Below are 230,686 nucleotides of genomic sequence, written 5' to 3' on the forward strand. Positions count from 1 at the left end.
AAAGGAACGTGGGGAGCCAAGCGGTTTCGTGCCAAGCTCCAGTTTTGGGCGAAACGGCGCATCCAAACGAAAGTGACCGAAATGGCGCATTTCTTGGGGATGCGGGTTTCCATGGTCAATCCGGCGAATACCAGTGCGCTTGCTTTTGACGGCAGTGGATTTGTACAACGCAACACAAAGCGGGATGTTGCTGTATTCACAACAGGCAAAATGTATCACGCAGACCTTAATGCCTCGTATAACATCGGCGCACGATACGTGCTACGTAATATACAAAAATCCACATCTGAAAAGAGGTGGTTGTCCTTGGAGGCAAAAGACCCTTCATTGGCAAAACGAACGTATTGGACGTTGGCTTCCCTCATTAGGGTGCAACAGGCACTGAGACTTCAAACATGAAGCTCCCAAGCGTGTGCAACCCTGTATCGATGCCAACAGAAGCCCCCACTTCATGCGTAAGCTAAGTGGGGGAGAGTTCCCCTTTTTGGAGCGCATCCTTTAGTATTAAGAGATACAAAACTTTAGTATGAAGAAATACAAAACAGCTTGCGTGCTGCTGCAACGGAAAGGTAGAAAAATGGATACAACCTCTAAAGTAAACGGCCTTGAACCGGCAGACATCCGGTCTTCCCGGAAGCTGAGAATTCAATTGGCCGTTATTCTGGGCGCTGTCGCCACGATCGGCCCGCTGTCGATCGACATGTATTTGCCCGCGCTTCCCGGGCTGGGCAGATCGTTCGGGGCTTCGCCCGCGCTCGTTCAGCTCAGCCTGAGCTGCTTTCTGATCGGTCTGGCGCTCGGGCAGCTGCTATCGGGGCCGCTGAGCGACGTGTACGGACGCCGCCGCCCGCTGATGATCGGCATGGCGGTATATGCCCTGTCCTCGCTGCTCTGCGCGTTTAGCCCTTCCATCGGATTTCTGGTCGTGATGCGCCTGATCCAGGGACTGTCCGGCTCGGTGGGAGTCGTCATTTCACGCGCCGCCGTACGCGATTTGTTCTCCGGTTCCGAACTGACCCGGTTCTTCGCGCTGCTGATGGTCGTTAACGGCCTAGGGCCGATAGCGGCTCCGGTAATCGGCGGACAGCTGCTGCGGTTTACGACATGGCAGGGTGTTTTTTTCGTGCTGTTCGCTGCCGGCGTTCTTTTTTGCCTGACGATCTGGCTGCGCCTGCCGGAGACTCTGCCGCCGGAGCGCCGTTCCAAGGGAGGGCTTAAAGAAACGCTGGCGACCTTTGGGAAGCTGCTGCGCAATCCCGGGTTTATGGGGTATGTCTTGTCGCAAAGCTTTGTCTTCGGGGCGATGTTCGCCTACATTTCGGGCTCATCCTTCGTGCTGCAAAATATGTTCGGCGTATCTCCGCAAATGTACAGCCTGATCTTTGCCGTGAACGGTCTGGGCATCATCATTGCCGGGCAAGCCGCCGGCCGTCTGTCGGGACGGGTCGGGGAGAGAGGCGTCCTTGTATGGGGACTTATTCAATGCTTAGCGGGCGGCCTGCTCCTGCTGTATTCGATTTTGACCGAAGGCGGACTTCTTCTGCTGCTGATTGGGTTATTCGCTGTCGTATCGAGCGTCGGACTCGTAGGGACGACCACCTTCTCGCTGGCGATGCAGGATCAGGGAGAGAACGCGGGCAGCGCTTCGGCGCTGCTAGGGCTGCTTCCGCTGCTGATGGGCGGATTGGTGTCCCCGCTGGTTGGCCTGGGAGGCGGAGAAACGGCGCTGCCAATGGGAACGGTAATCGCGGGCGCAAGCCTTTGCTCCGTCCTGTCGTACGCCCTGCTGGCGAGAAGAAAGGGGCGGAGGCCATGAGCAGAAAAGATTTGTCCGCGCTGCTGCTGCTGGCTCTCATCTGGGGAGCCTCTTTTCTGTTTATGCGTATCGCCTCGCCGGTCTTCGGCCCGGTCGTGACGACCGAGCTTCGAGTGGCCATCGCGGCGGGCGCTCTGCTGCTGTACGCCGTCCTTACGCGCAGTCCTATCGGGCTGCGCAAGCGCTGGAAGCCTTTTCTCCTGCTGGGCGGGCTGAACGCCGCACTGCCGTTCTCGCTCATCTGCGCGGCGGAGCTGCATCTGAGCGCTTCACTGGCCGCGATCCTCAATGCGACCACGCCGATCTTTGCCGCCCTGGCGGCCTGGGGCACCGGCGGGGAGAGACCCGGCCTTTCCAAAGCGGCGGGCCTTGTTCTGGGGCTGGCCGGCGTCGGAATTCTGGTCGGCTGGAGCCCCGAGCCGATGGACAAGACGATGCTGTATTCCGTATTGTTCTCGCTCGGAGCCGCGCTGGCCTATGGCTTCGGGGGCCTGTACGCCGCCCGGGTCGGCAAGGGAGTGCCGCCGCTGACGCTCGCCATCGGCCAGCAGCTTGGGGCGGCCGCCCTGCTGCTGCCGCTGGTCGCGGTATTTCCTCCGCCGGAGCGGCCTACGATGGCGGCGGCACTATCGGTGCTCTGCCTTTCGCTCATATGCACCGCCTTTGCCTACCTGCTGTATTTCCGGCTGATCGCAAGTGTGGGCGCGGTCAAGACGGTGAGCGTCACCTTTCTAGTTCCGGTGTTCGGATTGGTCTGGGGAGTCATTTTTCTGCATGAATCGGTCTATCTGAATACAGTCGCCGGTTTGGCGATCATTCTGCTGGGCATTGCACTGATTGGCGGGCGGTTTAGGAAAGCCGTGGGGCAAAAAGGGACTTTGGCGCGTCATCTTGCAAAAGTCGAAAGTGAAAATGCGGAGTTATAAGAACAGAAGCTTAAAGAAATGCGTTAAGCCGCGGCGTGATGCCGCGGCTCTTTTTATAGATTACCAATCAGTTATTCCGTTCTACCGGGTGAAACTTCTACTTATTGAAAAGGATGACCGTTTTACCCGCTGCATTAATATACCCGTATTTCCCTTTACTGTTTTGGACAAGGGCTAATCCTTCGGAGAACCCGCGCGCATGAGTGTATAAATAAGGAGTGGCCAATTCACCGGATGTATTGACAAAACCCAGCTTGCCGCCTTTCGGCGCGTAGGCCACGGCCAAGCCGTCGGTGAAATAAAAGTCGGAGGCGTATTTCTTTAGGAACACATGCATTACTTTCCATGACCGGTCGAGTATAAGCTGTTTATCCGAGTCGGGAATGGAAACATGAGCCACGCCCTCCGAAAAATATCCTCCTTCCGCATACTTGCAAGGAATCGCCAGTGCACCCTTGGTGTTAGGCCAAGGGAATCATCCCCTTTCATGATGAATTTCCACGCGATACTAAGCTGTTATATGGGAAGCTGGCTACGGAAGCACAAAGAAGATAAATAAAACGGAGGGAACCCTGCCGGGAAGGGGCGTCGGCAGGGTTCGGATCACATGTTTCCCTCTATTCTATTTTTTACCGATAAGTTGCATATTTTTAAAGAATAAAATACAAGTTTTAAACTTATTTCTTGAGGTTATTGCATATAATTAGTATGATAATTACCATTTAAGGGAGTTGTTTGCAATAAATAGGAAAATAATGATACTATCTTCGTTGCTGTCCTTTAACTTACTTTTAGCATGTAGTAGCCAGCCAAGCGGGGCAGGTGATAAACCTACCTCTGAATCATCCGCAGCAACAGTAACGCCTTTTTCTCCAAAGTCTACGGTTACTCCTGCTGAAACAGAAGGGGGTATAGTTAGCCAGTTTTCGAAATCAACTCTTTCCGATTCTATTTCTTTAGATACTATTAGTGATACGCCTTCTATCCGAGCAGAAACAGATCTTGTAGATGGAAAGATATTAATGATTTCCGGAGACCGTGAAGAGCGTGGACATCTAATTGCTCCAAGTGTTCTGGGTGCTGAGGGCGATCAGACATTTCAAAGCAATTATAAAATTGTCTATCGGAAGGGGAACAATGATAAGGTTCTTTTAGAGTTGCCTGCCTTTTTGTATTTGCAGCCAACTGATAAAATATTACCTTTTGATAAAGTAAGTTTTAAAGAAGCAGATATTTTTTTACTAACACCGCAATATCGTACTGGGCATGGTCTTGAAGCGTATGTTTTCGCAGTAGATAAACAAAATGGGGATGTATTTCCTATAGAGATACGGAAAGGAGAAAAAACATCTAAAACGCTCTTATATGCTGAACTAGGGAATCAAAATGGACAATTAGTCGTGTATCCCCCAATAGGAGCTGGTACGCCTGAAAAGGATACTAAGGAAATACATTATAAATTAGACCTTCGCAATAAGCAATTTATTGCAGATTAAAAAAGGAGCTTGCCTACTCTTGGGGCAGCCCATTTTTGGTTTAAAATAGACGCTGAGCATTTATTATTATATTTTTTGAAATAATTCTATTTTATAGAAACATATTCTGTGAATTTTCATCCAATACATAAATGGTTATTTGGGAGGGGTATTAGTGAAACGTTCTATAAAAATTGGATTAGCTGGATTAGTCCTTACTGCTGTTTTTAGTGCTGGGGCTTACGCAGCGACTACAGTTCCAAAAATATTTGTTAACAGTAATCAAGTCAAAACCAGTACACAGCCTAAAATCATTGATGGCTCTGTTTATGTTCCAATACGGGTAATCTCCGAAGGGCTTGGAGTTGATATCCAATGGGATAATAAGAACAAGGCCGTTTACGTAGAGTCTGATCCAAACTTTAAGTTGGAAAATAGCAGTGTCCAATATGTTTCGGAGCGGAACTTGGCTTATAAGTGGATCATGGCCTATGACGAGAGAAATCACCAAGGGGTGCTTGATCTAGTTACCTCTAATTTCTCGACTGATATCTACAATGAAAGTTTTCCTACCGGCACTTACAATATGGGGAGCATTGTTGATATAAAAGCTGTCGCGCGCGAAACCAACGGCCTTACCGTGAGAATTGTTCAACGTGTAACTGCAGAAGATGATTATAAAGTTAAAGTGGAAAAATGGAATTTTACTTTTGAAGAAGGTAAAATTAAGTCGGTGAAGGCCGTACCAAACTCCGCTAAATATTTGGATCGTTATACAGTGTTTCCAGGAGCAAGTTTTGGGATATAAAATATGGTATTACTTGTGTGTAAATATTGAAAATTTTCGCATAGGATAATCCCTGTGGCTTTTGGCTACTTAATTAATAGCTGGTCAATGGCTATGTTTCAAATGCCTTTTCGTTTTATTAGGTCAGCCAGAAACTTCTGGTTGGCCTAATTTTGTAGGTGAATTTAGATGGCGGTAGCCGGGAGAACTTGGAACATCGTAGGAGTGCAGGCAAATACACCAAAGAGTGAGGAAGTTATGGAACCGGTGATTGGAGTGGATGTTTTTTGTTGCCTGGAGTTGCATAAGGAGCTTGTTCGGAGTAGGATTTTTAAAGGAATTCAGGGATGTGGGAGAGGCTGTCGTCTAACGGTATAGCACTCACTTATCACAAACCGCGTATTCTGACCCGAACAGGGCGAAATACGCAATTTATGCAACTAAAGGTAGGTAGAGAAATGCATGCACATCAACCAAGGCTCGAACAATTAAAATTGGTAAGGCTGCTGGTGTCGATTTATCGCATCAAGGCGGTTCGGGTGCTGTTTCCGCTAATCATTATTGCGCTTGTGTACTTGGAGGGGCAGCATGAACTGAAAGGGGTCAAGCTTGCCCGGACGCTGCGCGAGCTCAGGCATGTTCCGGTGCCGGATATTCTGCGGATGATGGCGGCAGCGCTGGCGGCGGTTGCGGTGATGAGCGCCTACGATTTTCTGATCCGCGCCCACTTCCGGATGAAGACCGGGGTATGGAGCACCTTCCGCTATTCGTGGATCGCCAATACCTTTAACAATTTGATCGGCTTTGCCGGTCTTGCGGGAGTCGGCTTGCGCACGCTGCTCTATAAAAAAAGCGGAGTGCCCACGGCGGTCCTGACTCCGGCCATTGTCTTTTTGTCGCCGCTGATGATTACGGGCCTGTCGCTGCTGTCCTGGGCCAACCTCTTCGGCATCCTGCCGGCGGAGGAGCTGCTGCGCGAGCACCGGTGGCTGGTGTTCGCCGTTTGGGGCATGGCGCTCTATCTGCCCTTTTTTATCATGGTCCAGCGTTCCTCTTTGTTCGCCAAATGGATTAACCGGGGAGAAGGAAGAACGCCGTGGATGACGGTATACGCCTCGGTCGGCTCTTCGCTGCTGGAATGGCTGGGCGCCGGATTTACTTTTGCGATGATCGCGAGGTATATGCTGGACGGCGCTCCTTTTCAGCCGATGATGAGTCTGTACGTCATTGCGGCGATTGCGGGCATACTCAGCATGGCCCCGGGTGGCATCGGCGCATTCGATCTGATTGCGCTGCTCGGATTGCAGCAGATGGGGTATGCAAGTGAACGGGCGATGGCGGTGCTCGTCATCTTCCGGCTGTTCTATTATGTCGTTCCCTGGCTGATCGGCCTTGTGCTGGCGGCGTTCGAAATCGGACAGCAGGGCATCCGGCTGCTGCGCGGAACGGCTATGGAGACGTCTCTTAACACTTGGCAAAAGATTTGGGGCTGGCCCGGACAGTACACCTTTCTCAGCGATCTTGGCGGATGGGCGCTCGGCAAGCTTGTGCTTGTGTCAGGCCTGATTCTGCTGCTGTCGGCGGCCACGCCCGAGTTAATGTACCGGCTGCGCTTCACGGAGGAGCTCCTGTCGCTTCCGATCATGCGGCTCTCGCATCATTTGTCGGTGGTGATCGGCTTTATGCTGGTGCTGCTGTCGAGAGGTATATCGCTGCATGTCCGCAGAGCCTATATCGGGTCGGGCATTCTGCTGGCTCTTGGAGCGGTGTTCGCCTTCGCCAAAGGGTTCGACTATGAAGAGGCGATCTTTCTGCTGCTGGTCGCCTTTCTTCTGTGGATTTCAAGGGCGCGTTTCTACCGGATCAGCGCGCCGATCTCAAGGCAGAGCCTGCTGGGATGGCTGCTGCTGACTTCTTTCATCGCTCTCAGCTATTATCTGCTGGCGAGCTACTCGCACCGCGGCTTCTTCAAAGCGCTGCAGCCCGGCGAGGCGACCGAGTGGCTGCAGCAGCACGGCCATTTCGCCTATACGGCTGCGGGCGGATTGGCGGCCGCCTGGCTGCTGCTCTCCCTGGCCGCGGTGCTTCGGCCCAACCGGCGGGCGGAGGCATTGACCGCGCCGCCGGATATGGACCGGCTGCGCCGGTACCTGGAGACGGAATCCGGCAACGCTCTGACCCATATGCTCTTCACGGGCGACAAGAGCTTCTACTGGGCGCAGGACGGAAAGGTTATGCTTCCCTTTGCCCGGGTGCGGGACAAGCTTGTCGTGCTCGGCGACCCGCTGGGCCCCAAAGAGCTGGTGAACGACGCGATCAGCGAGTTCCGGACAGAGGCCGACAGGTACGGTCTTACCGTGGTCTTCTATCAAGCGACGCCCGCCTACTTGCCGATCTACCATGAGCAGGGCTACCGCTTCTTTAAACTCGGCGAAGAGGCGCTGGTGCCGCTGGACCACTTCACTCTAAGCGGCAAAAGGAACAGCGACTTGCGGAGCGTCACCCGCCGGTTCGAGCGCGAAGGCTGCACCTTCGAACTGGCGAAGCCTCCGCACGGGGTGGAGCTGCTGCAGGAGCTTCGCTCGATTTCCGACGAATGGCTGAGAGGCCGGGCGGAAAAAGGCTATTCGCTCGGATGGTTCGACGAATCGTATCTCCAGCTTGCGCCGCTGGCCCTGCTGCGCAATGCCGAAGGCGCCGTCATCGCCTTTGCCTCGCTTGCGCCGGGCTACGACGGCGGGGTTACCGTATCCATCGACCTCATGCGCCATCGCCTGAAGAGCCCGAACGGAACGATGGACTTCCTGTTCATCTCTCTCCTGGAATGGGCCAAGGCCGAGGGGTACGGAAGGTTCAACCTCGGTAATGCGCCTCTGTCCAGCGTCGGGCGAAATCCCGGCTCGCTGCGGGAAGAAAAAATCGCCCATCTGGTCTTCAAGCGCGGAGGGCATTGGTACGGCTTCTTAGGTCTCCGCCGGTACAAGGAGAAATTCTCGCCGGAGTGGGAGCCCCGCTACCTGGCTTATCCCGTCTCCTTGTCCCTGCCCGTGCTGACGCTGGATCTGGTGAGGCTCGTTTCCCGGCAGCCGAAAGTACGGAAATAGGAAATAGCTGTCCCTTGAAGCCGCCATGTGAACGGCTGGGGGACAGTTTTTTTGTTTTCATGGAATGTGCAGTAACTCCCAATTTTGTCATCATTTCAAACGGTGTGACTGCTTTTTTACCTAAAATATTGTAAATAAATACACGAAATGGACTCCGAATGTTAAAATAAGGATGTGAAAAAAATAACATAACTGGGGGTTATGGAATGAAAAACACAAAGAACTTGTCCCTGCTCATTTTGATGCTGACGCTTATCCTGACAGCCTGCGGAAATTCGAATAACAACTCGGCTGCGACCGAAAGCCCGGGCAGCGAGCCGACGGCCGTGGCGACCGGTACGGCGGATTCTTCTCCGGCGCCGGCTGCGGGTGCTTTTAAAGACGGAGTCTACAAAGCGGAGTATGACCGCAACGACGTGAGAAATTGGAAGGCTTATGTGGAAGTGACCGTAACCGGAGGCAAAATCGGGAAGGTCTATTATGATTACACTAACGAAGCAGGCGAGCTCAGAAGCAAGAACGAGGCCTATATCAAAGGATTTTCGGAAGCGAATAAATTCACGCCCCGCGAAGCCTTCGACAAGCTGGGTCAAGAGCTGGTAACCTCTCAGGACGCTGCCAAGGTCGATGCGGTTTCCGGCGCGACACATTCGTCCAGAAATTTCAATGAGCTTGCCGCCGCCGCTCTGGTCAAAGCGGAAGCCGGAGACACGGCGGTTGCCGTCGTTCCGCTGTATGAGGATGGCAAGTACTCGGTAGCCGCGGATGCCTTTGACGACCACGGCTGGAAGCCGCAGATTGATCTGGAGATCAAGGATCACAAGATTGCAAGCGTACAGTTTGATTATGTGAACGAAGCCGGCAAGCTGAAGACGGAAGACGCCGGATACAAGACGGCGATGGAAGCCAAGAGCAAGACCTATCCGGCCAAATATACGGAAGAATTGGAGAAGCAGCTGGTAGAGAAGCAGTCCATCGGTTCCGTGGACGCGGTAAGCGGGGCGACTACGTCCTCGAATAACTTCAAGGCGCTTGTGGAGTACGCGCTGGATGATCTGGCGGAAGTCGGCGATACGAAGCCAGCCGCAATCAAGATTGAAGAATAAGGACATCATAATAGTATAATGCCAATAAGCCTGCCGTAGCCCTTATGGGCTCTGGCAGGCTTATTTATACGTTTGGTATGGGGTCTCCTGGCGGGAACGGGGAGCCACAAGATTTCCGTGGCTGCTGGTTCCTTCCTGCTTGCCGGAGGCGGTGGATCACGGGGCCTTCAGCTCCGGGAGAGCCCCCACAGCAGCGCCGCTGCGAGCAGGACGAGCAGCAGCGCAGCCGTATCCCGCTGCCGCCAGCTCAGAACAAGCCAGGGCGTCCGCGGCTTCGAAGGGTCATAGCCGCGGGCTTCGATGGCGGTGGACAGCTCATCGCCCATGCCGATGACCTGCAGAAGCAGGGGAACCGCCATCAGCGAGATCTGCTGCGGCGTCCAGCGCGCCAGCCCCCGCTTCCGGTTGCCCCGGGAAGCGAGCGCCAGCTGCAGCGCGGAGATTTTTCCCAGAATCCAGGGAATAAACTGCAAGGTCACGGACACGGCGAGCGACCAGTTCCGCGTTCGGACGCCCAGTCTTCCAAGCGGCTTGATGGCCCACTCCAGCCCCTCACGCAGCGGCGCTCCCGAGGTGGTCTCGGTGAACAGGAAGCCGAGCGAAATGAGCAGCCCCAGCCGGAGGACGGAGAGACCGCCGGTCAGCGCGCCTGCGGGAGAAAAGGCGAAGGAGGCGCCGCCGCTCCATGAAAAGGCCGACAGAAGCCACAGCAGGAGAAACATCGGCAGAAACGGACGGTAGAACCAGACCGCCCGTTTCTGCGTAATGCCCCCGCAGGCGAGGAGTACGGCTACCAGCACCGAGGCGGCCCCGAGCGGAAGCGCGCTCGTCATCCCGAGAATGACGAGCGACCACAGCGCCATCGCCAGCCATTTGACGCGCGGATCGAGTGCCCGCAAGGCCGATCCGGACGGGCGGCCAGCGCTGCCGTATGCGGCGCTCTCGGCGGGGGCGGCGATTGCGCCGGCGCCAGCCGCCACGGCAGCCGTTGTGTTGGCGGCGTCGGCGATTGAGTTGGCGGCGGCTGGGTCTGCGGTGGCGGGCCGTCCGCTTCCGGCCGCCCGGCCGCCTGCCGCCGCAGCTGCGCCAGCGGCGGAGAGGGAGCGGCTGGCTGCAGCCGGCCGCTCACCGCCAGCCCCCGGACAGGCTCCGCCTCCGGGGTAAGCGAGGCGAAGCGGGTCCAGCTTCGCCAGCAAATCCCCTGCGCCGGCGGGCAGCGCGTCCAGCCCGCCTTGGCGCATGAGCATCCGGCCGATCCTAATATAGGCCGGAGGTTCCAGGCCCGCGTCTTCCAGCACGCGGGCTCCCGTCCACAGGCCGTCCGGCGGCCCGCTGTAGCGCAAGCTTCCTTGCGCCAGCACCGCGACCTGATCGGCCAGTGGAAAGAAGCAGTCCAGATCGTGCGTGGCGACCACGATCGTATAGCCGCCGCGCTTCAGCTCCGCGGCGGTCTCCAGCAGCGCGCGGACGGCGGGCGGGTCGAGCCCGGCCGTCGGCTCGTCCAGAAGGAGCAGCCGCGGCCGGGGGGCGATGGCGCCGGCGATGCAGACCCGGCGCTTCTCGCCGCCGCTCAGCAGGAACGGCGAACGCGGCCCGTACCGCTCGGGATCGAGCCCTGCCTGCCGCATCGCCCGGTCCGCCGCCTCGCTGCGCCGAGGCGCGGGGACGGCCCGCTGCTCCAGACCGTACTCGACATCCTTTCTGACGCTGCCGGCGAAGAGCTGGCTCTCCGGCTGCTGGAAGACGATCGAGACGGAAGCGCAGGAGCCCCCGCTCGTATAGTCAATGCGGCCCGCGTCCGGCTGCTCCAGCCCGGAAAGCAGCCGCAGCAGCGTGGACTTGCCGCTGCCCGTTACGCCGCACAGGACCGTAAGGCTGCCTTCGGGGATCAGCAGATCAATGCCGCGCAGGGCGGGGAAGCGGCCGTAACGGTACGACACCCCAGTCAGCTGTACCGGCATAGCGCCTCCTCCAGCTGCTGCTCCGTCAGCGGCAGCCGATCGGACGGCCAGCCGTTCTCCCGCATCATCCGGCCGATGCCGATGACGGGGGAATCCTCCCAGCGGAGCGCGGCCGGCAGCACGGAGTCATAAAAGAGCGTCCGGGGATCGCCGTCGTATACGAGCCGTCCATGGTCCATGACGGCCACGCGATCCGCCGCCGCCAGCTCTTCCATCCGCTGCGTCACCCACAGCACGGTAACTCCCCGCCGCCACAGCTCCCGGCTCAGCTCGAAAATTTCTTTGCGGGAGACGGGGTCCAGCATCGAGGTCGCCTCGTCAAAGATAATCATTTCCGCTTCCAGCGCCAGGCAGCAGGCGATGGCCAGGCGCTGCCGCTCCCCGCCCGACAGCTCAGACACCGGCGCTCCGGCTTTGTGCCCAAGGCCCGTCCGCCGCAGGGCGCTTAGCGTCCGCGCCCTCATTTCCTCCCGGGAAATTCCCCGGTTCTCCAGACCGAAGGCGACATCCTCCTCCGGGGTCGAGCCGATACTTTGAGCTTCCGGGTTCTGAAAGACGAGCTGGATGCTCCGTTTGACGGCGCTGCGGCTTTCGGCAGACCGCAAATCGAGCCCCGCCGCCGTCAGATGGCCTGAGGATGGAATGAGCAGTCCGTTGAAGGTCCGGACGAGGCTTGATTTGCCGCTGCCGTTGGCCCCCGTTAGCGCGATCCATCCCCCTTTTTTGATATGTATAGTAATATCCTGAAGTACCGGCAGGCTCTGGTGGCCGTCCCGCAGCGTCAGGTTCAAATGACTGGCATGAATCATGGTAACCGCCTTCTTCCTGTAAGACTGACACTCGCCTAGCGCTAACGATTATATCAAATTAACGCGTTGATGTATTCGGGGGAAGATGGTATAGTGATCTAAAAAATTGGAGGGATGTTTAACCCATGAACAGATGGTCCTTGCGCGGACTTATTTTCAGTGCGCTCTTTGCGGGCGTGATGATCGCATTAAGCTCAATGAAAGTGTCGCTTCCTTTTTCAACGGTGCCTATTACTCTGCAGACGCTGGCTGTTATGCTGGCCGGTTCCGTACTGGGCGCCCGATATGGAACTATCGCCGTCCTGATTGTTATCGGCCTCGCCGCCGCTGGCTTTCCCGTATTGGCGGGAAGAGGAGGTCTGTCCGTCCTTGTCGGTCCGACCGCCGGTTACATCTTCGCCTGGCCGGTTTCAGCCTTCCTGATTGGATGGTTCGCCCAGCGGATGTCGAAGGGCAAATTCACCGTTGGCAAGCTGCTCCTAGTGAACTTCCTGTTCGGCTCCCTGCTGGTCTACCCGAGCGGCGTCGCCTGGCTGGTTCACTCGATTCCAAGCCTCGATACGCTGCCCAAAGCGCTGACCGCGGGCATGCTGCCGTTCCTTCCGGGGGACTTCCTCAAGGCTGCGCTGTGCGCATCGGTTGTGACCGCCGTATGGAAGGTCTATCCGATTGAGCGAATTGTGGGCCGGTCAAGCGGAGCTTGGCTCGGTAAGAACGCGTACGAAGAAAAAGCCTAGACTGAAGCGTCTGAATCATATATACACCGCAGAAGTCCGTTCTCATCAATAATACAGCAGCCCAGCAGTCCGCATGCACTCTCGCGGACTGCTGGGCTTGCTGTGTTTGAAGGGGGAAGGGGGGCTCAGCTTCATGGAACCCGGCCGATTCGCCGGTTAGCTCTTCTTTGCCGGTTTATTTATTTTTGCGGCCTCTTCAGTCCGGGGAGCCGCTTCGGAGCGGCCTTCGTCGCCTTTACCGCCCGGATGCTCCAGCGGCAGGGCCCATACGGATACGCCGCCGCCGTTTACCGGAAAGACGGCCCATCCGTCTTCGCCGATTTCAACGGTGTCTTCCCGGCTCAGCGTCAGATCGGCCCAGACCTCACTGGCGCGTTCCTCGCCGACGAACATGCTTTTCTCGCCGTCGTCTCCGTTCGATACGACGACCGCGCAGCCCGAGTCCGGAATTTCCTCCACTCCCCGGCGCACCCAGCCGATCGTGTTCGGATGATCGAAGTAATCGTCCTGTTCGCCGTAGGCTTTATGGTAGCGGGCGGACAGCAGCCGGTCGATGTCTTCGCGCTTGCCGGGAATCTCCGTCGGTCCGCCGATGCCGTAATAATCGCCGTAAAATACAACGGGATACCCGTCCCGGCGAAGCAGGATCAGCGCGTACGCGCTCAATTTGAACCAGTCGCCGACCCAGGACTCCAGCGACTCATGGGGCTGGGAATCATGGTTGTCGACAAAGGTGACGGCATGGGTGGGATGCGTCTGCACCAGCGTATCATCGAACAGGGTGGTCAGATCGAAATCCCGGCCGCTGAGCGACGCGGCATGGAATTTATAATGGAGCGCCACATCGAACAGGTCGATCTGATAATCAACCGTGTCCAGAAACTGGCGGCAGGCTTCAACGTCCGGATTCCAGAATTCGCCGACAATATAGAAATCCTCCCCGCGCTTACGGGTCATTTCCGCCGCGAATTCGCCGATAAATTCATAATTGATATGCTTGATGGCATCCAGCCGGTACCCGCTGCATTGAAGGGTATCGACGAGCCATTTTCCCCATTCCAGCATTTCCGACCGTACAACGGGGTTGTCGTAATCAATATTGGCGAACATCAGGTAGTCGTAGTTTCCGAACTCGTCGTCCACATTGCGGCTCCAGTCCTTGTTCTCCCCGATAATCTTGAAGATGCCGGTCCGGTCTTCCCCGGCGTCATAGTCCGTGCCGTTAAAATGCTCGTGGTTCCATTTAAAGGAAGAGTACTGGTCGCCGCGCCCGGGAAACGTGAATTTCGTCCAGCCTTCAATTTCGAACGGCTCGGATATGACCTCCAGCCGGTTCTCCGGGTCGACTTCGACGACCTGGAACACCTCCGTTTCATCTGCGCCGGCTTTGTGATTCATGACCAGATCGACATAGACGGCAATTCCATTCCTAACGCATTCCGCAATCGCGTCGATCAGATCCTGCTTTGTTCCGTATTTCGTCCGGACGCTCCCTTTTTGATCGAACTCGCCCAGATCGTACAGATCGTATACGCCGTACCCGGTATCTTCGATCGATTGGCCCTTCGTCACAGGCGGAATCCAGACCGCGTCGATTCCCGCCGCTTTCAGCTCCGGTGCAAGCTTCGCCAGCCGCTTCCAATGTTCGCCGTCGGCGGCTACATGCCACTCGAAGAACTGCATCATCGTATGATTGCGTTTCATCATGATTTGCCTCCCTATTCCTGCTTCATTTCCAGCGGCGCATAAAGTAAATCCATTATATGTAAATCATGATGGGTTGTTGAACAGGTCGAGCTGCAGCGGCGCAAGGCCGCTGTCGTCTCCGCCAAGCAAAGCCTGCAGCTCCTTGGCATTCGGGGTGGCGTCCCCCGCCGAATTATTGTTGAAGGCCACATACACGTTCCGAGTGTCCTTCTCCAGCTCTTTCAGCCGGTCCCGCCATTCTGTCAGTTCCTCCGTGCTGTAACGGTACAGATAGCGAAGACTGCGCCAATCCGGGCGGCTGCTCTGATGCCAGCCTTTGGCGTTCCGTCCATGCATCCGCACATAGGTCGCCTCCGGCGAAGTCGCCACGGATACTATCGGAATGGACCCTGTTCCAGCCTGCGGCTCGTCGACCACCGTATGAATCCAGCCTTCTATTTTCATAAAAGCAAGTGTCCGCTCCCGGTATTCCGGGTTGTACCAGGTGGAGTTGCGGAATTCCAGCGCGCAGGGCACATCCTTCATCCGTTCCCTGGTCTCGCGCAGCGTATCCACATTCTCCTTCGTACAGTCGAACCACGGCGGGAACTGAAAGAGCGTCATGGTCAGCTTGCCTGCTGCAATGACGGGCTCTATGGAAGTATGAAACGCCTGGAACATGTCCTCGGCGGAATCGAAGTAATTCTTTTTGCCCCGCAGATGTCCGGTCATTCCCTGATAGGCTTTGACAATGAACCCGAAATCTTCAGGTGTCTGGCTTACCCATTTAACGTAATTTTTCACCGGCTGAACGGCATAGAAGGAGCTGTCGATTTCCACGATGGAAAAATGCGCGCTGTACGCGGGCAGCCGGTCGGCGGGTTTGATTTTGCCGTACAGCTCTTCATGGTCGCCGAATCCCGTCAATCCGATCCTGATCACAAGGCTCTCCTCCTATTCTTCCCATTGTTAGCCAAAATTTGTCCGGTCAGTCCCCGGATATCTTCTATTTAAACTGATAAGGGGTGGCGGCAAACAACTGATCGATGCGAAAAATACCATTCCTCTGTCTCACAGCTGTAGCATCAAGCCGTTCAAACCGCACTGTATGATTTTTTCTATTTAGTTTAAGTTTTGGTAGTATGTACCTGGAATGCACTTAAATTAAATCTGTGAGGGAAAAACAGTGCAAAATAATTTGTTTACCAAGTTTTGTTTATTGGGTATTTTAATTTGTTTAGTTGTAATTGCGTTCAAACCACATCAAATTATAATTCCATCAACCACGACAAATCCATCCTCGACAATCATTCGCAATGATTTTATACAGATTGCGCCTAACATTATTGGAGTACGTGATGATGGATCTGGCACAGGAATAGCAGATCAACTTTTAGTATTTGAATTTGATAGTGTCAGTAAAACATTTAAATATAGCGGAACAGCCCTTGATGTTCAGGATTATTTAACTCATCCGGAAAAGTACGGAGTTCCAAATAATAAAACGCAGTAAAATTAATCCATTATTACAAGACGCTTGAAACGAAATGTGATGATAAAGATCAAAGTTGAAAGGGAAATACTGACAATAGAGAAAAATCCTTCGCATTGAAGATGAAATTCTGCGAGAAAAGGAACCGCCTCCCATAACGGGGGCGGTTCCTTTGTCTTAGTTTATCCGTCGGTAGAGGCCCCGATGCAAGCAGCGGGGTCCGCTTGAAAGCGGACCATTTCGGAGCCGGCCGACAGATGCACGGCATTGCGCCCGCTCCGTTTGGAGGCGTACAGGGCGTGGTCGGCTTCCGTAAGCAGCGCCTCCAACGTACTGTCGGGCACAGCCTCCGTGACGCCGAAGCTGACGGTGACGTTGATGAGGCCGTTAGGCGACTCCAGGCTTGCGGCCTCGATCGATCTGCGGATGCTGTCGGCTAGCTTCGCGGCCTGATCCAGTGACGTGTCCGGCAGGCATAGCACGAATTCCTCGCCTCCGTAGCGTCCGAACACATCGCCCTCACGAAGATGACTGCGGCAAATATCCGCAATATGGCGCAGCGCCGAATCCCCGCACCCATGACCGTACCGGTCGTTAATGCTCTTGAAGTGGTCGACGTCAAACAGCGCGATCGACAAGCGGCCGTTCTCCTTCGAGCAGCGCTCCAGCAGCTCGCTGCTGCGCTCCATAAAGCAGGTGCGGTTGTAAATACCCGTCAAGCTGTCCATGGTAGCAAGCTGTCGCAGCCTGTCCTGAAGCAGCGTACGTTCCGTCACGTCGATCAATACGATCATCCGCCCGGCCACTTGCCCGCCGCGCTTGCGAACGGGCGAGGAACGGATTTCGTAATAGTAGATGCTGTCCCCGTTCTCCCATTGCAATTCCCGTTCTTCCTGAACGAGGGGATCGGCCTCCATAGCATAGGCTATCGCGTCCTTGCCGCCGGGGAGAAAGATCCGGGCCAACTGATGGCCGATGGAGGCGGCATCCAACCCCTGAATCATTCCGGCCGCGGCCCGGTTGAAGTCGACGAGCCGATCGGAAAGGTCCATCACGAGCACGCCGTCGCGCATGCTTTCAAACAGGTTGCTGCGTGCGATCGGCGCGGCGGTCAGCATGCTTCTGGAGAGAATGGCCCAGATGTACATGGCGGAGGTCAGGCTCATAATGACCGGTACCGGGTCCATGCCGTAAGGCGTCTTGCCCATCAAGTACATAAAGGAGCCTATCGTAGGCAGCGTGAGCCCGAGCAGGATGGTCAGGAACTGCCGGCGGTACACCCGCTTCATCTTGTTCCACTGCGCCAGCATGAGGCAGGTAGCTGCCAGCAGGCAGCCGAAAGTAAAGCTGCCGTGAACGATATAGCTGGGCCCCATGACGAAATCAACCAGTAGCGCGGGCGAAAGCGGCCGTAAATACATTGATCGGTAAAACAAATGGTGATAGTCGTTGGTCCAGACCATGACGGTGGTCAGACAGGGAATGAAGCCGAGAACGATCAACCGGGCTCTTGTGATCAGCCGTTCCATTCCCAGAAAATGAATGACCATAATCAGGCTGGCGGGCGCAATGAACGGCATGCCCAGGTATTCGATTTTGAGCCACATATTAATTTCCGCAAGGGAATGGCTGGACAGCTCCAGGGCGAATCCGAAGGTATAGATGGCGGAAGCGCATGTGCTGACGATGAACGCTTTGACTCCCGCGAAATCCGTTTCCTTAAAATAGGCGAAGAGGGCGAGCAGCGCGCTCAGTACGCCGGATAAGGCGACGATGACAATGTAATTTGAGATAAACGACCCCATCCGGAGCACCTCCTTTCAATAGATAAACCAACCTTTACCCGAAAAATCAGCCTTTCTGTTTCATTATATATCGGCAAATGGGCGGAATTTTGACAATCCAATTAGCTGGCTGGACAAAATGACGGAAATTCGCCGAAGCTATTTTACTTTTTGTCTAGTGTCGATAAGAGGGGGGCGGTGTAACATGTTAGTTAAAGCTACATCGAAAACGCAATTTTGCTGCTAATGTTAATTTGGGTGTTAACTAACATCACATTTAATAAAAAATTCAGGGATAGGGGGAATATTGATGTCACTTATTGCGACAAAGGTTCCTGAAATTCAATTCGAAAATGTGGAGATGCGCTATCAGACGGACACGGCGGACGTATTGGCGCTGCATCAGGTGAGTCTGGATATCGCCAAGGGGGAGTTCGTCTCGCTGCTCGGGCCGTCCGGATGCGGAAAGACGACGCTGCTGCGGCTCATGGCCGATCTGATCGAGCCGACGAGAGGCAAGGTCACCGTAGCGGGCAAAAGCGCCAAGGAGGCGCGGCTCGCCCAGAAATACGGCATCGTGTTTCAAAGCCCCGTGCTGTACGACTGGCGCAAGGTGAAGGACAACATCACGCTGCCCCTCGAGCTGATGGGCGTCAAGAAGGCCCGCCGCGACGAGAAGGCGCTTGAGCTGCTGGAGCTTGTCGGCCTCCAGGGCTTTGCCGACAAATATCCGTGGCAGCTGAGCGGAGGGATGCAGCAGCGGGTGGCCATTGCCCGGGCACTGTCCATGGAGCCGGAAATTCTGCTCATGGATGAGCCGTTCTCGGCCCTCGACGAATTCACACGCGAGCGGCTGAATGAAGAGCTGCTGTCTGTATGGAGCAAGGTGGGCAACACGGTCGTATTTGTAACTCACAGTATTCCCGAATCGATCTTCCTGTCCGACCGGGTCTTCGTGCTGTCTCCGCATCCGGGACGCCTGTCGGCTGTCGTCGATATTCCCCTGCCGCGTCCGCGGACGGCGGAAATGAGAAACAGCCCGGAATTTTTTGATCTGATCGCGGGCATCCGCGACAGCTTTGAGGGAGTGTAACCAATGAAAGGAAACAGCATGCTGGTCAAGGGGCGGTTCCTGCCTCTGCTCGTCTGGATAGCAGGGCTGCTGATTGTCTGGGAGGCCCTTTCGTGGGTGCTGCTGAATGTCGCGCATACGCCGCTGGCCCAATCGAAGCTGCCCTATGTGCATGAGCTGATCGCCACGCTCTTTCAGTACAGCGGAACGCTGCTGAAAGAAGGAGCCGCGACCTTCGGGAACGCCGCCGTCGGCTTTCTGCTCGGCGCCGCCGCAGGCGTGCTGCTCGCGGTGCTGATGAGCGTGTCGAAGACGATCGAGCAGCTTACCTTCCCTTATGCCGTCGCTTCGCAGATGATACCGATTCTGGGGCTTGCCCCGATCATTTACGGCATTGTCCGCGATGAACAGATTTCGCGGATTATTATCTCGGGTTATATTACGTTCTTTCCCGTATCGCTCAACATGCTGCGGGGGCTGCGAAGCGTCGATCTTTCGGCGCTGGAGCTGATGCATTCCTACGCGGCGAAGCCTTGGGCCGTTTACACGAAGCTGCGGCTTCCCGCCGCTCTGCCCGGCTTGTTCAGCGGGCTCAAGATTGCGGCTCCGCTTGCGGTTACCGGCGCCATTCTGGTCGAGCTTATGGGCGCGCAGCACGGCATCGGCGTCATTATGCTGCGCAACCTGTACTACGGCCCTTCCCATACGTACATGTTCTGGTCGACCATTATCATCGGCGCGTTTCTCGGCATGGCCAGCTACGGGCTGATGAGCTTGATCGAGCGTCTCGTCTCCCCCTGGCAGCCTGAATTCCGTCCGAAAGGAGGGGGCCGCTGATGGAAAGTAATACCGTTCGCGAAGCCTCATTCGTCTCACCCCACGGCCAGGAGGGCGGCAGCCGCCCGCAGGCCGCTTCCGGGGCCGCGGCTCCCTCACAGGAGCGCAAGCCGAGGCGGCGTTCGCGCAAGTCCGCCGTCTTCCGCGTCATTCTTCCTGTGCTTGCGGGCGTTCTGTTTCTGGCGCTGTGGGAGCTGCAGGTCATTCATAAAATATTCGATCTGAAGAAATACCAGCTGCCGCTGCCGTCGGCGATTGCGCAGGCGATGGGCGACAACATGAGCCTGCTGCTGTCCTATACGGGCTATACCCTCACCGAAGCCGTGCTGGGCATGCTCGCCGGCTCGCTGATCGGCTTCATCATTGCGCTGGTCGCCACGGCCTGGCCGAGATGGGGCGGCGGAAGCCTTACGCTGGTCGCCGCGCTCAACGCCGTTCCGATCGTGGCGCTCGCGCCGATCATGAACCTGTGGTTCGGCGACGGGCTGGGCTCCCGCATCGCCATTGTGACGGCGACGACGATGGCGGCGATGGCGATCAATGCCTACAAAGGGATGGCCGCCATCCATCCGTTGGCGCTGGATCTCATGCATTCCTATGCCGCGCCCAAATCGGCGGTGTTCCGTCATCTGCGGATCAAGAACAGCCTCCCCTACGTCTTCACCGCGCTGAAGATCAACGCGACGGCCAGTATGATCGGGGCGATCGTCGGCGAATTTTTCTTCTCGTCGAGAGGTCTGGGGTACCTGCTGTCCAATTCAATCAAAGTCGCCAAGATGCCTCTCGGATGGGCGTGCATCGTGCTGGCCGCGATCGCTGGCGTGATTTTCTATCTGGTGGTGGAGAGGCTGGAGAAGGTGTTTATCCGCTGGCATCCTTCGCGCCGGGCTTCATAGGCAACAGATTAACCGGTACAACCGGCCGTTAGCTTCAGGATACAGCACCTTGGTCTTCAGGCCGTTTGCATACAGCACATCATGGTGGCAGCCATATTGCTTTCAGTAATCGATTAACACATGCATTTCAAATTTTATCAGTGGGGGGAATTCGATTGATGAGCGTAAAAAACAGAAAATTTCGCGGTGTGCTGTTATTGGCGGTAATGGCGTTGGTTTTGTCGGTCCTTGCAGGCTGTGGAGGAAACAATAATGCTTCTTCCGGAGAAGCTCCGGCGCCTTCGGCGGGAAGCTCGGCCGCTCCCGAAGCAAGCACAGCGCCTGCGGAGCTTGTTCCGGTCAAGCTGCAGCTGAAATGGGTGCCGCAGGCTCAATTTGCCGGGTACTACGTGGCACTTAGCAAAGGCTACTACAAGGACGAAGGTCTGGACGTTCAAATTCTGCCGGGCGGACCGGATATCGTTCCCGAACAGCAGGTTGCAGGCGGATCGGCCGACATCGGCGTCGATTGGGTAGCGAGCTTGCTGACAAGCCAGGAGCAGGAAATGCCGCTGGTGCAGATCGCACAGATCTTCCAAAAGAGCGGTCTCGTGCTGGTCTCCAAGAAATCGGCCAACATTAACACTCCGGCTGATCTGAAGGGCAAACGGGTTGGTAACTGGATGGGCGGCAACGAGTTTGAGCTGCTGGCGCTGTTCGACAAATACAAGCTTGATTCGGGCAAAGATATCAAATTCACGAAGCAGGGCTTTACGATGGACCAATTCCTCGGCGGCGAGCTGGACGCGGCTTCCGCGATGACGTACAACGAGTACCAGGTTGTGCTGGAGTCCGGCGTCAAACCGGAAGAGCTGAATGTCATCGACATGAACGACGAAGGTGTCGCCATGCTGGAAGACAATCTGTTCGCCAACAAGGGATGGCTGGAAGCCAATAAAGAGACGGCGGCTAAATTCGTCCGCGCCTCGCTCAAAGGCTGGAAGGACGCTATTGCCGATCCGGCTGCGGCGGTGGACATTGTAATGGAGCAGGCCGAAGCAGGCAGCACGACGAAAGAGCATCAGCTGAAAATGATGGAGGAAGTCGCAAAGCTGATTCAGCCGGAAGGCTTCGACATCGCCAAGCTGGGCTACACGGACGAAGCTGCATTCAAGCAAACCGCGGACATCGCTCTGAAGTTCGGCGTAATCAAGAAAGAGGCCAATCTGTCCGAGGCGTACACGAACGAAATCATGGACATGGCTTCAAAATAATCCGACCGCTCCGGTCAACGTATTGACGTATTTGTGAATCCTGCGGCCTCCGTGAAATCCCTGACAACCCACCTTAACCTGTGCGGATCTGATTTTGCGGGGGCGGCTTTTTACCAAAAAATATGGAAAAATTTATAAGTTTTGAGTTTAATCCGGCAGCTTAGAAACAGATACTCCGCTTTGCGAGGGGTACTTTACTAGAGAAGAGGTGGCTTGCATGTCTCTGTTGGTCAAACAGACCGAAAGAGTGAGAAATTTTATCAACGGGCAATGGGTGGAGTCGACTTCCGGACGGGAGGAGGAGGTATTCAATCCTGCAACGGGCGAAGTGATCGCTTATGTGCCGCTGTCCAGCCGTGAAGAACTGGATGCCGCGGTCGCCGCGGCGAAATCGTCTTTTGCAAGCTGGAAAAAGATTGCCGTGCCCCGCCGCGCCCGCTATTTCTTCGAATATCAGCAGCTTCTGCTGAAGCATACGGAAGAACTGGCGGAGCTGATTACGCTGGAGAACGGCAAGAGCCTGGAAGAAGCGCGCGGCGAGGTGCAGCGCGGCGTTGAATGCGTGGAGTTCGCCGCGGGCGCGCCTACCTTGATGATGGGCAGCCAGCTGCCGGACATCGCTACGGGCATCGAGTCGGGAATGTACCGCTATCCGCTCGGCGTAGTCGGCGGGATCGCGCCGTTCAACTTCCCGATGATGGTGCCTTGCTGGATGTTCCCGCTGGCCATCGCCTGCGGCAACACGTTCGTGCTGAAGCCGTCGGAGCGGACGCCGCTTCTTGCGAGTCGTCTTGCCGAGCTGTTCGCGGAGGCGGGGTTCCCGCCGGGCGTGCTGAATGTCGTACACGGGGCGCATGAAGTCGTGAACGGCATGCTGGAACACGAAGATATCAAGGCGATCTCCTTCGTCGGCTCCCAGCCGGTCGCGGAATACGTCTACAAGAACGGCAGCGCGCACGGCAAAAGGGTGCAGGCGCTGGCCGGAGCGAAGAATCACTCGATCGTTCTGCCCGATGCCGACATGGACAACGCGGTGAGGAACATTACCGCCGCCGCCTTCGGCTCCGCGGGCGAGCGCTGTATGGCCTGCTCGGTCGTGGTTGCCCATGAGGCGATCGCCGACGATTTGGTGGCGCGCCTTCAGGCGGCCGCCGACAATCTCAAGATCGGCAGCGGCCTGGAAGCCGGGGTGTTCCTCGGACCGGTTATCCGCCAGTCGAATAAGGAACGGACCGTGTCGTATATCGAAGCCGGAGTGCGGGAGCAGGCGTCGCTTGTCAGGGACGGCAGGAAGGACACCGCCGCCGAAGGCGCCGGATATTTCATCGGCCCGACGATATTCGATCATGTGAAGCCGGGGATGACGATCTGGCAGGACGAGATTTTTGCCCCTGTACTGGCCGTCGTTCGCGTCAAGGATCTGGCCGAAGCGATTGAAGTCACCAATCGTTCGCCGTTCGCCAACGGCGCCTGCATCTACACTGACAGCGCCAAGGCGATCCGCGAGTTCCGGGAAGAGATTGATGCCGGCATGCTCGGAGTTAATCTGGGCGTGCCCGCGCCGATGGCCTTCTTCCCCTTCTCGGGCTACAAGAAGTCGTTCTACGGAGACCTGCATGCCAATGGACGCGACGGCGTCGAGTTTTATACACGCAAAAAAATGATTACAGCCCGCTACTGACCGAAAAGAAACGGCCGCGGGGCTTGAGAGGGGATAAATGCCAATGCTCAACACGGGGATAGAGAGCGAGCTTGCACTCAGCAAAGACCGGAAATATCTGTGGCACCACATTTCGCCTTACAGCGAAGCCAATCCGCCGATGATCGCCGCGTCCGCGAGCGGTTCGTGGATTACCGATATTGACGGAAAAAAATATCTGGACGGCATGTCAGGCCTTTGGTGCGTCAATGTAGGCTACGGCCGCAAGGAACTGGCTGAAGCTGCATATAATCAACTGCTGAGCCTTCCTTATTTTCCGCTGACGCAAAGCCATATGCCGGCTATTCTGCTGGCCGAGAAACTGAATGAATGGCTGGGGGACGAATACGTCATCTTCTTCTCCAACAGCGGTTCGGAAGCGAATGAAGCGGCATTTAAAATGGTGCGTCAGTATCAGCAGCAGATCGGCCAGCATTACCGGCACAAGTTCATTGCCCGCTACCGGGGGTATCACGGCAATTCGTTCGGCGCCCTGTCCGCGACGGGGCAGGCCCAGCGCAAATACAAATACGAGCCGCTGAGCGGCGGCTTCCTGCATGTGGCGCCGCCGGACAGCTACCGCCGTCCCGCCGGGCAGTCCGTGGAGGAATTCAATCTGCTGATGGCACAGCAGATCGAAGACACCATCGTCTGGGAGGGTGCGGAGACGGTGGGAGCGGTCATCATGGAACCGGTAATCACCGGCGGCGGCGTCATTGTGCCGCATCAGGTCTACATGGACCGGGTGCAGGAAATTTGCAAGAAACACGGCGTGCTGCTCATTATCGACGAAGTCATCTGCGGCTTCGGCCGGTCGGGGCGCCGGTTCGGGCATCATAACTTCGGCGTGAAACCGGATATCGTGACGATGGCCAAGGGGCTGACGAGCGCCTATCTGCCGCTGTCGGCGACCGCCGTCCGCAAAGAGATTTATGAAGTCTTCAAGGATAACAGCGACGACTACGGCTATTTCCGCCATATCAATACGTTTGGTGGCAATCCCGCCGCCTGTGCCCTGGGCCTGCGCAACCTGGAAATCATGGAGCAGGAAAATCTGGTCGAACGCGGCGATCTTCTCGGCAAGCGGCTGAGCGCAGGACTGTCCGAGCTGCTAGGGCACAAGCTGGTCGGCGACGTCCGCAGCTTCGGCCTGATCACCGGCGTCGAGCTCGTGGCGGATAAGCAGACCAAAGAGCCGGCTCCGCTCGATACGGTGAAGGGTATCATTGCCGAATGCAAGGCCAAAGGCCTGATTATTGGAAAGAACGGCGATACAGTTGCGGGTTACAATAACGTGCTGACGTTTGCCCCGCCGCTCGCCTCGACCGACGAGGATATCCAGTTCATCCTGGATACCTTCACAGAGGTAATGAACGGGAGCTGGGCACAGTAAGCTTCTCCGGGTATAGGAACTGATAGGCCCGCAAGGCGACCTGGATCGATATGCGGTTCTCCGGCGACATAAAGTCCTCGCCGAGGAGCTCGGTGATTTTATCCAGGCGGTAATACAGTGATTGTCTGACAATGAACAGCTTCTTCGCGGCGATCTGCTTGGAGCCGTCATGATCCAGATAGACGCGCAGCGTTAGCAGCAGCTCGCTGCCCTTCTGCTGGTCATGGTCGATCAGCGGGCCGAGATAGGTGCGGATAAAGTTCTGCAGCGTCTTGCCGTCGTTCAGGTTCAGCAGCAGCTGGAAGACGCCAAGCTCTTCGTAGAACAGGATCGCCTTCTGGTGACAGGGATAGAGCGAGAGCGCCTGCACCGCTTCGCGGTAGCCGGAAGGGGCCTTCTTCAGCTGGGTGTGCGATTTGCCGACGCCGATCATCAGCTGAAGATCCTTCAGCTTCTCGTCGGAGCGGATGTTCTGCAGGGCTTCGAGCGCCTGCTGCAGCCGGGTCCGGCCGGGCGATTTGGACTGAATGTCCAATGCGATGACGGTCAGGCGGTTATTTTTCAGCGTAATCAGCGGCCGGAACAAATATTTCTCGAAAATGGAACGCAGGACGAGCGAAAGGTGAAACGTAATTGATTCCCATTCGTTCTCCGAGCTGTTCCATTTTACGTTTCGGGGGTTTTCGATCTCGATCAGGCACACGCGGTAAGGCAGCTCGTTGACGATGCCGAAATCCGGGCCGATCAGGCTCTTGAGCCGGTTCTCGTCGTCGATGCGCCCGTTGATCAGTTCGTCGACCCACAGATTCTCGGAGAACAGCTTGCGCTCCTCCATATAGCGCGTGCGCAGCAGCTCCTGCGCGATGGACAGCGATGCGGAATCGAGCAGCAGGCAGTCGAACTCCTGCGGCTTGTGCGGGCAGACCATCAGGAGGTAGGCCCACGTCTGGTCGAGGGCGCCGACCGGCTTCAGCACGACGGTCTTGCCGCCCAATTCGCGGAAGATGGGGGCCGCGTCCGGCTGGTGCACTCCCTCCATCTCCTCGTAAAAGGCCGAGAAGAAGCGCAGCAGCGGCCCCTGCTCCTCCGGCGACAGCGCGGGGAAGAATTGCGGCTTGCCCTGGAGCTGCATGTAGAGAATTTGCGTCCGCGTGCTCTTGGACAGCAGCTGCAGCACCTTAACCGTGCCCTGCGAGGTCAGCGTCAGCCGGTGGAATTCGCGGGAGATGCTCTCCAGTTCCTCCAGCATGCGGTGGTGGCGGTTGATGATCAGCGAATGCAGGTCGAGCGTAATGTCGACGAACCGGACCGTCCGGTTGAAGACGATGAGCGGGAAATCATGCTGGTTCGCCAGCGCGATCAGTTCCTCCGGCACGGAGCTGAAGTATGTGCCCAGCTCGATGCATAGACAGGCGGCTTTCTTTTGGATCAGGTATTCCAGAAATTCCAGGGAGGAAGGGAGATCGACGCTCATCCCGATGCCCGTTGTAAGTATCATTTCTTGGCCGTGAATCAGGCTCTCGACGCTGGCGCTTTCCAGCACATGCACCCAGCGGATCGCCCGGTCCAGCCCTGTGGCCCCTCCGACGACGGCCGCATCGGCAAACAGCGGTCTTTTCAGCGCTTCCCGAATGGTAAATACAAGTTCCCAGTCCATACTCATCCTCCTTCTCTATGACAGTGTGGCGCCTCTCTTCTTCTATCGCAGCAGCTATTCTCAGACGTTTCTCGCCCGTAAAAAAAACACTTTTGAAATTAGACAATTTGTCTAATGTAACGAAAAAATGAATTGACTATGATTTGAATATAAAATGTCAGGATAATTAACCTGATCAGGCAGAAATAAGCACACATTTTTAGGGATACAGCTTATTTTACTATATAAATCTGCCGAAGTAAGTAGAATTTTAAGGCAAATATCGTAATTGTGTTATATTATATAACATATACTGGAGGGATCACCGATGGAACAAACTTCTTCGTTGACTGCTTTTACACCTGACATGTTCATGCGGAATTTCGCCGAGTCCGAGCCGGGTCTTACCCGCAAAGGCGCTGCTGAAGAGTCCAACCGATGTCTCTACTGCTACGACGCCCCTTGTATCAAGGCTTGTCCGACGGGAATTAACATTCCTTCCTTCATTAAGCGTATCGCCACGGACAACCTGAGAGGCGCCTCCCAGACGATTATGGAGTCCAACCCGGTAGGCGCAAGCTGCTCCCGCGTCTGCCCGACCGAGGAGCTGTGCGAAGGAGCCTGTGTGCTGAATGACGCTTCCGAGCCGATACAGATCGGCCTGCTTCAGCGTTATGCGACAGATTGGGCGATGAATCATGATGTGAAGCTGTTCGAGGCCGGTGCTCCGACTGGGAAAAAGGTTGCCGTGATCGGCGGCGGTCCGGCCGGCTTGTCAGCCGCCAGAGAGCTGGCCCGCGAAGGGTTCTCCGTCGTGATCTACGAAGCGAAAGAACAGGCCGGAGGCCTGGACACACACGGCATCGTTTCCTTCCGTCTTCCGCAATCCGTCTCCCTGTGGGAGGTGGAGCAGGTCGAGAAGCTCGGCGTGGAAATCCGCACAGGCGTCAAGGTGGGGACTGATGTAACGGCGGATGAGCTGAAAGCCGAATACGACGCCATCGTGCTCGCAGCCGGCATGGGATATGTGCCCGAGCTGGGCATCCCTGGCGAGGAGCTGGCCGGCGTATATGACGCCATCAAGCTGGTGGAATCGACCAAAACGGGCGTTTTCAATCCGGAGTTGACCGGTCAGCGGGTCGCCGTCATCGGCGCCGGCAACACGGCGATCGACGCCGCAACCTGCTCTGTGCGGCTCGGAGCGTCCAACGTGAAGATGGTCTACCGCCGCACCCGCGAGGAGATGACGGCCTACGACTTCGAGTTCGAATTCGCCAAGCAGGAAGGCGTCGAGTTCAGCTGGCTGACGCTGCCAAAGCGCATTATCGGCGACGAGTCCGGCAAGGTGACCGGCCTAGAGTGTGTAACGATGAAGCTGACCGGCGAGGCCGGCAGCGACGGCAGGCTGAAGCCGATGCCGGTGGAAGGCTCCGAATTCATCATGCCGGTGGAAGCCGTCGTGCTGGCGATCGGGCAGAAGCGCCATACCGGCCTAATCGAGCATCTTGGTCTTGAGCATGAGTGGGGCGTTGTTGCCATCGACGAGGAGACCCACCGGACCTCCGATCCGAAGGTTTATGCGGCGGGCGATATCGTCTTCGGCTTCGGCAAAGGAGAAGCCATGGTCGTATCGGCGGCTCAGCAGGGCAAACTGGCCGCACACGCCATCATCAAGCAGTTCTCACCGCAGCAGGACAGCGTTGTCGGCTCTGCGGTGTAATCATATATTTTTCCAGGGAGGGAATTAACAATGGCAGATTTGAGAGTCGATCTCGCAGGAATCAAGTCCCCCAATCCGTTCTGGCTGGCCTCGGCCCCGCCTACCAATACAGGATATCAAGTGCAGCGCGCTTTCGAAGCGGGCTGGGGCGGAGCCGTATGGAAGACGCTTGGCGATCCGATCATCAACACATCCGCGCGTTTTGCGGCTGTTAATTTTAACGGGCAGCGCGTGGCTGGCTTCAACAATATCGAGCTGATTACGGACCGTCCGCTTGAAGTCAATCTGAAGGAAATCTACGAGACCAAGAAGCGATTCCCGAATCACGCCGTGGTCGCCTCCCTGATGGTGGAACCTAAACAGGAGAAGTGGCATGAAATCGTCAAAAGAGTCGAGGATGTCGGCGTGGACGGCCTGGAGCTGAACTTCGGCTGTCCGCACGGGATGGCTGAGCGCGGCATGGGCGCCGCTTCCGGCCAGCAGCCCGATCTGGTAGAAGCGCAGACGTATTGGGTAAAAGAAGTGGCAAAGACGCCCGTTATCGTCAAGCTGACTCCGAACATTACCGACATTACGGTTACGGCCCGCCATGCCGTCAAGGGAGGCGCCGACGCGATCAGCCTGATCAACACGATCAACAGTCTCGCGGGAGTGGACATTCATACGTGGAACACGATCCCCCACATCGGCGGCAAGGGAGCTCACGGCGGTTACTGCGGCCCGGCTGTCAAGCCTATCGCACTGAACATGGTGGCCGAATGCGCCCGTCACCCCGAGATCAACGTTCCGATCTCCGGCATCGGCGGCATTTCTACCTGGCAGGACGTTGTCGAGTTCATGCTGATGGGCTCCACCGCGATCCAGATATGTACGGCGGCTATGCATCACGGCTTCCGGATCGTAGAGGAAATGATCGACGGCCTGAACAATTATTTGGATGAGAAGGGCCTTGCATCCGTCACTGAACTGACCGGCAAATCGGTATCCAAATATTCGAACTGGGGCGACCTTGACCTCAACTATAAAGTGGTGGCCCGAATCAACGAGGACAACTGCATCAACTGCAACAAATGCCATATTGCCTGCGAAGACACGTCGCATCAATGCATCGACATGCTGACCAATGCGGAAGGCAAGGCGATTCTGAAGGTGCGCGAGGAGGATTGTGTCGGCTGCAACCTGTGCTCCATCGTCTGCCCGGCGGAAGGCGCCATCGACATGGTGGAGGTGGACAGCGGCCTGCCGCCGATGACTTGGAACGAGCGTCAGCGCGTCGTGGGCAGCTTAGGCGGTGCTTATTCCAAAGCGGAGGTGGTATAAGGATGAAGAAGATCATCAAGAACGGAACGATTGTAACGGCGGCGGACACGTTTGCCGGGGATATCGCCATCGAGAACGGCATCATTACGGAAATCGGGCTTAACCTGCAAGCGGAAGGGGCCGAGGTCGTCGACGCTTCCGGCTGTTATGTCTTCCCGGGCGGGGTCGACCCGCATACGCATCTGGATATGCCGTTTGGCGGAACCGTGACTGCTGACGACTTCGAGACGGGAACCATCGCTGCCGCCTATGGCGGAACAACAACGGTCATTGACTTCTGCCTGACGAGCAAAGGGCTGCCGCTTCAGCAGGCGGTGAATACCTGGCATGAGAAATCGCAGGACAAAGCCGTGATCGACTACAGCTTCCACCTGATGGTGTCCGAGCTGAACGACCAGGTGCTCGCGGAGCTGCCGCAAATTATCGAGAATGAAGGCATCACTTCCCTTAAAGTGTTCATGGCCTACAAAAATGTGCTTCAGGCCGACGACGGCACGCTCTATAAGACGCTCCAGGCCGCAAAAAAAGAAGGCGCGCTCGTCATGGTCCACGCCGAGAACGGCGATGTGATCGACTACCTCGTGAGTAAAGCGCTGGCCGAGGGCAACACCGATCCGATCTACCATGCGCTGACCCGGCCGCCGGAGCTGGAGGGCGAGGCGACGGGCCGCGCCGCCTATTTGACCGAGCTGACCGATTCGCAGCTCTATGTGGTGCATGTAACCTGCGCCGAAGCGGCGTGGAAGATCGAGGAGGCCCGCAAGAAAGGGCTGCGCGTCTACGGCGAGACCTGCCCGCAATATCTGGTGCTTGACCAGACCGCGCTTGAGAAGCCGAACTTTGAGGGCGCCAAATATGTATGGTCCCCGCCGCTGCGCGAGCAATGGAACCAGGACGTGCTGTGGAAATCCCTCTGGAACGGCAGTCTGCAGACGATTGGCTCCGACCAATGTTCCTTTAACTTCAAGGGCCAGAAGGAGCTGGGTCTTGGCGACTTCTCGAAAATTCCGAACGGAGGGCCGACGATTGAAGACCGGTTCACCATTTTGTACTCGGAGGGTGTGGAAAAAGGCCGCATCTCGCTGAACAAGTTCGTGGACATTATCTCGACGACTAGCGCGAAGCTGTTTGGCCTGTTCCCGCAAAAAGGAACAATTGCCGTCGGCAGCGATGCCGATATCGTTATTTTTGATCCGTCCGTACAGCGGACCCTTTCCGCCGAAACTCATCATATGAACGTCGACTATAATGCCTTTGAAGGCTTTGAGGTGAAGGGAGAGCCGGTATCCGTACTAAGCCGCGGCGAGTTCGTTATCCGCGACAAGCAGTTCGTGGGCAAGGCGGGCGCCGGCAAGTATTTGCAGCGCAAACGGTTCGGAACCGCTCCGGTGGTACCGGCCAAAGCCGAGATCAGCGGAGGGGTGGTTTAATGTCAGCATACGATGAATTCGCTAAAGAGAAGCAGGAAATCGACGCTCTGCTAGATCAAGGCTATACCGTTACCGGTATGCTGGAAACGCTGGACGGAGCCAAAGTGAAATTTGACGGAGGAGAGCCGGGGAGCGTTGAGCTGCTGCTTCTGACGGCGGATGCTAGGAAATATGTGACGACGCTCGTTTTTGCGGGCTTGCAGAAGGCGCAGTAGCCGTCTCTCCATTCATGAAAAGCGTACACCCGAAAGTCCGGGGGTACGCTTTTTTGGCGATACCTGGTTTTCTGAAAAAGAAGCTGAAAATGGGGATTGACATCAAATAGCGGGTACTCTATATTATTGATTATTAATTAAACGCATTGATTTAATAGGATTTATGATTGATTGACCAGTTGACTGGAAATCAAGCCAAAGTGACGCCGTCCAGGCGAAGTGGCTTGATTTTTTTATTTTTTGGAAAGAAGGCGGTTCGGGCATGATCACCGTTACTAAACTGAACAAGAGCTACCGGACGCGCAGCGGAACGGTTCCGGCGCTTCAGGATATTAATCTTCAGATCGAGAAAGGTGAGATATTCGGCATCATCGGCTTCAGCGGTGCCGGGAAGTCCACGCTGATCCGCTGTCTGAACCGGCTGGAGGAGCCGGATTCGGGCCGCATTGTGATCGGCGATACGGTCATCACCGATCTTAAGGAGCGTGAACTTCGGCTGGCCCGCCGCAAGATCGGGATGATTTTTCAGCAGTTTAACTTGTTCGATTCCAAGACGGTATTCGAAAATGTCGCGTTTCCGCTGAAAGTGGCAGGTTATCCTAAGTCAGAGGTGAAGCGGCGCGTCGGGGACATTCTGGAGCTGGTGAAGCTTACGAACAAGGCCGGCAGCTATCCTTCCCAGCTGAGCGGGGGACAGAAGCAGCGGGTAGGCATAGCCAGGGCGCTGGCCGGAGAGCCGGACGTGCTGCTGTCGGACGAAGCGACCTCGGCGCTAGATCCGCAGACGACCCATTCCATTCTGGAGCTGCTCGGGGATATTAACCGCAATCTCGGCCTTACGATCGTACTGATTACGCACGAAATGGATGTTCTCCGTCACATTTGCAGCGGCGCCGCCGTGATTGAGGGAGGACGCATCGTCGAGAGCGCGCCCGTCCGCCAGCTGTTTCAAGACCCGCAGAGCGATACGGCCAAACGGTTCGCCGGAATTTTCGACTTCTACAAGAGCGGGCAGCACGGCGACACTCCGGAGCAGGAAAAGGAGGCTGTGCTGCGATGAGAGACGATCTGGCCGAATTGCTGTGGGAAGGATTGCGGGAGACGCTGTACATGGTGGCGTGGTCGTCGGTCTTCGCGCTGTTTCTGGGAACGCTGCTTGGGATCACGCTGGTCGTTACGGAGAAGGGAGGAATCCTCTCCGCTCCCGGAGTAAACCGGGTAATCAGCACCGCCATCAACGGCGTACGCTCGATCCCGTTTATCATCCTGATTGTCATTCTGCTGCCGTTATCCCGGCTGATTGTGGGCACAACGCTCGGCCCGACGGCGGCAATCGTGTCTTTATCCATCGGCGCCGCTCCGTTTCTGGGAAGAATTATCGAGAATGCCCTGCGCGAAGTGGAGGACGGCAAGATCGAAGCAGCCAAATCGGTAGGCGCGGGGCCGTTCACCATCATCCTGCAGGTGCTTATACCCGAAGCTCTGCCCGCTCTGGTCCGGGGGATGACGATCGCCGTCATATCCATCACCGAATTTACGGCGGTGGCGGGAGCCATCGGCGCGGGAGGACTCGGGAGCCTGGCGATCCGCTTCGGCTATCAACGGTTCCGGACCGATATTTTGCTCGGGACAGTCCTTCTTATCATCTTGATTGTGCAGCTTATCCAATGGTCCGGCGACTATATCGCCCGCTCCATTGACCGGAGACGCTGCAAGAACGGTTAAAGCGTAGTAATACTTTTTTACATACATATTTCAGAGAAAGCAGGGATTGGGATGGCGAGAAAAAGAAGCTTATGGTTTGCGGCGGTCATTGTGGCGACAGGAATCCTGGCCGGCTGCGGATCGCAGAACGGTAACGGGGAAGCGGCGGCTCCGCAGGCCAGCACGGCTGCAAGCGAAGCGCCCAAGGAAGTGACAATCAAGGTGGGGGCGTCGGCCGTGCCGCATGCCGAGATTCTGGAGTTTATCAAGCCGAAGCTGAAGGAAGAAGGCGTCAATCTGGAGGTCGTTACGCTGGATGATGACGGACAGCTTAATCCTGCTCTCCAGGAGAAGCAGATCGATGCCAACTACTTCCAGCACGTTCCTTATCTGGATTCCGTTAAGGGAGAGAAGGGCTATGATTTCGTAGTTACGGCTAAAGTTCATGTGGAACCGATCGGCTTCTACTCGCAGAAGCTGAAGAGCAAGGACGAAATCCCGCACGGCGCGAAAATCGGCATTCCGAACAATCCTTCCAACGAATACCGGGCGCTTGTCCTGCTTCAGCAGCAGGGGCTAATCAAGCTGAAGGACGGTATTACGACTTACGAGGCGACTCCCAAAGATATCGTGGATAACCCGCATAACCTGGAGTTTGTCGAAGCGGATGCCGCCACGCTGCCGCGTTCGCTGCCCGATCTGGACGGAGCGATCATCAATACCAACCTCGTCCTTGAGGCGAAAATCGATCCCAAGTCGGCACTGTTCCGCGAAGACGCGAATTCGCCTTACGCCAATATAGTGGTTGTCCGCAAAGGGGATGAGAACCGCGAGGAGATCAAGAAGCTGGATGCAGCTCTGACCAGTCCGGATGTCAAAAAATTTATCGAAGATAAATACGGCGTAGCCGTCGTGCCGGCGTTCTAGAGTTCGCCAATGAAACTTTAGTACAATCCATTTTTGAGGCTGTCCCACAAGTAAGTTTCTTATATCTTTAGGGGCTCCTCACATATGCAAAAACAAACAATCCGGCCGGTCAAGGGATTTATCCTTGGCCGGCCGGTTTCATTTTGGCCTACCGCATGTTTCCTCAGAAAGAAGCTTCACTTCCACTTCATATCCACTATCTGTTTTACTCCGGTTTTCCCACACAAAAACCCAGTTTTCGACCAATCCCGCGCACCCATTGATATCCCGATTAGAAGAATTATACAAGAATTTGGTGAAATTTGTCGATTCAGATATTGTATTTGAGCTGGCGTATTCCGATAAATCAAATATGTGAGGAAAAAACTGGAGTTAAAAAACGGTAAGTGGAAGGAGATTTCAATGAGAGTGAGAGTAAAATTTATAAGTAATAAAGCAAGAGGTGTACTATTCGCAGTCCTTGTTGGATTATTATTTTCTTTTGGATTCGTCGGATCGAAAGCAGCCTTTGCAAATTCTGAATTAAATCGTCCGGAGTTTCACATTACTCCTCAAGCAGAGTGGATGAACGACGTCCAAAGACCTTTATACATCAACGGTCAACACCATTTGTACTATCTTTATAACGACGATTTTTCATGGGGCGGAAATGGTACAGAATGGGCTCATGCGGTGTCTACGGATTTAGTTCACTGGGAGAGGAAACCGGTAGCTATACAAAAATATAAAACTCCGTATGGAGACCCTTGGACGGGCAGTACGGTTGTCGATGAAAATAACACAGCAGGATTCGGCAAAAATGCTGTAATTGCGCTGGTAACGATGCCATTTGAAGGACAATCTACTCACCTTTGGTATAGTACAGATGGCGGAAATTCTTTTAAATATTATAGTATCGTCCAGCATAATCCAACAGGAAGTGCCGATTTTAGAGATCCCAAAATCATTTGGCATGAAGAAACCCAAAAGTGGGTCATGCTACTAGCAGAAAGAGATAAAGTGGGATTTTATACATCTTCTAACTTAAAAGACTGGGAGTATACTTCTTCTTTTGTAAGACAGGATATTGGAATTATTGAATGTCCTGATCTTTTTCAATTGAACGTCGATGACAATAGCGATAATAAAAAATGGGTCCTGATGATCGGGGGAAACGGGTTTAATTATGGTTTAACAACAGGCTCCAGTTACTTTGTAGGTGACTTTGACGGAAGGGAGTTTCATGCTGCAACTAATGTCAAATGGCTGGAACAGGGCGCAGACTCTTATACAGGGGTTACTTGGGATGCTCCGTATACAAATGGGAACTTCAGGTACTTTATTTCGTGGATGAATAATTGGAATTATGCAGGCAAGCTCCCGTGGGATACGTTTAATGGAAATACGAGTATTGTAAGAGAAATACGGTTAAAAACAACACCTGACGGATTAAAGCTGGTGCAAAAACCGGTATGGAATCTTCTTGATAATTTTCTTACAATAATGGATATAAGAGGGGAAGATATATACACGGGTCAAGAGAATATTTTTAAAGATTTTCATGGACTTTCTTATTCTATTGAGGCCCAAATAGATGTTGCAGATTTAACGGAAGGCAAGTTTGGGTTTTCTGTTAGAGATGGGGACGGGCAGCATGCAGATCTGACCTATGATAAATCAATAAATGAATTTGTGTTTAATAGGGGAAGTTCAAGGATAAAGGTTGATGTTGAGGAGTTCAACAGACCGCAAAGAGTGATTGTACACCCGAAAGAGGGGAAAATTAAGCTGGAAATATTAGTGGACAGGAATGCAGTCGAAGTATTCATCAATGACGGGGAATACGTGCTGAGTAATATAATATTAAATGATTTGTCTTCAGATGGATTGAGACTATGGACAGATGGACATGTGCATTTAGATTACCTAAAACTAAGGAATTCTAATGAATTAACGATCAACTAAACAGAATGCCTCAAAGGAGACGTTATGTCCGATGAACTATGAAATTGTGCATACGAATACGTTCACATATGAAACGCAAGTCGATCAAAGCTTGAATACGATCCGGCTTAAACCCTTGACGGATGAAGTACAGCGGCTGCTGATGTACCGGGCGGAGATCACACCGGCTTCCCTGACCCAAGAATATACCGATCTGTGGGGCAATCAGGTGGAGACTTTTTTTATACCCGAGAAGCATAATCTGCTGGAAGTAAAGACCACGTCGGTCGTAAGCATTCAGCGAGGTTCCTTTATCTATGAAATCCAGTATTCGAAGCGGATGCAGGATATTTTTCATTCCCAGCAATTCCGGCAGCATTATCTGTCCTTTCTGAACGAGACCGACTATACCTTGCTGCACCCGGAGCAGTTGTCGGAAGTGAAGCGCGGGCTGGGCGAGATGGACAATCCCGTGCAGTACGCTTTACGGGTTATGAAGTATGTATACGAAACGTTCACCTATTGCGGGGAGGCGACAAGCGTGAACACGTTGGCCCGGCAGGCTTTTGAACTGAAAAAAGGGGTGTGCCAGGATCTGGCCCATGTCATGATCGGCATCCTGCGCGCAGGGCGCATCCCGGCCCGGTATGTTAGCGGGTATTTATACGTCGGCGAAGATTCCGCCCTGAAGGGCGATGCGGCCACTCACGCCTGGGTCGAGGTGATGGTGCCGGGCATCGGCTGGGTCGGCCTTGACCCGACCAATAATGTGGAGGCGCTGGACAATCACATCCGTGTTGGAACGGGTCGCGATTATGCTGACGTCAGCCCGCTGCAGGGCGTTTATCGCGGAGGCAGCAGTACGCTGGACGTCGGCGTGTCCGTGACACTGCTGGAGCATCCGGGGGAATGACGCCGGAACGGCGCGGGCGAATGCAGCTTGTGGTGCCGCCGGAACAGGCCGCCGTTGTTCCTGCCCGGACGCCGTCCCATCTCCCCGGCGGGAGAGAATACGGCAGTCGATTAGCACCGCGGGCGCGAACAATTGGGCTAACGTCCCGCCTCGTATTCCGGCCGTAAGATCGACAGGATATGTTCCGACTCAAACCCGCTTTCCGTCATAACACAGTCCCGCAGTGTGCCTTCATACACAAAACCGACGGTTTCATAAAGATGCCGCGCGCGAACATTATGCTCCCGGACATCCAGCCACAGCCGATGGACCGGGGTGCTGCGAAAAAGCCAGCTGATAAGCAGCGGCAGCATTTCTTTGCCGTATCCGCGGCCCTTGCGCTCGATGACAATGCGCTGGATGCAGACGGAAAGATTAGCGTTTTGAAGGCCGGTTACGATTACGTACCCCGCCGGCTCCCCCGTGTCCGTCTCGATGATCAGATGCAGCATCCCGGCATCATGCAGCGCGGCGCGGTGCTGATCCGCTGTCCACTGGCCGATAAACGGCCGGTTGTCCTCGCTTCTTTCAGCGGCCAGCACGAATTCCAGGTCCTTCTCTTCGGTCTTCCTCAGTGAGAGGATATTCGAATGAATCCGCATGAGTCTTCCTCCTTTTTTGATAAAAATATAGCATATTAACAAAACTATAACTGTAAATCTTCGTGTGATATAATAAAGAATCTCCATAATTTTGAACAAGAATGAGGGCAAGCCATGGATTCCATCAATCAGCCCCCAAAGCCGCCGCAAAAGGCGACAATCGCCGATGTAGCCAAGGCCGCCGGGGTTTCCAAGACGACCATTTCCCGCTATTTGAGCGGTGACTATAAATCAATTTCCGATGCCACTCTGCAAAGAATTAAACAAAGCGTGAAAGAGCTCCGCTACCGCCCGAGCCGGCTGGCCCGAGGCCTGCGCCAGGACCGCAGCTATTCCATCGGCATGATCTTCGCAGACATTTCCAACCCCTTCTCCACCTCCGTTCTGAAGGGGGCCGAGGACGTGTGCACGAAACAGGGGTACAGCATGATTGTGTGCAATACGGATAACGATCCCGAGAAGGAAAAAAATTATATCGCGATGATGCATGCCCAGCGCGTTGACGGGCTGATTATCCACCCGACCGGACAGAACCTGGAGAATCTGCGGGAACTCTCGGAGGACCAAATTCCGATCGTATTGATCGACCGCAGAATCCCGGGACTTAAAGTCGATACGGTAGGGACTGATAATGAAAAGGCCATGATCCAAGCGACGGGGCATTTTCTTGATCAAGGATTTGAGCGGATCGGCTTCTTCTCGCAGCCGATTCAGCGTGTCAGCTCCCGAATTGAGCGGGCCCAGACCTTTGTCCGGATTCTGGCTGCGGCCGGACATCCCAGCGTCGACGATATTTACGAATATGAGCCCCGGATTCAGGGGCAGTTCGACGAACAGCTGGACCGGTTTATTGCCGAGACGCAGGGTCAATACCGGATGATTTTTGCGGTCAATGTAGTGACCCAGCTGAAATTGATCAATGCTCTGCAGAAGCGGGGGCTCCGCATCCCTGAAGATGTCGGCTTTGCCGGTGTTGACGATTCGGAGTGGGCGCCCGTGGTTGGTTCCGGACTCACAACGATTGCGCAGCCGACCTTTGAGATTGGCAATAAGGCGATGGAGCGGATTCTGGAGCGGATAGCCGGCGATAACGGACCGGAGCAGCATTTTGCCTTGTCTGCGAATTTGATCACAAGAGGTTCAACTCCATCAAGAAATGCTAAGATCCTGTGAACTGTATTGACGGAGGAGCCTCCCCTCATGTATCTTTATGCCAGTGGAACCGATACCGATAACCGATTCCATTCCTAATCGATTAGCGTAGGTTGTGAAAAGTGTCACTTAGGGTCGCTTGAATTAAAAGCGGCTCATCTTTAGAAGTTGAATGGAACCGATACCGTTTATCGATACCATTGAGTTTTCTAAAGGGTAGAAGGGCTATTTTTTGACTAAAGGAGAATTTGGGATGACTCAGGTATTTACGACGACGGCTTCCCTCGGCCCGCTGGCCGCAGACGGGGGACAAGAATTATGTGTCCCGGTAGCCATAGCCGGAGGATGCGCCGGTATTGAAATTCGCAGAGAGCTGTTCCGGGAGGAAACTCCCCGCCTGGACGATCTGAGTGACTTGATCAGGAAGGGCCAGCTTGTAAGCGTTTATTCGGCACCTATTGAGCTGTGGAAAGCGGATGGTTCGCTGAATGTGGAGAAGCTGGATGTTGTGATACCGGAGGCGCTGTCAATCGGAGCGGTATGGCTCAAGACTTCGCTTGGGCATTACAAATCCGGAGTGTCGGATCTCGAAGGGCTGAAGAAGTACTGGAATAGCCTTGTTTCCGACTCGGACGCTTTGGAATTGACGGTTGAGAATGACCAAACACTTCATGGCGGTAATGTAGCAAAGCTTCGTAAATTTTTTGAGGATTGCCAAGAAGCGGGGCTGTTTATCCAGATGACCTTTGATATCGGCAACTGGAACTTTACCGAAGAAGAAGCCATGAAAGCGGCGGCGGAACTAAATAAATATGTCGGCTATATTCATTTAAAACATGTAGAGAAAATCGATGGGAAGCTGGTAACTCTGGGACTGCCGGAAGATAAAGATAGCCTATGGCGTAGCATTCTGGACCTGCTCCCGCGCGATGTGCCGCGCACAATTGAGTTTCCGGTTGAAGGTGAAGATGTTGAAGGGGTTCTGCGGAAGTATGTAGACATGATTTCGGAGGCGTAGCCTTTACGCTTCCGAAGCAGGTGCGAATCGCACCGAGAAAGAAAACGCTGTCAATGTGTTGGTCTTCGATTCCGAAGCAAGTTTTGCGAAGTGCACACTGAAAGCAGATGCTGTCAAAACTTTTAGGAGGAATGGTTATGAAAGCATGCGATGTTGTAACATTCGGAGAAGCCATGGCTATGTTCATCGCTGATCGTCCGGGCGAGCTGCATCAAATCGAAAAATTTACAAAAGCACTGGCCGGAGCAGAAACAAATGTCTCGATCGGTCTGGCCCGGCTCGGCTTTGGCATGCGGTGGATCAGCAAGATCGGAAACGACGCATTTGGTAAATTCATTGTCGAAGCTCTCCGCAAAGAGAATGTAGATGTGGATGCGGTATTTGTTGACGAACGTTATCCGACGGGATTCCAGATGAAATCCAAGGTGCTGGACGGCGATCCGCAGGTTCAGTATTTCCGCAAAGGCTCTGCTGCCAGCACAATCTGTCCGGGAGATGTCGACATGAATCACTTTACATCGGCAAAGCATCTCCACTTGACAGGGATTCCGGCAGCTATCTCGTCCTGCGCTCGCGAGCTCTCCTTTGAAGCGATCAAAGCGATGAGAGCAGCGGGCCGAAGCATTTCGTTCGACGTTAACCTGCGGCCGAAGCTGTGGGGCAGCGAAGCCGAAATGATCGAAACGGTCAACGCGCTCGCTGTTCAAGCGGACTGGGTTCTTCCGGGCATGGGAGAAGGCAAGCTGCTCACCGGTTATTCCAACCACAGAGATATTGCAGCCTATTATCTGGACCGCGGGGTACAGCTTGTGGCTGTGAAGCTTGGACCGGAAGGCGCGTATTACCGCACTCCGACCGAAGAAGGCATCGTCGAAGGCTTCAAAGTGAAGGCAGTGGATACGGTCGGCGCCGGTGACGGATTTGCCGTAGGCGTAATCAGCGGTCTGCTTGACGGCCTGTCGGTAAGCGAAGCGGTACGCCGCGGAAACGCCATCGGAGCCCTTGCGGTAACAGCGGAAGGCGATTCGGAAGGTCTTCCAACCCGTGGACAGCTGTCAGCTTTTATGGAAGCATCCGTTATTATTTAATGAGGAGAGAATTATAAAATGGAAAATAAAAAGCTGGCTCCAAGCCGATGGTTAAAACTGATTCCTGTTATTTTTATCACATATAGCTTGGCTTACCTGGACCGCGCGAATTACAGCTTCGGTTCGGCATCGGGCATGGCCGATGATTTGAACATTACACCATCCGCTTCCTCGCTGCTGGGCGCGCTGTTCTTCCTGGGATATTTCTTCTGTCAGATTCCTGGTGCGACTTATGCCGCGAAGAGAAGTGCCAAGAAGCTCGTATTCTTCTGTCTAATCTTGTGGGGATCTTGCGCAGCCGCAACCGGTTTGGTCAACGATATCCGGGTTCTCTATGTCATCCGGTTCACACTTGGGGTGGTAGAAAGCGCTGTAATGCCGGCGATGCTCGTCTTCCTCAGCAACTGGTTCACCAAAAGCGAACGCTCCCGTGCGAATACGTTCCTGATTCTCGGAAATCCCGTTACGGTTCTCTGGATGTCCATTGTGTCGGGATATCTGGTACATGGCCTCGGCTGGCGTTACATGTTTATCGTTGAAGGCTTACCTTCCATAATTTGGGCATTCTTCTGGTGGAGACTTGTCAAAGACAAACCAAGCGAAGCCAAGTGGTTGTCCGACAACGAAAAGAAAGATCTTGAGCAAGCGCTTCTTGAAGAGCAAAAGGGTATGAAAGAAGTCAAGAACTACCGCGAAGCGTTCAAGAACCCGAAAGTTATTATGCTGTCCATTCAATATTTCTTCTGGAGTATCGGTGTTTACGGTTTTGTAATGTGGCTTCCTTCCATTATTAAAGAGTCGTCCGGTATGGGAATTGTCAATGCAGGCTGGTTGTCCTCGGTTCCGTACCTGGCTGCCATCATCGGTATGCTTGGCGTATCGTACTATGCTGACCGCACCATGAACCGCAAAGGTGCCGTTTGGGTTTGTCTGCTGATTGGCGCGATCGCTTTCTATGGTTCCTATTTGATCGGGGCTTCGAACTTCTGGCTTTCCTACTCGCTGCTGGTTATCGCCGGCGGAGCGATGTATGCACCTTATGGACCTTTCTTCGCGATCATTCCGGAGCTTCTGCCGAAGAACGTTTCGGGCGGCGCGATGGCGCTCATCAATAGCTTTGGCGCACTCGGTTCTTTCGCAGGCTCTTACATTGTAGGTTACCTGAACGGCTCTACCGGTTCGCCTGACGCTTCCTTTATCTTCATGTCACTGGCGCTTGTCGTATCCGTCGTAATGACTATTGTTGTTAAAACGCCTAAGGGAAACGCTCCTGACGGTGAAAAATTGGCCGCTTAAATTCCGTTTGGAAGACACGGCGCAGTGTGTCATATTTGGCACAGCGCCGTCTCTTCCCTTTATGTATTATAAAAATGTGATATTGACATATTCGTTCAGAAAAAATCAAGTGGACAAAATCAAGCAGTAAAATGTGGGGGGAATTTATAATGAGTAACCGAATTTCTACTATTTCGCCTTTTACGAGAGCGATTCTGAAGGCTCACCTGTGCTCCTGCGGCGTAGACTACTCCAAAATGGATAAGCCTGTTATCGCCGTAGCCAACTCCTGGAACGAAATCGTGCCGGGACATGTGCATTTGCGCCAGCTGGCCGACCGTGTGAAAGCAGGCATCGAAGCAGCCGGAGGTTTGGCTCTTGAGTTTAACACCATCGCCGTTTGCGACGGTATCGCGCAAGGGCATGAAGGCATGAAATATTCGCTGCCCAGCCGCGAAATCGTAGCCGACAGTGTGGAGACGATGGTGAAGGCGCATGGTATTTTTGACGGCATGGTCGTCCTGAGCTCCTGCGACAAAATCGTTCCGGGCATGCTGATGGCAGCCGCTCGCCTGAACCTGCCGGGTCTTGTTGTGCTGGGCGGCGTAATGCCGAACCACATCAAGCCGAAGGAATCCAAAGCGGCAAGACGCGCATTCCTCGACGGCAAGCTGGACGAAAAAGGTCTGGTTGAAGTAACTAACCAATACTACCCTGGCCCTGGCGCGTGCCCGTTCCTTGGAACAGCCAACACAATGCAAGGTCTCTCCGAGGCGCTCGGCATGGCTATGCCGAATACGTCCTGGATGCAGGCATTGTCGGACGAGCAGCTGGACGCTGCGGAAGCGGCCGGACGTCAAGCCGTTGAGCTGGTGAAGAAAGGCATTACGCCAAGCCAGATCATGACCCGTGAAGCATTCGAGAACGCCATTTCCGTGCTGCTGGCTATGGGCGGTTCGCTGAACGCGTGCCTGCATCTGCCGGCGATCGCGCATGAGCTCGGCATCGAACTGCCGATGACCCTGTTCGACGACATCAGCCGCCGTGTACCGTTCCTGGCGGGTGTAACGCCGAATAACCAGGAATATACCACGAACGACCTGCAGCGCGCCGGCGGCATGAAAGCTTTAATGAAGGAACTGGGCGGGCTGCTGCACACCGGTGCTCTGACCGTGACAGGCGATATCGTAGAGAACAACATTGCGGACGCAGAGGTGCTGGACCGCGACGTCATCCGCACGTTGGAAGAGCCGCTCGACAAGGAAGGCGGCGTGGCCGTACTGGTAGGCAACCTGGCGGCAGACGGCGCGCTGATCAAGCAATCGGCGGTAGCTCCTGAGCTGAGAAGCTTCACGGGTCCGGCGAAGGTGTTCAACTCCGAGGAAGCTTTCTCGGATGCCTATGAAGCGGGCCTGATTGAGGAAGGCGACGCGGTCGTCATCCGTTACGAAGGACCGAAAGGCGGACCGGGCATGCGCGAACTGCACCGCTGTACGGAGATCCTCGGAAAGTTCAAGCGCGCCGCACTTGTAACGGACGGCCGTTTCTCGGGCGCGACATCGGGTCTGTCGATCGGATATGCGAGTCCCGAGGCTGCCGAAGGCGGTACGATCGCGCTGGTGCAAGACGGCGATATGATCGAGATCGATATCGCAACCCGCAAGCTTCAGCTGCATGTGTCGGAAGAAGAGCTGGCGAAGCGCGCGAAGCATCTGGAAGAGTTCAAGGTTGAGGCCAGCAAGCTGCTTCGTCTGTACGCGCAGCATGCTTCCTCGGCATCCAAGGGCGGCGTGCGCGTAGTATCTGATGGCAATGACGAATCGCAGGTCATCAAAGAGGAGGTAACCGTATGCCAAAAGTAGTTGCACTGCCGCGCTCTTTCTCCCGTTCGGAGGAAGCGAAGGAAATGCTCCTTCAGGCCGGATTCGAGGTCATCTGGAATACGGAAGGCCGTCCGCTGAAGGAAGCGGAATTGATTGAAGTCATCAAAGGAGCGGACGCGCTCATTACCGGGATTGACGAGGTTACGGCGAAGGTGCTGGAAGCGGGTGCTCCGACACTCAAGGTCGTAGCCAAATACGGCGTCGGCTATGATAATATTGATGTGGAAGCTGCGAACCGTCTGGGCATTCCGGTTACGATTACGCCGGGCGCTCCTACCCGCTCGGTAGCGGAACTGGCGCTGACCCTTATGCTGAGCGTTTCCCGTCATATTCCGCAGATGAATGCAGGAGTTAAAGACGGGGGCTGGGGCCGCATCACCGGTACCGAGCTTGGAGACAAAGTGCTGGGCGTTGTGGGTCTTGGCGCCATCGGAGCCGAAGTCGTGAAGCGCGCAGTTGCTTTTGATATGAAGGTTATTGCGTATGACGCGTTTGTCCGTCAGGATATGATCGACAAATATGGCGTGCAGTACGTTACGCTTCCGGAGCTGTACGCTCAGTCCGATTTCATTACCCTGCACGCTCCGGCGATCCCGGAAACGGTCGGCATGATCAACAAGGAATCTCTGGCCCAAATGAAGAAGTCCGCGATTCTAATCAATACAGCCCGCGGAGATCTGGTCGTCGAGCAGGATTTGTACGAGGCGCTGTCCTCGGGACAAATCGCGGGCGCCGGATTGGACACCTTTGTCCAAGAGCCGCCTGCGACGCTGGACATCGTCAGCCTGCCCAATGTGGTGACCTCGCCGCATGTCGGCTCCAACACGGTAGAAGCTGGTTACCGGATGGCAAAAATGGCCGCGGAAGAAGCTATTCGCGCGGTGAACGGAGAAGCGCCTAAATTCCCGGTCAAGATCCCGGTTAACAAGTAAACGAAAAAATAACCGAAGCAAGTAAATCGGATAGATCACGTTATTTTTAAACAAAGGGGAACTGGAAATGAAAAAACTGCGTATTGTCAATCAGATACATGAAGGTGGCGTCGTCGCGGTGCTCCGCGGAGATTCCCCTGAAGAAGTTGTGGAAATGGCGAAGCAATCGATCGCCGGCGGCATCAAAATTATCGAAGTTACGCTGACCGTACCGTTTGCTTTGAGAGCGATCGAGAAGCTGGCCGCCGAATATTCCTCGAGCGCGCCTGCGGACTCCGATAAATATGCGGTAATCGGCGCAGGAACCGTGCTTGATCCTGAGACCGCCCGCGCCGCCATCCTGAGCGGATCGGAATTTGTCGTCGGACCGTCGCTGAATCCGGAAACGGTCAAGCTGTGCAATCGGTACCGCGTTCCGATCATGCCGGGGGTTATGACGGCGAAGGAAATTCAGGAAGCGCTCGACCTGGGCGTCGACGTTGTGAAGCTGTTCCCGGGCAACCTGTACTCGCCAGCTATGATCAAGGCATTCAAGGGCCCGCTGCCGCAAACGAACATCATGCCGACTGGCGGGGTCAACCTGGAGAACCTGAAGGACTGGATCAAAGCCGGAGCCTTTGCCGTCGGTATCGGTTCCGACTTGACGACAGATGCCATTCGCGAGAAGGACTACAGCCTGGTTGCCAAGAAATCGGCCCAGTATATTGAAGCGTTCAAAGCAGCGATCAAATAAGGCTGCGATTCATTGAATAAGGTTGGCCCACCGTCATGTGAAACGGACGGTGGGCCAACTTTTTTTTGAAATATAAATTTGTGAATAGGGAAGGGGAGTTTGCCGGAAGGGAAATGGGTACAGTTATCATGTATAATAAGGCTGTTGAAATCATTGGAAAGATAAGGAGCACCTAAGGCTGCTATGTATGTATTGGATGTTATTTCCTGGCTTACCGAGGAGAATCTCCGCGGCATGCTGGAGCGTTACCGGTCGCTCGGTCCTTTCCCGGGGATTGTGCTGACCTTTATGAAGTCTTTTGTTCCGCCGCTGCCAACCCTGCTTATCGTCGGCCTGAATGCCGCGGTGTACGGGCTGTGGCCCGGGTTTCTGTACTCCTGGATCGGAATTGTTGCGGGTTGTCTGGCAACTTTTCTGATCATCCGTAAAATCGCCTCCTGGCGCTTCTTGCGCAAATGGGCCCAGCGGCCGAAGGTGGCGAGAGCCATGGAGTGGGTGCGGCGGAGCGGTTTCAGCTATGTATTCCTGCTGAGCCTGTTCCCGGTTGGGCCGTTCGTCGTTATCAATCTGGCCGCCGGGCTTGCCGGAATGCGGCTTCGCTCTTACCTGCTGGCTCTGGCCGCAGGCAAGGCTATTATGGTGTTCGCCGTATCGTTTATCGGCAGTGATGCCGGAAGATTTATCCGAAATCCAACGGAAGTTCTCTATGTGCTGCTGTTCGTTCTGCTGTCGCTGTGGGGCGTCAAATCGATTGAGGGTTATTTTTCAAGACTTTCACATAGCGGGGGGAGACGGCGGAGGCCCTAAGTCCAAATACTTTTTTAAGAAAAGAGGAATGTGACGCATGAAATACCGCAAGCTTGGAAGCACGGGTCTTAACGTATCGGTAATCGGAGTAGGAACCTGGCAGTTCGGAGGCGAATGGGGGAAGGATTTCACCCAGAATGAAGTCGATGCCATGCTGGACAAGGCCGGCGAGCTCGGCATCAATCTGATTGATACGGCTGAATGCTACGGAGACCATCTCTCCGAAAAATTCATCGGCAGCTACCTGAGCCGCCGCAAACGCGAGAACTGGATTGTCGCAACCAAGTTCGGCCATCATTTCAGCGGCCATCTTAAGCGGGAGCAGCTGTGGAGCGCGGAAGATGTGCTGAAGCAGCTGGACGACTCGCTGCGCGCGCTTCAGACGGAGTATATCGACCTGTACCAGTTCCATTCCGGCACGGACGCCGATTTCGACAACGACAAGCTGTGGAATATGCTGGACGCGCAGAAGCGGGCGGGGAAAATCCGTCACCTGGGTGTTTCCATCAGCACCGCCAATGACGGCGTTCATCAGACGTCCTCCGCTCCGGAGATCGGCGCCGAGGCGATTCAGGTGGTATATAATCGGCTGGAGCGGCAGCCGGAAGAGAAGCTGTTCCCGCTGTGCAGGGAGCACAACCTTGGAGTGCTGGCCCGGGTTCCGCTGGCGAGCGGATACCTTAGCGGCAAATACAAGGCGGACGCGGTGTTCCAGGCCGGCGATGTGCGGGCGAACCATGATGCGAAGAAACGGGAGGAGCAGCTGCGCCTCATTGCCGAAATCGCCGCGAATGAAGTACCGGCCGGGCTCAATATGGCGCAGTGGGCGCTGGGCTGGTGCCTGCAGCATCCCGCGGTGACGAGTGTGATCCCGGGCTGCAAGAACGTGGAGCAGGTGGTCTCGAATGCACAGGCTGCGGATCTTGATATGGTTGCGGAGGGATAGCCTGGGGCGGTAAGAAGGGACAGGAGGCCGGGCCGAAGGTTAGGCTGGATTGGGTAATGGGCACGATCGTCGGCTGAACTGGGGCGGGACGTTGCGGAACTGAGGGGAAGCAGGGCTTAGTTGGGCTTAGCAGGGCTGAGCAGAACGTAGCGTGACGGAGCAGGATGGACCAACCGCATGGTGAAAATAATGCCAGCGCCATTGCCGCTGGCGATGCCCGCTCCAGGAGACGGGAACGTCCGCCGGGCCTGTGCCGTGTGCTGTACCGGCCGTAACTGAGGGAGCGGGGCGGTAAGGCTGGGAGTGGGGCGCCAGACCGTACGGCTTCGGCTTTGGCTGGCCTGTGCCTTGGGCACGATCGTCGGCTGAACTGGGGCGGGATGTTACGGAACTGAGGGGAAGCAGGGCTTAGTTGGGCTTAGCAGGGCTGAGCAGAACGTAGCGTGACGGAGCAGGACTTTGCAGGACTGAGCAGAACAGATCAGAACAGATAAGGTGGAAAAGTTCCCCTTTATTTGGCCTGAATGGGCCTTTTCCGGGTATGGACTGGAAAAACTCCCTCTTAATTCCGCGTTTCAACCGGAATGGACGGGGAAGCGGCAAATAAGCTGGAGTTTTTCCTGTTCAGCGAGTAAAAGTGTGCTGAAATTTGAGAATAAGCGGGAGGATTTCCGCTTCATGGAGAGGCTTGCTTGGGGTCATGGGCATGCCCTCCTAGCAAGAAGGCAAAAGACGAGCCGCAGAGGATAAGGTGGTTACACCATCCTCTGCGGCTCGTTTGCTTCGGGGGCCCTAAGGCGGAGAAGAGCCCCTCTTGATTGCAGCGGCAGTGCCGGGCTTGAAGGCCGGGCCTCCGCAGCTGGGGCGCAGAGGAGCGGCCTTCGTCCGGGCCGTATAGGCTCCCGGCCAGCACCCCGCCCAAGTGCCCGGCGCGCCTTCCGGCTGCGCAGCGCCGCAGGCCGCGTCCCGGCCAGTGCCCCGCCTAAGTGCCCGGCGCACCTTCCGGCCGCGCAGCGCCGCAGGCCGCGTCCCGGCCAGTGCCCCGCCTAAGTGCCCGGCGCACCTTCCGGCCGCGCAGCGCCGCAGGCCGCGTCCCGGCCAGCACCCCGCCCAAGTGCCCGGCGCGCCTTCCGGCTGCGCAGCGCCGCAGGCCGCGTCCCGGCCAGCACCCCGCCGAAGAGCCCGGCGCGCCTTCCGGCTGCGCAGCGCCGCAGGCCGCGTCCCGGCCAGCACCCCGCCCAAGTGCCCGGCGCGCCTTCCGGCTGCGCAGCGCCGCAGGCCGCGTCCCGGCCAGTGCCCCGCCCAAGTGCCGGCGCACCTTCCGGCTGCGCAGCGCCGCAGGCCGCGTCCCGGCCAGTGCCCCGCCGAAGAGCCCGGCGCGCCTTCCGGCCGCGCAGCGCAGCAGGCCGCGTCCCGGCCAGTGCCCCGCCGAAGAGCCCGGCGCGCCTTCCGGCTGCGCAGCGCAGCAGGCCGCGTCCCGGCCCCGCCCCACGGCCGGCCTACAGAGCAAACAGCCGCTCCATATCCGGTTCCTCCTCGCTCTCCGAGCGGTGGCGCCAGCAGTTGGTCGCGGGGCTGTAGCGGTAGTCGGCCTGCCAGACCTCCCGCTGGCTGACGATTGCCTTCAGGGCCAGGAGGATGAAGGCGACGTCGCCCGAGGTCATAACGGGATGCAGCGACAGGCGCACCCAGCCTGGCCGTAGCGACTGATCGCCGGCACGGATCGCCTTGCCCATCTGGGCGGAGGCTTCCCTGTCGATCGAGAGCAGGTAGTGGCCGTAAGGGCCGGCGCAGGAGCAGCCGCCGCGTGCCTGAATGCCGAAGCGGTCGTTCAGCAGTCTGACGACGAGATTATAGTGCATCTCCCGGACCGTCAAGGAGACGATGCCAAGGCGGCTGCGGACACCGCCCTCCAGTACCGTAATTTCCGGTATCGCCTGAAGTCCGTCCAGCAGCTGAAGGCACAGCTCGCGCTCATGGCGCAGAATACGCTCTGTTGTCATCCGCTCTTTTAGCCGGAGACATAGCGCCGTGCGGATCGCCTGAAGAAAGCCGGGGGTTCCGCCGTCCTCCCGGGCTTCGATTCCCCGGAAGTAGCTCGGAGCTTCCCACGGGCTCACCCAGGAAACCGTGCCGCCGCCCGGCTCGTCGGGCCGCCGGTTGCCGTAGAGGTCCGCACTAAATACGAGGACGCCGCTTGTGCCCGGCCCGCCCAGAAATTTATGCGGCGAGAAGAAAATGGCGTCCAGCCTCTCCAGCGGAGACGGCGGATGCATGTCGATGTCCGTATACGGCGCGCTGGCCGCGAAATCGACAAAGCACAGACCGCCATAGCGGTGCATGACCGACGCCAGCTGCCGGTACGGCGTTTCGATGCCGGTCACATTCGAGCAGGCAGTGAACGAGCCGATCTTCAGCCTGCGGTCCCGGTACAGTCTCAGCGCGGCTTCCAGCCGCCGCGGGTCGGCGCTGCCGTCCGGCCCCGGGGGCAGGACGACAACCTCGCCTATGCTCTCCTGCCACGGAAGCAGGTTGGAATGATGCTCCATATGAGTGACGAAGATGACCGGCCGCTCCTCGGGCACCACCTGTGGAGTTACCAACCATTCAGGCAGCCGGAGTCCGAGCAGACGCAGAAGCTTGTTGACGGCCGCCGTCGTGCCGTTTCCGCAGAACAGAAGAACATCGCGGGGACCGGCGTTCACATGCCGCTTAATGATGCGCACGGCTTCTTCGTAGGCCCGGGTCATCGTCATCCCCGTGGCGTTGGCCTCAGTATGCGGATTGCCGATCAAGGGGCCGAACTGCTCCTGTATTTTGCGCTCAATCGGTTCGTACAGGCGGCCGCTTGCGGTCCAATCGGCGTACAGCAGATGTTTTTTTCCGTAGGGGGTCGTTAGGGTATGTCCCAGTCCAATCGTTCGTTCGCGAAATGGGCTAAAATACGCCTCCAATGAATCATCCGCTTCCGCGGAAGAGGCGAGGGTGGATCTAAGCACGGGCAGTCCCTCCAGACGGGTAGTGTCTTTGGCCTTAGTATATGCCCGTGTCAAAAATAGGTTAATGCCCAGCAACGATGGCCCTCCCGCTTGCCAAGGCGATCCAAGTATGTACCCTGACGGCCAGAAGGCCGCCGTGCATTCTAAATAAACAGCTGCAGATCGCTTTCCAGGGCATCTTTTAAGTAAGAGGCGGCGTCGATAATCTCCACTTCCGGCAGCAGCTCCTCGGGCTTGAAGCCCATAATTTCCACCGACAGCTTGCAGGCGTAGAATTTGATGTTCTTTTTGCGCGCGCCCTTCAGGAAATGAATCAGCTTCGGCGCCCCTTGGTCCTCGATCATTTCCTCCAGCATCATCCGGCCAAGCCCGCTGAAATTCATGCGCGACAGCGGAAGATGCTCCGGCCCTTTCGGGGTAACGACATCCATAAGCTTCTCGTAAATCGTTTTGTCTTCTAGTGTCATTTTTTCGGGATCGCGAACGAGGAACAGCCCCCAGAACGCGAAGAATATGGTGACATCCACCTCGATATCGCGCGCGCTGTTGGCCAGAATCAGACCGGCCATTGCCTTGTCGTATTCACCGCTGAACATCAGCAGATTCATTTTTTTGCTCACTGCCTTAGCACCTCCGTAAGGGAATGACCTTAGTATGGGCCGGCAGGGCGAAGGTATCCATTTTTCACAATTTCACCAAAAAATGCGGAAAAAGCGCCTGACGGCGCTCTTGGGCAGAAGTTATTCAATTTATTCCATCTTCCGCGAAATCTCCCGCCCGTCCTCACCATCTTAAATATCCTTTCTGCTGTAAGATGGTCTTTATTCGTTTGCCCGATTGCACTCTTCCATCATAGCGGACCCTGCCTTCATGGCCAGCTCGGGGCGTTTCAGCAGAGGTCCGATTTCGCATGCGGGAAGAGTGCGGTAGAAAAGAAACCCCTGCACATGCTCGCAGCCGTGCGCCAACAGGAAGTCGGTCTGCTCCTGCTTCTCCACGCCTTCGGCGATCAGATCGAAGCCGAGCTGCGAAGCGACATAGACGATCGATTTGATGATGGTCTCGTCGATGGAGCTTTGGCCGATACCGGTGATGAAGGTGCGGTCGATTTTGATTTTGCTCACGGGAAAATGCTTCAGATAATTGAGGGAGGAATATTTGGTGCCGAAGTCGTCGACGGATACGATAATTCCCCGGTCGCGCATTTGCTGCAGCAGCGGGTAGTGCTCCTCCAGCAGGGCGGTGCTCTCCGTAATCTCGAACTCCAGGCAGTCAGGTGTAAGCCCGTAACGATCGAAGATCGCCATCAGCATCGGGATCAGATTGCGGTTATAGAACCAGCTGTTGGAGATGTTGACGGAGGTGCGCAGAATTTGCAGTCCTTCCCGCTTCCATGCGGCAAGCTGCCGGCATACTTCATGAATTACCCAATCGGTCAATTGGGTCATCAGTCCGGCTTCCTCAACAGCCGTGATGAAATAGCCCGGCGGAAGCAGTCCCTTCTCGGGATGGTTCCAGCGGATCAGCGCCTCCAGACCGACGACATCGCCGGTGGCCGCGTGGACTTGCGGCTGATAGTGCAGCACAAATTCACGGTTTTCCAGAGCGGAATGCAGATATTTGGCGATTAGCGTTTTTTGCTGAAGCTTCTCCTTAAGCTGGTCGTCAAACAGGTAATACCCTTTCCCGTCCGTCGCTTTGGCTTGATACATGGACATGTCCGCATACTTGAGCAAATCCTCTTTGGTTGTGGAATGCTCCGGGTACAGTGAGATGCCAATGCTGGTGGAGAGGTTAAGGTGGGTACCGGCGATGATCAGCGGTTTGGCGGCGATTGCGCTGATCTGCTCGGCCATTTGCGGGATTTGCTCCCGCGGCAGGTCCTGAAACAGCATGACAAATTCGTCGCCCCCGGTTCGCGCGAACAGCCTGCAAGGAAGACTTGCTTTATGTATTCGTCTGGCCAGAGTGCGGATGACCCGGTCGCCTGCCGAGTGCCCCAGCGTGTCGTTAATCTCCTTGAACCGGTTGAGGTCGAAGAAGAACAGGGTAAAGGTCTGTTCAGGGTCCGCCACCTTGAGCAAGCGGTCAAATTCATCCATAAAGAACCGGCGGTTCGGGATCTCGGTCAGACTGTCGTAATAAGCCAGCTTTTCGTACAGCCTTTCGGATATGCGAAGATCGCGCGTTCGGATATTGACCACCTGCTCCAGCTCGCGGTTGAATCGTCTTTGCCGGGTGAGATAATACAGCACAGAGGCAATGATCGACAGGAAGGCAAAATCGACCAGCAGCACGCTGATGAGCGCGTTCCATTTTACACTGGGGCTCAGGCGGGTGTTGATCAGCCAGTTTTGGTTATAGAAACGGATCGGAATGCTGATCAAGGTGCCTTTCTCCTCCATATGGGTGCCGAACAAATAGGCATGATCCTTCCCGGTGATATACACTTTGGAATTGCTGCCCAGAAAATGGCTGATAATATCGTTAATGCGAAGCGTCACAGAGACGATGCCTTCGAACGAATTATTGTTAAACAGCGCCTGTCTGATCACCATTCCGTACTCGCCTTGGGCAAGCAGCCGCGGACCGTCAACCGTAATGGTGCGGGAGCGGATCGTCTCCTCGATCAACCCCGGTGTGGACAGCTTCGGTTCGAGCAGGAGGTCCTTATTGAGAATGGCGGTATTGCCTTCGATCGGGTACAGATAACGGATGATGCCACCCGGTGCAATGACCAAATTCATCAGGTGGTTGGTGCTGTGGTAGGCGGTGGACAGGTAACGGTTAATCACATCCGGGTCGGCGCCGAAGCCGACGGTTTGGACAAAGGAGCTGACGCCTTTGACAATCGAGGCTCTCTCTTCAATATTCGAGGTCAGCATGAAGGCTTGGGAAGACAAATCGGCTTTGGCGGCACGGTACTCCCGGTCAACCGATACCTTATAATAGTAGAATAACAAAATTTGAAGAATAGCGATAAAGACGAGGATGATCGTTACAGGCTTTTTCTTGAAGAAAGCCATAAACTGCCTCCGATCACGAATAAGTGTGCAGGCATGGCAACAAAATTCGTCAAAGTATTTTTAAAATATAAGAATAGAATGTCACTAGAGGAGCCGCTCCGTCAATAGCATTTCACCTCTTCAGAGAACAAAAAAGAAACGGATGCGCGCGTCTGCCCGGTATGGGATAAACACGAAGATCCGTTTGACTAAAGTTGCCTTGGTTTGCTCTTATTTTTTGAAAATGCGCAGCGGTGCGCCAACCGGCAGGAAGGTGCGTCCGAAATGGGTGTTCAGAACGGAAGCGCCGCAGCCGTAGAACGAAACGATGGCAATGCCAAGCTCCGCGAAGGCCGCCAGCCGGTGGGAGGCTTCAGCCGCGATATCGAAAGAATTGAGGGTCAGGCCCAGAAACAGCAGATCGATCAGCGCAAAAATAATCAGCAGTACTTTATTCGTTTCGGTCGCGCCGATGGTCATGAACAGCGTGAAAATCAGATAGCCGAGGAACGCGAAGCCGAGCTGCTTCGGATCGATGGCATCGGCAAGCGCAGCCCCGAATACGCCAAGCTTGATCAGCCAGCTTCCAGCCATGCTGAACCAGAAAAAGGCGTAGGCTCCGAAAGCGGTCATACCGAAGGTGTTGTTGTGCTTGGCATCCTGGATGCAGGCAAACAGCTGGGCGAATGCGCCGAGGAAGACCGCCCATGGAATGACATAGCTCAGGCCATCCGTAATCTCAAGCTTTTGCGAAGAGGCCACCAGGGTGACGATTGCTAGTCCGAACAGACCGATCGCGCTTGGATCGGCGGTAACGATTTTGACGGACTGGGATGAAGAAGAATGAGGGGAATCGGTGCTCACGATTTTGCCGGAGCGGGAAGGGCCGGGTTGCGCTGACATAAACAATAAAGCCTCCAATACGGTTAAAATGTGGACTTATAAGGATTAGTGGAATCGATTCCGGTACAAGTCAGCCTATGATACCACATCGGTTGGGGATTGCCTATAGCGAACATAAGGTTATCGAGTCGAAATTTGGAGGAACTTATGACATTCAATTGTATGCTTGATGTATAATTGATAAATGAGAATTATTATAAACTGGGGGCAAGAGGTCGGTGAACGTACGAAGTTTTTTGAAATTGGTTGAAATTCAGACCAAAGTGGCGAGCATGATTCCATTGGCTCTAGGAACGCTCTATGCCCTTTACCGGTTTGAGCATTTTTACGCCGGGCACTTTGCGCTGATGCTGGTGTCACTGCTGAGCTTTGATATGGCGACAACGGCGATCAACAACTATTACGACTATAAAAAAGCGGCAAGAACGCACGGCTACGGCTATGAAACGCATAATGCCATCGTTGCTTACAAATTGAAGGAAAGCGTCGTGGTCGGGGTCATCGTCTTTCTGCTGCTGCTGGCAGGCGGCTCTGGGCTGCTGCTTGTGGCGCAGACGGGACTGCTCGTCTTTTTGCTGGGCGGCCTGTCCTTTCTGATCGGCATTCTCTACTCGTTCGGGCCGGTTCCCATCTCGCGGATGCCGCTCGGGGAGCTGTTCTCGGGGCTGTTTATGGGCTTTGTCATTATCTTTATCTCCGCGTATATTCATACGGACGATACGGTGGCGGTGCTGGCTCTGGAACAAGGAAGGGTTCATTTCCAGTTGAATCTGACGGAAACGGTCTATCTGTTCTGGTTCTCGGTGCCGGCCATTCTCGGCATTGCGAATATCATGCTCGCGAACAACATCTGCGACATAGACGAGGACATCGATAACCGCCGCTACACGCTGCCGGTCTACATCGGCAAAGCCAATGCGCTCGCTCTGTTCAAGCTGCTCTATTATGTGTCTTATGCCGATCTGGTTCTTTTGCTGATTCTGGGCGTACATCCGCTGCTCGTACTGCTTCTGCTTCCGACGCTGATCCCGCTGCGCCGCAATCTGGCCAGGTTTGACGAAAGACAGGAAAAAGCAACGACTTTTGTTCTCTCCGTGAAAAACTTCATTCTGCTGACTGCGGCGCGTATCGGTGTTCTGGCTGTGGCCCTGCTCCTATAGGGCTGAGCTTGTCCTGACCACTCCCGCTGCTAAATGAGTACGGACAAGAAAGGGGGGCGAAGAGATGCAACGTCAGCTTCGTTTTGGAGTGCTGGGCTGTGCGCAAATTGCGACAGGCACGATGATGCCGGCCATAGCCGAATCGAAATCGGGAGTTCTCGAGGCGGTGGCCAGCCGTGATCTATCCAAAAGCTCGCGCATCGCCCGGGAGCTCGGGATCAGAAAGGCCTACGGAAGCTATGAAGAGCTTCTTGTGGACCCGGAGGTGGACGCGGTCTACATTCCGCTGCCCAATCACTTGCACCGGGAGTGGGTGATCCGGGCGGCGGAGGCCGGGAAGCATGTGCTGTGCGAGAAGCCGATCGGCTTAAGCGCCCGGGAAGCCGCCGAGATGACGGCGGCCTGCCGCAAGGCCGGGGTTCATCTGGCCGAGGCGTTCATGTACCGGCATCATCCGAGGTATCCGGTGCTGAAGGCGATCTTGCAGTCGGGCGAAATCGGCAGCCTGCGAGCCATACGGGGGGCGTTTACCTATAACAACGCCTTGGATAGCGCCAACGTCCGGTTCAGGTCAGCGTGGGGCGGAGGCTCGCTGTACGACATCGGCTGCTATCCCCTTAGCGCGGCGCGAATGCTGTTTGGCACGGAACCGGAAGCGGCAACCGTGCATGCGCTGTTCTCGCCAGAGCATGACAACGTCGACATGATGGCCTCAGGCCTTGTGGAGTTTCCCGGCGGCCGAAGCCTGATCTTCGAATGCGGGATGTGGGCCTATGAGCGCCAGTTCCTGGAGATAATCGGCATGGAAGGCCGCATCGAAATTCCGATGCCGTTTAACGCCCGGACGGACGATGCCGACTTCTATATTTATGCCGGAGGCGGCGAACGGCGGGTGAATGCCCCCGGCGCGAATCCCTTCACCTGCCAGGTGGAGGACTTCGCCTCTGTGGTATTCGGCCAGACTCCCCCGCTGTTTGAACCGGACGATGCTGTCCGCAATATGAAGCTGCTGGAAGCCTGCCTGGCTTCCGCCGCCGGGCGACGAAGGGTTACGCTGGACAGCGTGAATTGAAACATTCATTGGATATAGAACCCGGTCGTCTGGTGCCTTTCCCTGTATTCGAGCGGAGTCAGTCCGGTTACTTTTTTAAATGCCTTGCCGAAATATTTCACGTCTTTAAATCCGGCGGCTTCGGCTACATCGTAGATCCGGGTATCGTTTTGGGCCAGCAGCCGTTTCGCTTCCCGGATGCGCAGCTCGATCAGGTAATCGATGAAATTGCGTCCGGTCTGTTTTTTGAAATATAGACTGAAATAGCTTTTGCTCAGGTGGATGGTATCCGCCACGCTTTGAAGCGTCAGATTCTCGGTGTAATGGGCGGCGATGTATTCCAGCGCCTTCGTGATTAACTGCCCCCCGTAGCCGTTATCGGCCACGGCCGGCATGAGAGACTGGCGGATTTCCTCCAGCTGATCCGTTAAACAGGATGCGAGCTGCTCCAATGTCTCTGCCCGCAGAAGGATACCCTGCCGGTGGGGGAGGAGCCATCTGGAATCCGGATGCAGATGATGGACGTCCGCAAGAAGCCCGCAAGCCTCCTGGCGCACTTGTTCCGGTTTCAAAGCTCCGCTCTTCCAGCGCTTCAGGGCTAACTCGACTGCAGAGGAGACCGGATCGCCGCCGCGGATCATTTCGAGGAAGAGGGACCAGTCGTAATCGTTAGGAATGCATGTATCTTTACCGGCGTTAAGCCCGGTATCTGGAGCCTTCACCTGGTACAAGCCGCCAAGCCCGTCAAAAAACCGCCTTTGACAGGCGGAACGGCTGTCGGCAAATCCGTGGAGAAGCTGGTGTGCGCCCTGCTTGACGGCGGTGCCTCCGGAGATCGAGATTCCTCGTTCGGTTTCCAGTATGCTTTTCCACTTGAGAATTGTCTGTATGTAATTCCCTTCATCCTCGGGAACGACCAGAAACAGGCTGCTGTCGGCCGCCTGCATGGCTGCGCCTTCCGCAATTTGTTCATAGAACGCTTCCTGTATTTCTTCCAATAGAAAATGGACATATAAATATCCGTGGTTTTCGATCCATTCCTCGGCTTTGTCCAGCATGAGATAGATGCAGACATACGGTCTGTCCATCCATTCCGGCGCCCAATCGGCAGAGGGGGAGGAGGACCTTTTCTGCACGATCCGTCTTTTGATCTCCTGTTCGAGACCTTTTCGTTTCCGATAGGACACGCTTTGCCGAAAATAATGCAGCTCGAGCGCCCTTCTTCTTTCTTCCTCCAGAAGGGAGGTGCATTTGCGGAGGACAGCCAGAAGCTCCTCCCTGTTTAAGGTTAGCTTGAGCAGATAATCGACGGCCCCCGTTTTAAGCCCTTCCTTTACATATTCGAAATCGCTGTAGTGGCTGATCAGAATCACTTTGAGCCAGGGATACAGCTCGAGCGCCCGCTTTGTGAACTGAATGCCGTCCATCAAAGGCATTTTGACATCCGTAATCAGAATATCGAAAGAGCGTTCGCTCATGGCAGTTAAAGCCTCTGTCCCGTTGGCGTAATGGTCTTCTACGAGCATTCCTTCCTTTTCCCAGTCGATAATGGCACTGATGCCGCTTCGGATGACGGCCTCATCATCAACAATAAGAACTTTATACATCGTATTCCTCCTCGTGAGGCGAGACTCTATTCGGATCAAGGCTTACCCGGTTTAATCTTACTGAATAGATAATAGACTTTACAGAGTCGTATGAATCATGTTCCAAAAGGGAGTGACCGGGCCAAATTACAGCAGGGTGTATTATATTTAGCGAAGAGCGTAATATTTTACACCCTGTAAAATCAAATGTGGACATTTATTGAGGGGACCGAAAAAAGGGCACTAGTTCCAGTATTTACTTAGACAGCCCGGAGGATACAAGGTAGAATACAGCTACAGTCGCTTCTGTGCGAACATCTCTCTTTTTATATATTTGCCCGCAGCTTTTATCATAGATTGCTATCCGCCAATAATCGTGCCAGCATTTTTTCCCAAAGAGAACAGGATCATTATTACTAACCGATGAAGAGGTTGACTTATGGATCATATGGGAATCCACTATAATGTATGGATCATGCTGCTCTCTTACGTGCTTTCGGTGACGGCATCCTACTCTGCTTTAAATTTGATCTGTCAAGTTCCGTCCTCAACGGCCCGGACGCGCCGTTTATGGCTTCTCGCGGGAGCCTGTGTTCTCGGAAGCGGCATCTGGGCAATGCATTTTGTCGGGATTTTGGCCGTCCGGCTGCCGTTTGACGTGCGTTACAGCGCGGGAAAAGTGATTATGTCGATGCTGGTTGGCATCGTCTTCTGTTATCTGGGACTGTCGGGTGCCCTGGCACAGCGGATGACCTTCCTGCGCTGCGCGGCCAGCGGTCTGCTGCTTGGCGCGGGGATCTCCATCATGCATTATGTAGGAATGTCGTCGATGAAGATGGAGGCGGAGATTCATTACTATTTGCCAAGCCAGAGTATTTCCGTCATGATCGCGTTCATCGCCTCATTTATGAGCATTATGCTGATCGGCCGATTCAAGGATTCGCCCGGTTTCAACCGCTGGAAGCTGTATTCCGCGCTGCTGCTCGGTATGGCGGTAAGCGGCATGCACTATACGAGCATGCAGTCCAGCCATTTTGCTTACGACAGCTGGCTTGGCTCCAATCCATCCCTGCTTCAGACGGATGTCATTCTGCTGATGGGGGTGTCGCTCGTCACCCTGTTTATGTTCGGAATATCGGGCGGCGCCGTTTTTCTGGACAGGCATATGCTGGAGCGGATGGCCTACCATGATCCGCTCACGGGCCTGCCGAACCGTCATGGATTGGAACGGTATTTCCGCAATTGGTTCCTGACCGGCCGTACGGGGGCCGTGTTCTTTGTCGATCTGGACCGGTTCAAATCGATTAACGATACGCTGGGCCATGATATCGGGGATATGCTGCTGCAGGAAGTGGCCTCCAGGCTGCTTCAGAGCGTCAGTCCCAAGGGGAATGTATTCCGTTTGGGAGGGGATGAATTCCTGATCGCCGAGCCGGATTTCACCCCGGAGGAGGCGGCGGAGGAAGCGAGCCGGATTCTTCAGGAGGTCAAGAAATCGTACCGGATCGAAGGCAATGACCTGTACGTCACCGCCAGCGTCGGCATCAGCATGGCGCCGGAGCACGGAACGGACCGCTCCTCTTTGATGAAAGCGGCAGATACTGCGCTCTATACGTCCAAGGATTCCGGCAAGAACAAATTCAGCATGTTCGACCAGGAGATGAACCGGCATCAGCTTAGGCGGATGTCGCTCGAGAAGGATCTGCGCAAGGCGCTGGCACAATCCGAATTCATGGTCGTGTACCAGCCGAAGTGGGATTCCCTCATGAACATAACTGTTGGCCTCGAAGCGCTGCTCCGCTGGAGGCATCCCGAGCACGGGATTATCTCACCGGCCGAGTTCATACCGATCGCGGAGGAGACGGGACTCATTGTCCCGATTACGTACTGGATGCTGCATGAGGTATGCAGCCAGAATATGCTCTGGCATAAAGAAGAAATCGCCTCGGTCGCCGTATCGATCAATATGTCGGCGAGGATGTTCGAGTCGGAGAATCTGTATGAGGTCGTAGAAGAAGCCCTTACGCGTTCGGGTCTGGCACCGCAATATCTGGAGCTTGAAATTACGGAGTCGATTGCGATGAACAACATGGAGGAGACGGTGGCTCAGCTGTCCAAGCTGCGCAATCTAGGCGTCAGGGTATCTCTGGATGACTTCGGGACGGGCTTCTCCTCGCTCGGCAATCTGGATGAAATTCCGGTCAACACGCTCAAGATCGATCAGGTGTTCATCCGCAAGAGCAAGATGCACTCCAAGAAGGCGATTATCAGCAACATTATCGCCATCGCCAGCAACCTCAATATGGAGGTCGTTGCCGAGGGCGTAGAGACGCCGGAACAGATCGAGCTGCTGCAATCGCTGGGCTGCCGGGTCATGCAGGGTTACTATTACGGCCGTCCGATGCCGGTTCACGAGCTGGGCCAATGGTTTACGGAAAATGCGGCAGCGGTATAGAGCATTCGTTCAAGTAAGAACAAACAGCATTAATCATACATAATGAGGGCGGCCTGAAGGAGAGCTTCGGGCCGCCCTTCGTGTATTTGGAAGCAGATAGCTCTGTACGGGGGAGCACCCGGCTATCCTCGTTCCATTGCCCTCTTTACCCGCTGAACCCCTTCCCTGATTCTCCCTTCATCCAAGTGTCCATACCCCAGAATCAGGCGATTGCCGCTAAGGACATCCGCATAGACGCCCTCCTGCTCGAAAAGCTCCGGCAAGTTCTCCGGCAGCGGAAAAGAAAACTCCGCCGTCAGATGCAGCCCGGCCGCGCGGCCGCATATGCGGACTTGCCCGGCAAAGTGGCGGTTCAGACTTTCCAGAATAACATCACGCCGCCGCCGGTACACTTTTTTCATTTTGTAAATATGGGAATACAAGCCTTTCCGCTCGATAAATTGCGCCAGTGCGAGCTGCGTAAGACCCGGTGTCTGGTAATCAGTCAACCGTTTCAGGCGGATGAAATCCTCAATAAAGGGCGGGGGGAGAACAGCGTAGCCGATCCGCAGAGCGGGAAACATGACTTTGCTGAAGGTTCCGATATAGAATACCCTCTCCGGAGCAAGGCTTTGCAGGGAGTGTACGGGGGCGCCGTCATATCTGAACTCGCTGTCGTAATCATCTTCAATGATCAGGCTCCCGGTCTCCCGGGCATAGCGGATCAGCTCAATCCGCCGCTGTATGGGCAGAATGCCTCCAAGCGGAAATTGATGGGACGGCGTAACATAAATCAGCTTGGGCGGATGCTGCTTCGGCAGGCTGCCGGTGACAAGGCCGGAATCATCGGCCGGAAGGGTGAGCACAGTCGCACCTGTGGAAGACAAAATCGTCTTCAGCTCGGCATTAGTCGGCTCTTCCACCAGAGCCGTATCTCCGGGAGAGAGAAGCAGCCTTGCGGCGAGCTGTATCGCCTGAACGGCGCCGCCTGTGATGACCAGCTGCCCGGGTCCGGCCGTTACACCGCGCGTGTGCGAGAGATAGCCGGATAAGACGGTTCGAAGCCGCGGTTCTCCGGCGGGGTCCCCATAGCCCAGCGAAGCGTCTGCCGCGTCCCGGGAGGCATTCCGCAATAAATCTCCCCAGGTTTTTCGGGGGAACAGGGTCACGTCGGGCATACCGGTCTTAAAGGATATTATCCCGTTCCCAGACGCCAGGTCTCGGGAACCGTCTGGAAACTGGACCGGTTCTGCTGTGGGTAAAGGCATAGAAGGAGAAAGCGACGGCGGCATGATCGCCCCTTCCGCGACGAAGGTGCCTGACCCCGAACGGGAGACGATAAAACCTTCCGCCAGCAGCAGCTCGTATGCTTCAAGAATAATGTTGCGCGATACAGCCAGCCGGGAGGCCAGCTCACGGGTCGAAGGAAGCCTGAATCCGGCGGCTAGTTCCCCCGAGAGAATCCGGCTGCGCAAGGAAAGGTATACCTGACGGAACATCGGAACGCTCGATTGCTTGTCAACAGTGATCCACATATAGGCTAGGTTCCTTTCCTGAAGTGGTACTATAAAACCTTGGCAAAAATGGAACTACGAAAAACCGCTTTTGACGATTACAGTATATAACAACCAAGACGAAAGCGGTGAAATTTGAAAATGACCAGAAAAATCCCGTTAGCCGCTTATGCGGAGCTTTGCGCTGCCGCAATTATTGCCGGCAGCTCCGTCGTTGCCGGGAAAGCGACTACCCTGCGGCTCCCGCTGTTTTTATCCCAAACGGCCTGCCTTGCCGTCGCTCTGCTACTTCTAATTCCGCTTACGCTGCGGAGCCATAAAGGCAGGTGGAAAGTGGGCACCCGGGACATGCTGCTGCTATTGGCGCAGGCTTTCTTTGGAATGTTCCTGTTCCGGGTATTCATGCTGTATGGACTCCGTTTCGCTTCCGCCGCCGAGGGCGGGATTATGACTAGCCTGACTCCGTTTGCGGTGGCGTTTCTTTCTTGCATTTTGCTCCGAGAAAAAATGACCTGGCGAACAGGGGGCGGAATCCTGTGCTCCCTGGCGGGCATAGCGGCCATTCAGGTTCCTTCCCTGCTCATGCCGGGCACCGCAGACAGGCCGGCTTCCGTTATCGGCATGCTGCTGCTTTCGGCGGCCGTTGCCGGAGAAGCGGCGCTGACCGTACTGCGGAAAATGCTCTCGCCCCGGATTTCCTCTCTGCTTGGGACCGCTTATGTAACGGCCTTCGCCTTCCTGATGTTTCTGGCTTGTTCTGTGATCGAGCTGCTTCAATCCGGATTTCCGGAAATGGGAGCGGCAGACGCAGGGATTATTCTGTACTATGGCATCTTTGTCACAGCCCTCGCCTATGTACTCTGGTTCCGGGGAGTGGCCAAGGTGCCGGCAGGCACAGCCGGTGTATTTACGGGCTGTATTCCCGTAAGCGCGCTTTGGTTGTCCCATCTGTGCCTCGGCGAACCGATGTCCCTTCGTTACCTGGCGGGAACCGCACTCGTATTTGCCGGAATTCTGCTGGTCTCGGGCGCGTCTGCGAGACGGAACGAATCCCGCGTTCTTCGTTCTGCCAGATGAATATGCAACTTTTGGAAAATACCCGCGTCTATTCTATTGAACTTCAGCTTATGAAATGAATAATCTCCACCTAAGGAGGCACCAAGCAATGGACAGCGTACATAGGAGCAAATCCGGTTTCAAATGGACGGCAGCCTTCCTTCTTGTCATTCTTGTATCCGGCCTGATCCCTTCCGCTTTAAGAACCGCGGCCGCAGAAGATACACCCGGCTCCGCCGGCGAGCAGATTGTGCTGGACCCCGGCTTCGGGTACCGCAGCATCTGGGCGCCGCTGGCGAACGAACTGTTCAAATCCAGCCCGGTCACCGCTTATCTCCCGACCCGCCTGCCGGACTCCGGCAAGCAGTACTATGGCATTTCAAGCCGGCTGACGGAGGAAGGCTACGCCATCCAGCTTTATAGAGCAGACAAGGCTCCTGACGCCGCCAGTACCCTCCCCGGCGCGAATTCTCCAGCGAGGAAGCCGGGAGACGTGCTGCTGGAAGCTTCGGCCGGCGCAGCTCAATCTTCATTCCCGCATGGAGAAACTTTGCTGCTCAGCAAGAACGGATGGACGGTATATGCCGATTCTGACGCGGCGGCAACGGACAGCCGGAAGCGGCAGCTTGTTCAGGCTTTCTCCCAGGCCGTAAAGTTCGCCACGCCCTTGTCCATTGACGCCAAAGGGATCATTAACGTATCGGGCACCGGGAAAGACGCCGTTTACACCGCGTACTGGTCTTTTGACGGCAAGACAGGGTACACGTTCGTAAGCCATACTTCTCTGGCCGATTTCAATTCGGTGCTCTACAGCTTCCGGCCGGTCATTAATCTGCTGAACCGGGCCGATGTGGTGCTGCTGCCCCTCAGCGTGGAAATGAACTGGCAAACGGGCCGCACATCCGCTTTTGTGCCCCGGGAGAATAAACGCATCGCCCTCAGCAGCGCTCCCATCCTTGCAAACGGAAATTTATATTTTCCCTTAAAGGATGCCATCGCCTTTATTCAAGGACATATGCAGACCGTCCCGTCGGAGAACGCCGTGTATTTCTCGGAGAATGGATACTATAACCAGCTTAAGCTCAATGTCAAAACCGGCCAGGTGTATAAAGGACGCCAAAAAGTCGCCACGATCAAAGTACGCAGGCAAAACGGCGTTATTCTGGTGCCGCTTCGCTTGCTGCAAGAGCAACTGGGGCTTCCGTTCAGCTATGATTCATCCGCGAAGACGGGCACAATCGGGTACAGCACCTGGTTCACGAATAACCGGCCGCTCAAGGCTTCCAGTGCTAATCTTTCCGTATCTGTTCTGGGAATCGGGACCTTTTACTACGAGAGCAGCCGGATAAGCTCCTTCGGTACGTTCAGCTATCAACAGAGCAATCCACCGCAAGGCTATAACGGGCGAAAATATAATCTGTATCAGGCCAGCATCCCCCTTCTCCCCGGGGAGAATCAATTCATATACGGCGACTCCAGAAACGGCCGCATTATCAACTCGATCCCGGTGGATTCGAAGCTGACCGCGGCCGATATACCTTTCCGCTACAGCGGTTATCCGTCCTATGACTCCTTGAGCCTTGATCTGAAGCTGAGCTCAAGCGATGGAGCTGACTGGCCGGCGGGTTACGCCGAGACGTCCTCCTATGTCGATTTAAGCGGCGCCATTCAAGCCGGAGGCGACCGGTTCTCGTCCCTCAGGCTGACTTATCGTCCTAGTAATAGCCGGGAAAGCCGGGAAAGCAAGATCGTCAGCTTTCCGGTAGCCAAGGATGGCCGTTTCTCCTACCGAATCAAGCCGGACCAGGGAAAAGGCAGCTACGTCGTTACGCTCTATAATCCGCCTGGGACTATTCCAAAGGCTGATAGGGCCGCCATTGTCACCTTCATCGTTGTCGTGAAATAAGCAGTAAAACGCAGCAAAGCAGCATCGCCTGAGAGGCTGATGCTGCTTTGCTTTACGTCTTTAGGCTTTAAGCTACCTTGAACTGTTCCACGAGCTTCTGCAGCTTATCCGACAAGGAAGAGAGGAATGCCGAGGAGGCTTCAACTTCCTGCATGGCCGCAAGCTGCTGCTGCGAAGTGGCGGACAAGCTTTCCGCGCCTTCGGCTGTCTGATTGGACACGCTGACGGTATTCTGGATCGCATCGACCAATCCACCGGCGATCTCGGTCAGCTGCTGCACCGTTTCGGAGATTTCCCGGCTTTGAGATGCCATGGCGGAAACGGCTTTTTCAATCTCCGTGAAGGATTCGCCGGCACTGGTCACCATCTCCGTACCGTGCTGCATCTCCACGTTCGAACGGTTCATCGTCTCTCCGGCCAGATCCATTTGGGCGACAATGAGGCCGAGCAGTTCGCCGATTTGCCGCGCGGAATCCCCCGAGCGCTCCGCCAGCTTACGGACGGAATTGGCGACAACGGCGAAGCCGCGTCCTTCTTCCCCGGCGCGCGCCGCTTCGATAGCCGCATTCAGCGCCAGCAGATTCGTCTCCGCAGCGATGCTTGCGATCGTGCCTACGATGCTTTCGATCTCCTTCGAGTGACCGGACAGCGTATGAATGATGCCTGACAGGTCGTCAATGCTCCCCCTCATGACCTTCATCTGCTCTGTCGTCGAATCCATGGATTCTCTTCCCGAACGGGCTTTATCGGCTCCGCAGACAGCGTCCTTCATTGCCTGATCGGCGTTAATCGCAATTTCGGCAATGAACCCGGACATTTCCTGCACGGCCTGATAACTGCTCTCCAAATGGCGAAGCTGTACCTGCGCGCCTTCCGCCAGTTCAATCGTGACGTTAACCGTATGCTCTCCCGAGCGGTTCGTCTCCTGGGCGCTGGCCGACAGCTCCTGGGAGGAAGAAGCGACCTGCAGGGAGGTATCGTTCACTTCGGTAATCAGCCTGCTCAGATTGTCTTTCATTCCATTAAAGTCGGCGGCCAGCTTGCCGATTTCATCTTTGCTGGTCAGGAGCAGCGCCTCCTGCGTAAGATCGCCGTGGGCGACGTGATTAACGGCGCGGGACAGTTTGGTCAGCGGACTGACCATCCGGCGGATGAAAAAGTAAGCGATCAGGATCGCGGCGACCAGGATGGACGCGCCAATGATAAGAGGCTGTTTCATGATTTCAAGCGTTCTTTCCTGAACCAGCGGGCCTTCAAAGTTGATGGCCATCAGGGCGACGATTGGTTTGGTAGGATCATGGTCTTGATAGATGGGGCCGTAGCCGGTTTTCAGAGAGGTTCCTTGGTATGTATAAACCTTGGAGTATGTAGAATGTTTCATGGTGGTAATCATTTTCTTGTCTTCGTCGTTTAAATAAAACGAATCTCCCGCCTTGTAGCCTCTGGCCTTCAAATTCTTGTCGGCGGCGATAATTTTTCCGTCCAGCGACAAAATAAAGGCTTCCTTAAAGATCGGCTTATGTCCGACGATCCAGCTGATCCGGTCCTCGATTGCGCCAAGCTTGCTGGTATCCCCGGCCGCAAGAGCGGCAATCTGCGCGGGGTCAACAAGTCCCGTTGTAATATTGGCACAGCCTACAAGCTCGATACCCGCAGCCTCATCCAACTGATTATAGGCGGCGCGGTAGCCGAAGAATCCGATGGACGATCCCACAAGCAGAAGAACGAGCAGCATCATCCAAGTTAATTTTGTTGCCAATTTCATATGTTTCCCCCATTTAACTAAACTGATTGATATAGATTGTTACCTGCGCGATTATACGCGATTATATCAGATTAGAGGATTCATTGGCTGTGTCCGATTACGCTGCCCTCTTAATATTAAATAACGGCTGCACTCATTTGAAAATTTAGCGAAATTCGATACTTTTTCATAAGAACGCTTTAATGTGAAAAAGAGGACGGTTCCTGGTTGGTTTTCAGCTTTATCGCATTGAATGGAAGCGGTGCAAAATGGTACGCTAGAATGAGGATAATGAATGGAGCTGAAATGCAAAATGTCGCAAGAGACCGACCCGCTAGTGGAACGAATCGGATTATCGATGTGGAGGGTACAGCGAAAAATCATATCGGGAATGTCCCTTCAGAAGGAGCTGGGACTGACCTTTCCCCAGTTTGCACTCCTGAATATGATCTCCCGCGAGGGCAAAGCGAGGGTGGTAACGCTCGCCGAACGGATGGAGGTCAAATCGAGCGCGGTTACAGTAATGCTGGACCGCATGGACGCGATCGGTCTGATCAATAGGGAGCAGGACGAGAAAGACCGCAGGGCTGTAGTCGTCTCGCTTACCGAAAAAGGCAGGATGACCTGCGCCGAAGGGCAGCGCCGCTCGCTTGTCCTGCTGGGTGAATACTTGTCGATCCTGACACCGGATGAGCTTCAGCGATTCGCGGATTATTACGACATGCTGGACAGGCAGGAGCGTTAGCGACTTTTCTGCCGCGCCCGGAAGGCGATATTTCGCTGCATAAAACAGGAAAAAGCCATGCTCCCCTCGGGGAACATGGCTTTTGGCGTCAAGGATCCGCTGCAATCCGTGGCCGCTTCACCCGCCGGCAAAGCAGCGGAAGCGGGAGCAGCTGAAGGAGCGCACCTATTCGGATTTCTTCAGAGGCAGCTGGGAGACATAGCTGTCGGAGAGCTGCAGCAGCCGGAGCGCCCGGTTGTATTCATCCTCTGTGGCGGCTGGCGGCTTGCTGCTCAGCGCGATCGGATATTGGGTGTTATCCTCAAAGCTGTTGCCGGGAATAAGCAGCCCGGAGCTTGCGATAAACGAGCCGGACGGCAGATAATAGCGCTCGGGCAGCAGGTTCTCGTTCTGGTTAACGATGTCCTGCCCGAAATGAAGATGATCTTTCAGGGAAACGCCAAGCAAATTGGCTGCCGTCGGCATAATATCGATTTCGCCGCCCACCTGCTCCAGCGTCTGCGCAGACAGCCCCGCGCCGTGAATGATCAGAGGAATATTGGTCATGTTGGCATAGCCGTACTCGTGGCCGAAAATTTCCCTCATTAGCTCTTTGTCGTCGTGGTCGAGCGAGTAAATCGGCAGCCCCATGTGGTCGCCGTAAATCATAATCAGGCTGTTGTCCCAGAGGCCGGTCTCTTTAAGCTCCTGAACCAGCTGGCCAAACGCGTAGTCGGCGTAATTTTGCGCCCGGATGTAATCGCCGACAAAGGTGCCTTCGTAACGCTCCGGCAGCTTCATCTTGTATTTTTCCTCAGGAATCGTAAACGGATGATGGGCCGACATGGAAATGATCTGGGCGTAGAACGGCTGGCCGCTTGCGCTCATTTCCTTCAGCTTGGCTGTCGTCTTGCGGTACAGCACCTCATCGGATGGCCCGAAGAAGAATACGTCCTCGTCGCCGAAGAACCGATGGTCGTAATACTTGCCCCAGCCAAGCGAGCTGTAGAGCTCGCCGCGGTTCCAGAACTCCACATCATTCGTATGGAAGGTGGCCGTCTGATAGCCGTTCTTCTCCATCAGACGCGGCAGGCTCGGCAGCACCTTGTCGACGTACATCTGGGTGGCCGCGCCCCGGGGAGGGATGTAAAAAGACGTATTGACGACAAACTCCGCATCCGAGGTGTTGCCCTGGCCGACCATCTGATAGAAGTTCGGGAAATATAGGCTTTCCTTCATCACGGCGTTAAGGTTCGGTGTAATCTCCTTGCCGTCGATCTTAAGTCCCATCAGGAAATTCTGCAGCGATTCCATCTGCACGATAATCAGATTCTTGCCCTTGGCCGCGCCTTGAAGCTTTGGATTTGCGGGAGCGGTAATCCCCTTGGCCGAGTCGACTGCTTCCTGGGTAATGTCGCTGGCTTTCACCAGGTCGATTTTGTCTTGAGCGAAGATCGTATAGGCTTCATAATTGAGAATGCCCATTTCCTGGGCTTTCTTGATTTCGTTCATGCTGGCTTTATTCGGCAGCACATTGAACAGACATAGCGCGAGCGAAGCGGCGAACAGAGCCGAAAACTTGCGGCTGCCGCGTCCAAGGTTGATTTGCTCTTTTTTGTAGATCCGGCCGTTCCGGTTAAAAAGAAAATAATACCCCAGCACAAGGACATCCGCGAAAATAAGCAGATAATAAGGATCCATCAGTGAAAATACACTGTTGCGGACGGCGGTCACCTGATTGACCTGCTCGGCGGCATGGTAGGTGACGATAACGCCGTAATATTTGAAATACATAATGGCCGCGAAGAAAATCGCCGTTACCAGCAGATTAACCGTCATATAATAGCCGAGCTTGCGCTTGGACGCGAAGCGCTCAATTAGGCAGAACAGCGCCCAGGCAAAAGGAATTTCGGTAAGAAGCGATTTCCACGGCAGCAGAACATCAAAGATGACCGCCCAGGCCAGATAGCTCTTAAGAATAAGCATAATAGTGAAAAAAATAAAGGGTTTAACGATCCATCGTTTAATGTTAATAGATGTCACGGCTCCGCCTTCTTTCTCGGGTGTGAAGCGACCCTCTCGCCCAAAGCAAATATTTAGCGCAAAAGACAAGAAATCGCCAGTATAAAATTCATTATGCCGCTATGTAAAAGGAATGTCAAAACAAGAAACGGCGCGCCGTAAGATGCAAAACGGCATGCTGCGGATATCGGCGGTCTTTTCGGCCGGAAATGAACGGATAGCGGGGCAAAAGGGCAAAAATCGAAGAAACGCACAGCGTGAAACTTAGGAAAGGCTTAGCCGATTGGCTTGAGGAAGGAGAGGCTCGCTTTGGCTTCCGCCGTAACCATTTCAGTACGATCGCTGGTGGAATATGTGTACCGCAGCGGCAGCCTCGAATCGGGCTTCCGCAGCGCCGCCTCCTTGGCGGAGGGAACACGAACACATCAGAAGATCCAGCAGCAGTATAAAGAAGGCGACCGGAAAGAGGTCTATCTTAGCGCGGAGATTCCCTGCGGGGAACTGATTATAGCCGTCTTCGGGCGCTGCGACGGGCTGCTCCTGTCAGGCGACGGGAGCCTTACCGTTGAGGAGATCAAATCGACCGGGGGGCCGGAGCTGCCGGAGGAAGGGCGCGAGGTGCACTGGGCCCAGGCGCTCATGTATGCGCATATGATCATCCTGGAGCAGGAGCTTGAGGCAATTAACGTCAGGCTCACTTATGTGCACACCGCGACCGGGGAGCAGCGGAGCTTCGAGCGGCTCGTGACCGCCGGGGAAGCGGCGGCTTTTGCGGCGGATACCGCGGCGGCCTACGCTCCCTATGCGTCGCTTCTCCTTAAGCACGGGGAGCAGCGGACCGAAAGCATCCGCAGGCTGGAGTTTCCGTTTCCCGCCTACCGGGCGGGACAGCGGCGTTTTGCGGGCGCCGTCTATACCTGCATTGCGGAAGGCGTGAATCTGTTCGCCCAGGCGCCGACGGGCATCGGCAAGACGATGTCCACGCTTTTTCCGGCGGTCAAGGCGATGGGAGAGGGGCTGCTGCGCGGCCTGTTCTACCTGACGGCGAAGACCGTTACGCGGATCGCCGCGGAGGAAGCCTTCGCCCTGATGAACGCCCGGGGCCTTCATCTGCATGTGGTTACGCTAACCGCCAAGGAGAAGGCCTGCTTCCGGGAGGAAGGGCTCTGCGGTGCGGAATACTGCCCTTTTGCCGACGGATATTATGACCGCATCAACGGCGCGCTGATGGATATGCTTGAGCACGAAACGCTGATGAACCGGCGGGTTCTGGAGCATTACGCCCGCAAGCATACCGTATGCCCGTTCGAGCTCTCGCTCGACGCGGCGTACGCCAGCGACGCCGTGATTTGCGACTATAACTATATTTTTGATCCCCGCATCGCCATGAAGCGGCTAGCGGAGGAACGGAAGAAAGAGACGGCGCTGCTTGTCGACGAGGCTCATAATCTGGTCGACCGCGGCCGGGAAATGTTCTCCGCGTCCTTACGCAAGGCGCCCTTTCTTGCACTGAAGCGGAGCTGCAAGGCGCGGAACCGGGCGCTGAGCTCAGCGGCGGGAGGCGTGAACGCTATGTTCATCGCTCTGCGCAAAGCATGCGGGCAGGACGGCACGTGCACATGGGCCGGGTATCCCGAGGAGCTGCCCGGTCTGCTGGAGACGTTCGTGCAGGAGGCGGAGCGGGAACTGCTCCGGCCCTCGCAGGTGCTCCTTACTGAAGAGGAGGGGGAGGAAGAGGGGCTGCTTGACGCCTATTTTGACGCCCAAGGCATGCTGCGCGCCTGCAAGATGTACGATGAGCGGTACATCACCTACGCGGAAAGCGGAAGGGGCGATGTCTTCCTGAAGCTGTTTAATCTCGATCCGTCGCATCTGCTGGCGCAGTCCTCCAAAGGCTTCCGCAGCCGGATTTTTTTCTCGGCAACGCTGTCGCCCCTTTCGTATTACCGGGATATGCTTGGCGCGGCAGAGGAGGATTACAGCCTGACGGTGCCTTCCCCATTCCGCAAGGAGCAGTGGGAAATCAGCGTCCTGCCGGTGTCCACGCGGTTTCGCGACCGGGAGAAGTCGTTTGTCCCTCTTTCAAATGCGCTCGCGGCGATGGCCGCCCGGAAAGGAAACTATTTGGTCTTTTTCCCTTCCTACCAGTATTTGCAGGACGTATACGAGGTTTTTACCGAGTCAGTCCCCGGGATCAGGACACTGGTGCAGGGAAGCGGGATGAGCGAGGAGGAACGGGAGAGGTTTCTTGCCGCCTTCCGTCCGGACAACGGGGAGACGCTGCTCGGGTTCGCGGTGCTTGGCGGGATTTTCTCGGAAGGGGTCGATTTGCCGGGAGACCGGCTGAATGGCGTCATGGTCGTCGGCGTCGGCCTGCCCCAGCTCGGGCTGGAACGGAACCTGTTGAGGGAGTATTTCAGCGCCCGGGGCAAGAACGGATTTCATTACGCTTACGTATTTCCCGGTATGTGCAAGGTGCTTCAGGCGGGAGGGCGGCTCATTCGCAGCGAACACGATACGGGAGGGATTATCCTTGCCGATGACCGCTTCCTGGAGCCCCCTTATGCATGGCTGCTGCCGGACGAATGGAGAGACTACCAGGTGCTCGGATAACGCAGTATAATTTTCACAAGAAGAAACCATTCATAGGTTTTGGACAAGTATCGATCACGGGAAACGGAGGAACTTGCGAAATGACGCTGAATATCGGAATGGTCGGAACCGGCTGGTTCGCCAAGGTGCATGCCGATTTGCTGGCCGGAATGGCGGACGTCAAGCTTCAGGCGGTCTGCGGCACCAGCAGGGAAAAAGGGGAAGAAATGGCGCGGCCGTACGCTGCGGAAGGCTATGGAGATCCCGTTGAAATGCTGGATGCCCATACGCTGGATGCGGTTTACATCTGTGTGCCGCCCGGGGCACATGGCGCGATTGAACGCACGCTGATCCGCAGGGGAATTCCCTTTTTCGTGGAGAAGCCGCTCGGGGTGAACACGGAAATTCCGGCAAGTCTTCTTCAGGATATCCAGGCTGCCGGTCTGCTGACCTCCGTCGGCTATCATTTCCGTTACCAGGAGAACGTCAAGCGGCTGAAAGAAGCGCTGCAGGGCGATACAATCGGCATGGTCGTCGGCCAGTGGATGGGCAGCATGCCTGAGGCGCCGTGGTGGCGGGATCAGGAGCAGTCCGGCGGGCAGTTCACCGAGCAGACGACGCATATCGTCGATTTGCTCCGCTATCTGGCGGGAGAAGTGACGGAAGTGTACGCGATGTTCGGGAACCGGGTCATGCATGAGAAAAAAGACGGTGTCAGTGTCGCGGACGTGGGCACGGTGTCCCTGAAGCTTGCCAGCGGTATTGTGGCGAACATTTCCAACACCTGCGTTCTTCCGGGTGAGGTCGGAAGGGTCGGACTCAGTTTCTACAATGACAGCGGCCTGCTCGACTGGAACCCGCAGCGGCTCCTTACGGTGCGGGACGGGGACAGCACCGAATATGCCAACACCGGCAACCCCTATGTGTCCGAGAGCGAGGCGTTCCTTCACGCCGTCCGCACCGGCGACCGCAGCGGGATACTGAGCGATTACGCGGACGCCTACAAGACGCTGAAGGTTACCTGTGCGGCTTTCGAATCGGCCCGTAAGGAGGCGCCGGTGAAGCTGTAAATTCATAAAAAAAGACACTCCGCTTCAGCAAATTGCTCGAAGCGGGTGTCTGCGGCCCAAGCCGGGACGGCCTAGTGGAGGAAGACCGCGAGTAGTGCCGGCGCTACGGTTAGTGTAAACAGCGCCGTCAGAATCATCGCGATACTGGAAATGGTTCCGGTCAGCGAACTCAGCTCAAAGGCTTTGGAGGTGCCCATACCGTGCGCAGCGGTTCCCAGCGACACACCGCGCGCAACTTCATTGTCAATGCGGAAGAGGCGAAGGACCGTCGGTCCTATCAGCGTACCCAGCACGCCGGTCAGAATGACGAATACGGCCGTAATGCTCGGTATGCCCCCTATGCTCTGCGAGATGTTCATGGCGATCGGCGTAGTAACCGACCGGGGCACCAAGCTGGTTGCAAGATTGCTGCTCAGGTGCAACCAATGGGCCAGGAGAACGGATGAGATAACCGCCATCATCGTTCCTGACAGAACGCCTGCCGCAATCTCGGCGGCGTGCTTTTTGAGCACCTTGAAGTTTTTATGCAAAGGGATGGCAAAGGCAACGGTTGCCGGCTGAAGCAGGTCGGTGAGCCATTTGCCTCCCGCATTGTAGGAATCAAAGGATACGCCCATCATCAGCAGGAAGCTGATAATCAGCAGCGGCGTAATAATCAGCGGAGACAAGTACACTTTCGTCTTCACCGCGTAAATCTTTTTAGATATCAGATAGACTGCCAGAGTCAGAGCCAGAAACAGAATCCCGCTTAGCATGATGTCTTCCCTCCTTGAATTTGAAAATAAGGGCTGTCAGCAGTCCCGAACTGGTCATAACGATAAAGGTTCCCGCGAGAATGATCGCCAGCAGGCTGAGACCGTCCGTCTGAAGCAATTCGGAGTATTTCATAACGCCGATGGCGGAGGGAACGAAGAACAGCAGCAGCTCGGCGAGCAGCCAGGTTGCTCCGGCTTCGACCCAACTCAGTTTTATAACACCCGTTTCCAGCAGGATAAACAACAATACCATGCCAATTATGCTTCCGGGAATCGGAAGATGTAACCGAGAGCTGAGCTCCCCCATGGTTAGGGAGAACACGGTCAGCGCACCTACCTGAAGCATACCAATCCATAGTTTTCTCATAAGGTCCGCCCCTTTCAAGCTATATTGAAATTTTACAATAATTATTTACATAGGTAAAATGAATATATCGAATAGATGACATTCCTTTTGTCTATATATAGGAGGTTGACGCTTTGGATATCAGGCAGTTGCAGTATTTTGTGGAAGCCGCCCGGCTGAACAGCTTCTCCAAGGCGGCCAAATCGTTGTATATTACCCAACCCACCGTAAGCAAGATGATCCGGCAGATCGAGGAAGAGCTCGGGGCCGATTTGTTCTACCGGGAAGGCAAGAGCATCAAGCTGACCGACGCGGGCGAAATTCTGCTCGCGAAAGCGCAGAATATCGTTGTATCCTTCCAGAGCCTCTCGTCCGAGCTGGACAGCCTGCGCAAGCTGAAGCAGGGCCATATCCGCATCGGTCTCCCGCCGATGGTAGGGTCCAATTTCTTTCCGTCCGTGATCGGCCGGTTTCACCGGAAGTACCCCGATGTTACCATCCGGCTGTACGAGGACGGGGCGAAGAAGGTGGAAAATGATGTGGACAACGGCCTGCTTGATATCGGCGTCGTCGTTCTTCCTGTGGATGAAGCCAGATTTCATGTGTTCTCCTTCGTCCGGGAGAGACTGGAGCTGCTGGTACCTGCGGCCCACCGGCTGGCTGGCCGCAGCTCGGTGCCGCTGGCAGAGCTGAAGGATGAGGAATTTGTGCTGTTCCGGGAGGATTTCACCCTGCATGACCGCGTAATCACCGAGTGCGTCAAGTCGGGGTTTCAGCCCATGGTTGTATACGAAAGCTCCCAGTGGGACCTTATCGCCCGCATGGTGGCGGCCGGCCTGGGCATAGCCCTGCTGCCGCAGACCATCTGCCGCGATATGGACCGGTCGCGCATTTCCATTGTCACGTTGACCGAGCCGGAAATTCCGTGGCAGCTCGGCATGATTTGGCGCAGGGACCGCTATCTGTCCTTCGCCGCCAGAGAATGGATTTCGTTTGCTCGGGATCTTTTGAAAGAGAGGTAGCCGCTGGCAGATGCGGTCTCTCTTTTTGGTTATGAAAAAAGTTGGAGCATCGACATATTTTTCTTTTTTTGCAAAATATGTTTTTTTGTTATCTTGATATATAATAGAGTAGAAGGTATTCAGAGAGAAGGTGATGCAGTGCTTCAGGAATGTACACCCCAGAACGACTATGTAATCGAATGCCGGGAAGAGGAATTGTTCATAACGATCGAGAGTCTCCGGTGCCAATTGCTGGAGGTTGCCCAGCAGCGCAGTCTCAGCGACCGCACCGTGGTTGAGCTCAGCGAGCGCCTCGACAGTTATATTCTGCTTGCCCAAAATATAATGATGAAGAATCTTCGGAGCCGCAAGAATCAACTGCAGGCATACAGATAAAGACCCGTACCCGGGAAGACGGCTGATTAGCTGTGCCCTTCATCTCTTGAGGGGCGAATCGTCCAGTCAATCGCATAAGGTATCGATAAAATATAGACCTTCCTGCCCATTGAGGTGGGGGGCTTTTTAAATACAAGAATTTATAAATTTCACGCAATAGTCTTATATTTCTACGAGAAACGGGACTGTCCCTAAAAGGACGGTGCCGTTTCTTTTTGCTTGCTGCTGGAGGGAGAGATCATGGCGTTCATTTACAGAAATCGCGATTTTGTTGGCGCATACAATGTTTGACAACTGGACCGGTATGAAAATATAATTAGGAAGCCTAAATAATATACTATATAATTATTAGGAATGCTAAATAGTTGATACGGAAGGAATCCGCTAAATGGAGGGACAGCAATTGGGATAGAGGACGATCAGAACAAGGTGCCGCACAAGCTGCTGATTGCTTTGCAGCAGCTGCATAAGGCGAAGTGGACTCAGGCTGCAGAAGGGAATAAGCCCAGCGAAATGACGCTCATGCTGTGCATCGCGAGGAATATCTGTTCGGCCAGGCAGGGGCTGAAGGTGTCGGAAATCAGCCGTTTGCTGGGCCTGACCCCGCCGACGGTTACCCAGCTCATCAACAGTCTGGAAGCGAAAGGAATGGTTGTTAGGCAGGCGGATGCCAGCGACCGGAGGGTTGTGCGCGTCAGTCTAACCGAACAGGGCGGCAAGGCTGCCGAAAGAGCCAAAGAGCACAGGACCGCGACCTTGAACAAGCTCGTGGACTTTCTGGGCGAGGAGGACAGCAACAAGCTTGCAGAGCTTCTGCTTAAAGTTCACGCTTTTGCCCAGGAGCACAGGCTCGAAATTGAACGGTTACCAATGAACGGAGATGACGAAGGATGATTAAATTATTCAGATATTTGAAGCCTTTTTCGCTGCCCATTGCGGCAATTCTGCTGCTGGTGTTCTTGCAGTCGCTGGGCGATTTGTATCTCCCGACCCTGATGTCTGACATCGTCGACAAGGGGATTGTGCAGCAGGACCGGGCCTTGATCTGGAGAATCGGCGGATTTATGCTGCTGGTGGCGGGCGGAGGCGCGCTCTGCTCCATCGTGGCCAGCTTTCTGTCGGCCAAGGTGGCCATGGGCTTCGGCCGCAACACGCGCTCGCTCATGTTCAATCATGTCGAGAATTTTACGCTCACTGAATTTAACAAATTGGGCACCGCTTCGCTTATTACGCGGACAACGAACGACATCACCCAGGTACAGACGGTGCTTACGATGATGCTGCGCATGATGATCGGCGCTCCGATGATGATGATCGGCGGCATTATTATGGCGGTGTCCGAAGACGCCAAGCTGTCTCTGATCTTTGTCGTCGTGATACCAGTGCTTGCTCTGGCGATTGCCTATGTAGGCATGAAGGGGCTGCCGCTCTTCAAGGCGATCCAGGTCAAGCTGGACAAATTAAATCTGGTGCTGCGCGAGCATCTGGTCGGCATCCGCGTCATCCGCTCCTTTAACCGCACGGAGCATGAGAACAAGCGCTTCAGCGAGGCCAACCGGGATTTGACCGATACGGCGATCAAGGTCAACAAGATTATGGCCCTGCTCATGCCGATGATGATGTTCGTCATGAACTTTTCCATGATCGGCATTCTCTATTTCGGAGGCATCCGGATTAATAACAACGACCTTCAGGTCGGCTCGCTTATGGCCTTCATTCAGTATGCGATGCAGATTATGTTCTCGCTTATTATGGTTTCCATGATGTTCGTGCTCATTCCGCGCGCTTCCGCTTCCGCGATTCGGATTAATGAAGTGCTCGATATGGTGCCGGAAATTTCAGACCCCGAAATCAAAGTGCCGGAAACGCCGGATCTGGAAGACATGGCGCCGGAAATCGCCGATCCCGAAGCCCGGGTCTCTTCTCTGGATCAGCCGGACACAGCCGGGATTCGCGGCTATGTGGAGTTCAAGAACGTCTCCTTCTCCTATCCGGGAGCGGAGCAGCCGGCCCTGTCGGACATCAGCTTCGCCGCAAAGCCCGGCGAGGTCACCGCGATTATCGGCGGTACCGGCTCCGGCAAATCGACGCTGCTCAGCCTGATTCCCCGCTTCTACGACGTGGTTGAGGGCGAGGTGCTGGTGGACGGAACCGATGTCCGGCAGATGACGCAGGAAGAGCTCCGCGCCAAGACCGGTTATGTGCCGCAGAAGGCAGTGCTGTTCACCGGCACCGTCAGCGACAATATCCGTTACGGCAAGGAGGGCGCGACGGATGAAGAGATCCGGCATGCGGCCGGGATCGCCCAGGCGCTGGATTTCGTAACCGCGATGAATGACGGCTTTAACTCGCAAATTGCCCAGGGAGGCAATAACCTGTCCGGCGGGCAGAAGCAGCGGCTGTCCATTGCCCGGGCGCTTGTCCGGAGGCCGGAGATTTACTTGTTCGACGACAGCTTCTCGGCGCTCGACTTCAAGACGGACGCCAGGCTGCGCGCGGCGCTCAAAGGAGAGACGACGGAATCGACAGTGCTTATTGTCGCCCAGCGGGTCAGCACCGTTATGGATGCGGACCGGATTATCGTGCTGGACGAGGGACGGATTGCCGGGGTCGGAAGCCACAGCGAACTGCTTGCAAGCAGCGAAGTGTATCGCGAAATCGTATCTTCGCAGCTGTCAGAGGAGGAAATTGCATGAGCGAGAACAATCAGGAATACAGACGTCCCGCGCAGCCGCCGCGCAGAGGGCCCGGACCGGGCGGGTTCGGCGGAGCGGGCATGATGATGCCGCCGGAGAAAGCGAAGGATTTCAAAGGAACGCTGCGGCGGCTGACCCGGTATTTGCGTCCGAAACGGTTGAAGCTTGTGGTCGTGTTGATTACAGCCATCCTGAGTACGGTATTCAGCATTCTTAGCCCCAAGATTATGGGGAAAGCGACCACCAAGCTGTTCGAAGGCGTCGTTGACAAGTTCAAGGGCGTACCGGGCGCGGCTATCGATTTTGGCTACATTAATGAAATTCTACTGATCCTGGCCGGATTGTATGTGCTAAGCGCTCTCTTCGGCTACATCCAGCAGTATATTATGGCCGGGGTGGCGCAGAGCGTCGTATTCGACATGCGCGAGGAAATCAACAGCAAGCTGGAACGGCTGCCGCTGAAATATTTCGATTCCCGGACGCATGGGGAGATCCTGAGCCGGGCGACCAACGATGTCGACAATATCAGCACGACGCTGCAGCAAAGCTTGACCCAGCTTATCACATCTGTCATTACGATCATCGGCGTTATCATCATGATGCTGACGATCAGTCCGTGGCTTACGCTTATCACGATTATTACGCTGCCGCTCAGCTTTGTCGCCATTATGGGGATAACCAAGCGCTCCCAAACGTATTTTGTCGGCCAGCAGAAATCGCTCGGTCAGCTGAACGGCCATGTCGAGGAAATGTATACGGGCCACCGGATCGTCAAGGCGTTCGGACGGGAGCGGGAATCGCTCAAGGATTTTGATAAAATCAACGAGCAGCTCTACGATTCCGGCTGGCGCGCGCAGTTTATGTCCGGCATGATCATGCCGCTCATGATGTTCATCGGTAACCTGGGCTATGTGCTGGTCTGTGTAGTCGGCGGAATCTTTGTCACCCGAAAAATGATCGAAGTCGGCGACATCCAGGCGTTTATCCAATATTCGCGCCAGTTTACGATGCCGATTACCCAGACGGCCAATATTGCCAACATTATCCAGTCAACCGTCGCTTCCGCGGAGCGTGTGTTCGAATTGCTTGACGAGGAAGAGGAGATTCCGGAATCGGCGGCGGCTTTGGCGGGCAGGACTGTTCATCCGGAAGAAGGAGCAGTGGAGTTCCGCCACGTGAAATTCGGATACAAGGAAGATGCGATTCTTATTGAAGATATGAACATCCGGGTCAAGCCGGGGCAGACGATCGCGATTGTCGGTCCGACCGGAGCCGGCAAGACGACGCTGATCAATCTGCTGATGCGGTTCTACGAGCTAAGCGGCGGCCAGATCCTGATCGACGGCGTGGATATTACCGACATGAAGCGCAGCGAGCTCCGGGGCAAGTTCGGAATGGTGCTTCAGGATACGTGGCTCTTTAACGGCACGATCCGCGACAATATTGCATACGGACGCGAAGGCGCGACCGAGGCGGATATAGTGCGGGCGGCCAAAGCGGCGCATGCCGACCATTTCATTCGCACCCTGCCGATGGGCTACAACACCGTGCTGAATGAGGAAGCCTCCAATATTTCACAGGGTCAAAAGCAGCTGCTGACGATCGCCCGCGCCATTCTGGCGGACCCGGCGATCCTGATTCTGGACGAAGCTACCAGCAGCGTCGATACCCGGACCGAGGTCCAAATTCAAACAGCGATGAACACCTTGATGCAGGGCCGCACCAGCTTTGTCATCGCCCACCGTCTGTCAACGATCCGCGACGCCGATTTGATTCTCGTTATGAATCACGGCACCGTCATCGAGCAGGGCTCTCACGAGCAGCTGCTGAAGCAAGGCGGATTCTACGCCGATCTGTATAACAGCCAGTTCTCGGAAGGCGAGCTTTCCGATGCCGGGTAAGCGGGCGCTTTCGTGCTGGTCCGCCGCCGGTAGTCAGTAAAAAAAGCGCAGAAACGTTCCTCCCCTTCGGGAGCGTTTCTGCGCTTTTGCTGTTTGTCGTTCATTCTGTCTGTTCTACTTCCCTGGAGTACGGCTGAGAAGAAGCTCGTACTTGTCGAGCGACGCTCCGAGAATGGAGTCGTTGCCGCCCGCCCCCCGGTGGGAATTCCGGAAGGACTCGCTTACGGTCCAGGCTTTGAATGCATCCTCGTTCTCCCATACGGTACAGATCTTCAGCTCTTCTGCGCCTTCTTTGGCGCTTGCATGCCATACCTCCATGCGCACAAAGCCGGGCATGTCCTGAACGCCGCCCGTTCCGGCGAACCGCTGGGCCAGCGCAGCTCCGGCGCCTTCCTTGACCTTGATCGTATTCGTGACTACGAGCATAGCTTTAAGCCTCCCGCTAATAATGGATGAAAGATTGCGGATAACATTCTATTGCGGATTGGTTGTCCAGATGCCTGCCGTCTTGATGACTACGCGGTCCGGCAGCTTCAGCGCCGTCAGCGCCAGCTCGGCGACGTCCTCAGGCTGCATCATCCGGTCTTCGTCGCCGATCGGCAGGCCCGCATTCACCGCCAGCGGGGTATTGACCGTGCTTGGCGTCAGCGCCACAACCCGGATGTTGAACTTGCGCACTTCCTGGAAGAGCGCCTCGGTCATGCCCATGAGCGCGAATTTGGACGCACAGTAGGCGGAGCCTGTGGCGAAGCCGCGTTCTCCGGCAGTGGACGAGACATTGATAATGTTGCCGGCCTTCTTCTCGATCATCGCAGGCAGCGCGGCGTGGGTAACGTAATAGGCGCCGAACAGATTGATGTCGATATGGCGTTTCCATTCTTCGGGGTCCATATCCACCAGCGTACCGAAGGTAGCGACGCCGGCGTTATTGATCAGGACGTCGAACGTGCCGAGATCGTTCTGGATAGCAGCCACAGCGCGCTCCGCTTCTTCGCGGACCGAAATATCGGCGACGGCAATGCTGATCTTAACATCGTGAGCTTCGGTGATTGCGGCTTTCAGCGCCTCCAAATCGGCGGCGGTTCGGGAGATCAGTCCCAGATTGGCGCCTTCCTTGGCGAGCGCCAGGGCTAGGGCTTTACCGATGCCTTTGCCGGCACCGGTAATTACTGCGGTTTTTCCTCTAAGTTCCATCTCTTTAGAATCACTCCTTTGGTTTGGTTAAGTTTCTGCGTTTATTGAAGGAGAGGCCCAGAGCAGGCCTCACACATCCAGCTTCGTCAGCGGCTGAACCGCCGGTCCTTCGATCACTTCGCCGTCATAGGTGTAACGGGAGCCGTGGCACGGGCAATCCCAGGAGCGTTCACTCTCGTTCCAATCGCATTCGCAGCCCATGTGCGTACAGGTTCTGTCCACCAGGTGAATACCGCCCTCGGGGTCCTTGTAGGCGCCGACGCGCTTTCCATCGTGGCGGACAACGCCACCTTCGTCCGGCTTCAAATCCCCGATTTTTTTATGAGCGAATTCCACCTTGCCTTGGATCAGCTCCTTGGCGACATTGGCGTTCTCCACTACCAGATTCTTGATGCCCGGGTTGGCCTTGAACCGGGTCGGATCGTACAGCTCCGTATAGGGATTCGGTTTGCCTTGAATCTGATCGGCAATTATCCGCGCCGCCAGTGTGCCCGCCGTCATTCCCCATTTCGCGAAGCCTGTGGCGATGTAAATCTCCTTGTCTTTGGACAGCTTGCCGATGTAAGGGACCTTATCTACCGTAATCAAATCCTGGGTGGACCAGCGATATGGAATCTGGCGGATGCCCAGAAGCTCTCCGGCGAAAATCTCCAGATTCTCATAATGTTTGATCGTACAGCTGCTCTGCCCTGTCTTATGGCTCTCGCCGCCGGCGATAACCAGCTTTTTGCCCTCCCATTCGACCGCGCGGAGAGAGCGTCTCGGCTTGCCGACGCATAAGTACATTCCGCCTTCATAGTCGGTTTCAGGCTCGAAGGCCAGGGCGTACGCGCGTTCCGCATGCAGGCGCGCAAAGTACATCGCTCCCCCGTCATAGAACGGAAAATGGGAGGCCGATACGGCATGCCGGCACTTGATGCGGTGCTTGCCCCGTTCGGTAAAGAGCGTCAGGCCGTCCTCATCCTCCACCTCTTCGCTGATCATGGTATGCTCGTACACGGTTCCGCCCTTGGCGAGAAACGCTTCAAGCAGTCCCTTCAGATACTGCAGCGGGTGGAAGCGGGCCTGGCCGGGAAGCTTGATGCCGCCTCCGATGCGCATGGGCAGCGATACCGAATCTACCCATTCCCCTGGAAGCCCCAGCTTGCGGTAAGCCTCGAGTTCATCCTCAAGCTCCTTCAGCGTTTTCCCGTCGCCGACATCGCCGTATATATAGGCATCCTCACGCTCCAAACCGCAGGATAAGCCAAGCTTCCCGGCCGTTTGGAGAATCCACTCCAAACTCTCGCTGTTCGAGCGGAAATAAGAGCGCGCGTGCTCTTCCCCGAAATGCTTGATCAGATTGCTGTAGATCAGCCCGTGCTGGGCCGTAATTTTGGCCGTCGTGAAGCCCGTTGTGCCGGCGAGCAGCTCGGTGCCTTCAAGCAGCGTAACCTTCCGCCCGGCCTCCGCAAGCAGATAAGCCGCGGTAATACCGGTAATGCCGCCGCCCACCACGGCGATGTCAGTGGTGTGATCCTCCGCTAGCCGGGGAAAGGAGGGCAACTCCGTCGTACCCCTCCACAGCGATTCCGGAAATCTGGGCAGACTCTCCGGCCATTTATATTCTGGTTTCATTTACCGAATTCCTCCCTAATTATACAGTTACCATTTCAGTTATTACCACTGAGATAACAAAAGAAACTTGCAGGGAGGTTGGTTTCAATATCAAATATTGGCGACGCAGACCTTGTTTCGCCCCGAGTTCTTGGCCGCATACAGCGCACTGTCCGCATATTGGCAGAGAAGGTTTCCGTCCGCGTCCTGGATGTTTTCCGGATAAGACGCCACCCCGACGGATACGGTGAGATGAACTTTTTTGCCTAAAGGCAGTACAAAACGGTCACTCTCCACAGCTGCGCGGATGCGCTCCCCGGCCCTTTGCGCTTGCTGGAGCGGGCAATCCGGGAGCAAAATGGTAAACTCTTCGCCTCCGTTGCGCGATACGATATCATAGGAGCGGGAGTGATTGCACAGGCGGCGGGCCAGCTGCTTCAGGACAGCGTCACCGGCAGGATGGCCGTAAGTGTCGTTGATAACCTTGAAATGGTCGATATCAATGGCGAGCATCGACAGGCTGTTGCCCCGCCGTTCAGCCCGGGCCATCTCTGTATCCATATGTCGGTGGAACTGGCGCAGGTTGTTCAGATTGGTAAGGTAGTCCGTCGTTGCGCGATGCTCAAGCTGCGCGTACAGCTCGTTGGAACGCTGAATGTATTCGGCGATATAATACACGCCAAGTCCGGCGGCAAGAGTAACCCCGAGCTGCAACGGGAAAAATTCCATGACCTTGGCCAAGCTTCCGAGGTTGCTGCTGAGCGTCACAAAGCTGATGCCCATGCTGATCAGGTTGCTGACCATGACTTTGCGCAGCCTGGGCCAGGGAAGTATGGAAATCCAGCAGCAGCAAAAACCGATAATCAGGAGAGAAACGCCCGCCGCTACGGAAGAATAGGACACTCCATAAAAAAGAACCCGGCTTATGGCCAGCAGCACGGAGCAAATCAGTGCGGGCAGCCAGCCGATATATGATGAAATGATAATAATCGTCAGGTGACGCAGGTTGGCGTAGCTTCCCGGTCCGACCGGAAAGGAATAGCACATCAGGATCATGCCGAACAATCCGAAGAGCAGCCCGGCGTTGACTCTTGCAGCGATGCTGACCGAACGGCCGGCGACGACAAATTTTTTGGACAGCATCCCGGACAGATACAGAAAAGTCACAAGGATGCAGAAGTTTGCAAAAAGGCTGTTGATCAATTTTAATATCATCATGGCGGTATCAAGAGCTCCCTGAATAAAGTGGCCGTAACCAACTGCGGCTCTTGCTTATTTTATCGGAAATTCCAGTCAGAATGTTGAAGAAATTTGTCGAATTAGATCGACTTTTTTGTAATGCCGGGCTCTCTAATGATTGACCGGAATGCTACAAAGATTTATACTTGATCTAAAAATAAAAAGTTAGGGTGATCGAAGTGAGACATCTGAATCTGACTTCCCAACGCCAAGCCGTTTACGATATTGTCCGTGAATCGCATGACCACCCGACTGCGGCGGATGTGATGAACCGTCTGGTCGAAAAGGGGCAGAACCTTGCCTACGGCACTGTATATAATTCGCTTCGCTATCTTGCCGACAAGCAGCTGATTCGGGAACTGAAGCTGGGAGAAGCCGCCAGTCGCTATGACGCTCGTATGGACGACCACCAGCATATTATTTGCGAGGTGTGCGGAGCGGTGGATGAAGTGATGAGCCATGTGCCCGCGGGCTGGCTGGAGGAGGTCGCCAAAGAGACCGGCTACAGCATCGGACATGCGCATGTCGTTTTTGGAGGCGTTTGCTCCGCCTGCCGCAGCAAAGTTGTGAATTAACCGGGCGGCAGAGGCTCATTGCCGGCGGGGATATAACATAGAATGCAGAAAGGGCTTTCCGGCCAGAACGGACGGAAAGCCCTTTTTGTGTCCATTTGTGGAATGCCTGGATATTTTTATGAGCAGAATCAAGAAAAAGAGTAGAATAACAGCCAACATTTGCCGATATAACATTATACATTTGCTAAGCGATCTACCGTTATTTTATCCAGTCGAATGGGGGAACAGAGAAGATGCCCAGAAAGAAAAAGGCAGGCTTGACTATGCGCACCAAATTAATTTCCATTTATTTACTTGTGCTGATTGTCCCGGGTCTCATCATCGGAGGTTTGACCTATCGGACGGCCAGCAGCGCGGTGACGAATCAGCTCGTCAACAGCTCGCAGGAGAGTGTTACGGCGGTCAATGAAATCGTCAATTCGAATATCCAGTCCAAAATAGAGGACGTGAAGTATTTCGTCGACGCCGTTTCTTCTTCCACCGTGAACAGTGACCCTAACGGAGGAGGATACGCCGAGCTGAAAGGCCGGTTGAAGGAATATGCGGCGATGCATCCCGATGTGCTGGAAGTATATATAGGAACCGACCAAGGCAAAGTCGTAAAAGCTTCCGATACCCCCCTGCCCGCCGGATATGATCCCCGGAAAGATAACGCTTATGTTAGCGCTATCAAAAAAGGCGGCGCTCCAGTGATCTCCCCTGTGTTTCAGAACGCGAACAAGGAGACAGTGGTCTCCATATCGTCGGTACTAAACGACAAAAGCGGCGTGTTCTTTTTGGAGCTGAACCTGAAGCAGCTGGCGAATCTGGTCGATCTAAAGGTCGGCAAGGAGGGGTATGTCCTGATTGTGGACAGCAGCAAGAGGTTTGTGGTGCATCCGACGGAGCCGCTGGGACTTCAGTCAAACATGGAATTTGTCCGGAAAATGTTCGAAAAGGATGCCGGCTCGTTCGATTATGACTATAAAGGCGCCAAGAAAAATTTGACCTATATGACCAATAATCTTACCGGCTGGAGAATAGCGGGAACCATCAACAAAAGTGAAATCACCGGCGCGTCGCAGGGCATCCGGACGACCGCGCTTATTGTAATCGCTGCGTCCATCCTGATTGCTTTGGTGCCGCTCTACTTTGTTCTGCGCGCGCTTCTGGCGCCGCTCGGCCGGCTGAGCAAAGCGACGGAGATCATCAGCCAGGGCGATCTGTCGCAGGATATCGGCTCCTTCGGACAGGACGAGATCGGCCATCTGGCCACTAATTTCCAGACCATGGTTTCCAGTCTCCGGGAGATGATACTCGGCGTGCAGGAAATGACCGACAACGTATCTTCCTCGGCTGCGGAGCTGACGGCCGGAGCCGAAATGACGACAAAGGCGATCGAGCATGTGACCGTCGCCATTCAGGAGGTGGCTGCGGGCAACGAGCGGCAGGTTGGCAGTGTGCAAAGAGGCATGGAAGGCACGGCGGCGACTACGGCGGAGGTGTCCAACATTTCCGGGTATATGAATGAAGTGTCGGCGATGATGGACAATACGTCCCGCTCGGCCGCTGAAGGCAACGACTCGGTTATCCAGGTCGTCGATAAAATCAACGGCATTCACGAGACGGTCGAGGAGCTCGGAGCCGTCATCGATAAGCTCAATGAGCGCAGCGGACGGATTGTAGGCATCGTTGGCATCATTACGGGAATCGCCCGGCAGACGAATCTGCTGGCGCTCAACGCGTCGATTGAGGCGGCGAGAGCCGGGGAGCATGGCCGCGGATTTGCCGTTGTCGCCGCGGAGGTCCGCAAGCTGGCCGAGGAATCGGAGCATTCAGCGCGGGAAATCTCGGAGGTTATCGTTTCGATTAACAGCGAAATGAAAGAAGCGATAACGCGGATGAACAGTGCCAAGGAGAAAGTATCCGAAGGCATCCTCGCGGTCGATACGACAGGGCGTTCTTTCTCGCGGATCCGCAGAGCGGTTAAGGGAGCGGCGGAAAAAATCAAGGCGATGGGCGAAGGTGTTCAGGCACTGTCTCTGGAAGCCGGCGGTATGGAGAAGGCAATGGAGGAAGTTCGCTTGATTTCCCAGGAGGCTGCTGCGAATACGGAGACGATTTCAGCAGCCGCGCAGGAGCAGCTTGCCTCGGTTGAGGAAATCGCATCCTCGTCGTCGGACCTCAGCCGCCTGGCCGATGACTTGCAGACTCTGGTCAGCCGCTTCAAACTGTACGGTTCCGGTGCGGCAGGTCAGACTGCAGAGCCGGGAGCAGAGCCAAATACGGCTTCACCCGAGGAAGAAACTTCCCGCGGAATAGCAAGCTAGAACTTTCTTTGGCATCTCCTTGCAAGTATACTGTTAAGCAAGCAGCAAGGAGAACAGAAGGAGGAGACCGCATCATGGCCGATCAACTGAAAGGCGTGACCATTGCTCTTGCCGGCCCTCGCAAGTCGGAAGAGCTGGCGAAGCTGATAAGCAATATGGGCGGAACCGCACTCCTGAGGCCAGCCCAGGGAACGGTATTTCTGGACGGGGAAGAGCTTCGCCGGGAGCTGGAAGAATGGACCTCTAATCCCCCCGACTGGAGCATTCTTACTACGGGAATGGGCCTGGACGCCCTGTACCAGGTTGCAGGCGACATGGGCATTCAGGAGCGCTTTCAGGAAGTGCTTGCCGGCTCGATGATCGCGGCCCGGGGCTACAAGACAGTAAACGCGCTGAAGAAAAGAGGGCTTGTGCCGAATGTTCGGGACGATGACGGAAGCACGTCGGGGTTGATCCGCGGCCTTGAGGCCTTCGACCTCCGGGGCAAGACCGCCGTTCTTCAGCTGCACGGCGATCCCGCCCCGCGGCTGAACGCCTGGCTCAAAGAAGCAGGCGCCGAGGTCCGGGAGGTTCTGCCTTACCGTCATATGCCGCCGGAGCAAGCGGACCTCGAGCGGCTGCTTACGGAAATAACCGAGGCCAAGGTCGACGCCGTTACTTTCACCAGTGCGCCGCAGATCCGTTTTCTGGCCGAATACGCGGACAGCCGCGGTATGCGGCAGGCGATGCTTGACGCCTTTGAGGCCGGAGTGCTTGCGGTTGCAGTGGGCCGGATTACAGCCGACGCGCTCAAGGAGGCGGGCATCCGGCGGATCGTCATGCCGGAGCAGGAGCGGATGGGCAGCATGATCGTGGAGCTTGGCCGCTATCTGGCCGCCAATCGCTAGGGGCCTTCCAAGCAAAGATAACGGAGCATTTTCGCGCCGAAGCCGGCCGGAGATGCTCTTTTTACGTCGCACCGTTTAACCGGCGGAAGGGGTTCCCCGTTTTTCGCGAATGGACATACGCCAGCATTTTACTTAAAATATAGGCAGTATGATTGAACGAATACGGTTACCGACACGAGGAGGCCTTTATGGATAAAAGAAAATGCCTGCTGCTGGGGGAGTACACACATCCCCGGTTCCATCCTTTGCAGGGTGTGGATGAGCAAATCAGCCATATTTTAAATGATTTGATGATTGTCCAATGTTCGGAAAACAGAAAAATGCTGCTGACCGAGAATATTAGCGGTTATGATCTGTGCATTGCATATAATGAGTTGTGGAATGAATCGGTGTCCCCGCAGCAAACGGCCGGACTGCTGAGCTATGTCGCCGGCGGAGGCGGACTTATCGTCTTACATACAGGCGTGTCCCTCGGGAACCGGAATGAACTGGCCCAATTGATCGGCGCCCGGTTTGGGGGGCATCCCCCGTACGGACCGCTTGAATTCCGCACGCAGGAGCATGATATAACGGAAGGTGTAGGAAGCTTCAAGCTGGATGAAGAGCCGTACCGTTTCGAATTCGATCCGTTTACGGAGAAGACGGTGCTGCTGGAATTCGAGGCAGGCGGACAGTGGTGGCCGGCGGGCTGGTGCCACAGCTACGGTCTCGGACGAGTCGTCTACCTGATGCCAGGGCATCATGAGCCTACGTTCCTTCATCCCGAAGTGAAGAAGCTGCTGCTGCAAGCCGCCAAATGGGCGGCCCGGATTCCGACCCGGCAGTAAAGGTCCGTCTTTTGTGCGCCCCCGCCCGGTAAGGTATAATTTAAAATACAAGAAGCCTTCAGCAAAACGGAATCCAAGGAGGAAGAGAACATGAGCGATTTGTTGAAAAAAGCGATCTCTTTAGGAGTAGGACTCACCGTTGTCAGCAAGGAAAAGGTGGAAAAAGCCGTCGATGAGCTGGTCAAGCGGGGAGAAGTGGCTCCCTCGGAATCCAAGGCGCTTGTAGACCGGCTGATTGAGCGGGGCGAAGAAGAACGGGGCCTCATTAAATCGGCGGTTCAAGAGCAGGTGCAGCGCGTGCTGAAGGATTTAAACGTTCCGGCTAAAAGCGACATCGCCGCCTTGGAGGAACGAATAGCCGTTCTGGAGCGGCGTCTGGCCGAGCTTGAGAGCATATCTCGATTGGAGGGATCGCAGCCGGCGGAAGGTACGCCGGATACGCGCACGGACTGAAATGGTGCGGATCAGGCATGCCGGACGTTACCGGTCAATCGCCATGGCGCTGATGCGCCATGGCTTCGGTTATATGGTGGAAGAGCTGGGGTTATACCGCGTACTGTCGCTTCCGCGCCGGCTCGTGACTCAGGAAGCGCATGCGAGCCGGACGCTCGGGGAGCGGATACGCCTTGTGCTTGAGGATTTGGGGCCGACCTTTATCAAGCTCGGCCAGCTTGCGAGCACGCGCTCCGATCTCCTTCCGGAGTCTATTATCTCGGAGCTCGTCAAGCTGCAGGACCATGTTCCCCCTTTTCCGGCGGAAACGGCGCGGCATATTCTTGAGCAGGAGCTCGATCAGCCGCTTAATGAGGTATTCGATTCCTTCGAGGATGCTCCGCTTGCCGCAGCCTCCATCGGACAGGTTCATCGCGGCGTGCTTCTGGGCGGAACGGCGGTGGCGATCAAGATCCAGCGCCCCGGCGTCATGCGGATGATGAGCCGGGACCTTGAGATTCTCCGCGATCTGACGGCGCTTGCCGAGCGGCGTCTGGACTGGGCGAAGCAGTACGGCATTTCCCGGATGGCGGAGGAGTTCTCCAAGTCCCTGATGAACGAACTCGACTACAGTCAGGAGGGCCGCAATGCGGAAAGGATCGCGCAGCAGCTGGAAGACAACAAATCGGCTTATATTCCGGCGATTTATTGGGATTATTCCTCCTCGCGGGTACTGACGATGGAATATGTGGAGGGCATCACGCTGAACCGGCGGGAAGCGCTGCTCAGCAAGGGCGTCAATCTCAAAGATACCGCCGAGCGGCTGGTGGACATTATGCTGCGGCTGATTTTTATCGACGGCTTCTTTCATGCCGATCCCCATCCCGGAAACGTCATGCTGACGGAAGAGGGGAAGCTTGGGCTGATCGATTTCGGGATGGTCGGCCGTCTGAGCGAGGAGACCAGGGACCATCTGTCGGGCCTGATCATCGCACTGATGCGTAAAAATACGGAAGCGATGGTGCGCGCAATTCTGCGTCTCGGGGTCATTCCGGAGGAGGCGGACCGTTCCGCGCTGTATGAAGATATAGACCGGCTGAGAGAGGAGTACTATGATGTTCCGTTCAGCCAGGTCAGCATCGGCAAGGCGCTTAACGATCTGTTCGCAGTTGCCAGGCGGCACCGGCTGGCCATTCCGCCCGATCTGGCGATGCTGGGCAAGACGATGCTGACGCTGGAAGGAGTCGTGGGCGAACTGGACCCTTCCTTCAGCATCATCCAAATGGCCGAGCCTTTCGGCCGGCAGCTTGTGAGGCAGCGCTTCAGCAGCAGCCGGCTGCAGCGCAAGCTGCTCGGCGGGGTCGCCGACCTTGCCGAGAGCCTGGTGGAGCTGCCCGGACAAGCCCGGCAGCTGTCGGCCCTTATCAGCAAGGGTAGGCTGAAGGTCGAGATCGGCGTCCCCGAGCTGCAGAGCCTGCTGCGGAAGCTGGACCGCATCGGCAACCGGCTGTCCTTCAGCATCGTGCTGCTGGCCTTCAGCATTATTATGGTTGGCCTGATTATCGGCTCTTCGCTCCGCCGCGAGCCATCCGTGCTGTGGAATTTTCCGACCATTGAAATCGGCTCGGTGGTTGCGCTGTTCATGTTTATCTGGCTGATTTATTCGATCTTCAAATCGGGAAGATTTTGAATATAGATGGACAAGGGACGGAAGAACTCCGGCAGGAGTTCTTCCGCTTTTAATGTATGGGGAGTATCCAAAACGGAAATCGATAAAACGAGAAAGAATGAGGTGATGAAATTGCCGGGTTTTAGAGAGTTGGGAGTTTCGGAGGCGCTGACCGCGCTTCTGCGGGGACAAGGCATTGCACAGCCTACCCCGGTTCAGGCGGAAGCGATTCCGCCGGTCGTGCAGGGGCTTGATGTCATCGCGAGAGCAAAGACGGGGACAGGCAAGACGCTCGCTTTTCTGCTGCCGATCCTGGATAAAATCAGACCGGACCGGCCTTTTCCGCAAGCGCTGATTATGGCCCCGACCCGGGAGCTGGCGCTGCAGATTACGGAAGAGGCACGCAAGCTAACGCACGAGAGCGACATCAAGATTCTGGCGGTGTACGGCGGTCAGGACGTAGAGAAGCAGCTGCGCAAGCTTGAGGGCGGCCGGCATCTCATTATCGGTACGCCGGGCCGGCTGCTGGATCATATGCGGCGCGGAACGCTCGCGTTGGGCGGAGTGACCATGCTCGTGCTCGACGAGGCGGATCAGATGCTGCATATGGGCTTTCTGGCCGAGGTGGAGAGCATCATTACCGCGATCCCTTCGCGGCGGCAGACGATGCTGTTCTCGGCGACGATGCCCGATCCGATCAAACAGCTGGCCGCCAGCTACATGAAGCAGCCGGTCGATATTGTGATCAAGAGCGGCTCGCCGATTCCGCTGGACAATATCCGCCAGCAGGTCGTGGAATGTACCGACCGGGCGAAGGAGGAAGCGCTGAAGGCGCTGATCGACCGGGACCGCCCGTATTTGGCGATTATCTTTTGCCGGACGAAGCGCCGGGTGTCGAAGCTGAATGAAGCCCTTATCGAGGCGGGCTACGACTGCGACGAGCTGCACGGAGACCTGTCGCAGAACAAGCGGGAGGCCGTCATGAAGACGTTCCGGGAGGCGAAGCTTCAGCTGCTCGTCGCCACCGACGTCGCCGCCCGGGGGCTGGACGTGGAGGGCGTGACCCACGTCTTCAATTACGATATGCCGCTGGATGTGGACAGCTACATCCACCGCATTGGCCGCACCGGCCGGGCGGGCGGCAAAGGGCTCGCGATCACCTTCGCCTCTCCGCGCGACCGCGCGGGGCTCGAGATGATCGAGCGGGGCATTTCGCAGCGGCTGGAACGCCGCCGCTACGAGAAAGGCGAATTCGGCGACGCCAAATTCGTCACTGGCACGGGCACAGGCGGCGGCGCTCGCGGAGGCGCCGCTGCCGAGTCCGCGCGGACCGGGCGCGGACCTAAAGCGGGCGCCGCGCGGGTAAGCGGCCGCGGCAAGGAAGCCGGCGGCCGGAGCGGGGACGCCGGCCGGGGACGGCGCAGCCGCCAGGACGCGGCGGCTGGGGACAAGCGCGCGACGCATAGCGGCCAGGGCCGTGCGCCGGGCGGTGCGGCCCGCGGCGGCAGCGGGAAAGGCGCCGCCGGCAAGGCCGCACCCGCGCGCGCTGGCCGGGGCAGCGACGGCCAGCGCGCGCGAAGCGGCGGGCCGGGTGGGCCGGGCCGCAAAGGCGACGGCGGCCGGGGCAACCGCGGCAGGTAACGATGCCGGGTGTGCCGAAAGCAGGAACAACCGCCAAGTTTATGGCGGGTTGGCAGAAATTTCCTCAGGGGCGGCTGAAACATTTGCCGCCTTTGGCTTGTCTATAAGGTGATAAAGCAGCAACACCGGTAATAAGGAGGAAGCGCCATGCGCAAACAACTATGGATACCCCTCCTGTTCCTTGTCGTCATCGCCGCCGGCTGGGGAATAGGTAAATATACATCGCCGGCTTCACCAGGCGGCGGGGCCGCAGCTACAAATCAGCCGGACCTTAAGGGACCGGGGGCGGTGGAAACAGCAACCCCGTCATCGTCACCGACACCGGTTACGTCGCCGGCTCCTTCAGCCTCTCCAGAGGGTCAGAACGGTGACCCGGCAGAATCGGCCATGCTTGCGGCAACTCAGCCGGACAGCATCGGCGTGATCGTGAATAAGCAGTATGGGCTGCCGGATGATTACAAACCGGCGGATCTGGTGTATCCCGACGTTCCGTTCCTATTCAAAGAAAAGCTTGAAAAGCGGATGATGCGAAAGGAAGCGGCTCATGCGCTCGAAGAGATGTTCGCGGGCGCAAAGCTGGACAAGGTATATTTGGCGGGGGTCTCCGCCTATCGCTCCGCGAAGACGCAGCGGAGTCTGTTCAACGCCTATGTGGAGCGGGACGGGGAGGAAAAGGCGCGCACATACAGCGCTGTTCCGGGCTACAGCGAGCATCAGACGGGGCTGGCGATCGACCTCTCCGGAAGAGACGGCAAATGCGCGGCTGAGAGCTGCTTCGCCGGAACGAAGGAAGCGAATTGGCTGGCGCTCCACGCGCCGGACTACGGTTTTATTATCCGTTATCCGAAAGGCAAAGAAGCCGTTACGGGTTACATGTACGAGCCGTGGCATATCCGTTATGTGGGCGAGAAAGTCGCCCGTTACCTTACGGACAAAGACATTACGCTTGAGGAGTATTACAGCGCTGTGCCCGTCTCCAAGTAGCGCGCGCTGACTACCATTTTTGCCTTAATTAAGAGGCAGGGTTTGACCTTGATTCACCAATTCACGCCGCGGTTAAGTAGTGTAAAACCGCTATTAGCGCTAAAGGAGGCGACAACGTGTCCGAGCATAATCATGTTGTGAGCAAAGACGGCAGCGTGGCGATCGAGATGGTGAAGGAAACCTTGAACCGGATTGAACCGGGGCAAAGGGAAGAAATTTTGAACGACTTTGACGCCTTTCGAAACTATTTAAGAAAACGGGTGGAGCTGGCCCGGAAAATCGGCCTCAGCGAGGCCCAGCTTGCCCAAGCGGCCGAGAAGGTGGCCGATTATCTGGCCGCTTACGAGGAGCCCCGCAATAGCGAGGAGAAGCTGCTTCTGGAGCTGTGGAAGATCGGCAGCAAAGAGGAGAGGACCAAGTTCGCTTCCATGCTGGTCAGGCTTGCGCTGTCGGAAACGGACTAGGATCAGAATGAACGGTTTCTCCCTCTCTGGCTCTGCCGGAGAGGGTTTTTTGGGTTCTTAAAGCCTGAAGTCAGTTCTCGCGGAAAGGATGCCTTACCATGATTAAGTTCAGTGTGCTTGACCAGTCGCCGGTATCGGAAGGAAGCTCGCCCGCCGAAGCGCTCGCGCAGACCGCCGCGCTGGCCCGGGAAGCCGAACGGCTCGGTTATTACCGCTTCTGGGTAGCGGAGCACCATTTTGCACCAGGTCTGGCCGGATCGAGTCCGGAGGTGCTGATGGCCCATCTGGCGGCCGTTACCTCTTCCATCCGGATCGGCTCGGGAGGTATCCTGCTGCCCCACTACAGCTCATACAAAGTCGCGGAGAATATTCGGGTGCTTCAGGCCCTGTATCCCGGGCGGATTGATCTGGGGATCGGCCGGGCTGCCGGCGGAGGCGTTCTGGCCGTCCGCGCTTTGCAGGAACACGGTAAAGCCGGTCCCGATAATTACCCCTTACAGATTGCCGATCTGCTCGCCTATCTGAACGAAGGGGCGGACCTGCATCACCGTTTTGCGGGCCTTCAGGCCATGCCCAGGGTCTCTTCTCCCCCGGAGATCTGGCTGCTCGGTTCCAGCCAGGACAGTGCTGAACTGGCCGCCAGGCTGGGAACGGGGCTGGCTTTTGCCCGTTTCATTAACGTTAGCGGCGGCGAGGAGGCAATGGCGGCTTACCGCGACCATTTTTGCCCGTCGCCTCTGCTCCTGAAGCCCAAAGGCATGATCGCTGTGTTCGCGGTCTGCGCCGAGACGAAAGAGGAAGCGGACCGGCTTGCATCCAGCATGGACCTCTCGGCCGTCCTGCTGGACAAGACGCATGTCTCCGCCCCTACGCCTTCCGTCGAGTCCGCGCTGTCCTATCCATATACGCCTTATGAGAAACATATTGTACAGGAGAACCGGAAACATATACTCGTCGGCTCACCGGAACAAATCCGCGGTCAGCTTAACGAGCTCTGCGAGCGGTTCGGCTGCGAAGAGGTCATTATCGCCAGTGTGATGCACCGCTTTGACGACAAGCTGAAATCTTACCGGCTGATTGCGGAAGCCTGCGGGCTGTCCGCGCGTTAGCACCCCGTTAGCTGCTGCCCGCCGGCGCATTGCGGGTTTAGTTTTGTATCTTCCGTGAAGGGAAATCCCCTTTTCGGGAGATTTTTTTATAATGTGGACGAATAGTGAAAGCGTAATAACTTGAAAAATAAGGCTTGACGCTTTTCAAAGACCCTGTATCCTGAAATAGAGCTAAAGCGCGGCATGTCCGAAGAAATGCGGCTGCCGGCGGAGCCGGGACAAGGTTCAGGATCAAGGTGCAGGAGGTCTATATAGAGATATGAGGTTAATTACGGAAGTTGCGGCAGAGACGGGGATTCAGGAAGAGCATCTGGAGTTATACGGAAAATATAAAGCAAAGCTGGCTCCATCCTTGTGGGAGGAGATCAAGGGACGTCCCGACGGTAAGCTGGTGCTGGTGACCGCCATGAACCCGACGCCGGCGGGAGAAGGCAAGACGCTGACGACGATTGGACTCGCGCAGGCCATGAACAAGGCGGGCGTCAAGACGGTGGCCGCGCTGCGTGAGCCTTCGCTAGGTCCATGCCTTGGCATGAAGGGCGGAGCAACGGGCAGCGGGAAGGCGCAGATTGTTCCGGCCGATGAGATTAATTTGCATTTTACGGGCGATATTCATGCAGTGACATCAGCGCATAATTTACTGTCGGCGATGATCGACAACCACATCTTCCAGGGCAACGAGCTGGGGCTGGACCCGACGCGAATCGTGTGGAAACGGGTCATGGACATGAACGACCGCAGTCTCCGCAATGTCGTTACGGGGCTTGGCGACGGCAACGGAATTGTCCGGGAGAGCGGCTTTCAGATCACGACCGCTTCGGAAATTATGGCCGTGCTGTGCCTGTGCGCTAATTTGGCCGATCTAAGGGTTCGCCTTGGCCGGATGCTGATCGGCTATGACCATGAAGGACATCCGGTGACGGCGGGCGAGCTGAAAGCGGTAGATGCGATGACCGCCCTGCTGAAGGAAGCAGTTAAGCCGAATCTGGTGCAGACGCTTGAAGGAACGCCGGTCATCGTCCATGGCGGTCCGTTTGCCAATATCGCGCACGGCTGCAGCAGTGTGATCGGCACCCGCTACGCCCTGAAGCTGGGCGAAGTTGTCGTGACGGAAGCGGGCTTCGGCGCCGATCTCGGGGCGGAGAAGTTCATGGATATCAAATGCCGGCAGGCGGGCCTGAAGCCATCCGCAGCTGTGCTTGTTGTTACGGTAAAATCGCTGAAATATAACGGCGGCGTGCCCAAGGGAGAGCTTTATGCCGGAAACCGGGCCGCTCTGCTGGCCGGAATGAGCAATATGGAGCGCCATATCCAGAATTTGCGCAAATTCGGCGTTCCTGTCGTCGTGGCGCTTAATCATTTTGAAGGAGACAGCCAGGCGGAGATTCAGGAAGTGCTGGCGGCTTGCCGGCGCTTGGGCGTCCCCGTCGCTATTTCGAAGGCGTGGGCCCAAGGCGGAGCCGGGGGCCTGGAGCTGGCCGAAGAGCTGAAGATGCTGCTGGAGGGCAGCGACACGTCTGCTTTCGCGCATTTATATGAGGACGAACTCGACATTCCGTCGAAGATCGGCAAAATCGTCAAGGAAATCTACCACGGCGCTGATGTGTCCTTCAGTCCGGCAGCCAAGCGGAGTCTGGCTATGATCGAAAAGCTGGGCCTTAGCCATCTGCAGGTGTGCATGGCCAAGACGCCGTATTCCTTCTCCGATCAGCCCCGTCTGCTCGGCGCCCCGCGCGGTTTCACCGTTCAGGTTCGCGACATTACGCTGTCGCTGGGAGCCGGCTTTGCCGTCGTCATTACGGGCAGCATCGTCACGATGCCGGGACTTCCGGCCAAGCCGGCCGCCGAAGGGCTGCGGATCGACGAGGAAGGACGTCTGCTCGGCCTACTGTAGCATGACCTGAATCTTATCCATAGGTACATTAATCCCCAGGCAAGGCGTTCGCGAGGCGTGGAGGTTAGGTGGTGGGTGGGGATAGGGGGAGTTAGTGGAATAGATGGCGTCGGTTGCCGAAATTCCTGCGTTTTTACATTTTTTTCGTGTAAATCCATCCTCCGAACCCTAATTCCTGCCGAAAGTGCAGGAATTCTTCTCCTATCTCCCCATTTGGCGGCGCGTGAGCTTGAAAAGCTGCAGAATGGTATCCTTTTCTTCTTCCTGCGAAATTTACCTGACAAACCTGCAGATTTGCAGGAAATGCCCGGCGACATACACCGAGCGCAGACTGAACAGGAAGGTTGTTGATAGGGCAGAGTTGGTGGAGGGTTAGTGAGTTATTTGGATGGATAGGTGGGTTAGCTAACGGGGGACAATAGATTGCCGAGATCCCTGCGTCATGTATAAATCCCTAGGTTTCCTGGTGAAACCTGGGGATTTTTTATGGAGACTTTTATTAAAAAAACAAAAAGGTGCGTTCCTCTCAACGGGGCGGCTGCTTCATTCTTCCACCGACATAATGCAAGTGCAGGCGGGCCAAACTAAAACGGACTTCTCGCGAAGCGGTTCATTTCAAATTGTGAACAATGTGTTAATTGGCAGAAAAATGATTGAAATGTGATAATTATCACAATATAATGATTGTATAAAGTGAAAAAAATCACATCAACAAACGTTTTGTCTAAAAAAAAGAGCTTTGCATTTGGAGGAGGAAGAAACCATGAAAGTAGCCGTTATCGGATGCACCCACGCAGGAACCGCCGCCATTGTCAACACAGCCCAGCTGTACCCGGAAGCCGAAATTACCGTATATGAGCGCAACGACAACATTTCGTTCTTGTCCTGCGGCATTGCGCTGTATGTCGGAGGCGTTGTGAAAGACCCGCAGGGGCTGTTCTATTCGTCTCCGGAGAAGCTGGCCGAGCTTGGAGTCAAGACCAATATGCGCCATGAAGTGGTATCGGTGGATACGAAGAACAAGACACTTCGCGCACGCGACCTGAACACGGGCAAAGAATTTGACGATGCCTACGACAAGCTCATTGTGACGACAGGTTCCTGGCCGATCGTTCCTAAGCTTGAAGGGATGGACCTGGATAACATTCTGCTCTCCAAAAACTACAATCATTCCAATACCATTATCGAAAAATCGCGTCACGCAAACCATATCGCCGTCGTCGGCGCGGGTTATATCGGCATCGAGCTGGTCGAGGCCTTTCAGCTTAACGGCAAAAAGGTCACGCTGATCGACGCGGAGCCGCGCATTCTGAGCAAATACCTCGACCCCGAGTTTACGAATCCGATCGAGCAGTCGCTGAAGGATCACGGCATCGAGCTGGCGCTTGGCGAGAAGGTGAGCTCCTTCAAGGGCGAGGGCGGCAAGGTATCGACCGTCGTTACGGACAAAGGCGAATATCAAGCGGATCTGGTCATTCTCTGCATCGGCTTCCGTCCGAACACGGAACTGCTTAAGGGACAGGTCGATATGCTGGACAACGGGGCGATTATCGTCGACAACTACATGCATACAAGCGCGCCGGATGTGTTCGCCGCAGGAGACAGCTGCGCGATTCACTACAACCCAACAGGTAAAAAAGCCTACATCCCGCTGGCGACCAACGCCGTACGGATGGGCACGCTGGTTGCCCGCAATCTGGTGAACAACACGATTCCTTATATGGGAACGCAAGGGACTTCCGGCATCAAAATTTACGAAGACAATATCGCCGGAACCGGCATGACCGAAGCCGCCGCCAAGCACGAGGGAATCGACGCCGAAGCGGTCATGATTACGGACAACTACCGTCCGGAGTTTATGCCTACTTTCGAGGAGGTCCAGCTCAAGGTTGTCTTTGAGCGCGGCACGCGCCGCATTCTGGGAGCGCAAATCATGTCCAAAGTGGATTTGACCCAGTCGATCAATACGATCTCGGTCTGCATCCAGAACGGCATGACGGTCGACCAGCTCGCCTTTATTGATTTCTTCTTCCAGCCGCATTACAACAAGCCGTGGAACTTCCTGAACACGGCCGGCCTTCAGGCGCTGCCGAAACCTGCGGAGAGCAAACAGCCGGTCAGAGTATAGCGGGTTCAGTTAAGCAGCACGAATTAAATATCCATACCGGGGCCGGGCGCGGCTCCGGTTTTTTGTTTTTACAGAGATGTTGTTAGATTTTGCCGTGTGGAGAAGAAGGTTGTAATAGAATTGTAAATAACTCCCTTTTTAAATGCTATACAATTACATAATTGGCTGGTGAAGGATGGTCGGGGGATTTTACTCCTTGGAGTATTCGTAGAACACAGTCAATGATACGTTATCCTTCCCGGGTAGATACTAGAACCTGATATTAAGGAGAGAGTGATGTGAAAAATGAATTAAAGCCTTTAATAGGTTTGTTATTGTTAGCAATACTACTGATATCCTGCTCGTTTAAGGGTGCTGGTGTGGAACCAACAAGCTCAGCAAATCCCAGTGCAATTGCTAGTACACAGGTGAAATCAACAGCACCTGCAGCTGATTACATCACGATGACTTATTCAGAATATTCAACTACAGATAATAACGGAGCCATAAAGACACAAATATTAAGCTATGATACAGCTACAAAAGAAATGAAAAAGGTCTTTGAATTCGATTATACAGCTCAATATCCGTTGGGCTTCTATGATAAGCCTAATCAATTGTTGTACTATACCCAAAGGGTAAATACAGACAAGGATTACGGAGACCAGATTTTTGTCAGGGATTTATCGAGTAATAAAAGTAATCAACTAACTAATAACTTAAATGCAGTCAACTATATTATTCCTTCAGGAGATCGACTGTTTTTTGTGGCTAATGTAAAAGGAGAGCATGGTATACGACTAGGAGCCATTGATCTCAACACCCATGAGATGACGCTCTGGGGCGATAATGACATGCTCGTAGAAACAATCACACTAGATCACAAAAACAAAAAAATCTATGCTTCTGCATATTCGCTGAAGCAAAGAAATTATAGCCTGGCCCATCAAGATGGACCTGCGGGACAGAACAATTTTAAAATGCCAACTTATACCGTATATGAAACGGATTTCGATTTGAAGGAGACAACCAAACTTTTTAGCAAGAATTACTGGATTCGTATGCTGATGAATAAAGATGGTCATGTTATTGCATTTTGTGACAAGGAATATAATAAGGGACAAGTGCCTTCTACGGTTGTTGACTATGACATTGTCAAGAAAACATCCAGTGAGAGTAAGTGGGACACTGTAAGATTACAAAGAGGAGATGCCAATTACTCGAACGATAGCAATAAAATATATGCGATAGCAGTCGTTAATAATAAACGAGGGTTATTCGAGTATGATGTGAAGAGTAATAAATTTACTGCTATATTTACTCCTGAAGTTGGGTTCATTAATAACATCCAGGTTGTAAAAGGATCAAACAATTAAAGCACCTTATCCTGAAATTCAGTTTGGTCACGATACTAGTGTCCTTTCAGAATATCTGGGTGTTTCTTTGTATATTAAACGTGCCCGTACAAATGGTTGTTTTCAAAATCCAGCCAGCCATTAATGTTTGAGTCGGTGCGGACGGTTGTATGAATAAGGGCGGTTTTAACAGCAGTTTGTATGTCTCCCTTTTACAGTTTTCGGAAGCGATTTAAAGTTTGTCACACTGGTGAAAAAATTCACTTGTTATTTTCACAAGTGATAATTATCACGTAAATGTGGGGAGCAAAGAGCTACAATGGGCCTAAATGAAAAATTTAAAGTAATAGTGAAGGAAGAAGGAGACAGAAACCATGGCTTATAACAAACCGCAGCAAATAGCCGAAGTGACGGTGGAGAACGGAATCAAGAAGGCTCACAACCCTCTGCTCACCGTGCTTATTCTCGGCTTTCTGGGGGGAGCGTTCATCGCTCTGGGATATTTGCTTGATATTCGCGTTATTGCCAGCGCGCCGAAGGAATGGGGGTCCATCGCCAGCTTTATCGGGGCATCGGTGTTCCCGGTCGGACTTATTCTCGTGCTTCTGGCAGGGGGCGAACTGCTTACCGGCAATATGATGGCTGTGCCGCTCGCCTTGTACTCTAAGAAGATCTCGTTCGGAGAAACGATCAAGAACCTGATTCTGATTACGCTGAGCAATTTTGTGGGAGCCCTGTTTGTCGCTTATTTCTTCGGCCATGTTGTGGGTCTGACCGCTGACGGCGTCTACCTCGATAAGCTGGTTGATCTGGCGGAGCACAAACTGGACGCTACGTTCCTTCAGGCTTTCGTCTCAGGTATCGGCTGTAACTGGCTTGTGGCGCTGGCGGTCTGGCTGTCCTACGGAGCCGACAATTTCAGCGGCAAAATCCTCGGCATCTGGTTCCCGACCATGGCTTTCGTTGCCATCGGATTCCAGCACGTTGTTGCTAACATGTTCCTGATTCCGGCGGCTATCTTCGAAGGCCATTTCTCATGGGGACAGTACCTCGGCAATTTCGTGCCGGTCTGGCTCGGCAACCTGACAGGCGGAGCCCTGTTTGTGGCGGGCGTCTACTGGAACGCCTATCTGCGCAAATCGCCTGCGGCGGTTCAATCTCTGGACAGCGTGGCCTCGGCCGGCGTGAAGAAGCACGCTTAATTACCGGGAATTCCGGCCATAATTTATAGCTTCATTGCCTGATCAAGGGCGCCGTCTCCGGGGGAGCGGCGCTCTTTTGCATGAGCTGCTGCCGGGCAATAAAAATTCGCCGTAATCGCTGACGGTTCGGGGGAACGAAACCGAAGCTTACGGCGAAAAAATAGGGAGTATTTCATACCGTCTATTACCCGGCTTTCACCGGTTCGAATCAGCAGGAGCATTCCCGTTTTGCTTTACGGATAGGAATGTTGGAATATACAATGAAAGCAGCAAACACGAGGAGGGCCAAGCGGCATGAACGAACTCGAGAATGGCATATTCCCTGCCGTATGCTCACTGGATTGTCCCGATACTTGCGGGCTGCTTGTGCATAAGAAAGACGGCAAAATTGTAAAAATCGAAGGAGATCCCGAGCATCCGGTCACCCGGGGAGCCATCTGCAACAAGGTCAGGAACATGGCGCAGCGCGTCCACCATCCGGACCGGCTGACAACCCCGCTTCGGCGCGTGGGGCGCAAAGGGGAGGGGGCGTTCGAGCCGATCAGCTGGGATGAGGCGATTGCCGAGATTGCCGGCAAATTCTGCAGTCTGTCGGAGGAATACGGACCGGAAAGCATTCTGCCATACAGCTTCTACGGCAATATGGGTGTACTCAGCGTGGAGGGCATGGACCGCCGGTTCTTCAACGCACTTGGAGCAAGCCGCCTGGAGCAGACCATCTGCAATGCCGCCGGAAGCGCGGGCTGGAAATATACAATGGGCTTCAGCGGCGGGACAAGCCCGGAGGATATCGTGAACGCCGAGCTGATTATCGTCTGGGGCGGAAATATCGTCAGCACGAACATGCATCAGGTTGTGCTGGCTGAGCAGGCCCGGAAGAAGGGCGCCAAAATTGTCGTCATAGATGTCCATAAGAACCGCACGGCGCAGTGGGCCGACTGGTTCCTGCCGCTCTATCCGGGGACGGATGCGGCGCTGGCGCTCGGCATCATGCATATTTTGTTCCGCGACGGGCTGACGGACGCGGATTTCCTCAAGACTTACACGGTGGGGCATGAAGAACTGCGGCAGCAGGCGGAAAAGTATACGCCGGCGGCTGTGGCAGCTATAACAGGCATCCCGGTAGAAGACATTGAAAAATTGGGAACATTGTACGGAAAAGCTGCGGTCTCCTATATCCATATCGGCAACGGGCTTCAGCACCATGATAACGGAGGCATGGCGGTGCGCAGCATTGCCTGTCTGCCTGCGCTGACCGGACAGTGGCTGAAGCCGGGGGGAGGCGCGATCAAGGGCAACGGCGGGTATGCCGCGATGAATTCCCGGGCGCTGGAGCGTCCCGACCTGCGCCCGAATCCTCGGGCGCGCAGCATTAATATGAACCGGATCGGCGAAGCGCTGGAAATGACGGAGCAGCCGATCAAGGCGCTGTTCGTCTACTGCAGCAATCCGCTCGTCGTCACGCCGGATGCGGAACGGGTGCAGCGCGGATTTGCGCGTGAAGACCTGTTCACGGTCGTGCATGATCTTTTTCTGACCGATACGGCCAAATACGCCGACATTGTGCTTCCGGCGACGTCGACATTTGAGAATACGGATTTGTACAGCTCCTACTGGCATCATTATATCCAGCTTCAGGAGCCGGTGTTAAAAGCCCCGGGCGAGTGCAAGAGCAATGTCGAGCTGTTCTCGCTGCTGGGAAAGGCCATGGGCTTTGACGAGGAAGCCTTCGGGCAAAGCGAGGAAGACATGATCCGCGAGGCGCTGGACTATCCGCGCAATCCGTATTTGAACGGGGTGACGCTGGAGCGGCTGAAGGCCGAGCGGCATGTCAAGCTGGATATGACGCCCAAAGCGCGGTATCTGGACAATCTGCCCACACCTTCCGGCAAAATTGAGCTGTACTCACGGGCGATGGAGAATGCGGGGCTGCCGCCGCTGCCCACCTATACTCCGCTTACCGAGGGCTTTGACGGCATCCGGCGGCCGGGCAGGGAAGACAAGTATCCGCTGATGTTCATCTCGCCGCCGAATCATAATTTCCTCAACTCCACCTTCGCTAATGTCGGCAAGCATCAAACCTTAGAGAAAAGGCCTACGCTGCAAATTCATCCGGTTGATGCGGCGGTGCGGGGCATTGCCGACGGGGATGAGGTCAAGGTATACAATGACCGCGGCGCGATCGAGATTTGGGCGTCGGTAACCGACCGAATGCTGCCCGGCACTGTCATCAGCCAGGGGCTGTGGTGGGAAGGCAAGGACCGCCCGCAGCGGAGTAATGTGCTGACCCCCTCCCGGCTGAGCGATATGGGGAAGGGAGCCACCTTTTTCTCGGCTACGGTCGAGGTTGAAGTACGTTAAAGCGTCAATGCACAGGCTTGCCCTGAACGTCTGCCCGACGTAATCTATTTAGATTACTGACAACACGTATTGCAGGGGATGTATGAGCAGATGAGGTTTTTGGACAACTATCCTAGGGAAGTAAAAGTGTTCCTGGCCGCAAGCTTGATTAACGCGACCGGCAGCGCGCTGATGTGGCCGCTGATTACGATGTATGTGTATGGCGAGCTCGGACGGAGCATGCAGGATGCCGGGCTCGTTATTTTGATTCAGTCGCTAGGCGGGATTGCGGGCCAGCTGCTCGGCGGCTCCCTCTACCATAAAGTCGGGGTGAGCAGGCTGATTGTCGGCGCGCTGGCCATGAATGCGCTGGTTCTGTTCACCTTACCGGCGGCAAGCGCAAGCTGGAGGCTGTTCATTGTCGCGATGGGGCTGGTGGGGCTGTTCAACGCGCTCTCCATGCCCGCAATTCAGGCGTTTATCGGCTTTCGGTTCGCGGAGCGGCGTGCCGAGCTGTTCAATATCGTCTATGTCGCGAACAATATTGGCGTGGCGGCCGGGACGGCGCTGAGCGGATTTCTGGCGGATATCTCCTATATGCTGAGTTTCGTGATGAACGGCGTCTCCTCCGCCGTCTTTGCCGTTTTTTTCTTTGTGTACTTGCGGCAAGTGGGGGGCACGCGGGGAACCGTTTCAGCCGAATCGAAAAAGGCGCAATCCCGGGCCGTTTCGAACTGGAAGCTGATGGGCAATACGCGAATCTATTTGTTTATGGCGCTCGGGTCGCTGTTTCTGCTCATCGGCAACTCCATCTGGAATACGGGAGTGTCGCCGTTCATCATTTCGGAAGGTCTGCCGAAAAAATATTATGGCTTCCTGTGGACGCTTAACGGCATTCTGATCTTCGCCGCCCAGCCGCTTGTCGCCCTGATCAAGCGCTGGTTCGCAGCCGGATCGGCGGCGCAGATGACAGCTAGTGCCGTCTTCTACCTGAGCGGCTACATCGTCATCCTGACGATGCCGAGCTATGCGGGCATGCTCTTCGCCATGCTGCTGACGACGCTGGGCGAAATGCTCATTGCTCCGGCCATGCCGGCGTTTATTTCGGAGCATGCCTCGCATGGCGCTCCGTTCTATCTGGGCCTCACCGGAGGCATCGGGGCGGTAGGACGGGTGCTCGGCCCATTCTTTATGGGCAGCCTGTTTGACGCGGGAGGCCTGGCGCCGACCGCCTGGCTGGCCTGCGGCGTGGCGGTGCTGGCTGTGGGATTTTTCGTGATTCATGCGTACGGCAGCAGACGCGGCGCGCTTTCGGGATCGGCCGAAGCGGTGAAATCGGCTTGACCGGAGCGCTTGGCCTATAAGCTTTAAACCATCGGCGCTTGTCCCATGCGCTGTTTACTTGCAAGGGGGATATGAATATGCTTCACATAGACAAATGTACGCTGTCGATCCGGCTGTCCGAGCTTCGCGACGTTCGCGAGCTGATTATGCTGGATCATCTGATATGGACCGAGGATACGGCCCCGGCGGCGTTGTCGTGGCGGTCGAGCGAGGACTTTTTGCTGCATGCCCCTCCGGGCTCCCAGCTTGTTGCGGTGATAGAGGACGAGCTGTGCGGCTATGTCGGCTTCGGCTGCCCGACCGGAATGAAGAGCAACCGGCATGTCTATGAGATACATATTGCCGTCCATCCCGACCGGCAGCGCTCGGGAATCGGTCGGGACCTGATGGAAGCCGTCAAGGAGCTGGCCGCTGAGCGCGGCATCCGCAAGCTTCGGCTCCGTGTGCTTTCAAGCAATCTTTCGGCTATGGCATTTTACCGGAAATGCGGATTCCTTGAAGAAGGGCGTCTTCGCGAGGAATTTTATCTCGGGGGCCGGTATGTGGACGAGATATTTATGAGCTGTATCCTCCCGCAGGCATCGAACAGACAAGAGGATGAACGGGTCAACGAAGAGTAGACCATGACAGATAATAGCGAACAGAAAGCGGGGTTGGTTCATGAACATCATCTCATTGAACGTGGGAATGCCGGTAACGACTCTTTATAACGGCAAGCCGTTGGAGACGGGCATTTACAAATTTCCTGCGGAAGATCCCGTACGTCTCTCGGCGGACGGGCTGGCCGGCGACGGACAAGCCGATCTGGTCAATCACGGTGGGCCGGACAAGGCCGTCTGCGTGTATCCGTCGGAGCATTATGCCTACTGGGAAGAGTGGCTGGGCAAAAAGCTGGACTGCGCCGCTTTCGGAGAAAATCTGACGACCGCCGGGCTGCTCGAAACGGAAGTCTGCATCGGCGACATTTATGAGATCGGGAACGCGCTCGTACAGGTGAGCCAACCCCGCTATCCCTGCTTCAAGCTCTCGCAAAAGCACGGTCCGGCGGATATGCCCGCGCAGGTGCTGAAGACGGGCTTCAGCGGCTTCTATTTCCGGGTGCTGCGTGAAGGGGAGCTTGCCTCCGGCTCGGCGATCGTGAAGGCCTCCCCCGGGGACGGCGGAGTGACGGTGTCGCGCGTGCTGCAGATGATGGCGTCCGGGCGCAGGGACAAGCGCAGTCTGGAAGAGCTGGTCCGGCTGGAGGCTCTGGCGTCCGGCATCCGGTCGCGGTTCCAGGGGTGGCTGGACGAGGATTAAGAGGGGGCCTTTAGGGGCCCTCTGTTTTTTTGGCAGCGTAAAAAATTACGCGCAGCTACCGCAGGTGACGCCCCCTCCAGTTAAAAAGCTTGGCCGTCTAACAAGCTTCATTTCCGGCCAGCCTCGCTCTTTTTACCGGAGCAGCTTCCACTCGCTCCGCAGCATGCCGTACACGGCATGGTTGACATAGCCGTACGGGAGCTTCTCGGCTTCCCGGATCACGCCCTCCAGCACGAAGCCGAGCCGCTCGGGAATGGCGCGGCTGGAGGCATTGCCCGTGGCGCAGCGGATCTCTACCCGGTTCAGATCCATTTCCAGCAGGGCGTGGTCGATGAACACCCGGCAGGCGCTGGTCATGTAGCCGTTGCCTTCAAAGCTCTCCCCCAGCCAATAGCCAATGCCGACGGACCGGTTGTGCCAGTCGATTTCATGGAAGCCGATGATGCCTGCCATCTGGCCGCTCACCCACAGGCCGGCGGTAAAGCCGCCGTTGTCGCTGCCCTGCCGGATGGCGGTTTTGATAAAGGCCGTCATATGCGACACGTCCGTCACGTTGTCCACCCAGGGCAGCCATTTGCGCAGCCGCTCCCTTGATTGATCCACAAGCGTAAGCAAGGCCCTGGCCTGCTCCACCGCCAGAGGCTTCAGGACCAGCTCATCATCGATTACAAAATGGAACAAGCTGCCGCCTCCTTCAGTTCGATCGCAAGTCTCAAGCGGTGCCGCCTATTTTCGGGATACTCTCCATTCCAGCGCATAGATATCCTCTTCCAGCCCTTGCATCCGCTGCGCCGTCAGTGTGCGGCAGTCGCTCAGCGCCTGGTTGTAGACGGCCGGTCCCAGCTCATTCATAAAAAAGTCCAGCAGGCTGTCCGCCGCAAGGCGCCCGATGCTCTCTCCCCGTTCCAGCTCGAAATAGGACTGGATATGATCAAGCATCGCTTCCCGCTGCTCTTTTGGCAATTTAATCGGTTTCATTGGCTCGCCTCCTCTTGAAACTCATGCTACTCCATGACCCGGCGGGAAGTCAAAGGGAACCGGCGCCTTGGCAGCGTATGCCATTTTATTGAACAATCCCGGCTTAACGGGTATATTAATAGGAAACCTGTTTATACAAGAACAAGGGCAAGAATTCACGAACGAAAGGTTGATTGCTGTGGAGAACCGGGGCACACCCTCCAATTTCATTAAAAATGTCATTACCGAAGATCTCCGCTCTGGCAAAGTAAACGAAATCGTCACCCGGTTCCCTCCGGAACCGAACGGTTATCTGCATATCGGGCACGCCAAGGCGATCTGGATCAATTTCACGCTGGCAGGCGAGTTCGGCGGCAAGACAAACCTGCGGTTTGACGATACGAATCCGCTCAAGGAAGATACGGAGTATGTGAAATCGATCGAGGAAGATGTAAAATGGCTCGGTTACACATGGGAGAACCTGCGCTTCGCCTCGGACTATTTTGAAGAAATGTACGAGCGGGCGGAGCTATTGATTCATAAGGGCAAGGCTTATGTGGACGACCTCAGCGCGGACGAAATTCGCGAGCTTCGCGGCACGCTGACCGAACCGGGCAAGAACAGCCCTTACCGCGACCGCAGCGTGGAAGAGAGTCTGGGTCTGTTCCGCCGCATGCGCGCGGGCGAGTTCAAGGACGGCGAGAAGGTGCTTCGCGCCAAGATCGACATGGCTTCGCCGAACATCAACCTGCGCGATCCGGTCATTTACCGGATTGCCCATGCCCATCACCACAATACGGGCGACAAATGGTGCATCTACCCGATGTACGCCTACGCGCACCCGCTTGAAGACGCCATCGAAGGCGTAACGCATTCCCTCTGTTCCCTGGAGTTTGAGGATCAGCGTCCCTTCTACGACTGGGTCATCGCCGAGTGCGAGATGCCGGCTGCGCCGCATCAATACGAATTCGGCCGCCTGAATCTGGAGCAGACCGTAACGAGCAAGCGGAAGCTGAAGCTGCTCGTTGACGAAGGGCATGTCGACGGCTGGGACGACCCGCGTATGCCGACGATTTCCGGGCTTCGCCGCCGCGGCTACACGCCGGAGGCCATCCGCAGCTTCGTCTACGAGACGGGCATTTCCAAGAGCCAGGGCCTCGTCGATCTGCAAATGCTGGAGCATTTTATCCGCGAGGATCTGAAGCTGAAGGCGCCCCGCACGATGGCGGTGCTCCAACCGCTTAAAGTGGTCATTACGAACTATCCCGAGGGACAGGTTGAATGGCTGGAAGCGGAGAATAACAGCGAGAACGAGGAAATGGGCACCCGGCAAATTCCGTTCTCCCGCGAGATATACATTGAGCGCGACGATTTCATGGAGAATCCGCCCAGCAAATATTTCCGGCTGTTCCCGGGCAATGAAGTGCGCCTGAAGCATGCCTATTTCATCAAGTGCAACGAAGTGATCAAGGATGAGAACGGCGAAGTGACCGAGCTGCACTGTACCTACGATCCGGAGACGAAGAGCGGAAGCGGGTTTACCGGCCGCAAGGTCAAAGGGACGCTGCACTGGGTGGAAGCAAGCCACGCCGCTCCGGCGGAATTCCGCCTGTATGAGCCGCTGATTCTTGCCGAAGAACCGGAAAGCGAAGGGGAAGCCGGGGAGCTGGAAGGCGCGGACAAGCCCGCCCGATCGTTCCTGGATCAACTGAACCCGAAATCGCTGGAAATTCTGCAAGGATTCGTGGAGCCTGAACTCAAGGACAGCAAGCCGCAGGACAAGTTCCAGTTCTTCCGTCACGGTTACTTTAACGTGGACAGCCGGTACTCGGAGCCCGGCAAGCCGGTCTTCAACCTGATCGTTTCGCTCAAAAGCTCCTATCAGCCGCCCAAACAGGGCTAGGCTGAAATCATAAGACAAGAGAAGAAACGGCTGCCGCCCGAAAGCGTGACAGCCGTTTTTTTGCACCTCCAAAGAGCGGAGCCGTTAAATGATAACAGAAAGGAATGAGGGCTCGATGGCTTTTTCGTTGAAAGTGGAGCGGCAGATGAAGGCTTTGCCGGAAGTTCTGTATGAGGCGTGGACCCGGAAGTTCGACCGCTGGTTTGCGGAGCCGGGATCGGTCATTATGGAGGGGGAGGTCAATACCGTATTCTTTTTTGAAACGGTCTCCCGGACCGCACAGGACAGCACCATACGGCGGCATCCCCATTACGGCCGGTTTCTCCGGCTCGAACAAGACCGCCTGGTCGAAATGACATGGGTTACGGGAGAAGGAGGTACGAAGGGAGCCGAGACGGTGGTTACGGCCCAACTGGTTCCCCGGCAAGGCGGCACGCTGCTAAGCCTTACACATTCGGGATTCCCCGACGAGGATTCCAGAGATGCGCATGAACAGGCATGGCCTTTCGTATTGGAGCAGCTGGACAAGCAAATGGCCTGAGAGACTTCATAAAGCGGGCTAAACCCCGTCTTCTTCATGTGCATCCTCGGTCACCTGGTGAGGACGGTAATGATTTCTTCGGACAAACACCCACATGCCTGCGTATCCAATCGCTCCGATCAGCGCAAGAAAGACACAGAATTCGTACATGCTCTGGGCGCCGAGATACTGAAACAGCCATCCGCCGAGGATGCCGCCCATCATTCCCGAAATTCCGCTCCAGGACAGCGTATAAAGAGCTTGTGCCGAGGAGCGGTACGGCCGGGGGATGAGCAGCATCGTCAGCTCGGTCCCGACATAAAAGAAGCCGCCGAACGTTATCGAATGCAAAATCTGGATGAACGCCACCTCAAGCGGCGTCGTTGACTGCGCCATCAGCCACCACCGCAGCGCGAACAAGAGACTGACCAGCGCCAGCCAGCCGATGAGCACGGAGATTTTACGCCGCAGGTAGCGGTCGCAGAGCATGAAGACGCCTACTTCAACGATGGAGGAAAGGAATACTGCAAGCCCGACCATCGTCTTGGAGCCCCCCATATCGTTGATATACAGCGACATGAACGTATTATTCACCGTGTTGGGGATCGATACCAGAATGCCGAAAAAGATAAAGAACAAAAAGTAAGGATTCTTAAACAGCACGTGAAAGCCCCGAAGCGGCATCGGCGCAATCCCGATGGAATGACGAAGCTTGGGCAGAGTTGCGAGCGAGACGATGGACAAGCCAAGCAGGACCGCGAACAGGTAGGACAGCACGGAGACGCCGCCGTAATCTATGATAGGGCCAGCGGCTATAGCTGTCAGCGCCCAGCCAAGCGAGCCCCACAGGCGAAAGGAGCCAAAGCGCTGTTCCGACCCGTAAATATAGCTCAAGACCAGGGTGTTGCTCTGCGCAAACAGCGGAGTCTGGCAGAAAAAGTACAGGATGATCGCCGCATAGATCGTTTCATATGTATTGGCCTGAAAGATGAGCTGGGAGAACAGAAGCGTCCCCGCCAGCATCAGCAGGACGATAACCCGGATATTCGGATAACGTCCGGCCCATAGCCCCCAGAACGGGTTGGCGAAGATCGAGACGAAGGGGCCGATCGACATCAGCACACCGATTTCCAGCTTGTTCATCCCTACGTCCTGTAAATAAAGCTGAAAAAAGCTCGTAAACAAAACCATGGTTCCGTATACGAAAAAGTTAAACCATTTTAAAGATGTGAAGGTATATGGTTTTTCACTATTATCCTGCAAGTTGGATGCTCTCCTCCCGCAAATGCTGTACATGTTGAACTAGAGCCGCCATAGCCGCTAATATCACTGTAACATTAGTTGAAAAGGGATACAAACCAGCTTTTTCTGCTTTTTCCAAATGCGCGGCTTTTCTAGGAGGGGATTACCTTTTATGAAAAATAATTTTGGCGAAGGAGGTCAGATGAAGATGAAAATTGCCGGTATCCTCATCGCCGGAGGCCGTTCCAGACGGATGGGCGCCGACAAAGCGCTGCTTAAGTACGGCGGTATCCCGGCCATTGCCCGCGTGGCCGCCGCCCTCGGGGAAGTCGCGGACCCGGTGACGGTTGCCTGCGGAGAGAAGGAGCGGGAGGACTTCCGTTTCCTGCAGCTTCCGCAGGCTGCCGACCGTTTTCCCGGCTGCGGCCCGCTGGCAGGGATTCATGCGGGCATGAGCGCGGCGCCTTCGGATTGGTATTTTGCCGCCCCCTGTGATTTGCCGTTTGTTTCGGCGGCGTTTATGCGGTACATTCTGGACGCTTGGGAGCGGAGCGGCAGGCGGGTTGCGGCCGTACCGGTCTCGCGTTCGGGCAAAGTCCAGCCGCTGCTCGGGCTCTACCATAAGGATGCCCTTCCGAAACTGGAAATCGCCTTGTCCGAGGGGAAATTGAAGGTTATGGATTGGCTGGCCGGCCTCGACGTGCTGTATGTGCCGGAAGAGGGCTTTGCAGGACACTTGGAAGGAGCCCCTTCTCCGCTGCTCAATGTGAACACTCCGGAGGAGTACCGGGCCGCCGCAGAGTGGCGAGTTTAACTGGAGTTTAACTTCCGGGCGTATTTTGTCATTATAATCCAGACAAGAAGGGAAGGACCTTTAATGACGAACGCAACGAAGATGAAGGGAAAGAACCTCCGTTCATTTCTCCAATTGCTCAAAGAAACGAAACCGCCGTATGCCCTGCTGGCCCTGGCAATTACGCTAAGCGTCATTTCCACGCTGGTGTCCCTCGTCATTCCGATGTTCACCAAAGGGCTGGTTGACGGCTTCTCGCTGTCTTCCATAAGCCGTCTTCAGATCGCCGGAATCGCCGGCGCTTTCGTCGCCCAGACCATTGCCGCGGGCGTATCCGTCTATCTGCTGAATTATGCAGGCCAGAAAATGGTTGCCAGCCTGAGGGAGCGCCTGTGGCGCAAGCTGCTGCTGCTGCCAGTCTCCTATTATAACGACATCCGGACGGGCGAAAGCGTCAGCCGCATGACAAGCGACACAGGCATTATCAAGACGCTGGTAGCGGAGAATGTCTCGAGCCTGTTCACAGGCATCATTTCCATTGCAGGTTCGATCTCGGTGCTCTTTTATCTGAATTGGAAAATGACGCTGGTTCTGTTCACTGTGCTGCCTCTTTCGGCGCTCGTTCTTGTTCCGCTCGGCCGGATGATGTACAAGATTTCCAAGGGCATGCAGGATGAGACAGCTTCCTTTACGGCGGTGCTCAGCGGCGTGCTGTCGGAAATCCGGCTCGTCAAAGCGTCCGGAGCGGAACGCCGGGAATACGAATCCGGCAAGAAAGTCATTCTGAACCTGCTCTCCTACGGCATTCGCGAGGGCAAGGCCAGCGCATGGATCACTCCGCTTGTCTCGCTCATATTTATGATGCTGCTGGTGGTCATTATCGGCTACGGCGGACTGCAGGTGTCCAGCGGAGCGCTGACGGCGGGAGAGTTGGTTGCTTTTATCCTATATTTGATTCAGATCATTATGCCGCTGACCCAACTGACCACCTTCTTCACCCAAATTCAGAAGTCTATGGGCGCTTCGGAGCGGCTGATGGAGATGCTGATGCATGAAGAAGAGAAGTACGAGGGGGAAGAGATGGCGGACGGCGGAAACCTGCCGATTATGCTGGATAATGTCACCTTCGGGTACAAAAAAGGCGAGCCCGTGCTGAGCAAAGTCAGCTGCTCCATTACGCCGGGCGAGGTGACGGCGATTGTCGGACCAAGCGGCGGCGGCAAGACGACGCTGTTCTCCCTGCTTGAGCGCTTCTATGAGCCGCAGGAAGGCGTGATCCGGCTAGGAGGCAAGCCGATTTCCGATTTCTCGCTGTCCTCCTGGCGTGGGGGAATCGGCTATGTCTCCCAGGAAAGCCCTCTGCTGGCCGGAACCATTGCCGATAATCTCCGCTACGGTCTGGACCGGGAGGTCGATATGGCGGAAATGCGGCAGGCGGCGGCGATGGCGTATGCCGATACCTTCATCGATGAGCTGCCGGATGGTTACGACACCGAAGTTGGCGAGCGTGGCGTGAAGCTGTCCGGCGGACAGCGGCAGCGGATTGCGATTGCCCGGGCGCTGCTGAGAGATCCGAAAATCCTGATGCTGGACGAAGCAACCTCAAGTCTGGACAGCAAATCAGAAGCGGTCGTGCAGAAGGCGCTGTCCAATCTGATGAAGGGGCGGACGACCATCGTTATCGCGCACCGGTTGTCCACGGTGGTGAACGCCGATCAGATTCTTTTTATGGAAAAGGGCGAGATTACCGGCAGAGGAAGACACGAAGAACTGCTGCGGGAGCATAGCCTCTACCGCGAATTTGCGCAGCAGCAGCTTCAAACGGCTGATACGGAATCACGGGAACACGGCGAAGGAAAGGAGATTACCGAATATGGCCAAAATACTGGTGGTGGACGACGACCCGCACATCCGCGAGTTGGTAGCCGTATTTTTGAAAGCTGAAGGCATAGAAGTGTATGAGGCTTCCGATGGGAAAGAAGCACTGGAGTTTCTCGGGGATCATACCGCAGACATGGTAATTCTCGATATCATGATGCCGAACATGGACGGCTGGCAGCTCTGCCGCGAACTAAGAAAGGATTACGATTTTCCGCTGCTTATGCTCACGGCCAAAGGCGAAACTTCGCAGATTGTGAAGGGGTTTGAGCTGGGAACCGACGATTATCTCGTCAAACCATTTGAGCCGCCCGTATTGACAGCCCGCGTAAAGGCGCTGCTGAAACGGTATCAGATTTCCTCCGCCCAAAGCGTAACCGTCGGCAGGCTGAAGATGAACCGGAAAACGTATGAAATCCATTCGGATGACGGCGTTCTGACGCTGCCCCTTAAAGAGTACGAGCTGCTGTTCAGGCTGGCGAGCTACCCCAGACAGACCCTGCCGCGCGAGCGGTTGATCGAGGAGATCTGGGGCTATGACTTCGAAGGCAATGAACGCACGCTGGATGTGCATATCAATCGGCTGCGTGAACGATTCCCGAGCGAGAGGTACGGATTCGCCATCCGCACCGTGCGCGGTCTCGGCTACCGGCTGGAGGGTGCGGAATGAGGCGGCAGCGAGCGTCAGAGCGGACGGTTCCGGAGCGTGCAGCCCGGAATCGTCGTCCGCGCCGGGAGCGGTCCCGGCAGCCGGCCGGAGGGCGCGGGCAGAAGCGGCTGGGGAGAGCCGTCCGGGGATTGCTCGGAATGCTGGCTGGTTTTTCGCTCCTCATCATCTCGTGGACGGCTTCCTACTTTATTTTGAGCATGCTGTTCAAAAGGTTTGGCAGTCCGTCATCCGTCTATGTATCGCAGCTGCTGGGTATGCTGCTCGGATTTCTTATTCTGTTCTGCATTGGCGGACTGATCTCCCTGATAACGCACGGGAAGCAGAACAAGTTTTATACTCCGATTCTGAATGCCGTCCGGCGGATTTCCAAAGGGGATTTTACGGCCAAGGTGGAGGATGTCGAACGCTATGGCCGAATGGGCGAGCTCGTGGAAGGAATCAATGAAATGGCCAGCGAGCTGAGCCGGATGGAGACGATGCGGCAGGACTTCATCTCGAATGTGTCGCATGAGATTCAGTCGCCGCTCACTTCCATCCGGGGCTTCGCCCGCGCGCTGCGCCGCGAAGATCTCAGCCGGGAGACCCGGGAGCACTACTTGGATATTATCGAGGCGGAGAGCGCCCGGCTCTCGGGCTTAAGTGACAGTCTGCTCAAGCTGTCGGTGCTGGAGTCGGGGAACTTTCCGTTCGAAGCGAAGCCTTTCCGTTTGGATAGACAGCTAAGTAACATCATCCTGGCCTGTGAGCCACAGTGGATGGGGAAAGGGATCGAAATGGAGGCGGAGCTTGCCGAAACGACGGTGACGGCTGTCGAAGATCTGCTCACCCAAGTCTGGACCAATCTGCTGCATAACAGCATCAAGTTTACTCCGGCGGGCGGGACGATCGCCATTGCCGCGCGTCCTCTAAATGGGGGAGCCGAGGTCATAATCTCCGATACCGGTACGGGTATTGAAGGGGAAGACCTGCCCCGCATCTTCGAACGGTTCTATAAGGCGGACAAGGCGAGAAGCGCGGGCGCCGGGGGCAGCGGGCTGGGACTGTCGCTCGTGAAAAAGATCGTCGACCTGCATCAGGGGGAGGTCCGCGCGGAGAGCCGTCTCGGCGAAGGAACGGCGTTCGTTGTGACGCTGCCCGGCCCGCCGGATAAGCAGCCGACATAGCGCGATTAAGACTTTGTCGGTGACGGCGTTAGAAGACCGAACGGCTCGTGGGCTGTCCGGCTTGGCGGGTCCGCCTGTCAGGACAGCCGGTCCATCCGGCGGATCAGCTCCGCCAGCTTGGCGATTCCCCGTTCCAGTTCGGACGGGGACGCATATGAGTAGGACAGGCGGAGATGCCTTTCATCGGACCGGTCGTACAGATCGCCGGTGTTCAGCAGCAGGCCTTCCGCAAGCGCTGCGCGGAACAGCTTCGGCAGCGGCACCGGCCGGTTCAGCCGCAGCCATACATAGAAGCCGCCCGCAGGCTTGCTCCAGGCTGCAAGCCCCTCACAATGCCGCTCCAGCAGCTCCAGCATCAGATCGCGCCGCCGTCGCATCGCGAGGCGCAGGGTGCTGCAATGCCGCTCGTGGCAGCCGTCCTCCAGCCACTTGGCCGCCGCCAGCTGCGAGAGGGAGCTGGCCCCGTAGTCGGTCTGCATTTTGATATCGGCCAGCCGCCGGATCACCTGCTCGGGACCGGCAACCCATCCGATACGCAGGCCGGGACTCGCCGATTTGGACAGGGTGCCAAGGTGCAGAACGCTGCCGCTTTGGTCCATAGCCTTGAGCGGCGGAGGAGGGGGCGCATCCAGCCACAGGTCCTGGTAAGCTCCGTCTTCAAGGATCGGCAATCCCAGCGCTGCCGTCTTCTCCATCAGCTCCCGCCTCCGCTCCGCATCCATGAGGATGCCCGTCGGATTATGGAAGGCGGGGATCGTGTACAGCAGCGCCGCCTTGGTTCGAACGGCGGCGTTCTCCAGCCCTTCTGTCATCAGGCCCCGCCCGTCCATGGGCAGGCCGCACAGCTTGACTCCCGCCGACTGGAAAGAATGAATCGAGTACAAATAGGAGGGCTTCTCCAGCAGAACAGTTGATCCCTTGGGCAGAAGGCCAAGGGAAATCAGCTGAAAGCCTTGAAGCGCCCCGGAAAGAATCAGAATCGAGGAGGGGTCGGCCTGTATCCCGCTTCGGCCCAGCTCCGCGCTAAGCGCCCGCCGAAGCCGCAGGCTGCCGAGCGGCTCCTCGTACGCCAGCGGCAGCTCACCGCGCGCAAGTTCGGCCAGAATGTCGCGCATCTGCTCACCCGGCAGCAGCTCGGGGGCGAGCTCTCCGGTCCCGAGCCGAACCAGCTCCGGCTGAAATTCCAGGCGGTTGATCGCCTGAACGGCCGGAAGATTGGGATAGTGGATGCCTTCCTCCACATAATCATTCCAGCTTCCCGCCGTTCCCCGGTTTGCTTTCGCCGCCGCTACCCGAGTGCCTCCTCCATGTCTTCCTTCGATGAGCCCGAGCTCGGTTAGCTGGCCGAGCGCCGCAACAACCGTGCTCCGGTTGACGTCAAGCTGCCGGGCCAGCTCGCGCTGCGGCGGGAGCTTCATCCCTGCGGGCCAGTTGCCGCCGGTGATCTTGGCGCGGAAATATCCGGCGATTTGCGCGTAGAGCGGCAGCGGCGATAACGGGTCGGGACGCCAGTCCACCATAGCCATGCCGGCGCTGTGCCGCATGGGAATCCCTCCTTTTTGCCTAAAAAGTCTTGGGCCTGCTTACTTCATTAAGAAACGGTTGTCTTCCCCCTGCCGGGAGGTGCAGCTGTTTCTTTTTCGTGCGGTCTATGGATTTTAGTATAGCATGCGAAGGGGAGGCGTTTCCTTTGGTTGGGCTTTCCGCCACGCTTTTGGATGGTCCCGGAAGCGCGAAAAGGCTGTACGATCATAAAGGACAAAAAAAGCCGCGGCGCTTATGGCCGCGGCGTAAACAGCCGGGAGGGACAACACTTGGTGGACGTTATTATTCATGGGGTTATTTTGGCCGTTGGCCTTATTCTGCCGCTTGGGGCGCAGAATATTTTTGTGTTCAACCAGGGGGCGCTGCAGCCCCGATATATTGGCGCCCTGCCCGTCGTGGTCACGGCGGCGCTGTGCGACACGCTGCTGATCTTCGCTGCCGTAGGGGGAGTATCCCTGGCGGTGCTGTCGCTCCATTGGCTCACCCCTTTCATTTACGGGGCGGGGGCCGTCTTTTTGATCATGATGGGCCGGAAAATTCTGCGGGAGAGCCACGCTGGCGAACAGGCAGCTGTTCTTCCGGTGAGGGAACAGGTAGGCTATGCGCTGTCGGTGTCGCTGCTGAACCCGCATGCACTGATGGACACAGTGGGCGTAATCGGAACAAGCTCCCTGCAGTATGGAGCCGCCGACCGCTGGACGTTCGCCGCCGCGGCCGCCGGGGTATCGTGGCTGTGGTTCATGGGCCTGTCCGCCGGCGGCAGGGCGCTCGGCAAGGCCGATCCTTCCGGACGGCTGGTGCGGCTGCTGAACATATTTTCGGCGCTGCTTCTCTGGGGAATGGCAGGCTATATGGTCTGGCAGCTGTGGGCCGCGCTTACGGTTTAACCGCCGATTTGCGACATGCGGCGGGTTGTAGGCGTGTGGCTCTGGGCTTTTTTCTCCAGCGCCAGCGCCATTTCGTGGGTTTTGGGCTTGTTCCCCAGCGCCTTGCGGAATAAAGCGCGCACCGCTTCCGGGTCTCCCGCCAGCGGACGCACGTTATATTCGTCGGACCAATACAGACAAGCCTTGATGTGCCCGTCGGCCGTAAGGCGCAGCCGGTTGCAGTTATCGCAAAAATGCTCGCTAACCGGATGAATCAGACCGAATGTGCCTTTGGCGCCGATGACGCGTCTGTCCTGGGAAGGGCCGTTCCCGGCGGGAGGGTGAGCTTCCTCGGTTTCCCATCCGGCCTCGTGGCAGGCTTCGAGCACTCTTTCCAGCGGCAGATAGGTCTGACGCCAGGCGTCGGTTGCGCTGCCGATCGGCATATATTCGATAAACCGCACATTCAGCGGACTATTCAGGGTAAGAGCGATAAAATCCTTGATCTCGTCGTCGTTAATGCCTTTCATGAGGACGACGTTAAGCTTGATGGGCGAGAGACCCGCGGCCTCGGCCGCCTCGATTCCCTTCAGCACCTTGGCGACTTCTCCGCCGCGCGTAATCATGGAGAACCGGTCCTGCCGCAAGGAATCTATGCTGATGTTCACCCTCGACAGGCCGGCGGCTTTCAGCGCGGCCGCTTTGGCGGGCAGCAGCAGGCCGTTGGTGGTGAGCGACAGATCCTCGATGCCCGGAATGGAGGACAGCATGGCGACCAGGCGCTCCAGATCCTTGCGGACCAGCGGCTCGCCGCCGGTAAGGCGCACCTTGCGCAGCCCGGCGGGGGCCAGCGCCTTCACGACGGAGGCGATTTCCTCATAGCTCATGATCTCGTCATGCGGCTGAAATACCATGCCTTCCGCGGGCATGCAATAGATACAACGCAGATTGCAGCGGTCCGTAACCGAAATACGCATATAATCATGAACGCGCCCAAAAGGGTCGGTCAGCAGTTCCATTATGAGTTGTCCCCTTTCGTTGCACGGTGATTTTATTTCAAATTTTAAAGAATGATAACAGTTGCGTCAATCTTGGACTTTTGACGCTTCTCTATATATTATCACGACTATCCCAAGTCCAGCCAAGCTGGGAATTTAAATTTGACAGTAATGCGACAAATGAAGGAAATCCGCCATAAATTGCTCACGAAAAGCGTTTTCATTATGGGCTATAATGAAACCATCAAACCGTGATAACTTTTAATTATCGGAAGAACGTAGTAAAATGTGGTAGGTTCGCGGCACGGCCCGTACGATTTTCCCGGGGTGCACGCTCTATTCACAAAGCAGAGAAAGACAACAATAAGTCCGTAAGGAGCAGCCTCCGGGCTGTACGGTACGGATCAACCTTACAAGGGGGATTTACTAATGCATATGACCGTTCCTTCCCTGGAAGTTTCGGAAGCCTTCAAACGTTGGCTGGGAAGCAGGGGGTTCATATACCAGCTGTTTACTGATTTTTTCGGAAGAAAACCGACCCTGTCGCTGATCGCTCAGTGGGGCCGGAATCGCCAGATCGGCGCGGCGGCCGAGATGTCCGAAGGGGGACGTGAGCTGAAGCGCTATTTGTGCGGCCAGAAACCGGAGGATCTTCTTCAGGTCTGCGAGGCGGAAGCTGCGGAATACGACCGGCTGATGCGCGACGAAACCGTGGCCGGCTTTAAGCCAAGAGAAGCGGCCCTTCTCGGAGAAGCGGAGGAGTTCTGCAACGTGCTTTCCGACGTGTATGCCTCCGCAGGCATCGTGTTCAAAAAATGCGGCGACGAGGCCGATGATCACATTGCTATCGAGCTGGAGTTCATGGCCGTGCAGCACGAGCGGATGCTGTTCAACAGTTTTTCCGCCAAGAGCGCTATGGAACTGCTGGACATCCAGGAGCAATTTTTGCGGGAGCATCTGCTGCTCTGGATTCCGGAATTCTGCGAAAGACTGGAGGCGGCGACGAACAGTCCGCTGTACCTGGGATTGTCCCGGATGCTGAAGGAGTTTCTGCCCTACGACCTTCATATGCTGCAGTCCTGGAGAGCTTCGCTGGAGAGCGCCCCTGCTGTGATACAGCACCGCCCCTCAGTCGTGGTTGTTTAAGAACAAGATGCCCGGAAATCCGGGCGTTTTTTTATTTTCCCCCGAGTTGTAGTAGTGAGGTCATTTCGTGAATAGGCTCTTTCGGTTCCCTTCCAGCTTGTCTGATGTCAGGTGAATGATTAATTCCTCGATGGCCGATAGGCTGGCCGCAGCACACAGGATACTCATCAGCACCGCTGAATGAATATAGGGGAGTGGGAAGGGGAACAGAAACAGCAGCATGCCGGTGATTTTATTCCCGTAGGTGTGGAGGATGGAAAAGGTGTTATATTTTTTCAGCGCAACGGCCATCGATGCCATTCGGACCAGTCCAATGCACATCACCCAAACGATGATTTCGGCCGGAGGATCGACGACGGGATACAGAATAATGAATAGTACGCCTGTCATGGTGAGGTCGGCCAGGGAATCAAGCTTTTCGCCGAGTCTGCTCGTTGTCCCTGTCTTTCGGGCAATCCATCCGTCTACCATATCGCTCAGACCGCAAACCGCATATATGACGTAAAAGGCTGCGCTCAGCGGCTTAACTGCAAGCAAAATCAAAACCAAAATCATTCGGCTGCACGATATCCCATTTGGAATCATTTTCATCACGTCACCTCGCTCAATTTATGACAGGCCATCCTTCATTTCAGAGCCGTTAACACCTAGCTGTTGTAGGAACAAGTTTCTCAGATTCATCCGATGTTTAAAAATGATATTTCTCTCAAGGCTTTGACCGCGATCATCCTTACGGATTTTGCTGTTTTGGGCGGCCCGGAGCTATACGGGAATCCCTGGGAGAAGGTGTATAATAGACTCATGTAACAGGGAGGAGGATGGACATGGGGCTATTCGTCGGGCTGGATATCGGCACTACAAGCGCAAAGGTGCTTCTGTACGAAAGACATGGCAAAATCCGCGGGCAGGGCAAGGCGACCTACACGCTTCTTGTTCCCGAGCCGGGAAGGGCGGAGCAGCGGCCGGAGGAGATTATGGATGCCGTTGCTCTGGCGTTCCGCCGGGCAATGGCAAGCGGCGGGGTCAGGCCGGAGGACATCGAGGCTGTGGGGGTCAGCGCGGCCATGCACAGTCTGATGGCGGTGGACAAGGATGGCACGCCGCTGACGCCGCTGCTCACCTGGGCGGATAACCGCAGCGTCACCCAGCTGGCCGAATTGAAGCGCAGCGGAGCGACCGCAGAATTGTATGCGCTGACAGGCACCCCGGCCCATCCCATGTCGCCGCTCGGCAAGCTGCTGTGGTGGAAGGAGAACATGCCGGAGCTGTTCGAAACGGCGGCAAGATTCATCTCCATCAAAGAGTACCTCTTATACCGGTGTTTTGGCGTGTACGCGCTGGATGTGTCGACGGCGGCGGCCACCGGGCTGCTCGATATCTCCGGGCGGGGCTGGTCTGATCAAGCGCTGGAGCTGGCCGAAATCGGAAAAGAGCGCCTCGGCGAGCTTGTGCCGGTCACCGAGGTACTGCGGGGAATGAAGCCCGATATGGCGGAGGCCTTCGGCTTGTCGCCCGGCACCAAGTGGGTAGTCGGAGCAAGCGACGGCGCACTCGCGAACATCGGCTCCGGCGCGGCCAGTCCCGGAAGCACCGCCGTTACGATCGATGGGGGCGGCGCGGTCCGGCGGTTCGTGACCCGGCCGATGACAGACCCGGAGGGGCGGATGTTCTGCTACCCGTTCAGCGAAGACCGCTGGCTGATCGGCGGCCCGACCAGCAGCGGCGGTATCGCCCTGCGCTGGTTCAATGAGCAGTTCATGGGCGGCGCCCTGCCCGGCCCTTCGCTAAGGGATGCCGTCCGGGCGCACCCGGAGAGACGGCAGCGGCGGGGAAGACATCATGCCGCTATCGAACCGGGGCAGCCCGGCTATCTCTCGCTCGACGAGTTGATTGACCTGGCGATGACGGTGCCGCCCGGCGCAGGCGGCGTGCTGTTCCTTCCTTACCTGAGCGGAGAACGCGCTCCCTATTGGAACCCGGATGCCCGCGGCGTATTTGCCGGCGCGGGCCTGCACCACGGACGGCAGCATTTCGTCCGGGCCGTGCTGGAAGGGGTGCTGTTCGCGGTGAACGATGTGACGGAGACGCTCAGCGGGCTGGCCGGTCCGCCGGAGCGGATGCTCGCTTCGGGCGGGTTCGCCTCGTCCGCGGTCTGGACGGGGCTGCTCTCCGATATTACGGGCCTGCGGATCGACGTCCCTGGCAGCTATGAAGCCTCCGCTTTCGGCGCGGCGCTTCTGGCGATGTTAGCGACGGGAGCACTGGATTCGCTGGATGAAGCCGACGACCGCGTCGGCATCCTGCGGAGCCACGCTCCAAGCGATGCGAACCGCGCCGTCTATGAGAAGCTGTACCCGCTGTTCAAGGACGTCTACCGGCGTCTGGAGCCGGTGTTTCCGGAACTTATGTCCATGCAGGGCAAGGTTTAGCGTTTGAAATAAAGAAGCCATCCAACACTGGGTCAGTGTCGGGTGGCTTCTTGCTCTTTTCCGGAATGGCGAGCTAGCCGGGCGCTTTCTTCAATCCTACGGCGAATTACAGGTTACAGTTTTGTCGTAATCTCCCTTTTGCAGAGGATAGTTGTAGGAAGAAAGTCATCTTTCATGTAAAATGTAGAATGGTATTCCATAGCTGTTATGATTAATTGTAGAGGTAAGGTGCCGATGAGAAGAGGAATACAGTCAACGATCATCATAGGAGCTTTGCTCGCCTTTTACTATTTTGGCTTCGGCATTTTCGGAAGCACCGGCGGGACGATTATCAGTATTTTTTCCACGCTGACGGTCGTATCGATCGGACTCGCCATCTTTATGGAGAACCGCAACCCGTCGTCGACGATGGCGTGGATTCTTCTGCTTGCGCTCATTCCGGTCGTAGGGCTCGTGTTCTATTTTCTGTTCGGGCAAAATGTCTTCAAACGCCGCAAATACGACAAAAAAGCCCAGCACGACCTGATGGCCTATGAGCGGATTGAGAACGACGCCCTGCGCCTGCATCAGGATTGGTCGATGTTCAATTCCACTCAGCGCAAGCTGCTGGGCCTGTCCCAGCGTCTGGCGCGTTCACCAATCTCCTTCTCTTCGGAGACGCGGGTGCTGACCAATGGCGAGGAGACGTTCGGAACGCTCCTGATGGAGCTGCGCCAGGCGAAGCACCATATCCATATGGAGTATTATATTTTTCGCGCTGATGAAATCGGGACAAGAATTCAGCAGATCCTGATTGAAAAAGCCCGCGCCGGCGTCAAGGTCCGCTTCATGTATGACGCCGTGGGCAGCATGCAGCTGTCTCAGAGCTTCCTGAAGGCGATGAGCGACGCGGGGGTGAAGGTTGCGGCGTACGGCAGGTCCAAGAGCTTTTTCTCCAGCAGGGTCAACTACCGGAATCACCGCAAAATCGTGGTCATCGACGGCGATGTCGGCTTTATGGGTGGGCTTAATGTTGGAGATGAGTATTTGAGCCGCAGCAAAACGTACGGCTTCTGGCGCGACACGCATATGCTGGTGCGGGGTGAGGCGGTGCGGACGATGCAGATTATTTTTCTGCTGGACTGGATGCATACGACCGGCGAGCGGATTCTGGAGCAAGACTATTTATCGCCGCAGCTTCGCTATACGGGGGATGGCGGCGCGGTCCAGATTATCGCAAGCGGCCCGGATAACGAGAGGCGGACCCTCAAAAATATTTTCTTCTCGATGATCACCTCGGCCAAGAAGTCGGTGTGGATTGCGACGCCGTATTTTATCCCTGACGAGGACATATACACGGCGCTGGAGGTGGCCGCTCTATCGGGATTGGATGTACGCCTGCTATTCCCGGCCAAGCCTGACAAGTGGCTGCCGTTTCTCGCATCCCATTCCTATTTCCCGGCTTTGCTGGAAGCTGGCGTCAAAATTTTCGAGTATGAAAAAGGGTTTATTCATTCCAAGCTGCTTATCATAGACGGCGAAATCGCCACCATCGGTACCGCCAATATGGACATGCGCAGCTTCCATCTGAACTTCGAGGTCAATGCGCTGCTGCTGCAGACCGATAGCGTCAAGCGCATAGTTGCCGATTTTGAACGGGATTTGCTGTCCACCTCGCAGATTATCCACGAGAAATTTATGGAAAAGCGTCTGCTGGAGCGTCTGCTGGAGTCGGCGGCCAGGCTGCTGTCGCCGCTGCTGTAAAGCGCGGCATATCATTCTTCCGTTGACAAGCAGCGCCGTGACCGCAAAATAGCTCAGTACGTCGTCAAGCCCAATACGTTCTGAATGCGCATGATAGCGTATTTCAGCCAGGTGAGTTTACCCTGGTAGCTTGCCGGGTGACTGTACTCGGCTCCTTGATTGTTCCACAGCCGATTGAAATAGGAGTCAAGCTGGCGGTAAATCGGCTGATCGCGGTCAAAAGCGGCCCAAAGATCATTCTCAAGATTATAATCGGCCAGATTGCGGGGCGTAAAATTGGCGGAGCCCGCCATTGCGATTGATTTGCCGCCTGGTTTATCCACAAAGAGCAGTTTGGTATGGTATTGCTCTTTGCTCGTGTTATACCAGCGGATGGAGATTTTGCCTCCCGACCGGCGGTTCAGCTCCAGAGCAACGGGGCGGTTCGGAATGCCAATTTTGCTGCGGCCAAAAGCGTTCTCGTTCGGGTCCAGCAGAAGCCGCACGGTTGCGCCGCGTTTCGAGGCTTTTACCAGTTCGTCTATGATGGCGTCGTCGGCGAGATAGAACATGCCCATCCATACAGTGTCGCCCTCAACCGCCCCGCGGATAGCCTGGAGCGCATATTTGTATATTTTCCCCTCCGTTAGATACCGGATGTCCACCGGACCATCGCCGTCAGCCGGAGACTGCGGAAAGGAGGGCGGCGCCTTCAGCAGCGGACCCGCTCCCGATAAATCGGCCGCGGCCTGCTCCGTCCGCACAATATCCGCGATGACAGCTCCCTGCACCTCAAACGCGATATTGGAATTATAGGCGCTTGCGTCGTGTACATTGGCGGAAGTGATCAGCGCGGTCTGCTCGCTGACGATGACTTTTCGATGATTGGCCTTGACGTTCAGCAGCTTGAGATAGGACCTTACGGTAATGTCGGGTCCGCCGCTCGCCATCAGATTGGGAACCCAGCCCTCACCGGATTGCCCGAACCACTGGATGAATGTGCGCCACACGGCGGAGTAGGCGGGGGTCGAATCCCGTAAAGGATCGACATTGGTAACGATGACATTAATGCCCGCCTGCTTCATCTGTTCGAGCAGGGCATTGGGGGCGGAGCCGTAATTCGTATTCACTTCGTCCGTAATGAACGCGATGTCCATGCTGGGGTATTTCGTTTTGTGGGCAATCAGCTTATCGGCGAGGGTACGGCTTACCGGAGGAAACTGCTGTCCTTTATGCGTATAATTGTTGAACAGGAACATATCGACAATCAGGAACTGTCTGGATTCGTCGACGATTTGCAGCATTCTCGGTAAAATGCCGCTCTCCTGCCTGCCTTTCGCACTGCCATCGGGATAAGTCAGATCATACAATAAGGTTAAATTCTTCACACGGTACACAGGGCTTTCGAATGGCAGGCCGGGAGGCAGCGGCTTGTGCGTATGATAGATTATAACGCCGATCAGCCATAGAAGAAGAACGGTAATAGCGGCCAATGGCCATTTAAGAGGGCGTCTTAAGAAATGTCCGGAACGGTTCCGTTTGGGAGCGCGATGCGGCAAGGCTGCGGGCGGACTATTGTTTATCGGATGCATATTGGAGCGGCGGCTTGGGTTCATCGAAGGTTCCTCCTGAAAAAAGGTGCTCAGTGTCTGTCCGTTTCGTCCTGCTATTTATTATTACCGCCAGGAGGAAACCGGTGAAGCAGCAGGACCGGCATTTGGAACTGCCGCTTCTGCCGCCAGCCACCCGATCATCCTCTAAAAATTGTCTGATCCGGGTGAAGTTGCGGATGATGCAGTCATTTCACATATATGGTTGTGCTATACTATGACAGCAGGAACAAAAAATTGATGAAAGGCCAAGAGCCGATTAATATGAACAATGAACATATACCGGAAGGAACTACCGGAGGGCGCAAGATTGAGCATGTGCGCCTTTGCCTGACCGAAGACGTTGCGGGGCAGGGCATAACCACCGGCTTCGAGCATTACCGGTTCCGGCATAAGGCGCTGCCGGAGCTGAATTTTGACGATATTACGCTAAGCACCTCATTTCTCGGCCGGAGTCTGCGCACGCCGCTGCTGATCAGCTCGATGACCGGCGGCAGCGCCGCGACCGGCGGAATCAATGCGCGGCTGGCCGAGGCCGCCCAGGAACGCGGCTGGTCGCTGGGCGTCGGCTCTGTCCGGGCGGCGGTGGAGCGGCCGGAGCTTGCCGCTACGTTCCGGGTGCGGGACCGGGCGCCGGATGTTCCGGTCATCGCGAACCTCGGAGCGGTGCAGCTCTCTTACGGCTTCGGCGTGGACGACTGCCGCCGGGCAGTGGAAATCGCCGGGGCCGACTGGCTGGTGCTGCATTTAAACGGCCTCCAGGAGGTGTTCCAGCCGGAGGGCAATACCGGCTTCGGCTCGCTCCTGCCGAAGGTTGAACGTTTATGCCGCAGCCTGGACGTCCCGGTCGGCATCAAGGAGGTCGGCTGGGGCATCGACGGCGAGACGGCGGTCAGGCTTTACAGCGCTGGCGCCGCCTTCATTGACGTGGCGGGGGCCGGAGGAACGTCCTGGAGCCAGGTCGAGAAATTCCGCAGCGCCGATCCGGTGAAGCGCCGCGCAGCCGAAGCGTTCGCGGACTGGGGCATTCCGACCGCCGACTGCATAGCCGACGTGCGTGCCGCGTCGCCGGAGGGCGCGCTGATCGGCAGCGGAGGCCTCCGCAGCGGCGTCGATGCCGCCAAGGCGCTGGCGCTCGGCGCGGACCTGGCCGGGTTCGGCCGGAATTTGCTCGGCCCGGCGGTAGAATCGACGGAGGCGCTGGAAGCTGCGCTTGCGCAGACCGAGCTTGAGCTGCGGACGGCGATGTTCGGCATCGGCGTTTCCTCCGTGGCGGAACTGCGCGGAACGCCGCGGCTCGTGCGCATTTAAATACCGAAATAAGGAAGGTCTAATCATAATGATCAAACTGGTTCAAATGGACGAAGCGACGTTTCAATTTTTCATGAGTCAATCGACCAGCGACTATGCCGAGGAGAAGGTGAAATCGGGAGCCTGGGAACCGGATAACGCGATGAAGCAGTCCAAGGAGGCGATGACGCGCTTTTTGCCCCGCGGGCTGCATACCGAAGGCGCTTATCTGTACTCTGTGGTGGAAGAAGAGGGCGATACTCATGTCGGGTATATTTGGTTCAACGTGACCGAGGGCCGGATCGGCCGGGAGGCTTTTATCTATGACATCTATATTTATGAGCCTTTCCAGGGCAAGGGCTATGGCAAGCAGGCTATGCAGGCGCTCGACGAAGAGGCCCGGAAGATGAATGTCCGCAAAATCGGGCTGCATGTGTTCGGCCAGAACCAGCGCGCATTCGAGCTGTACAAAAAAATGGGCTACGGCGTAACCGACATTACGATGTCCAAAGAGCTTTAAATACATGATTCGCCGCACTCGGCGCTGCTGTTTATCAACTGGAAGTCTGCCCGAGGCGGTTGCCGCCCAAAGGATGGATGCGATAGGATCTCCAAGTGGAGGTCCTTTTTTATTAGGCCATGATGCCGCTTTCACCCAAAGAGGGGTTATCCCGATAAAGTAATACAGCTATAGGCTATGAGATTTTTCCTTTTTTAGGAAAATATTAGAAATTATAATAAGTGGATACGATGTCCAAGCAGGATATGGCAAGCGAAGGGAAGGTCTTGGAATGATTGGGATGCAACGAAAAAAGTCAATCCTCACAGCGGCTCTAACGTTTCTGTTGTCGGCTGGACTGCTGGCGGGCTGCAGCGGAGGAAATCCTTCATCGGCGAAAGCGAATGTCGTATCCGCATCTCCCTCTCCGGTTCCGTCAGATGCGAAAGCGGAAACTGCGACAGCAAATCCGGAGCCACGAGCAAGTAACGAGAAGTCCGCAACATTAACTGAGATTCAGAAGTTCCAGGAATTCGATTATATGTATAACGTTCTTAAGGACAACTATCCTTTTTTCGGTGTAAACGAGCGGCTGCATGGGGTGGATTGGCTGGCCAACAAGGAGAAGTACCGCCGTCTAATCACGGACACGGCGACCGACGAGGAGTTTGCCGAAGAGTTGATGTATATTCTGCTTCAGCTGCATAACGGACATACACAAATGGTGAGGCTGCAGGATTATTTTTATATGAAGGGTATTTATGAAACGGCTCCATACTTTCGTCCTTGGCTGGAACAGATGCAGAAGCCGGCCGTACTTAAACGCTACGGGCAGGAGAATTCCGGTCAGCAGACCCATGTGGGGGGCGCGGCTGCGGAAGCGGACAGCACAAATACGCTTGGCGAAATCTCGCGAGTTAATATCCGGTCACAAATTCTGGAAGAAGGCCGAACAGCCTACCTTGGCCTGCCCAGCTTCGGCATGGAATATATCGAGCTTGATGAACCCGCTATCGGCGAATTTTTACAGAAGGTGAAGAATTATAAAACGCTGATCATCGATATCAGAGGCAACGGAGGAGGCTCCGACGCTTATTGGATGGAATTCGTCCCGATGTTGATTTCCAAGCCTATTTCCAGTAATAGCCACCTCCTGTATAGGGGAGGCGATTATGCTGTGCCATTTCTGGAATCAAGAGGCATGTCGGATGTTCACCCAATTTCCTTATTGAAGGAACAGCATTTGCCTAATTTGCCCGCCGAAGCATTGTCCGATTTTAAAAATTATCAAGTAGACACTCTAAAGTTATCTCCGAATAGTTCTGTGGGATTCAAAGGGAAGGTCTATCTGCTGGTGGATCAGGCTGTTTATTCATCGGCGGAAAAGTTTGCTGCGTTTGCCAAAAGCACAGGCTTTGCCACCTTGGTAGGGGAACGTACCGGCGGTGATGGACTGGGGATGGACCCTCTTGTCGTCGCGCTGCCCAATAGCGGCTATGTGTTCCGGTTCTCCCTTCAGATGGGCTTGAATTCGGACGGCTCCTGTAATGATGAGGTGAAGACCTTGCCGGATTACGCTGTCGATCCCGTCAAAACGAAATATTTAATGGACGATCCGGCCATAAAAAAAGTACTGGAACTTGCCGGATCATAGCTTTTGAAGCTGATCCGGTTTTTTTTGGAGGTATGCCATCTAAAGTTCAAATGCAGCATATTTCCGCTCCAAACCCCGCTTTCATCGCTCGGTATAGCGCTTGTACAAGGGAGCAGCGGGAGGTATTTTAAGAGTTCTTAAATACGGTGTCCTCTCAACGAGGACGTTTTTAGGGCGGTGTCTTTTAAAAGGAGGACATGGGCAATAGACTGACACTTCCGCAGCGAGATTCAATATATTGATGGTAGTAAGCTAATTTACTCAATATATAGGCGAAATTCTGCATCAAGGCCGTTGCGCCGCGTATATGCCGATTTTGTAGGAGTGTCCACGCTTTGAAAGACATTTTACTGATAAGTCTGCGTGGTAAAGACATAAGCTGTGATGAATAAGAAACGTTCGGCGCTGCTGCCAGAAGAAAAACATGCTTCAGGGTGAAGGATCTTCGGCGATTGGATGCGGCTAGTCCGTTATTTTGATGCGAGGGTTCGTTTCACCGGGTTTAAGGTCGTGATCTCAGTGTGAAGGCTGTAGTTGGACATCAGCGGAGTATAGCGCATCGCAGCATGAATTACGAATGGTTTGTTGTTCGGGTGCGAACGGCTCCTTGTACCGGGCGGCTGCTCTTTTTCCCGTCTCCCTCTTAAGTCTCCGGTATTGCTGGGGCGTTTGTTCTAATATATAATAGTTTAGATCACTGGGTTTATGAGATTTGGGTCTGATTGGTTTATGAACTTACTTGAATCAGAGGGTGAGGAAATAAAGGATGAGTTCATATGCTACGCTCATATAAAACCGAGATTAATCCAACACCTGAACAAATTCAAGTCATCAAGAAAACCATCGGTGTCAGTCGTTTCGTATATAATTTTTACCTTGCTCACAACAAAGAAAAGTACAAAAACGGAGAAAAGTTTGTTTCTGGTATGGAGTTTTCAAAGTGGTTAAACAGTGTATTCGTACCTGGCCATTTAGAATATTCTTGGATCAAACAAGTGTATGCTAAATCCGTAAAGCAATCTATTATGAATGCTGAAAAAGCATACAAAAATTTCTTCAAAAGATTAAGCGAGTTTCCACGATTCAAGAAAAAGAATAATCAAGATGTAAAAATGTATTTTGTGAAAAATGATAAGAAGATGATTATCCGTTGTGAAAGACATCGTATCAAAATTCCTACTCTTGGATGGGTTTGTATTAAAGAAAAAGGGTACTTGCCAATCAAATCGCTTATTAAAAGTGGTACGATCTCAGAAAAAGCAGGAAGATTCTACGTTTCTGTTTTAATCGAAGAAGAAACCTCGTTCGTTTCAACAGATTTGAATGATGGGATCGGGATTGACCTTGGGATTAAAGATTTTGCAGTCGTGAGCGGCATTGACAAGCCTTTTAAAAACATTAATAAAACTGCAAGAGTAAAGAAAATTGAAAAGTCTTTAAAAAGACAGCAACGCAAACTTTCGAGGAAATACGAAAGTTTTAAAAAACAAAATAAAACCAAAGGAGGTACTGCTACTAGGCAAAATATCCAAAAACAAGTCTTGAAGGTACAGAAACTTCATCAGATCATTTCAAATATCCGTGAAAACTACATTAATCAAGTGGTCAATTCTATTATAAAGCAAAAACCACGCTTTATTACGATTGAAGACTTGAATATTAGAGGAATGATGAAGAATCGGCATTTATCTAGAGCGATAGCAGGACAAAACTTTTACAGATTCCGAGTAAAGCTTGCTGCAAGATGTATTAGATACGGAATCGAATTAAGAGTTGTAGATCATTTTTATCCATCCAGCAAACGATGTTCCTGCTGTGGCGTCATAAAAAAGGACTTGAAATTGTCCGATCGGATGTACACTTGCGAATGCGGACATAAAATGGATAGAGATAAAAATGCGGCTATTAATTTGAAAAATGCTGAAACGTACAGAGTTGCCTAATCAAGCAATCTTACGAGTGTACCGATGGCTAGTCGGGAATTTACGCCTTTGGAGTGTTAAACTACTGCAGTAGCAGGTTTTCGCGAGGCAGAACACGATGAAGAAGGAATATTCTTGATATGGATATAATTGTCCATATTTTAAGTAGCAGTTGTCATATAAATGGCTTTGAAAGCGGGTATCGTAGGTCTGCCCAACGTGGGCAAATCGACGCTGTTTAATGCAATTACGCAGGCGGGCGCGGAGTCCGCGAACTATCCTTTCTGTACGATCGACCCGAACGTTGGGGTCGTGGAAGTGCCGGATGAGCGTCTCGATAAACTGACGGAGCTGGTTGTTCCGAACAAAACGGTGCCGACCGCATTTGAGTTCGTCGACATTGCCGGACTGGTGCGCGGAGCGAGCAAGGGCGAGGGGCTGGGCAACAAGTTCCTGGCGCATATCCGGGAGGTGGACGCCATCGTTCATGTTGTGCGCTGCTTCGAGGACGAGAACATCACCCACGTTGACGGCAAGGTGAATCCGGTCAGCGATATCCAGACGATTAACCTGGAGCTGATTCTGGCCGACGTGGAGAGCGTGGAGAAGCGGATCGACCGTTCCCGCAAGAACATGAAGGGCGGTAACAAGCAGTACGCCCAGGAAGTGGAAGTGCTGGAGCGCGTCAAAGAAGCGCTGTACAACGATATGCCTGCCCGCAGCGTGGATCTGACCGATGAAGAGCAGTTGATCGTGCGTGATCTTCATCTGCTGACGCTGAAGCCAGTGCTGTACGCGGCCAATGTCGGCGAGGACGAGGTATCCACGGCGGAGGAGAATCCGTACGTGAAGCAGGTGCGCGAGTTCGCCGCTGCCGAGAATGCGGAAGTGGTGCCGATCAGCGCGAAGGTGGAAGCGGAAATCGCCGAGCTGGAAGGCGAAGATAAAGCGATGTTCCTTGAAGAGCTCGGTCTTCAGGAGTCCGGTCTGAACCGTCTGATCAAAGCCGCCTACAAGCTGCTTGGTCTGTACACGTACTTTACGGCCGGAGTGCAGGAAGTCCGCGCATGGACGATCCGCAAGGGAACCAAGGCTCCAGGAGCGGCCGGGGTGATTCACTCCGACTTCGAGCGCGGCTTTATCCGCGCGGAAGTGGTTGCTTATGACGATCTGGTCTCCGCCGGTTCCATGAACGGAGCCAAAGAGCGCGGCCAGCTGCGTCTGGAAGGCAAGGAATATGTGGTGCAGGACGGAGACGTTATGCATTTCCGGTTTAACGTATAAAGCTTGCCTGATTATACAGTTTGCCTTTGGCGGGCGGGAAACCTTCGCAGTAGAGCGGGGCTGTCTGCCAGCGGTACCGAATGAAGGCCATTTCGCGGCGGTGTTTCATCTGCGCGGGATGGTCTTTTTTCTTGCATATGACTTTTTGTCGAAATTCGGGTGGCCAGATGACATCATGTAGCCAAACCGGCAGATTCGTGATATAATATAAAGTCGTGTATACCCTTTTGGATATAAGGTATAGACGTTTTTTTTACCATGATACGTTAAATTGCGATAAATCTTAAATTTGTTAACCTTAATTAGGAGAGGTGAATTCCCTTGTTGGACCGATTGCAATCTCTGGCGGACCGCTATGAGAAACTCAGTGAACTGCTTTGCGATCCGGATGTTGCAAGCGACAGTAAGAAACTGAGGGACTATTCCAAAGAACAATCCGATCTGCAGCCCGCCTATGAGGCTTATACCGAATATAGAAATGTCATGGAAGAGCTCGACGCCGCCAAAGCGATGCTTGGCGAGAAGCTTGACGACGAAATGCGCGATATGGTGAAGATGGAAATCGAGGAATTGTCGAAGCGCCAGATTGAACTGGAGGAGAAAATCCGCATCCTGCTGCTGCCGAAGGACCCGAACGACGACAAGAACGTTATTGTCGAAATCCGGGGAGCGGCCGGCGGGGATGAGGCGGCTTTGTTCGCTTCCGACCTGTACCGGATGTACACCCGTTTTGCCGATACCCAGGGCTGGCGCGTGGAACTGATGGACGCCAATACAAACGATCTGGGCGGCTTTAAAGAGGTTATCTTTATGATTAACGGCCGGGGCGCATACAGCAAAATGAAGTACGAAAGCGGCGCGCACCGCGTGCAGCGCATCCCGGCAACGGAATCCGGCGGACGGATTCATACTTCCACCTCCACTGTGGCGGTAATGCCTGAAGCTGAAGAAATCGACATCGAAATTCTTGACAAGGATATCCGCGTGGATACGTTCTGTTCCAGCGGCGCGGGCGGTCAGTCGGTCAACACGACCAAATCCGCCGTGCGCGTAACGCATATTCCTACAGGAATCGTGGCGACCTGTCAGGACGGCAAGTCGCAGAACTCCAACAAGGAGAAGGCTCTTCAAGTGCTGCGCGCCCGCATTTCCGACATGATGCGCCAGGAAGAAGAAGCCAAGTACGCCGGTGAACGGAAGAGCAAGGTCGGTACGGGAGACCGCAGTGAACGTATCCGGACCTATAACTTCCCGCAGAGCCGGGTGACGGATCACCGGATCGGCCTGACACTGCACCGCCTGGATTCTGTGATGAACGGTGAGATTGAAGACATTATTTCGGCGCTCTCCATTGCGGAACAGGCCGAGCTGATGGAAAAAGGAGAATAATGCTTTGAAACGGAGCGACTATGTTATGCCGCAGGTGCAAAGCATCCGGGAAGCCTTTGCGGAGGCTTCTTCTTTTTTGAGCGGCCTTGGCGTCAGCGAGCCGCAGCGCAGCGCCCAGCTTCTGCTGGAGCATACGCTGGGCCTGTCCGGGGCGGCTTACTATATGGCCTTGGCCGATCCCTTTCCGCCCGAGAAGCGGGAGCGGTGGGAGTACGCCGTAACGAAAAGAGCAAGCGGTGAACCGGTGCAGTATATTACCGGGGAGCAGGAGTTCTACGGCCGCGTCTTCGAGGTGACGCCGGATGTGCTGATCCCCCGGCCGGAGACGGAGCTGCTCGTGGAAGCTGTGCTGCGGTATGCGGCCGAGCTGTGGCCGCAGGGCGTAGCTGGCGGGCGGGCAGCGGGCGCGAGCGATGCAGGTGAGCCGGGCGAACGTGCCGAGGGCGTGGGCGATGAAGGTGAGCTAGGCGGAGCGAAGGGCGATGCGAGTGAGCGGGCTGCGGGCGGCGGATACGCTGCGGCGCGCCCGGGGCGGCGCCTGACCGTGATCGACATCGGCGCGGGCAGCGGCGCGATCTCCGTCACGCTGGCGGCCGAAGCGCCGGCGTGGCGGGTGCTCGCCGGCGACATCTCGCCAGCGGCCCTGGCCGTGGCTGGCCGCAACGCGGAGCGTCTCGGCGCGGCGGTGGAGCTGCGGCTCGGCGACCTGCTCGAGCCGTTCAAGGGCCTGGAGACGGATATTCTCGTCTCCAACCCGCCCTATATTCCCGGCGGAGATATCGCCGGGCTGCAGCGCGAAGTGCGCGACCATGAGCCGCGCACGGCGCTTGACGGCGGCGAGGACGGGCTGGACCCGTATCGCCGCATGATGGAGCAGCTGCCGCTGCTCCCGGCTCCACCGCGCCTCGTCGGCTTCGAGCTTGGCCTCGGGCAGGCGGAGCAAGTGGCCGCCATGCTGAAGGCGGCCGGGCATTGGAGCGAGATCGTGACTGTGCCCGATCTCGCGGGGATTCCGCGCCATGTGATCGGCATTGCGCGATAACTGCGCGAACGCAGCGAAAGTGGTATTTTTCACCCCATTCCCTTACAATAAAGTCAGCGGCCTGTAAATTGTCCGAAGTCAGGACAAAGCCAGCATAACCACAGGGAGGCAGAGCATTGCTCCAGAAGTTTAAAAAAATCGACGGTGTCATCGTCGTGGTTCTTGTGTTGTTGATGGTGATCAGTCTGTTCTCCATATACAGTGTGACGCATGGCCGGCAAGGCCTGGACGGTTTTCACATTAGAATGCTGAAATACTATATCCTCGGTTTCGTAGCGTTTTTCGGGCTGTTATTCCTGGATTACCGCCTTCTGATCAAGCATGCCATGTATATTTATATCTTTGGTATTGGCGTTCTAGTACTGGTCAGCTTTATCGGAACCGAAGAGAACGGGGCCCAGGGATGGATTAAATTCGGCGGCTTCAGCCTTCAACCAGCTGAGCTGTTTAAGCTGATTCTGGTTCTGTTTCTGGCGTTCGTGCTTATTCGCAAGAACAAGAACAAGCTTCTGTTCTGGCGGGACGTCGTTCCGCTTGGGATGCTGACGATGCTGCCCTTCCTGATCGTTCTGATGCAAAACGATCTCGGGAACGCGCTCTCTTATCTGGTCATTCTGGGCGGGTTGCTCTGGATCGGAAATGTTAAATTTTCCCATGCTCTGATCGGACTAGTCGCGATCGGTGGGGTAGCCGGAGGCGGGATTTTCTCTTATATCCATTATCATGACCAGGTGACGCATTTTCTGTCGGACACACTCGACCGACCTCACTTGGTGGAGCGGTTCGATCCGTGGCTGGTTCCCGATGAAGCAACGGCGAAGGCCAGCTATCATACGAAAAACGCCAAGCTCGCGATCGCTTCCGGCGGAATGAGCGGTGAAGGCTACATGGAAGGAAGCTCGGTGCAGACGGAACGGGTTCCTTACACCTATTCGGATTCGATTTTCGTGGAGATTGCGGAAGAGTTCGGCTTTGTAGGCTCGGCTGTGCTGCTGCTGCTATACTTTATTCTGATTCACCGGATGATTCTGATTGCGCTCGAATGCAGGGACAGGGGCGGACCGTTCATCATCGTCGGCATTGTGGCCATGATGCTGTACCAGATTTTTGAGAATATCGGCGCTTTTATCGGACTTATGCCGCTGACCGGAATTACCCTGCCTTTCATCAGCTATGGCGGAACCTCCCTGCTGATCAATATGGCGAGCATCGGGCTTGTGATGAGCGTGAAGCTGTACGGGCAGGAAGAAGAAGAGGATTTGCCAAAAGCGTCTTATGCGGCTCCGGCCAAACAGGGATGACCCGGGCACTTTTGAAAAGAATATAATCGAACAAAATAAAAAACCGCTAGAACGCTTAAATGAAGGCGACTAGCGGTTTTTTGTGCTTATGACCGGCATTATCCGGTCAGTTAAAGCTCATGGCAACCTTGCCTCTACCGCCCCCGGCGGTTACGGCCGCGAGAGCTCCGTTAACGAGTGTAAGCTGGGGAGGCACATGGCCGATATCCGCCTCGTAAACGACCGGGATACCCAGCTCATTGGCAAACTGCTCCAGAGAGTCGGCGAGGCCGAAGTCCTGCACGGGCGAGTATCCCGCCGGTCTGCCGTACAACAGCCCGCGGCAGTTCTCAAACCAGCCGCATGTCTTCATCTGCCACAGCTGCCGGTGAATATCGCCCGCGTTCCGCTGCGAGCTTTCCAGGAACCAGACCGTGCCCTCCTCGCCGCAGTAATCGCGGATGAAGGCAGGCACCGGAGCGTAGGGCGTGCCGATCAGCGTGGTCAGCGTCTCAAGGCAGCCGCCGATGAGCCTGCCGCCAAAAGAGACAGCGGGATCATCTCCGCCTCCCCCGCCCGGGGCGATGGACCGCCAGCGGGTTGGAGTGTCCAGGGTAAAGCCCGGCTTGGTCATGTCCCAAGCGGACTGATGCATGGCCGACGAGGTCTGGACAACTGACCCGCCTTCCCTTGTGCTTACTACGTCCAGCCATCGTGCGGTCACGTTATCCATCGGACGGGCCCGCAGATCGATGAAATTCGTGCCGTGCGCGGTAGCGCAGCCGGTCATCAGGGTGTAGGCGAACAGAAAGGTGCTGGTGTCCGAGTAGCCGATCATCCATTTTGGCGGCGCCGTCCGCAGCTTCTCCCAGTCGATGAGAGGCAGGATCTCCATCAGAAATTCCCCTCCCCATGGAGGCATGACGGCACCCGCCTTATCATCTAGCAGCAGGGCCTGGAGTTCAGTCGCCCGGTCAGCCGCCGGGGCGAGGGCCAATTTGGCTTCGGAGCGAAGCACAGCGCCTTCCTGTATGATAAATCCGAGCTCCCGCACATGATCGGCGGCCTTCTCGAACAAGCTGGTATACTCCGGACGGATTCCGCTGGAAGGGGCGGTAACGGCAATGATTCCGCCGGGAAGCAGAGGGGCGGGATAGCGGATGGCTTGATTCAAAGGACTTCCTCCTTTTGTATGGTCGATACTCTATGAACGGTGTACATGCGGGCGGCAAAAATAAATAGATTCATAGGTTTGGGCGTTTTGCTTTCCGGGGATACTGACAGACATGAAGCTTAGTGGAGAGGGGTATCCCGAATGAACGTCAAAAAAGGATTTTCCGGAGATTCGCTGCGCCAGACTTTTACGTATACTGCCATTTTAATTTGTATTTTTATGCTTGTCATGATGGCCTGGGAAGGGCAAAAAACCGATGCCGCCGTAAGCGAAGGGCTTATTCCGCAGGAATCGATCCGGCTGCGGATTCTCGCCAACTCGGACGGCGCGGGGGATCAGCTGGTCAAACGGCAGATCCGCGACAAAATTGTGGAGCAGATGAACGGGTGGGTCGCGGAGCTTGAGGACCCGCAAAGCCTCGATCAGGCGCGGGCCGTGATACGCGAGCATTTGCCGGAGCTGGAACAACTGGTGGGCGGGGAACTGCGCAATCGCGGCATTGAGTATGGCTCTAAGGTGGAGCTGGGGGTTGTTCCGTTTCCAACCAAGCTGTACGGGGGAACGGTGTATCCTGCCGGAGAATATGAAGCACTTCGCGTAACACTGGGAGAAGGAAAGGGTCAGAACTGGTGGTGCGTACTGTTCCCGCCGCTCTGCTTCATCGACGCGGGTTCGGGCGATGCGGCGGCCAAACCGGCAGGGGAGGCCAAGGCCGTGAAGGTGTCGGCGGACGGGAATGCCGGCTCTGGAAAAGTGAAGCAGGGCCAAGCGGCGCCGGCGGGCGATCGGCAGCCGGATTCTGCGGTCCAGGCGGGGGCCGCCGGAGAGCAGCCGAAGGTGCGGTTCTTTGTATGGGACCTGCTGATCAAAATCGGACACTGGCTTAGCAGCTTGTGGGCATAAATTCTATTGTTTTGCCGCCGTATATGTTACTATTTTCTTATAGATAAGCGGCCCCACGCGGTGGGGCCGTTCAATTTTTCAGGTCTCCTTGTTGCCGGATCAGGCTCGCAGAGCCGAAAGTTCGGTTTGAGGGACTATTACTTAAAGACGGGTGCTGCCCTGCTTTAACAGGGCGGCGCAGCCGTTTCTTCTTGAACAAACGGAGGCTTGGGGAACATGGAAACGAAGTATTGGAAGCTGAGCAGTGCGGAGAGGGAAGCCGGACGGGAACGGAACCCGGCGGACGAGGCGGCGATTGCGGAAGCGGCAGAGCTCTTGAAGGCGGGGGGGACGGTCGCTTTTCCGACCGAGACGGTGTACGGGCTCGGAGCTGACGCGCGGAACACGGAGGCGGTTGAGGCAATTTTCAAGGCCAAGGGGCGGCCATCGGACAATCCGCTGATTGTTCACATTGCCGATCGCACGGCGCTCGGAGAGCTTGTGACAGAGGTGCCTCCGGTGGCAGCGGCCCTGATGGATGCCTACTGGCCCGGTCCGCTGACCGTGGTGCTGCCGCTCCGGGCAGGCGTGTTGTCCACGCGCGTCACCGCGGGGCTGGACACGGTCGGCGTGCGCATGCCGGACCACCCCGTGGCGCTGGCTCTGCTGGCCGCGGCCGAATGCCCGGTCGCCGCTCCAAGCGCCAACCGCTCCGGACGGCCGAGTCCGACGCTGGCCGGCCATGTGCTCGACGATCTGGCCGGCAAGATCGGCGGCGTGCTGGACGGCGGCGCCGCTGGCGTCGGTCTGGAGTCGACCGTCGTGCAGGTGCAGCCGGACGGCTCCGTCGCCGTGCTCCGGCCCGGCGGCATCACGGCCGCGCAGCTGGCGGCCGTCGCGGGGGAAGCCGCCGTCACCGGCGTTTCGGCGGCGCCCGATTTCACGCCTCCGCTGGAAGCGGCGGAGGCCTTGGACCGCCCCGCCGCCCCGGACGCGGCGGCGGGGGGCGGAAGCCCGGCTCCGCGCGCGCCGGGCATGAAGTACGCGCACTACGCGCCGCGGGGCTGGCTCGGCGTCGTGCGCGGGTCTTCGCCGGCGAGCGCGGCGAAGACGGCTGCGGGCCTGCTGGCAGCGGCCCGCGGGCGCGGCGAGAAGACGGGGATGCTCCTCTTCGAGGAGCATCTGTCCCTGTATCCCGCCGGCGCCGCCGACTGCGTCGTCTCCCTCGGCCCGCTGGCCTCGCCGGAGACGGCCGCCCGCTCCCTTTATGCCGCGCTGCGGCGCTTCGATGAAGCGGGGGCGACTTATATCCTGGCCGAAGCCTGCCCGGAGACGGGCCTCGGGTCCGCGATTATGAACCGGCTGATGAAGGCCGCCGCCGGCCGCGTGATTGACGCCGAATAGCCCTCCCTTTTCCAATTTATAGAATGTTTGTCCTCTTGTCCGCATATCGTGGTTGTACAAGAGATTCGGACATGGAGGTATGGGAATGGGCATGGGGGAAGTGCAGGCCGGTTGGGGCCAGATCGTAACCATTGCAATCATGGCGATCGCTCTGGGCATGGATGCCTTTTCGCTTGGCGTAGGAATCGGAATGAGAGGCATCCGTCTTCTTCATGTGCTGCAAATGGGCTTGCTCGTTGCTTTTTTTCATGTGCTGATGCCCCTTCTGGGGCTGGTTGCCGGAAACTATGTCGGACACCTGCTTGGGCGGGTAGCGGGAATTGCCGCCGGGGGCCTGCTTGTCGCGCTGGGATGTCATATGGTGCTGGGTTCATTCCGCGCCGGTGAGAGCAATGAAATGCGAGGGATGGACCATCGTACGCTGTGGGGAATGCTGCTCATTTCGCTCAGCGTCAGCATCGACTCCTTCTCGGTCGGCCTGTCGCTTGGGGTATTTGTGAGCCATGTGCTGCTGACGGTGCTGGCCTTCGGGGCCTGCGGCGGAATTATGTCGGTCACCGGCCTGCTGCTCGGGCGGCGTGTGAGCCGCGGGCTCGGAGAATATGGGGAAGCGCTCGGCGGGGCGATTCTGCTTGGGTTTGGCTTGCTGTTCATCTTCTGATACAATAGCGGCAAAAGAGTAAATCCCATGGAGGTGATCAGCATGCTTCATATTTTATTCGTCTGCACCGGCAATACCTGCCGCAGTCCAATGGCTGAAGGCCTCATGCGTAAACTGTCGGCGGAGCGGGGTGTCAATCTGGAGGTGCGGTCCGCCGGGGTTTCCGCGATCTCCGGAACGCCGATGTCAAGGCATGCGGCGGCCATATTACGGGATGAAGGCGTTAACGACTCAATTACATCCTCCCAGCTTTCGGGCGAGCTGCTGAATTGGGCCGATCTGGTGCTGACCCTCACCCAGAGTCATAAGCGGCATGTGCTGCACTATTTTCCCAAGGCGGTATCCAAGACGTTTACCCTGAAGGAATACGTGCAGGATGAGGACGCGGTCCGCAGGGATCTGGAGGAGCTTGACAGCTTGTATGCCGGAACGGAATTGGCCGCTTCGCTGGGACAGGAACCGAAAGCAGCCGATCTGCAGCGGATTATCGAGATCCGCCAGCGGATACCAAGCGCGGACATTATGGACCCGTTCGGCGGAAGCCGCGAGGACTATGAATATGCGGCGGCGGAAATCCGTTCATCACTGCACAAGCTGCTGGATAAGCTTGAAACCTTGCATCGGCTGTAAAAATATTAGCAAGCTGCGGTTGATTTTCCGGGCAGCATGATTTAAGATATAGACAAATAATCGGTTCCGGTGTAACTGGCGACAAGTGTGGACCAACCACGATGGAGCATCGGAATAAACGGCCGGTCGCCTGGGCGAAAGAGCAATTCCGCAGCTGTCTGCGGACTGCTCTTTTTTGTTTAAAATCTATGAATGAGCAGGCAGCGGGCATGTTATCCTGACCGTATCAGACAACTTGGTTCTCTGAGGAGGTAAAACGGTGAAAAATTACGGAAAGCGGGCGGAGGATAAAATCTTTGCCGCCCCTGACCCGTCCGGCGGCGGAAGCGGCCTTGCGGTGGACCTGTCTATCGCCGAACAGACGCTGCTCGTGCTGAAAGAGCTGGCGGAAGCCGGCGGGATCGGGCCGGGCAAGATACTGGTTGTCGGCGTCAGCACGAGCGAGGTGGCCGGTACGCGCATCGGCACCGGCGGCGCGCTGGAAGTGGCTGAGCAGCTGTTGTCCGGGGTGAACCGGGCTGCGGAGCGATTCGGGTTTTCCCCGGTATTTCAGTGCTGTGAGCATTTGAACCGGGCCATTGTAATGGAACGGAAGCTGCTGGAGCAGCTCGGCTTGACCGAAGTGTCGGCGGTGCCGATTCCGGGGGCCGGCGGTTCAATGGGCGCCGCGGCCTACCGGGCAATGACTGATCCCGTACTGGCCGAAACGGTACAGGCTCATGCAGGCATCGATATCGGCGAGACGCTGATCGGCATGCATCTGCGCCGCGTCGCCGTGCCATTCCGGCCTTCGCTGCGCTATATCGGACAAGCCCGCGTGAATGCGGCCTACACCCGTCCGCCGCTGATCGGCGGCGAGCGCGCCGTGTACCGGAAGCAGGAAGAAAGCGGCTCGAAGCTGTGTGATTAGGGAAGGATAAATCCCATCTCATAAACTTAATTTCAGGGAGGAAACAAGAACAATGGAACAATTGCGCAAGAGTGATCCGGAAGTACTGAAAGCGATGGGACTAGAGCTGAAGCGTCAGAAGGCCAATATCGAGCTGATCGCTTCGGAGAATATCGTGAGCGAGGCTGTCATCGAGGCAATGGGCTCCGTATTGACGAATAAATATGCTGAGGGTTATCCGGGCAAGCGCTACTATGGCGGCTGTGAAGATGTGGACATCGTCGAGAATCTGGCCCGCGACCGTGCCAAGCAGCTGTTCGGCGCCGACCATGCCAATGTGCAGCCGCACTCCGGCGCGCAGGCGAACATGGCCGTATACCTTGCCGCGCTTAATCCGGGAGATACGGTGCTTGGGATGAACCTGGCCCATGGCGGACACCTGACGCACGGCAGCCCGGTTAACGCTTCCGGCTTACTCTATAATTTTGTCGCTTACGGCGTTCAGGAAGACACCTTCCTTATCGACTACGACGAAGTGCGCAAAGCCGCATTCAAGCATCGTCCGAAGCTGATCGTCGCTGGCGCAAGCGCCTATCCGCGCACGATCGATTTCGAAGCGCTGGCTTCGATTGCAAACGACGTCGGAGCGCTGTTTATGGTCGACATGGCGCATATCGCCGGCCTGGTAGCCGCCGGACTGCATCCTAGCCCTGTTCCGCATGCTCATTTCGTGACCACAACCACCCATAAGACGCTGCGCGGGCCGCGCGGCGGCATGATTCTCTGCAAACAGCCGTGGGCTGCGGCGATTGACAAGGCCGTATTCCCGGGATCGCAAGGCGGTCCGCTGATGCACGTCATCGCGGCCAAAGCCGTTTCCTTCGGCGAAGCTCTTCAGCCGTCCTTCAAGACCTATGCGGAGAACGTGGTGAAGAACGCGAAGGTGCTTGCGGAAACTCTGATCGGCGAAGGCGTCAATATCGTCTCCGGCGGAACCGACAACCATCTGATGCTGGTCGATACGCGCAATTTGAACATTACCGGTAAGGATGCGGAGAAAGTGCTCGATTCCATCGGCATCACCGTTAACAAAAATGCCATTCCGTTCGATCCGACCAGCCCGTTCATTACGAGCGGCATCCGGATCGGCACGCCTGCGGTTACTTCGCGCGGCATGGACGAGCAGGCGATGACCGAGATCGGCCAGCTTATCGCCGCCGTTCTCAAGAATCCGAAGGACGAAGCGACACTGAAAGACGCCGCCAGCCGGGTTGCCGCGCTGACCGAGCGCTTCCCGATCTACCCTGAACTGCAATACTAATCGCTGCTAAACGGGGCAAGGCCTATCGCCCCTAGCGTTTCATTTAAAGCCTCTGCATGTCCGTCTGACCGGCTGCGGAGGCTTTTTTTAAAGAGCGGTTTGTTCGTTGGGCGGGATGATACTTCCATAATTATGTCTGTAAACGGATGCAGCACCAAAAAGGACGGCGCATCCATGTCTTCTTAACAGAACGTTCACAGGAATGCGCTGTTAAAGGAATGAAAATTGCAGAAAAGTGCGCAGAAAGTTCATGTAACTTTCAAGAAAAATCATGAAAAAAGTGTGAAAAGTAGGACGAACCGCGAATCCGGCTTCTCCATCCCGGCCTGCCGCCCTCCCTAGGTGAAATGCGCTTCCAGTGATGATATAATATACAGGATTTAGCCGCGAAAGGGGCAGCCCCGCCTCGGCTTGCATAAGACTTACAACTACCGGAGGGACAAGTGAATGGGAAAATTGGTGATTTGCGATCATCCATTGATTCAGCACAAACTGACTTTTATACGCGATGTGCGGACTAATACGAAGGAATTTAGAGAACATGTGGACGAAGTCGCTACTCTGATGGCCTATGAAATTACGCGGGACATCCCTTTGGAAACGATTACAGTGCAGACTCCGGTCGCCGAAACGCAGGGCAAGGTCATTTCCGGAAGAATGTTGGGACTTATCCCGATCCTGCGGGCCGGTCTGGGGATGCTGGAAGGCGTCCTGAAGCTGCTCCCTGCGGCGAAGGTGGGCCATGTCGGCCTGTTCCGCGACCCGGAGACGCTTCAGCCCGTCGAATATTATATCAAGCTGCCTACCGATGTGCAGCAGCGTGAGCTGATCGTCATCGATCCGATGCTGGCCACCGGAGGTTCCGCGATCGCAGCTATTACTTCGCTCAAGAACCGCGGGTGCACCCAGATCAAAATGATGAATCTGATCGCCGCTCCCGAAGGCGTTGCTGCTGTCCAGGAAGCCCATCCGGATGTTGACATTTATGTTGCCGCGCTTGACGACCATTTGAACGATCATGGCTACATCGTGCCGGGCCTTGGCGACGCCGGCGACCGGCTGTACGGAACGAAGTGAATACCCGAAGCGGAAGAAGAAAGGAAATGGATCATGTCCAAGATTAAAGTAATGACGATTTTCGGCGTCCGTCCCGAGGCGATCAAGATGGCTCCGCTGGTGCTTGAGCTTCAAAAGCATCCCGAGCATATCGAATCGCTCGTTTGTGTGACGGCCCAGCACCGTCAGTTGCTCGATCAGGTGCTTGAAGTATTTAACATTGTCCCCGACTACGATTTGGATGTCATGAAGGACCGGCAGACGCTGAACGAAATTACGATCCGGGTTCTTCAAGGGCTGGAGCCTGTACTGCGGGAGGCGAAGCCTGATCTTGTACTGGTGCACGGCGACACGCTGACCACGTTTTTGGCAAGCTATGCATCCTTTTTACAGCAAATTCAGGTTGGGCATGTGGAAGCGGGCCTGCGCACATGGAACAAGCTGTCCCCTTATCCGGAGGAGATGAACCGTCAGCTGACCGGTGTGCTCGCCGATCTGCACTTCGCTCCGACCGACTGGTCGGCAGGGAATTTGAGACATGAAAACAAAAAAGAATCAAGTGTTTATATCACAGGCAATACGGTAACCGATGTGTTTCAATATACCGTACAGCCGGGCTACCGGCATCCGGTACTGGACTGGGCTTCAGGAAAAAGACTTATTTTGATGACGGCGCACCGCAGGGAATCCCAAGGCGAACCGCACCGTCATATTTTCCGTGCCGTCAAAAGAATTGCTGATGAATTCGAAGATGTCGCCATCTGCTATCCCGTGCATCCGAGTCCCGCGGTTAAGGAACCGGCGTACGAGATTTTGGGCGATCATCCCCGAATTAAGCTGATCGATCCGCTGGATGTCGTGGACTTGCATAATTTTTATCCGCATACCCACTTGATTTTGACTGATTCCGGCGGCTTGCAGGAAGAAGCTCCGTCTTTTGGAGTTCCTGTTCTCGTGCTGCGCGACACTACGGAGCGCCCGGAAGGCATCGAGGCGGGAACGCTCGAATTGGTGGGTACGGACGAGGAGAAGGTGTATCAACGGACACATGCTTTGTTGACTGATCAGGATCTCTATCAGTCCATGAGCCGGGCCGCCAACCCGTATGGAGACGGTAAAGCATCCGGACGAATTGTCAGTGCGATTTTGCACCATTTTGGTATAAATGAAGAGCGTCCGGAGCAGTTTCACAGAATGTTCACAAATAATTCGGAGACCTCCAACGTCAAACCGTGAAAGAGTTTTAAATAGCATACAGTAAAACTGTACGGTTTATATGGTTTTGTAATGTTTTGCTGTGATTATTTTCATACTTTCATTGATTTTTAGCGCTGCTGCGTTAGTTTGACAAACTCTTGTAACATTCAGTAAAATGAATTGGAATTCCAAGGGTGGGGTACTATGAAACAGCCTGAACAACCGAATAATGACAACCTTTGGTTGAGAAAATCCTTCCAGACCATGAGTCTGGTCAGCGCAATCGGCATTGATCTTGCCGGATGCACCATTGGGGGTTATTATCTTGGCAAATGGATTGGCGACAAGTGGGGAAATACCGGATTATGGGTCGGACTTTGCGTTCTTTTTGGCATGCTTTCGGGGGCTGCCAGCATTGTGGCGCTCATAAGGAAAGCGACGAGGAATAGCGATGAACGATGAATCCAGAATCAACAGGCTAATGTTCTTGACCATTATGGGGATTGTCGCGGCTTGTTTGATTATCGCGGAGCTGATGCCTCATCGGCGCACTGTGTTTCACGGAGTCGTTCTCGGTGCCATTGTAAGCTGTATAAATGTGTTTTATATGGCTCATAAAGTCAAAGGAATCGGTAAATCCGTAACCGGCGAGAGCAAAAAGCGCGCTTCGCTGGGTTTTGGGGTGAGAAGTTGCATCTCAATCCTCGCTATCGTGCTGGCGCTAGAATTTCCTCATTACTTCAATGAGATCGCGGTGCTCGCCAGTCTAATGACCGGATATTTTGTACTCCCTATTGTAGGCTTTTTTTTACTGATGTCTGAAAACCGCAAAGACTCTGATAGAAAGGGGTGAGAAACATGCATTTATCACCGATCATTGAAGTGGCTGGACTGAATGTTGACCTGTCCATCGTGCTTATGCTTGTCGTTACCTGCACCATCGTCTTTATCATTGCCCGATTGGCGACGCGGAATCTTTCTGTTGAGAACCCTGGCAAGATGCAGAACTTTCTGGAATGGCTGGTTGAATTTGTTCAAGGTATGATGGCAAGCACAATGGATCTGAAGAAAGGCAAGCCCTTCCTCACTTTGGGGCTTACGCTGATCCTGTTTATTTTTGTAGCCAACATGCTCGGACTTCCGTTCGGTATTGTTACCGGCTATCATGACGCGAGCAAGGCGACATTCTTTGGACAACCGCTGGTGAATGTGGTCGAGGCAATCGACAAGCTTCATGCGTCAAATCCCGGCGTAGAAGCCGAGGTCGAGGTGGCTTGGTGGAAATCGCCGACTGCAGATGCTTCCGTATCCATGGGATTGGCTGGAATGATCTTCCTGATCGTTCATTTTCTCGGAATGACGCGCAACACCAAGGGGTACTTCAAACATTATCTTCAACCTTTCCCGGTTTTCCTGCCGATTAACCTGATTGAACAGTTCTCCAAATTGCTGACGCATGGCATGCGTCTTTTCGGCAATATCTTTGCAGGGGAAGTGCTTATCGCACAGTTAATCAAGCTGGGATCCACCGGCGCTATCGGATTTGTGGCCTCCGTTCCGCTTCTGATGGTATGGCAAGGCTTCAGTGTTTTCGTCGGCTCCATTCAATCTTTCGTCTTCGTCATGCTGACCTTCCTGTACATATCACAGGCCATTGAAACACATGAAGAGCATTAGTTACTTTCTGGCATGCCCTGGCATGCCGGTAAATTAATATATTGAAATTACACACAACTTTAAGGAGGATTTTTCAAATGGGAGCTATGGCATTTATCGCGGCAGCTATCGCGGTAGGTTTGGGCGCGCTTGGCGCCGGTATCGGTAACGGTCTGATTGTAAGTAAGACGGTAGAAGGTATCGCCCGTCAGCCTGAAGCTAGAGGAACGCTTCAAACAACTATGTACATCGGTGTCGCTCTGGTCGAAGCCTTGCCGATTATCGGTGTCGTTCTTGCCTTTATTTTCTATGCGGCTGCAGGAGTCTAATAATTAGATTGATCAAATAACATTTGGCGGGGAAGGCCACGGCCCTCCGCGCTTTCTTTTTGGCCTTAAAGCTTGTCCGGCAAGGGCTAATGAAGTTATCGGAAAGGAGTGACCATTAGTGCATTTTTCAATCACATCGCTCGTCCTAGCGCTGATTGCATTTCTGATTTTGTATTTCCTGCTTAACAAATATGCTTTCGGTCCCTTGTTCTCCGTGATGGAGAAGCGGCGAGAACTTGTGCAGCAGCAGATTAACGAAGCCTCGCAGACGCGGGAGCAGGCGGTCGCCTACGTGGAGGAGCAGAAACAGGCTCTTCAGGAAGCCCGCAAAGAAGCTTATGAAATTATCGAGCAGTCCAGACAGACAAGCACGAAGCAGACCGAACAGCTGCTTGAGCAAGCCAAAGCGGAAGCCACCCGTATCAAGGAAGAGGCCGTCCGTGATATTCAGAATGAAAAAAACAAGGCTGTCGAAGCTCTGCGCAGCGAGCTTGGCGCAGCTTCCGTAAAAATCGCATCCAAGCTGCTGGAGAAGGAAGTCAGCTCGGATGCCGCGCAGGAGGAGCTCGTTGATCAGTACCTCAAAGAGGTTGGGGGCAGATCATGAGTCAGGATACGGTAGTTGCCAAAAGATACGCGAAGGCATTGTTCGAGGTGGCTTTTGAAGAGAAGAAGACGCTGGAAGTGGAAGAAGAGCTGAAAGCTCTGGTTTCCGCGATGGCTTCGGATTCAGATCTTCAAAGATTCATCAGCACCCCGAAGATTTCGGGGGAAGACAAGCTTGCGGTGCTCAAAAACACGCTGAATGGCAAGCTCTCGACGCTTGTAATCAACACGCTTGAACTTCTCGTGGAGCGCGGCAGAATGAGCATTCTTTCCGACCTTCTGGACAGTTACATCAAGATCGAAGGCGAGAGCCTTGGATTGGCCGACGCTACCGTGTACTCCACTTACAAATTGGACGAACGGGAAATGAAGGCTGTCGCCGAAGAGTTCGGAACCTTATCCGGCCGGAAAATCCGGGCTACCAATGTAGTCGATAAAAGCTTGCTTGGCGGACTTAAAGTGGTCATCGGTGATACGCTATACGACGGCAGTCTGGCCGGTAAGCTGGATCGTCTGGAAAAATCCTTTAACGATAAGCATAGAAGATAGGGGTGAGCTACCTTGAGCATCAGACCTGAAGAAATCAGCACTTTGATTAAAAGTCAAATCGAACAATATAAATCCGATATTGAAGTAGCCGAAGTCGGAACCGTCATTCAAGTCGGCGACGGGATCGCCCGCGTATACGGTCTGGAAAATGCGATGGCAGGCGAACTGCTCGAATTCTCCAACGGCGTCGTGGGTATGGCGCTCAATCTGGAGGAAAGCAACGTCGGTGTCGTTATTCTCGGTGAATATACGGAAATCCGCGAAGGCGATCAAGTAAAACGCACGGGCCGCATCATGCAGGTTCCCGTCGGCGAAGCGCTGCTCGGCCGTGTCGTTAACCCGCTTGGCCAGCCTCTGGACGGCAAGGGTCCAATCGAAACGACGGAATTCCGTCCGGTTGAGAACAACGCACCGGGCGTTATCGAGCGTAAATCGGTACACGAACCGATGCAGACAGGTCTCAAGGCGATTGACTCCATGGTACCGATCGGCCGCGGACAGCGCGAGCTGATTATCGGCGACCGTCAGACCGGTAAAACGGCTATCGCCATCGACGCGATCATTAACCAAAAGGGCAACGGAATGAAGTGTATCTACGTTGCCATCGGACAGAAACAATCCACGGTTGCGCAGGTCGTTGAAACGCTTCGCCGCCACGGTGCGCTGGAGTACACGATCGTCGTTACCGCTTCGGCTTCCGAGCCGTCCCCGCTGCTCTACATCGCTCCGTACGCGGGCTGCGCAATGGGCGAATACTTCATGTACAAGGGTGAGCACGTTCTGGTCATCTATGACGACCTGTCGAAACAGGCGGCCGCTTACCGTGAGCTGTCCCTGCTGCTCCGCCGTCCTCCGGGCCGCGAAGCATTCCCTGGTGACGTATTCTATCTGCATTCCCGTCTGCTGGAACGCGCCGCGAAGCTCAGCGATGAACTTGGCGGCGGTTCGCTGACCGCTCTGCCATTCATCGAGACTCAAGCTTCCGACGTATCGGCATACATCCCGACGAACGTTATTTCGATCACCGACGGCCAGATCTTCCTGGAGTCCGACCTGTTCTACTCCGGACAGCGTCCGGCGATCAACGTCGGTATCTCCGTATCCCGCGTAGGCGGATCGGCGCAGATCAAAGCGATGAAGAAGGTTGCCGGCTCGCTCCGTCTGGATCTTGCCCAATACCGTGAGCTGCAGGCGTTCGCCCAGTTCGGCTCCGACCTGGACAAATCGACGCAGGCCCGTCTGAACCGCGGCGCGCGGATGATGGAAATCCTGAAACAGGGTGTAGGCCAGCCGCTTTCCGTCGAGCATCAGGTAATCAGCTTGTACACAGCGGTCAAAGGATATCTGGATGATATCCCGGTTAAGGATGTCAGACGCTTTGAAAAAGAATTCCTTTCCTATATAGACAGCAACGCGTCTGAAGTTGCCGCATCCATTACGGAAACGAAGGATCTGACGGCTGATAATGAAACGGCGCTGAAGGCTGCTATCGAGAAGTTCAAAAAAGGTTTTGCCGCCAGCTAAGAACTGGACTGGCGCAATCGATAAGGTAACGGGAGTATTGAAGCAAGCTTTGGTCTAGGCCAAAGCTTGCAGATATGCTTACGAAGACAGCTTTGGCTTCGCCAAAGCACAGAGAATGCTTACGAAGATAGCTTTGGCTTCGCCAAAGCTTTAAGGTGGTGAAATCATGGCAAGAAGCATGCGTGATATTAAACGTCAAATCAAAAGCGTTCAGAACACCAGACAAATCACCAAAGCGATGGAAATGGTCGCCGCCTCCAAGCTGAGAAAGGCGCAGGAGAAAGCGGAAGCGGCCCGTCCTTATTCGCAGAAGCTGAAAGAAGTCGTGTCGAATATCGCTGCCGGTACCACAGGAATCCAGCACCCCATGCTGGTAAGCCGTCCCGTCAAGAGAACAGGATATATCATCATCACTTCGGACCGCGGCCTGGCCGGGGGGTACAATGCCAATATTTTACGGAAAGTGACAACCCTTATCCAGGAACGTCATAAGTCCAAGGATGAATACGGCTTGTTTGTCATCGGCCGCAAAGGCCGCGATTTCCTGCGCCGGCGCAATTATCCGATCGTCGAGGAAGTGACCGAGCTTTCCGACACCCCTTCCTTCTCCGACATTAAGTCGATCGCCTATGCCGCGGTAGGACAATTCGAAGAAGGCGTGTTCGATGAGATCTATATCTGCTATAACGTGTTCGTCAATCCGATCAGCCAAATTCCGACGGTGGAGCGTCTTCTTCCGATGGATGGAGTCGGCAAGAAGGAAGAAACTCAAGGTCATGAGCTTAAAGCGGGCTATGAATACGAACCGTCACCGGAAGGCGTGCTTGAAGTTCTGCTGCCCAAGTATGCGGAGACCTTGATTTATAGCGCCATCCTCGACGGCAAAGCCAGCGAGCTCGGCGCCAAGATGACGGCAATGGGCAGTGCGACCAAGAATGCCTCGAAAATGATCGGTAACCTGACGCTTACGTACAACCGTGCCCGTCAGGCGGCTATTACTCAGGAAATTACCGAGATCGTAGCGGGTGCAAACGCCCAAAGCTAATATATGAGAACAGGTAAGCTTCCTGGCTTGAATGGATTTGCCGGGCGCTTAAACAGGTCTTCTATTTCGAAGAGTAAGGAACGATGCCTTGGAACAAGGCGCGGACGTTTCTTCTTGGGTAACAGTTTTCAAGGAGGGAAACATAGATGAACGTAGGACGCGTAGTTAGCATTATGGGTCCGGTTGTCGATATTGAATTTGAACGCGGCCAACTGCCCGAGATCTTCAATGCCATCAAGATCGCAGCCAGCCCGGAGCAAGGACGTCAGAACGAGCTGACACTGGAAGTATCCAATCATCTGGGCGACAATCTGGTACGCTGTATTGCCATGTCCTCCACGGACGGACTGGTTCGCGGTCTGGAAGCTGCCGATCAGGGAGCCCCGATTTCGGTTCCCGTCGGTGATGTTACACTCGGCCGGGTATTCAACGTGCTGGGAAATACGATCGATAACGGCGAGGAAATCGGCGAATCCCAGAAGAACCCGATTCACCGTCTGGCTCCGACATTCGACGAGCTGTCGACACAGGCGGAAATTCTGGAGACCGGAATCAAGGTTATCGACCTGCTTGCACCTTACGCCAAAGGCGGTAAAATCGGCCTGTTCGGCGGCGCGGGCGTAGGCAAAACGGTAACGATTCAGGAATTGATCAACAACATCGCGCAGGAGCACGGCGGTATCTCGGTATTTGCGGGCGTAGGTGAGCGTACCCGTGAAGGTAATGACCTTTACCACGAAATGACCGACTCCGGCGTTATCAAGAAGACAGCGATGGTGTTCGGACAAATGAACGAACCGCCGGGCGCGCGTCTTCGCGTTGCGCTGACGGGTCTGACGATGGCGGAATATTTCCGCGATGTGGAAGGACGCGACACGCTGCTGTTTATCGATAACATTTTCCGCTTCACGCAAGCGGGCTCCGAGGTATCCGCATTGCTGGGCCGCATGCCTTCAGCAGTAGGTTACCAGCCGACGCTGGCAACAGAAATGGGCCAATTGCAGGAACGGATCACTTCCACCAAAAAAGGCTCCGTTACTTCCATCCAGGCGATCTACGTTCCGGCGGACGATTACACCGACCCCGCTCCGGCAACGGCGTTTGCCCACTTGGACGCAACGACGAACCTGGAGCGTAAAATCTCCGAGAAAGGGATCTTCCCGGCGGTGGACCCGCTGGCATCCAGTTCCCGGATTCTGGCTCCTGATGTTGTCGGCGAAGAGCATTATAATGTGGCTCAGGGCGTTAAGCAATTGCTGCAGCGCTATACCGAGCTTCAGGATATTATCGCCATCCTCGGTATGGATGAGCTGAGCGAGGAAGATAAGCTGATCGTGGCCCGTGCCCGTAAGGTAGAGCGCTTCTTGTCGCAGCCTTTCCATGTGGCGGAGCAGTTTACCGGTTTCAAAGGTGCATATGTACCGATCAAGGAAACTGTCCGCAGCTTCAAGGAGATTCTGGAAGGCAAGCATGACGATCTTCCGGAAGCGGCGTTCCTATACGTAGGCACAATTGAGGAAGCTGTAGAAAAGGCGAAGACGTTGTAACCTGAAGCTTTGAGGAGGAATTCGAAGTGAACACCTTTTTGTTGGAAATTGTCACGCCGGATCACCTCGTATTTGCCAAGCAGGTTAACAGCTTGACCGTACGTGGGATAGAAGGCGATCTGGGCATTTTGCCGGGACATGTTCCGCTTGTAACTCCGCTTCAGGTTGCACCGATGACCATCAAATCGGACGCCGGTGTGACAACGGTCGCCGTTCACGGCGGCTTTATTGAAGTGCATAAGGATAAAGTGACCGTGCTGGCGGAAAGCGCCGAGCTGCCGAGCGATATCGATCTTGAACGTGCCGAGGCGGCCAAGGAACGGGCGCAGCGGCGCTTGCAGTCCCGCGGCAAGCAGGACGACATCGATCACCGCCGCGCTGAGCTCGCACTGCAGCGTGCGGTTACACGGATTAAAGTGTCCGCTGGAAAAGGACAAAAATAAATGAAAATGCAGTCTGGCCATATGCCGGGCTGCTTTTTTTTATGCTCTGAAATTTTGAGTCTTATAGAGTTTTTTGATGAACAGAATGTAATTTTTAGGCTGGAAAATCTATAACAAAAGATGTTATTTTGTAACTTCTGAAAGGACATTGGGTCTGATAGCGTTTACCTGGAGGATTTGAGTTAAAAAAATGTAAAAGTACTGGATTCTTTTGCATTACGCAAGTATGATATAAGAGTCGATTTCCGAGCAAGTCTAGGTTTGGGGGGTTAGGATGGGGAACATCATGATAAACGAATTAACCGGCTCTCTGGGAATCAGCGGGCTGATGTCAATGATTGTATCGCTGCTGTGTGTGGCATTATCCTGGTGGGCCCTGCAGAACCTAAAGCTTGATTTGATCATAAGATATCCCAAGAGCCCGCAAGGGCGGCTGCTTCATTTGCTGCTGGCTATTGTATTGGGACATTTTGTGGCGGGCTTCCTGCTGGATTACCTGGGCTACAGTGTTCAAATACGTCATATGTTTTAATTGCGGACGGTCCGGTTATTAATGTCATAGCCGGTTTCGCCAAAAAACGCCGCATAATTACATTTTTTTTGTAAAAACTTAAATCTAAGAAGTGTCCCACGCAAGACCGGGGCCAAGCAGCGGAAATCGAAGCCTTATTAAATTGATTTTTAACTAAATTGATTACTCAAACAAGCAAGGATATGGAGAATGACACGAATGTCAGAGAAAATAATGGACGCGGAGGGAACCGAAAGATGAGTAAATTTATCGTCCGCGGTGGCAAAAGATTGACCGGAAGCGTGAAAGTAAGCGGCGCTAAAAATTCCGTACTACCGATCATAGCCGCCTCTCTATTGGCTGAAGAAGGAGAAAGCGTCATTGTCGACGCGCCTCCGCTAGATGATGTAATTACGATCAGCAAGGTACTGGAATCTCTGGGGGCGGGAGTTACATATCAAAACGATATCATCCAGGTGGATGCCCGAAACCTATCCACTTCTGAAGCGCCCTATGAGTGGGTACGCAAAATGCGGGCTTCTTTTTTGGTGATGGGACCTCTTTTGTCCCGATTGGGCCGTGCGCGCATTTCTCTTCCTGGCGGCTGCGCGATCGGTACGCGTCCAATTGACCAGCACCTGAAAGGGTTTGAAGCCCTTGGAGCCGAGATCAGCCTCGGTCAGGGCTATATCGAAGCGAAAAGCACCGGCCGTCTGCGCGGAGCCAAGATTTATCTCGACGTGGCCAGTGTCGGCGCAACCGAGAATATTATGATGGCCGCCGCTTTGGCGGAAGGCGTGACAACGATCGAGAATGCGGCGAAGGAACCGGAGATTGTCGATTTGGCCAACTACCTGAACAGCATGGGCGCCGTCGTTCGCGGCGCAGGCACCGGCATGATTCGGATTGAAGGCGTAGAGCGCCTGCACGGCGTAAGACATCATGTTATTCCCGACCGGGTCGAAGCGGGAACTTATATGGTGGCTGCGGCGATTACCGGCGGCGACGTGTACGTGGAAGGCGCGATTGCCGATCATCTCGGTCCGGTTATCGCCAAGATGGAAGAAATGGGCGTGACCATTATTCCGGGCGACAACGGCGTACGCGTCATTAGCGACAAGCCGCTGAAGGCTGTCGACGTGAAGACTTTGCCTTATCCGGGCTTTCCGACGGATATGCAGTCGCAGATGATGGCGCTGCTGCTTCGTTCGGAAGGAACGAGCGTCATTACGGAGACGGTCTTTGAGAACCGTTTCATGCACGTGGACGAATTCCAGCTGATGAATGCGGAAATCAAGATCGAAGGGCGCTCCGCCATCATTACCGGAGATGCCCGTCTGGTCGGGGCGAAGGTCTGCGCAACGGACCTTCGTGCGGGAGCGGCGCTTATTCTGGCCGGTCTGGTCGCAGAGGGAACGACGGAAGTGAGCGGCACGCATCATATTGACCGCGGCTATGTGCATCTGGCGGAGAAGCTGTCCGGCCTGGGCGCGGACATTTGGCGCGTCTCACTGGACGAAAGTCCGGCCGAAGCCGCCGCAGAAGAAAAGCTCAAACCCGAAACGTCCAAGGGCGCTGCCGAGGAAGCAAAGCCCCTGTTCAAGGTTCAGGTTCAACCGAGCTGGGTTTAAATCTCCAAACCGTTTCATAACCGGGAGGTCTGCCATAACTATATGGCGGGCCTCTTTTTTTTGAGAAAAGCTACGGGGTCATTATTGAAGCCAGTTAAGGCCGGAGGGCGGTCCTTGCTGGCTCCAACTCTTTCTTCTCTCGAATCCTGTCGTTCTATCAATTGTCTGAGACTCATATGATGTAGTACGAGGTTATTCAGGAAGGGAGAAGAAAGAGATGAAAGATTTCCGCCTCTGGCGCCGCAAGCCGGCGCGGTGGAGACCCGCCCGCCGGAGCCGCAGGCTTCCGGCCAGGGGCTGGTCCAGGCGGCTGTTACCCGCCGCCTGGCTGGCCGCGCCGCTGCTTGCGGCGCTGCTGCTGCCGCTGGCGGTCGTGCAGCTGCGGCACGACCCGCCCGCGCCGCCTCCCACGCCGCAGCCCTCCGGCGCGCCCGCGGCGCGGGAACCGGCTGCGGCGGAAGCCCCGCAGCCGAAGGTGTCCGTGTATTTGTCGCGTACCCGACAAATCGAGACCCTGCCGCTGGAGGACTACGTCACCGGCGTGATCGCGGCCGAGATGCCGGCCGGCTTTGAGCTCGAAGCGCTCAAAGCGCAGTCCATCGCGGCCCGCACCTTTATCGTCCGCCGCCTGCGGGCGGACGACCGAAGCGGGGTTCCCGCTGCCGGAGCGGATGTGACCGACACCGTAAGCCATCAGGCTTACGTCTCGTCCGCCGTGCTGCAGCGGGACTGGGCGAAGGCCGGCCGAGGGGCCGACCTGGCCAAGCTCCGCCGCGCGGTTCGCGAGACGCGCGGCATCGTGATGACGTACAGAGGGGAGCCGATTACGGCATCTTTTTTTGCCTCAAGCGGAGGGTATACGGAGAATTCGGAGGATTACTGGAAGGCCGCCGTGCCTTATCTGCGGAGCGTGGCGAGCCCTTGGGACCGGGAAGTGAATCCGCAGCTTCAGTCTACCGCCACCTTCACTTTCTCCGAGCTGAGAGCGAAGCTGGGCTTAGGCGGAATCGCACCCCAGGGTGCGCAGAGAGTATTGGCCTCATCCGCAGGCGCGTCGGGGCGGTTAAAACCGCTCTCCATGGAGCGGACTGCCGCAGGGCTGCCGCAGCTGGAGGTGCTGTCGCTTACCGCAGGCCACCGGATTAAAGAGATTTCGATTGACGGACGGGTGTTTACGGGACGCGAGGTGCGGGAGCGGCTTGGGCTTCGTTCCAGCCAGTTCACTTGGACGATCAAGAAGGGGCAGATCGCCATCACGACCTACGGCAACGGCCACGGCGTCGGCATGAGCCAGTGGGGAGCGAACGGGATGGCGAAGGAGGGCTCCACGGCGACGCAAATTCTCAAACACTATTACAGCGGAATATCGTTTACGCAAGTCTCAACTCTTTTGAAAAAATAAAGTGAAAGAAACGTATAAAAGCGAACCGCCCGGTAACAATGGTTACTGAGGTGATAGCAAATGAATGAACAAAACAAAAACAAACCATCCCATGAAGAATCTCTCAAAACCAATCAGGGAGAAACCGGCAGCCAGCCTTCTTCGTGGAACAGATTGTTCTCCAAACGTTGGGTGTTTCCGGCAGTCTACACAGCGGCAGCGGCAATTATACTAACCTTGGTGTGGGTCTATCAGGATGCCGGCCATAAGCCGCTTTCGACAGACACCGCCGCCGTCGTAACCAAAGATGTGGGGGCTTCAGGCGATACAACCGCCGATGCCGGCAAGGATCCGAATGCACTCGAAGTGACCGCTTCGGCGGAAAGCTTGGCTTGGCCGGTGGCCAACCCGAGCGACGTGGACGTCGTCAAGCCGTATTATGACGAGAACGGCACCGAAGAGAATCATATCGAGGCTATGGTGCAAAACGGCGATACCTTTACGCCCAACACCGGCATTGATCTGGCCCGCGAAGACAACAAGACGTTTGACGTCAAAGCCGCTATCAGCGGCGAAGTGACCCGGGTCGAGGATGTGCCTACACTCGGTACGGTAGTCGAAGTGACTCAAGGCAATCTGAAGACCGTTTACCAAAGTCTCGGAGAAGCCAAAGTGAAGCAGGGCGACCAGGTGAAGCAGGGCGATACGCTAGCCGCAGCCGGACGCAATGAGATCGAGAAGAATCTGGGAAATCACCTGCATTTTGAGGTGTATCAGGACGACAAGGTCGTCAATCCTTCGGACCTTCTTCCGCAAAAGTAAGCCAGATGGAAACCTGAAAGCCAAGGCAGGGGGACACTCGTCCTCCTGCTTTTTCGTGTTTCGTCTCCCGTTATAGGCGCATAGTCCCCGCTTTTTAGGGCTATTTTACGGTTGTCCCGCAAATAAAATGAGCCTGCACCGGCTTGTCATCCCGTTAAAGCGCGAATATATAGGCCCGCCCCTCATATAATGTACCAAACTATCCACAGTTGGGAGGCGGGAGCGTGCACGATTACATCAAGGAACGCACCATCAAAATCGGACGCTGCATCGTGGAAACTAGGCATACGGTCCGGACCATAGCCAAAGAATTCGGCGTTTCCAAAAGCACGGTGCATAAAGATTTGACCGAGCGGTTGCCGGAAATCAATCCTGATCTGGCCGATCAGGTGAAGAACATTCTTGAATATCACAAATCCATCCGTCATCTCCGGGGGGGCGAGGCCACCAAAATCAAATACAAGAAGAACACGGGGAAAAAACGGGAGGTGGCCGTTGCGGCGCAGCCGTAATATTATCGGATTTTTAAAGTGATTTTCAGACAGAATCCATTGAATTCCCCCCCTAAAGTATGGTAATTTAAAATTTGGCACTAACTCATTTTTCTTATCTAAAATAATACTTTGGGGGCTCTTTCATTATGCTTAGCAAGGACATCGGAATCGATCTCGGCACAGCTAATGTGCTTATTCATGTTAAAGGAAAAGGAGTCGTTCTGGATGAGCCTTCCGTGGTCACGCTTGAAAGCGACACGAAGAAGGTCCTTGCGGTGGGAGAGCAGGCGCGCCGTATGGTCGGCCGCACCCCAGGCAATATCTCGACGATTCGTCCGCTCCGGGATGGCGTCATCGCCGATTTTGAAATTACCGAAACGATGCTGAAGTATTTCATCGACCGCGTTGGAGGCCGCACCTGGTATTCTCGTCCCCGCATCTTGATCTGCGCCCCTACGAATATTACGTCTGTCGAGCAGAAATCGATCCGGGAAGCGGCCGAACGCAGCGGGGCGAAGGAAGTCTTCATGGAAGAAGAGCCCAAAGCCGCGGCGATCGGAGCGGGCATGGATATTTATCAACCGAGCGGAAATATGGTCGTCGACATCGGCGGCGGAACGACGGATGTAGCCGTATTATCGATGGGCGACGTCGTTACCGCCTCCTCCATTAAAGTTGCGGGGGACAAGTTCGACGAATCCATTTTAAAATATATCAAGCAAAAGTATAAGCTGCTCATCGGTGAGCGGACGGCGGAAGACATCAAGCTTGCGATCGGCAACGTGCGCCCCGGCGGCACGCAGGCGGAAATGGATATCCGCGGCCGCGATATGGTGACCGGGCTTCCCCAGACTTTGACGATTACGTCGGCCGAGGTGCAGGAGGCGCTTTGGGACCCGGTATCGTCCATTGTGGTTGCGGCGAAGACGGTGCTGGAACGGACCCCTCCGGAGCTGTCGGCCGATATCATTGACCGCGGCGTCGTGCTGACCGGCGGAGGTGCGCTGCTGACCGGAATTACCGAGCTGCTCTCCGAAGAGCTGCACGTGCCGGTTTGGGTAGCGGAAGACCCGATGCACTGCGTTGTGAAGGGAACGGGCATTTTGCTGGATCATTTGGATAAGGTTGTTAAGAAAAAGTTTTAAGCAGCCGATATATAAGGTATCGGTGTATACGGAATAGGGTTCAGGTATAGGTTCATAAGTTGGAATTCGGGCTTTTGCGGTTCTTAGGAAGGGGAAGCGCCTTTTATGATAAGAGGGTTATATACGGCGGCTGCCGGCATGGTGACACAGCAGCGCAGACACGATACGGCTACGCAAAATATAGCCAATCTGAATACGACGGGGTACAAGCAGGTCGAAAGCGTCAGCCATTCCTTCCCGGAAGTGCTGATCTCCTCTATGGAGCGCGGAACGATGAAGCCGATCGGCAGAATGAACACGGGCGTGTTCGCCGAGCAGTCCATATCCAAGTATCTGCAAGGCGATTTGATCGAGAGCGGCAAGACCACGGATTTTGCGCTGTCTGCCGATCTGCGTCTGACCGACCCAGCCACGGGAGGGAATATCGTTTTTGACGGCTCCGGCAAATATATCAGCAATCAAGGCGAAACGATTTACCAGCCGCAGGCTTTTTTTACGGTTCAAGATAACGATGGAAATACGTTCTTTACGCGAAACGGCAGCTTTACCGTAAGTCCGGCTGGTGAACTGCTGAGTTCCGGCGGGTACAAGGTGCTTGGCACGAATGGTCAACCGGTGATACTGAGTGGTACGGAGGGCGACCTGAAGGTAGACGGGGAAGGCAATCTTCTTGATGCCTCGACCGGCGCTCCATCCGGCGTTCGCCTCGGAATCAGTATCGTTACCAGACCGCAGGAACTGGTGCGTGACGGAAATGGTGTCTTTCACGTCGCCGATGCTGCAGCTGCGGGAGTGCGTTATGCGAATGCGGGAGATAATATGCAGGTCCGCCAAGGATACATTGAAGGCTCCAATGTTGATGCAACGCAGGCAGCTGTGGATCTGAACGCGGCTTTCCGGGCATACGAAGCGAACCAGAAGGTCATCCAGTTCTACGACAGCAGCCTGCAAAAGGCCGTCAACGATGTCGGCAGAGTATAGGAGGTTAAGGATCGATGAACAATTCCACGATCGGTGCGGCCGTCTCTATGGCCGCCCTTCAGCAGCGGCTCGATCTTATCGCCGATAATATCGCCAACGTCAATACGGCAGGCTATAAGAGTAAGGAAGGTAATTTTGAAGATGTGCTGACCCGGGTTCAGCAGCAGTCGAAGGAGTACGAGCTTGCGGGACGCACCATGCCGCTCGGCTTTGACCTCGGCTTCGGGATGCGGATTCCCCGGATCACCACGAGCTGGGAGCAGGGAGCGCTGAAGGAAACCGGCAATCCGAGCGACTTGGCGCTTCAAGGAAACGGCTTGTTCGCCGTTCAAGTGGACGGCGAAACGACGTATACCCGTCAGGGGGATTTCCATTTTACGCCCGATAACGCCAATCCGGCCAATATGATGCTAGTTGACAATACGGGCAATCCGGTGCTGAATGCCCAGGGGAATCCGCTGACGGTTCAAGCGGGAACAAGCGTGGCCTTTGACGAGGCAGGCAATGTATGGATGAAGCGTAACGAGAATGACCCGCCGGCTTTAGCAGGTCGTCTGATGCTGGTCGAACCGAATAATAGCGAGGTGCTGGAGGCGGTCGACGGAGGCCGATTTGTCCTTGCGGGCGGCGTGACGGCGGGACAAGCTTTCGTACAACGAAGACCCGGTGAGCAGGCTGGAGTGGCCGTTCGGTCGGGCTGGATTGAACAGTCCAATGTGGATCTGAACAAAGAAATGACGGAAATGCTGCAGATTCAGCGCACGTATCAGCTTGCCGCCAAGGCCCTTTCCTCCGGGGACCAAATGCTTGGTCTGGCAAATAATATGCGCGGGTAGGTGAGGGAATGAGGCGTCTGAAAGAGGATCGTTTGAAACAAGAACAGCAGACCGAAGAGAATGCGCCGATCAGGCGCAAACGATCGAAATGGACAATCATTCAATGGTTTCTGATTCCTTTGCTTCTGGTGCTATCCCTGGGCGGCGGTCTGACAGCTGGTTACGTCGTCCTCGGCCATAAGGAATTGAGTGATGTGTTTCAATGGAGCACCTGGAAGCACGTATATGATTTGGTGTTTGCTCCGTAAAGACCAGGACAATGCACTCTCTTGTACACTTGTACAAGGGAGTTTTCTTTTTTATACTGGAAAATGTATAATGATTGGGGGCTTTGGAGATCAAAAAGGGCCCCTCTCCGCTTTTTCAGCGGGAGTAGCCCCTTATCTCAACCTCCACTTCTGCAGCCGGTGAAGGATAAGTATAGTTCTTGCCAAAGGGAGCTTTATTTATGCATGCTGGCGGGAATAAGAGGCCTTTATCAAAGAGAGGCTGTTTTCAAGGCCCTTCTCTCGAACCGGAAGGAGCAAGGTTACATGTTGGATGTCAACCAAATTCAGGAAATTATCCCCCATCGTCCCCCTTTTCTGCTGGTGGACAAAATCATCGAAATTGAAATGGGGAAACGGGCTGTAGGCATTAAAAATGTCACGGTGAACGAGCCCTTTTTTACAGGGCACTTTCCAGGCTACCCCGTTATGCCCGGCGTACTGATTACGGAGGCTCTCGCGCAGGTTGGGGCAGTAGCGATCCTGGGCGTGGAAGCCAACCGCGGCAAGATCGGCTTTTTGGCGGGATTGGACGGTTTCCGTTTCCGCGGACAGGTAGTGCCGGGGGATACCCTGAAGCTCGAAGTGGAAATTACACGTCTTAAAGGAAGTATCGGCAAAGGGAAAGCAGTTGCCAAAGTGGAAGACAAAGTTGTGGCCGAAGGCGAAATTATGTTTGCGCTGAATTAAATCATACCTGGAGAAGGAGAGATTTTTATGACCCAATTGAGTCCAAAAGCTGCAGAAATCCTGGAACGCTGGCTGCAAGATCCATCGATTGACGAAACCACCAAGCAGGAGCTTCGGGCGCTGGAAAATGATCCGCAGGAACTGGAAGAACGTTTCTACCGGGATTTGGAATTCGGAACAGGCGGCTTGCGCGGCGTGATCGGCGCAGGAAGCAACCGGATGAACCGCTACACGATAGCAAGAGCAACTCAAGGTTTCGCCAATTTTATATTGGAGCAGCATAAAGGCGAGGGCCGTCCATCTGTAGTTATTGCTCATGACTCCCGCCGCTTCTCCCCGGAGTTCGCGCTGGAAACCGCGCTGGTTCTGGCAGGCAACGGAATCGAAGCTTATTTGTATCCTTCTCTTCGCTCCACACCGCAGCTGTCCTTCAGCGTGCGCCATCTGGGAGCCACAGGCGGGGTCGTCATTACGGCGAGTCATAATCCTCCGGAATACAACGGGTATAAAGTATATAATGCTCAAGGTGGTCAGCTTGTACCGGATGAAGCCGAGAAGGTGATTTCCTACATATTCCAAGTCGATTCCTTTAACGCTGTTAAACGCGCCGTGAAGGAAGAGGCTGAAGCTGCCGGACTTCTTCATTGGCTGGGCGAGAAAGAAGACGAAGCCTACACCGATACCGTTGCGGCGGTCAGTGTCGGCAAGTCGGATATCGCCGGCGGTCTGGGAAGCAAATTCAAAATCGTATATACGCCTCTGCATGGAACAGGCAATCTTCCAGTGCGCAGTGTACTGAAGAAGATCGGCTTTACCGACGTGGTTATCGTGCCGGAGCAGGAACAGCCGGATTCCGAATTCTCCACGGTGAAATCGCCCAACCCGGAGGAGCGGGAAGCCTTTACGCTGGCGATCAAGCTGGGCGAGGAGCTTGGGGCCGACCTGCTTATCGGGACTGACCCGGACGCGGACCGGATGGGCGCCGTCGTGCGCGACCCGGAAGGGAAATTCGTTGTTCTGTCCGGCAACCAGTCCGGCGCGCTGATGATCCACTACTATTTGAGCCGGCTGCAAGAGCTGGGCAAGCTGCCTAGCAATGGCGCGGTAGTCAAGACGATCGTAACGAGCGAAATGGGCGCTGCGGTCGCCAGTCATTATGGAGCAACGGTGTTTAACACGCTGACGGGCTTCAAGTACATCGGTGAAAAAATGACGCAGTTTGAAACGTCGGGTGAATACACATATCTGTTCGGATATGAGGAAAGCTATGGATATCTTGCAGGAAACTATGCCCGCGACAAGGATGCGATTCTGGCCTCCATGCTGATCGCGGAAGCGGGAGCCTACTACAAAGCGCAAGGTAAGACCCTTTACGACGTGCTGCAGGAGCTCTATGAGCAGTTCGGCTATTTTCTCGAAAGCCTGGAATCCCGAACGCTCAAGGGCAAGGACGGGGTAGCCCAAATCCAGGGTATCATGAGCGATTGGCGGCAGAACCCGCCTTCAGAGATCGCGGGTATTGGCATAAACGAGGTGCAGGATTACTCTCTCGGGCTGAATGGACTTCCGAAGGAGAATGTGCTGAAATATCTGCTTGCCGACGGCTCCTGGTTCTGCCTGCGGCCTTCGGGCACCGAGCCCAAGATTAAAGTATACTTCGCTGTGCGCGGTGAGTCGCTTGAGGATGCCAAATCGAAGGTTGCCGCTCTCACCGGGGAAGTCATGGGACGAGTAGACGGCTTGAGTAAATAATAAGGAATCATTTGAATCTCTTTTACGGGAAACGGGTGCCGCTCTTCTATATGAAGGGCGAAGCCTTTTCTTTTTTCGGGGACCCCGCAAAGTACCTGAGCAGGCTTCGAAGCCAAGTCCTCACTTTGTGGGGTTGTCTTTTGTAAAGAGATTCGTTTATAGAAAGAGGAGGAGCTTTTGGTGGTGCAGCACAAATGGCAGCGTTGGAACCTGAATTCCCGGAAATGGCTGTGGATCGTGGTTGTAATTGGCCTGATTGGAGCTTTGCCGGTGGTCTATGACCGTTTGCAGACTGAGAAATCATCCAAGACGGTGGAAATTGTATTCGATTATCGGGATCTCGTGGACGCCGCGAGCTATCGGGCCAACCCTCAGGACTACATATCCCGGCAGTTGGACCGGCTTAAAGAAGCCGGCGTACAGAGCATGGCTGTATATGAAAGCACACTTGAGGATTACCGCAAAGCCCGCCGTGTCATGTATTGGGGTGCGCAAGATATCGCCAACCTGACGGACGGCGTCATTCCGGAGAACGAGAATTATACGTATGTGCTTTTTACAAGCAAAGACAACGCCGATGCGCTTGCGCCGACGATTCGGGATACGTTTGACAATCTTGGAACTCCGGTGGAGGATTGGAGCTTTCGCGGCCAGCCGGGCTTGATTATTAAAACTCCGGTAGAAGATGCGCTGTTGAAACCGATGGCGCCGGACGAGTCAACGCTCTTAACTTTGCATGATAAGGGATTCCATATCGTTCCCCGGCTTGTGGACTCCCTTCCTTATAACGAAGAAGCGATGAATCGCCTGATTGAACGGTTTAAAAGCCTTGGAGTCAAGAGAATCCTGTTCGAAGGCGATTCGGTTAAAGGGTTTAACGACAATGAGGACAAGCAGAGCATTGCTTCCTTTGCGGAGCTGTTGAAACAGAACGGCATCGGCATAGCGACCATCGAGAATCTCAAAGAGCAGCAGAAAGGGTTCAACAAGCTTGCCTTTCTGCTCGATTACAATGTGACTCGGCTGTATTCACTGAGCGAGAATGATTCGACGCTGAAGCCGGATGTCATCGCAGACCGTTTTGCGCTCGCGACCAAGGACCGCAATATCCGCATGTTGTACTTGAACACCGCCCCTACAAGAAATACCGCCAAGGCGCAGATTGAAGATTCGGTGGACAATTTGGTGACCAGTCTGAGCGAGCCGGGCGGAGCGATCGACAAGATCGAGGCCAACGGTTTTACACTGGGACAAGCTACCGCTTTCGAGGTTGTAGACTCGCCGTTCCAACGCTATTTCAAGCTAGTCGCCGTTATCGGAGCCGTGGCGATGGTGTCGCTGATGATTTCTTATTTCATCCCGTGGCTGACGCTTTTGGCCTGGGTGTTCGGATTGGTCGGAAGCGCGGGGCTGCTGCTTGTGAAACCTGTGCTGTTTGAACAAGCGCTTGCTCTTGCGGTTGCCATCAGCGCTCCGACCATAGCGACAGTGCTGGCCGTTCGTAAAATCAACCGATCCGGTCCCCAGTTGGCCGTTCAGGGATCGACAACGGAGCGGGGAGGACATTCCGGGTCCGTGCACGGAATCATGAATCCGCAGCGGCGGTTGGTTCAAAGCCTTGTACTATACGTAAAGACAGCCGTAATCTCACTCAGTGCGGTGCCTTTCGTTATCGCTCTGCTGAATAATATTACTTACAGCCTGGTGCTGAACCAGTTCAGAGGAGTCAGTCTGCTGCATATCGCTCCGATCGGGCTTGTGGCCATTTATGTGCTCCTGTACCGTGGCGAGTTCGCCCTGAATAAAACGGGCAAGCTGTTAAGAACGCCGGTCACGCTGGCGATGGTTATTGCCGCTGGGGTGCTCGGGATAATAGGCTTGTATTATTTAAGCCGTACCGGGAACAGCGGAACCGCCAGTTCCTACGAGCTGGCCTTCCGGAACTTTATGGAAAATAGCTTCGGCGTGAGACCGCGCAGTAAGGAGTTTTTGCTCGCTCATCCTTTGTTTATTCTTGGCTCTTTTCTGACCCTTAAATACCGGAACGCCGCCTATCTTATGATTGTTGCTGTAATCGGCCAGCTCTCCATGGTGGATACGTTCGCGCATATTCATTCGCCTGTTCTGATTTCGCTTGTCCGCGGTCTGCTTGGTCTAGGCCTGGGGCTTATTCTAGGCGTAATTGCGGTAATCGTATGGCAAATTGCGGAAGGATGTTGGAAACGATGGCTGCCCCTGCTCAAAAAATAGTGCTCTCCGGTTACTACGGCTTCCGCAACAGCGGAGATGAAGCGGTGCTTCAATCGATCCTGATCGCTTTGAAGCGCCAATCCGAAGCGGCGGGGATATCGATTGAACCGGTTGTACTGTCCATCGATCCGGAATGGACTTCCGCCACTTACGGCGTCGAGGCGGTGCACCGCATGAAGCTGGCAGAGGTTCGCCGGGCTATAGGTGAAAGCTCGGGTCTGATCAGCGGAGGAGGAAGCTTGCTGCAGGATGTGACAAGCGGCAAGTCGATTCCGTACTATCTCGGCGTTATCAAGATCGCCCAATGGATGGGCAAACCGACCTTTATCTATGCCCAGGGAATCGGTCCGGTCCAGCGGAAGTTGTTCCATCCAATGATCAAATCGGTATTCCGCAAATGCACCTACGTGTCAGTGCGTGATGAACAATCCAGGGAATTGCTCGTGTCCATGGGCCTTCGGCAGGGCGATGTGCAGGTGGTGCCCGATCCCGTCATGGGTCTGACGCTGCCGGAAGAAATGGCTCCCGGTCGCGAACTTAAGGGGCAGCCGGTGGCGGATTCCGGCGGCGATACCGGCTTGGAGAGACCGGATCTCCCGATCATCGGTGTCTCCGTGCGTTACTGGGAGAAGGACCGGCGGGAGCTGGATGCCATCGCGGAGGGTTTGCGGCAGGTCTGCCGCACCCTTCCGGTGCATCTGCGGTTTCTGCCGTTCCATCTTCCTTCCGATACGGAGGCGTCGAAATACTGTATAGACAAGCTTGGCAATATCACTGAAAACGGCAGTGCCATCAGCCTAAGCGAAGAAGCCGACCATCCGCAGACTATGCTGCGCGAAGTCGGGGCATGCAGCGTGCTGCTCGGCATGCGGCTGCACAGCCTCATTTATGCCGCCGGACGGCGTGTGCCGCTGATCGGGATATCGTACGATCCCAAGATCGATCATTTTTTAAGCCGGATCGACAGCCGTCCCGTCGGCACAACGGCTTCCTTGGACAGTGAAATCCTTGCCGGTGAGATTGTCACGCTTCTGAAGGACGAAGCGGCTTGGCGGGAGCAGCGGGAGATACCGATTGACGCTTTAATCCATGAGGCGGAAGCTCCCGCCCGGCGAATTGTTGAATATCTAAGCCATAAAGGGTGATCTATAGTGAAAGACGCAGGCGCAGTGCCTACGGTAACGATTTTTGGTATACCTGTTTCCAAGATGGATATGAAGGAAACTGTCTCCTATTTAATTGAAGCCATTCAGTCCAGGACGCCGCATCAGGTGATCACGGCGAACCCGATCATGGTTATGGCCGCCTTGGACAATCCGGCTTATAAGGAGATCATGGTTTCCGCGGAACTGGTAGTTCCCGACGGCACGGGAGTGGTGTGGGCGGCCGAACGCGGCGGCAATCCCGTCAAGGAAAGGGTGCCCGGTTACGATTTGCTACATGAATTGATGAAAGAGGGAGAACACTATCACTGGAGAGTCTATCTGCTTGGATCGACCCCCGAAGTGATTCGCGAGACGGCGAGCAGGTTACAAATGCAATATCCGGGGATGACCATTGCCGGTTTTCGCGACGGATTCTTCGGTCCGACGGAGGATGATGAGGTCGTCGCGGCGATCGTAGAGGCGAAACCGGATCTTTTGTTTGTCGCGCGGGGCGCCGATACCCAGGAGCCCTGGATCGCGAAGCATAAATCGGGGCTGGGCATTCCGGTCATGATGGGGGTCGGCGGAAGCTTTGACGTTATTTCCGGCAAAACGAAGCGGGCGCCTCTAGTATTCCAAAAACTTCGTCTGGAGTGGTTTTACCGCCTTCTCAAAGAGCCGACCCGTTACAAAAGAATGCTTGCGCTGCCGAAATTCGCAGTAAAAGTGATGCGGGAAAAAGATAGCGTCACATAATACGGATAAAAAGCGGATTTTTCACGAATATTTATCGAAAATCGCCTGAAAACGGAATTGGAATTTGTTTTTGGAACAGAGTATAATTCAATGCGGTAGAGAAATGGGGGTTGACTAGACCAATGTTAATCATATACATCGCCGGATTTATCGTATGCATGGGACTTGCACTATGCTTGACGCCGCTTGTCAAGAAATTCGCTCTTGCCATTGGCGCCACGGATGTGCCGAATGCCCGCAAAGTGCACACGAGAATTATGCCGCGCCTTGGAGGCCTGGGTATTTTTCTGGCGTTTGTGTTAGGACTGCTTGCCATATCGCCGTTTGTTCCTTACGATTTCTCGACACGGGATGTTAATTTCATTAAGGCGCTGCTTAGCGGCGGAGGTCTTATTGTGCTGCTTGGCAGCCTTGACGACAAGTTTGAGTTATCGGCTAAAGTGAAGCTGCTCGGTCAAATTGCCGCAGCCTGCATCGTCGTGTTCGGCTTTAATATTACCGTGGACTTTGTGAATATTCCTTTTAACAATACCTATTCTTCGCTTGAGAGCTGGATCGCTATTCCGCTTACGATCTTTTGGATTGTCGGCGTCACGAACGCCGTTAATTTGATCGACGGATTGGACGGGCTGGCCGCAGGTGTTTCGGGTATCGCTATTGCGACGATTGCAACAATGGCCTTCTTGATGGGTAATATAATGGTTGCCATGATCTGTCTGCTGCTTCTTGGCAGCGTCGTGGGCTTTCTCTTCTTCAATTTCCATCCGGCCAAAATCTTTATGGGCGACACGGGTTCCCTGTTCCTCGGGTTCTGCCTGGCTATGCTGGCGCTGCTCGGGTTCAAACAGATCGCCGTCGTTTCCTTTATTACGCCGCTGCTTATTATTGGTGTGCCGCTGTCGGACACGTTCTTCGCGATCGTGCGCCGCAAGCTCCAGAAGAAGCCGATCTTTGCTCCGGACAAGGGCCATCTGCATCATTGCCTCCGCGAGCTGGGTTTCAGCCACCGGCAGACGGTGCTCATCATTTACGGTATTGCCGGTTTCTTTGGAATCCTGGCTGTTATCCAGTCCTCATCGGCTATGTATGAAGCGAACTGGGTTACATTTGTAGTCATCTGTGTGATGCTCTTCTTCCTACAGATCGGGGCCGAGATTATCGGTTTGGTTGGACAAACCAAGAAGCCGCTGCTGAGTTTCCTTTCCCGGGTATTTTTGAAAGTAAGCGCAGAGAAAGGCTCGAAATCCTGATATATATAATGAAGCGTCTTTATTGGACTTATATTTCTCCTGAAACCTCATTCATTTGAATGGGGTTTTTTATTGTTCTGCTAAAATTGCTAATTAATAGGTTGAGCTTAGCCGATAAAATAAAAGAGGATGGATTAAGCACGGAAGATGTTGCGTCCTAGACCCAAACCAAAATAGCAGTAGGAGGTTTCATACGTGAAAAACAGATTCAAGTCGATAGGCAGTTTCATTATGGCGGCCGTAATCCTGCTGTCGACTCTTTCGGCATCGGGAGCGGCGTATGCCGCCACAGGGCAATATTTTACCTTTACCAAATTCAGCACAAGCAAAACTTCTCCAACCAGTGTGAACACCAGCACGGTCGATGTCGAGGGTACATTCAATGGCGTATCCCCGGACAGTATCTATTATAAGGTTGACAGTATTGTGAATGGTACGGAGGTCCCCGGCGCAAGCGGAGCGGATGTGAAACCGACCATCTCCAATGAGAAATATTTCACGTTCCCCAACGTTAAATTGAGCCAAGGGCTTAACCGCATAACGGTCTTCGGAACGACCTCGGACGGAAGCGTGGCAAGCGGGGAAGCTTTTGTCAATTTCTCAAATGTGCCTGCCATCTATAATATTGCGCTTCCGGACGGAACGCCGCTGAATGAAGGTTCTCCAACCTTCGTTAATAATGCCGGGCTGACATTAACGCTCCAAGCGCCAAACGCCTCCGAAGTCATGATGAATTCGTCCAAAATGTACAATGGCGGCAGCACCACATTTGTGATTGCCGATTACCAGCTTAATGTGGGATATAACAAACTTAACTTTGTGGCAACAACAGATAGCGGTACGCGTACCTATTCCGTCACCCGGGAAGTGATTTATGCCCCGGTTGATTCCGGTACCCCTAATAACACGAAGATCGGCAGCACGGCGGTAGACACCGGTAATGTGGTTACATCGGCCAGCGGAAAGCTGAGCGGCTCCATTACCTTTAAAGTTCCTGACACTTCAGGCGTGACGAATCTCACGACGTTAACTTATTCCATTCGGAATACGACAACCGGAAGTGATTTGGTAACCGGCAAATCGGCGACTGTATCTGCACCTACGTCGTCTGGCAGTTTTATTACTTTTAATTACACCTCGGTTGAAGATGTGCCGGCTCTTTCGGTGAATGGCGCGTATACGATTATTTTTACAGGAAGCTATGACGGCAAGGGCATTACTCCGGTCAAATTTGATTTCCGCAATGCAGCCACGTCGTATATTACGGATGTGCAGCAAGTATATAGCCCAAGTGTCAACAACGGTGTCGTATCCTATACGTCTTCCGGCTCGTTTAGCGGCAACACGGATCTGTTCCAGCTACCACTCTGGCTGCTGGTCAAAACCGACAAGACGACCAATACAGTGGTGAACGGTCTTTCACTTACCACTTATAAGAACGGAAGCCCGGTCGCGACTTCGGTATTCAGCAAGAACAGCTACCTAACCGCCGACGGTTACAGAGTGTTTGAAATTACCGGACTGCCTACCGGCGAACAGACGCTTCATATTGATTTGAAGAGCGGAAGCACGGTTGTGGATTCCAAAACCTATACAGTAAACTATGTATCCGCACCCTATATCGAATTGACAAATCTTTATTATAATCAAGTGTTCAAAACCAATGATGCATTTACGGCCGTGACCGGTAATTTGGTCAATTTCCCTTCCGGAGATATAGGCTCGGCTGTGATTTCGATTAACGGCTCGAACAATTCCCTGGCAACGTCCATGGTCAGCAATACGAATTCGTTCAGCTTTAACACAGTCAATAATAAGCTTGTCACCGGACCGAACAAAATTACAATTTCCGGTGTAGCCAACGGGGTTCCGGTTTCCACGAGCGTTACCGTGTATTTGTTCCCGGACAATCTGCCTTCGCTGGCAGGGCTGATCCCGCTCCCTGTCAACGAGACCACTGATCCCGATCAGTTGTTTGTCAAAACGGCAAACCTTGCGTACACGACCAATCAGACCAGTGCGGATATTCAGTTTGTGACCAGTAATGCTACACAGATTGTCATTATGGTGGACGGAACGCAGAAGGCTGTGGCTAACTGGGATGGCTCCAAATGGACCTATTCCCCTACAACCGTAAATCTTTCGGTGCCGGTGGATCAGGCAGGAACATTCACGCTTCGCGGGCAGGGCCTTCCGAAGACTGGTCTGCGCACCATTGTGGTAACCGCACGTGTGGAGACGTCGACCGTGTCTCAAGCGCTGCAAATTACGCGTGAAATGCCTCCATACAATATTTTGTCGCCCAAGCTGCCGAACGAAAGCATCATCAAGCAGAACTTCCTGAATGTCAGCATTCAGGCGGAAGGCGCGGATAGCATCGTAATCGGCAAGACCCCTATGGTTAAAGGCGAGAAAGATATTTTCCGGCTTGAAATGAAGAATTTGAAAAAAGGTCCCAATACGTTTAAGTTTACGATTAACACAGGCACCCAAAAAACGAACGGCTCGTTCAGCGTCACTTATTCGGACGAGGTTCTCCAGGGGTCGCAGTTAAAATCGGTTCTTAATTCATCAGGCAAGCTGACCGCATTCCAAAATGCCGTTACGCTTAACTTTCCGAAGGGAACCTTGCTGCGGGATGCGACACCGACGCCAGGAACGACGAATACCCGCCAGATCAACCTTTTTAATAATCAATATATTTTGCTGGGTATCGCCGATAAGCAGGATGGACGTACCGTCAAGCAGTATAATCCGGTTGGTGAAACCGACAGCAGCGGAAACTATCAGGATGGCAAGCTGAAAGAAGTCAGTGCGAATTCATTGGCAACCACGTATCTGACTCCGAAGCTGCATTATGGTTATGCCTCCAACTTGTATTGGATTGATCCGGGCTATTTTGTAGCAAGTAATTCGGTTAATGATTATGAAACGGTCATTTCCTCTCATCCGTACAAGACAGGCAATGAATTTTATCTCGGACATATGGGTAAATGGCTCGAGCCGACCCAGCAGGGAACCATTACGCTGAAGTACGATCCAAGTCTGGCCAACGCCGCAACCTCGAATATATCCGTTTGGAAGAACGTCGACGGCACCTGGTATAACATGGGAGGTAAAATCAATACGAGCAGCAAGACGATCACCGCGACATTTGACGGATTCGGTTATTATACGGTGATGAGTCTTCGGTACAGCTATGATGATATCGTGTCGCACGCCTATGCTCGCAACGAGCTGGAGACAATGATGGCAAAAGGGATTATGAATGCTAAGGATTCCAGCGAATTTGGCGTTTACGAAAATATGACCCGCGGCGAATTTGCAACGATGCTGGTCAAGGTTATGGGGATTCAACTGGATTACGAACCGAATAACCTGACTTTCGCCGATGTCGTGAAGTATAGCGACTACCATTGGGATTACCGTTACATTGAAACAGCTGTCCGCAAAGGCATTATTAAAGGAACCGCACCGCGGGTATTCTCGCCTAACAGCACTCTCAACAGAGAAGATGCAGCGGTGATGATCGCAAGGGCGATGAATCTGAAGCTTGGCACGGTAGACAAGGATTTGGCCGCCCTGCAAAAGCTGTTCACAGATACGGGGTCCATCAGTTCTTCTTACTCTGTGCCGTCCATTTTGGCGGTGTACAAAGCCGGCGTCATTTCCAGCATTCCCAATAAACTGGTTGCCGGCGCCAAGAAGGTGACCTACCGGTTTGACCCGCAGGCTAAATTCACCCGGGCCGACGCGGCGGTTATGGCTCAGGGCATGATGATTAAGATGAAGAAATTATAACCAGCCTATTTTTGAGTCAGGATGAAGTGAAGGAAGCCTCTGCTCCCCGGCATTGGGAGAGGGGCTTCTGTTATGCAGTTTCCAATTACAATTCTTTGAAATGTGGCGTACTTTACGTTACAATGACGTAAGAAGGTGAAAGTACACATTCAAGCAAGAAGGAGAACGCTAGATGAAACCGATTTTATCCAAAGCCCAGATTGATTACATGAAAGCCAAAAACAAGTTTGAGAATACAGCTAAAGTAATGGAAAAGGAAATTGCGGCAAAACGCGCGCTGCAGGAAATTACCCAGGAAGTTATGGAGGAGCTTGTTCAAGCGACCGGATTTCATGATGCATACAATGATCTTGTGGTTGCGGAAAATGCATTGATTGACTGGTCGCACTCCACGATCAAGCATGAGAAAAGCTACCGCGATAATCGTGAGGCAATCGACGCTTTATATAATAACGTGAACTCCAGCCCTGAGAAGCGGCAGGAACTGATTCAGCTCTCCATGAAAATCAGATAACAATGCTAATATAAGGGTACCGATTCGGTGCTCTTTTTATTTTGTGGAAATAGCGTGATATACTGTTTTTCGCAGCTCACCAAGTTAACAATAGTTTGTATTACATACAAGTGATTCATCTAATGGAAAAACGGCGCAAAAATATATTTTCAGATTTTTTTTGAGTGAACCGCAACTTTTGTGAAACTCCTGCGTTAAAGATGTAGAGTCATTACAACAGCGGATCATTAGTTGAATGGCTGTAAAGCTAGCTGACCACTTGGAAAAATTAGCTTTACGTGACTTAAGGCACATTGTATAATACTAAGGTAGATTTAGGAATCTAGTATTATTTTGCCTTGAATTTATTTACCAGTTTCTGTGATACCCGTCACAGACATCATTTATACTTAACTTGCTCAACTCGGGAAAGGGGGTGCATCGGCTAATGAGTGACATGAGCTACCCAACTAAACAAGATTCTCAGTTCATGAATGTTCAAGGAGGAGAAAAAAAGGTTATGAAGAAAATTTTGTCCGTAGCATTGTCTACAGCAATGGCATTCTCGATGTTTGCCTCTGTAGCATTTGGTGAAACAGCAACAACTCCGCAACAAAAATTCGACGCTCTGGCAGCGAAAGGCATCCTGAACGGATACCCGGACGGCCAAGCTCATCTGGAAAAAGATCTGACTCGCGCAGAGTTCGCGAAGATCGTAACCAAACTGTTTAACCTGACTGAAGTGAAAAATAAACTGTCTTACAAAGACAAAGGTTACAACGCGAAGAACTGGGCAGTTCCTTACATCGAAGCTGTTACTGCAGCTAACCTGATGCAAGGTAAAGATACTGTAAAAGGTATCTTCGACTACAAAGGTAAAGTAACAGTTGAAGAAGTGGCAACAGTACTGTTCCGCGCTCTGAAACTGGAAGCTCCTACTACTACCGACAACAACGCATCCGCATGGGCTAAAGGTTACGCACAAGCCTTAATCAACAAAGGCCTGATCACTGCAAGCACCAACTTCAAAGGCACTGCAACTCGTTCTTTGGTAGTTGAAACAGCTTATGCAGTAAGCACACTGTCCGCTGTTCCTGTAGTGGCATCTGCAGAAGCACTGAGCCCAACTAGCGTGCTGGTGACTTTCTCCGATAAAGCAACAACTACAGTTACCCTGACAACTCCTCTGGTTGCAGGTGTTGAAACAACAATCAACTTCAAATACAACGACCACGACTACACAGCTAAAGTAACGCTGGCTGCTCCGAAGGTAGTTTCCGTAACTGCTCCGAACAGCAAGCAACTGGTTGTGAAGTTCAATCGCGCAATTGATTCCAGCACAATTTCCGAAACGGTTTATGGTGTAACTTCGCTCGTTGACGGCGTTGTAAGCATTGTTAACCTGAACGGAGCTGAAGCCGTTACTCCTAACACTGCAGACGTGGCTCTGACTAATGAAGGAACAGAAGCTGTGATTACTTTCGCTGCTAACCAGTACCTGAAAGGTCAATACACAGTTACTACTTCCAAAGCAATCAAGACTACTGCTGGCGAAGAAATTCCAAACTACACGACTCTGCTGCCGGTTGATGATAAGACGGCTCCTTCGCTCGTATCCGCTACTTCTGTAGCTAAAACTACAACTAAAGATGTTACAGTTAAATTCAGCGAGCCGGTTAAATCGACAGGTGTAATTGCTTATGTTAACGGTGTTGCTGCATCCGTTACCCGTGATACTTACGCTCCGCTTGACGAGCTGAAACTGACAGCTGGAACGCTGGAAGCTGGTAAATCCTATGAAGTATCCCTGCTTAACGTATCTGACTTTGCGGGTAACTTCATTACGCCAAATCCATTCAAATCTACGGTTGCCGTAACTTCCGATGTGGTTGCACCTGCAATCTCTAGCCTGACTGTTACTGGCGAACAAACCGTTAAAGTTGTGTTCACCAAGAACATTAAGAGTGGTGCTCTCGACAATGCAGTCCGTCTGTTGAATGCAAACGGAGAAAACCAAGGGTTCTTTACAGTTGAGAAAGGCAGCGATGCTAAAACTTACACACTGACTGCGCCTGCAGGTAAGGTAACCTTTGGTTCGAGCGGAACATGGACCGGAACAATCCTGTTCCCTACAAGCATCAAAGATACTCTGGAGAACGCATTGGCTTCTGTGGTTACTCAAGCAGTGACTTTCACGAAGGATACTGCAGCTCCTACAGTTACTAGCGCTACGTACTCCAAATCTGGTCTTGCTATTAAGTTCTCGGAGAAAGTAGTTTATGGTTCTGGTGATCTGGTGCTGATTAACGATGCAACTGGCGCTAGAACAACTGTAACTGGCAATACTTACAGTCTGTCCGATGGCGGAACAACATTGACTTACAAGTATACCTTGGCAGCTGGAAGCTATACGCTTCGTGTACCGGCCGCTTTCGTTAAGGATACTGCCGGAGCAGCTAACAGCATTGTCGCTTCAATTATTCCGGTAACTGTCACTGCAGATTCTACAACAGACACAACTAAACCAACTGTATCTGCTACTGTGACGGCCGTTCCTTCTAACGTTGATGATCAAACAGTATCTTTCAGCGTATCTGACGATAACGGTATTAATCTGACTACTGTTCGTGATATCAACAACTACACCTTTGACGGTAAGGCACTGCCAGCTGGTTCTTACGTTACTACGGATTACACCAGCTCCAAGAAGGCAACTGATCCTATCAATGTAACGGTTAATATTCCGGCAACTGGCGTAAGTGAAACCAAAACAGCTACATTTGTAATTAACGGTATCGCTGATACAGCCGGCAATGTTATCACTCCTAAATTTGAAAATGTTCTTCTGAAAGACGGAGTGAAACCAACTCTGACTGGCGCTACAATCTCTTCCGGAGATAACACAACTCTGGTTGTAAGCTTCTCCGAAGATCTGGTGAATATTGAGAAAGAAGACCTTGTCTTCAAAATCGATGATACCATTGTTACACCAAGTTCGTTTGTTAAACAAACGGCTGGTAATGACAAAGGTAAATACTATGTTCAGTTTAGCGGAACTAACCTGAACAATGCTTCCTCGATTTCTGTAACTGTTGCTTCTGGTGCTGATGCAGCTGACGCTACAGGAAATAAAATCGTTACTGGAACTCAAGTTTCTGGTAAATAATTAGCTTCCTAGCCGAAGCAAGAATAGCCTCTTCGGAGGCTATTCTTTTTTTTATACCTACATTAGAAGGAGGGCTCGCATGAAACCGCTATGGAAAATAACGTTTGCCGCAGTATTGCTGGCAGGCGGTATTTGGGCAGGTTCAATTGTTAGTAATACAGCTCAAGGAGCTGATGTGGGAAATCAGCCCGGAACGGCCGATGATCCGGTAGTGACCAAGAGTTATGTGGATCAGCAGATCCAAAAAGCCCTTCAGGGTGTTACCGTTCCGTCTCCGGCAGCTACCAAACCGCCAGTTCCAACCTCAACTCCGGCCACTGCAGCCCCGACTGCCACAGCCACTGCTTCTCCGGCTCCTGCTTCGGGAGGCGGAACTGCCAGTGTTATTGTCGATGTGAAGCCTGGACAAACTTTAATCGCCTCCGCCGGAGCTGAGTTCATTGTTAGAGCTGGCAAAGCCGTCATATATACTCAGGACGCCAACGGTGTAGCCGATCTGACAGACGGTTTGGATTTGACGAATGGTCAGTCAGCGCCCACCAACCATCTATTATCTTTTCCAAGGGATGGACGGGGAATTACCGTACAAGACGGCCAAACTCTTGGATTGGTTGTTATGGTTCGGGGCGGGTATACATTAAAGTAATCGTCCCGTAACCATCGTTTAGCGGGTCTCAAAAGGGCACCCGTCTATTATTTTTGGCTAATTGGATTTGTTTTATACTTATAACCTGTTATTTAGCAATGCTGCAGTCCTTAACCAAAAGCAACAAACATTACAGCGACTGCAAGAAAGATAGGCTGAGCACAATAATCCTGTAACTTATACAACAATTACAGGAGGTGCAGTTATGGCACGTAATAATCGCAAGATTGTTCCTGAAAGCCGGGAAATGCTGAAGCAGATGCAGTTCGAAATTGCAGCCGAATTTGGTCTTTATGGCCCCACTTCCGGTGCTGGAGCGGATACGGAGTTCGCTTCGGAACTGGGAATGTTGGGCGGCGTTTCCGCGGCATCCCGAACCCCTTATCTCGGACATTTAACGTCCCGGGATAACGGTTCGGTTGGCGGCGAAATTACGAAGCGGCTCGTGAAGCAGGCCGAGCAAGCCCTTTTCTCATAGAGCGTATCGGTGACAACAGGCTTGCACCAAAGGGCATTGATTGACACTGCAACGCAAATAAGTTAATATGACATTTGAGGAAAACCGACCTTTTCCATTTGGAAAAGGTTGATTTTTTTGACGGGTTAAGTTGTGCACTTATATGAATTTTTATGCAAAAAAAGATTGAATATGGCGACTGCCCGAGCAGTTTCTACCTATTATATAGGAGGTTGAGTTTATGCCTGTTAAAGGACGTCATTTGTTTACTTCCGAGTCCGTTACCGAAGGACATCCGGATAAGATTTGCGATCAAATTTCCGATGCGGTTCTGGATGCGTTTCTTGCAAACGATCCTTATGCGCGCGTAGCCTGTGAGGTATCGGTTGCTACCGGTCTTGTTCTCGTTATTGGAGAGATCAGCACGAAGTCGGAGTATGTTGATATCCCGGCTATCGTACGTAATACTGTCAAGGAAATCGGATATGTACGGGCCAAGTACGGCTTTGACTATAATACCTGTGCTGTGCTGACTTCGCTTAACGAGCAGTCCGCAGATATTGCCCAAGGAGTTAATGCGGCGCTGGAAAATCGTGACCCTGCTCAGGTTTCGGAAGAAACCGCAAATATTGGTGCAGGCGACCAGGGATTAATGTTCGGCTTCGCAACCAACGAAACGCCTGAACTGATGCCGCTTCCGATCGCTCTGTCTCACCGTATCGCCCGCCGGTTGTCCGAAGTCCGCAAGGATGGAACATTAAATTATTTGAGACCGGATGGAAAAACGCAAGTTACGATCGAATATCAGGATGATAAGCCTGTTCGTGTTGATACGATCGTTGTATCCACACAGCATGCCGAGGAAACTACACTCGAACAAATCCAGAAGGATATCAAGGAGCATGTCATTTTGCCGGTGGTGCCGGATGAACTCCTGGATAACGAGACGAAGTATTTTATCAATCCGACCGGACGTTTTGTTATTGGCGGACCTCAAGGGGATGCCGGTCTGACCGGACGGAAAATTATTGTCGACACGTATGGTGGGTATGCCCGTCATGGCGGAGGCGCTTTTTCCGGCAAGGATCCGACAAAGGTTGACCGTTCTGCTGCCTATGCTGCGCGTTATGTAGCGAAAAATCTGGTTGCCGCCGGACTTGCCGACAAATGCGAAATTCAGCTGGCTTATGCGATTGGCGTAGCGAACCCGGTTTCCATTAACGTCGATACATACGGCACAGGCAAGGTCAGTGAGGAACAACTGGTTAAGCTGGTTCGTGACAATTTTGACCTTCGCCCGGCCGGAATTATTGCCATGCTGGATCTGCGCAGACCGATCTACAAGCAGACGGCGGCGTATGGCCATTTTGGACGCACTGATCTCGATCTTCCTTGGGAACGTGTGGATAAAGCGGGATTGCTCAGAGAGCAAGCCGGTCTGTAATTTTGGTAAGCGGGATGGATTTTATCTTGCAAAACATCTAAGAAAAGGCCTTTTGTATGGACAAGTCATCATGAGCTGTCTGTATGCAAAAGGCCTTTTTTATGCCCGAAATGGAGGTTAAAATATTTTTTGGTGTCAATTTCGTAACTTTTTCGGTAAAACTTAGTCTATTAATTATGTAAGGGGAACGCGGTGGGGGAATATTTGAGATGGGAGAGTTACTTTGAATGAATAGCAGTTGTTCGTCGAACCAGACTAGAAATGATAAACCAGGGAGCTATAGAAAAACTGTCGCCGCCAAATGGGTAGCCGCTTCGCTCGCGGGCGTGCTGTGGATCATGCCGGTCATCGGCAGCGAGCCGATGCAGTTCCGGCAGGGCTTCTCGTCAATTGCAGAGGCCGCTTCCTCTTTTACAGCAACCAAAGTGAGTGAAGAAATCATTACATCGGGTGCAACGAAGCTGAAATACAAATATACCGTAACCCGCTCGGGCAGCAAAGCCACCGGCCTTGCAGATGTTATCCGCGTGGATCTGAACAATCCTTACGTCTCTATAGACGTCATGACTGGAAAAAATGGTAAGCTGACCACGCGCCAGAGCACGGGCGGAATGGCCAAAGAGACGGGTGCGGTAGCGGCGGTAAATGGAGATTATTTCAATACCGGAGGTGAAGGTGCGCCGATCGGCGGTGAAGTATCGGGGGGAACTCTGGTATCGACCCCGTCTCAGTTAAATGGACTTTATGCTTTTGCCCTGACGACTGACAGAAAGCCGATCATCGACCAATTCTCGTTCGAAGGGACGATAACGGCGGCAGACGGCTCGCAGCTTACACTGGCGGGAATCAACAAGGGGGCATACAATCCGGAAGGCGGGGCTTCGACTTACAGTCATGTCAATGCGGCGTATATTTATACGGATGCTTGGACGGCGCTGGAACGGCCGAAAAACAGTTCTACCTCCCCGACCGAGGTGCTGGTCGAAAATGGGATTATTACGCAAATTTCAAGCCGAAATACCGCTCTGCCGATTGCGGTGCCGGCGGGCGCCTATATTCTGCGGACGCACGGAACGGCTGCACAGTTCGTTGCCGATCATTTGCAGGTTGGACAGCCTTTGACAGCGGCCTATTCTCTTCGCTCAGCAGCAACAGGGGAAACCATCGATCCGGCAAATCTGCAGATGATGATCGGCGGGCACACGATTCTGGTGGATCAAGGGAAGGCGGCGGCATTCTCCCGTTCCGTCAGCAGCATCGGCGGCTACCGGGCACGAACGGCGCTTGGGTATTCCCAGGACGGCCGCTACGCTTACATTGTCGCGGTGGAGAAGAATGACAGCAGCTCGGGGATGTCCCTCTCCGAATTGCAATCCTTTATGACGAGCGTCGGCGTATATAAAGGGCTCAACCTGGATGGCGGCGGTTCAACGACAATGGTCGACCGGCCGCTGGCCGAAACCGAAACAATCCTCTCGTTCGATACGGAATACGGCACGGAGCAGCGCAGCATTGTCAACGGGGTTGGTGTCTATACCAATGCGCCGCAGGGAGAAGTGAAAGGGATCAAGATCAGCGGCAGCAGCGTCCTGCTCATCGGTCAGAAAGCATCTTATACGCTGAAAGGTTACGATACGTATTACAACCCGATTGACGTCGCCTCCGGGAACCCCTCCTGGAAATCCAGCAGCAGCAGCGTAAGCGTCAGTGGAGGCGAAGCGACGGCTGTGAAGCCGGGAACAGCCGCTGTGACCGCGACCAGCGGATCGGTAAGCGCCTCAACGACAGTTACCGTGCTTGGCGGAGACGATTTGACCCGTTTGACGGCGGGAACGGTTAACGGTCCGCTGAAGGCAGGGACCTCGATCCCGGTTCCGATTACCGCAGTTGTCAAAAACGGCGCTTCCATCAGCGTGCCGGATTCTGCAGTGAAATGGGAGTTTGTCGGCTTCAAGGGAAGTGTGCAGGGCGGCAAGCTGACCGTGAATTCGGTAAATGCGGGAGTGATGACGGGTTATGCCATTGCGCGTTACGACGGGTTCAGCACGGCAATTGTGCTGACGACAGCCGCGGCAACCCCGTGGGAGGATTTTGAAAATGTCGCTTATCCGATCGCTTTTACTACAAATAATCCGGCTGTTCTGGGAACGGCTTCGATTACAGCGGGCAGTGAAGACCACGCCGGGTCGAAGGTTCTGAACCTCAGCTATGATATGACCGCGGGTACGGGCAAGATGTACGCCTACGCCCAATTCAACGGGACGGCTGGCAAATCGGTTCCGGCGGCGGCGACCTCGATGTCGCTTGATGTGATGGGTGATAAGAGCCTGAACTGGCTGCGTGCCGAATTTACGGATGCCGGGGGAGCAACAGTCTATGTAGATCTTGCCAAAACCATCGACTGGACTGGATGGAAGAAGCTTGATATTGACCTGTCAGGTTCAGGAATGAAATTCCCGGCAGCGCTGAAACGGTTGTATGTCGTGAATGTCGAGGAAGGACAGGATGAACGCGCCAAGACGGGCACCGTGGCCTTTGACAACATTTCCTTCACCATGCCTTCGCTGTCGAGCGAGGCGGGATTGCCTACGGGAACGGCGTCCATGACGATCGGCCAGAAGACGCTGACGGTCAACGGAACGAAGAAAGCCATTGACTCGGCGCCGCTGGTGCAGAATGGAACAACCTATGTGCCGATACGCTATGTGTTGGACGCTTTTGGCGGCAGCGCATCCTGGGACCCGGTCACCCGGAAGATTATGGTTCTCCGCGGCTCCAAAGCTTTGGACCTTACGGTAAACAAGAAGGAATTTGTCCTAAATGGCGTACGGCAAAGCGCAGAAGTAGCGCCTTTACTCCTACAAGGAAGGACTTTAGTCCCGCTTCGCCTGGTCTCCGAGCAGCTTGGACTCACCGTAAAATGGGAACAGGAAACGAAGACCGTAACGATCGAATCATGATATGTTAATATAAAGGCGTGCCTTAATATGATTCGATAGAAATGGGGCCATTGTCCGTGGAATTCCAACCCGATGCCATTGACCGCGTAATCAAGAATACGATTGACGTAATGGAAGACAGCAAGTATCAGATTTTTGAGATTTTGCAAGCGGCCCGCGAGGAGCTTGCAAATCTCAACAATGAACTGCAGCAGGTTCGGCAGGAGACGGATGAAATGCTGCAGAAGGTAGACAAGCTGGAGGTCGATTACCGCCGGTCACGTATCCGGTTAACAGAGGTCAGCCGCGATTTTGTTCGTTATACAGAACAAGATATCCGGATTGCCTACGAGAAGGCGACGGAGCTGCAGCTTGAGCTTATGATGAGCAGGGAAAGGGAAGCTTACCTCAGGAACCGGCGAGACGAGCTGCAGAAGCGGGTCCGGAGCGTCGAGAACTCGGTGGAGCGGGCGGAATCGATCGGCTCGCAAATGAGTGTGGTCTTGAAGTATTTGTCCGGAGAACTGGGACATGTAACGCGGATTGTCGAATCTGCCAAGAACCGTCAGATCATCGGGCTCAAAATTATTTTGGCCCAGGAAGAGGAGCGCAAGCGGATTGCCCGCGAAATCCATGATGGCCCTGCTCAAATGCTGGCCAACCTGGTGCTCCGAACAGAAATTGTGGAAAGAATGCTCGTGAAGCAGGAATTTGGACTGGTCCAGAACGAAATAGTAGATCTGAAAGGACAGGTACGTTCAAGCCTCGAGGAAATGCGCAAGGTCATTTTTAATCTGCGTCCGATGGCTTTGGATGACTTGGGACTTATTCCCACGCTGCGCAAGTATGTTCATGATTATGAGGAGAAGAATAAGATCCGAACCTCTTTTGAAACCAGAGGCAAGGAGCACCGCCTGTCGTCAGCTATGGAAGCAGCCGTGTACCGGCTCATTCAAGAGGCGCTGTCCAATGTGGCAAAGCATGCTTGTGCCAGCTACGTTTTGGTGGAAATTACATATCAGGCACAGTTGATCAAAATTGTTGTCAGGGATAATGGAATAGGCTTCAATGTGCAGAAAATGAAAAAAGAGCAGATTGACAGAGAAAGCTTCGGACTGGTCGGGATGCGTGAACGCGTGGAACTGCTGGAAGGAAGAATGGAAATTGAATCTGCCGAAAATGAAGGAACCGCAATCATTGTCCATATTCCAACGAACGTGGAGAAGGGAAAGGAGTAGTGTAATGGAGAACCAAAACCCCGGCAAGACACCCATTAAAGTACTTTTGGCTGACGATCATCAGCTGTTTAGAGAAGGACTCAAGCGTATTTTGAATATGGAGGAAGACATCGAGGTCATAGGCGAATGCGGTGACGGCATACAGGTGCTTGAGTTCGTCAACCAGAATAAACCGGACATCGTGCTGATGGATATCAATATGCCGGTCGAGAACGGCGTGGAGGCGACGGAAAAGCTGAGGGAAATGTTCCCCGACGTCAAAGTGATTATTTTGTCCATCCATGACGATGAAAGCTACGTATTCGAAACGCTGCGCAAGGGCGCCAACGGTTATCTGCTGAAGGATATGGAGGCCGAGTCGCTGATCAATGCGATCCGTTCGGTATGCGAGGGGCACGCCTTTATCCATCCCAAAGTGACGGGCAAGCTGATTAACCAGCTTCGGCGGATGACTTACCTGAACGAAGCGGGCGCGATTGCCGAAACCTCGGTGAAGGAAGCGGGAGTCAAATTCGTGGCAGGCGACAACAATCCGCTGACGCGCCGCGAAGCCGAAGTGCTGCGCCTGATGGCCGAAGGAAAGAGCAACAAGATGATCGGCGAATATTTGTTTATCAGCGAAAAGACGGTCAAAAACCATGTCAGCAGCATTTTGCAAAAAATGGAGGTCGACGACCGCACCCAAGCGGTTATCAATTCGATCAAATACGGCTGGGTAACGCTGTAAAATAACCCCTAAAGCTTACGGTATGCGAAATTTCGCGCAAGTCACCTCTTCTCTTTTGCCGGCATATAGTGTTGGTATAAGAGGAGGTGCATCTCCATGATGGCCCAGCTGATCTGGATCGGAGCTGTGTATGCATCTGCGGTAATGTGCGTTCATGCGCTTAAATTCCGCGACAAGATGAAAGCGTCCGGCGAAATGGAAAAATGGCTCCACTACATTCTGATTGCCCGCAATCATGAATCCGTGGTGGAGGGGGTGATCCGCGCGATGACACTGCAGTCTTTTCTGACAGGGAAGCGGCTGCGGGTAACCTTTATGGACGACGGCTCCAGCGATGGAACGCTGCGGATTGTCTCCGGGCTGCGGGACGGCGGTTGTTCTCTGGATGTACGGATGGCGCACGGAATGGACGGTTATCTTCAAGCAGATCAGAAAGCGCAGTCACTGCGGAGAGATGAAGATACCGTGATTGACCTGCGGCAACCGGAGCATCCGATTCCGCTGCCGTTCATGCGGGCTGTAGGAAGCAGGGGATTTCAATCGAAACGCAGCAAGATGTAATCGCTGGCCGATTAAAGGATACAATACCATATCGGAGTTCTTGGTGAAGCACACTTTCCTAAAATAGGGGAGTGTGCTTTTTTGCGTGGATTCCTATAAAAAGAGGAGAGATGCACATGAGGGCGGCAGTGTATACGGTAAAGCAAAGCAATGGCTGGGAGGCGTATCTGTCCATTGATCCAAGGGTGGATGTCTTATGGTGGAAGGGGGAATTGAGCTGGAAGGAAAACGAGGTAACGCCTGCGGCGGATAGGGTGATTTTCCTCGGCGTTTCCCTGCCGCTGGGCTGGGCGGTAAAGCTGCATAGGAGCTTCACGTACCGGAAGGAGATGGAGCGGTGGAGCGAAGCGGCCTGGACAAGCTATGCGCGGGAGATTCTGAAAGCGGAACTGGATCAGGAGGAGGAGCTTCTGCGAGCTGGGGGCGATAGTCCGGGTGTTCCGGAACAAGAGTCTGAGCAGACGGGGACAGATCAACGGGATCTGCTCCATCCGCACAAGCTGTTGGACTATGCGGACTGGCTTGCCAAGGCGCTGCGGGGCCGGTCGCTCCTGGAGTCCGAAGTGGAAGCGCTGCTGACCGAGCGCCGCCCCGAGCTGCTGGGCTGCTGGCGGAGCGCGGCGCAGCTCGCGTATTTGCAGGGCAGGCTGCGCCTGGAGGCCGCAGTAGGGGCGGAGCTTGCGGGGGAAGCGGGAAGCTTGGAGCGGGATGGGGCTGGGGGAGCAGGGCTGAGAGAAGACGTTGGGCGTGACAAGCAACTGGGGAGATCCGGGCGGGTGGAGCATAGGGAAGACGGGCATGAAAGGGATAGGGGAGCGGCTGGGCGAGCGGGCTGGGGAGTAGGGACCGGGCGAGAGGGTGCCGGGTATGTGAAACGCCCGGGGCGCGCGCTGGCCCGGGCCGCATGGCTGCCGGCCCTGCGCGGCCGCCTTGCGCGGCGCTTCGCCGCCGCGCCCGCACACCCGCGCTGCCTGCGCTGCGGCAGCGCCGCCACGGGCCGCACGGCCTGCGCCGCGTGCGGCCTGGCCGGCTGCGCCTACTGCGAGGCCTGCCTCGCACTCGGGCGCAGCCGGGCTTGCGCGCTGCTGCTGCGCGGCGCAGCGCTTCCGGCCGTGCGGGGCACGGCCGCTATGGACCCCGCCGGGCTGCGGCACCGGTGGGGGTTAAGCGCGGCGCAGGCGGAGGCCGCCGGCGCTGCGCTGGGGTTCCTCGCGGAGCCGCGCGCGGGCTCCGCGGCCGGGCGCCCCGAGCGGTTCCTGCTCTGGGCGGTGACGGGAGCGGGAAAGACGGAGATGATTTTCCCGCTCCTTGAGGCCGTGCTCGCCGCAGGCGGGCGGGCGCTCGTGGCGACGCCGCGGCGCGACGTCGTGCTGGAGCTGGCGCCGCGGCTCGCCAAGGCATTCCCGGCGGAGAGCATCGCCGTGCTGTATGGCGGCAGCAGGGACCGCTGGGCGGAGGGCCGGTTGGCCCTCGCGACCACGCACCAGCTGCTGCGGTTCTACCAGTGCTTCGACCTGGTCATTATCGATGAGCTGGACGCATTTCCTTTCCACAACGATCCTATGCTCGCTTTTGCCGCTGAAGGAGCGTGCAAACCCGGAGGAGCGTTTATTTACTTGTCTGCTACGCCGCCTCAGACAATGCAGCGGGAGGTCCGCCGGGGAAGACTGAACCATGCGAGAGTGCCGGTCAGGTTCCACGGTTTTCCTCTTCCGGTGCCGAAGCATTTGAAAATGCCCTCAGTCGGCGACTGCCTGAAGCGCGGACGGCTGCCGATTAAGCTGATCCAAGCGCTCAAACATTCGCTTGAACGTGAGGCGCAAATTTTCCTGTTTGTCGCCCGGATTGTGCAGATCGACAGACTGCTTTCGCTTTTACGCCGTGCATTGCCCGGTGCTGTCATCGAAGGAACCTCTTCGCAGGACCCCGAAAGAGTGGACAAGGTCGCCGCTTTCCGCCGCCGGGAAATCTCCGTACTCGTAACCACGACTATTCTGGAAAGAGGAGTCACCGTTCCGCGCAGCGATGTGTTCGTGCTGGACGCGGACGACCGGCTCTTTGACGAGGCTTCGCTCGTTCAGATGGCCGGACGGGCCGGCCGCTCAAAGGACGACCCTAAGGGCCGAGTCGTGTTCGCTTCCAGGCAGTGGAACCGTTCGCAGCGCGGCGCATGCGCGCAGATTCGGACAATGAACAAGATTGCCCGGCATAAGGGCTACCTGAACAAGGGGGGAGTTCAATGATAAGTGGAAGCTGGCTTAAGCGCGTTCATTCTCTCCTTGCCCCGGGGCAGGATCATTGCCTAGCGTGCGGCCGGGAGGGAAAGCACTCGTCCCGGCTGCCCGGCATTTGCGAGCACTGTGCCGCGGCTGTTCCGTGGATTATTCGCCCCCGCTGCCCCAAATGCGGCCGGCATGTCGGCTGCCCCGACTGTGCGCGCGGAAACGACGCGTCCTCTCTGATACGCAACCGGAGTGCGGTGGCCTACAGCAGTGAGATGCGTGAATGGCTCGGAAGGTATAAATACAGAGGAGATGAACGTTTCGCCGAAGTGCTTGGAGTCATGCTGGACCAGGCTTATGGTATGCTTAAAGCGGAAATGGAGACATTGGCGATTCCCGAGCGGGAAGGGGACATGGCTATGGCTGCGAAGGTCCAACCCGGACGAGTGGCCGCTGCTGTTGGGCAGTATTTCCGGGCTTTGCCTGAGGGGTGGAAGGTGCTGTTGTCACGGTTAAGCTTTCCGGCAGCATCTTCTCAGCATCCGCCGCTGCCCGTTTACGCCGCTCGGTCTGGCAATGCCCGCGGGTGGGAGGCGGATTTACTAGTGCCTGTGCCAGTCAGCGGCGTCCGGCTCGCCGAGCGCGGCTTCAATCAGGCCGAAAGACTGGCGCAGCTCCTATCGGCACGCCGCAATATCCCCGTCATGGAACTGCTGCTCCGCGCCCATCATACCGGCAAACAGAGCTTTAAGACCCGGGCGGAACGGCTTGCCGATATGCGGCGCGCTTTTGTCCCGAATCCGGCATGGACCGGTGAATTTGCGGAAAAGCTTTTATTTTCCGCCCGCTCCAACTCGGGAAATACCAGACATTTCCCGGCTTGTTCGCCTCCGTTAAAAATAATAATTTTAGATGATATCTATACGACGGGAAGTACCATCCGCGCTTGTGCGGAGGTGCTGCAGAAGATGGTATCGTCCGCCGGCCGCGAGGCCGAAATTTACAGCCTGACCTGGGCCCGTTCGTAAGGGCAATCCTTTCTTAGGATGGGGAAGGCATAGACGAAACGGGCTCAATCATGTAATCTAGGAGCACAAGCAGTCTATTGACGGATTATTTTGGAAAGAAAGGGCGCTGCCAAATCATGAATATCGATAATTGTCCGCGGTGCGGCAAGATCTACGTCAAGAATGTTATGGAACTGTGTCAGTCCTGCGTTAAGGAACTGGAGAAGCAGTATGAGATTTGCGTGAAATACTTACGGGAGAATAAAGGCGCCAATATTCAAGAACTCTCCGATGCCACCGACATCCCGATTAAGGAAATCACCCGCTTTATCCGGGAGGGACGAATTTCCATCGCCAATGCGCCGAATATCATGTATCCTTGCGAGGTATGCGGAACGCTGATCCGGGAAGGGCATATGTGCGACAGCTGCCGCAGCAGACTGACCCAAGACTTAATGAATGCATCGAAAGAAAGCGCCGCTTCGGAAGCTTCTCGCAAGGATTCCAAGGGAGCTTACAGGGCGGTAGATAAGCTGCGCGGCCAATAATTTATACAAAAAATACGCTTTCAGGTATAAAGTATGTTTCAATCAAGGCCGATAAACTTAGTAAAGATTATCGGCCTTTTTATAATCGAAAGAAGGTGTTAATTGTGAAGATCAACGAAAGCGGACGAATTAATCCGATTAATCCTTACCAACGGAATGCGGAATCACAAAGGCAGGAACAGATGAAGAAAAGTACACCCAAAGACGAGGTAACCATTTCCACGGAAGCCATGAAGCTTTTGGAAGCGCAGAACAGTGGTAAAGCCGACAACGAACGAGCCCAAAGAATTCAAAGCCTGAAGCAGCAGGTCTCCGCCGGTACTTATCAAGTAGACGCATCCAAGCTCGCCGAGAAACTCGCCCCCTTTTTTAAGCAATCCTCTGAGAATTAGGTGAAATCATCCATGGGACTTACAGCATTGATTGAATTTCTCGAGCGGCTGGACGAGACACATTTACAAATGCTTGATCTGGCCGCTGCAAAGAAACAAGCCATAATGGACAATAAGGTTGAAGGTCTCATTGAAATCCTTAACCAGGAATCCAAGCTTGTTAAGCTTGTTGGACAGTTGGAGGAGCAGCGAACCCAAGCCACTTATGCCTTCCTGCAGGAAGTTGGAATTCGTTCCAACCTTAACTTAACCCTTACCGAGCTCTCCCGACTTGTATTTGACCCTGAAGACAAAGCGAAATTGCTGCATATTCAAGACCAGCTTGCTCATACGCTGGATCGCTTGAAGAAAGCCAATGAACTGAATCAGAGGCTGATTGAGCAGTCGCTTGCATTTATAGATTACTCCCTGGATTTGCTTGTCGGCAGACCGAACCAGGATATTACCTACCAACACCCGGCCAATCGGGATAACGCGGCAAGAAGGCCAGGTTTTTTTGACGCGCGGGGATAAATTGAGCCGACAGAATACCGTTTTGCTGCAACAATCACAAGGGAGGAGCAAATAGCATGACATCTACTTTTCATTCTATAGAGACGGCTAGACGAAGTCTTTTTACTCAAACGGCCGCCCTGAATACAACCGGTCACAATATTGCTAACGCCAACACGGAAGGCTATACGCGCCAGCGTGTTAATATGAAAGCAGCAAGTCCAATTGAAGCATATGGACTAACAAATTCAACCGTTCCCGGGCAATTGGGTACAGGGGTGGAATTCACCTCCATCGAACGGATTCGCGAGATGTTCCTTGATGAACAGTACCGCGGAGAGAATGCTGCTCATGGCAACTGGAGCATTCAATCCGACACCCTCGATAAGCTGGAAGCGATTGTGAACGAACCGTCAAATACAGGAATTCGAACAGTATTGGATAACTTTTGGAAGTCTTGGTCCGACCTTAGCAAGAATCCAGAGGATCCCACCGCACGCAAAATTGTAGTGCAAACTGCGCAATCTCTTACGGATGCCATGAACTATATGAGTACCCAATTGAGTAATCTGGATAGCGATCTTAATGAGAACGTTGATACTAAATCTAAAGAAATCCAGACTTACTTGAACGCCATAACCGATCTGAATCGATCGATTACCAAGATTGAGGGCATGGGTGACCATGCTAATGATTTGCGGGATCAGCGCGACCTGCTGACGGATAAGCTATCCAAGATTGTCAACATCACCGTTGTAGAGACCGATGCAGGCTATAACATTTCTTCGGGAACACGGGCGCTTGTTCAGGGGGCGGCAAATCCCGCTACTGTAGACAGTGCATTTCTCAATGATGCCTTTACCTCGGGAGATTTAAGGGCTGGTGAAGCTTATGGCATGATTTTCTCCAGCAGAAATTATGTTGCTGATTACAAGAATCAGCTTGATGCTATGGCAGGCACGATTGCTAATGGCAGTGTGGAAATCACGCTTCCTGCCGGTTCCAATCTTCCAGAGGGAACTGTGCTTACCAATGATGCTCAGATTAAGCAAACGGACGGAACAGTGGTCACTTTGGCGGCAGGCCAAGCCATGTCTAAGGGGGCTGCCCTGTACGAGGATGTTAAGACTGTAGTCCGAGGATTGAACGGATTGCATCAACTGGGTTATGCCATGGACGGAAGCTCAGGCCGTTCCTTCTTTACAACCTCGGATGGCAGCAGCACAATCAATGCCGGTAATATCAAGCTGAATGAAGATATAGCGGCTGATGTTTCCCTGTTTGCAACATCGCTGCGTACAGTACTGGATAGTTCCGGGAATCCCCAGGTCATTAAGGGGAACAATACCCTTGCGCTTCTGATGAGTAATCTGAAGGATAACAAAACGTTTACTACGCCAGATGGTTCCAAGACAGGGACGGTCGGTTCTTACCTTAGCTCGATGGTTGGACAGCTTGGCATTCAATCTCAGGAAGCAGCCCGTCAGGCAGATAATGCCGACTATCTTGTTGAACAGGTGAACTCTCGCCGTCAATCGGTCAGCGGGGTATCTCTGGATGAAGAAATGTCGAATATGCTGGTGTTCCAGCATGCGTATAGCGCCGCCGCCCGTTTCATGACAACTTATGACGAAATGCTTGATAAATTAATCAATTCTACCGGCACCGTCGGAAGATAAAGGAGGACTAGCATATGTTGAGGGTCACCTCCAATATGATGAATTCGCAGCTGCTGCTTAATCTGAACCGGAATGCCCGTACTATGAATGATACGCAGCTGCAGCTGTCCAGCGGACGCAAAATCAACAAGCCCTCCGATGATCCTGTAGGCATTACGTATTCCTTGCGTTACCGGGCTGAGCTTTCTTCAAATGAGCAGTATACGAAGAACGTAGACAGCGCACTTTCCTGGCTGGATTATAATGATACGGTGCTGGGACAAGCCGGAGATGTCGTTCAGCGTCTACGGGAGTTGACCGTACAAGCTTCCACAGGCAGTAATCCCCAGTCTGCACTGGATAGCATCAATCAAGAAGTGCTGCAGCTTAAGGAGCAGCTTGTAGACATTGCCAACAGCAAGCTCAACGGCAAATATATATTTAATGGTGAGCAGTATAATACAAAGCCCTATGATTTTGCTAAGGGTGCAGATGGAACATATGATGTGTCCCAAAATATTACCACGGATTCAGGCCAGATTCAGTACATCGTAGGCGAAGGCGTGCAGATGCCGATTAATATGACTGGGAATGATGTGTTTGGCCATACCGGAGATGCGGACAATATATTCACTATTATTAACAATATTTCCAATTCGTTGACATCGGGCGATCTTACCGGAGTTTCAAGCCAGTTGGACAAAATCGACACGCGTGTAGAAACAATTCTCTCCTCCCGTGCTGAAATCGGAGCCAAGACCAACCGTGTGGAATTAATACGGGATCGGCTTAGTGATTTGAACATTAACCTTACGGATCTGCAAGCAAAAACCGAGGATGCCGATTATGAGGGCTTGATTATGCAGTCCAAGATTCAAGAAAACATATATAATGCGTCCTTGTCGGTGGGTGCCAAAATTATTTCCACCTCGCTGGTTGATTTCATCAGATAATGGAGGTGGCTATCGTTGCTGCAGTCAATTTTGCAAATACGCCAGACTCCTGCTGTTTTAGGTATAGATGCTGATCTCGGCTCGTTCTCTATAAGACAACACAAACCGAATATGAAGATTACCACTACCCCAGGTGAACTTCATGCCCAATCCTTCCGGCCTGAACTCACCATAGATCAATCCAGAGCACGGGCGGCCTACAACGGGGGGAGTGTGCTGGATATGAACAAGCGGATTTATTCGGGTATCCAGCAACTCTATCTACAAAATCTCGCGCAAAAAGTCGAAAACGGAAACCGAATGGCGGAATTTTTTAAACCGGGGAATACCATAGCGGAAGTTTACGGTTTAGATACGGAACCTCGTTCGTTCCCGGAGCCGTGTGGTCCTGCATCCTATGATAATGTAGACATTCATTTCGAGACGAGAGCGCCGCAGATTGAGTTTACACCTGCTCAGGTTGACGTTGCGGTGGAGAACAATCGGCCGGAGATTGAATACACCCGTGGCAAATTAGATATATACATGCAGCATTATGCTTCCGTGCAGTTTATTCCGCCGGAATTGAATGTTCAAATGTAGCTATCAAGCTATAGATGTGCCGGAGAGCGCTTCTATAGCTTTTCTACTATTTAAATATCCGATTATGAGGAGTGAACAATTTGATTATAGAAACGCTGACTTGGGGGGAGCTTGAAGTGAAAGAAGAGCAGATTTATCATTTCCCCAAAGGAATTCCCGGATTCGATGAAGATACGGAGTTTGCCTTGATTGCTATGGTGGATACTCCATTCTGGGTATTGCAATCAGTGAAGGAACAAAGACATTCCTTCTTGTTGGGTGATCCGTTTGCCTTCTATCCCTCATACGAATTTGAATTGCCTGATGATGAGGCGGAGGAACTGCAAATTGAAACGGAAGTGATGGTTGCTTGTATCATTACATTGAAGGAACAGATTGAACAGTCGACGGTTAATCTGTTAGCTCCTATTGTGTTGAATCCTGCCAAACGTACCGGCAAACAAATCGTGCTGCATAAAGCCCCTTATCATACGAAACATAACCTATTGCAAGAACAGCCCGTTATCGACGGAAAGGATGGTGGATAAAATGCTTGTTCTTTCCCGCAAAAAAGGAGAGACCATCGTTATCCAAGACCAGATTGAGCTGACGATTTTAAGTGTTGAAGGAGACACGGTAAAAGTAGGCATTTCTGCTCCTAAACATGTGGATATTTTCAGAAAAGAAGTTTATCTTTCCATCCAGGAGGCCAACCGTGAGTCGGCCGCTCCTCAGCAATCAGATTTGAATGCGCTAATTCATCGGCTTCGTGGGCCGAATAATTGATCTTCTAATAGACAGATTAAGTATTTACCGGGGAGAGAGCAAGATGAATCATCCGAAAGGAAACAAATGCCTACATGGGGTATTTGTATTGATCGCTGCATGTTTTATATTATGGCTTGTGCCTACTCATTCTGAGGCTGCAGCGGAAGGGAAGAACCGGATTGCTGCCGAAGAGCTGAAACGCATAAGCCGTCTATCGTTTACCTTGCGGGATGCCTTTCAAACACCGTATACGGTCTATATTTTTGCAAGTGATGAGAAAATGTCTACCTTGGAAGAGCAAGACTACTGGACCAATAACAAGGTGGGTGACAAAAGCTATACGGGTACATATCGTGCGGCTCTGCTAAAGAACGGAGAGCAATATGGCATCGTTCAATCGGTCAATCTTGAGCTGCGTGAAATCACTATGCCGCAGACTTGGCATTATACCGTAAAAGGCAGTGGAGCTTCCATGCCGGACATGTTGATCCTTTCAGAATGGGGCAGCTCCAATTTCAATCTTGCGCATCCGTTCATTATTCGATCGGGCGTCCTTCAACCGCTGAAATTCATGAATAATAACGGTAAGAAAATGGACGATTATTATCCGGCGAGCCGAAGAGACGGCATCCGTATCTTGTCGAAATCACGAGTCCAATTCAAAGCCTATGACAACAGCAAGACCAAGTATGCAGTTAACACCTTTAAGCTGAATATTAGTAAACTTGAGCTGCGCTTGGATGATACCAGATATGTGGAGCAGGCAGCATGGCCTAATTCAGGAAGCGGGGACCGCGACTATTTGAATAGTCTCAAATCAGCTGCATTTAGCGGATATTTACCGGCAAATCCTCAAATCAAGCTGGGCATGACCTTCAAGTCGGTAAAAGACAAGCTGAACGCGGCAAAGCTTAAAGAAAATGGAGAATGGGGAGCCTTTTATCTTTTTGACCATTATGCAGTAGGCTTCAATGATTATTTGCATGATCTTAACGCCAATTCCCACGTCATGATATTTAATATATTTGCGGATCAACGTAATCTTACCCCTTCCAATGTAAAAAGGTGGCTTGGTAATCCTGGGGAGGAATATTTTAACGAAGAAGAGGGCGGTTACGAGCTTGACTACAAAGTGGGGAATCACTCTCTGGGATTCCATTACGAGGAAGAGTACGGATTCATTCAGCTAATTACCATCTATTAATCTGATTAGAGGATATTTGTGTGTATACAATGACAGACTGCTTTCGTGACTGAGGAGAGCCGTCTGTTTTTGTTTTTTGTAAAAAAGATAAAAAATCTTCGAATAACTCTAAATAGTCCATGAGTCCCTGACGATATATAGTTTAGACGCTGACCGGCAGGGCGGCCGACCTTAATGGTTTGGCGTTTACCACATGGATGTGGAACTAACTAAATTTCAGGGAGGAAATTCCAAATGATTATCAACCACAATATCGCGGCGTTGAATACTCACCGCCAGCTGTCCATCAACACAGCTAACACGAACAAAAATATCGAGAAACTGTCTTCCGGTCTTCGCATCAACCGTGCTGGCGATGACGCTGCCGGCCTGGCAATCTCCGAGAAAATGCGCGGCCAAATTCGCGGTCTCGACCAAGCTTCCCGTAACGCTCAAGACGGCATTTCCTTGATCCAAACGGCTGAAGGCGCACTGAGCGAAACTCACAGCATCCTGCAACGTATGCGCGAAATTGCCAACCAATCTGCAAACGGAACGAACACAGATACTGACCGTGGCGCGCTGCAAGACGAAATGAACCAACTGACTTCCGAAATCAACCGTATCGGCAACACAACTGAGTTCAATACTCAAAAATTGCTGAACGGCGGTATCGGTTCGGGAGAAAGCGGCAAAGTTACTCAAGCTACTAGCGCTAAGATTGCAGGGGTAACAGCTTATACAGGGGCTGATACTACAGGACAATCAGCTTCACTCACCATCGATGGACAAACCTTCGATTTCTCTGCTGTGTTAAACACAGATAATACTGCAACCACGAAAGCTGCCTTTGCAGATTCTTTGAAAAACGTGACATCTGGTGGAGTTAAACTTAGTGATCTGGTAGATATTGACGCAAGTGGTTCGGCAATCACTTTCACTGCTAAATCTTCTGGCTCCACAAGCACGCTTGAACTTAAAGTAACCGCAGGTGATGATGAGGCAGCTGCTATGCTCGGTTTTGCTGATGCCGCAACAGCAAATGCAGTTGGTGAAGTGAAAGGTGATCCAACCACTGTTGAGCGTGCTGGTCTGCAAGGTGGAACAGCTCTAGGTGGTTCCGATGTTACTATTGCTGCTGGCGCATCCCTTAAATTTACAGTTGGCTCCGACAGCGAAGTTGAAGTTACTTTAAATTCCGGAACTGCAGCAAAAGTATATGACACTCAAAATACTGACGCAAATGTAGCTAAAGCAGCTATGGATGATCTTGTTAAAGATCTGAATGCTGCACTTCAAAAAGCTGGACTGGAAAGCAAAGTAACTGCTTCCCTGTCTAAAGACAATGAAATTCAATTTATTTCCGAGACAGGTAAAGATATTTCCGTAGTCGATGGTACAGGTGCTGCTTTAACACAACTGGGATATGCTGGAACCGAAACAGTCCAAAACGTAGAACAAGTTGTTGGCCCTGGCGCACAAGGAGTTGGTTTCTCCACTAAATTCCAAATCGGTGCTAACACAGGTCAATCGATGTCTCTGACAATCAATGACGTGCGTTCCGCTGCTCTGGGTATTACTGGTAACGCTGGGCAAGCTGGTTTCACTACTGAAAACACCGTTACTAACGGCACTAACGATGTGAAAGCTGAAGCAGCTCTGAATATCTCCACTAGAGAAGATGCTTCCAAAGCTATCGCAGTTCTGGACAAAGCAACTTCGGCAGTTTCCAGCGAGCGCGCTAAACTGGGTGCTGTTCAAAACCGTCTGGAGCACACGATCAACAACTTGGGAACAGCTTCCGAGAACCTGACTGCTGCTGAATCCCGTATCCGTGACGTGGACATGGCGAAAGAAATGATGGAACAAACGAAGAACAACATCCTTGCTCAAGCAGCTCAAGCTATGTTGGCTCAAGCTAACCAACAACCGCAAGGCGTTCTGCAATTGCTCCGTTAATTTATCAGGCTTATCCGCTATAAAGATCAGTATAAAAGTCCCGGGCATCTGCCCGGGACTTTTTCTTATAGTACCAGGAAGTATAAACTCTTATAATTCAAGTTTCTTATTTTTCAAGATAAATTCTTATAATATAGTTCTAATCCTAAAAAATCCCTGCAAATAACCGATATATATATCAATAAGTGAGGTTATTTGGAGGTCAGGGCCTTATGAATGTTCAGTTTTCTCTTTCTGCTAATCCGCCATCCGGTGGGCAGAGCAGACCCGCAGTAACGTCAAGCAAAGGGCCGGTGCAGCCGGTTGATCAAAGTGCTCCAATTAAGGACGCTAAGGATTTAACCCTTAAAGAAAGCCAAGGAGTTAATGTAACTATCGCCGAAGAACAACTCATTCGGACGATTGAGCGGGCAGTTAAAGCTTTGCAGGGACCTGAGACGATACTGCAAGTCAGTGTCCACGAGAAGACGCATGATATTATGGTTAAGGTTCTGAATAAGGATACGGGAGAGCTTATTCGTGAGGTCCCGCCTGAGAAGACGTTGGACCTGGTAGCTAAAATGATGGAGATCGCCGGCATTTTAATTGATGAGAAAATTTAAGGGTAGGAGGTTCAGAAATGCCTCTTCGTATTAACGGCTTTTCAGGTATGGATATAGACAGTATGGTTAAAAGCTTGATGACGGCCAAGCGAATTCCGCTGGATAAGCTTAATCAGCAGAAAACGGTGCTCGAATGGACAAGAGACAGCTATCGCGAGATTAACAGTAAACTTGTTGATTTTCGTTCGAACAAGCTGATTAGCAAATACGGCATTTCCACAGCGATGAATGCAAAGCAAGCGGTAGTCAGCGGAAATACTGCCGCAATTAAAGCGGAAGCCTCTGCGAATGCAACAGGGATCGATATGAGTGTAAGTGTCACCCAACTGGCTACGAAGGCAACGTTGGAGACTAAAGGGGCCGGCACGGGGCTTACAACTGGATCAACCTTGGCCGAAGCCAATGCTACAGCGAGCGGGACACCGATCTCTGCGATCACAGATGCGGATAAGAACAAAGAGTATAAGCTAAAGGTTAATGAACAGACCTTTACCTTTAAGGGTTCGACAGGAATCTCCACAATCATGTCGACAATTAACTCCAACGCAGATGCCAAGGTCACGGCAAGTTTTGACGAGCTGACCGGCAAGCTCATTTTGGCCTCCAAGACATCCGGTTCGGCCGGTACGGTTAACCTTGGAGCGGACCCGGGAGATAACACCCTTCTTGATGCATTCAAAGGTATACAGCAGTACACATCGCCCCTCGGAGTCACAACGGATGTTAAGCCAGGCGTAAACTCCATTTCGTTCATTAACGGGACCAAGATGGATAAAGACAGCAACACCTTTACCGTGAACGGGGTTCAGATGACTTTACAATCAACAACAATTAACGCAGCTGATCCAACCGTAGATCCCGGTGCGGCGGACACGAACAAAGCAAGCATCACACTAACAACCGACCCGCAAAAAACAATCGATACGATCAAAGGATTTGTTGAAGACTATAACAGTTTGATTAGTGTGTTAAACACCAAGATTTCGGAAGAAAGGTACCGAGATTTTGCGCCGTTGACCGATGAGCAGAAGACTGCTATGAAAGATGACGATATCACGAACTGGACAGCCAAGGCTAAAAGCGGCCTTTTGAAAAATGACGATATTCTCAGAAACGCTCTATCTACTATGCGCGAGGTGATCTCTACGCAAATGGGAGACCTAAGCTCGGTAGGGATTACGACAGGCCGTTATTACGAGGGCGGGAAACTGCTTCTGGATGAAACCAAGCTGAGACAGGCGGTAACCGATAATCCGCAAAGAGTGCTGGAATTATTCCAAGGCACCGTCATTGCTCCGAGTGATGGAATTTTCGATAAGCTTGCTTCCAAAATTAACAGTTCCTTGGACAGCCTTGCATCCAGAGTGGGAACCAACAAATTCTCCAGCGATCTAACCAGCAGTTACAAGGAAGAGAGTGTTATGGGCAAGCAGCTTAAAGAGTATAACACTCGAATCAGTACGATGCAGACCAACCTGAATAATGCCGAAACACGCTATTATCAGCAATTCACAGCAATGGAGACCGCCATTAGTAAATTGAATTCACAGTCTTCCAACCTGCTATCCAGCCTGGGAGCATCTTAAAATTAAAGGGTGAAACATATGCTTACATCTCCTTATGAAAAATACCGGCAATCTTCAGTGCAGACTTCCAACCCAGCGCAGCTGGTCATCATGTTGTATGATGGAGCAATTCGTTTTGTCCGCACAGGTTTGGACGCTCTGAAAAAACAAGATTTTGAGAAGACAAGCCTTAATTTTGGCAAAGCGCAAACTATTGTTAGCGAATTAATGTCCACACTGGACTTTACCTATGAGATTTCGAAAAATTTGTATTCGCTCTATGAATATACCAACCATCTTCTTGTTGAAGCCAATATCCGAAAAAATGAAGAAAAAGCAAATGAAGCGATCGGTTACCTGACTGAGCTTCGTGAAACCTGGCTGCAGGCATCCAAGTTGGCTGGCAACCCAACACAGGCTGAAAGCGCAAATGGATAATCTTATTCAGCAGTTACGTCAACTTACTGAGCCTATCATCTTCCGTCTTCACGAAACAACTTACGAGGAACTGGAGTTTTTTGTGGAGGAGCGTCAGAAAATTGTCGATGCAATCACTGAGGGAATCGCATCCTGTCAACCGACATCGGCGCAGAAACAGGAAATTCATCGCATCATAGAACGTGACGCCGAAATTCTCGCCAGAATGAACACGCTCCGTTTGGAAGCCCAGAATTGGCTCCAAAAGCGAAGCATGGCCAAAGCCCAGCGCAGCGCCTACGAAGCCGGCTATACCCCGGAGAGCATTTTAATGGACCGAAAAAAATAATTTCGCATAACTGTTTCAATCGGAGGAACACTTGGGTAATACTACTCATCTGTTCCTCTTTTGATTTATTATCGCGTTTGTTTCATTGTATAAATATTGCATGGGAAATAATTGAAGGTAACCATTTTCTTTTCCAATTGACAATGGAGAACTCGCGGTGGTATAGTCAGAATTGTGAGCAAGACTCACGTTCATTTGATGATGAAGGGAATGTTCAAGCAATGGAAGGTAAAGTTAAATGGTTTAACGCAGAAAAAGGTTACGGTTTCATCGAGACTGCAGAAGGCGGCGACGTATTCGTTCACTTCTCCGCGATCCAAACCGAAGGTTTCAAAACTCTGGAAGAAGGACAGTCGGTTGAGTTTGATATCGTGGAAGGCGCACGCGGACCACAAGCAGCTAACGTAATCAAATTATAATCATCCGGCATAGCCGACCTACATATACGGTAGATGGTTAGCAAATTGAGACGACGCTAGCGTAAGACCCTGGAGAATATTCCGGGGTCTTTTTTGTTTCTTTTTTTGATAAAATACATCATTTGTAAAAAACAAGCAGGAATTTGTTAATTACTCCTAGAATTTAGGCGATGGGTAATTGTTGAGCTTTCTTCTGTCTTACTTATGACTATTCCCACCACAAAGATAGGAGAGTGAATGACAGCATGAAAAAGTTTTGGCGCGGTCTTCTGACCGGCGTTCTTGGAATCGGAATGGTGTTCGGCTCGCTTGGAGCCGCATCCGCCGCATCGACGCCTAAGGACATTCAAGGGCACTGGGCGCAGAGCAAAGTGCAGGACTGGCTGAACAAAGGATATTTGACGGGGTATCCGGACGGTACCTTTAAGCCGAACAAAGTGATTACACGGGCGGAATTTGTAGCTGTGGTCAATCGTCTGTTCAGCTTTAAGGACACAGCAACGGTTACCTTTACGGACGTCAAGACCACAAACTGGGCTTACAGTGAGGTAGCGAAGGCGGTTAAAGCCGGATATATCAACGGCTATTCAAACAACACCTTCCACCCCAACAATCCGATTACACGCCAGGAAGCGGCGGTCATTGCGGCGAAGGTACTGCACCTTAGCACCGATGCAACGTCAACGACATTCAAGGATGCTGCACAAATCTCGAACTGGGCCCGTGGCTCGGTTGCGGCTGTGGCCAACCTGAAGATTATTACAGGTTATCCGAACGGTACGTTCGGACCGAAGAAGCCGCTGACCCGCGCGGAAGCGGTGATCATCGTTGGCAACTCGTCCGCCCATTATACCGGCGGCGCAAGTGCGACACCAACGCCTACTGCGACGCCAGCACCTTCGGCAACGCCTACTCCGACATCGTCTACTGGAGGAGGCGGCACGGTCGTGTATCCTACTGTTAGCGGAGCGACTTACGGCCATGTCGGTTCGGTAACGGCAGACGTCTATTTCACATCCAACGTTACCGGCTCGGTATACTATGTGGTCGCAGCCGGTTCGGCAGCGCTGCCAACCGTTAACGAGATTTACCTCGGTTCGGCGGGAAGCGGCGTAACCGTGGTGAATAAAGGATTGAAGTCCACGACCGCCGGCAGTACCGTTTCCTTTTCCGTATATGGACTTACGGCCGGTACGAATTATTCCGCATTCATGATCCTGGTTGATAATTCCGGCAATAAGTCTGTGAGCGTAGCGAGAGTGGATTTCAAGACAGCGGCAAGCACAGTAACGGGAATCACTTACGCCGCGCCAGGGACATCGACAACCGTTACATCGGTGGTTTATGTGACTTACGGCTCTGCCGGTAATCCGTCCGGCCAAATCCGTTATGTCGTGATTCCGTCCGACCCGTCGATTACCACGGGAGCCGCAGCTCCTAACGCCGTACAGGTATGGAACGGGCAAAACGCTGTGGGTACGGCTGTGGGCAGCGGCTGGCGCGGAGCGCTTTCGAGTGTTACGGCCGGGACCCGAACTCCTATTACCATTACCGGTCTTGCCAGCGGTAAGGAATACAAGGTTTATCTTGTAGCGGGCAACGGCAGTGGAGGTTATTCGCCGGTTGAAGTCGTCACCGTGCAGACCAAGTAAAATACTGCGGAATAGAAAGCTCAACAACCGATATCAGAGGACTTACCCGCGGACCTGAGAGCCTTGTCGCTTCAGGTCTTTTTTTACATTTGAAAGCGCATTTACACAATTTTAAACTTTTTACATGGAGCTTACGTTTTGGTATAATGAAGGTGCAAAGGAGGAGTGCCCATGCAATTCAGCATTCGAGGTCAACAAATTGAAGTGACCGACGCTTTGAGAGAGTATGTTGATAAGAAGCTCAGCAGACTTGAGAAGTATTTCGATGCGCCCCCTACCCAGGAAGGCTTCGTAACCCTCAGCGTTATACGTGGTCTTCATACGGTGGAAGTAACGATCCCGCTGGCCGGCGTCACGCTTCGCGCGGAAGTTCGCAGCGATGATATGTATGCTTCGATCGATGGGGTAGTGGACAAGCTTGAGCGCCAAATCCGCAAGCACAAAACCAAACTCAACCGGAAATTCCGTCAGGAAGGGAGCTTGAAGACGCTATTTGTAGAAGGCGGATCTAGCGGTTCCGTCGCCGTGGAAGAACAGGATGAAGAATTGGAGGTTGTGCGCAACAAACGCTTCACATTGAAGCCGATGGACGTGGAGGAAGCGATCCTGCAAATGAATATGGTGGGACATAATTTCTTTGTATTTTCCAACATTGACACTTCCGAAGTAAGCGTTGTGTATAAACGAAATGACGGCAAATACGGTTTGATTGAACAAGGTTGACCTGAATTGATCGGTAAGTAAGGCTGCCTCTTTTCGAGGGTATCCTTGGATAAGCTGAAATGTCATCTTTATGAAAAAAATCCCGAGCCCTTATTCGCATGAAGCGAATGGGGCTCTTGTGCGTATATATATGAAGGTATGCCTATACAGGTAACTTCTGCTTGTATTGCGGCATCCCTTACAAACTGTTACAATTTATGAAGCAGCGGAATCGATGAGGTTAAGCGGCCCTTTCAATTTTGTGAGGATGGGCTGAGGTTCCACCATCTGTGTTGCATGAAAGGGGTTAACCATGCTAGGACTTGTTAAAAAAATATTCGGCGACACGAATGAACGCGATGTCAAACGTCTGCTGAAGACGGTCGAAGTCATTAACGGGCTGGAGCCTGAATTCGAGGCGCTGTCCGATGAAGCATTGAGAGCCAAGACTGAGGAGTTCCGGGCCCGGATTGAAAAAGGCGAGACGGCGGATGAACTTCTGCCCGAAGCTTTCGCAACCGTGCGCGAGGCTTCGAAACGTGCGCTGGGCATGCGGCATTTCGATGTGCAGCTCATCGGAGGGATGGCGCTGCATGAAGGCAGGATCGCCGAAATGAAGACAGGTGAAGGAAAGACGCTGGTCGGCACCCTGCCGGTATACTTGAACGCTCTCCTTGGAAAAGGCGTGCATGTCGTTACGGTCAATGATTACCTGGCCCAGCGTGACAGCGCCCAAATGGGACAAATATATAATTTCTTGGGCATGACGGTCGGGGTTAACCTGAACGGCATGGACCATGCCGATAAACAGAATGCATACGCCTGCGATATTACGTACGGCACGAACAACGAATTTGGTTTTGACTATTTGCGCGATAACATGGTGCTCTATAAGGAGCAGATGGTGCAGCGTCCGCTCTTTTTCTGCATCATTGACGAAGTGGACTCCATCTTGATCGATGAAGCGCGGACGCCGCTCATTATTTCGGGACAAGCCGAGAAGTCGACGGAGCTTTATTATGCAGCCGACCGTTTCGTGAAGAGATTGCAGCCGGAAGAGCACTACACAGTGGATATTAAGGTGAAATCCGTCGCACTGACGGAAAAAGGCGTGGCGATTGCCGAGAAAGCCTTCGGTATCGAGAACCTGTACGACCACAGCCATGTTACGCTCAACCACCATATCGTCCAAGCCTTGAAGGCCAATGTCATTATGCGCCGGGATGTCGATTATGTGGTGACAGACGATGAAGTAGTCATCGTTGACGAATTTACGGGACGCCTGATGGCGGGACGCCGCTACAGCGACGGCCTGCACCAGGCGATCGAAGCAAAGGAAGAAATCCAGGTACAGAACGAGAGCATGACGCTCGCTACGATTACGTTCCAGAACTACTTCCGCATGTACCGCAAGCTGGCCGGCATGACCGGTACGGCCAAGACGGAAGAAGAGGAATTCAAGAAAATTTACGGACTGGAAGTTCTCCAGGTGCCGACGAACAAGGCGAACCAGCGCGCGGATATGCCGGATGTGGTCTACAAGAGCGAGAACGGCAAGTTTAACGCCGTTGTCGAGGAGATTGTGGAACGTCATAAGAAGAACCAGCCGGTGCTGGTTGGTACGGTATCGATCGAGAACTCCGAGCGCGTCTCGGAAATGCTGAAGCGCAAGGGCGTCAAGCATCAGGTGCTTAACGCCAAGCATCATGCGGCGGAAGCGGAAATCATCTCGCATGCGGGACAACCCGGCACTGTGACGATCGCAACCAATATGGCGGGCCGCGGTACCGACATCATTCTGGGCGAAGGCGTGGCGGAACTCGGCGGACTGCATATCATAGGTACCGAGCGCCATGAATCCCGGCGGATCGATAACCAGCTCCGCGGCCGGGCGGGACGCCAAGGCGACCCGGGCTCGACGCAGTTCTATCTGTCGCTGGGCGATGAACTGATGAGACGCTTCGGCGCGGATAATGTGCTGAATATGATGGAGCGCCTCGGGTTTGAAGAGGACCAGCCTATCGAGAGCCGGATGATTACCCGTGCGATTGAATCGGCTCAGAAACGGGTCGAAGGCAATAACTTCGACATCCGCAAAGTGGTTCTCCAATATGACGATGTCATGAACCAGCAGCGCGAAATTATTTATAAGCAGCGCCGTGAAATTCTGGAATCGGAGAATATTAAGGACATCGTCGTGGAAATGATCCGTCCGGTCATCGAACGGGTTGTGGAAGCGCACTGCAGCGACGACATCCCCGAGAACTGGGAGCTGCAGGAAGTTGCTGATTATGTGAACAGCAAGCTCCTTGACGAAGGCTCCCTCACCCGCGATGATCTGTGGGGCAAGGAAGCCGACGAGATCGTGGAATTCATCTTCGAGAAGGTGCTGGAGAAATACGCAGCCCGCGAAGAACGTCTCGGCTCCGAGCTCGTACGCGAATTCGAGAAGGTTATCGTGCTGCGCGCCGTCGACAGCAAATGGATGGACCATATCGACGCGATGGACCAGCTTCGCCAAGGGATTCATCTGCGTGCCTACGGCGGGACCGATCCGCTGCGGGAGTACCAGTTCGAAGGCTTTGAGATGTTCAATGCGATGACGGCGACCATCCAGGAAGAAGTGGCGACCTACATCATGAAGGCTCACATCGAGACGAACCAGGAGCGTCAATCCGTTGTCGAAGAGAATAAAATCTCGACAAATGGCGAGCCTGCCGAGAAGCGTCCGGTTGCGGTTGGCGCCACGGTGGGACGCAATGATCCTTGTCCTTGCGGCAGCGGCAAGAAATTCAAGAACTGCCACGGACAAAATGCTTAATTTGATTAATCCGCCGATGAAAGTCGGTATGATGAAAATGAGGAACGGCTGGGCCGGGGAGATTCCCGTAAGCGGCTCGGCCGTTTCTTCTTGATGAATATAAACATTTCTTTAATCGAAAGGTGCAGTGAGTACATGATTGATCCAAGTGTAAAGCAAGACTTGCGCGAAATCGGCAAGAAATTAACCAACCTTAGGGGGTCTCTTTGACTTAGACCTTAAGCAGGAAATGATCGCCAACTTCGAGGAGAAGATGGCCGCTCCGGATTTCTGGGATGACAACGAGAAGGCGCAAGGCGTTATTGCCGAAATGAACGCTGTTAAATCCAGTGTGGATCAATACCAGAAGCTGCAGCAGGAATATGACGATGCGCTGCTGATGGCGGAACTTGCGGAAGAAGAAGGCGACGAGGAACTGGCTGCCGAGATCGGAACGAATGTCCATGCGTTGACCGGTAAGCTCGAAGAATTTGAGCTGCAGCTTCTGCTCAATCAGCCTTACGATAAGCTTAACGCCATCCTGGAGCTTCATCCGGGCGCAGGAGGAACGGAATCTCAGGACTGGGGCCAGATGCTGTACCGGATGTACACACGCTGGGCCGAGAAGCGCGGTTTCAAGGTGGAGGTTCTGGACTACCTGCAGGGCGATGAAGCCGGAATCAAAAGCGTAACTTTGCTGATCAAAGGCTATAACGCATACGGTTACCTGAAGGCGGAAAAAGGCGTTCACCGTCTGGTACGCATTTCCCCGTTCGACGCCTCGGGGCGACGGCATACATCCTTTGTATCCTGCGATGTGGTGCCGGAAATCAATGAAGACATCGACATCGAGATCCGCACCGAGGATCTGAAGATTGATACGTACCGGGCCACCGGCGCCGGCGGCCAGCATATCAACACCACCGATTCGGCGGTCCGGATCACCCACCAGCCGACAGGCATAGTCGTTACCTGCCAGAATGAACGCTCCCAGATCAAGAACCGGGAACGTGCGATGACGATGCTGCGTTCCAAGCTGTATGAGCGCAAGCTCGAGGAACAGCAGCGCGAGCTGGACGAGATTCGCGGCGAGCAGTCCGACATTGCCTGGGGCAGTCAGATCCGCTCTTATGTATTCCACCCGTACAGCATGGTCAAGGACCATCGCACATCGGTGGAGACCGGGAACGTCGGCGCCGTCATGGACGGCGATCTTGACGCTTTTATCGACGGATATTTGCGCAGCCAGATCAAGACCGAGGCGGAGTAACGGATGACGTCAACGAAAACAAGGGGCAGGCCGCCGCTTATTCCGCTGAACGGTCCGCTCCGCCATCTTGCGGATACAACCATGATCACCGTCGGCTCGCTCATTACTGCGCTCGCCTTCAACTTGTTCATGCTGCCGAACCGGATCGCTTCCGGCGGCGTATCGGGCTTGTCGATTCTGGCGAAGGCGTGGTTCGGGGCGGAGCCGGCTTTTTCCCAGTGGGCGCTAAATATCCCGCTCTTCATCCTTGGCGTGCTCATCCTGGGCCGCAGCTATGGACTCCGGTCGCTGCTGGGCAGTATTGTTCTGCCGCTGTTTATCTACTTGACCAAAGACGGCCCGGTGCCGACTACAAACCCTCTGCTGGCTTCGATCTACGGAGGAATCGGCGTCGGACTCGGTCTCGGGCTTGTCTTTCGCGGACGCGGATCGACAGGGGGCCTTACGATTCTGGCGCAGATTATCCAGAAGCTGACCGGTTTCAGCTTCTCCCTGTCCGTCGTCCTGCTGGACGGTACGGTGATTACGTTGGCGGCATTCGTGCTCGGGATGGAGCAGGCCATGTACGCTCTGATCGGGCTGTTCGTCACAGGCCGGGTCATCGACGCGCTGGAAGTCGGCTTTAGCTACACCAAGGTAGCCTATATTATTTCGGATCATACCGAGGCGATCTCGGAAGCGGTTTTGCATGATTTGAACCGGGGGCTGACGAGGCTGGATGCCCGAGGCGGATATACCGGCGACAACCGCACGGTGCTGATGGTGGCCGTCGGACAGAATGAGACGACCCGGCTGAAGGCGATTGTCCGGTCGGTAGACCCCGGAGCATTCGTTATTATCAGCGACGCACATGAGGTGCTGGGCGAAGGATTCAAGAGAGAAGCGTAGTTTTTCCTATAAATATTAGGAGAAGCGGCGTTTCTTTTTTTCAATAGTGGGAGGTGGAAATGGCACATGATAAGGGTGGGGAAGCCGGAATAGCAGCAGGCTATAAATGTTACATAATCTGTTGTATTTATATTAATCCGGTTGTATAATAATACATATTTCTAAGGACGGCGGATAAGGCGATTTATCCGGTATAATGGAGAGAAAAGGCAGAAGGGAGCCGGGAGATGACGGTGGAAGGCAAGTTAAGAGCGGCAATTGTGGGATCGACGGGATATGGTGGCGTGGAGCTGATCAGGCTGCTGCAGGGGCATCCGAAGGTGGAGATTACCTCGGTAATTTCCTCTTCAAGTGCGGGAGAGCCTATTGAAAATGGGTTCCCGCATTTAACCGGCGTGTTTCATAGAAATCTGGACGGCGTGGATGCGGCGGAGATAAAGGAGAGGGCGGATGTCGTGTTCACGGCGACGCCAGCGGGCGTAAGCGCCAAGCTCGCTCCGCAGCTGCTGGAGGTGGGGCTTAAGGTCATTGACCTGTCCGGCGATTTCCGGTTGAAGGACGGCGGCGAATACGAGCGCTGGTACAAGCATCCCGCTCCGGAAGAGAGTTATTTGCAGCAGGCGGTTTTTGGCCTCTGTGAGGTGTTTGGAGATCGCGCGGCCGGCGCGGAGTTCATCTCTAATCCGGGCTGCTATCCTACGGCGACGCTGCTTGGTCTGATTCCGGCGCTTAAGGCAGGATGGATTAAGCCGGAGAGCATCATCGTTGATGCGAAATCGGGCGTATCGGGCGCCGGACGCGGCGTGAACGTGGGCGTTCATTATGCGGAAGTGAATGAGAATTTCAAAGCCTACAAGATCAACAAGCATCAGCATATCCCTGAAATTGAGCAGACTCTTACAGAGATTGCCGGGGAACCGGTGACGGTAACCTTCACGACGCATCTCGTTCCAATGACACGGGGGATTATGGCGACGATGTATGCAGGGATGAACGGAGCTTACAGCGAGCAGGATTTTGTCGATTTATATCGTAACTATTATGAGGGAAGATCTTTTGTCCGTGTGCGGGATGCCGGAATTTGGCCGGCGACGAAGGAAGTCAGCGGGTCGAATTATTGCGATATCGGATTTGCGGCGGACGCCCGCACAGGCCGGGTCACGATTATTTCGGTAATCGATAACCTCGTAAAAGGCGCTGCGGGGCAGGCGATTCAAAATCTCAATTTAATGATGGGATGGGAGGAAACCCTTGGGCTCGGTTACACGCCTGTGTATCCGTAAAGCTTAGCGGGAAACAAGACATGAGCGAGAAGCTGTACACCGTCGTGGAAGGCGGAAGCATTACGACACCGAGAGGGTTTACATCCGGAGGCCTGCACTGCGGCTTGAAAAAAACCGACCGCAACGACCTCGCCGCCATACTGTGCGAGGTGCCGGCGACGGCAGCGGCGGTATATACAACGAATCTGTTCCAGGCAGCCCCGCTCAAAGTATCGCGGGAGAGTCTCGGCAGCGGCGTTCTGCGCGCGGTTGTGGTCAACAGCGGCAACGCCAATGCCTGCACCGGAGAGCAGGGCGAAGCCGATGCCTATGAAATGCGGGCGGCAGCCGCCCGGCACCTGGGAGTAAGCGAGGACGAAGTGGCGGTTGCATCGACTGGCGTTATCGGCGAGCTGTTGAAGATGGATCGCGTGCGCGACGGCCTGGCCGCGCTTCCGGCGAAGCTTTCAGGCGACGCGGACGGGGCGGAGGAGTTCTGCCAGGCGATTTTGACGACCGATCTGGTGAAGAAGGAATGCTGCGTGAAGGTCCGAATCGGGGACACGGAAGTCCTGATCGCCGGCGCGGCGAAGGGCTCCGGTATGATTCATCCGAATATGGCCACCATGCTCGGCTTTATGACAACGGATGCCGTTATTGGGCAGGAGGCGCTTCAGACGCTGCTGCGTAAGGCGACGGACACGACTTTCAATATGATTACCGTAGACGGCGATACGAGCACGAACGATATGCTGGTGTCGATGGCCAGCGGTCTGGCCGGCAACGAAGAGCTGGATAGGCGGCATGCGGATTGGGAAGCTTTTGAAGCGGCGTTCACGCATGTGTGCCGTCATCTTGCGATGGCGATTGCCCGAGACGGCGAGGGCGCGACCCATTTGATCGAGGTGCGGGTAAGCGGGGCGACCGACGAAGCGGCTGCCCGGGCGATTGCGAAGACGATCGTTGGCTCCAGCCTGGTCAAATCCGCTATTTTCGGCGCGGATGCGAACTGGGGACGGATTATTGCCGCAGTCGGCAGGGCCGGTGTTCCGGTCACGGTCGACAAGGTGGATATTTCGCTCGGAAATATCGAAGTGCTGCGCCAGTCGAAGCCGGTCGTGTTTGATGAAGCGGAAGCATTGGCCTATTTGCAGGGCGATACCACGCTGATTACAGTAAATCTGGCGGACGGCGAGGGCAGCGCCATCGCTTGGGGCTGCGATTTGACCTATGATTATGTGCGGATTAACGCCGCATACCGGACTTAAAGACGGCTGTTTCCGGCCTTTTTAAAAATATTAGAAGGCATATTTCAGCCTTTGATAAGGAAGGATAACGAAACTCATGACGCAAAATGGTGCTTTCAAAGAGAATAGCGCGGGCAATGAGCGAATGTTCGTGATGAAGTGCGGCGGCAGTACACTGACCGCGCTTCCTGACTCTTTTTTTGATGAGCTTCGGCATCTGCAGGAGGATGGGGTCAAGGCGGTTATCGTTCACGGCGGTGGCCCGGCGATATCGGACAATTTGGCTCGTCTTGGCATTGCGAGCAGCTTTGTGAATGGCCTGCGGGTGACGACCGAGGAAGTGCTCGACGTCGTGGAGATGACGCTGTCGGGCAGCATCAACAAGGCGATTGTAAGGCGGATTCAAGGGAGCGGCGGCAGGGCGATCGGCCTGTCCGGCGTGGATGGCAACCTCATAACAGCAGCTCCCGTAGCGAACAGTAACGAGGTTGGACTCGTAGGCTATGTGACCGAGGTGAAAGCGGAAATTGTGGCGGGTATTCTGGCGCTCGGTTACATTCCGGTAATTGCGCCGCTTGGCGTTGACGCTGCCGGTCAGCGGTATAACATTAACGCCGATACGGCGGCCGGTGCGGTCGCTTCCTACATGCAATCGCCGCAGATGATTGTGGTGACGGATGTGCCGGGCATTCTGACGACAGCGGAAGATGGCAGCAAAAAGGTTCTCCCTTCGGTAACGGTTGCGCAGATCGATCAAATGATCGACAGCGGCGAGATTTACGGGGGAATGATCCCCAAGGTCCGGTCCGCGGTAGACTGCATCCAGGGCAGCGTATCCGAGGTCGTTATCGTCGACGGCAAGGAGCCGGGAGTGCTCAGGCGGGTACTGTCTGGAGAGATTATCGGCACACGGATCGTGCGGGGTTAAGGAAAGTAGCGGAAAAGCAGGCAAACGGCATAGCACGGGATTATACGGAACGCCGAGAGGCCTGCTGGATTCGGGGCAAATCAAATCATGCCGGCAGTCGCGACAAGCGGCGTGTGCGGGGGGAGAGTGAATGGAAATGAGCAAGCTTACGCAGGTTGAGGGCCATTCTTTGAAGGAAAAGCAGGCGGCAGACACGGGAACGGGAATCAGCACGGCGGGTCAGCCGGTTTCATCCGGGAAGTTGGAACATGTTTTTCCTTCCTATGCGAGATTTGATATCAGTCTGGTTAAAGGCAAAGGAAGCTGGGTATGGGACGATAAAGGCAATAAATATCTCGATTTCACCTCCGGTTTGGCCGTAACCAGCCTCGGGCATGCTCCGGAGAAGGTCGGAGAGAAGCTGAAAGCCCAGATCGACACGCTGTGGCATGTGTCCAACCTGTTCCACAACCCTGGGCAGGACAAGGTGGCTGAGCTGCTGACCGCCAATACCTGCGCGGATCAGGTGTTCTTCTGCAACAGCGGAGCGGAATCGAACGAAGCCGCGATCAAGCTGGCGCGCCGCTACCACCAGAAGGTGAAAGGCACAGGCCGTTACGAGGTCATTACATTCAAGCAGTCTTTCCACGGGCGCACGCTGGCGACGCTTACGGCAACGGGACAGGATAAGGTCAAAGACGGCTTCCTGCCGCTGCCGCAGGGCTTTGTGACCGTACCGCTGCATGATCTTCCGGCGCTTGAGGCGGCCATCGGCGAGAACACAGCGGCGATCATGCTGGAGATGGTGCTGGCGGAAGGCGGCGTGCTTGAAGTGCAGCCGGAGTTCCTGAACAGCGTTGTGGAGCTGTGCAAAAAGCATGGCCTTCTGCTGATCGTCGATGAGGTGCAGACCGGGATGGGCCGCACGGGCAAATTGTTCGCGCATCAGTATTACGGTATTGAGCCGGATATTTTCACGGTTGCCAAAGGCATTGCGAGCGGCTTCCCGGCGGGCGTGATGCTGGCGAAGGGCTATCTGCGCGAGGCGTTCACTCCGGGCAGCCATGCCACAACGTTTGGCGGCACGCCGCTGGCGACGGCGGTTATAGCGGCGACCATCGAGACGATGCTGGAGGATAATCTTCCGCAGCGCGCGGCCGAGTCCGGCGAGTATTTGACCGGGCTGCTCAAGGAGAAGCTGGCTGATTGTCCATTCGTGGTGGACATCCGCGGTAAAGGTCTGCTGATCGGCATCGAGTGCCAAGCTCCAGTGTCAGACATCGTTCTGGCCGGGCAGTCCAAGGGGCTGCTGTTCGTCACGGCGGGAACCCATGTCATCCGTCTGCTGCCGAACCTGTACGTGAGCAAGGAAGAAATCAATCAGGCGGTGGACATCCTTTCGGAACTCATTCATACTTATGCTAACGAACACAAGGCTTAAGCGACAGAGCCTGCAAGCATTGATATATTTGCGTAGTTTTAAGCAAGATTAATAAGGAGGAACGGATTCATGGGTCAGGGCGTCACGGGCAATACACAGGGGATCGAGCTCAAAGGCCGGGATTTTCTGGAGCTGGACGACTACACGACGGAAGAAATCCAGTATCTGATCGATCTGGCGATCGAACTGAAGCGCAAGCAGAAGAACGGTGAAGTGTATCAGCCGCTGAAGGGAAAGACGATCGGTCTTATTTTTGAAAAATCATCTACACGCACGCGCGTATCCTTCGAGGTTGGCATGTATCAGCTGGGCGGACATGCTCTGTTCCTGAGCAAGAATGACATTCAGCTTGGACGCGGCGAGACGGTAAGCGATACGGCGCAGGTCATGTCGCGTTATCTGGACGGCATCATGATCCGCACATTCGGGCATGACAAGGTCGAAGAACTGGCGCGCTATGCTTCGGTGCCCGTCATTAACGGCCTGAGCGATCTGGCGCATCCATGCCAGGTGCTGGCGGACTACCAAACGGTTTATGAGCACAAAGGCCGCTTGAAAGGCCTGAAGCTTGCCTACATCGGCGATGGCAACAATATGGCGCATTCCCTGCTGCTGGGCGGGGCGAAGCTTGGCGTACATGTGTCGGTTGCTGGACCGGAAGGCTACGAACCGGATGCTGCCGTTGTGGCCAAGGCGCGGCAAATTGCCGAAGAGACCGGCTCCGAGATCGTCATCACGCGCAGTCCGGAAGAAGCGGTAAAAGATGCCGACGTCATCTACACGGATGTATGGGCCAGCATGGGCTTCGAGGAAGAGCAGTTGGCACGGGAAGCGGCATTTAAGGATTACCAGGTGAACGAGGAACTCGTCAAAGGAGCGAAGAGCGACTTCATGTTCCTGCACTGCCTGCCGGCCCACCGGGGCGAGGAAGTGACCGCCGGAATTATCGACGGACCGAACTCCTTTATTTTTGATGAGGCGGAGAACCGGCTGCATGCCCAGAAAGCGCTGATGGCCGCTCTGATGGGCTAATCCGTCCTTGACTTGACATAAGCACAGCGAGAAATCCCTTAAGCAGAAAGGAAGACATTTGTAATGGCAAAAGAAAAAATCGTGCTCGCCTATTCCGGCGGCCTGGATACCTCAGTCATTCTGAAATGGCTGAAAGAAACGTATGACGCGGAAATTATCGCTTTTACGGCCGATATCGGCCAGAAGGAAGAGCTGGACGGTCTGGAGGAAAAAGCGCTCGCCACAGGCGCGTCGAAAGTCTATATCGACGACCTGCGTGAGGAATTCGCCAAGGACTTCATCTACCCGATGTTCCAGGCCGGAGCGCTGTATGAAGGGCAGTACCTGCTCGGCACCAGTATCGCCCGCCCGCTGATCGCCAAGCGCATGGTCGACATCGCTATTGCAGAAGGCGCTACGGCAATTGCTCACGGCGCGACCGGCAAGGGCAACGACCAGGTCCGCTTCGAGCTTGGCGCGGCTGGACTTGCTCCGAACATCAAGGTGATCGCTCCTTGGCGTCTGGAAGAATTCCGCAACCGGTTCCCGGGACGCGCGGAAATGATCGCCTACGCGGAAGCGAACGGCATCCCGGTTCAGGCATCGGCTGCGAAGCCGTATTCCATGGACCGCAATCTGCTGCATATCAGCTACGAGAGCGGCGTTCTCGAAGATCCGTGGTTCGACGCCAGCGCGCCGGAGAACAAGGAAATGTTCCTGCTGACGAACGCGCCGGAAGACGCTCCGGATCAGCCGGAGTATATCGAACTGGAATTCCTGAAAGGCGACTGCGTTGCCCTGGGCGGCGAGCCGCTTGCGCCTCTGCAGGTGATGGAGAAGCTGAACGAGCTGGGCGGCAAGCACGGCATCGGCCGTGTAGACATGGTCGAGAACCGCTTCGTCGGCATGAAGAGCCGCGGGGTATACGAGACTCCGGGCGGCACCATCCTGTTCACCGCGCATCGCAAAATGGAGTCCATCACGATGGACCGTGAAGTGATGAACGTCCGCGACAGCCTGATTACCCGTTACAGCACGCTGGTGTACAACGGCTTCTGGTTCGCTCCGGAACGCACAGCGATTCAGGCGCTTGTGACCGAGAGCCAGCAGAACGTAACCGGCACGGTACGGCTCAAGCTGTACAAAGGCAACATTATCGCGGCCGGCGTCAAGAGCCCGGTCAGCCTGTACAATCCGAATATCGCGACGATGGAGGCCGATCCGACGCAGGCCTACGATCAAGGCGACGCTACCGGCTTTATCCGCCTGAACGCGCTGCGCTTGAAGGTTTCCACAGGAGTGGCCGAATCGGCGAAATAAGGCAACCTAAGCAATAAGATATACCCGGGACTAGGGAGCGGAAATAGATTTCCCATAAGCCCGGGTTTTTCCATGAAGGCACACGGAAGAGGCATATTTGAGAAGGAGGAATTAAGCGGTGAGCAAGCTGTGGGGTGGACGTTTCACCAAAGGAACAAATAAGCTTGTGGAGGAGTACACAGCCTCCATCGGCTTCGATAAAGCGCTGGCGGAAGAAGATGTGCAGGGCAGTCTGGCGCATGTGACGATGCTGGGCAAATGCGGGATTTTGCCGCAGGAAGATGTAGAGACGATTAAGCAGGGACTTCAGAAGGTGCTTGAGAAGGTTCGCGCCGGCGAAGTCGAATTTTCCGTGTCGGATGAAGATATTCATATGAACATCGAGAAGCATCTGATTCAGGAGATCGGACCGGTCGGCGGCAAGCTGCACACGGGACGCAGCCGAAACGACCAAGTGGCGACGGATATGCATTTGTATTTGCGCAACCGGGTCGTGGAACTGACAGACCTGCTGCATGGGCTGCAGGAAGCACTGATTACGCAGGCCAAGGACAATGTGGAGACGATTCTGCCGGGTTATACGCATCTGCAGCGGGCCCAGCCGATTCTGTTCGCGCATCATCTGCTCGCCTATGTATCGATGTTCCGCCGGGACGCTGAGCGGCTGACGGACAGCTACAAGCGCATCAATGTGCTGCCGCTGGGCGCCGGAGCGCTGGCGGGAACGACTTTCCCGATCGACCGGCATTTTGTGGCGGAGCAGCTCGGCTTTGACGGCGTGTACGAGAACAGTCTGGATGCTGTCAGCGACCGCGATTTTATCGTTGAGTTCCTGGCGAACGCCTCGCTGATCATGACGCATCTGTCGCGCCTGAGCGAAGAGCTGGTGCTGTGGAGCAGCACGGAGTTCAGCTTCGTGGAATTAGACGACGCCTTCTGCACCGGCAGCAGCATTATGCCGCAGAAGAAGAATCCGGACGTTCCCGAGCTTGTGCGCGGCAAGACCGGCCGTGTCTACGGCAACCTGATTGGCCTGCTGACGGTACTGAAATCTCTGCCGCTCGCGTACAACAAAGACATGCAGGAAGACAAGGAAGGCATGTTCGACACGGTTGCGACGCTGACAGGCGCCCTGCAATTGTTCGCGCCGATGATCGCCACGATGAAGGTCAACAAGGGACGGATGCGGGAGGCGGTGAACACCGATTTCTCCAACGCGACGGATATTGCGGACTTCCTGGTCGGCAAAGGGCTGCCGTTCCGCCAGGCGCATGAAGTCATCGGAAAAACGGTGCTGTACTGCATCAATGAAGGCAAATTCCTGCTTGATCTGACGCTGGACGAATTCAAGCAGTTCTCGCCGCTGTTCGACGAGAATATTTATGCGGTGCTTCAGCCAGAAGCGGTCGTCAACGCGCGCAACGTGTACGGCGGTACGGCAACCGTACAGGTGCAGGCGGCGATTGGACGGGCGGAAGAGAGTCTGCTCGAAGCGAAAAAATGGGTAGCGGAGCTTGCAGCGAAGCTTTAATCCTGCGATGCCGGACCCAAGGCCGAATCAAGGGGCCATCACGGGTTATTGAATTAAAAATGACATTCAAGCGGTTGTCCGTTTGAATGTCATTTTTTTTCTTTAGGGGGGGATTATCGCGAACTGGCGTATCTGAATGGGGGACTGTTTTGTTTTCAAAAACCTGCAACCGTACATCCTTTTTCAACGCTTTTAATTAAAGAGGGGATATTCCTGCGAGCATACAGGTATTCTGCGTTTAACCAACCGCTATCACCGAAATCGCCTGAAATTCCTGCACGCTCGCAGCCTTTTTCCCGATCGACCAAAGGATCAACGAAAAAAAGATGTACTATAGCACTTTTGACTGCACCGGAAAAGCACCCGGTTTGTGGAGATGAGGAGACCACTATGAAACGGAGAAGAGCAGCCATTTTAATACGTGGATGTATCCTCTCGAAGTGAATGTATCCTATTAAAGTGAATGTATCCTCTCGAAGCGGATTTATCCTCTCGAAATGAACTTATCCTCTCAGCGGCAGCCAGGCCAGCACGTCCCGAATTTTGGCATCCCAGTATCCCCATTCGTGGGCTCCCGGACCCTCTTCATAAGTTAAGGACAAGGAAGTCGTCAAGGCGGCGTCGCGAAAACGCAGATTATCCTCGTACAGGAAATCCTCCGTCCCGCAGCATTGATAGAGCAGCGGCTTCGGTCCCCCTGAGGCGTCCACCTTGCGGATTAAGGCCAACAGGTCCTCGTCGGTGCCCAAGATATCCTCCTTGCCAAAGATCAATTCATATTCCCGTTTGGACATCACGTGACCGTGTCTTGCATACAACTGCGATACATCCAGCGCTCCCGACAGGCTGCCTGCGGCGGCAAAAGACTCCGGCTTCCGAAGCCCCAGCTTCATCGCCCCGTAGCCTCCCATCGACAGACCCGCCACGAAATTATCCTCCCGCTCGGCGGACAGCGGAAAGAACGAACGCGCCAGCGCAGGCAGCTCCTCGCTGATAAAGGTCCAGTAGCTGCCCCCGGCTGCCATGTCCGTGTAGAAGCTGCGGTGCACCTGAGGCATGACAACCGCGGTTCCCATGTCGGCCGCATAGCGCTCAATCGATGTGCGGCGCAGCCAAATAGAGTCATCATCGGATAAGCCGTGCAGCAGATATAAGGTCGGATGAAGGGAGGTTCCCCGGGTAACCCCGCCCATTCCAATCTGCGTCATCGTCCGCTGCGGCAGAATGACCGTCATGGACGTGCTGAGGCCCAAGGTCTCCGAATAAAACCGGCATTCGATCAAAGCCATATCATCAAATCCTCCTCTTTAGCCAAATCATAGCATAGTCTTTTGCCGATATATATTGTAGGGAGTGCCAGATTCTCTCGGTAATACTTATTGTAGGTCTTAGGTCTCTCCGCATATAATGATAAGAGGTCTAGGTCTTAGGCCTATGTACAAACGCGAAATCATCATGTGATCCGGAGGAGAAAATACGATGCGGTTCGGACTCAAACAGGAGCAGGGCTTCACCCTGATCGAGGTGGTGGCGGCGATTGTGATTTTATCCATCGTCTCGCTGGTCCTGACGTCATACTTCGTCCATGCGATGTCCTACTCGAAATCGAACCAGAACAAGACGATTATGGTTAATCTGGCGCGGAACGCGCTTTTTTATATGGAAAAGCAGGATTTCGATGCGGTAAAAAATTATTTCAGCGGACAAGCCCAGGTCGCCGAAGAAGGCGCCGAAGTTGCCATCAAAGGAGGAGACTGCGCTCAGGGATCGTGTCTGCTCCTTCCAGATGAATTTACCGGGTCGCCGGCCGATGTGCTGAATCCGACAATCAATGGCGTTTCTTACACCATCGATATCGTGTATCAGCCGGGTGTATGGGGCAACCAGCCCAGGCCAACGGGCGCTGCTTCAAGCATCCTTGACCAGTTATCCGTCCGGAGCTACTTGCTGCCGGTTAAAGTGAGGGTCACACGCGCGGATGCCGGGAGTCCATCTGCCAATATTGTAGAGGTGGAGGGGTATATAACCGATGAACGAATTCGTTAGGCGCCTAAAAAAGCAGGAGCGGGGCTTTACCCTGGTTGAATTGATCAGCTCGATCACGATTTTTGCCATGGTTGCGGGACTGATCTCCGGCGTGACGATGTTCGGCATGCGAAGCTACCACCAAATTACCGTGCAGAACGCCTTGCGGGACGAGGCCGATCTGATTATGTCCACCATCATTACGAAGCTGTACACCTATGGTCCCGAGCGGGTGCAGAACACAGCCGGCGGCATTGAGCTGACCAAAAGCGGAGCCGCCCCGGAGATCATCGCCGTAAGCGGCAGTGAGATTGTTATTGCAGCGGACGGCACCGGCGCGGATTCCGGCTCCCCGATAGCCGTGCAGTCTGAGCTGGAGGGCTCAACGATTACGCTCATCCAGACAGATGGAAGAACCGCGCCGCTGGGCGCTCCCTATCCATCCGGAACCATTGAAATCAAGCTGGTGCTGAAATATCAAGGAAATGAAGAGGACAGGCTGGAGATGAGCAGTCAATTCGGATTTTAGGAGGTTCGGTGTACAACATGCGGAGGAGCGGTACTTCTGATCGTACGGACATGAGACTTGGGCGGATAGGGGAGCGATTGTCCTCGGAGCAGGGCTCTGCTCTTGTGCTGGTCATGTTCATTGTCCTTTTGCTCACGATTCTCGGAGTCGGTGTGCTCAGCGCCGCAGTCGGCGGGGCCACACGAACCGAAACGCGGGAGAACGATGTGCAGAGCATCCATTTGGCCCAGAAAAAAATTGATGAAGTGATGGCCTATGTAACCGCAGATGTGAACCAAAAAATACAGGATTACATGGGCAGGCCGCAGGCAGAGCTGAACCAGTCGATCCACGATTTTCTGGGGTCCCTTAACGCTGGGAAGAACGGGTTCATCTCCAGTACAAGCCTGAACGGCGCGGCTAACGGAATTACAAGCATTACCTTGGAGAACGCCTCCACGAGCAGCAAGTATGTGATCGTCATCCGGGCGAATGCCACGGTCAACGGCGTTGTGCGGACACTGCAGCAGAAAGCGGAGATCTCAACGTTTCCGGACTTTTTGAATTATTCACTCGGTTCCGAGGGAACGGTCTATTTGAACGGCGCGCCGTATATCGAAGGGAAGCTTTATGCGGGGATTCGGCTGATGTTGAGCCAGGTGGCCAAATATAAATATTTTACCGAATCGACCAAGACGACCTTGTACCCAAGGATAGAAGGAGAAGCGCAGGTGCAGTCGCTCAAGGATATGCGGTATTCCACGGACGGTACGGCTTACAAGGAGATTCCGGTGTCCAATAAAGAGGCGTACTCCCTGTTGGATGACCGCGTGAAGCAGGTGTACGAGAAATCACAGGTCAAGAAGCAGTCCACTTTTGTGCAAATTGACGTCGAGGATTCTTTTCTGGACAAAGTCGCCGAAGCCTCGGGATCAGCTGATAATAAGGCGACGTTCGCTGATATTTACTATGGTGCAGAGGGCAAAGACAGCTCCGAAACGTCCACGCAAAGAGGCGAAAGATTGATAACATCGCTTCAGGAGCCTTCGGGAAACATGACCACATTAAAAATGCCCGCATTGAGCGATTATGATCAGTTGGTTGATACCACCTTGACTGCGGACGAGCTGAAGTGGAAGAAGCAGGAGCTGTATGATGCGGCCGTTCGAGGGTTCAAGCTGAGACTTACGAGTCTCAATGCGAGCACCATTATCGATGGAAATCTGAACCTGGATGGCGCCACCTATAATGAAATTACGGATCTGGACAAGGCCCAGGGCAGCGAAGAGTCGAACTGGATCATTGTCAATGGGGACTTGACCGTGGACAATTCAACGATTCAAGCGAATATGCTCGTTACAGGCAATTTACACATCAAGGGAGAGGTCAAGCTCGACTCCACGATGTTCGTTCTGGGGAGTACAGACATTGTGAACGCCAACATTTCCGGCAAAAATGATAAAGAACTCGTGCTTATATCCAAAGGGTCCGTGCTGATCAACCGAATTGAGGAATTTAGGGATGTGGCGACTCGTTTGAAAGGCTTCTTTTATACGGACAGTACGGCCGAGTTATACGGAGTGGGCTCCATCTTCTCGCTCGAAGGCGGATTTTTTGCCAAAGGCGATTTGACGATTAATGCAGTTGTAGGCAGGGTCTACCCGAGTCCGGGACAGCCGGAGTTTCTGTTTGAGGAACAGCATCAGGAGGAAGAATCCGCTGCACGCTTCGTGATCCATTATAATGAGGATGTCTTTGCCGATCAGCGGGTAGGGCTGCCGAGAGTGACCCAGGTCAATATTCATCTTGATCCGATTGAGCTTATTGCCTTGGCGAAGGAGACGGATCAGACCGGGGACAGTAATTAGTTATAGAGAGCGGAATGAACGGCAATGAAAATCAAAACAGCCGGTTGAAGCTACGCTTCAACCGGCTGTTTTTTATAGGGATATATGCTCGGCCCTGTCAGTAACGATGATCGGCCTTAGCCGGGTCAATAACCTTAATCGTATAATAGGCGGTTACGGTTTCTCCCGTTCCTTTTGAATAGGAAACTTTGATTCTCTCCGTCCCCTCCCGAATGCCATTGATCATGACGGTGGTCTTATCCTTGACTTGGAGCGTAACCGCCGGCGCCTCGTGATTGCCTTCGATTCTCCAGACCAGCTTTTCAGCCAGACTTGAAGGAATATCGCCATAAGGATTGATCGTATGCAGGAACGAATAGAGATTGAACGACTGATCAATGCTAATTTCTCCGTAATCCGGTGAGAATTCCAAATTCGGCTCGGACAATACCTTGATCGTGAATGGAGGGCTTGTGATACCGGCTGCCGTCACAACAATCTGGACGCCAGCACTAGGCTGGATGCCTTTAAACTCTACCTTTTTACCGGTAGCATCAGCTTTGGTCCCGCCTTGATTATCGGTGAAGCCGCCGTAGTTGATGTCTGCTTCATTGACAAGATGCCATTCATATTGTTCCTTATCGGCATCCGGATCGGGAATCGCGGTCAACGTAATCGTATTATCGACATATACCGTTGAAAGGTACCCGATGGTCAGGGAGTTTAGCCCGACGGTGATCTCCTTGGTTGCGGTAATGTCTTCGATAGACTGATCGCTGGTTACCGAGACGGTGACTGTGTATTTACCTGTTTTATCTGCGGAGAAGCTGGCCGATCCCTGGCTGCCTGTAATCGGAACGCTCTTTCCCGTGTTATCCACGGCGCTCCACGTATACCGTACGCCGGTATCATTCGAATGAGAATAAGCCGCGGTCAAAGCCACGCTTTCGTTAACGACTGCTTTATCCTTGTCGGCTGTCAGGCTCAATGTGCGGGTGTTCCTTTCGACCGCTATCACAGTCATCTTCGGAAAAGAAAGGGTAGTCCGTGACGACAAGGGTGACGGTGATGCCGCCGAGACCGGATGGATGTCGACAAAGCTGACTTCGGAAGTGTCAAAATGATACGTTTTGGCCACGGCTGCCCGCACATCAATGCTGAAGACGATGGGGTCGGGAGAGTCAGGCACGTAGGTCTTAACCCCGTCGACCGTCTTCAATGTATAGGTGATGCTGCCCAGCGATTTACTCAGTGTATAGCCGGACGACGCATTGCCGGAAACGCTGATCCCTTCAGGCCAGTCGCCGTTTCGATCCAGGTTCGCAGGCAATGTCTCAAGGAATCGGATATCCGAGATGGTCAACGCCTCTGAGGATTGATTGGAGGTCCCCGCCTGATCGAATGGAATGGACTTCGGCTTCACCGAGTACGTAATGGTAAACGCCTCATCCTTGGCAACCTCGCCGCCAGCGCTGACGTTGGACGACAGTGTACGCGTCAGCTCCAGATTGGCGGATGCCTTAAGGACCGTGATATTAACGTTTGCCACGGCCAGCGCCCCCTGCTTATCCCGGGCGGCGATTTCAATGGTCAGCGGCCCGCCGTCTGGAAGCGGATTGGCGAAGGTTTCATGGACTGTTTTTCCTGACAGTATCTGGGTTTCAGGCATGCCGGGTTCCGTTAAATATTCGCCATTCGATTTGAAACGGACAGTCGTATATAATTCCTGATCTTCGGGGTCCGGATCTTCGACCTTATAGTCGACGGTAATTGTATTCTGATAAGTAGGCACCGTATCGTTCTGCTGCGGTAAATGAACGGTGATCTCCGGTCTATGGTTGGAACCAGCGTACGCTTTATACATCATATTAACGAACAGCTGTTGTTCCCAATCCGGGAAGTGACTATTGCTGGGCGTTCCCAAAATATGTCCGGTGGCGGAATACGTAATATTGCCCCTGCTGTAGGTATAGTAATGATTCGCACTGTCTTCGCTGTCCCGACCCGCACCGATCACGTTATACCACGGAATAATCGACGGGTCCTCCAAGTTAATCGGATAGGACGAATTATGGGCTGTGGAAATATCCGGCGTAATGATATCAGTCTGCTGGTTATGGTCATTAAGCGTGCTGAGATAGAACGGATAATGGGCGAGCAGACCGTCGTTGACGGGTTTGACCGATTTGGCGGCGTAAGGAGCATTCATGTCAGAGTTCTTCTGCGGATCAATCTGCCCGGCGAGATCCAAAAAATATTGTTCCCATGCTCTGGCCGCAGGGCTGTTCCCGTGATACACCGCGTCGCTTGCCAAAATAACGCTCTGTTTCGTATCCCTGGCGTATTGCAGAACGGCTTGTGCAGCTTGATCCGTGAGGGCAGTATTTCCGGTGTTCCGGAAGCCGAGAATCAGCATATCGTAAACGCCGTTAAGCCCGTAGGTGCCATCCCGTTCATACCTGGCTGCGATTTCATTGTTAAACTCGGAGTCTGTTTTGACGGTAATGTTGTATTTGTAATCTTTCGTATCCAAATAACTCTGGTTCATGTTATTGGGGTCTTTCAGGCTGCTCGACCGCTCACTGTTGCCTACAGACGGCACTACCTGCAAAATATTCACAACCTTCTGCTTACCCCGGAACCGGATAACGCCGCTGTCGTAATCTTTTAATTTATTGGCACTCAAGTGGTCGGTGATCTCCAGCTTCCAGTACAACAAGCCGGATGCCGCATCGGGAAGCTTATAGGCAATCTCTCCATTGGGGCTTTGATCCAAAGTTGAAACGGCTACGACCTGCGACTCCTTAACGGGAACCGATTTATCCGGGCTTATGTACAGCTTGACCCCAATCGGGTGCGTTTTCAAATCTTCCACATTGGCTGCATTAAATCTAAAATCCAGAGTGTCGCCGGGCTGGTAAAGGTAACTCTGATTTCGGCTATAATCGGTAATGTCGCTCTTATTGGTAATGGTGAGACGCGGGCGCTGCTTCAGCAGGGGGAGAAGGTCGGTGGTCCCGATGTTAATTTCTTTAATGAGCGCGCTTAATTCGCTGCCGCCGACAAAACGGACATTTGGTCTCGCAGGATCGGTACGATACTTGTTGAACGAAGTGTACAGGATGCTGGTCGGGCTCTCCAAATACCCGGTGTCTAAAATAACGAGAAGGCCTTTATTGATATAGTACTCGGTAATTTCCTTTGCTTTCAGAGCAGTGATGTCGATCAAGTCATCGGATTTTCCGGAACCGCCATTCTGAGCGGATGCACCCTCACCGATATAGACCGCGTCGTATTTTCCGTCAAAATCATCGCGCAGCGAAACAAACCGGTTCATGCTTATAGTGTCAACGTGTACATTGTCGGCGGTTAACGAATCGAGATCGCTCTCACCGCTGCTAGTAACCTCCAACATGCGGATGGTATAGACAAAGGGGTCTGCATTGACCTTTTGCACGAGACTCATAATAGGCATCGCCAGAAGGCCCAGAAGGGCAAGGCACGACAGTAATAAAAAAATTCTGGATTTGGTAAGCTTCAACACAATCTCTCCCCGGTTTCCATATAAAAATCCTTCTGACAAAAGGTTTCATATTTTTCTAAAATCCTATGAATTTCAAGTGATTTCAATTGTAAAACTACCTATTATATGCTATATATCATTCTAGGATAATTTTCACTGATAGGCAATGATAAGCTGTGAAAAATGTCCCTGATATACAAGACTTTAGAACTATATTTTTTAGTACTAACCAATTTTATCCATTTATCTGGAAACAAAAAATACATAAGAGATTTATCGGTTCCTTTTTGTGAAAATGTAGTGGGAATTGCCTACTCCAATTACTAAAATTTAAAAGTCCTGCAGCCGATAAACAATTAGACACTACACGGCATGGAGATGAGTTTGCGTTGGCCATTGTGAAAAAAAGACTTGGTGACTTGCTGGTAGAGAACGGGATCATCTCGCAGGAGCAGCTTGAGGAAGCGCTTGTCGAACAGCGCAAATCGAAGCGCAAGCTCGGCGACCTGTTAATCTCACAAGGCTATATTACCGAGCAGCAGCTGATCGAAGTGCTGGAATTCCAGCTGGGCATCCCGCACGTAAGCCTTTTCAAATATCATATTGACCCTGCGATTACGCAGATTATTCCCGAGAGCATGGCCAAACGCTATCAAGTTCTGCCTTTTATGAAAGAGGGCGGCAAGCTGATGGTGGCTATGGCGGACCCTTTGGACTATTTCGCAATTGAAGATTTGCGCATGAGCACCGGATTCCGGATTGAGCCCGCGATCTCCACAAGAGATGAGCTGCAGCGGGCGATCGCCCGGCATTACGGCATGCGCGATTCCATGACCCAGATGATGGGGGAGCTTCCTTCCCAGGAAGAGATTGAGGAAACGGAAATTACCGACGAGGACTCGCCGATTGTCCGTCTGGTCAACCAGATGATCCAGCAGGCGGTGCAGCTTCGGGCCTCGGATATCCATGTGGACCCGGGCGAAAATAATCTCGCCATCCGCTACCGGATCGACGGCACACTGCGCACCGAGCGGCTGATTCCGAAGCAGATGCAGGGCTTCATCACGGCACGGCTGAAGATTATGGCGCGCCTGAACATCGCCGAGCGGCGGCTGCCCCAGGACGGCCGGATCAAGATGCAGTTCGATTACAAGATGGTCGATATCCGTGTATCGTCCCTGCCGACGATGCATGGCGAGAAGATCGTTCTGCGGCTGCTCGACCTGAGCACAGGGGTTAAATCGGTGGAACATCTCGGGTTTAGCGAAGGAAACGCCGAGGCTTTTAAAGCGATGATCGGCAGGCCTTACGGCATGCTCCTGATCACGGGGCCGACAGGCAGCGGCAAGACAACGACGCTGTACTCGGCGCTAAACCAGCTGAACGAAGAGAGCGTCAATATTATTACGGTTGAAGACCCTGTGGAGTATCAGCTGGAGGGAATCAACCAGGTACATGTCAACCCGGGGATCGGATTAACTTTTGCGGCGGGGCTTCGCTCCATACTCCGTCAAGATCCGAATATTGTCATGGTCGGGGAAATCCGGGACACGGAGACGGCGGAGATCGCCATCCGGGCCTCGCTGACCGGACATCTGGTGCTGTCCACCTTGCACACGAATGATGCGATCAGCACCATCTCGCGGCTGCGCGATATGGGAGTCGAGCCGTACTTGATCGCTTCGTCGCTGATCGGCGTCGTATCCCAGCGGCTGGTGCGCAAAATATGCACCGACTGCAAAGAAACCTACGTGCCGTCCCAGCAGGAATCAATCATGCTGGGCAAGTACGGCTTGCAGCGGGAAGTGATGCACCGGGGCCGCGGCTGCGGAAGCTGCAACACGACAGGTTACCGCGGGCGAATTGCGATTCAGGAAGTATTGACGATCGACGATCATCTCCGTCAGCTCATTACGAACTCGGCTTCAGTGGAAGAACTGCGGAGTGCGGCGAAGGAACGGGGATTGGTTCAACTGATGGAAGACGGATTTCTCAAGGTATCCCAGGGATTGACGACACTGCAGGAAGTGCTGCGGGAAACGGTCTCGCATTAATGACAGGAGGAGAATAACGATGCTGTCCGATTCAAGGCAGATTACAAAGCTGCTGCATATGGCTTACTCCTCCAGGGCGTCGGACCTGCACATCTCGGTCGGCTCTCCGCCGGTGCTGCGTATCGACGGCAAGCTGCATAACGTGGAGGGCGGGCTCGTCGGTCCGGCCGAGGCGGAGAAGATGGCGCTCGATCTGCTGGGTCCTGAACAGGAAAAAGAATTTCGGGAAGCAGGCGAATTCGACTTCTCTTATCCGCTGGAAGGCGGTGTGCGGTTCCGTATCAACGTCTACCGGCAGCGGGGAGGGATCAGCATTGCGGCCCGGAGTATTCCGGCGGAAATCCCGACTCTGGAACAGCTTGCGCTTCCGCCGGTGCTGTCATCGCTTGCGCTGAAGCCTCAGGGCCTGATTCTGGTAACGGGGCCGACGGGCAGCGGGAAATCGTCCACGCTTGCGGCGATGCTGAACCATATCAACAAGAGTGAGCGCAAGCATATTGTGACGCTGGAAGATCCGATTGAATTTCTGCACAGCCACGGCACCTGCCTGATCGATCAGCGCGAGGTCGGCCGTGATACGGCCAGCTTCTCGAACGGCCTGCGGGCGGCGCTGCGCCAGGACCCGGATGTTATTCTCGTCGGGGAAATGCGCGATCTGGAGACGATTTCGGCTGCCGTTACTGCTGCGGAGACAGGGCATCTCGTCATGGCGACGCTGCATACGACCGATGCGCCACAGACCATTGACCGGATTATCGATGCCTTTCCGGGGCATCAGCAGAATCAGATTCGCCTGCAGCTTGCCTCCGTGCTGCTGGCCGTCGTTTCGCAGCGGCTGTTCCCGCGAACCGAAGGCAAGGGGCGTCTATGCGCGACAGAGATTCTCGTGAACACGCCGGCGGTCTCCAACCTGATCCGCAGCGAGAAGACGCACCAGATCAAGAACATCATGCAGACCGGACGCTCGCTTGGCATGCATACCCTTGATATGGCCATCCGCGATTACTTATCGTACGGGTTGATTCATCCGGAGGCGGCCAAGGCTTATTTGGCGGAGGTGAGGACCGATGCCACAATTTGAGTATCAAGTCCGGACATCCGGCGGCAAACAGCTCAAGGGAAAGCTGACCGCACTGGACAAGCCGTCGGCGATGGAAGAGCTTCGCAAGCGGGGGCTTACCGTTTTTTCGCTTAATGAGCAGAAGAATTCCATCCTTTCGATGGATATTTATATCGGAAATCCGGTAAAGACGATTCATTTCATTATTTATTGCCGGCAGTTTGCGACCTTGATCCGGGCCGGGGTTTCGATTATCGACGCGACCCGCATTCTGGCGGAGCAGACAGACAGCAAGCCGCTGAGAAAAGCGCTGCAGGACGTCAATTCCAGCCTGATGCGCGGAGTCGCGTTCTCTCAGGCCGTTCAGGAGCATAAGAAGATCTTTCCTTCCCTGTTTGTCAGCATGGTGCGCGCGGGCGAGGAGTCGGGCGATTTGGAGGGAACGCTGGACCGGCTGGCGATGTATTTTGAAAAGCAGCATACGACAACCGAGAAAATCAAGTCTGCGCTGACGTATCCGATCACCGTGGCCATTATGGCGGTGGCGGCCGTCATTTACCTGCTTTGGGCCATTGTGCCGCAGTTCGTCACGATGTTCGAGTCCATGAACGCCGAGCTTCCGGCGATTACGAAGCTGGTGCTGGCGTTAAGCCAAAGCATTCAGGGCCAGTGGTATTATTGGCTGCTTGGCATCATTGTGTTGGTAGCGGCCTTCCAGGTTGCGAAACGGACGGAAAAAGGAGCCTACGCCATCGACTATGCGAAGCTGAAGGTTCCGGTGTTCGGCAAGCTGAACCAGAAGGGCTCGATCGCACAGTTTACGCGGACTTTTTCATCGCTCTACGCCAGCTCGGTGCCGATCCTGCAGTCGCTGAGCATTGTAGAGGAGATCGCCGGCAACCGGGTTATCGGCAAATATATCCGCAGTGCGGGCGATTCGCTTCGTCTGGGCAACCCGCTGTCCGATCCGCTCAAAAAAGCGTGGGTCTTCCCGCCGCTCGTTACGCAGATGATCGCCATCGGCGAGGAGACGGGGGCGCTCGACCAGATGCTTTCCAAGGTGGCGGACTTCTACGAGATGGATGTGGAGAACACGGTGGACCGATTGAAGTCGCTGCTGGAGCCGCTGCTCATTGCTTTTTTGGCAGGAGTGGTGGGAGTTATCGTGGCGGCGATCATGCTGCCGATGTTCAGTTTGTACAGCAATATGGGGTAGACCGGATTAATCTTACTCACATTTTATCAAGGGGGATGAAACGAAATGTTGGCAAATGCAATTAAGAAAAGATTGAGCAAAGAAGAGAATCAGAAGGGGTTTACGCTGATCGAGCTGTTGGCGGTTATCGTGATTTTGGGAATTATTTCGGTTATTGCGATACCTTTGATCGGGAATGTCATCAATAATTCAAAATCGAACGCTGATGTGGCTACTGCCCGTCAGATTTATGATGCAGCTCGGCTATATATCATTGGTGAAAAAGAGGGGAACTTTATCAGTCAGACAGTTTCTGTAGATGCAGGGACCAACAATGATGATCTGGTAACCAAAGGTTATCTTGATAATAATTTAGTATTACCCAGCTCTAAGAAGGCTATTACTGGTGGAACTGTAACTTTTAATGCATCTGGGCAATTAGAAACTTTTTCATTAACATTAAGTGGAGTAACAAATCCGAAGACTTTTACACCCGCTGAGATTTTGTCAGCTAAACCGGCTACAACGAATTAATATTCTCAATAATTCATCAATTTCTATCAGGAATCGGACCATTCCGATTCCTTTTTTAAAACCATCAAGAAAGTGAACAGGAACACGCCATGACGATTTTTCTCGCCGTTTATATCACCTTGCTCGGACTGATTCTGGGCTCCTTTTACAATGTCGTGGCGCTGCGGGTACCTGCGGGGGAATCGTTGACCGCTCCGCCGTCGCACTGCACCAGCTGCGGGACAAGGCTGAGAGCGAAGGACCTGATCCCGGTCTTCAGCTGGCTTGCATCCAGCGGAAAATGCCGCCACTGCGGCACCCGCGTGTCACCGCTCTATATGCTTGGGGAACTCGCGACGGGACTGCTTTTTCTATGGTCATACCTTAAATTTGGGCTGAACGGCAGCGGAATCACCGCGATGGCACTGTCGAGTCTGGCCGTCATCGTAACGGTTGCGGATTTAAAGTTCATGCTGATCCCGAATAAAGTGCTGCTGTTTTTTCTGCCGATTCTGCTCGTGCTGACCCTGCTGTTCCCGGAACGACCGCTGTGGCTGCATCTGCTGGGGGCGGTGCTCGGCGGCGGCGTCATTCTTCCGTTCGCTTTGTTCGGCGGAATGGGGATGGGCGATGTCAAGCTGTTCACGCTGCTGGGAGGGGTCATCGGATTTCCAAACGTTCTGCTCGCGTTCTTTACCGCGTGTCTTCTAGGCACCGTCGCCGGCGGAACGCTCCAGCTGCTGGGTATTGTGGGACGCAGACAGCCGGTTCCGTTCGGTCCGTGGCTGGCGCTCGGCGCTCTACTCGCATACGGTTACGGATCACAGATTATTGGCGGGTATCTCTCGCTCATCCGTTAGGAGGAATATCGATTCAATGCTTGGACTCAGTACACCGGCGGCCGGTCTTGCGATTGAGCAGACGGGAATCCGCTACATCAGCTTAAAGAACAAAAAGTCTTGGGAAGTCCGCAAGAAACGATTTCTCCCGCTCCCTCCGGGCATGATCGTGGCAAATCAGGTGGCGGAAAGCGACGCGCTGCTTGACCTGGTCAAGCAATGGGTGAAGAAAGAAGGATTGCGTGGCAGCCGGATTGCCCTCTCCATCCCTCCTTCGCAGATCATTATCCGTAAAATGACCATTCCGAGCACCAATGACAAGCAGGTGGAGCAGCTCGTGAAGCTGGAAGTGGAAACGGGGCTGCATCTGCCGTTCGACAATCCTGTTTATGACTATGTCGTTACTGAAGTGGACGAGGACCAGAGTCATCTGCTCGTTTTTGCCGCTCCACGTAAGCCGATTCAAGAGTACATCGATATTCTGGAAAAAGCGGGCCTGCGGGTAACCAGCGTGGAGATCGCGGCGACCGCCTTGGCACGAAGCCTGTCCACGGGGAAGGGCGAAAGTTTTGAAGAGACGATGCTCATTAACATGGAACAGTCCATGCTCGACGTATACATGTTCCGCAGCGGGAATCCGGTATTTATCCGCACGATTAACCTGATGGACTTAAGCCAGTCCGTGCCGCAGGACAACGCTGATTCGGTAAGTGACTGGTATATGGCGGAAGCGGCTGCCTCATCGGAGGAAGCACATAAGCAGTTGTCTCCGGAGCAGGTGGTGGAGATCACCGCGGAAATTTTGCGGATGCTCAACTTTTATCAATACAGCTTGCACGACGGCAGCACCCGTATTAAAAATGTACTCATCGCAGGCGCACCGGAATCCCGCCGCCAGCTGTTCGAGGAATTGCACCAATCGCTGACGGAGCAGGATGTTACCATGATCGGGCTGGAACAGCTGGCTGCTGCCGCGAATGTGCCTGATCCGGGTCTTAACGATTACCGTGTGGCTGTGGGGGCCGCCCTTCGCGGCAGCGGATTCCTGACGATTGACCTGTACCCTCGGGAAGACCGGGAAGCGATGCTGTTTCCTTACATTGCCACGGCTCTTGCCGGGATTTGGCTGCTTGGCACGATCGGAACCGGTATTTATTACGCAGCGGAGCGCGGGCGAATCTCGAACAATATCGAGCAGATCCAGGGTGCGCAGGACCGGGGGACGATGCTGCAGGCTGAGCTGGCCAAGCTGAACGGAGACGGAGGACAGCTGAACCGGAAAGCGGCCATCGGCGAAATTTTGAAGTACAAGATGAACATCGTTTCTGTGCTGAATGAGCTGGCGTTCGGACTGCCGCAGGGCAGCGCACTCCGCAATATTAATTATACGTACCGCACATCCATTGATTTGACTGTGAAAGTACCGCGTATGGAGGATGCTTCCATCTATCTGGCCCGGCTTCGTCAAATGTCGT

The 230,686-nt window shown here is 54.3% G+C and carries 195 protein-coding genes, 1 pseudogene and 1 riboswitch (2 of these 197 only partly in view); of the genes and pseudogenes, 163 read left to right on the plus strand and 33 right to left on the minus strand.

Annotated features, from left to right (window positions below):
* From G5B47_RS06990 to G5B47_RS07000, 3 genes are all read left to right on the plus strand, one after another.
* Nucleotides 1-399, plus strand: partial view of an RNA-guided endonuclease TnpB family protein gene (locus tag G5B47_RS06990; RefSeq protein ID WP_165096029.1) — the 3' portion only. Its footprint begins 954 nt before the window's first position; only the last 399 of its 1,353 coding nucleotides appear in the window; its start codon lies beyond the left edge, outside the window; its stop codon occupies nt 397-399.
* Between the two features lie 178 nt (nt 400-577).
* Complete coding sequence (locus G5B47_RS06995; protein ID WP_165096031.1) at nt 578-1,816, plus strand: multidrug effflux MFS transporter; 1,239 nt, start codon at nt 578-580, stop codon at nt 1,814-1,816.
* Nucleotides 1,813-2,742 (plus strand): DMT family transporter, encoded by a 930-nt coding sequence (locus G5B47_RS07000; protein WP_165096033.1) that lies wholly within the window; start codon nt 1,813-1,815, stop codon nt 2,740-2,742. The genes G5B47_RS06995 and G5B47_RS07000 overlap by 4 nt, the downstream gene beginning before the upstream one ends.
* A 97-nt stretch (nt 2,743-2,839) precedes the next feature.
* Here the strand turns inward: G5B47_RS07000 and G5B47_RS07005 are convergent, their stop codons facing one another.
* The gene (locus G5B47_RS07005; protein ID WP_235949780.1) at nt 2,840-3,079 is read right to left on the minus strand and encodes a WG repeat-containing protein; all 240 of its coding nucleotides are present in this window, start codon (nt 3,077-3,079) and stop codon (nt 2,840-2,842) included.
* Nucleotides 3,080-3,139: 60 nt separating this feature from the next.
* A pseudogene (locus tag G5B47_RS26160) lies at nt 3,140-3,196 on the minus strand (hypothetical protein); the annotation flags it as partial.
* A 277-nt stretch (nt 3,197-3,473) separates the two neighbouring features.
* Between G5B47_RS26160 and G5B47_RS07010 the strand changes: the two are divergent.
* The 4 genes from G5B47_RS07010 (at nt 3,474) to G5B47_RS07025 (ending at nt 9,214) form a co-directional block, all read left to right on the plus strand.
* The gene (locus tag G5B47_RS07010) at nt 3,474-4,238 is read left to right on the plus strand and encodes a hypothetical protein (RefSeq protein WP_165096037.1); all 765 of its coding nucleotides are present in this window, start codon (nt 3,474-3,476) and stop codon (nt 4,236-4,238) included.
* 154 nt (nt 4,239-4,392) lie between these two features.
* Nucleotides 4,393-5,025 (plus strand): stalk domain-containing protein, encoded by a 633-nt coding sequence (locus G5B47_RS07015; RefSeq protein ID WP_165096039.1) that lies wholly within the window; start codon nt 4,393-4,395, stop codon nt 5,023-5,025.
* A 437-nt stretch (nt 5,026-5,462) separates the two neighbouring features.
* The gene (gene mprF / locus G5B47_RS07020) at nt 5,463-8,108 is read left to right on the plus strand and encodes a bifunctional lysylphosphatidylglycerol flippase/synthetase MprF (protein WP_165096041.1); all 2,646 of its coding nucleotides are present in this window, start codon (nt 5,463-5,465) and stop codon (nt 8,106-8,108) included.
* Between the two features lie 206 nt (nt 8,109-8,314).
* Entirely contained in the window at nt 8,315-9,214 is a 900-nt protein-coding gene (locus G5B47_RS07025; RefSeq protein WP_165096043.1) for an FMN-binding protein, read from the plus strand.
* A gap of 167 nt (nt 9,215-9,381) precedes the next feature.
* Here G5B47_RS07025 and G5B47_RS25845 read toward each other — a convergent pair whose 3' ends face one another.
* Together G5B47_RS25845 and G5B47_RS07035 are read right to left on the minus strand one after the other, a co-directional pair.
* Entirely contained in the window at nt 9,382-11,175 is a 1,794-nt protein-coding gene (locus G5B47_RS25845; protein ID WP_165096045.1) for an ATP-binding cassette domain-containing protein, read from the minus strand.
* Nucleotides 11,160-11,984, minus strand: coding sequence for an ATP-binding cassette domain-containing protein (locus G5B47_RS07035; RefSeq protein WP_165096047.1), 825 nt, complete (start codon nt 11,982-11,984; stop codon nt 11,160-11,162). Before G5B47_RS07035 ends, G5B47_RS25845 begins: the two co-directional genes overlap by 16 nt.
* A gap of 125 nt (nt 11,985-12,109) precedes the next feature.
* Between G5B47_RS07035 and G5B47_RS07040 the strand changes: the two genes are divergently transcribed.
* Nucleotides 12,110-12,721, plus strand: a complete 612-nt coding sequence (locus G5B47_RS07040; protein WP_165096050.1) for a biotin transporter BioY — start codon at nt 12,110-12,112, stop codon at nt 12,719-12,721.
* A gap of 156 nt (nt 12,722-12,877) precedes the next feature.
* On the opposite strand, the gene G5B47_RS07045 is transcribed toward G5B47_RS07040, so the two are convergent.
* Together G5B47_RS07045 and G5B47_RS07050 are read right to left on the minus strand one after the other, a co-directional pair.
* The gene (locus G5B47_RS07045; protein WP_165096661.1) at nt 12,878-14,425 is read right to left on the minus strand and encodes an alpha-amylase; all 1,548 of its coding nucleotides are present in this window, start codon (nt 14,423-14,425) and stop codon (nt 12,878-12,880) included.
* Nucleotides 14,426-14,491: 66 nt separating this feature from the next.
* Nucleotides 14,492-15,349: a DUF72 domain-containing protein gene (locus tag G5B47_RS07050; RefSeq protein ID WP_165096053.1), complete on the minus strand. Its 858-nt coding sequence runs from the start codon at nt 15,347-15,349 to the stop codon at nt 14,492-14,494.
* Between the two features lie 244 nt (nt 15,350-15,593).
* Here G5B47_RS07050 and G5B47_RS07055 point away from each other — a divergent pair, with 244 nt between their 5' ends.
* Complete coding sequence (locus G5B47_RS07055; protein WP_165096055.1) at nt 15,594-15,920, plus strand: hypothetical protein; 327 nt, start codon at nt 15,594-15,596, stop codon at nt 15,918-15,920.
* Between the two features lie 161 nt (nt 15,921-16,081).
* On the opposite strand, the gene G5B47_RS07060 is transcribed toward G5B47_RS07055, so the two are convergent.
* A complete protein-coding gene (locus G5B47_RS07060; protein ID WP_165096057.1) occupies nt 16,082-17,704 on the minus strand; it encodes a histidine kinase N-terminal 7TM domain-containing diguanylate cyclase in 1,623 nt (540 codons plus the stop codon).
* A gap of 289 nt (nt 17,705-17,993) precedes the next feature.
* Between G5B47_RS07060 and G5B47_RS07065 the strand changes: the two genes are divergently transcribed.
* The 6 genes from G5B47_RS07065 to G5B47_RS07090 all read left to right on the plus strand — a co-directional run bounded on the left by G5B47_RS07065 (nt 17,994) and on the right by G5B47_RS07090 (nt 24,833).
* Nucleotides 17,994-18,776 carry an ABC transporter ATP-binding protein gene (locus G5B47_RS07065; protein WP_025336947.1) on the plus strand — a complete coding sequence of 261 codons (783 nt, stop codon included), beginning with the start codon at nt 17,994-17,996 and terminating at the stop codon, nt 18,774-18,776.
* Nucleotides 18,777-18,779: 3 nt separating this feature from the next.
* The gene (locus G5B47_RS07070) at nt 18,780-19,592 is read left to right on the plus strand and encodes an ABC transporter permease (RefSeq protein WP_165096060.1); all 813 of its coding nucleotides are present in this window, start codon (nt 18,780-18,782) and stop codon (nt 19,590-19,592) included.
* Complete coding sequence (locus tag G5B47_RS07075; RefSeq protein WP_165096063.1) at nt 19,592-20,488, plus strand: ABC transporter permease; 897 nt, start codon at nt 19,592-19,594, stop codon at nt 20,486-20,488. The genes G5B47_RS07070 and G5B47_RS07075 overlap by 1 nt, the downstream gene beginning before the upstream one ends.
* 158 nt (nt 20,489-20,646) lie before the next feature.
* The gene (locus G5B47_RS07080; protein WP_165096066.1) at nt 20,647-21,741 is read left to right on the plus strand and encodes an ABC transporter substrate-binding protein; all 1,095 of its coding nucleotides are present in this window, start codon (nt 20,647-20,649) and stop codon (nt 21,739-21,741) included.
* Nucleotides 21,742-21,958: 217 nt separating this feature from the next.
* Nucleotides 21,959-23,422: a CoA-acylating methylmalonate-semialdehyde dehydrogenase gene (locus G5B47_RS07085; RefSeq protein ID WP_165096068.1), complete on the plus strand. Its 1,464-nt coding sequence runs from the start codon at nt 21,959-21,961 to the stop codon at nt 23,420-23,422.
* A 43-nt stretch (nt 23,423-23,465) separates the two neighbouring features.
* Nucleotides 23,466-24,833 (plus strand): aspartate aminotransferase family protein, encoded by a 1,368-nt coding sequence (locus G5B47_RS07090; RefSeq protein WP_165096663.1) that lies wholly within the window; start codon nt 23,466-23,468, stop codon nt 24,831-24,833.
* Here G5B47_RS07090 and G5B47_RS07095 read toward each other — a convergent pair.
* On the minus strand, nt 24,799-26,490 hold the full coding sequence (locus tag G5B47_RS07095; protein WP_165096070.1) for a PucR family transcriptional regulator: 1,692 nt from the start codon (nt 26,488-26,490) through the stop codon (nt 24,799-24,801). The genes G5B47_RS07090 and G5B47_RS07095 overlap by 35 nt on opposite strands.
* A gap of 307 nt (nt 26,491-26,797) precedes the next feature.
* On the opposite strand from G5B47_RS07095, the gene G5B47_RS07100 reads away from it, so the two are divergent.
* From G5B47_RS07100 to G5B47_RS07140, 9 genes are all read left to right on the plus strand, one after another.
* Nucleotides 26,798-28,189 (plus strand): NAD(P)-dependent oxidoreductase, encoded by a 1,392-nt coding sequence (locus tag G5B47_RS07100; protein ID WP_165096072.1) that lies wholly within the window; start codon nt 26,798-26,800, stop codon nt 28,187-28,189.
* Between the two features lie 30 nt (nt 28,190-28,219).
* The gene (gene preA, locus G5B47_RS07105; protein ID WP_165096074.1) at nt 28,220-29,509 is read left to right on the plus strand and encodes an NAD-dependent dihydropyrimidine dehydrogenase subunit PreA; all 1,290 of its coding nucleotides are present in this window, start codon (nt 28,220-28,222) and stop codon (nt 29,507-29,509) included.
* Between the two features lie 2 nt (nt 29,510-29,511).
* A complete protein-coding gene (hydA, locus tag G5B47_RS07110) occupies nt 29,512-30,939 on the plus strand; it encodes a dihydropyrimidinase (protein ID WP_165096077.1) in 1,428 nt (475 codons plus the stop codon).
* Nucleotides 30,939-31,154: a hypothetical protein gene (locus G5B47_RS07115; protein ID WP_165096079.1), complete on the plus strand. Its 216-nt coding sequence runs from the start codon at nt 30,939-30,941 to the stop codon at nt 31,152-31,154. The genes hydA and G5B47_RS07115 overlap by 1 nt, the downstream gene beginning before the upstream one ends.
* 262 nt (nt 31,155-31,416) lie before the next feature.
* Nucleotides 31,417-32,214, plus strand: a complete 798-nt coding sequence (locus G5B47_RS07120) for a methionine ABC transporter ATP-binding protein (RefSeq protein WP_165096082.1) — start codon at nt 31,417-31,419, stop codon at nt 32,212-32,214.
* Nucleotides 32,211-32,879 carry a methionine ABC transporter permease gene (locus G5B47_RS07125; RefSeq protein ID WP_025336935.1) on the plus strand — a complete coding sequence of 223 codons (669 nt, stop codon included), beginning with the start codon at nt 32,211-32,213 and terminating at the stop codon, nt 32,877-32,879. Before G5B47_RS07120 ends, G5B47_RS07125 begins: the two co-directional genes overlap by 4 nt.
* Nucleotides 32,880-32,930: 51 nt before the next feature.
* Nucleotides 32,931-33,785 carry a MetQ/NlpA family ABC transporter substrate-binding protein gene (locus G5B47_RS07130; protein ID WP_165096084.1) on the plus strand — a complete coding sequence of 285 codons (855 nt, stop codon included), beginning with the start codon at nt 32,931-32,933 and terminating at the stop codon, nt 33,783-33,785.
* 402 nt (nt 33,786-34,187) lie between these two features.
* Nucleotides 34,188-35,729, plus strand: coding sequence for a glycoside hydrolase family 32 protein (locus tag G5B47_RS07135; RefSeq protein ID WP_165096087.1), 1,542 nt, complete (start codon nt 34,188-34,190; stop codon nt 35,727-35,729).
* A gap of 31 nt (nt 35,730-35,760) precedes the next feature.
* Nucleotides 35,761-36,621 (plus strand): transglutaminase family protein, encoded by an 861-nt coding sequence (locus G5B47_RS07140; RefSeq protein WP_165096090.1) that lies wholly within the window; start codon nt 35,761-35,763, stop codon nt 36,619-36,621.
* Nucleotides 36,622-36,758: 137 nt separating this feature from the next.
* Here G5B47_RS07140 and G5B47_RS07145 read toward each other — a convergent pair whose 3' ends face one another.
* Nucleotides 36,759-37,262 carry a GNAT family N-acetyltransferase gene (locus G5B47_RS07145; protein ID WP_165096092.1) on the minus strand — a complete coding sequence of 168 codons (504 nt, stop codon included), beginning with the start codon at nt 37,260-37,262 and terminating at the stop codon, nt 36,759-36,761.
* A 114-nt stretch (nt 37,263-37,376) separates the two neighbouring features.
* On the opposite strand from G5B47_RS07145, the gene G5B47_RS07150 reads away from it, so the two are divergent.
* From G5B47_RS07150 to G5B47_RS07190, 9 genes are all read left to right on the plus strand, one after another.
* The gene (locus tag G5B47_RS07150; protein ID WP_165096095.1) at nt 37,377-38,435 is read left to right on the plus strand and encodes a LacI family DNA-binding transcriptional regulator; all 1,059 of its coding nucleotides are present in this window, start codon (nt 37,377-37,379) and stop codon (nt 38,433-38,435) included.
* A gap of 232 nt (nt 38,436-38,667) precedes the next feature.
* Nucleotides 38,668-39,432 (plus strand): sugar phosphate isomerase, encoded by a 765-nt coding sequence (locus G5B47_RS07155; RefSeq protein ID WP_165096097.1) that lies wholly within the window; start codon nt 38,668-38,670, stop codon nt 39,430-39,432.
* A 137-nt stretch (nt 39,433-39,569) separates the two neighbouring features.
* Complete coding sequence (locus G5B47_RS07160; RefSeq protein ID WP_165096099.1) at nt 39,570-40,520, plus strand: sugar kinase; 951 nt, start codon at nt 39,570-39,572, stop codon at nt 40,518-40,520.
* Between the two features lie 18 nt (nt 40,521-40,538).
* On the plus strand, nt 40,539-41,816 hold the full coding sequence (locus G5B47_RS07165; protein ID WP_165096101.1) for an MFS transporter: 1,278 nt from the start codon (nt 40,539-40,541) through the stop codon (nt 41,814-41,816).
* 149 nt (nt 41,817-41,965) lie between these two features.
* Nucleotides 41,966-43,657, plus strand: coding sequence for a dihydroxy-acid dehydratase (ilvD, locus tag G5B47_RS07170; RefSeq protein WP_165096103.1), 1,692 nt, complete (start codon nt 41,966-41,968; stop codon nt 43,655-43,657).
* Nucleotides 43,645-44,610 (plus strand): phosphoglycerate dehydrogenase, encoded by a 966-nt coding sequence (locus G5B47_RS07175; protein ID WP_165096105.1) that lies wholly within the window; start codon nt 43,645-43,647, stop codon nt 44,608-44,610. Before ilvD ends, G5B47_RS07175 begins: the two co-directional genes overlap by 13 nt.
* Before the next feature lie 67 nt (nt 44,611-44,677).
* Nucleotides 44,678-45,343 (plus strand): bifunctional 2-keto-4-hydroxyglutarate aldolase/2-keto-3-deoxy-6-phosphogluconate aldolase, encoded by a 666-nt coding sequence (locus G5B47_RS07180; protein WP_165096108.1) that lies wholly within the window; start codon nt 44,678-44,680, stop codon nt 45,341-45,343.
* 183 nt (nt 45,344-45,526) lie between these two features.
* Nucleotides 45,527-46,150 (plus strand): TVP38/TMEM64 family protein, encoded by a 624-nt coding sequence (locus G5B47_RS07185; RefSeq protein WP_165096110.1) that lies wholly within the window; start codon nt 45,527-45,529, stop codon nt 46,148-46,150.
* 37 nt (nt 46,151-46,187) lie between these two features.
* Nucleotides 46,188-47,096, plus strand: a complete 909-nt coding sequence (locus G5B47_RS07190; protein WP_165096113.1) for an aldo/keto reductase — start codon at nt 46,188-46,190, stop codon at nt 47,094-47,096.
* Nucleotides 47,097-48,595: 1,499 nt separating this feature from the next.
* On the opposite strand, the gene G5B47_RS07195 is transcribed toward G5B47_RS07190, so the two are convergent.
* From G5B47_RS07195 to G5B47_RS07210, 4 genes are all read right to left on the minus strand, one after another.
* Nucleotides 48,596-50,095: an aminotransferase class V-fold PLP-dependent enzyme gene (locus tag G5B47_RS07195; RefSeq protein WP_165096116.1), complete on the minus strand. Its 1,500-nt coding sequence runs from the start codon at nt 50,093-50,095 to the stop codon at nt 48,596-48,598.
* 143 nt (nt 50,096-50,238) lie between these two features.
* The gene (locus tag G5B47_RS07200; protein WP_025336913.1) at nt 50,239-50,715 is read right to left on the minus strand and encodes a DsrE/DsrF/DrsH-like family protein; all 477 of its coding nucleotides are present in this window, start codon (nt 50,713-50,715) and stop codon (nt 50,239-50,241) included.
* 201 nt (nt 50,716-50,916) lie between these two features.
* Nucleotides 50,917-53,121: a putative bifunctional diguanylate cyclase/phosphodiesterase gene (locus G5B47_RS07205; protein WP_165096118.1), complete on the minus strand. Its 2,205-nt coding sequence runs from the start codon at nt 53,119-53,121 to the stop codon at nt 50,917-50,919.
* A gap of 210 nt (nt 53,122-53,331) precedes the next feature.
* Nucleotides 53,332-54,003 carry an acetate uptake transporter gene (locus G5B47_RS07210; RefSeq protein WP_165096121.1) on the minus strand — a complete coding sequence of 224 codons (672 nt, stop codon included), beginning with the start codon at nt 54,001-54,003 and terminating at the stop codon, nt 53,332-53,334.
* Between the two features lie 218 nt (nt 54,004-54,221).
* Between G5B47_RS07210 and G5B47_RS07215 the strand changes: the two genes are divergently transcribed.
* Both G5B47_RS07215 and G5B47_RS07220 read left to right on the plus strand, forming a co-directional pair.
* Nucleotides 54,222-55,163, plus strand: coding sequence for a 1,4-dihydroxy-2-naphthoate polyprenyltransferase (locus tag G5B47_RS07215; RefSeq protein WP_165096123.1), 942 nt, complete (start codon nt 54,222-54,224; stop codon nt 55,161-55,163).
* 64 nt (nt 55,164-55,227) lie between these two features.
* The gene (locus tag G5B47_RS07220) at nt 55,228-56,235 is read left to right on the plus strand and encodes a Gfo/Idh/MocA family protein (protein ID WP_165096126.1); all 1,008 of its coding nucleotides are present in this window, start codon (nt 55,228-55,230) and stop codon (nt 56,233-56,235) included.
* Between the two features lie 5 nt (nt 56,236-56,240).
* On the opposite strand, the gene G5B47_RS07225 is transcribed toward G5B47_RS07220, so the two are convergent.
* Complete coding sequence (locus G5B47_RS07225; protein WP_165096129.1) at nt 56,241-57,821, minus strand: response regulator transcription factor; 1,581 nt, start codon at nt 57,819-57,821, stop codon at nt 56,241-56,243.
* Nucleotides 57,822-58,239: 418 nt separating this feature from the next.
* Here G5B47_RS07225 and G5B47_RS07230 point away from each other — a divergent pair, with 418 nt between their 5' ends.
* Complete coding sequence (locus G5B47_RS07230; RefSeq protein WP_165096132.1) at nt 58,240-60,255, plus strand: putative bifunctional diguanylate cyclase/phosphodiesterase; 2,016 nt, start codon at nt 58,240-58,242, stop codon at nt 60,253-60,255.
* Nucleotides 60,256-60,377: 122 nt separating this feature from the next.
* Here G5B47_RS07230 and pdxR read toward each other — a convergent pair whose 3' ends face one another.
* Nucleotides 60,378-61,769 carry a MocR-like pyridoxine biosynthesis transcription factor PdxR gene (gene pdxR / locus G5B47_RS07235; RefSeq protein WP_165096134.1) on the minus strand — a complete coding sequence of 464 codons (1,392 nt, stop codon included), beginning with the start codon at nt 61,767-61,769 and terminating at the stop codon, nt 60,378-60,380.
* A 120-nt stretch (nt 61,770-61,889) separates the two neighbouring features.
* Between pdxR and G5B47_RS07240 the strand changes: the two genes are divergently transcribed.
* Both G5B47_RS07240 and G5B47_RS07245 read left to right on the plus strand, forming a co-directional pair.
* Nucleotides 61,890-62,825: a DMT family transporter gene (locus G5B47_RS07240; protein WP_165096137.1), complete on the plus strand. Its 936-nt coding sequence runs from the start codon at nt 61,890-61,892 to the stop codon at nt 62,823-62,825.
* An 88-nt stretch (nt 62,826-62,913) separates the two neighbouring features.
* Nucleotides 62,914-64,710 carry a stalk domain-containing protein gene (locus tag G5B47_RS07245; protein ID WP_165096140.1) on the plus strand — a complete coding sequence of 599 codons (1,797 nt, stop codon included), beginning with the start codon at nt 62,914-62,916 and terminating at the stop codon, nt 64,708-64,710.
* A 67-nt stretch (nt 64,711-64,777) separates the two neighbouring features.
* Here the strand turns inward: G5B47_RS07245 and G5B47_RS07250 are convergent, their stop codons facing one another.
* The gene (locus tag G5B47_RS07250; RefSeq protein ID WP_165096142.1) at nt 64,778-66,475 is read right to left on the minus strand and encodes a methyl-accepting chemotaxis protein; all 1,698 of its coding nucleotides are present in this window, start codon (nt 66,473-66,475) and stop codon (nt 64,778-64,780) included.
* Nucleotides 66,476-66,749: 274 nt separating this feature from the next.
* Between G5B47_RS07250 and G5B47_RS07255 the strand changes: the two genes are divergently transcribed.
* Entirely contained in the window at nt 66,750-67,199 is a 450-nt protein-coding gene (locus G5B47_RS07255) for a MarR family winged helix-turn-helix transcriptional regulator (RefSeq protein WP_051529813.1), read from the plus strand.
* A 165-nt stretch (nt 67,200-67,364) separates the two neighbouring features.
* Here G5B47_RS07255 and G5B47_RS07260 read toward each other — a convergent pair whose 3' ends face one another.
* On the minus strand, nt 67,365-69,164 hold the full coding sequence (locus G5B47_RS07260) for an LTA synthase family protein (protein WP_165096666.1): 1,800 nt from the start codon (nt 69,162-69,164) through the stop codon (nt 67,365-67,367).
* 345 nt (nt 69,165-69,509) lie between these two features.
* Between G5B47_RS07260 and G5B47_RS07265 the strand changes: the two genes are divergently transcribed.
* The gene (locus tag G5B47_RS07265) at nt 69,510-71,813 is read left to right on the plus strand and encodes an ATP-dependent DNA helicase (RefSeq protein WP_165096145.1); all 2,304 of its coding nucleotides are present in this window, start codon (nt 69,510-69,512) and stop codon (nt 71,811-71,813) included.
* Nucleotides 71,814-71,893: 80 nt separating this feature from the next.
* On the plus strand, nt 71,894-72,862 hold the full coding sequence (locus G5B47_RS07270) for a Gfo/Idh/MocA family protein (RefSeq protein ID WP_165096148.1): 969 nt from the start codon (nt 71,894-71,896) through the stop codon (nt 72,860-72,862).
* Between the two features lie 71 nt (nt 72,863-72,933).
* Here the strand turns inward: G5B47_RS07270 and G5B47_RS07275 are convergent, their stop codons facing one another.
* On the minus strand, nt 72,934-73,617 hold the full coding sequence (locus tag G5B47_RS07275; protein ID WP_165096151.1) for a CidB/LrgB family autolysis modulator: 684 nt from the start codon (nt 73,615-73,617) through the stop codon (nt 72,934-72,936).
* Complete coding sequence (locus tag G5B47_RS07280; protein WP_165096153.1) at nt 73,562-73,984, minus strand: CidA/LrgA family protein; 423 nt, start codon at nt 73,982-73,984, stop codon at nt 73,562-73,564. Before G5B47_RS07280 ends, G5B47_RS07275 begins: the two co-directional genes overlap by 56 nt.
* Nucleotides 73,985-74,097: 113 nt before the next feature.
* Here G5B47_RS07280 and cidR point away from each other — a divergent pair, with 113 nt between their 5' ends.
* The 5 genes from cidR to G5B47_RS07305 all read left to right on the plus strand — a co-directional run bounded on the left by cidR (nt 74,098) and on the right by G5B47_RS07305 (nt 79,957).
* Nucleotides 74,098-74,985 carry a cidABC operon transcriptional activator CidR gene (cidR, locus tag G5B47_RS07285; RefSeq protein WP_165096156.1) on the plus strand — a complete coding sequence of 296 codons (888 nt, stop codon included), beginning with the start codon at nt 74,098-74,100 and terminating at the stop codon, nt 74,983-74,985.
* 138 nt (nt 74,986-75,123) lie between these two features.
* Nucleotides 75,124-75,360, plus strand: a complete 237-nt coding sequence (locus G5B47_RS07290) for an aspartyl-phosphate phosphatase Spo0E family protein (protein ID WP_025336896.1) — start codon at nt 75,124-75,126, stop codon at nt 75,358-75,360.
* Between the two features lie 429 nt (nt 75,361-75,789).
* Nucleotides 75,790-76,254: a MarR family winged helix-turn-helix transcriptional regulator gene (locus G5B47_RS07295; RefSeq protein WP_165096158.1), complete on the plus strand. Its 465-nt coding sequence runs from the start codon at nt 75,790-75,792 to the stop codon at nt 76,252-76,254.
* Entirely contained in the window at nt 76,251-78,056 is a 1,806-nt protein-coding gene (locus G5B47_RS07300) for an ABC transporter ATP-binding protein (RefSeq protein ID WP_165096161.1), read from the plus strand. The genes G5B47_RS07295 and G5B47_RS07300 overlap by 4 nt, the downstream gene beginning before the upstream one ends.
* The gene (locus G5B47_RS07305) at nt 78,053-79,957 is read left to right on the plus strand and encodes an ABC transporter ATP-binding protein (RefSeq protein WP_165096164.1); all 1,905 of its coding nucleotides are present in this window, start codon (nt 78,053-78,055) and stop codon (nt 79,955-79,957) included. Before G5B47_RS07300 ends, G5B47_RS07305 begins: the two co-directional genes overlap by 4 nt.
* 114 nt (nt 79,958-80,071) lie before the next feature.
* On the opposite strand, the gene G5B47_RS07310 is transcribed toward G5B47_RS07305, so the two are convergent.
* From G5B47_RS07310 to G5B47_RS07325, 4 genes are all read right to left on the minus strand, one after another.
* Nucleotides 80,072-80,383: an antibiotic biosynthesis monooxygenase gene (locus G5B47_RS07310; protein WP_165096167.1), complete on the minus strand. Its 312-nt coding sequence runs from the start codon at nt 80,381-80,383 to the stop codon at nt 80,072-80,074.
* 48 nt (nt 80,384-80,431) lie between these two features.
* Nucleotides 80,432-81,151 carry a 3-ketoacyl-ACP reductase gene (locus G5B47_RS07315; RefSeq protein ID WP_165096170.1) on the minus strand — a complete coding sequence of 240 codons (720 nt, stop codon included), beginning with the start codon at nt 81,149-81,151 and terminating at the stop codon, nt 80,432-80,434.
* Nucleotides 81,152-81,220: 69 nt separating this feature from the next.
* Nucleotides 81,221-82,768: an FAD-dependent oxidoreductase gene (locus G5B47_RS07320; protein WP_165096173.1), complete on the minus strand. Its 1,548-nt coding sequence runs from the start codon at nt 82,766-82,768 to the stop codon at nt 81,221-81,223.
* 90 nt (nt 82,769-82,858) lie between these two features.
* Nucleotides 82,859-83,965, minus strand: a complete 1,107-nt coding sequence (locus tag G5B47_RS07325; RefSeq protein WP_165096176.1) for a diguanylate cyclase — start codon at nt 83,963-83,965, stop codon at nt 82,859-82,861.
* A 200-nt stretch (nt 83,966-84,165) separates the two neighbouring features.
* Between G5B47_RS07325 and G5B47_RS07330 the strand changes: the two genes are divergently transcribed.
* The 18 genes from G5B47_RS07330 to G5B47_RS07415 all read left to right on the plus strand — a co-directional run bounded on the left by G5B47_RS07330 (nt 84,166) and on the right by G5B47_RS07415 (nt 106,424).
* Nucleotides 84,166-84,561: a Fur family transcriptional regulator gene (locus tag G5B47_RS07330; RefSeq protein WP_165096178.1), complete on the plus strand. Its 396-nt coding sequence runs from the start codon at nt 84,166-84,168 to the stop codon at nt 84,559-84,561.
* A gap of 233 nt (nt 84,562-84,794) precedes the next feature.
* A complete protein-coding gene (locus tag G5B47_RS07335; protein ID WP_165096181.1) occupies nt 84,795-86,870 on the plus strand; it encodes a methyl-accepting chemotaxis protein in 2,076 nt (691 codons plus the stop codon).
* Between the two features lie 74 nt (nt 86,871-86,944).
* Nucleotides 86,945-87,757, plus strand: coding sequence for a uroporphyrinogen-III synthase (locus G5B47_RS07340; protein WP_165096184.1), 813 nt, complete (start codon nt 86,945-86,947; stop codon nt 87,755-87,757).
* Nucleotides 87,758-87,945: 188 nt separating this feature from the next.
* On the plus strand, nt 87,946-88,584 hold the full coding sequence (locus tag G5B47_RS07345) for a ThuA domain-containing protein (RefSeq protein ID WP_165096187.1): 639 nt from the start codon (nt 87,946-87,948) through the stop codon (nt 88,582-88,584).
* 45 nt (nt 88,585-88,629) lie between these two features.
* Nucleotides 88,630-89,037, plus strand: coding sequence for a phasin family protein (locus G5B47_RS07350; RefSeq protein WP_328804486.1), 408 nt, complete (start codon nt 88,630-88,632; stop codon nt 89,035-89,037).
* 1 nt (nt 89,038) lies between these two features.
* On the plus strand, nt 89,039-90,706 hold the full coding sequence (locus G5B47_RS07355) for an ABC1 kinase family protein (protein ID WP_235949759.1): 1,668 nt from the start codon (nt 89,039-89,041) through the stop codon (nt 90,704-90,706).
* A gap of 111 nt (nt 90,707-90,817) precedes the next feature.
* The gene (locus tag G5B47_RS07360; RefSeq protein ID WP_407945215.1) at nt 90,818-92,326 is read left to right on the plus strand and encodes a DEAD/DEAH box helicase; all 1,509 of its coding nucleotides are present in this window, start codon (nt 90,818-90,820) and stop codon (nt 92,324-92,326) included.
* 147 nt (nt 92,327-92,473) lie between these two features.
* Complete coding sequence (locus G5B47_RS07365; protein ID WP_165096195.1) at nt 92,474-93,310, plus strand: M15 family metallopeptidase; 837 nt, start codon at nt 92,474-92,476, stop codon at nt 93,308-93,310.
* Between the two features lie 116 nt (nt 93,311-93,426).
* The gene (locus tag G5B47_RS07370) at nt 93,427-93,774 is read left to right on the plus strand and encodes a DUF3243 domain-containing protein (RefSeq protein WP_165096197.1); all 348 of its coding nucleotides are present in this window, start codon (nt 93,427-93,429) and stop codon (nt 93,772-93,774) included.
* A gap of 98 nt (nt 93,775-93,872) precedes the next feature.
* Nucleotides 93,873-94,883 carry an LLM class flavin-dependent oxidoreductase gene (locus G5B47_RS07375; protein ID WP_165096200.1) on the plus strand — a complete coding sequence of 337 codons (1,011 nt, stop codon included), beginning with the start codon at nt 93,873-93,875 and terminating at the stop codon, nt 94,881-94,883.
* A 259-nt stretch (nt 94,884-95,142) separates the two neighbouring features.
* Nucleotides 95,143-96,777, plus strand: a complete 1,635-nt coding sequence (locus tag G5B47_RS07380) for a formate--tetrahydrofolate ligase (RefSeq protein ID WP_165096203.1) — start codon at nt 95,143-95,145, stop codon at nt 96,775-96,777.
* A 763-nt stretch (nt 96,778-97,540) separates the two neighbouring features.
* On the plus strand, nt 97,541-98,905 hold the full coding sequence (locus tag G5B47_RS07385; RefSeq protein WP_165096205.1) for an FAD-dependent oxidoreductase: 1,365 nt from the start codon (nt 97,541-97,543) through the stop codon (nt 98,903-98,905).
* Between the two features lie 278 nt (nt 98,906-99,183).
* Nucleotides 99,184-100,260, plus strand: a complete 1,077-nt coding sequence (locus tag G5B47_RS07390) for a hypothetical protein (protein ID WP_165096208.1) — start codon at nt 99,184-99,186, stop codon at nt 100,258-100,260.
* Between the two features lie 353 nt (nt 100,261-100,613).
* The gene (locus G5B47_RS07395; protein ID WP_165096211.1) at nt 100,614-101,441 is read left to right on the plus strand and encodes a formate/nitrite transporter family protein; all 828 of its coding nucleotides are present in this window, start codon (nt 100,614-100,616) and stop codon (nt 101,439-101,441) included.
* 294 nt (nt 101,442-101,735) lie between these two features.
* Nucleotides 101,736-103,802 (plus strand): molybdopterin-containing oxidoreductase family protein, encoded by a 2,067-nt coding sequence (locus G5B47_RS07400; protein ID WP_165096214.1) that lies wholly within the window; start codon nt 101,736-101,738, stop codon nt 103,800-103,802.
* 90 nt (nt 103,803-103,892) lie between these two features.
* Nucleotides 103,893-105,125 (plus strand): MFS transporter, encoded by a 1,233-nt coding sequence (locus G5B47_RS07405; RefSeq protein WP_165096216.1) that lies wholly within the window; start codon nt 103,893-103,895, stop codon nt 105,123-105,125.
* A gap of 77 nt (nt 105,126-105,202) precedes the next feature.
* A complete protein-coding gene (locus G5B47_RS07410; RefSeq protein ID WP_165096219.1) occupies nt 105,203-105,745 on the plus strand; it encodes a GNAT family N-acetyltransferase in 543 nt (180 codons plus the stop codon).
* Between the two features lie 40 nt (nt 105,746-105,785).
* Nucleotides 105,786-106,424 (plus strand): MOSC domain-containing protein, encoded by a 639-nt coding sequence (locus G5B47_RS07415; RefSeq protein WP_165096221.1) that lies wholly within the window; start codon nt 105,786-105,788, stop codon nt 106,422-106,424.
* Nucleotides 106,425-106,556: 132 nt separating this feature from the next.
* On the opposite strand, the gene G5B47_RS07420 is transcribed toward G5B47_RS07415, so the two are convergent.
* Complete coding sequence (locus G5B47_RS07420) at nt 106,557-107,105, minus strand: GNAT family N-acetyltransferase (protein WP_165096224.1); 549 nt, start codon at nt 107,103-107,105, stop codon at nt 106,557-106,559.
* Nucleotides 107,106-107,150: 45 nt separating this feature from the next.
* A complete protein-coding gene (locus G5B47_RS07425) occupies nt 107,151-107,402 on the minus strand; it encodes a DUF2164 domain-containing protein (RefSeq protein WP_025336868.1) in 252 nt (83 codons plus the stop codon).
* 178 nt (nt 107,403-107,580) lie between these two features.
* On the opposite strand from G5B47_RS07425, the gene G5B47_RS07430 reads away from it, so the two are divergent.
* Together G5B47_RS07430 and G5B47_RS07435 are read left to right on the plus strand one after the other, a co-directional pair.
* Entirely contained in the window at nt 107,581-109,284 is a 1,704-nt protein-coding gene (locus G5B47_RS07430) for a glutamine--tRNA ligase/YqeY domain fusion protein (protein ID WP_165096227.1), read from the plus strand.
* 88 nt (nt 109,285-109,372) lie between these two features.
* Nucleotides 109,373-109,825: an SRPBCC family protein gene (locus tag G5B47_RS07435; RefSeq protein WP_235949760.1), complete on the plus strand. Its 453-nt coding sequence runs from the start codon at nt 109,373-109,375 to the stop codon at nt 109,823-109,825.
* An 18-nt stretch (nt 109,826-109,843) separates the two neighbouring features.
* On the opposite strand, the gene G5B47_RS07440 is transcribed toward G5B47_RS07435, so the two are convergent.
* A complete protein-coding gene (locus G5B47_RS07440; protein WP_165096229.1) occupies nt 109,844-111,100 on the minus strand; it encodes an MFS transporter in 1,257 nt (418 codons plus the stop codon).
* Nucleotides 111,101-111,218: 118 nt separating this feature from the next.
* On the opposite strand from G5B47_RS07440, the gene mobA reads away from it, so the two are divergent.
* The 4 genes from mobA to G5B47_RS07460 all read left to right on the plus strand — a co-directional run bounded on the left by mobA (nt 111,219) and on the right by G5B47_RS07460 (nt 115,550).
* Nucleotides 111,219-111,860: a molybdenum cofactor guanylyltransferase gene (gene mobA, locus G5B47_RS07445; RefSeq protein WP_165096232.1), complete on the plus strand. Its 642-nt coding sequence runs from the start codon at nt 111,219-111,221 to the stop codon at nt 111,858-111,860.
* A gap of 63 nt (nt 111,861-111,923) precedes the next feature.
* Nucleotides 111,924-113,783: an ABC transporter ATP-binding protein gene (locus G5B47_RS07450; protein ID WP_165096235.1), complete on the plus strand. Its 1,860-nt coding sequence runs from the start codon at nt 111,924-111,926 to the stop codon at nt 113,781-113,783.
* Nucleotides 113,713-114,387 (plus strand): response regulator transcription factor, encoded by a 675-nt coding sequence (locus G5B47_RS07455; protein ID WP_165096237.1) that lies wholly within the window; start codon nt 113,713-113,715, stop codon nt 114,385-114,387. The genes G5B47_RS07450 and G5B47_RS07455 overlap by 71 nt, the downstream gene beginning before the upstream one ends.
* The gene (locus G5B47_RS07460) at nt 114,384-115,550 is read left to right on the plus strand and encodes a sensor histidine kinase (protein ID WP_165096240.1); all 1,167 of its coding nucleotides are present in this window, start codon (nt 114,384-114,386) and stop codon (nt 115,548-115,550) included. Before G5B47_RS07455 ends, G5B47_RS07460 begins: the two co-directional genes overlap by 4 nt.
* 77 nt (nt 115,551-115,627) lie before the next feature.
* Here G5B47_RS07460 and G5B47_RS07465 read toward each other — a convergent pair whose 3' ends face one another.
* Nucleotides 115,628-117,076: an aminotransferase-like domain-containing protein gene (locus G5B47_RS07465; protein ID WP_165096678.1), complete on the minus strand. Its 1,449-nt coding sequence runs from the start codon at nt 117,074-117,076 to the stop codon at nt 115,628-115,630.
* 291 nt (nt 117,077-117,367) lie between these two features.
* On the opposite strand from G5B47_RS07465, the gene G5B47_RS07470 reads away from it, so the two are divergent.
* Nucleotides 117,368-117,982 (plus strand): LysE/ArgO family amino acid transporter, encoded by a 615-nt coding sequence (locus tag G5B47_RS07470; protein ID WP_328804487.1) that lies wholly within the window; start codon nt 117,368-117,370, stop codon nt 117,980-117,982.
* On the opposite strand, the gene moaA is transcribed toward G5B47_RS07470, so the two are convergent.
* Nucleotides 117,979-118,983, minus strand: a complete 1,005-nt coding sequence (gene moaA / locus G5B47_RS07475; RefSeq protein ID WP_165096681.1) for a GTP 3',8-cyclase MoaA — start codon at nt 118,981-118,983, stop codon at nt 117,979-117,981. The two genes, G5B47_RS07470 and moaA, sit on opposite strands and share 4 nt — an antisense overlap.
* 405 nt (nt 118,984-119,388) lie before the next feature.
* On the opposite strand from moaA, the gene G5B47_RS07480 reads away from it, so the two are divergent.
* A complete protein-coding gene (locus G5B47_RS07480) occupies nt 119,389-120,105 on the plus strand; it encodes a TorD/DmsD family molecular chaperone (protein ID WP_165096245.1) in 717 nt (238 codons plus the stop codon).
* A 60-nt stretch (nt 120,106-120,165) separates the two neighbouring features.
* Here G5B47_RS07480 and G5B47_RS07485 read toward each other — a convergent pair whose 3' ends face one another.
* Nucleotides 120,166-120,696, minus strand: a complete 531-nt coding sequence (locus tag G5B47_RS07485) for a CDP-alcohol phosphatidyltransferase family protein (RefSeq protein WP_165096247.1) — start codon at nt 120,694-120,696, stop codon at nt 120,166-120,168.
* Nucleotides 120,697-120,929: 233 nt separating this feature from the next.
* On the opposite strand from G5B47_RS07485, the gene G5B47_RS07490 reads away from it, so the two are divergent.
* Together G5B47_RS07490 and cls are read left to right on the plus strand one after the other, a co-directional pair.
* Nucleotides 120,930-122,534 (plus strand): gluconokinase, encoded by a 1,605-nt coding sequence (locus G5B47_RS07490; protein ID WP_235949764.1) that lies wholly within the window; start codon nt 120,930-120,932, stop codon nt 122,532-122,534.
* A 234-nt stretch (nt 122,535-122,768) separates the two neighbouring features.
* Nucleotides 122,769-124,277 carry a cardiolipin synthase gene (gene cls / locus G5B47_RS07495; RefSeq protein ID WP_165096253.1) on the plus strand — a complete coding sequence of 503 codons (1,509 nt, stop codon included), beginning with the start codon at nt 122,769-122,771 and terminating at the stop codon, nt 124,275-124,277.
* A gap of 53 nt (nt 124,278-124,330) precedes the next feature.
* Here cls and G5B47_RS07500 read toward each other — a convergent pair whose 3' ends face one another.
* Nucleotides 124,331-125,872 (minus strand): phospholipase D family protein, encoded by a 1,542-nt coding sequence (locus tag G5B47_RS07500; protein ID WP_235949765.1) that lies wholly within the window; start codon nt 125,870-125,872, stop codon nt 124,331-124,333.
* 258 nt (nt 125,873-126,130) lie between these two features.
* Here G5B47_RS07500 and fni point away from each other — a divergent pair, with 258 nt between their 5' ends.
* The 8 genes from fni (at nt 126,131) to G5B47_RS07540 (ending at nt 136,247) form a co-directional block, all read left to right on the plus strand.
* On the plus strand, nt 126,131-127,177 hold the full coding sequence (gene fni / locus G5B47_RS07505; protein WP_235949766.1) for a type 2 isopentenyl-diphosphate Delta-isomerase: 1,047 nt from the start codon (nt 126,131-126,133) through the stop codon (nt 127,175-127,177).
* A gap of 28 nt (nt 127,178-127,205) precedes the next feature.
* Nucleotides 127,206-127,676: a GNAT family N-acetyltransferase gene (locus tag G5B47_RS07510; protein WP_235957110.1), complete on the plus strand. Its 471-nt coding sequence runs from the start codon at nt 127,206-127,208 to the stop codon at nt 127,674-127,676.
* A gap of 271 nt (nt 127,677-127,947) precedes the next feature.
* Nucleotides 127,948-129,309 (plus strand): S41 family peptidase, encoded by a 1,362-nt coding sequence (locus G5B47_RS07515; protein WP_165096256.1) that lies wholly within the window; start codon nt 127,948-127,950, stop codon nt 129,307-129,309.
* Between the two features lie 776 nt (nt 129,310-130,085).
* Nucleotides 130,086-131,252 carry an RNA-guided endonuclease InsQ/TnpB family protein gene (locus tag G5B47_RS07520; RefSeq protein ID WP_165096259.1) on the plus strand — a complete coding sequence of 389 codons (1,167 nt, stop codon included), beginning with the start codon at nt 130,086-130,088 and terminating at the stop codon, nt 131,250-131,252.
* 162 nt (nt 131,253-131,414) lie between these two features.
* Complete coding sequence (gene ychF, locus G5B47_RS07525; protein ID WP_165096262.1) at nt 131,415-132,515, plus strand: redox-regulated ATPase YchF; 1,101 nt, start codon at nt 131,415-131,417, stop codon at nt 132,513-132,515.
* A 321-nt stretch (nt 132,516-132,836) separates the two neighbouring features.
* Nucleotides 132,837-133,904 carry a peptide chain release factor 1 gene (gene prfA / locus G5B47_RS07530; RefSeq protein WP_025336850.1) on the plus strand — a complete coding sequence of 356 codons (1,068 nt, stop codon included), beginning with the start codon at nt 132,837-132,839 and terminating at the stop codon, nt 133,902-133,904.
* Between the two features lie 25 nt (nt 133,905-133,929).
* The gene (locus tag G5B47_RS07535; protein WP_165096693.1) at nt 133,930-134,946 is read left to right on the plus strand and encodes a N5-glutamine methyltransferase family protein; all 1,017 of its coding nucleotides are present in this window, start codon (nt 133,930-133,932) and stop codon (nt 134,944-134,946) included.
* Between the two features lie 116 nt (nt 134,947-135,062).
* On the plus strand, nt 135,063-136,247 hold the full coding sequence (locus G5B47_RS07540) for an FtsW/RodA/SpoVE family cell cycle protein (protein ID WP_165096264.1): 1,185 nt from the start codon (nt 135,063-135,065) through the stop codon (nt 136,245-136,247).
* A 106-nt stretch (nt 136,248-136,353) separates the two neighbouring features.
* Here G5B47_RS07540 and G5B47_RS07545 read toward each other — a convergent pair whose 3' ends face one another.
* Nucleotides 136,354-137,400 carry a S66 family peptidase gene (locus tag G5B47_RS07545; RefSeq protein WP_165096267.1) on the minus strand — a complete coding sequence of 349 codons (1,047 nt, stop codon included), beginning with the start codon at nt 137,398-137,400 and terminating at the stop codon, nt 136,354-136,356.
* Nucleotides 137,401-137,541: 141 nt separating this feature from the next.
* On the opposite strand from G5B47_RS07545, the gene spoIIR reads away from it, so the two are divergent.
* The 72 genes from spoIIR to argH all read left to right on the plus strand — a co-directional run bounded on the left by spoIIR (nt 137,542) and on the right by argH (nt 215,647).
* Entirely contained in the window at nt 137,542-138,303 is a 762-nt protein-coding gene (gene spoIIR, locus G5B47_RS07550; RefSeq protein ID WP_165096269.1) for a stage II sporulation protein R, read from the plus strand.
* A 216-nt stretch (nt 138,304-138,519) separates the two neighbouring features.
* Nucleotides 138,520-139,686, plus strand: a complete 1,167-nt coding sequence (locus tag G5B47_RS07555; protein ID WP_206107266.1) for an L-threonylcarbamoyladenylate synthase — start codon at nt 138,520-138,522, stop codon at nt 139,684-139,686.
* A 91-nt stretch (nt 139,687-139,777) separates the two neighbouring features.
* Nucleotides 139,778-140,347: a manganese efflux pump MntP gene (locus G5B47_RS07560; protein WP_407945217.1), complete on the plus strand. Its 570-nt coding sequence runs from the start codon at nt 139,778-139,780 to the stop codon at nt 140,345-140,347.
* 42 nt (nt 140,348-140,389) lie between these two features.
* Nucleotides 140,390-140,977, plus strand: coding sequence for a low molecular weight protein arginine phosphatase (locus tag G5B47_RS07565; RefSeq protein ID WP_165096278.1), 588 nt, complete (start codon nt 140,390-140,392; stop codon nt 140,975-140,977).
* A 61-nt stretch (nt 140,978-141,038) separates the two neighbouring features.
* Nucleotides 141,039-141,120: riboswitch (ZMP/ZTP riboswitch) on the plus strand.
* A 194-nt stretch (nt 141,121-141,314) separates the two neighbouring features.
* Complete coding sequence (locus G5B47_RS07570) at nt 141,315-141,887, plus strand: TIGR01440 family protein (protein ID WP_165096696.1); 573 nt, start codon at nt 141,315-141,317, stop codon at nt 141,885-141,887.
* 52 nt (nt 141,888-141,939) lie between these two features.
* Nucleotides 141,940-143,187: a serine hydroxymethyltransferase gene (locus G5B47_RS07575; RefSeq protein WP_165096280.1), complete on the plus strand. Its 1,248-nt coding sequence runs from the start codon at nt 141,940-141,942 to the stop codon at nt 143,185-143,187.
* A gap of 447 nt (nt 143,188-143,634) precedes the next feature.
* Entirely contained in the window at nt 143,635-144,264 is a 630-nt protein-coding gene (gene upp / locus G5B47_RS07580) for a uracil phosphoribosyltransferase (RefSeq protein WP_025336841.1), read from the plus strand.
* 33 nt (nt 144,265-144,297) lie between these two features.
* On the plus strand, nt 144,298-145,479 hold the full coding sequence (gene wecB, locus G5B47_RS07585; RefSeq protein WP_165096283.1) for a non-hydrolyzing UDP-N-acetylglucosamine 2-epimerase: 1,182 nt from the start codon (nt 144,298-144,300) through the stop codon (nt 145,477-145,479).
* 165 nt (nt 145,480-145,644) lie between these two features.
* Complete coding sequence (locus G5B47_RS07590; RefSeq protein ID WP_165096286.1) at nt 145,645-145,902, plus strand: AtpZ/AtpI family protein; 258 nt, start codon at nt 145,645-145,647, stop codon at nt 145,900-145,902.
* On the plus strand, nt 145,892-146,293 hold the full coding sequence (locus tag G5B47_RS07595; RefSeq protein ID WP_165096289.1) for an ATP synthase subunit I: 402 nt from the start codon (nt 145,892-145,894) through the stop codon (nt 146,291-146,293). The genes G5B47_RS07590 and G5B47_RS07595 overlap by 11 nt, the downstream gene beginning before the upstream one ends.
* A 5-nt stretch (nt 146,294-146,298) precedes the next feature.
* Nucleotides 146,299-147,117 carry a F0F1 ATP synthase subunit A gene (atpB, locus tag G5B47_RS07600; protein WP_165096291.1) on the plus strand — a complete coding sequence of 273 codons (819 nt, stop codon included), beginning with the start codon at nt 146,299-146,301 and terminating at the stop codon, nt 147,115-147,117.
* 77 nt (nt 147,118-147,194) lie between these two features.
* Complete coding sequence (gene atpE, locus G5B47_RS07605; protein ID WP_165096294.1) at nt 147,195-147,425, plus strand: F0F1 ATP synthase subunit C; 231 nt, start codon at nt 147,195-147,197, stop codon at nt 147,423-147,425.
* A 118-nt stretch (nt 147,426-147,543) separates the two neighbouring features.
* Nucleotides 147,544-148,032 (plus strand): F0F1 ATP synthase subunit B, encoded by a 489-nt coding sequence (gene atpF, locus G5B47_RS07610; protein ID WP_165096297.1) that lies wholly within the window; start codon nt 147,544-147,546, stop codon nt 148,030-148,032.
* On the plus strand, nt 148,029-148,580 hold the full coding sequence (locus tag G5B47_RS07615; protein ID WP_165096300.1) for a F0F1 ATP synthase subunit delta: 552 nt from the start codon (nt 148,029-148,031) through the stop codon (nt 148,578-148,580). Before atpF ends, G5B47_RS07615 begins: the two co-directional genes overlap by 4 nt.
* A gap of 12 nt (nt 148,581-148,592) precedes the next feature.
* The gene (gene atpA / locus G5B47_RS07620; RefSeq protein WP_165096303.1) at nt 148,593-150,104 is read left to right on the plus strand and encodes a F0F1 ATP synthase subunit alpha; all 1,512 of its coding nucleotides are present in this window, start codon (nt 148,593-148,595) and stop codon (nt 150,102-150,104) included.
* 166 nt (nt 150,105-150,270) lie between these two features.
* Complete coding sequence (atpG, locus tag G5B47_RS07625; protein WP_165096306.1) at nt 150,271-151,149, plus strand: ATP synthase F1 subunit gamma; 879 nt, start codon at nt 150,271-150,273, stop codon at nt 151,147-151,149.
* Nucleotides 151,150-151,295: 146 nt separating this feature from the next.
* The gene (gene atpD / locus G5B47_RS07630; RefSeq protein ID WP_165096308.1) at nt 151,296-152,696 is read left to right on the plus strand and encodes a F0F1 ATP synthase subunit beta; all 1,401 of its coding nucleotides are present in this window, start codon (nt 151,296-151,298) and stop codon (nt 152,694-152,696) included.
* 26 nt (nt 152,697-152,722) lie between these two features.
* Complete coding sequence (locus G5B47_RS07635) at nt 152,723-153,139, plus strand: F0F1 ATP synthase subunit epsilon (RefSeq protein WP_025336830.1); 417 nt, start codon at nt 152,723-152,725, stop codon at nt 153,137-153,139.
* A 286-nt stretch (nt 153,140-153,425) separates the two neighbouring features.
* Nucleotides 153,426-153,671 (plus strand): DUF1146 family protein, encoded by a 246-nt coding sequence (locus G5B47_RS07640; RefSeq protein ID WP_165096311.1) that lies wholly within the window; start codon nt 153,426-153,428, stop codon nt 153,669-153,671.
* Between the two features lie 236 nt (nt 153,672-153,907).
* Complete coding sequence (gene murA, locus G5B47_RS07645) at nt 153,908-155,281, plus strand: UDP-N-acetylglucosamine 1-carboxyvinyltransferase (RefSeq protein ID WP_165096314.1); 1,374 nt, start codon at nt 153,908-153,910, stop codon at nt 155,279-155,281.
* A 217-nt stretch (nt 155,282-155,498) separates the two neighbouring features.
* Nucleotides 155,499-156,683 carry a stage II sporulation protein D gene (spoIID, locus tag G5B47_RS07650; RefSeq protein WP_165096316.1) on the plus strand — a complete coding sequence of 395 codons (1,185 nt, stop codon included), beginning with the start codon at nt 155,499-155,501 and terminating at the stop codon, nt 156,681-156,683.
* A gap of 60 nt (nt 156,684-156,743) precedes the next feature.
* Nucleotides 156,744-157,484, plus strand: a complete 741-nt coding sequence (locus tag G5B47_RS07655; protein ID WP_165096319.1) for a M23 family metallopeptidase — start codon at nt 156,744-156,746, stop codon at nt 157,482-157,484.
* 224 nt (nt 157,485-157,708) lie between these two features.
* Nucleotides 157,709-157,996 carry a sporulation transcriptional regulator SpoIIID gene (spoIIID, locus tag G5B47_RS07660; RefSeq protein WP_025336825.1) on the plus strand — a complete coding sequence of 96 codons (288 nt, stop codon included), beginning with the start codon at nt 157,709-157,711 and terminating at the stop codon, nt 157,994-157,996.
* Nucleotides 157,997-158,124: 128 nt separating this feature from the next.
* Nucleotides 158,125-159,123: a rod shape-determining protein MreB gene (gene mreB / locus G5B47_RS07665; RefSeq protein WP_025336824.1), complete on the plus strand. Its 999-nt coding sequence runs from the start codon at nt 158,125-158,127 to the stop codon at nt 159,121-159,123.
* Nucleotides 159,124-159,228: 105 nt separating this feature from the next.
* Complete coding sequence (locus G5B47_RS07670) at nt 159,229-160,104, plus strand: flagellar hook-basal body protein (RefSeq protein ID WP_165096322.1); 876 nt, start codon at nt 159,229-159,231, stop codon at nt 160,102-160,104.
* Between the two features lie 14 nt (nt 160,105-160,118).
* Nucleotides 160,119-160,940 (plus strand): flagellar hook-basal body protein, encoded by an 822-nt coding sequence (locus G5B47_RS07675; protein ID WP_165096324.1) that lies wholly within the window; start codon nt 160,119-160,121, stop codon nt 160,938-160,940.
* Between the two features lie 32 nt (nt 160,941-160,972).
* Nucleotides 160,973-161,188: a DNA-directed RNA polymerase subunit beta gene (locus G5B47_RS07680; protein WP_235957112.1), complete on the plus strand. Its 216-nt coding sequence runs from the start codon at nt 160,973-160,975 to the stop codon at nt 161,186-161,188.
* 285 nt (nt 161,189-161,473) lie between these two features.
* Nucleotides 161,474-161,896, plus strand: a complete 423-nt coding sequence (gene fabZ / locus G5B47_RS07685) for a 3-hydroxyacyl-ACP dehydratase FabZ (RefSeq protein ID WP_025336820.1) — start codon at nt 161,474-161,476, stop codon at nt 161,894-161,896.
* Between the two features lie 27 nt (nt 161,897-161,923).
* Nucleotides 161,924-163,648, plus strand: a complete 1,725-nt coding sequence (locus tag G5B47_RS07690) for a phospho-sugar mutase (RefSeq protein WP_165096329.1) — start codon at nt 161,924-161,926, stop codon at nt 163,646-163,648.
* A gap of 183 nt (nt 163,649-163,831) precedes the next feature.
* Complete coding sequence (locus G5B47_RS07695; RefSeq protein WP_165096699.1) at nt 163,832-165,898, plus strand: DUF5693 family protein; 2,067 nt, start codon at nt 163,832-163,834, stop codon at nt 165,896-165,898.
* Complete coding sequence (gene csaB, locus G5B47_RS07700; RefSeq protein ID WP_165096332.1) at nt 165,874-167,043, plus strand: polysaccharide pyruvyl transferase CsaB; 1,170 nt, start codon at nt 165,874-165,876, stop codon at nt 167,041-167,043. The genes G5B47_RS07695 and csaB overlap by 25 nt, the downstream gene beginning before the upstream one ends.
* 63 nt (nt 167,044-167,106) lie before the next feature.
* Complete coding sequence (locus G5B47_RS07705) at nt 167,107-167,799, plus strand: WecB/TagA/CpsF family glycosyltransferase (RefSeq protein WP_165096702.1); 693 nt, start codon at nt 167,107-167,109, stop codon at nt 167,797-167,799.
* Nucleotides 167,800-167,921: 122 nt separating this feature from the next.
* A complete protein-coding gene (locus G5B47_RS07710; protein ID WP_165096334.1) occupies nt 167,922-169,049 on the plus strand; it encodes a glycosyltransferase family 4 protein in 1,128 nt (375 codons plus the stop codon).
* Between the two features lie 195 nt (nt 169,050-169,244).
* Nucleotides 169,245-172,850, plus strand: coding sequence for an S-layer homology domain-containing protein (locus G5B47_RS26005; protein WP_165096337.1), 3,606 nt, complete (start codon nt 169,245-169,247; stop codon nt 172,848-172,850).
* A 172-nt stretch (nt 172,851-173,022) separates the two neighbouring features.
* Nucleotides 173,023-173,364, plus strand: coding sequence for a hypothetical protein (locus G5B47_RS07720; protein WP_025336813.1), 342 nt, complete (start codon nt 173,023-173,025; stop codon nt 173,362-173,364).
* Between the two features lie 427 nt (nt 173,365-173,791).
* Nucleotides 173,792-176,509: a Rossmann-fold NAD(P)-binding domain-containing protein gene (locus tag G5B47_RS07725; RefSeq protein WP_165096340.1), complete on the plus strand. Its 2,718-nt coding sequence runs from the start codon at nt 173,792-173,794 to the stop codon at nt 176,507-176,509.
* A 79-nt stretch (nt 176,510-176,588) separates the two neighbouring features.
* The gene (locus tag G5B47_RS07730; protein ID WP_165096342.1) at nt 176,589-177,155 is read left to right on the plus strand and encodes a hypothetical protein; all 567 of its coding nucleotides are present in this window, start codon (nt 176,589-176,591) and stop codon (nt 177,153-177,155) included.
* A 205-nt stretch (nt 177,156-177,360) separates the two neighbouring features.
* Complete coding sequence (locus G5B47_RS07735) at nt 177,361-177,633, plus strand: alpha/beta-type small acid-soluble spore protein (RefSeq protein WP_165096345.1); 273 nt, start codon at nt 177,361-177,363, stop codon at nt 177,631-177,633.
* Nucleotides 177,634-177,853: 220 nt separating this feature from the next.
* A complete protein-coding gene (gene metK / locus G5B47_RS07740) occupies nt 177,854-179,056 on the plus strand; it encodes a methionine adenosyltransferase (protein ID WP_165096347.1) in 1,203 nt (400 codons plus the stop codon).
* 227 nt (nt 179,057-179,283) lie between these two features.
* The gene (locus G5B47_RS07745; protein WP_165096349.1) at nt 179,284-182,016 is read left to right on the plus strand and encodes a stalk domain-containing protein; all 2,733 of its coding nucleotides are present in this window, start codon (nt 179,284-179,286) and stop codon (nt 182,014-182,016) included.
* Between the two features lie 56 nt (nt 182,017-182,072).
* Nucleotides 182,073-183,233: a sensor histidine kinase gene (locus tag G5B47_RS07750; protein WP_165096352.1), complete on the plus strand. Its 1,161-nt coding sequence runs from the start codon at nt 182,073-182,075 to the stop codon at nt 183,231-183,233.
* Nucleotides 183,234-183,237: 4 nt separating this feature from the next.
* Complete coding sequence (locus G5B47_RS07755; protein WP_025336806.1) at nt 183,238-183,960, plus strand: response regulator transcription factor; 723 nt, start codon at nt 183,238-183,240, stop codon at nt 183,958-183,960.
* A 96-nt stretch (nt 183,961-184,056) separates the two neighbouring features.
* Nucleotides 184,057-184,521 carry a glycosyltransferase family A protein gene (locus tag G5B47_RS07760; RefSeq protein ID WP_165096354.1) on the plus strand — a complete coding sequence of 155 codons (465 nt, stop codon included), beginning with the start codon at nt 184,057-184,059 and terminating at the stop codon, nt 184,519-184,521.
* A gap of 116 nt (nt 184,522-184,637) precedes the next feature.
* On the plus strand, nt 184,638-186,764 hold the full coding sequence (locus G5B47_RS07765; protein WP_165096357.1) for a helicase-related protein: 2,127 nt from the start codon (nt 184,638-184,640) through the stop codon (nt 186,762-186,764).
* On the plus strand, nt 186,761-187,771 hold the full coding sequence (locus G5B47_RS07770) for a ComF family protein (RefSeq protein ID WP_165096359.1): 1,011 nt from the start codon (nt 186,761-186,763) through the stop codon (nt 187,769-187,771). The genes G5B47_RS07765 and G5B47_RS07770 overlap by 4 nt, the downstream gene beginning before the upstream one ends.
* 116 nt (nt 187,772-187,887) lie before the next feature.
* Nucleotides 187,888-188,298, plus strand: a complete 411-nt coding sequence (locus tag G5B47_RS07775) for a TIGR03826 family flagellar region protein (protein WP_165096361.1) — start codon at nt 187,888-187,890, stop codon at nt 188,296-188,298.
* 104 nt (nt 188,299-188,402) lie between these two features.
* Entirely contained in the window at nt 188,403-188,690 is a 288-nt protein-coding gene (flgM, locus tag G5B47_RS07780; protein ID WP_165096364.1) for a flagellar biosynthesis anti-sigma factor FlgM, read from the plus strand.
* A gap of 12 nt (nt 188,691-188,702) precedes the next feature.
* Entirely contained in the window at nt 188,703-189,203 is a 501-nt protein-coding gene (locus tag G5B47_RS07785; RefSeq protein WP_165096367.1) for a flagellar protein FlgN, read from the plus strand.
* 56 nt (nt 189,204-189,259) lie between these two features.
* Nucleotides 189,260-190,861 (plus strand): flagellar hook-associated protein FlgK, encoded by a 1,602-nt coding sequence (gene flgK / locus G5B47_RS07790; protein WP_165096369.1) that lies wholly within the window; start codon nt 189,260-189,262, stop codon nt 190,859-190,861.
* 14 nt (nt 190,862-190,875) lie between these two features.
* Nucleotides 190,876-191,793 (plus strand): flagellar hook-associated protein FlgL, encoded by a 918-nt coding sequence (flgL, locus tag G5B47_RS07795; protein WP_206107271.1) that lies wholly within the window; start codon nt 190,876-190,878, stop codon nt 191,791-191,793.
* 15 nt (nt 191,794-191,808) lie between these two features.
* Nucleotides 191,809-192,375, plus strand: coding sequence for a DUF6470 family protein (locus tag G5B47_RS07800; RefSeq protein WP_165096372.1), 567 nt, complete (start codon nt 191,809-191,811; stop codon nt 192,373-192,375).
* A 71-nt stretch (nt 192,376-192,446) separates the two neighbouring features.
* Complete coding sequence (gene fliW, locus G5B47_RS07805; protein ID WP_328804481.1) at nt 192,447-192,902, plus strand: flagellar assembly protein FliW; 456 nt, start codon at nt 192,447-192,449, stop codon at nt 192,900-192,902.
* A gap of 1 nt (nt 192,903) precedes the next feature.
* The gene (csrA, locus tag G5B47_RS07810) at nt 192,904-193,140 is read left to right on the plus strand and encodes a carbon storage regulator CsrA (protein ID WP_165096377.1); all 237 of its coding nucleotides are present in this window, start codon (nt 192,904-192,906) and stop codon (nt 193,138-193,140) included.
* A 43-nt stretch (nt 193,141-193,183) separates the two neighbouring features.
* Nucleotides 193,184-194,326, plus strand: a complete 1,143-nt coding sequence (locus tag G5B47_RS07815; protein WP_165096379.1) for a hypothetical protein — start codon at nt 193,184-193,186, stop codon at nt 194,324-194,326.
* Nucleotides 194,327-194,560: 234 nt separating this feature from the next.
* Nucleotides 194,561-196,264, plus strand: a complete 1,704-nt coding sequence (locus G5B47_RS07820; protein ID WP_165096381.1) for a flagellin N-terminal helical domain-containing protein — start codon at nt 194,561-194,563, stop codon at nt 196,262-196,264.
* Between the two features lie 212 nt (nt 196,265-196,476).
* Nucleotides 196,477-196,866 (plus strand): flagellar protein FlaG, encoded by a 390-nt coding sequence (locus G5B47_RS07825; protein WP_165096384.1) that lies wholly within the window; start codon nt 196,477-196,479, stop codon nt 196,864-196,866.
* Between the two features lie 17 nt (nt 196,867-196,883).
* Nucleotides 196,884-198,452: a flagellar filament capping protein FliD gene (fliD, locus tag G5B47_RS07830; RefSeq protein ID WP_165096387.1), complete on the plus strand. Its 1,569-nt coding sequence runs from the start codon at nt 196,884-196,886 to the stop codon at nt 198,450-198,452.
* An 18-nt stretch (nt 198,453-198,470) separates the two neighbouring features.
* The gene (fliS, locus tag G5B47_RS07835) at nt 198,471-198,869 is read left to right on the plus strand and encodes a flagellar export chaperone FliS (protein WP_165096390.1); all 399 of its coding nucleotides are present in this window, start codon (nt 198,471-198,473) and stop codon (nt 198,867-198,869) included.
* On the plus strand, nt 198,862-199,197 hold the full coding sequence (locus G5B47_RS07840; RefSeq protein WP_165096392.1) for a flagellar protein FliT: 336 nt from the start codon (nt 198,862-198,864) through the stop codon (nt 199,195-199,197). Before fliS ends, G5B47_RS07840 begins: the two co-directional genes overlap by 8 nt.
* A 221-nt stretch (nt 199,198-199,418) precedes the next feature.
* Nucleotides 199,419-199,616: a cold shock domain-containing protein gene (locus G5B47_RS07845; RefSeq protein ID WP_025336789.1), complete on the plus strand. Its 198-nt coding sequence runs from the start codon at nt 199,419-199,421 to the stop codon at nt 199,614-199,616.
* Between the two features lie 245 nt (nt 199,617-199,861).
* Nucleotides 199,862-201,268, plus strand: a complete 1,407-nt coding sequence (locus G5B47_RS07850; RefSeq protein WP_165096395.1) for an S-layer homology domain-containing protein — start codon at nt 199,862-199,864, stop codon at nt 201,266-201,268.
* Nucleotides 201,269-201,439: 171 nt separating this feature from the next.
* Nucleotides 201,440-201,991, plus strand: a complete 552-nt coding sequence (hpf, locus tag G5B47_RS07855; protein WP_025336788.1) for a ribosome hibernation-promoting factor, HPF/YfiA family — start codon at nt 201,440-201,442, stop codon at nt 201,989-201,991.
* Nucleotides 201,992-202,283: 292 nt separating this feature from the next.
* On the plus strand, nt 202,284-204,791 hold the full coding sequence (secA, locus tag G5B47_RS07860; RefSeq protein ID WP_165096397.1) for a preprotein translocase subunit SecA: 2,508 nt from the start codon (nt 202,284-202,286) through the stop codon (nt 204,789-204,791).
* Between the two features lie 135 nt (nt 204,792-204,926).
* Nucleotides 204,927-206,040 (plus strand): peptide chain release factor 2 gene (gene prfB / locus G5B47_RS07865; RefSeq protein WP_165096399.1). Its coding sequence is split into 2 segments (ribosomal slippage): nt 204,927-204,998 and nt 205,000-206,040, totalling 1,113 coding nucleotides; the frame shifts between segments, so codons are not numbered across the junction.
* Between the two features lie 3 nt (nt 206,041-206,043).
* The gene (locus G5B47_RS07870; protein ID WP_165096402.1) at nt 206,044-206,928 is read left to right on the plus strand and encodes a YitT family protein; all 885 of its coding nucleotides are present in this window, start codon (nt 206,044-206,046) and stop codon (nt 206,926-206,928) included.
* A gap of 227 nt (nt 206,929-207,155) precedes the next feature.
* Nucleotides 207,156-208,211 (plus strand): N-acetyl-gamma-glutamyl-phosphate reductase, encoded by a 1,056-nt coding sequence (gene argC / locus G5B47_RS07875; RefSeq protein WP_165096405.1) that lies wholly within the window; start codon nt 207,156-207,158, stop codon nt 208,209-208,211.
* Between the two features lie 20 nt (nt 208,212-208,231).
* The gene (argJ, locus tag G5B47_RS07880; protein WP_165096408.1) at nt 208,232-209,458 is read left to right on the plus strand and encodes a bifunctional glutamate N-acetyltransferase/amino-acid acetyltransferase ArgJ; all 1,227 of its coding nucleotides are present in this window, start codon (nt 208,232-208,234) and stop codon (nt 209,456-209,458) included.
* A gap of 76 nt (nt 209,459-209,534) precedes the next feature.
* Complete coding sequence (argB, locus tag G5B47_RS07885) at nt 209,535-210,365, plus strand: acetylglutamate kinase (RefSeq protein ID WP_165096411.1); 831 nt, start codon at nt 209,535-209,537, stop codon at nt 210,363-210,365.
* Nucleotides 210,366-210,501: 136 nt separating this feature from the next.
* Complete coding sequence (locus G5B47_RS07890) at nt 210,502-211,785, plus strand: aspartate aminotransferase family protein (protein WP_165096414.1); 1,284 nt, start codon at nt 210,502-210,504, stop codon at nt 211,783-211,785.
* 69 nt (nt 211,786-211,854) lie between these two features.
* The gene (gene argF / locus G5B47_RS07895) at nt 211,855-212,817 is read left to right on the plus strand and encodes an ornithine carbamoyltransferase (RefSeq protein WP_165096417.1); all 963 of its coding nucleotides are present in this window, start codon (nt 211,855-211,857) and stop codon (nt 212,815-212,817) included.
* A gap of 63 nt (nt 212,818-212,880) precedes the next feature.
* On the plus strand, nt 212,881-214,116 hold the full coding sequence (locus G5B47_RS07900) for an argininosuccinate synthase (protein WP_165096420.1): 1,236 nt from the start codon (nt 212,881-212,883) through the stop codon (nt 214,114-214,116).
* A gap of 118 nt (nt 214,117-214,234) precedes the next feature.
* Nucleotides 214,235-215,647, plus strand: coding sequence for an argininosuccinate lyase (argH, locus tag G5B47_RS07905; RefSeq protein WP_165096423.1), 1,413 nt, complete (start codon nt 214,235-214,237; stop codon nt 215,645-215,647).
* A gap of 503 nt (nt 215,648-216,150) precedes the next feature.
* On the opposite strand, the gene G5B47_RS07910 is transcribed toward argH, so the two are convergent.
* Complete coding sequence (locus tag G5B47_RS07910) at nt 216,151-216,936, minus strand: alpha/beta hydrolase (protein ID WP_165096425.1); 786 nt, start codon at nt 216,934-216,936, stop codon at nt 216,151-216,153.
* 190 nt (nt 216,937-217,126) lie between these two features.
* On the opposite strand from G5B47_RS07910, the gene G5B47_RS07915 reads away from it, so the two are divergent.
* From G5B47_RS07915 to G5B47_RS07925, 3 genes are read left to right on the plus strand one after another with little or no spacing between them, the layout of a single operon-like run.
* Nucleotides 217,127-217,693, plus strand: coding sequence for a type IV pilus modification PilV family protein (locus tag G5B47_RS07915; RefSeq protein ID WP_165096428.1), 567 nt, complete (start codon nt 217,127-217,129; stop codon nt 217,691-217,693).
* Nucleotides 217,677-218,201, plus strand: a complete 525-nt coding sequence (locus G5B47_RS07920) for a PulJ/GspJ family protein (RefSeq protein ID WP_165096431.1) — start codon at nt 217,677-217,679, stop codon at nt 218,199-218,201. The genes G5B47_RS07915 and G5B47_RS07920 overlap by 17 nt, the downstream gene beginning before the upstream one ends.
* Before the next feature lie 17 nt (nt 218,202-218,218).
* Complete coding sequence (locus tag G5B47_RS07925; protein WP_165096434.1) at nt 218,219-220,048, plus strand: hypothetical protein; 1,830 nt, start codon at nt 218,219-218,221, stop codon at nt 220,046-220,048.
* 97 nt (nt 220,049-220,145) lie between these two features.
* Here G5B47_RS07925 and G5B47_RS07930 read toward each other — a convergent pair whose 3' ends face one another.
* A complete protein-coding gene (locus G5B47_RS07930; protein WP_165096437.1) occupies nt 220,146-223,568 on the minus strand; it encodes a DUF5057 domain-containing protein in 3,423 nt (1,140 codons plus the stop codon).
* A gap of 371 nt (nt 223,569-223,939) precedes the next feature.
* Between G5B47_RS07930 and G5B47_RS07935 the strand changes: the two genes are divergently transcribed.
* From G5B47_RS07935 to pilM, 6 genes are all read left to right on the plus strand, one after another.
* A complete protein-coding gene (locus tag G5B47_RS07935; RefSeq protein WP_165096440.1) occupies nt 223,940-225,604 on the plus strand; it encodes a GspE/PulE family protein in 1,665 nt (554 codons plus the stop codon).
* Between the two features lie 19 nt (nt 225,605-225,623).
* Entirely contained in the window at nt 225,624-226,685 is a 1,062-nt protein-coding gene (locus G5B47_RS07940) for a type IV pilus twitching motility protein PilT (protein WP_165096442.1), read from the plus strand.
* Nucleotides 226,672-227,880, plus strand: coding sequence for a type II secretion system F family protein (locus G5B47_RS07945; RefSeq protein WP_165096445.1), 1,209 nt, complete (start codon nt 226,672-226,674; stop codon nt 227,878-227,880). The genes G5B47_RS07940 and G5B47_RS07945 overlap by 14 nt, the downstream gene beginning before the upstream one ends.
* Before the next feature lie 45 nt (nt 227,881-227,925).
* The gene (locus G5B47_RS07950) at nt 227,926-228,393 is read left to right on the plus strand and encodes a prepilin-type N-terminal cleavage/methylation domain-containing protein (protein ID WP_165096447.1); all 468 of its coding nucleotides are present in this window, start codon (nt 227,926-227,928) and stop codon (nt 228,391-228,393) included.
* An 89-nt stretch (nt 228,394-228,482) separates the two neighbouring features.
* Entirely contained in the window at nt 228,483-229,232 is a 750-nt protein-coding gene (locus tag G5B47_RS07955; RefSeq protein ID WP_165096450.1) for a prepilin peptidase, read from the plus strand.
* A 16-nt stretch (nt 229,233-229,248) separates the two neighbouring features.
* Nucleotides 229,249-230,686, plus strand: the 5' portion of a protein-coding gene (pilM, locus tag G5B47_RS07960) for a pilus assembly protein PilM (protein ID WP_165096452.1). The gene runs 200 nt beyond the window's last position; the window shows 1,438 of its 1,638 coding nt (coding positions 1-1,438); the start codon lies at nt 229,249-229,251; its stop codon lies beyond the right edge, outside the window.

Origin of the sequence: Paenibacillus apii (assembly GCF_011043685.1) — a bacterium.
GTDB classification, from domain to species: domain Bacteria; phylum Bacillota; class Bacilli; order Paenibacillales; family Paenibacillaceae; genus Paenibacillus_AQ; species Paenibacillus_AQ sabinae.

Excerpts from the sequence above, each read along its gene's own strand:
- G5B47_RS06995 (WP_165096031.1), top strand. The coding sequence starts at position 578 with ATGGATACAACCTCTAAAGTAAACGGCCTTGAACCGGCAGACATCCGG.
- G5B47_RS07000 (WP_165096033.1), top strand. The coding sequence starts at position 1,813 with ATGAGCAGAAAAGATTTGTCCGCGCTGCTGCTGCTGGCTCTCATCTGG.
- G5B47_RS07005 (WP_235949780.1), bottom strand. The coding sequence starts at position 3,079 with ATGCATGTGTTCCTAAAGAAATACGCCTCCGACTTTTATTTCACCGAC.
- mprF (WP_165096041.1), top strand. The coding sequence starts at position 5,463 with ATGCATGCACATCAACCAAGGCTCGAACAATTAAAATTGGTAAGGCTG.
- G5B47_RS07025 (WP_165096043.1), top strand. The coding sequence starts at position 8,315 with ATGAAAAACACAAAGAACTTGTCCCTGCTCATTTTGATGCTGACGCTT.
- G5B47_RS25845 (WP_165096045.1), bottom strand. The coding sequence starts at position 11,175 with ATGCCGGTACAGCTGACTGGGGTGTCGTACCGTTACGGCCGCTTCCCC.
- G5B47_RS07035 (WP_165096047.1), bottom strand. The coding sequence starts at position 11,984 with ATGATTCATGCCAGTCATTTGAACCTGACGCTGCGGGACGGCCACCAG.
- G5B47_RS07040 (WP_165096050.1), top strand. The coding sequence starts at position 12,110 with ATGAACAGATGGTCCTTGCGCGGACTTATTTTCAGTGCGCTCTTTGCG.
- G5B47_RS07045 (WP_165096661.1), bottom strand. The coding sequence starts at position 14,425 with ATGAAACGCAATCATACGATGATGCAGTTCTTCGAGTGGCATGTAGCC.
- G5B47_RS07060 (WP_165096057.1), bottom strand. The coding sequence starts at position 17,704 with ATGGGGTCGTTTATCTCAAATTACATTGTCATCGTCGCCTTATCCGGC.
- G5B47_RS07065 (WP_025336947.1), top strand. The coding sequence starts at position 17,994 with ATGTCACTTATTGCGACAAAGGTTCCTGAAATTCAATTCGAAAATGTG.
- G5B47_RS07070 (WP_165096060.1), top strand. The coding sequence starts at position 18,780 with ATGAAAGGAAACAGCATGCTGGTCAAGGGGCGGTTCCTGCCTCTGCTC.
- G5B47_RS07075 (WP_165096063.1), top strand. The coding sequence starts at position 19,592 with ATGGAAAGTAATACCGTTCGCGAAGCCTCATTCGTCTCACCCCACGGC.
- G5B47_RS07080 (WP_165096066.1), top strand. The coding sequence starts at position 20,647 with ATGAGCGTAAAAAACAGAAAATTTCGCGGTGTGCTGTTATTGGCGGTA.
- G5B47_RS07085 (WP_165096068.1), top strand. The coding sequence starts at position 21,959 with ATGTCTCTGTTGGTCAAACAGACCGAAAGAGTGAGAAATTTTATCAAC.
- G5B47_RS07090 (WP_165096663.1), top strand. The coding sequence starts at position 23,466 with ATGCTCAACACGGGGATAGAGAGCGAGCTTGCACTCAGCAAAGACCGG.
- G5B47_RS07095 (WP_165096070.1), bottom strand. The coding sequence starts at position 26,490 with ATGGACTGGGAACTTGTATTTACCATTCGGGAAGCGCTGAAAAGACCG.
- G5B47_RS07100 (WP_165096072.1), top strand. The coding sequence starts at position 26,798 with ATGGAACAAACTTCTTCGTTGACTGCTTTTACACCTGACATGTTCATG.
- preA (WP_165096074.1), top strand. The coding sequence starts at position 28,220 with ATGGCAGATTTGAGAGTCGATCTCGCAGGAATCAAGTCCCCCAATCCG.
- hydA (WP_165096077.1), top strand. The coding sequence starts at position 29,512 with ATGAAGAAGATCATCAAGAACGGAACGATTGTAACGGCGGCGGACACG.
- G5B47_RS07115 (WP_165096079.1), top strand. The coding sequence starts at position 30,939 with ATGTCAGCATACGATGAATTCGCTAAAGAGAAGCAGGAAATCGACGCT.
- G5B47_RS07120 (WP_165096082.1), top strand. The coding sequence starts at position 31,417 with ATGATCACCGTTACTAAACTGAACAAGAGCTACCGGACGCGCAGCGGA.
- G5B47_RS07125 (WP_025336935.1), top strand. The coding sequence starts at position 32,211 with ATGAGAGACGATCTGGCCGAATTGCTGTGGGAAGGATTGCGGGAGACG.
- G5B47_RS07130 (WP_165096084.1), top strand. The coding sequence starts at position 32,931 with ATGGCGAGAAAAAGAAGCTTATGGTTTGCGGCGGTCATTGTGGCGACA.
- G5B47_RS07135 (WP_165096087.1), top strand. The coding sequence starts at position 34,188 with ATGAGAGTGAGAGTAAAATTTATAAGTAATAAAGCAAGAGGTGTACTA.
- G5B47_RS07140 (WP_165096090.1), top strand. The coding sequence starts at position 35,761 with ATGAACTATGAAATTGTGCATACGAATACGTTCACATATGAAACGCAA.
- G5B47_RS07145 (WP_165096092.1), bottom strand. The coding sequence starts at position 37,262 with ATGCGGATTCATTCGAATATCCTCTCACTGAGGAAGACCGAAGAGAAG.
- G5B47_RS07150 (WP_165096095.1), top strand. The coding sequence starts at position 37,377 with ATGGATTCCATCAATCAGCCCCCAAAGCCGCCGCAAAAGGCGACAATC.
- G5B47_RS07155 (WP_165096097.1), top strand. The coding sequence starts at position 38,668 with ATGACTCAGGTATTTACGACGACGGCTTCCCTCGGCCCGCTGGCCGCA.
- G5B47_RS07160 (WP_165096099.1), top strand. The coding sequence starts at position 39,570 with ATGAAAGCATGCGATGTTGTAACATTCGGAGAAGCCATGGCTATGTTC.
- G5B47_RS07165 (WP_165096101.1), top strand. The coding sequence starts at position 40,539 with ATGGAAAATAAAAAGCTGGCTCCAAGCCGATGGTTAAAACTGATTCCT.
- ilvD (WP_165096103.1), top strand. The coding sequence starts at position 41,966 with ATGAGTAACCGAATTTCTACTATTTCGCCTTTTACGAGAGCGATTCTG.
- G5B47_RS07175 (WP_165096105.1), top strand. The coding sequence starts at position 43,645 with ATGCCAAAAGTAGTTGCACTGCCGCGCTCTTTCTCCCGTTCGGAGGAA.
- G5B47_RS07180 (WP_165096108.1), top strand. The coding sequence starts at position 44,678 with ATGAAAAAACTGCGTATTGTCAATCAGATACATGAAGGTGGCGTCGTC.
- G5B47_RS07185 (WP_165096110.1), top strand. The coding sequence starts at position 45,527 with ATGTATGTATTGGATGTTATTTCCTGGCTTACCGAGGAGAATCTCCGC.
- G5B47_RS07190 (WP_165096113.1), top strand. The coding sequence starts at position 46,188 with ATGAAATACCGCAAGCTTGGAAGCACGGGTCTTAACGTATCGGTAATC.
- G5B47_RS07205 (WP_165096118.1), bottom strand. The coding sequence starts at position 53,121 with ATGGCTTTCTTCAAGAAAAAGCCTGTAACGATCATCCTCGTCTTTATC.
- G5B47_RS07210 (WP_165096121.1), bottom strand. The coding sequence starts at position 54,003 with ATGTCAGCGCAACCCGGCCCTTCCCGCTCCGGCAAAATCGTGAGCACC.
- G5B47_RS07220 (WP_165096126.1), top strand. The coding sequence starts at position 55,228 with ATGCAACGTCAGCTTCGTTTTGGAGTGCTGGGCTGTGCGCAAATTGCG.
- G5B47_RS07225 (WP_165096129.1), bottom strand. The coding sequence starts at position 57,821 with ATGTATAAAGTTCTTATTGTTGATGATGAGGCCGTCATCCGAAGCGGC.
- G5B47_RS07230 (WP_165096132.1), top strand. The coding sequence starts at position 58,240 with ATGGATCATATGGGAATCCACTATAATGTATGGATCATGCTGCTCTCT.
- pdxR (WP_165096134.1), bottom strand. The coding sequence starts at position 61,769 with ATGTGGATCACTGTTGACAAGCAATCGAGCGTTCCGATGTTCCGTCAG.
- G5B47_RS07240 (WP_165096137.1), top strand. The coding sequence starts at position 61,890 with ATGACCAGAAAAATCCCGTTAGCCGCTTATGCGGAGCTTTGCGCTGCC.
- G5B47_RS07245 (WP_165096140.1), top strand. The coding sequence starts at position 62,914 with ATGGACAGCGTACATAGGAGCAAATCCGGTTTCAAATGGACGGCAGCC.
- G5B47_RS07250 (WP_165096142.1), bottom strand. The coding sequence starts at position 66,475 with ATGAAATTGGCAACAAAATTAACTTGGATGATGCTGCTCGTTCTTCTG.
- G5B47_RS07255 (WP_051529813.1), top strand. The coding sequence starts at position 66,750 with ATGGAGCTGAAATGCAAAATGTCGCAAGAGACCGACCCGCTAGTGGAA.
- G5B47_RS07260 (WP_165096666.1), bottom strand. The coding sequence starts at position 69,164 with ATGCTTATTCTTAAGAGCTATCTGGCCTGGGCGGTCATCTTTGATGTT.
- G5B47_RS07270 (WP_165096148.1), top strand. The coding sequence starts at position 71,894 with ATGACGCTGAATATCGGAATGGTCGGAACCGGCTGGTTCGCCAAGGTG.
- G5B47_RS07275 (WP_165096151.1), bottom strand. The coding sequence starts at position 73,617 with ATGCTAAGCGGGATTCTGTTTCTGGCTCTGACTCTGGCAGTCTATCTG.
- G5B47_RS07280 (WP_165096153.1), bottom strand. The coding sequence starts at position 73,984 with ATGAGAAAACTATGGATTGGTATGCTTCAGGTAGGTGCGCTGACCGTG.
- G5B47_RS07300 (WP_165096161.1), top strand. The coding sequence starts at position 76,251 with ATGATTAAATTATTCAGATATTTGAAGCCTTTTTCGCTGCCCATTGCG.
- G5B47_RS07305 (WP_165096164.1), top strand. The coding sequence starts at position 78,053 with ATGAGCGAGAACAATCAGGAATACAGACGTCCCGCGCAGCCGCCGCGC.
- G5B47_RS07310 (WP_165096167.1), bottom strand. The coding sequence starts at position 80,383 with ATGCTCGTAGTCACGAATACGATCAAGGTCAAGGAAGGCGCCGGAGCT.
- G5B47_RS07315 (WP_165096170.1), bottom strand. The coding sequence starts at position 81,151 with ATGGAACTTAGAGGAAAAACCGCAGTAATTACCGGTGCCGGCAAAGGC.
- G5B47_RS07320 (WP_165096173.1), bottom strand. The coding sequence starts at position 82,768 with ATGAAACCAGAATATAAATGGCCGGAGAGTCTGCCCAGATTTCCGGAA.
- G5B47_RS07325 (WP_165096176.1), bottom strand. The coding sequence starts at position 83,965 with ATGATGATATTAAAATTGATCAACAGCCTTTTTGCAAACTTCTGCATC.
- G5B47_RS07335 (WP_165096181.1), top strand. The coding sequence starts at position 84,795 with ATGCCCAGAAAGAAAAAGGCAGGCTTGACTATGCGCACCAAATTAATT.
- G5B47_RS07340 (WP_165096184.1), top strand. The coding sequence starts at position 86,945 with ATGGCCGATCAACTGAAAGGCGTGACCATTGCTCTTGCCGGCCCTCGC.
- G5B47_RS07345 (WP_165096187.1), top strand. The coding sequence starts at position 87,946 with ATGGATAAAAGAAAATGCCTGCTGCTGGGGGAGTACACACATCCCCGG.
- G5B47_RS07355 (WP_235949759.1), top strand. The coding sequence starts at position 89,039 with ATGGTGCGGATCAGGCATGCCGGACGTTACCGGTCAATCGCCATGGCG.
- G5B47_RS07365 (WP_165096195.1), top strand. The coding sequence starts at position 92,474 with ATGCGCAAACAACTATGGATACCCCTCCTGTTCCTTGTCGTCATCGCC.
- G5B47_RS07375 (WP_165096200.1), top strand. The coding sequence starts at position 93,873 with ATGATTAAGTTCAGTGTGCTTGACCAGTCGCCGGTATCGGAAGGAAGC.
- G5B47_RS07380 (WP_165096203.1), top strand. The coding sequence starts at position 95,143 with ATGAGGTTAATTACGGAAGTTGCGGCAGAGACGGGGATTCAGGAAGAG.
- G5B47_RS07385 (WP_165096205.1), top strand. The coding sequence starts at position 97,541 with ATGAAAGTAGCCGTTATCGGATGCACCCACGCAGGAACCGCCGCCATT.
- G5B47_RS07395 (WP_165096211.1), top strand. The coding sequence starts at position 100,614 with ATGGCTTATAACAAACCGCAGCAAATAGCCGAAGTGACGGTGGAGAAC.
- G5B47_RS07400 (WP_165096214.1), top strand. The coding sequence starts at position 101,736 with ATGAACGAACTCGAGAATGGCATATTCCCTGCCGTATGCTCACTGGAT.
- G5B47_RS07405 (WP_165096216.1), top strand. The coding sequence starts at position 103,893 with ATGAGGTTTTTGGACAACTATCCTAGGGAAGTAAAAGTGTTCCTGGCC.
- G5B47_RS07410 (WP_165096219.1), top strand. The coding sequence starts at position 105,203 with ATGCTTCACATAGACAAATGTACGCTGTCGATCCGGCTGTCCGAGCTT.
- G5B47_RS07415 (WP_165096221.1), top strand. The coding sequence starts at position 105,786 with ATGAACATCATCTCATTGAACGTGGGAATGCCGGTAACGACTCTTTAT.
- G5B47_RS07425 (WP_025336868.1), bottom strand. The coding sequence starts at position 107,402 with ATGAAACCGATTAAATTGCCAAAAGAGCAGCGGGAAGCGATGCTTGAT.
- G5B47_RS07435 (WP_235949760.1), top strand. The coding sequence starts at position 109,373 with ATGATAACAGAAAGGAATGAGGGCTCGATGGCTTTTTCGTTGAAAGTG.
- G5B47_RS07440 (WP_165096229.1), bottom strand. The coding sequence starts at position 111,100 with ATGTACAGCATTTGCGGGAGGAGAGCATCCAACTTGCAGGATAATAGT.
- mobA (WP_165096232.1), top strand. The coding sequence starts at position 111,219 with ATGAAAAATAATTTTGGCGAAGGAGGTCAGATGAAGATGAAAATTGCC.
- G5B47_RS07450 (WP_165096235.1), top strand. The coding sequence starts at position 111,924 with ATGACGAACGCAACGAAGATGAAGGGAAAGAACCTCCGTTCATTTCTC.
- G5B47_RS07455 (WP_165096237.1), top strand. The coding sequence starts at position 113,713 with ATGGCCAAAATACTGGTGGTGGACGACGACCCGCACATCCGCGAGTTG.
- G5B47_RS07460 (WP_165096240.1), top strand. The coding sequence starts at position 114,384 with ATGAGGCGGCAGCGAGCGTCAGAGCGGACGGTTCCGGAGCGTGCAGCC.
- G5B47_RS07465 (WP_165096678.1), bottom strand. The coding sequence starts at position 117,076 with ATGGCTATGGTGGACTGGCGTCCCGACCCGTTATCGCCGCTGCCGCTC.
- G5B47_RS07480 (WP_165096245.1), top strand. The coding sequence starts at position 119,389 with ATGCATATGACCGTTCCTTCCCTGGAAGTTTCGGAAGCCTTCAAACGT.
- G5B47_RS07485 (WP_165096247.1), bottom strand. The coding sequence starts at position 120,696 with ATGAAAATGATTCCAAATGGGATATCGTGCAGCCGAATGATTTTGGTT.
- G5B47_RS07490 (WP_235949764.1), top strand. The coding sequence starts at position 120,930 with ATGGGGCTATTCGTCGGGCTGGATATCGGCACTACAAGCGCAAAGGTG.
- cls (WP_165096253.1), top strand. The coding sequence starts at position 122,769 with ATGAGAAGAGGAATACAGTCAACGATCATCATAGGAGCTTTGCTCGCC.
- G5B47_RS07500 (WP_235949765.1), bottom strand. The coding sequence starts at position 125,872 with ATGAACCCAAGCCGCCGCTCCAATATGCATCCGATAAACAATAGTCCG.
- fni (WP_235949766.1), top strand. The coding sequence starts at position 126,131 with ATGAACAATGAACATATACCGGAAGGAACTACCGGAGGGCGCAAGATT.
- G5B47_RS07510 (WP_235957110.1), top strand. The coding sequence starts at position 127,206 with ATGATCAAACTGGTTCAAATGGACGAAGCGACGTTTCAATTTTTCATG.
- G5B47_RS07515 (WP_165096256.1), top strand. The coding sequence starts at position 127,948 with ATGATTGGGATGCAACGAAAAAAGTCAATCCTCACAGCGGCTCTAACG.
- G5B47_RS07520 (WP_165096259.1), top strand. The coding sequence starts at position 130,086 with ATGCTACGCTCATATAAAACCGAGATTAATCCAACACCTGAACAAATT.
- ychF (WP_165096262.1), top strand. The coding sequence starts at position 131,415 with ATGGCTTTGAAAGCGGGTATCGTAGGTCTGCCCAACGTGGGCAAATCG.
- G5B47_RS07535 (WP_165096693.1), top strand. The coding sequence starts at position 133,930 with ATGCCGCAGGTGCAAAGCATCCGGGAAGCCTTTGCGGAGGCTTCTTCT.
- spoIIR (WP_165096269.1), top strand. The coding sequence starts at position 137,542 with ATGAACGTCAAAAAAGGATTTTCCGGAGATTCGCTGCGCCAGACTTTT.
- G5B47_RS07555 (WP_206107266.1), top strand. The coding sequence starts at position 138,520 with ATGGAAACGAAGTATTGGAAGCTGAGCAGTGCGGAGAGGGAAGCCGGA.
- G5B47_RS07560 (WP_407945217.1), top strand. The coding sequence starts at position 139,778 with ATGGGGGAAGTGCAGGCCGGTTGGGGCCAGATCGTAACCATTGCAATC.
- G5B47_RS07565 (WP_165096278.1), top strand. The coding sequence starts at position 140,390 with ATGCTTCATATTTTATTCGTCTGCACCGGCAATACCTGCCGCAGTCCA.
- G5B47_RS07575 (WP_165096280.1), top strand. The coding sequence starts at position 141,940 with ATGGAACAATTGCGCAAGAGTGATCCGGAAGTACTGAAAGCGATGGGA.
- upp (WP_025336841.1), top strand. The coding sequence starts at position 143,635 with ATGGGAAAATTGGTGATTTGCGATCATCCATTGATTCAGCACAAACTG.
- wecB (WP_165096283.1), top strand. The coding sequence starts at position 144,298 with ATGTCCAAGATTAAAGTAATGACGATTTTCGGCGTCCGTCCCGAGGCG.
- G5B47_RS07590 (WP_165096286.1), top strand. The coding sequence starts at position 145,645 with ATGAAACAGCCTGAACAACCGAATAATGACAACCTTTGGTTGAGAAAA.
- G5B47_RS07595 (WP_165096289.1), top strand. The coding sequence starts at position 145,892 with ATGAACGATGAATCCAGAATCAACAGGCTAATGTTCTTGACCATTATG.
- atpB (WP_165096291.1), top strand. The coding sequence starts at position 146,299 with ATGCATTTATCACCGATCATTGAAGTGGCTGGACTGAATGTTGACCTG.
- atpE (WP_165096294.1), top strand. The coding sequence starts at position 147,195 with ATGGGAGCTATGGCATTTATCGCGGCAGCTATCGCGGTAGGTTTGGGC.
- G5B47_RS07615 (WP_165096300.1), top strand. The coding sequence starts at position 148,029 with ATGAGTCAGGATACGGTAGTTGCCAAAAGATACGCGAAGGCATTGTTC.
- atpG (WP_165096306.1), top strand. The coding sequence starts at position 150,271 with ATGGCAAGAAGCATGCGTGATATTAAACGTCAAATCAAAAGCGTTCAG.
- atpD (WP_165096308.1), top strand. The coding sequence starts at position 151,296 with ATGAACGTAGGACGCGTAGTTAGCATTATGGGTCCGGTTGTCGATATT.
- G5B47_RS07640 (WP_165096311.1), top strand. The coding sequence starts at position 153,426 with ATGATAAACGAATTAACCGGCTCTCTGGGAATCAGCGGGCTGATGTCA.
- murA (WP_165096314.1), top strand. The coding sequence starts at position 153,908 with ATGAGTAAATTTATCGTCCGCGGTGGCAAAAGATTGACCGGAAGCGTG.
- spoIID (WP_165096316.1), top strand. The coding sequence starts at position 155,499 with ATGAAAGATTTCCGCCTCTGGCGCCGCAAGCCGGCGCGGTGGAGACCC.
- G5B47_RS07655 (WP_165096319.1), top strand. The coding sequence starts at position 156,744 with ATGAATGAACAAAACAAAAACAAACCATCCCATGAAGAATCTCTCAAA.
- mreB (WP_025336824.1), top strand. The coding sequence starts at position 158,125 with ATGCTTAGCAAGGACATCGGAATCGATCTCGGCACAGCTAATGTGCTT.
- G5B47_RS07670 (WP_165096322.1), top strand. The coding sequence starts at position 159,229 with ATGATAAGAGGGTTATATACGGCGGCTGCCGGCATGGTGACACAGCAG.
- G5B47_RS07675 (WP_165096324.1), top strand. The coding sequence starts at position 160,119 with ATGAACAATTCCACGATCGGTGCGGCCGTCTCTATGGCCGCCCTTCAG.
- fabZ (WP_025336820.1), top strand. The coding sequence starts at position 161,474 with ATGTTGGATGTCAACCAAATTCAGGAAATTATCCCCCATCGTCCCCCT.
- G5B47_RS07690 (WP_165096329.1), top strand. The coding sequence starts at position 161,924 with ATGACCCAATTGAGTCCAAAAGCTGCAGAAATCCTGGAACGCTGGCTG.
- csaB (WP_165096332.1), top strand. The coding sequence starts at position 165,874 with ATGGCTGCCCCTGCTCAAAAAATAGTGCTCTCCGGTTACTACGGCTTC.
- G5B47_RS07705 (WP_165096702.1), top strand. The coding sequence starts at position 167,107 with ATGGATATGAAGGAAACTGTCTCCTATTTAATTGAAGCCATTCAGTCC.
- G5B47_RS07710 (WP_165096334.1), top strand. The coding sequence starts at position 167,922 with ATGTTAATCATATACATCGCCGGATTTATCGTATGCATGGGACTTGCA.
- G5B47_RS07720 (WP_025336813.1), top strand. The coding sequence starts at position 173,023 with ATGAAACCGATTTTATCCAAAGCCCAGATTGATTACATGAAAGCCAAA.
- G5B47_RS07725 (WP_165096340.1), top strand. The coding sequence starts at position 173,792 with ATGAGTGACATGAGCTACCCAACTAAACAAGATTCTCAGTTCATGAAT.
- G5B47_RS07730 (WP_165096342.1), top strand. The coding sequence starts at position 176,589 with ATGAAACCGCTATGGAAAATAACGTTTGCCGCAGTATTGCTGGCAGGC.
- G5B47_RS07735 (WP_165096345.1), top strand. The coding sequence starts at position 177,361 with ATGGCACGTAATAATCGCAAGATTGTTCCTGAAAGCCGGGAAATGCTG.
- metK (WP_165096347.1), top strand. The coding sequence starts at position 177,854 with ATGCCTGTTAAAGGACGTCATTTGTTTACTTCCGAGTCCGTTACCGAA.
- G5B47_RS07745 (WP_165096349.1), top strand. The coding sequence starts at position 179,284 with ATGAATAGCAGTTGTTCGTCGAACCAGACTAGAAATGATAAACCAGGG.
- G5B47_RS07755 (WP_025336806.1), top strand. The coding sequence starts at position 183,238 with ATGGAGAACCAAAACCCCGGCAAGACACCCATTAAAGTACTTTTGGCT.
- G5B47_RS07760 (WP_165096354.1), top strand. The coding sequence starts at position 184,057 with ATGATGGCCCAGCTGATCTGGATCGGAGCTGTGTATGCATCTGCGGTA.
- G5B47_RS07765 (WP_165096357.1), top strand. The coding sequence starts at position 184,638 with ATGAGGGCGGCAGTGTATACGGTAAAGCAAAGCAATGGCTGGGAGGCG.
- G5B47_RS07770 (WP_165096359.1), top strand. The coding sequence starts at position 186,761 with ATGATAAGTGGAAGCTGGCTTAAGCGCGTTCATTCTCTCCTTGCCCCG.
- G5B47_RS07775 (WP_165096361.1), top strand. The coding sequence starts at position 187,888 with ATGAATATCGATAATTGTCCGCGGTGCGGCAAGATCTACGTCAAGAAT.
- G5B47_RS07785 (WP_165096367.1), top strand. The coding sequence starts at position 188,703 with ATGGGACTTACAGCATTGATTGAATTTCTCGAGCGGCTGGACGAGACA.
- flgK (WP_165096369.1), top strand. The coding sequence starts at position 189,260 with ATGACATCTACTTTTCATTCTATAGAGACGGCTAGACGAAGTCTTTTT.
- flgL (WP_206107271.1), top strand. The coding sequence starts at position 190,876 with ATGTTGAGGGTCACCTCCAATATGATGAATTCGCAGCTGCTGCTTAAT.
- csrA (WP_165096377.1), top strand. The coding sequence starts at position 192,904 with ATGCTTGTTCTTTCCCGCAAAAAAGGAGAGACCATCGTTATCCAAGAC.
- G5B47_RS07815 (WP_165096379.1), top strand. The coding sequence starts at position 193,184 with ATGAATCATCCGAAAGGAAACAAATGCCTACATGGGGTATTTGTATTG.
- G5B47_RS07820 (WP_165096381.1), top strand. The coding sequence starts at position 194,561 with ATGATTATCAACCACAATATCGCGGCGTTGAATACTCACCGCCAGCTG.
- G5B47_RS07825 (WP_165096384.1), top strand. The coding sequence starts at position 196,477 with ATGAATGTTCAGTTTTCTCTTTCTGCTAATCCGCCATCCGGTGGGCAG.
- fliD (WP_165096387.1), top strand. The coding sequence starts at position 196,884 with ATGCCTCTTCGTATTAACGGCTTTTCAGGTATGGATATAGACAGTATG.
- fliS (WP_165096390.1), top strand. The coding sequence starts at position 198,471 with ATGCTTACATCTCCTTATGAAAAATACCGGCAATCTTCAGTGCAGACT.
- G5B47_RS07840 (WP_165096392.1), top strand. The coding sequence starts at position 198,862 with ATGGATAATCTTATTCAGCAGTTACGTCAACTTACTGAGCCTATCATC.
- G5B47_RS07845 (WP_025336789.1), top strand. The coding sequence starts at position 199,419 with ATGGAAGGTAAAGTTAAATGGTTTAACGCAGAAAAAGGTTACGGTTTC.
- G5B47_RS07850 (WP_165096395.1), top strand. The coding sequence starts at position 199,862 with ATGAAAAAGTTTTGGCGCGGTCTTCTGACCGGCGTTCTTGGAATCGGA.
- hpf (WP_025336788.1), top strand. The coding sequence starts at position 201,440 with ATGCAATTCAGCATTCGAGGTCAACAAATTGAAGTGACCGACGCTTTG.
- secA (WP_165096397.1), top strand. The coding sequence starts at position 202,284 with ATGCTAGGACTTGTTAAAAAAATATTCGGCGACACGAATGAACGCGAT.
- G5B47_RS07870 (WP_165096402.1), top strand. The coding sequence starts at position 206,044 with ATGACGTCAACGAAAACAAGGGGCAGGCCGCCGCTTATTCCGCTGAAC.
- argC (WP_165096405.1), top strand. The coding sequence starts at position 207,156 with ATGACGGTGGAAGGCAAGTTAAGAGCGGCAATTGTGGGATCGACGGGA.
- argJ (WP_165096408.1), top strand. The coding sequence starts at position 208,232 with ATGAGCGAGAAGCTGTACACCGTCGTGGAAGGCGGAAGCATTACGACA.
- argB (WP_165096411.1), top strand. The coding sequence starts at position 209,535 with ATGACGCAAAATGGTGCTTTCAAAGAGAATAGCGCGGGCAATGAGCGA.
- G5B47_RS07890 (WP_165096414.1), top strand. The coding sequence starts at position 210,502 with ATGAGCAAGCTTACGCAGGTTGAGGGCCATTCTTTGAAGGAAAAGCAG.
- argF (WP_165096417.1), top strand. The coding sequence starts at position 211,855 with ATGGGTCAGGGCGTCACGGGCAATACACAGGGGATCGAGCTCAAAGGC.
- G5B47_RS07900 (WP_165096420.1), top strand. The coding sequence starts at position 212,881 with ATGGCAAAAGAAAAAATCGTGCTCGCCTATTCCGGCGGCCTGGATACC.
- G5B47_RS07910 (WP_165096425.1), bottom strand. The coding sequence starts at position 216,936 with ATGGCTTTGATCGAATGCCGGTTTTATTCGGAGACCTTGGGCCTCAGC.
- G5B47_RS07915 (WP_165096428.1), top strand. The coding sequence starts at position 217,127 with ATGCGGTTCGGACTCAAACAGGAGCAGGGCTTCACCCTGATCGAGGTG.
- G5B47_RS07920 (WP_165096431.1), top strand. The coding sequence starts at position 217,677 with ATGAACGAATTCGTTAGGCGCCTAAAAAAGCAGGAGCGGGGCTTTACC.
- G5B47_RS07925 (WP_165096434.1), top strand. The coding sequence starts at position 218,219 with ATGCGGAGGAGCGGTACTTCTGATCGTACGGACATGAGACTTGGGCGG.
- G5B47_RS07940 (WP_165096442.1), top strand. The coding sequence starts at position 225,624 with ATGCTGTCCGATTCAAGGCAGATTACAAAGCTGCTGCATATGGCTTAC.
- G5B47_RS07945 (WP_165096445.1), top strand. The coding sequence starts at position 226,672 with ATGCCACAATTTGAGTATCAAGTCCGGACATCCGGCGGCAAACAGCTC.
- G5B47_RS07950 (WP_165096447.1), top strand. The coding sequence starts at position 227,926 with ATGTTGGCAAATGCAATTAAGAAAAGATTGAGCAAAGAAGAGAATCAG.
- G5B47_RS07955 (WP_165096450.1), top strand. The coding sequence starts at position 228,483 with ATGACGATTTTTCTCGCCGTTTATATCACCTTGCTCGGACTGATTCTG.